Below are 230,686 nucleotides of genomic sequence, written 5' to 3'. Positions count from 1 at the left end.
GGGCAGGAGTCGCCGCGGGCTTGGTCTCCGGCCAGAACCGCTGTCGCTGGAAGGCGTAGGTCGGCAGGTCGACCCGGCTCGCCCCGCTCCCGGCGAAGACACCGGACCACTGCGGACGCGCGCCGTTGACGTGCATGCGGGCCAGGGCGGTGACCAACGACGCTTCCTCACCGCGGTCCTTGCGCAGCGCCGGTACGGTCACCGCCTGCGGGAAGGTGCCGTCGAGGGTCTCCTGGGCCATCGCGCACAGGACACCGTCCGGGCCGATCTCCATGAACCGCGTCACGCCACGTTCGGCCAGCGTGCGTACGCCGTCGCCGAAGCGTACGGCCTGACGGATGTGATCGACCCAGTAACCGGGGTCGCACACCTGCTCCGCGGTGGCCACTCCACCGGTCAGGTTCGACACGAGCGGCAGGGTCGGCGCAGCGTACGACACGCTACGAGCGACCTGCCCGAAGTCCTCAAGCATGGCGTCCATATGCGGTGAGTGAAATGCATGGCTCACCCGCAAACGCCTAGTCTTTCGGCCGTCGGCGTCGAAACCTTCGGTAATCCGCAGCACAGCGGCTTCGTCACCGGCGATGACGACCGCGTTCGGGCCGTTGACGGCGGCGATGGAAACGCCCTCTGCCAGCCGCTCGGTCACCTCGCTCACGGTGGCCTGGATCGCCGCCATGGCGCCGCCCGCGGGCAGTGCCTGCATCAGCCGCGCCCGGGCCGCCACCAACGTGCAGGCGTCCTCGAGCGACAGCACGCCCGCCACGTGGGCGGCAGCGAGTTCACCGATCGAGTGTCCGGCCACGAAGTCCGGGCGGATGCCCCACGACTCCACCAGACGGAACAGCGCAACCTCGACGGCGAACAAGGCCGGCTGCGTGAATCCGGTCTGGTTCAACAGCTCCTCGTCATCGAACATCACCTCCCGCAGCGGACGGACCAACTCGATGTCGAAGCGCGCCAGTACCGCGTCCAGGGCCTCCGCGAAGACGGGGAACCGGCCGTACAACTCCCGGCCCGTCCCCACCCGCTGCGAACCCTGACCCGAGAACAAGAACGCCGACTTGCCGGCCGGGACGGCCCGGCCCTGGACGACCTGCGGTGCGCTGTGCCCGCCGACGAGCGCCGTCAGACCCTTGAGCAGCTCCTCGCGGTCGCTCGCCAGGACCGTGGCCCGGTGCTCGAAGTCGGAGCGGGACGTGGCCAGGGAGTAGGCAAGGTCGGTGACTGCCAGGCCGGGGTGTGCGGTCACGTACGACAGCAGCTGTCCCGCCTGGGCCCGCACCGCGTCCGGTGCCACGGCGGACAGCGAAACCGGCGTCGGAAGGGGCGCGTGCCGTTCGCCGTTCCCGGCGGGCTCCGCATGCTCCCCGCCCACCGGCGCTTGTTCGACAATCACATGCGAGTTGGTGCCGCTGGCACCGAAGGCCGAGATTCCGGCCCGGCGCGGACGGCCGGTCTCCGGCCATTCCGCTTCGTCGGTCAGCAGCTCGACGGCACCGGCCGACCAGTCGACGTGCGTCGACGGCTGGTCGATGTGCAGCGTCCTCGGCAGTACGCCGTGCCGCATCGCCATGACCATCTTGATGACACCGGCGACGCCCGCCGCTGCCTGCGTGTGACCGATGTTCGACTTGACGGATCCCAGCAGGAGGGGCCTTTCACGGTCCCGGCCGTAGGTGGACAGGAGCGCCTGGGCCTCGATCGGGTCACCAAGAGTGGTGCCGGTGCCGTGTGCCTCCACCGCGTCCACGTCGACAGGTGACAGGCCGGCGTTGGCCAGGGCCCGCCGGATCACCCGCTGTTGCGAAGGGCCGTTGGGGGCGGTGATGCCGTTGGACGCGCCGTCCTGGTTGATGGCCGAACCGCGCAGTACGGCCAGTACCTGGTGGCCGAGGCGCTGTGCGTCCGAGAGCCGTTCGACGACGAGGATGCCCACACCCTCGGACCAGCCCGTTCCGTCGGCGGCGTCCGAGAACGCCTTGCACCGGCCGTCGGGCGAAAGGGCGCCCATCTCGCCGAACTCGACGAACGTCACCGGTGTGGACATCACCGTCACACCACCGGTGAGGGCCACGGAGCACTCTCCCGAGCGCAGCGCCTGAGCAGCCAGGTGCAGGGCCACCAGGGAGGAGGAGCACGCCGTGTCCACGGTCACCGACGGACCCTCCAGGCCGAGGGTGTAGGACAGCCGTCCGGAGAGGAGGCTGGCCGACTGCGCGGTCTGGGCGTGACCGATGTGCCCGGCGTCCGGACGGTAGTCGCCGCTGCCGCCACCGATGAACACACCGGTGTCACCGCCGCGCAGCGCGGCCGGGTCGATCCCGGCTCGCTCGAGCGCCTCCCACGCGGCCTCGAGGACGATGCGCTGCTGCGGGTCCATGACCATCGCCTCGCGCGGCGAGATCCCGAAGAAGCCGGGGTCGAAGTCCGCCGCGTCGTACAGGAAGCCGCCCTGCTGGGTGCGGGTGCGGCCCCGGCCGTCCCGGTCGCCGCGGGTCAGCCGGTCGAGGTCCCAGCCGCGGTCGGCGGGGAAGCCGTCGATGACGTCCACTCCCCCGCTCACCAACTGCCACAGGTCCTCGGGCGACCGGACGCCGCCCGGGTAGCGGCAGCTCATGCCGACGATCACGATCGGGTCGTCGGCGACGGCCCGGTCCTGGGTGAGCGGGCCGGACGTCGCGGCCTGCTCGTCCCGCTCGCCGAGGAGTTCGGCTCGCAGGTGGTCCGCCAGCAGGGCGGGGGTCGGGTAGTCAAAGACGAGCGTGGCGGGCAGGCTCAGCCCGGTAACGGCCGCGAGCTGGTTGCGGAGATCGACGGCGGTGAGCGAGTCGAATCCCAGGTCCCGGAAGGCCTGTCCGGACGGGACGGCGTCGGCACCCGCGTACCCCAGGACCGCCGCTACTTCGGTACCGACCAGGGTCAGCAGCAGCTCTGTGCGGTCGGCTGCGGAGAGCGTGAGCAGCTCGCCCCGCAGCGTGGAGGCGGTCGTCGCCTTGCCCTGCTCGCCCACCTCGGTATCCGCAACGGCCTGCCGGGCCTCGGGCAGCTCAGCGAAGAGGGAACTGCGCCGGGAGCGGGTGAAGGCCGGCGCGAACCGGTCCCACGCCACATCGGCCACGGTCACCGCTGTTTCGCCGTCACCGGTGGCCCGGCCGAGCGCGGCCATGGCCCGCTCGGGATCCATGGCGGGCAGTCCGTTGGCCCGCAGATGTGCGGCCAGGCCGTCCTGGGCGGAGTCCGCCCAGGCGCCCCAGGCGACCGACAGGGCCCGCCCGCCGTGTGCGCGGCGCTGCTGGGCCACGGCGTCCAGGTAGGCGCTCGCCGCGGCCCCGGCGCCCTGGCCGCTGATGCCCCAGACGCCCGAGATCGACGAGAACAGCACGAACGCGTCGAGCTGCTGCTCGCCGAGCACCGTTTCCAGGCTCTCGACGTCCGCGTGCACCGCGGACAGGAACGCGTGGGGCTCCTGCGGCGTGGAGCCGTCGAGCGGCTCCCTGCTCTCGCCCGTGTGGACCACCGCCGTCAGCGGGAACCGTTCGGGAACCGAGGCCAGTGCCGCCGACAGCGCGTCGCGGTCGGCCACCTCGCAGGTGGCCAGGGTGAGTTCGACGCCCAGCCCGGCCAGCTCGGCTCGCAGCCGGGTGGCGCCCGTCCCGGCGGGCTCGTCCTTGCCGAGCAGCAACACGTGTTCGGCGCCACGGCCGGCGAGCCAGCGGGCCACATGGCCGCCGAAGCCCGTCGCCCGGCCGGTGACCAGCACCGTGCCGGCCGGTCGCCAGGGGGTGGCGGCCCGGTCGACGGAGACGCGGACCAGTCGGCGCGCGAAGGCTCCGGAGGGCCGCAGGGCGACCTGGTCCTCACCGTGCGAGCCGGACACGATGCCGCGGAACCGGTCGGCCGACCGCCGGTCGAGCACCTCCGGGGCGTCGATCAAGCCGCCCCACCTCGTCGGGTGGTCCAGCGCGGCGACCCGGCCGAGCCCCCAGACCGCCGCCTGTGCCGCGTTCTTCAGGACTTCCGAACGTCCAACCGACACCGCGCCGCGGGTGAGGCACCACAGGGGGGCGTCGATTCCGGCGTCGGCCAATACCCGCAAAGTGGCATCAGGCCAGGCCAGACCGGTCGGCAGACTCTGATCCCCGAGTGCGGTCGGCGTGCCGGCGGTGGCGAGCAGGGAGATGACGCCCGCGTAGGCCGTGTCGTGGGTGGCGAGCCGCTCGACGAGACCTGTGCCATCAGCCACATCGGCTTCGACACACACCGTGTCGGCGCCGACCGCCCCGACCACGGCGGAGAACCACGCGTCCTGTGCCTGTCCTGCGGGGACCAGCACCAGCCACGTGCCCGAGGGGGTACCCGTGACCGTCCCGGTCAAGGGTTTCCAGCTCACCCGGTACCGCCAGCCGTCCACGACGGACGACTCGTTCCGCTTGTGGCGCCACGCGGACAGCGCCGGCACCAGGGCCGACAGAGACACATCGTCCAGGCCCAGCGTGGACGACAGCGACTCCAGGTCCTCTCGCTCCACCGCCGACCAGAACTCGGCGTCCACGGCATCCGGCGCACCGGCAACACCCTGTGCAGCCGCGCTCTCCGGCCAGTACCACTCGCGCTGGAAGGCATAAGTCGGCAGGTCGACACGGCGGGCACCCGTGCCGGTGAACAGGGCCGGCCAGTCGACGCCGACGCCCACGACGTGCAGCCGGGCGAGAGCGGTGAGGAGAGCGGTCTCCTCCGGGCGGTCCTTGCGCAGGGCCGGAACGACAACGGTGCCACGCTGACTGCCGTTGTCCAGCGTCTGCTGGGCCATCGCGGTGAGCACACCATCGGGGCCCAGCTCCAGGAACGCCGACACACCGGCCTCGGTGAGCGCCTTCACACCATCGGCGAAACGGACGGTCTCACGAACATGACGGACCCAGTACTCGGGGCTGCAGACGAGTTCGGCAGTCGCCTGTTCACCGGTGACGTTCGAGATGAGCGGGATCTGCGGGGCCGAGAAGGTCAGTGCGGACGCGACCTTGCGGAACTCCTCCAGCATCGGATCCATCAACGGCGAGTGGAAAGCGTGGCTGACCGACAACCGCTGCGTCTTACGACCCTCCACCGCGAAAGCCTCGGCAATCCCCACCACCGCGGCCTCGTCACCCGCGATGACCACCGAAGTCGGACCGTTGACCGCCGCAATCGACACACTCTCGACCAGACGGTCGGACACCTCATCCTCACCGGCCTGCACGGCAACCATCGCCCCACCGGCAGGCAACGCCTGCATCAACCGCGCCCGAGCCGCCACCAGCGCGCACGCATCATCCAACGACAACACCCCGGAAACGTGCGCCGCCGCGATCTCACCAATGGAATGGCCCGCCACGAAGTCCGGGCGCACGCCCCACGACTCCACCAGACGGAACAACGCGACCTCGACGGCGAACAGCGCCGGCTGCGTGAACCCGGTCTCGTTCAGCAGCTCCTCGTCACCGAACATCACCTCCCGCAGCGGACGGTCCAACTCGATGTCGAAGCGCGCCAGCACCGCATCCAGTGCCTCCGCGAAGACGGGGAACCGGCCGTACAACTCACGGCCCATCCCCACCCGCTGCGAACCCTGACCCGAGAACAGGAACGCCGACTTGCCGGCCACCGCGTCGGTGAGGCCGCGCGCGATCTCCGAGGCTGCGCTTCCCTCGCCTTCGGCCAGGAGCACCGCTCGGTGCGCGAACGTCGACCTGCCGGTGGCCAGGGCGTACCCGACGTCGACGGTGGAGAGGCCCGGCTCCGCCGCCACGAACGACGTGAGCCGTTCGATCTGTTCCCGCAGCGCCTCCGGGGTCTTGCCGGAGATCAGCCACGGCACCACGCCCGGCACGGTGACCGGCTTCGTCTCCTGCGCTTCCGCGGCTTCGGCAGCCGGCGGTGCCTGTTCGACGATGACGTGCGCGTTCGTGCCGCTGACGCCGAAGGCGGACACACCGGCCCGGCGCGGTCGTCCCGTCTCCGGCCACGCCTGCTGCTCCTGGACGAGCGAGACCGCGCCGTCCGACCAGTCGACGTGCGAGGACGGGGCATCGACGTGCAGGGTCCTGGGCAGTGTGCCGTGCCGCATGGCCATGACCATCTTGATGATGCCGGCGACGCCCGCCGCGGCCTGGGTGTGGCCCAGGTTCGACTTCACCGCTCCGAGGAGCAGCGGCCGTTCACGGTCGCGGCCGTATGCCGCGATGAGGGCTTGGGCCTCGATGGGGTCGCCCAGGGTGGTGCCCGTGCCGTGCGCCTCCACGGCGTCGATGTCCGCGGGTGCCAGGCCGGCGTCGGCCAGGGCCTGGCGGATCACGCGCTGTTGTGCGCGTCCGTTGGGGGCGGTCAGGCCGTTCGATGCGCCGTCCTGGTTGACCGCAGCTCCGCGCACGATGCCGAGGACGTGGTGTCCGTTGCGGCGGGCGTCGGAGAGCCGTTCCAGTACGAGCATGCCCGCGCCCTCGGACCAGGCGGTGCCGTCAGCCGTGTCCGCGAACGCCTTGCACCGGCCGTCGGGAGCGAGTCCGCCCTGCGCCGTGAACTCCACGAAGGCGTCGGGGCTGGACATCACCGTGACGCCACCGGCGAGTACGAGCGTGCACTCGCCGCTGCGCAGGGCCCGTGAGGCCATGTGCAGGGCCACGAGAGAGGAGGAGCAGGCGGTGTCGACGGTCACCGCTGGGCCTTCCAGGCCCAGTGTGTAGGACAGTCGTCCGGACATGATGCTCGCCGTATTGCCGGTGGCGACGTGTCCCTGGACGTCGGCGGTGCCCCTGCGCAGTACGGAGGTGTAGTCCTGGCCGTTGGTGCCGACGAAGACACCGGTCTGGCTGCCGCGCAGTGCGGAGGGATCGATGCCGGCGCGTTCCAGCGCCTCCCATGTGGTTTCGAGCAGCAGTCGCTGCTGCGGGTCCATGGCGATCGCCTCGCGCGGTGAGATCCCGAAGAATCCGGCGTCGAAGCGGCCGACGCCCTCCAGGAAGCCGCCTTCGAGGGTGGCTGAGTTGCCCCGGGAGAGGGTGTCCAGATCCCAGCCGCGGTCGGCCGGGAATCCGGAGATCGCGTCCTCTCCCCGGGACAGCAGTCGCCACAGGTCCTCTGGGGTTTCCACGCGGCCGGGGAAGCGGCAGCCCATGCCGACGATCGCGATGGGGTCGTCGTCCACGGCTCGTACGGCCTGGGCCGGGGTGTCCTGTTCCGGCATCGAGCCGAGGAGCTCGGTGAGGAGGTGTTCGGACAGGACGAGCGGGGTGGGGTAGTCGTAGACGAGGGTGGCCGGCAGACGCAGGCCGGTCGTCGCGGTGAGTGCGTTGCGCAGTTCGACGGTGGTCAGCGAGTCGAAGCCGAGGTCGCTGAAGGCCTGATCGGCACCGATGTTGTTGGCGTCGGAGTGGCCGAGGACCGCTGCGACGTGGGTGCGCAGGAGGTCCAGAACAAAGCGTGAGCGTGCCGCTTCTGACAGACCGCTCAGCCGCTGCCGCAGTACCGGCTCCTGCATGGCCGGGCCGTCCGTGCCGCCGCCGGCTGTGGTGAGGGCGTGACGCACTTCGGGCAGGTCACCGACGAGGGGGTTCGGGCGGAGTGCGGCGAACACCGCGGCGAAGCGGTCCCAGTCGATGTCGGCCACGGTCAGTGCCGTGTCGTCGTATTCGATGGCGTGCTGGAGTGCGGAGAGGGCGAGTTGAGGCGTCATGGGAGCGAAGCCGCCGCGGCGTACGCGGCTTTCGACGCCCTCTCCGTCGGCGGCCATGCCTGCTTCGGCCCAGGGCCCCCAGGCGATGGAGGTCGCGGGCAGGCCGTGCGTCCGCCGGTGTTCCGCGAAGGCGTCGAGGAACGCGTTGGCGGCGGCGTAGTTACCCTGTCCGGCGGCGCCGAGGGCGCCCGCTGTGGAGGAGAACAGGACGAAGGCGGTCAAGCCGAGGTCCTGAGTCAGTTCGTGCAGGTTCACCGTCGAGGTGATCTTCGCGCGCAGTACGGCGGAGAACTTCTGCGGTGTCAGGGTGTCGACGACTCCGTCGTCGACCACGCCGGCGGTGTGGATGACCGTGGTGAGCGGGTGTTCTTCGGGCACGCCGGCCAGGACGGCCGTGAGAGCGTCGCGGTCCGCGGTGTCACAGGTGGCGAGAGTGACCTTGGTGCCGAGTTCGGTGAGCTCGGTGCGGAGCTCTTCGGCGCCCGGTGCCTCGGGGCCCCGGCGGCTGACGAGCAGCAGGTGTTCGGCGCCGCGGCCGGCCAGCCATCGTGCGACGTGGCCGCCCAGGCCGCCGGTGCCGCCGGTGATGAGCACGGTGCCGGTGGGGGTGAACTCGCCAGGAGCGGGGGTCTCACCGACGGGGTGGTGGATCAGGCGGCGTACGAAGGTCCCGGAGGGCCGGACGGCGACCTGGTCCTCGCCGCCGGTGCCCGCGAGCACGCCCGCCAGGCGGCGGACGGTGGTCTCGTCGAGTGCCGCCGGAAGGTCGACCAGGCCGCCCCAGCGCTGCGGCTGCTCCAGCCCGACGACCCGGCCCAGGCCCCATACTGCCGACTGTGCCGGTGCGGTGAGCTGTTCCGATCGGCCGACCGTCACGGCCTCACGGGTCACGCACCACAGGGGCGCGTCGATGCCGGCGTCGCCCAGGGCCTGCACGGCTGCTGCCGTGAGCAGCAGGCCCGCGGGGACGTCGGGCTCCGTGGCCGAGGCGTCTTCGTGCAGGGCGAGCAGCGACAGTACGCCGGCGAGATCGGTGCCGGATACGGCCAGTTCGCGCAGGCGGTGGGCCAGGGCGTCCCGGTCGTGATCGGCGACCTCGATGCGGATAGTGGCGGTGCCCAGGCCGTCGACGACGGAGCCGGTCCACTCCTGGTCGGCCGTGCCGGCGGAAGTGAGGACCAGCCAGGTCCCCGCGGGGGGTGCTGTCGGCGCGCCGGTGAGGGGCTTCCAGACGGCCCGGTAGCGCCAGCTGTCGACGGTGGACTGTGCGCGGCGCCGGCGGCGCCAGGAGGACAGTGCGGGCACCATGGCGGTGAGCGTGTCGTCGTCGAGTTCGAGGGAGGAGCCCAGCGACGTCAGGTCGGCTCGTTCGACCGCCGACCAGAACTCCGCGTCCACCGGGTCGGCCGGGGCAGGCGCCGTCGCGGACCCGGCGATGGCCTCCGGCCAGTAGCGCTGCCGCTCGAACGGGTAGGTCGGCAGGTCGACGTGGCGCGCGCTGCTGCCGGCGAACACGCCGTTCCAGTCCACCCGCGCCCCGTTTGCGTACAGCCGTGCGAGGGCGGTCGTAACAGCCGGGACCTCGGGTCGTTCCCGGCGCAGTGCCGGGACTCCGACGATCTTCGAATCGTCACCGAGGGTCTCCCGCGCGGCGCCGGAGAGGACGCCGTCGGGGCCGAGTTCGAGGAAGCTGCTCATGCCCTGGCCGGCGAGCCACTCGACGGCGTCGGCGAACCGGACCGTGCCGCGGACCTGTCCGACCCAGTACTCCGGGGAGCACAGCTGCTCCGTCGTGGAGAGCTCGCCGGTGACGGTGGAGACGAACGCGACTGTCGGAGGCCGGTAGGTCACCCCTGCGGCGACGCGGGCGAAGTCCTCGAGCATGGCGTCCATGTGCGGTGAGTGGAAGGCATGGCTGACCCGCAGTCGCCTGGTCCTGCGCCCGTCGGCCTCGAAGCGGGCGGCGACGGCCTGGACCGCGTCCTCGTCGCCCGCGACGACCAGCGACGCCGGCCCGTTGATGACCGCGATGGAGACGCGGTCCTCCTGCCCTGCCAGCAGCGGCAGGACCTCGCTCTCGCTCGCCTCCAGCGCGACCATGGCTCCGCCGGCGGGCAGCCGGGCCATCAGCCGGCCGCGTGCCGCGACCAAGGTGCAGGCGTCCTCCAGGGAGAGCACGCCCGCGGCGTGCGCGGCGGCGAACTCGCCGATGGAGTGGCCGGTGACGTAGTCGGGGCGCAGTCCCCACGACTCGACGAGGCGGAACAGCGCCACTTCGAGCGCGAAGAGCGCGGGCTGGGTGTAGCCGGTGTCGTCGAGCAGTTCCGCCTCGGGGGCGCCCGGTTCGGCGAACAGGACGTCGCGCACGGGGCGGTCGAGCTCGGTGTCGAGGCAGGCCAGTACGGAGTCCAGGGCGTCGGCGTACACGGGGAACCGGTCGTAGAGCTCGCGGCCCATGCGCGGCCGCTGGCTGCCCTGGCCGGTGAACAGGAAGGCCAGCCTTCCACGGCCGGTGCGGCCGGTGACGACAGCGCTGTCGGGCATGCCGTCGCGCAGGGCTTCGAGGGCTCGTACGAGCGTGTCGCGCCCGTCGGTGACCACTGCCGCCCGGTGGTCCAGGCTCGCCCTGGTGGTGGCCAGCGAGCGGGCCAGGTCGGGGAGCGGTAGTCCGGGCCGTTCTTCGACGAGCGACAGCAGCCGCCCGGCCTGTGCCCGCAGCGCCGCTTCCGTCCGCGCGGAGAGCACCAGGGGTACGGTGCCGGGCTCGGCGGGGGCTTCCGGCGCCGGGTCCGCTTGTGCGGCGGGCGGCTCGGGGGCCTGTTCCAGAACGGTGTGGACGTTGGTGCCGCTGAGGCCGAAGGAGGAGACACCGGCGCGGCGCGGTCGGCCGGTCTCGGGCCACTCGCTGTGCTCGGTCAGCAGCCGGATGGCGCCGGAGGCCCAGTCGACGTGCGAGGAGGGCTCGTCGATGTGCAGGGTCTGCGGGACGGTTCCGTGGCGCATGGCCATGACCATCTTGATGACGCTGGCGACGCCGGACGCCATCTGGGTGTGACCGATGTTGGATTTGACCGAGCCCAGCAGCAGGGGCCGTTCCCGGTCCTGGCCGTAGGTGGCCAGCAGGGCCTGGGCCTCGATGGGGTCGCCCAGCTTGGTGCCGGTGCCGTGGCCGTCCACGACGTCGACGTCGGCGGCTGAGACGCCCGCGTTGGCGAGGGCCTGGCGGATCACCCGTTGCTGCGAGGGGCCGTTGGGGGCGGTCAGTCCGTTGGACGCGCCGTCCTGGTTGACGGCGCTGCCCCGGACGACAGCCAGCACGCGGTGGCCGTTGCGCAGGGCGTCGGAGAGCCGCTCGACGAGTACCAGGCCGACGCCTTCGGCGAGGCTCATGCCGTCGGCGGCCTCGGAGTACGCCTTGCAGCGGCCGTCGGCCGCCATGGCGCGCTGGCGGCTGAAGCCGACGAACGCGTTGGGCGTGGCCATGATGCTCACGCCGCCGGCCAGGGCGAGGGAGCTTTCGCCGTTGCGCAGCGACTGGCACGCCAGGTGCAGGGCGACCAGCGACGACGAGCAGGCGGTGTCGAGGGTGACCGCCGGGCCTTCCAGGCCGAAGGTGTAGGACAGCCGGCCGGACAGGACGCTGGAGATGGTGCCGGTGATCAGGTGTCCCTCGGCGCCTTCGGGGCCCGCCCCGCCGGAGGTGTAGTCCTGGTAGCTCGCTCCGATGAAGGTGCCGGTCAGACTGGAACGGAGGGAGGCGGGGTCGATGCCTGCCCGCTCCAGGGCCTCCCAGGCGGTCTCGAGCAGCAGGCGCTGCTGCGGGTCCATCGCGAGCGCCTCTCGGGGCGAGATGCCGAAGAATCCGGCGTCGAAGTCCGCCACGTCGTGCAGGAATCCGCCGCGCGTGGAGTACGTCTTGCCGGGCCGGTCGGGGTCCGGGTCGTACAGGCCGTCGGTGTCCCAGCCGCGGTCCAGGGGGAACTCGGTGATGGCGTCGCCGCCCGCGGCGACGAGGTCCCACAGTTCTTCGGGTGAGCTGATGCCGCCCGGGTAGCGGCAGCTCATCCCGATGATGGCGATGGGCTCATCGCTTGCCGACGTGCTGACCGGTGCCGAGGTCTCGACGCGCGCACCCGCCATCTGGCCGCGCAGGTACTCCACGAGCGCGAGCGGGTTCGGATAGTCGAACACCATGGTGCTCGGCAGGGCCAGCCCGGTCACGGTGGACAGCCGGTTTCGCAGGTCCACCGCGGTAAGGGAGTCGAAGCCCACGTCGCGGAAGGCCCGCTGTTCGGACAGGACGTCGGGCGAGGCGTGGCCGAGAACAGTCGATGCTTCCGCACGGACCAGGTCCAGCAGGGCCCGGTCCTGCTCGACGGGGGGCAGGGCCAGGAGCCGGGCGACGAACTCGCTGTTCGAGGCGGGGGCGGTGCTCTCCTCCTCCAGCCGCTGGACGTCGGGGACGTCCTCGAACAGGGATGTGGGCCGTCCGGAGGTGAAGACCGGGTAGTAGCGCTCCCAGTCGATGTCGGCGATCGACAGCACGCTCTCGTCGTGGTCGAGTGCCTGCCGCAGCCCGGCCAGGGCAAGTTTCGGCTCCATGAACACCAGGCCGCTCCGGCGGATCTGGCTGGGGTCGACCCGGCCGAGCTTGATGTCGTCGGCCCAGATGCCCCACGATACGGACGTCGCACACGCCCCACGGGCTCGGCGGTTCTCGGCCAGTGCGTTGAGGTAGGCGTTGGCGGCGACGTAGGCCGCGTGCGCTCCGCTTCCCCACATGCCGGCGGTGGAGGAGTACAGGACGAAGGCGTCGAGCTGGTCGTCGTCGAGGAGTTCGTCGAGATGCCTCGCACCTTGGACCTTGGCGTCGACGACCTTGGCGAAGGCGTCGAGTCCGGTCTCCGCGAGTGGCGCCAGTTCGATGACGGCGGCGGTGTGGACCACGGTGCGTACGGTGTGCCCGTCGGCCTTCAGTCGGTCGAGGAGACCGGCGACCGCGTCCTTGTCCGTCAGGTCGCAGGCGACGACGGTGGCTTCGCAGCCCTGCTCGGTGAGCTGTTCGACGAGTTCGGTCGCGCCGGGGGCGTCCATGCCCCGGCGGCTGGTCAGGACGATGTGTCCGGCGCCCTGCTCGACGAGCCAGCGCGCCAGGTGGGGTGCCAGCGTTCCGGTGCCTCCGGTGACCAGGGTGGTGCCTCGCGGCGACCAGCTGCGTGCCGGGGCGGAGTCGGCGGACGCGGCGCGCACGACGCGCCGGGCGAGCACGCCGGAGGGGCGGATGGCCAGCTGGTCCTCGCCGGTGCGGCCCGAGAGGACGGCTGCAAGCCGCTCACCGGCGCGCCGGTCGAGCTGCTCGGGCAGGTCCACCAGCCCGCCCCAGCGCTGCGGGTGTTCCAGGGCCGCAGTCCAGCCCAGGCCGAGGATCTGTGCCTGGACGGGACGGGTCAGCCGGTCCGAGCGCCCGGTGGAGACGGCGCCCCGGGTCAGGCACCACAGGGGCGCGCCGATGCAGGCGTCTCCGAGGGCCTGGACGAGCGTGACGCTCAGGGCTAGCCCGTGGGCCAGCTCGGGGTGTCGCTCGCCGGGGGCTTCGGCGTCCGCCAGCAGCGATACCACGCCCGCGAGCTCTGCGGTGTCCTCGGCGGCGAGGTCAGCCAGGCGCGTGGTCAGGGTGGCCCGGTCGAGGCAGGAGTCGTCAAGGACCAGGCGGTGGATGCGGGCTCCGTGCGCGGTCAGGGTGGATTCGACGTCGTCCCCGGCGAGGCCCTCGGCCGTGACGAGCAGCCAGGTGCCCGCCAGCGCTGCCGTGGGCAGGGCACTGAGCGGCTTCCAGGTGGCGCGGTAGCGCCAGGAGTCCACGGTGGTGCGGTCACGGCGGCGACGGCGCCAGTCGGACAGGGCCGGGAGCACGGGAGCCAGGGAGGTCCCGTCGACGCGCAGGCTGGAGGCCAGCGATTCGACGTCCTCCTGCTCGACGGCGGCCCAGAACTCGCTGTCCGCGGGGTCCGCTCCGTTCTGCGACTGCGGCTTCGCGGGAATGGCCCACAGGTGCTCGCGCTGGAAGGCGTACGTGGGGAGGGCCACTCGCTGCGTGTCGCTGCCGGCGAAGACCCGCGTCCAGTCCGTGTGCACGCCCCGGACGAAGGCTTCGGCGAGGGAGGTCAGGAAGCGGTCGGTGCCGCCCTGGTCGCGCCGGAGGGTGCCGAGCACCGCGGCCCGGGCGCCGACGTCCTCCACGGTCGCCTGGACGCCCATGGTCAGCACGGGGTGGGAGCTGACCTCGATGAACACCCGGTGTTCCTGGCCGAGCAGCTCCCGGATCGCGGGCTCGAACCGCACGGTCTGCCGCAGGTTGCGGTACCAGTAGCCGGCGTCGAGGGCGGTGGTGTCCAGCCAGTCGCCCGTCACCGTCGAGAAGAACGGCACCTGAGCGGACTGCGGCCTGACCGGTGCGAGGGTCGTCAGCAGTTCGTCACGCAGCAGTTCCACCTGGGCGGAGTGCGAGGCGTAGTCCACGGCGATCCGCCGTGCCCGGACGCCCTCGGCGGTCAGCGCGGCCATCAGGGTCTCCAGCGGCTGCGGTGCGCCGGAGACCACGACGGCCCCGGGGCCGTTGACGGCGGCGATGGAGATCTCGCCGTCGAAGGCGCGCAGGCGCTCCTCGACCACGGCCACCGGCAGCGGGACCGACACCATGCCGCCGGATCCGGCCAGGACGCGGGCGATGGCCTGGCTGCGCAGTGCCACTACGCGCGCGGCGTCCTCCAGCGTCAGCGCTCCGGCGACGGCGGCCGCGGCGATCTCGCCCTGCGAGTGGCCGACCACGGCGTCCGGGCGGACGCCGTAGGAGCGCCACAGCTCGGCCAGCGACACCATCACGGCGAACGAGGCGGGCTGTACGACGTCGACACGGTCCAGGGAGGGGGCACCCTCGGCCTGGCGGAGGACGTCGACGAGCGACCAGTCGACGAATGCCGACAGCGCCGCCGCGCACTCGTGCAGGCGCTCGGCGAAGACCGGGGACTCCTCCAGCAGGCGTGCGCCCATTCCCAGCCACTGGGAGCCCTGGCCGGGGAACACAAAAACGATCTTGCCGTCGGCGTCGGCCGTGCCGTGGACGGCTGCCCCCGACGACTCGCCGGCAGCCAGGGCACGCAGCTCGCCCAGCAGCTCACCGGTGCCGTTGCCGATGACCACGGCGCGGTGGTCGAACACCGTGCGGGAGGTCACGAGGGCGTGGCCGACGTCGGCCGGGCGGGTCTGCGGGGCGGCCTCGAGGTGAGCGGCGAGGTTGGCGGCCTGGGCGCGCAGAGCACCCGGCGTCCGCGCGGACAGCATCCACGGGACGGCGCCGTCCGGCGCCGCCTCCGCGGCGGGGGCCGCCTCCTGCTGCCGCGGTGCCTCTTCGAGGACCGCGTGGGCGTTGGTACCGCTGATGCCGAAGGAGGAGACCGCGCAGCGGCGTGGCCGCTCGCCCTCCTGCCATGCGATGTGCTCGGTCAGCAGGGACACGGTGCCCGGCGTCCAGTCGATGTGGGAGGACGGCTCCTCGGCGTGCAGGGTGCGCGGCAGCGTGCCGTGGCGCATCGCCATGACCATCTTGATCACACCGGCGACGCCTGCCGCCGACTGGGTGTGGCCGATGTTGGACTTGACGGAGCCCAGCAGGAGTGGGTGGTCCGCGTCGCGGTCCTGGCCGTAGGTGGCCTGGAGGGCCTGGGCCTCGATGGGGTCACCGAGCGCGGTGCCGGTGCCGTGCGCCTCCACGACGTCGATGTCGGCGGTGGAGAGGCCGGAGTTGGTCAGGGCCTGCCGGATGACGCGCTGCTGCGAGGGGCCGTTGGGGGCGGTGAGCCCGTTCGAGGCACCGTCCTGGTTGATGGCCGAGCCGCGCACGACGGCGAGGATGTCGTGGCCGTTGCGGCGGGCGTCGGAGAGGCGCTCCAGGACGAGGATGCCCACGCCTTCGGCCAGCGTCATGCCGTCGGCGGCTTCGGAGAAGGCCTTGCAACGGCCGTCCTGAGCGAGTGCCCGCTGCCGGCTGAAAGCGATGAAGGGAGCCGGATTCGTCATGACGGTCGCGCCGCCGGCCAGGGCGAGGGAACTCTCGCCGTTGCGCAGCGACTGGCACGCCAGGTGCAGCGCGACCAACGACGAGGAGCACGCCGTGTCCACGGTGACCGCCGGGCCTTCCAGCCCGAACAGGTAGGCCAGGCGCCCGGACAGGACGCTGGGGCTGGTGCCGGTGACCGCGTGGCCGGCGGAGCTGTCGTCGAGGCCGAGCCCGTACTCCTGGTAGGTCGATCCGATGAAGGTGCCGGTCAGGCTGCCGTGGACCGAGGCGGGGTCGATGCCCGCCTGCTCGAACGCCTCCCAGGTGGTCTCCAGCAGCAGTCGCTGCTGGGGGTCCATCGACAGTGCCTCGCGGGGAGAGATGCCGAAGAAGCCGGCGTCGAACTCGCCCGCGTCGTGCAGGAAGCCGCCCAGCGTGGAGTACGTCTTGCCGGGCTGGTCGGGGTCCGGGTCGTACAGGTCCGTGCCGTCCCAGCCGCGGTTGACGGGGAAGTCGCTGATGGCGTCCACGCCTTCGGACACCAGCTCCCAGAACTGCTGGGGGGAGCGCACACCGCCGGGGAAGCGGCAGCTCATGCCCACGATCGCGATCGGCTCGTCGAACGCGCCGGCCGGGGCGGCCGCCGGAGCGGACACCTGGTCGCCGACGCCCAGGAGCTGGGTGCGCAGGTACTTCGCCAGGGCGATGGGGGTCGGGTAGTCGAAGGCCAGCGTGCTCGGCAAAGCCAGTCCGGTCACCGTGGCGAGCCTCTTGCGGAGCTCCACCGCGGTGAGCGAGTCGAAGCCCGCCTCGCGGAAGGCGCGCCGCTCGGTCACGCCCTCGATGGAGGCGTGACCGAGCACCACGGCGGCCTCGGTGCGTACGAGGTCGACGAGCAGCCGGTGCTGATCGGCCTCGCTCAGGCCGCGGAGCCGTCCGGCGAATACGGAGGTGGCACGGTCGCCGTCCTGCCTGCTGGGCTGTTCAAGTGCGCGTACTTCGGCCAGTTCGTCGAAGAGGACGCTGGGCCGAGAGGAGGTGAAGACGGGGTGGTACCGCTCCCAGTCGACGTCGGCGACGGTCACCGTCACGTCGCGCTGGACGACCGCACGGCGCAGTTCGGCGATGGCGGCCCGGGGTGCGAGGAAGCGCAGACCGCGGCGCAGCAGGTTGTCCGCGATGGCTTCGTGCGTGGCCATGCCGGCTTCGGCCCAGGGGCCCCATGCCACGGAGGTCGCGGCCAGACCGCGCGCCGAGCGGTGCTCGGCGAGGGCGTCGAGGTAGGCGTTGGCCGCGCCGTAGGCGCTCTGGCCCGCGCTGCCCCACACTCCCGCGATCGAGGAGAAGAGGACGAAGAAGTCCAGGTCGTGCTCGCCCAGCAGGGCGTCCAGGTGGGCGGCGCCCAGCATCTTGGCAGCCATCATGCCGGTGACGTCGGCCAGGGACGTCTCGACGAGGGGCGCTGCCTGGCCGACGCCCGCGGCGTGAACGACACCGGTCAGCGGCAGGTCGGCCGGGATGCCGGCCAGTACCCCGGCCAGCTGGTCCCGGTCCGCGGCGTCGCAGGCCACGAGGGAGACGCGGGCGCCCAGGTCCTCGAGCTCTGCGCGCAGTTCGGGCGCGCCGGGGGCGGCGGGGCCCCGGCGGCTGGTCAGGACGAGGTGTTCGGCTCCGCTGTGGGCGAGCCAGCGGGCGACCTCGGCTCCGAGGCCGCCGGTGCCGCCGGTGACAAGGACGGTTCCGGTGGTGGTGAAGTCCTCGGCCTGGGGCAGCTCGCGGACGGCGTGGCGGACGAGCCGCCGGCCGAGCGCACCGGTGGCGCGGATCGCGATCTGATCCTCGCCGGTCCGGGCGGCGAGGGCGCTGACCAGCTGCTGGACGGCCGGTGAGTCGAGGACGGGGGGCAGGTCGAGCAGTCCGCTCCACGGCTGGGGGTGTTCCAGCGCGGCGATCCGTCCCAGGCCCCATGCGGCGGCCTGGACGGGGTTGGTCAGCGGGTCGGCGGGGCCGGTGGAGACGGCGCCGCGGGTCACAGTCCACATGGGGGCGGACAGGTCGCTGTCGGCCAGTGCTTGGGTCAGGGCGACGCTCAGGGCGAAGCCGGTGGGCAGCCCGTCCTCCAGCGGGCCCGGCCGGTCGGCCAGCGGGAGCAGGGACACGATCCCGGAGACGTTGCCGACGGCTTGGAGCCGGGCCGCGATCTCGGGGCGTTCCCGGCAGGATTCGTCCAGGACCAGTCGCTCGAACTGGGCTCCGTGGCCGCGCAGGGCGTCCAGGATGCCGTCGGCGTCGGTCCCGTCGGTGGTGACGGCCAGCCAGGTACCGTCGAGCACGGGTGCCGCGTTGGCCCGGACGGGCTTCCACTCCACGCGGTAGCGCGCCGCGTCCAACAGCGACTTCTCGTGGCGGTGCTGTCGCCAGGACGACAGGGCCGGGAGCAGGGCGTAGAGCGAGGCGTGCTGTTCGTCGCGCAGCCCGAGGAGCCTGGCGAGCTCGCCGGCGTCACCGCGCTCGACCGCGCCCCACAGCTCGGCGTCCGCCGGGTCGGTGGCCGGCTGAGTGCCGGGGGTACCGGTGTGCTCGGGCCAGTAGCGTTCGTGCTGGAAGGCGTAGGTGGGCAGCTCGACGGGGCGCGCCGCAGCGTCGGCGAAGAACGCGGACCAGTCGATGGTGATGCCGCGTACGTGAAGGCGGCCGAGTGCCGCGACGATCGCCTCTTCCTCCGAGCGGTCGGTGCGCAGCAGCGGGGCGAGGTCGGCATCGCAGTCGTCGCCCAGGGTGTCCTGGGCGAGTGCGGACAGGACGCCATCGGGTCCGAGTTCGAGGAAGGTGGCGGCGCCGGAGCCCTGCGCGGTGCGTACGCCATCGGCGAACCGGACCGTGCGGCGAACGTGTTCGACCCAGTAGCCGGGGGAGCACAGCTCTTCGTCGGTGGCGAACCTCCCGGTCACGTTGGACACGATCGGGATGGCCGGTGCCGTGAAGCTGATGGTCTCGACGACGGCACGGAAGTCGTCGAGCATGGGCTCCATGTGCGGCGAGTGGAAGGCGTGGCTCACCCGTAGTCGCCTGGTCTTGCGCCCCCGTTCCTCGAAGTGGGCGGCGATCTCCGCGGTCGCTGCCTCGTCGCCGGCGATGACGACGGCGGTCGGGCCGTTGAGGGCGGCGAGGGAGACCTCGCTCTCACGGCCGGCGAGCAGGGGGGTGATCTCGTCCTCGGTGGCCTGAAGGGAGATCATCGCCCCGCCGGCCGGCAGGGCCTGCATCAGCCGGGCCCGGGCGGCCACGAGCCTGGCCGCGTCGGGCAGGGACAGCACGCCGGCCGCGTGTGCGGCGGCGATCTCCCCGATGGAGTGGCCCAGCAGGTGGTCGGGGCGTACGCCCCAGGAGCGCAGCAGCCGGTAGAGGGCGACCTCGACGGCGAACAGTGCGGGCTGGGTCCAGCCGGTCTCGCCCAGCAGCTCCGCCTCGGGGCTGTGTGCGTCGGCGAAGAGGACGTCCTTCAGGGGGCGGTCCAGGAGCGGGTCCAGCTCGGCCGCGACCGCGTCGAGGGCTTGTGCGAAAACGGGGAAGCGGGCGTGGAGTTCGCGACCCATGCCGGGCCGCTGGCTGCCCTGTCCGGCGAACAGCAGTGCCAGCTTGCCGGCGCCTCCCGTCTCGCCTTCGGTCAGCGCCGGGTCGGGGCGGTCGGTGGCCAGGGCGGTCAGGGCCCGCAGGAGGTCGTCCCTGTCACCGGCGACGACGGCCCGCTGTTCGAACGCGGAGCGTGTCGTGGCGAGCGAGAGGCCGACGTCGGCGAGGTCCAGGTCCGGCTGGGCGTCCACGAAGGACCGCAGCCGGGCGGCCTGTTCGCGGAGTGCGGCACGGCTTTTTCCGGAGAGCGTCCAGGGCACCACGGACGTCGTAGGCCGGTCCTGTTCGGGCTCGGATGAGGTGCCGGCTGCCTGCTCGATGATCACGTGGGCGTTGGTGCCGCTGATGCCGAAGGACGACACACCGGCCCGGCGCGGCCGGCCGGCGTCCGGCCAGGACGTTTCCTCGGTGAGCAGCTCCACCGCTCCCGCGGTCCAGTCCACGTGCGATGACGGCCGGTGTGCGTGCAGAGTGCGCGGAAGGACGCCGTGACGCATGGCCATGACCATCTTGATGACGCCCGCGACGCCCGCCGCCGCCTGGGTGTGGCCGATGTTCGACTTGATCGAGCCGAGCAGCAGCGGACGGTCGGCGTCACGTTCCTGGCCGTAGGTCGCCAGCAGGGCCTGGGCCTCGATGGGGTCGCCCAGGGCGGTGCCGGTGCCGTGCGCCTCCACGACGTCGACGTCGGTGACGGACAGCCCGGCACCGGCAAGGGCCTGGCGGATGACGCGCTGCTGGGAGGGGCCGTTGGGAGCGGTGAGTCCGTTCGAGGCACCGTCCTGGTTGACGGCGGAGCCCCGCACCACGGCCAGGACACGGTGGCCGTTGCGCCGCGCGTCGGAGAGCCGTTCGAGGACGAGGACACCGACGCCCTCGGACCAGCCGACGCCGTCGGCGCTGTCCGAGAACGCCTTGCACCGGCCGTCCGGGGACAGGCCGCGCTGGCGGGAGAACTCGATCAGGGAGGTGGGGGTCGACATCACCGTGACGCCGCCGGCCAGGGCCAGCGAGCACTCGCCGGCCCGCAGGGCCTGCATCGCCCAGTGCATCGCGACCAGCGACGAGGAGCACGCGGTGTCGACGGTGACCGCGGGACCCTCCAGGCCGAGCGCGTAGGAGACGCGGCCGGAGGCGATGCTCGGCGAGGTGCCGCTTCCTTGATAGCCCTCGAACTGACCGCCGGCCAGGGTCGCGGCGTAGTCGTTGTACATGACGCCGGCGAAGACGCCCGTCTGGCTGCCCCGCAGTGACACCGGGTCGATGCCGGAGCGCTCGATGGCTTCCCAGGACGCCTCCAGCAGCAGCCGCTGCTGCGAGTCGGTGGCCAGGGCCTCGCGGGGGCTCATGCCGAAGAAGGCCGGGTCGAACTGTGCAGCGTCGTGCAGGAAGCCGCCGAAGCGGGTGTAGGTGGTGCCGAGGTGATCGGGGTCCGGATCGTAGAGCGCGTCAAGGTTCCAGCCGCGGTCGACGGGGAATCCCGAGATGGCGTCGGTGCCTTCGCTGACGAGCCGCCACAGGTCCTCGGGGGAGGCGACTCCGCCCGGGTAGCGGCAGCTCATGCCGACGATGACGATCGGGTCGTGGTCGGTGACGGCGCGGGGGGCGGTGACGGCGACGGCTGCTTCGGAACCCATCAGTTCACCGAGCACGTGCCCGGCCAGTGCCGTGACCGTCGGATAGTCGAAGATCACTGTGGCGGCGGTGCGCAGGCCGGTCACGGCGCTCAGGCGGTTACGCAGCTCCACGGCGGTGAGGGAGTCGAAGCCCAGCTCCTGGAAGGGCCGTGCCGGATCGACGTCGGCCGAGCTCGTGTGGCCGAGCACCGCGACGACATGAGCACGTACGAGCTCGAGCACCGCTTCCGCGCGGTCCGCCTCGTCCAGCCGGGACAGGCGCTGGACCAGGCCGACCGCCGCTTCCGAACCCGACAGCACCGAGCGCCGGGCCGGGGTGCGGATGAGGCCGCGCAGCAGGGGCGGCACATCGCCCTGGGCGCGCAGCACCGGCAGGTTCAGCCGGACCGGCAGCAGAACGGCTGCACCGGTCATGACCGCGGCGTCGAACAGCGCGATGCCCTGCTCTTCGGAGAGCGCGGGCGTGCCCATCCGGGCCAGTCGCTCCAGCTCCGCCCCCGAAAGTCCGCCGGTCATCCCGCCGGAGGGGGCCCACGGGCCCCAGCCGAGGGACAGGCCCGGCAGCCCGCCGCCGCGTCGCAGCTGGGCGACCGCGTCGACGAAGGCGTTGGCGGCAGCGTAGTTGCCCTGGCCCGGTGCACCGATGGTGCCGGACAGGGAGGAGAAGATGACGAACGCGGCCAGGTCCAGCCCGTCGGTGGCCTGGTGCAGGTTCCATACGGCGTCGGCCTTGGGCCGCAGTACCGCGTCGATCCGCTCGGGGGTGAGGGATTCGATCAGGCCGTCGTCGAGAGTGCCGGCGCTGTGCACCACTGCCGTGAGGGGGTGTCCGGCCGGAACGGTGGCGAGCAGCCGCTCGACGGCGTCCGGGTCGGCGAGGTCGCACGCCTCGACGTGGACCTGGGCGCCGTGCCCGGTCAGTTCGGCAACCAGCTGTTCGGCGCCTTCGGCGGCGCTGCCCCGGCGGCTGGCGAGCAGCAGGTGCCGCACGCCGCGTTCGGTGACCAGGTGCCGGGCCAGCGCGCTGCCGAGCCCGCCGGTGCCGCCGGTGATCAGCACCGTGCCGTCGGGGTTCCACGCCGTGGCGTCCGGGTCGGGGGCCACGCGTGCGCGCGCCAGGCGTGCGCCGAGGACAACGCCGCCCCTGACGGCCGCCTGCGGCTCGGCGAGGCCCAGGGCATGCGGCGGCAGGGTGGCACGGGACGCGCCGGGCTCGAGGTCGAGCAGCCCGAAACGGCCGGGGTGTTCCGTCTGGGCGGAGCGCACCAGTCCCCAGACGGCGGCAGCCGCCGGATCGATGACGCACTCGTCCCCTGCGGCGACCGCGCCCCGGGTGACGAAGACCAGCCGGGACTCCGCGTAGCGCTCATCGGCCAGCCAGGTCTGTACCAGCTCCAGGGCCGTGGAGGTCAGCTCATGAGCCGAGGCGATGACTCCCCTGTCCCTGTCACCGGTGACAGGGACGAGCACAGCGGCGGGGAGGGCGGAGTCGCCGTCCGTCGCGTGCTCCAGGGCGCGCACGGGCAGGCCTTCGTCGGTCAGAGTCCCGATGAGGCCGAAGGGGTCCGTTCCGAGGACGCCGACGGAACCGGGCAGCGCGGAGTGGCCGCGAAGCCGGGTCCAGCGCAGCTCGAACAACGAGTCCCGCGCCAGCGGTGCGGAGTTGCCCATCCGTTCGTCCGGCTGTGCGCGCAGGACGAGCGAGCCCACCGAGGCGACGAGGCCACCGGCGGTGTCGGTGACGGTGAGGGACACGGCGTCGTCGCCGGCCGGGGACAGCTTCACCCGCACCGTGGCCGCTCCGCCCGCGTGCAGGGTGACGTCCTGCCACGAGAAGGGCAGGCCGCCGCGTACGTGCTCGCCGAGGTCGACGAAGGCCGACGCGTGCAGTGTGGCGTCCAGCAGGGCCGGGTGGATGCCGAAGGCGCCGGCGTCGGAGCCCGCGCTCTCGGGCAGGGCCACCTCGGCGAAGACATCCTCGCCAAGGCGCCAGGCGGCGCGCAGGCCCTGGAACATGGGACCGTAGGCGAATCCCGTCCCGGCGAGCCGGTCGTAGAAGCCGTCCAGTTCCACCGGCTGCGCGTCCGCCGGCGGCCATGAGGTGGCGTCGAAGTCGGTGTGCTGCTCACCGGAGGCCAGGACGCCTGCGGCGTGCTGGCTCCACGGCTGCTCCTCGGCCCCGTCGGGGCGCGAGTGGAGGCTCAGGGTACGGCGGCCGGACTCGTCGGGACTGCCGACCCACACCTGCACCTGGACGCCGCCCTGCTCGGGCAGGATCAGCGGTGCGGCCAGGGTGAGCTCCTCCACCCGGTCGCAGCCGACCTCGTCGCCGGCGCGAATGGCCAGCTCCAGGAAGGCGGTGGCCGGGAGCAGTACCGCGCCATGCACGGCGTGCTCGGCGAGCCAGGGATGTGTCTGCACCGACAGCCGGCCGGTCAGCAGCAGGCCGTCAGAATTGGCCAGTGAAACGGCCGCCGCCAGCAGCGGGTGGTGGGCCGCGCCCAGGCCGGCGGCGCGGACGTCCCCGGCCTGGGTGAGAACGCCCTTGGGCCAGAAGCGGCGCCGCTGGAAGGCGTACGTCGGCAGGTCGGCGTGCTGTGCGCCGGTGCCGGCGAAGTACTGCTCCCACTGCAGGGGGACGCCTCGTACGTGCAGGCCGGCGGCGGCCGCCGTGACGGTGTCGGTCTCGGGGCGGCCAGGCCGCAGCATGGGCAGGGCCGCTGAGATCTCGTGCGTGCTGCCGTCGATGTCGTCCAGGCAGGCGCGGGTCATCGCGGACAGGACGCCGTCGGGGCCGAGTTCGAGGAAGGTGCCGGTGCCGTGGCCGGTCAGCCAGGCGATGGCGTCCGCGAACCGGACGGCCTCTCGGGCGTGGTCCACCCAGTATCCGGCGGAGGTCAGCTGCTCGACGGTGGCGAGGGTACCGGTCAGGTTGGACACGACCGGGATGACAGGTGCTTGCGGCGTGAGGCCCGCCAGCACGTCCCGGAACTCGTCGAGCATGGGTGCCATGAGCGGGGAGTGGAAGGCGTGGGAGACCCGCAGTCGCTTGGCCTTGCGGCCCTGCGCGGTGAAGTGCTCCTCGATGACGGACACTTCACCGGCATCACCGGCGACGACGACGGCTTCCGGGCCGTTGACGGCCGCGATCGAGACGCGGTCCCTGCGGCTCTCGAGCAGGGGAAGGACCTCGGTCTCGGTCGCCTGGAGCGAGACCATCGCGCCGCCGGCGGGCAGCGCCTGCATCAGGCGGCCGCGGGCTGCGATCAGGGTTGCGGCGTCAGCCAGCGAGAACACACCGGCCACGTGTGCGGCGGCGATCTCACCGATCGAGTGCCCGGCGAGGAAGTCGGGTTTGACGCCCCACGATTCGACCAGCCGGTAGAGGGCGACCTCGATCGCGAACAGCGCCGGCTGGGCGTAGCCCGTCTCGTTCAGCAGCTGCGCTTCGGGCGAACCCTCGGTGGCGAACAGCACGTCCCGCAGGGGCCGGTCGAGGCTGGCGTCGAGGTGGGCCAGTACCTCGTCGAAAGCCCGGGCGAACACGGGGAATCGGGCATGCAGTTCGCGCCCCATGCTAAGCCGCTGCGAACCCTGGCCCGCGAACAGGAAAGCCACCTTGGACCGGCCCTGTGCGCTGCCCTGAAGAAGGCCCGGGGCAAGGTCGCCGGTGGCCAGCGCGGTGAGGCCGGCGACGGCACCGTCGCGGTCGGCCGCCGTCACGGCCGCGCGGTGCTCGAATCCCGAGCGGGTCGTCGCGAGGGAGAAGGCGACATCCACAGGGCCGAGTGCGGGGCGGGACTCGATGAAGTCCAGCAGGCGTGCCGCCTGGGCGCGCAGGGCCTCCCGGGTCCGGCCGGACACCAGCCAGGGCAGGGTCCCCGGGGCGACCGGCTCGGTTGTCGGCACCGGGCCGGCGTCGGCGCCGTCCTCAGGGGCCTCCGGCGCCTCCGCAGGCGGGGCCTCCTCCAGGATCGTGTGCGCGTTGGTGCCGCTGAGGCCGAAGGACGAGATACCAGCGCGGCGCGGATCTTCCCGCTCCGGCCACGGCACCGGCTCGGTGAGCAGACGCACGGCACCCGCCGTCCAGTCGACGTGGGTGGACGGCTCGTCGACGTGCAGGGTCTTGGGCAGTACCCCCTGTCGCATGGCCATCACCATTTTGATGACGCCGGCCATTCCGGCCGCTGCCTGGGTGTGGCTGATGTTGGACTTGACCGACCCGAGGAGCAGCGGGCGGTCCTCGGTACGGTGACGGCCGTAGGTTGCCAGCAGCGCCTGTGCTTCGACCGGGTCGCCCAGGGTCGTGCCGGTGCCGTGGGCTTCCACCACGTCGATCTCATCGGCCGAGAGCCGGGCGTTGACCAGCGCTTGTTCGATCACCCGCTGCTGCGAGGGGCCGTTAGGTGCGGTCAGGCCGTTCGACGCGCCGTCCTGGTTGACCGCGGAGCCCCGTACCACGGCGAGGATCTTGTGCCCGTTGCGGCGGGCTTCCGACAACCGTTCCAGCACGAGGACACCCACGCCCTCGGACCAGCCGGTGCCGTTGGCGGAGTCGGCGAACGAACGGCAGTGCCCGTCGGCCGCCAGTCCGCCCTGGCGGCTGAACTCCACGAAGGTGGTGGGGCTCGACATCACGGTGACGCCCGCGGCCAGCGCGAGCGAGCACTCACCGGCACGCAGGGAGTGCGCGGCCAGGTGGAGTGCCACGAGGGAGGAGGAACAGGCGGTGTCGACGGTCACGGCGGGACCCACGGCGCCGAAGAAGTACGACAGCCGGCCCGAGAGGATGCTGGTGGCGTTTCCGGTCAGGGTGAAGCCCTGGACATCGTCGTCCGGGCCCACCCGGTAGTCCTGGGGCATGGCGCCGACGAACACGCCGGTCTTGGTGCCGCGGACTGCGGCCGGGTCGATGCCCGCCCGCTCGAAGGCCTCCCAGGAGGACTCAAGGAGGACGCGTTGCTGAGGATCCATGGACAGCGCCTCGCGCGGCGAGATCCCGAAGAAGCCGGCATCGAACTCCGCCGCGTCGTGCAGGAAGCCGCCCGAGAAGGACTCGTCGGTGCCGAGTTCCCAGCCGCGGTCGTCGGGGAAGCCGGTGATGCCGTCCTCGCCGTTGGCGAGCATGGTCCAGAGCTCTTCCGGGCTGGTCACGCCTCCCGGGAAGCGGCAGCTCATGCCCACGATCGCGATCGGCTCGCTGGCGGCCGTCTCGAGCTCGTTCACCCGCTGCCGGGAACGCCGGAGGTCGGCACTCGCCCGCTTGAGGTAGTCCCGGAGCTTCTGTTCCTTGTCCATATCAACTCAACCCATCTGAAGACCGGCGGACAGCGGAGGATTCGATGTGGACATCCGGTACTCGGGACGGCTGTCGCCCGGTCGCTGCGCCGAAGCGGACGCGGACCGCGATTGCCCTGCTCGTATTCCCGCACGCCATGGGCTCAGTGTCGGCGGGCACGGTCATGAAAATCCCTAGTGTCGGAGGGGTCCGGAGGGTGTACGGAGGTCCTTCACAGCCGCCTTCCGGTGCGGCAGGATGAGGCGGCAGACGATCACCGGCCACGAGGAGATGTCAGGTGTCATGCGCGTAGGACTGTTCGTCACCTGCGTCAACGACACGCTCTATCCGCGCACCGGGCGGGCGGTCGTCTCCCTGCTGGAACGGCTTGGCGTGGCAGTCGACTTTCCGGCAGCGCAGAGCTGCTGCGGCCAGCCCCTTTACAACACGGGCTACCGGCACGGGGCCGAGGCGCTCATGCTCCGCCATGCCGCTGCCTTCAGGGACCACGACGTCATCGTCACGCCGTCCGCCTCCTGCGCCGCCATGGTGCGCGACGGGTATCCCAGGATCGCAGCACGCGCCGCCGTCGAGGACCGTCCGCGCGAGGAGCCGGCGAAGCTGGCCGAGGCCGCGGCGAGCGTCGTTCCCCGGACGTACGAACTGACCGAGTTCCTGGTGGACGTCCTGGGAGTGACCGATGTCGGCGCCTACTTCCCGCACACAGTGACCTACCACCCCACTTGTCACGGGCTACGCATGCTGGGCCTGGGAGACCGACCGCGACAGCTGCTGGAACACGTCAAGGCACTCGAACTGCGGGAGCTGGGGGGTGCGGAGGAGTGCTGCGGCTTCGGCGGCACCTTCGCCGTCAAGAATCCCGTGGTGTCCGCCGCGATGGGGGCCGACAAGACCCGGGCGATCACGGAGACGGGCGCGCGGGCGGTCTGCGCTGTCGACAACTCCTGCCTGATGCACATCGGCGGCACCCTCGCCCGCGAAGGCTCCCCCGTGCGCCCGGTCCATATCGCGGAGATCCTGGCCAGCACCGAGGGGAACGTCCTGTGAGCCGAACGTACCTGGGCATGCCCGCCTTTCCCCGGGCCGCCGCCGTCTCGGCCCGCGACAGCACACTGCGGGCCAACCTCCGCCACGCCACCCACACCATCCGCGCCAAGCGGGCCCGCGCTGTGGCCGAGCTGACCGACTGGGACCGGCTGCGGGCCGCCGGAGCCGCCGTCAAGGACCGGACGCTGCGCCACCTGGACCACTATCTCCTGCAGCTGGAGGAGAACGTCACCCGCGCCGGAGGCACGGTCCACTGGGCGGCGGACGCGGCCGAGGCGAACCGCATCGTCACCGCCCTCGTCCGGGCCACCGGTGAACGCGAAGTCGTCAAGGTCAAATCCATGGCCACACAGGAGACCGGACTCAACGCAGCGCTCGAACAGGCGGGCATCCGTGCGTACGAGACCGACCTTGCCGAACTCATCGTGCAGCTCGGCGACGACCTGCCCTCCCACATCCTCGTCCCCGCCATCCACCGCGGCCGCACGGAGATCCGCGACATCTTCCGCGACGGGATGGCCGACTGGGGCCGGCCCGCCCCCGAGGGGCTCACCGACCGTCCCGCCGACCTCGCCGAGGCCGCACGGCTGCACCTTCGGGAGAAGTTCCTGCGGGCCCGGGTCGGAATCTCCGGGGCCAACTTCATGGTCGCCGAGACCGGCACGCTCGTCGTCGTGGAGTCCGAGGGCAACGGCCGGATGTGCCTCACCCTGCCGGACACGCTGATCTCCGTCGTCGGCATCGAGAAGACCGTGCCGACCTGGCGGGATCTGGAAATCTACCTTCAACTGCTTCCCCGTTCCTCGACCGCCGAACGCATGAACCCGTACACGTCGATGTGGACCGGCACCACCGAAGAGGACGGCCCGCGCGCCTTCCATCTGGTGCTTCTGGACAACGGCCGCACCGACACCCTCGCCGACCAGGTGGGCCGCCAGGCGCTGCGCTGCATCCGCTGCTCGGCCTGCCTCAACGTCTGCCCCGTCTACGAACGCGCCGGCGGCCACGCCTACGGCTCGCCCTATCCGGGCCCCATCGGTGCGATCCTCACGCCACAGCTGCGTGGCCTCGCCTCCCCTCTCGAGGAGTCCCTGCCGTTCGCCTCCTCCCTGTGCGGCGCCTGCTACGAGGTGTGTCCCGTCGCCATCGACATCCCCGACGTCCTGGTCCACCTGCGAGAACGGGTCGTCGAGGGCGGCGAGGCGACGGTTCGCGGCACCCGTACCGTCATCAAGCCGGCCAAGGGCCACGCCTTCGAGCGCGCCATGATGCGTTCCGCGGGCTGGGTCCTCGACCACCCCGCGGCCCTGCGCCGTGCGCAGCGTCTGGCGGCTCGCACCCGCCGCATCCAGCCGCGGCGGCTGCCGGGGCCGGGTCGCGCCTGGTCGGACACCCGTGAACTTCCCGAAGTACCGGCGGAGTCCTTCCGGGACTGGTGGGACCGGACCCGAGGCGGTGACACATGACGGGCACCCCGCCCCCCGACGACCGGAGCCCGAGCCCGAGCCCCTCAAGGGAGCGGATCCTGGCCCGGATCCGGCGTGCCCTCTGCGATGTACCGCCCTATGAGCGTCCCCGTGACCACCCCGTCCCGCGCGACTACCAGCGCACCCACGGCCAACGAACCGCCGTCGAGTCCATCGGTCTGCTGACCGACAACCTCGCCGACTACCGGGCCACCGTGCACCGTACGGACACGGCCGGGTTGCCGGCCCTCCTGGCCGAGCTGCTCGAACGGCGTGGCGCCCGCCGCGCGGTTGTGCCGGCAGGCTTGCCGAGCGAGTGGCTCGCGCGGGCCCCGGTGGAGTTGGTGCGGGACTCCGCCTTGCTGACGCCCGGGGAACTGGACGCCGTGGACAGCGTCGTCACCGGCTGCGCACTGGCGATCGCCGAGACGGGCACGCTGGTTCTCGACGCGGGCCCAGGACAGGGACGCCGCCGCATCACGCTCATGCCCGACCACCATGTATGCGTGGTGCGGATCGCGGACCAAGTGGTGGATTCGGTACCGCAGGCCTTGGAGCGGCTGGTCTCCTCCCGGCCCCTGACCTGGATCTCGGGCCCGTCGGCGACCAGCGACATCGAGCTGGAGCGGGTCGAGGGAGTGCACGGACCGCGCGCCCTCGACGTCGTGCTGCTCGATGAGGGCCCCGGGGAGCCGGGGAACACGTGAGCCGGGAGCCCGGCCGCCCACTGTCCCCTGCGGCTTCCGCCACTGCGTCGGCCCGTAGCCGTCTCCGTCGGCCGGGCTCGCCGACGAACGCGCCTGCGTCCTCTCCGCCCTGTTCGATTCCGTCGTGCATGCGGTCGGATTGCATCACGTGGTCTCTCGTGGTTTCCATGAACGCCAGGCTACGAGCGGAACTTCCGGCGTGCGGCGCGCTGTCCACAGCCCCGATCGTATGATCACCTCAATGGGAGAAGCCGAGTTGGAACTGCCTCTGCACGGCATCACGGTCGTCGCCCTCGAACAGGCCGTCGCGGCCCCTTTCACCACCCGCCAGCTCGCCGATCTCGGCGCGCGGATCATCAAGATCGAGCGCCCGGGACGCGGAGACTTCGCCAGGGACTACGACGGCCATGTCAAGGGGCTCTCCGCCTATTTCGTCTGGGTCAACCGGGGCAAGGAGAGTGTCGTCCTCGACCTCAAGGACAGCTCGGACCGATCGCTGGTCGACCGGCTCCTCCTGGGCGCCGATGTGTTCATCCAGAACCTCGGCCCCGGCGCGGCCGCGCGGCTCGGCCTGGACAGCGACACTCTCCGCTCCCGGGACCCACGCCTGATCACCTGCGACGTCTCCGGCTATGGCGGGGACGGCCCGTACCGGGACAAGAAGGCCTACGACCTGCTCGTGCAGTGCGAGGCCGGTCTGGTCTCGATCACTGGAAGCGCCGACGCCCCAGCCCGGCCCGGCATTTCCGTCGCCGATATCGCCGGCGGGATGTACGCCTACACGGGCATTCTCACCGCCCTGTACGAACGCGAACGCACCGGTGAAGGCTCGGCGCTGTCCGTCTCGCTCTTCGACGCCCTCGCGGAGTGGATGGGGCACCCGTACTTCGCCCAGGCCTACGGCGGCGCGCCCATCGCCCGCAGCGGGGCCCGTCATCCGTCCATATCCCCTTACGGGCACTATCGGTGCGGTGACGGCGGGCAGGTGTTCCTGAGCGTGCAGAACGACCGGGAGTGGGCGGCCCTGTGCGAACGGGTCCTCCGGCTGCCCGGGTTGGTCCATGACGCGCGGTTCGCCGACAACCCGTCACGCTACGCTCGCGATGACGAGCTGACGGACGTCATAGAGAAGCGTTTCTCCAGCCATACGGCGGACGGGGTCCTCACCTTGCTCGACAGCGCGGGTATCGCGCATGCCCGGCTACGGACAGTGGCGGAGTTCGCCGGACATCCGCAGTTGGCGGCGCGCGACCGCTGGCGTGACTTCGGCTCGCCTGCCGGCCCGCTGCGCGGCCTGTTGCCTCCGGTGGAGGTGGCCGGGCGCGAGGCCGCCATGGGTGCCGTGCCCGCGCTCGGCGAGCACACGGACGCGATCCGTGCGGAATTCCCGGCGCCGGGGGAAGCCGACGACGGCTGAAGACCGCCGCCTTCGCATGAAGGTAACCCTGCCGGTGGTACGCACGGGGCGCGTACGCGGCGCGCAGGGCTGGGTGACCCGATCTGCTGGCTGCAAGCTCTTCCTGACAGCGAAAAACACGCGGGAAAGGCTTGATCGATGACTGTTCAGGGACGGGCTTCGGAGGCTGCTGTACTCACCGGTGACGTGCATCGGGCGGACCGTGCGCAGCGGTGGTCGGCCGGCTGGTCGGCGCCGGTGCAGCGGCCAAGCAGTGGTTTCGAGGAGAACTGGTCCGAAGCGGGGTTCGACCGGCAGTCCGTGCGGCAGGTCGTACGGCTCACCGGCAGCGGTACGCAGACGCGCATTCGACTGTCGAATCGTTTCGGCACCGAACCGCTCCTGGTGAACGCCGCGACGGTGGCGCTTGCCGGTGATGGGGCAGCGCTCCGGCCTGGGACTCTGCGGGAGTTGAGGTTCAGCGGCGCGTCCTCGGTGGCCATACCGGCCGGCGGTGAGATCACCAGCGACGCGGCGGACCTTCGGGCCGAGCGGTTCGACTCCGTTGCCGTCACTCTGTACTTCGCCGGCCCGACCGGCCCTTCGACCTTCCACGCGCAGGCGTACACGGACAGCTACCGCGCTTCCGGTGACCGTACGGCCGATGTCGGCGGGGACGGTTTCGAGGAGCGGACCCACTCCTGGTACTACCTGTGCGATGTGGAGCTGGCCGGCGCCGACGATGCGCCCCACGAAGCAGTGGTGGCCTTCGGCGATTCCATCACCGATGGTTTCGGCTCCACCGTGGGAGCCGACCGCCGATACCCGGACGTGCTCGCGGAGCGGCTGGCAGCCGGGGGCCGGCCCTGGGCCGTGATCAACGCGGGGATCGGCGGGAACCTCGTGCTCAACGACTCACGCTGGTACGGAGAGCGGGCAGTGGCCCGGTTCGACCGGGACGTGCTCGACAAGCCCGGCGTCCGCTCGGTGATCGTGTTCGCCGGCCTCAATGACATCGGGTTCAGCGAAGTCGACCTGCCCACCTACAAGCCCGCCCGAGAGGTGTCCGTGGCCGATCTGACCGCTGGTCATCGTGAATTGATCAAGCGGGCGCATGAGCGTGGCGTCAAGGTCATCGGTGCGACGGTCCTGCCGTTCAGGGGCGCCGAGTACCACACTCCCCGAGCCGAGGCGAAGCGCGTCGCTCTCAACGAGTGGATCCGCTCCTCCGGTGAGTACGACGCGGTCGCCGACTTCGCCTCGGCCCTCGCGGACGCGAACGATCCGCAGACTCTTGACGCCGCCTACGACAGCGGCGACCACAAGCACCCCAATGACGCCGGCTACCGACTCATGGCCGAGGCCGTCGACCTCGGCTCCCTGTGAACAGGGCCGGGCGGGCCGAGCAGTAGGCCGCCCGGCGGCGCTGTGGTGCGGCTTCAGACCTTGGCCGTCAGGTGCGTATCGCGCCGTACCAGTGAGGCGTATCGGCCTTCGTCCGCGAGCAGTTCCTGGTGCGTTCCGCGCTCGGCGATACGACCGCCCTCGAGGACGATGATCTGGTCCGCATGGCGGACCGTGGAGAGGCGGTGCGCAATGGTGATCGTCGTCCGGCCGGCGGACAGTGCGTCGATGGCCTGCTGGACGGCGTGCTCGGTATGGGTGTCCAGTGCGCTGGTCGCCTCGTCCAGGATGAGCACGGGCGGATCCCTCAGGATGGTCCGCGCGATGGCCAGGCGCTGCTTCTCGCCGCCGGAGAAGCGATAGCCGCGCTCACCGACCAGGGTGTCGTAGCCGTCGGGCAGCGACGTTATGTAGGCGTGGATCTGGGCCGCTTCGGCCGCCTCTCGAATCTCCTCGTCCGTGGCGTCGGGCTTGGCGAAACGGAGGTTGTCCGCGACGGAGGCGTGGAAGAGGTACGTCTCCTGGGAGACGACGCCCACCGCGCGGGCCAGGGTGTCGAAGTCCAGGTCGCGGACGTCGACGCCGTCGAGCAGGACCCGCCCGCCCGTGACGTCGTAGAGCCGTGGCACCAGGTAGCTCAGCGTGCTCTTGCCGGAGCCCGTCGGGCCGACCACGGCCAGGCTTCCACCGGCCGGGACTGCGAGGTCGATTCCCGTGAGTGCCACGCTGGTGGGGTCGTAGGAGAAGGAGACGTCCTCGAAGCGGATCTCGCCCCGGATCTTCTCGAGCCGCACCGGGTCCGCGGGCTCAGTGATCTCCACCGGCAGATCGAGGTATTCGAAGATCCGCTGGAAGAGCGCGGCGGAGGTCTGCATCTGCACGCCGGTGGAGAGCAGGCTGACCGTGGGCCGGAAGAGTCCCTGCTGGAGGGAGACGAAGGCGACGAGCGTACCGAGGGAGATGTCCGGGCCGCCCGTCTGCAGGGCCAGGCCGGCGGCCCAGTAGATGAGCGCGGGCATGGCGGCCATGACGACGCCGATGGTGGACATCCGCCACCTTCCGGCCATGCTGGCCCGCACTTCGAGATCGACGAGCCGCTCCGACTCCCCGGCGAACGCCTTCGTCAGCGAATCCGATCTGCCCATGGTGCGGCCGAGCAGGATGCCACTGACCGACAGCGATTCGGTGACCATGGACGCCATGGACGCCATCTGCTTCTGGCGTTTGGCCGTGATCTTTCTGCGCTCGTCGCCCACCCTGCGACTGACCCACACGAACACCGGCAGCAGGAGCAGGGTGACGACGGTCAGCCGCCAGTCCAGGGCCACCATCGCGATGACGGTGGCGATGACGCTGGTGAGGTTGGAGACCAGCGATGTGGCGGTGGAGGTCACCGTGGCCTGCATGCCACCAATGTCATTGGCGATACGCGACTGCACCTCGCCGGTACGGGTGCGGGTGAAGAAGGCCAGCGGCATGCTCTGGAGCCGGCCGTACACCGCGGCGCGCAGGTCATGCATCACGCGCTGGCCGACTGTCGTGGAGATCAGGGTCTGCAGCACGCCGAAGACGCTGTTCACGACGGCGGCCGCGATCATCCCCAGGGCCAGCAGGCTCAGCAGGCCGGTGCGGCCGTGGGGAATGGCTTCGTCGAGGACCTCACGCAGCATGAACGGTGAGGCGACCGTGACAAGGGACGAGGCGGCGACGAGCAGCCCCACGAGGGCGAGCCGGCCGCGGTAGGGGCGGAAGAGACGGAGGATGCGCCGCACCTGTACGGGTTGTTCCACGTCCCGGGGAGGTGGTGTCCAGTCCAGTTCGTCGTGGGGCATGGGCTCCTTCAGCGAGGTCCGGTCCGAATGCGGAGAGTGCGACAGCGCAACAAACGCTGAGAGCACTGACGCTGAACAGAGCTTAGCTCACTGTTACCTACACTCACAATGGACCAGGTCCTGATAGCATGTGATCATGACGGCCCCCGACACGTCCGGCCAGCTCGCCGAGCAGCTGCTGAGGCTGACCCGAAGGCTCCACCGAGCACAGAAGCGCTACCTGGACCCGGTCGGCATCACGCCCGCCCAGTCGCGGCTGCTGCGCACCGTCGCGCACTACGAGACCCCGCCGCGCATGGCGGACCTGGCCCAGCACCTCGAGGTCGTCCCCCGGGCGGTCACCACGCTCGTGGACGCCCTGGAGACCAATGGCGCGGTGCGCCGGGTGCCGGACCAGTCCAACCGGCGGGTGATCCGCATAGAGCTCACCGACCAGGGCCGGTCGACCCTGAAGGCCCTGCGCGACGCCCGGCGGGCCGCCGTGGAGGACATCCTCGCCCCCCTCAGCGCCGACCAGCGCGAAGTGCTCGGTGGGCTGCTCAACGAGCTGCTGGCGGGCCCGGACCGCGGCGCGCGCTGAACACGCACCGCGCCCCCGGACCCACCGAGCAGGCGGTCAGCAGCGCTGCCGGTCCTGCGTCAGCTCGCCCTGTGCCGTGGCAAGCGTCCGGTCGTAGCAGACGCCGGGCCCGTAGAGGCGGTAGCGCTCGCTCGATACACCCGTGGCATGGCGCTGGTCGCGCGGCACATTCTGGTTGTACGCGGCGTCGCCCGTGTAGGTGTCGTCCGAGCGGGACCAGCCGACGCGCTCACCGGAACGCAGTGTGACGCTGTCCGCGCGGTCCCCCATCGTCATGACCGTACGCAAGCGGTCCCCCGCTCCGACCGATGTCTCACCGTCCATGGTGTACACCCGGTGGGTGCGCGTGGCGACCGCCGGTCCGCGGCCGGCGACCGTGACCGTCTCGTCGTCGGTCCAGCGGGCCTTGAGCGCGTCCGTCGACTCACCGCCGGTCCAGCGGTGTGTGGAGGTCCCGCCCACGTTTCGAGTGACGGTGGTGTCGATACGCCCGTGCGAGGTGTCGAGGTAGCCCCCGACGGTGAGGGAGTGACCGCCCTCGGAATTCAGCCGGTGCTCGGTGCCCGGTTCGTACGCGGTGATGTTGGTGGGCTCGCCCTGGTGGTGCGTGGTGAGCGCGCCGGTGACCCGGTCCGACTCGGCGTCCTGCCACACCAGGATGTTGGTGGGCGTGCTCCAGCCGCTCTGCCCATCGGGGACACCGGCGACCGATATCGCGATCTTGTGCGGCCTGCCGTCGTTCAGCTGCCCGGCGAAGGGCGTGAGGTCATACTCGACGGGCCGGACGTCGAAGGCGCGCGGGCCGGGGATCACGTACCAAAGGAAGGGGTTCGACCAGCCCCCGGTCCAGACGGTCGGGAACGGTGCCGCGATGCCGGCGAGCTGCCCGTCGACCGAGACCCGCACCTCACGATAAGGGCCGTCCTTGGCCTTGCAGGAGTAAGGCGCCGCGTCCGGGACGGTCAGGTACCAGAACTCCTCGCAGCCACCGCCCGAGCCGGTGGCGTACACCTCGGCGACGATCCGTTCGCTGTTGCGCGGTGTGGTCAGCCGGCCCTCGTACACCGCGCCCTCGTTGTGCGCGCCCTCCAGGGTGAGGACCTGGTCGGGAGTCCGGGCCGGCTTCGTCCGGCCTTCGGCCTTGTAGAAGGTCAAGGTCGCCTTGACCTTGATGACACCGGTGTAGGTCTCGTTCACAGTGTTGCCGATGAGCATCTCGACGGGTTGCCGTGACCGCAGGGTGGCGGAGTAACGGGTGACGTCCTTCTCCACCGCCCAGGTGATGCCTTCGGGCGACGGCTCGGGCGTCGAGGTGCGCAGCACTTCGACGCCTCCTATGGCCAGGTAGCCCAGACGGTCGAACTGCCGCCCCGCGACGGCACCTTCCAGGCGCAGGACGACCTTGGCCCAGCGGTCGCCGCAGCCCTTGGGCGGCAGGTAGGTGTTCTTGTAGGGCGTGTAGTCGCGGAATTCCGTTTCGGCGACGGTCACTTTGCAGGAGGTGGTGCCGGGTGCGGACACCGGGGGGCCGGCGGTGACGGGGTCGTGCCAGTCGGTTCCGAATTCGGTGGGTGCGGCTGCCGTGGCCGGGCTGATGCCCAGTAACAGGCCGGTGACCGCGGCGAACAGCACGAGGAACAGTCGTCTCATGAGGCAGGAGTGAAGCGCGTCGCGCGACGGCACACCAGTACTCGTCTGGCCTGATCCACCACCCGCGGCAAAAAACCAGTTGTATCCGCTGTGCCGGAGCGCGAGCCTTGCACGGCCCCACCCACCCCCAGGCCGAACCGGGATGCCATGCACATCAGCGATCTTCCGTATGCCGATCCGGGTCGGCCGGACGTCCGGTCAGGTCCGCGCTTCCTGCTCTGGCTGGGGCGGAATCAGCTGGCCGGCCAGCTGAAGGCGATGCTCTGGGGCGTCCTGCACATGGCGTCGGTGGCCACGTTCCCGCTGGCTGTGGGCATCGCCGTGCAGGCCGTCATCGACCGCTCGGGGGCGCGGCTCGCTCTCGCCGGTGGCCTGATGCTGCTCCTCGGTGCGCTCACGGCGTTGGGTGACACGATGCTGCACCGCGTGGCGGTCACCAACTGGATCACCGCTGCGGCGCGGGTGCAGCAGCTTCTGGCGCGCAGGACGGCCGAATTGGGAGCCGCGCTGACCCGGCGGGTCGCGGCGGGCGAGGTCGTCGCCGTGTCGACGGGGGATGTCGAAAAGATCGGCTGGTTTGTGGAGGCGCTGTCGCGTTTCGCGTCCGCGGCACTCACGACGGTCGTGCTGTGTGTGGCTCTGGTGATCTACCAGCCTGCGCTGGGCGTTCTGATCGCGCTCGGCGTGCCGGTGCTGGCTCTGGCCGTACTGCCGTTGCTGCCGCCCGCGACGAAGCGTGCCGACGAGCAGCGCGAGAAGGCCGGGCGGGCCACCGAGCTGGCGTCCGACACCGTGGCCGGACTGCGCGTGCTGCGCGGCATCGGCGGCGAGGAGTTGTTCCTGTCCCGCTACCGCCGTGCCTCGCAGGAGGTGCGCAAGGCCGCCGTGCGCAGTGCCCGGATGTGGGCGCTGATGGCCGCTGTGCAGGTGGTGCTGCCGGGACTGCTGCTGATCGCGGTGGTCTGGCAGGGAGTGGGACTGGCGCAGGACGGCCGGATCGGTGTGGGCGAGTTGGTCACGGTCTACGGCGTGGTCACCTTCCTGCTCTTCCCGCTGCGGCAGTTCGAGGAGATCGCGATGGCGTACTCCTTCTCCCGGCCGTCGGCGCAGCGTGCCGCCCGGGTACTCGGGCTGGAGCGCACTGCGCCGGTGGCCTATGACGGGCAGCGTGAGGCGGTCCTCGCCGGCGATCTGTACGACCCAGCGAGCGGCCTGCTGGTCCCTGCGGGGCAACTGACGGCTGTGGTGTGCGGCGACCCCGATGCCGCCGGGAGGCTCGCCGACCGGCTCGGCGGGCATGCCCCGGAAGGGGCGGACGGTACGCCGTCGGCCCTGTTGGGCGGGGTGGCGCTGGACGCGGTGCCGCTGGATGCGGCCCGGGCCGCGGTACTCGTCCAGGACAAGGACCCGGTGCTGCTCTCGGGCACGCTTTCCGAGCTGCTCGACGTGCCGGCGTCAGGGGCCGTGACGGCCCGGGCGGCCCTGTCGGCGGCGCAGTGCGGCGATGTGCTGACCTCGCTGGCGCAAGGCTCGACGGACGACTCCGGTGACCCGATGCGCACCCGCATCACCGAGCGCGGGCGCTCGCTCTCCGGCGGGCAGCGCCAGCGACTGGCGCTGGCGCGCTCGTTGGTGACGGACCCGGAGGTGCTGGTGCTGGACGAGCCGACCTCGGCCGTCGACTCGCACACCGAGGCACGGATCGCGGACGGGGTGCGGGCCCTGCGCAAGGGACGCACGACGGTGGTGTTCTCCTCGAGCCCGCTACTGCTCGACCGGGCGGACCGGGTGGTGCTCGTACGGGACGGACGGGTGGCGGCGGAGGGAACACACGCCGAATTGGTGCGCACGCACCCGGTTTACCGCGCGGTTGTCACCCGTCGCACTGACGGAGAACTGGATACGGAGCTCGCACAGTTCGAGAAGAGCGAGCAGATCGAGGAGTCGGCATGATCGGCGTGGCGCCACCGGCGTACGACCCGGCTGCACCGGAGTCGGCGACGACCCTGCCGGTCGGCAGGCCTGCCACGGTGCGGGGTTATGTGAAGGGCCTGCTGCGCAGGCACCGGGCGGCGTTCGCCCTGCTGGTAGCGGTGAACGCGGTCGCCGTCGTCGCCTCGATGGTCGGCCCGTATCTGTTGGGCGGGCTGGTCGAGGACCTGGCGTCGGGCGCGGAGGAGATCCACCTGGGTCGTGCGATCTCCTTGTTCGCCGTCGCACTGGCCGTGCAGACCCTGTTCGTCCGTATGGTGCGGGTGCGCGGGGCGGTGCTCGGCGAGGAGATGCTGGCGGACCTGCGCGAGGACTTCCTCGTGCGGGCGGTGGCGCTGCCGCCGAGCGTGCTGGAGCGGGCGGGCACCGGCGATCTGCTCTCGCGGATCACCACGGACATCGACCGGCTGGCGAACGCCATGCGGGAGGCGGTACCGCAGCTGGCGGTCGGCTTCGTCTGGGCCGGTCTGCTGCTGGGCGCGATGACGGTGACCGCGCCGCCGCTGGCACTGTGTGTGCTCGTCGCGCTTCCGCTGCTGATCGCCGGTTGCCGCTGGTACTTCCGGCGGGCGCCGAGCGCCTACCGCTCCGAGGCGGCGGGGTACGCGGCGGTGGCGGCGTCCCTCGCGGAGACCGTGGATGCCGGGCGGACGATCGAGGCACACCGGCTGGGGCACCGGCGGGTGGCACTCTCCGACCGGCGGATCGCCGAGTGGACTGCTTGGGAGCGCTACACGCTGTGGCTCCGCTCGGTCCTCTTTCCGGTGATCAACGTGACGCATGTGCTGCTGCTCGGGTCGGTGCTGATCATCGGCGGGGTGTTCGTCCTGCAGGGGTGGATCTCGGTGGGTCAGCTGACGACGGGCGCGTTGTTCGCGCAGATGCTGATCGACCCGATCGGCCTCATCCTGCGCTGGTACGACGAGCTGCAGATCGCCCAGGTTTCGCTGGCCCGGCTGGTGGGCGTGCGGGAGATCGAGCCCGCCGACGCGGACGCACGGGTTCGCCCGGCGGGCCGGGACGTGCGGGCGGACGAGGTGCGCTTTGGATACGGCACGGGCAGCGATGTGCTGCACGGCGTCTCCCTCGACGTCCGGCCGGGCAGCCGGGTGGCTCTGGTCGGCCCGTCCGGCGCGGGCAAGTCGACGCTGGGCCGGCTGCTGGCCGGGATCTACGCGCCGCGTACGGGCGCGGTGACGCTGGGCGGCGCGGAGCTGTCCCGGATGCCCACCGAGCATGTGCGCCGCCATGTCGCACTGGTCAACCAGGAGCACCACGTCTTCGTGGGCTCCCTGCGGGACAACCTGCTGCTGGCCCGTACGACGGCCTCGGACGGCGACCTGTGGTCGGCGCTCGCCGCGGTGGACGCCGACGGCTGGGCACGGGCGCTGGAGAAGGGCCTGGACACGGAGGTGGGTTCGGGCGGGCTCGCGCTCACCCCGGCCCAGGCCCAGCAGATCGCCCTCGCGCGGCTGGTCCTGGCGGACCCGCACACGCTGGTGCTCGACGAGGCGACCTCGCTGCTGGACCCCCGCGCGGCCCGGCATCTGGAGCGCTCGCTGGCCACGGTGCTGGAGGGGCGTACGGTCGTGGCGATCGCGCACCGGCTGCACACCGCACACGACGCGGATGTGATCGTGGTGGCGGAGGACGGCCGGATCAGCGAGCTGGGCAGCCACGACGAACTGGTCGCCGCGGACGGCGCGTACGCGGCGCTGTGGCGCTCCTGGCATCAGTAGCCCGCGGAAGCGGGGGGCCGGGGCCCGGGACGTCAGATGAGGTCCAGGGCCCCGAGCCCGCCCACGCCACCGAGCACCATGAAGGCCGGCATGAGGACCTTCAGCTCCACCCAGCTGCCGGCGCGGAAGCGCATGGTCTTCGGCGGGCCGAGAGGGTACCAGCGCTTGCGGCCGATGGGCAGGGGCCACAGGATCGGGCAGCCCGAGACCGTGAGGGCGTCCCCGATGTCGTGCACGAGGGCCCCGAGCACGATGGGCAGGCCCAGCCACATGTACTCCTGGCCCGGGCCGGTGAAGAGCCAGTGGGAGCCGTTGCCGGACTGGTCCAGGACACCGGCGAGGATCCAGGCGCTGGTCGCGCCGAGCAGCCAGACCAGGACGTCGCTGGAGGTCCGTGCCATCCGCCACAGAAGCCCCTCGACGGCGAGCACCAGGTGGACGAAGAGGATGCCGAGCACGGCCCAGCGGCCGCCGGTCATGGCCAGCGCCGAGGTGCCGGTTCCGATGAGCAGCGCCCATAGGGCGGTGTGGGTGAGGGTGCGGTGGCCGCCGTTGCGACGGGGATCGCCCTTGGCCCGGGTGGCCTTGTAGACCGCGTGGGACAGTGCGTCGATGATCTCGCACAAAATTCTCGATATCGGGCCGAATGCCCGCGATATCGTCGCGGACTTGTGATCGAGGTCCGGGGCGAGTGCCGCACCGGCGCAGATCAGCGCGCCGACGACGAGCACCGGCCAGGGCATCGGATGTCCGGCTGCCGCGGCGGCGGCTCCCACGCCCAGCCAGGCTGCCGCGCCGGAGAGCGAGTGCGCCGGTCCCATCATGCTCGTTCCACCCCTTCGCTGGTCGGCGTCCCGTCTTCCTGACGCCACGTCGGCGACTCAGCGTAATGCCCGGATGATCAACGCTGGACCGGCCGGTTCCCTGATCCGGTGCCGGGCCAGGCAGTATGGGGGTGTGACCCTTATCGATCAGATGCCGAGCCATGCCGACCCCGATGCCCTTTTCGAAGCTTTCTCGACCTGGGCCGAGGAGCGGGGCATCACGCTGTACCCCGCTCAGGAGGAGGCGCTGATCGAGGTGGTCTCCGGCGCGAACGTGATCCTTTCCACGCCCACCGGGTCGGGCAAGAGCCTTGTTGCGGCCGGAGCGCACTTCGCCGCGCTCGCCAATGACCAGGTGACCTTCTACACCGCGCCCATCAAGGCGCTGGTCTCGGAGAAGTTCTTCGACCTGTGCAAGATCTTCGGCACGGAGAACGTCGGCATGCTCACCGGCGACGCCTCGGTCAACGCGGACGCTCCGGTCATCTGCTGCACAGCCGAGGTGCTCGCCTCGATCGCGCTGCGCGACGGCCGGAACGCCGACATCGGCCAGGTCGTCATGGACGAGTTCCACTTCTACGCCGAGCCGGACCGCGGCTGGGCGTGGCAGATCCCGCTGCTGGAACTTCCGCAGGCGCAGTTCATCCTGATGTCCGCCACGCTGGGTGACGTCTCCCGCTTCGAGGAGGACCTGACCCGGCGCACCGGGCGGCCCACCACGGTGGTGCGCTCCGCGACCCGGCCCGTTCCGCTGTCCTACGAGTACCGTGCGACGCCGCTGACCGAGACCCTCACCGAGCTTCTCCATACGCACCAGGCACCGGTGTACATCGTGCACTTCACGCAGGCGGCCGCCGTCGAGCGGGCGCAGGCGCTGATGAGCATCAACATGTGCTCCCGCGAGGAGAAGGACGAGATCGCCAAGCTGATCGGCAATTTCCGCTTCACCACCAAGTTCGGGCGGAATCTCTCGCGCTTCGTCCGCCACGGCATCGGGGTGCACCACGCCGGAATGCTGCCGAAGTACCGGCGGCTGGTGGAGCGGCTGGCTCAGGCCGGTCTGCTGAAGGTCATCTGCGGTACGGACACGCTCGGCGTCGGGGTCAATGTGCCGATCCGCACGGTGCTTTTCACGGCTCTGACCAAATACGACGGTCAGCGTGTGCGCACCCTGCGGGCGCGGGAGTTCCACCAGATCGCCGGGCGTGCCGGGCGGGCCGGATTCGACACGGCCGGCTTTGTCGTCGCCCAGGCCCCCGAGCATGTCGTCGAGAACGAGAAGGCGCTCGCGAAGGCGGGCGACGACCCGAAGAAGCGGCGCAAGGTGGTTCGCAAGAAGGCCCCCGAGGGCTTCGTCAACTGGAGCGAGAGCACCTTCGACAAGCTCATCGCCTCCGAGCCCGAGCAGCTCACCTCCCGGTTCCGGGTCACGCACGCGATGCTGCTGGCGGTCATCGCCCGGCCCGGCAACGCCTTCGAGGCGATGCGCCGGATGCTGGAGGACAACCACGAACCCCGCAGGAGCCAGCTGCGCCACATCCGCCGGGCCATCGCCATCTACCGTTCGCTGCTGGACGGTGGCGTGGTGGAGCGGCTCGACGAGCCCGACGCCGAGGGGCGGATCGTCCGGCTGACGGTGGACCTGCAGTCGGACTTCGCACTGAACCAACCACTGTCGACGTTCGCGCTGGCCTCCTTCGAACTCCTCGACCCGGAGTCCCCCTCCTACGCCCTGGACATGGTCTCCGTGGTCGAGTCGACGCTGGACGACCCGCGCCAGATCCTGGCCGCGCAGCAGAACAAGGCGCGCGGTGAAGCGGTCGCGGCGATGAAGGCGGAGGGCGTCGAGTACGAGGACCGCATGGAGCGGCTCATGGACGTCAGCTACCCCAAGCCTCTCGAGGAACTGCTGACCCACGCCTACGACGTCTACCGCAAGAGCCACCCGTGGGTCGGCGACCACCCGCTGTCGCCGAAGTCGGTCATCCGCGACATGTACGAGCGCGCCATGACCTTCACAGAGTTCACCTCCCACTACGACCTCGCCCGGACCGAGGGCATCGTGCTGCGCTATCTGGCCGGCGCGTACAAGGCGCTGGACCACACCGTCCCCGACGACCTCAAATCCGAGGACTTCGAGGACCTGATCGCCTGGCTCGGCGAGATGGTGCGCCAGGTCGACTCCAGCCTGCTGGACGAGTGGGAACAGCTGGCCAACCCGGAGGTGGAGTCCGCGGAGGAGGCTCAGGACCGCGCCGACCAGGTCAAGCCGGTCACCGCGAACGCCCGCGCCTTCCGGGTGCTGGTGCGCAACGCGATGTTCCGCCGCGTCGAGCTGGCCGCCCTGGACAAGGTCGGTGAGCTCGGCGAGATGGACGGCGAGTCCGGCTGGGACGAGGACCGCTGGGCCGATGCCATGGACGCCTATTGGGACGAGTACGAAGAGCTGGGCACCGGCCCCGACGCCCGCGGCCCGAAGCTGCTGCGCATCGAGGAGCGTCCGCAGGACGGTCTGTGGCGGGTCCGCCAGACCTTCGCCGACCCGAACGGCGATCATGACTGGGGCATCTCTGCCGAGGTGGACCTCATGGCTTCCGACGAGGAGGGCCGCGCGGTGGTGCGGGTCACGGACGTCGGTCAGCTGTAGCTGCTGCGGCACAGCTGGTGCCGGGCGGTGCTCCCTTCCTTCCGCGCAGCCACCCCCACAGCCCGCGTGGCCGTGCCGGCTCCACGGGCGATGCCTGGCGCGCCGGTGCGGCAGGTGTCCCCTGCCGCACCGGCTCCAGCGCTCCGGAGGGGGGCTGTCCCCGCTGCGGGCGGCCCTCCCGGCCTGGAGCGGGACGGTCCGCGCGGGCCTGCGCCAGGGCGGCGGCGAGGCAGTACCGGTGCCAGTCGATCTCGTCCGGGTCCTCCGCCAGCACCAGTTCGTCGATCACTTCGCGCGCGGCCGTCGCCTCCGGCCGCGCCTGGGTGAGGGCCGGGCGCAGCGCGTCGAGGTAGGCGCGTTCGTCCGGGTCCGGCACCGCACCGGCGAGTTCGCCGGGATCGAGCACGGCGGCGGGGACCGCCGCCCGTTCCCACGGGTCCGCAGCCGCGGCCGTCAGCTGGTCGAGGCGGCGGGCACGCCAGCTCCGGGCGCGCCTGTCGGGGTGTTTCTCCAGGGCCGCGCGCAGCAGGGCCGGGGTGCGGCCGGTCAGCATCCCCGGGTTCCGGTCGGCGAACTCCACCAAGTCCGTCGCCAGATAGTGCCAGACGACCACGCGGTACCTGTTGACGTAGAAACGCACGGGAGCGAAGCAGCCGCCCCGGGCGAGGCGTGCGAACCGGGCGGGACTGATGCCCATCAGTTCGGCGCCTTCGGCCGTGCCGACCACCCATAGCCGCGTGCGCAGCGCCTCCGGGAAGCCCTCGGCGGATTTGTGCCGCTCGATCTCCTCCCGCGCGATTCGACGTCGCCCGCCCGGTCCGGAGGTCAGGGTCCGCACCTCCCCGAGCTGCACGGCCAGCTCGAATTCGCGTGGTTTCAGCCCCAGTTCCCGCGCTGCCCGTGCGAGCGGAACGCTCAGCTCCGCAGTGGCTCGCGCCTGTTCCTGCCGTACCGCCATGACACCCTCCCCGCCACCGGTCGATTACTTACAGTGACGACTGTAGCGGTATGTCAGGCCGCCGCGTCCGCCCTGTGGATAACCTCAGGCCGGTACCGGAAACGCCGAGGCCAGCGCCTCATCAGCTCACCCACCCCACGCCCCTTCCGTCGTCGCCGGGGAGCCGGGCCGACCACCTCATCCGCCGGAGTCACCGCCGCCCGGCCGGTCCTGCGACACGCTTCCGCGATCGACGTGATTGACCAACAGCGTCATCTCGTACGCGACCTGACCGATGTCGGCCTCGGCTCCGCCGAGCACGCACAGACAACCCTCCTCTCCCGCGGCCGTCACGAAGAGCACGCCTTCCTCGAATTCGACCATCGTCTGCCGCACCCGTCCCGCCCGGAAGTGCCGGCCGGTGCCCCTGGCCAGGCTGTGCAGCCCGGAGGCGACCGCCGCGAGATGTTCGGCGTCCTCTCTTTCCAGGCTCGCGCTCGCTCCCGTCACAAGCCCGTCGTTGGACAGCATCAGTGCGTGCCGTATCTCGCCGACACGCTCGGTCAACTCGTTCAGCGTCGAGTCGAGTTCTTCGCCGTTCGCCATGTTCCGCCTCCCCGTCCCGCAATTCCCCGTAACTGCCGTGCAAGCCTTGCTCACCTCCGTGCTCCCGGCAACCCGCCCGGCCCCTCAGTACGCGTCTGTTCGCCACTTGGCACAGGACGGGGACACCGTGCGGAAAATGACCGCGGCGCATTCGATCGGTACTGCGGTTCGCCGGCAGCCCTCCCTCCTTTACCGGCGGTTCAACTCCACTGGGGCAGGGCACACTTGAACGACCGCAGGAAATGCCGCTCCCGGGGCAGGTGATCCGCGTGTTCGACAAACTTCGCAGGCGTATCGAAGAGGTACGGCAGACTCCGGCCCCGCGGCCGCCCACAGGCAGCGGGTCCGGACGCTCGCGACAGCACAATCTCTTCGAGGCCGCGGCGGTCCATGTGGCCGCGTGCGCCGAGAACGACTTCGAAAGGAGCGCGGAAGCGGCGCGGTGGGTCTCGCCGGAGGCACTGAGCTTCGGGGTGAACGAGCTGGCGTGCCGGGCTGTCATAGCGCTTGCACGCGAGCGCAACGAAACCCCGCAGACCGTGGCCCGTACGCTGCTCGGCCTGCCCCGTTCCTGAGGCCGGCGCCCATCCCGCTCCCCAGACCAGCACCCGGCTCCGAACACCGGCCCGGCGCGGGCGGCGAACCGTACCGCGCCCCGAACGGTCCGCGCCGCGGCCAGCTCCACCCGGCTCGCCCGAGTGCCCGCCTCTTGAGCGCCCCTTGCCCGGATCAGCCCGCGTCGCCTTGTGATCGGCGGACGTTCCCGAATCCGTCACTCGGAAGTCGTGTACATGCCATCGCGGCGGTTCTACGCTTCCACCGCGCCCTGCGCACCCCACCGACTTCGCCCTGTACGGAGGACCTCGTGCCCGCCGCAGCCAGCCGCCCCCACAGCCCGCGCCGTCTCCGCCGCCGTCACTCCGTCGCCCTCGCAGCCGCGTTCGGGTTCGCCGCCACCTCCCTCGGCCTCTGGGCCTCGGACTCCGCAGCCGCACCCGCCGTTCCCACCCCGGACCACGTCGTGGTCGTCGTCTTCGAGAACCACGCCTACAGCCAGGTCATGGGCAGTTCCAGTGCCCCGTACATCAACTCGCTGGCCTCGGGCGGCGCGAATCTGACCGCTTCGTACGCCGAGACCCACCCCAGCCAGCCCAACTACTACGCGCTGTTCTCCGGTGACACTCAGGACGTCACCGACGACAGCTGCGTCGACCCAGGCTCCATCGACGAACCCAACCTCGCCTCCGAACTCATCTCCGCGGGCAGAACCTGGGCGAGCTACAACGAGTCCCTGCCCTTCGAGGGCTCGACCACCTGCAAGAGCGGCAAGTACGCCCAGAAGCACAACCCCTGGTTCGGCTTCGGCAACATCCCCACGAACACCGCGCATACTCTCAGCGCCTTCCCCCGCGACTACTCCACCCTCCCCACGGTCTCGTTCGTCGTACCGAACCTGTGCAGTGACATGCACGACTGTTCCGTGGGCACCGGCGACACCTGGCTCAAGAGCAACCTCAAGGGCTACGCCGACTGGGCCAAGAGCCACAACAGCCTGCTCCTGATCACCTTCGACGAGGACAACAGGCTGAGCGGCAACCGCATACCGACGGTCCTCTACGGACAGCCGGTGAAGGCGGGATCGGGATCCGGCACCACCTACAACCACTACGACGTGCTGCGCACGCTCGAGACCATGTACGGCCTCCCGCACGCCGGAAACGCCGCGAACGCCAGGGACATCACCGGCATCTGGAACAGCTGACCGTGTATGTCGCGGACAGCCGCACCGCACCGGGCACCGCTGACGGCACCGCCGGCCACGACACCGCTCCCGGCCGGCGGGTCGCCGTTCCCGGCGCGGTGCTCGCCCTCGGTGCCGTCAGCCTGATCACCGATGTCTCCTCGGAGATGGTCAGCGCCGTTCTGCCGCTCTACCTCGTCGCCGGACTGGGATTGTCCCCACTCGGCTTCGGCCTTCTGGACGGCGTCTACAACGGCGTCAGCGCGCTCGTACGGCTCATCGGCGGCCGGCTCTCCGACCGCCGCGGCGGCAGCCACAAGACCGTGGCGGCCGTCGGCTACGGCCTGTCCGCCGTGTGCAAGCCCCTGCTGCTCGTCGTGCACAGCGTGCCGCTCATCGGAGCCGTTCTGGCCGCCGACCGCACCGGCAAGGGCCTGCGCACCGCACCGCGCGACGCCATGATCTCGCTGGCCTGCGAGCCCGAGGACAGGGGGCGCGCCTTCGGCGTGCACCGCGCCATGGACACCGCTGGGGCGCTGCTCGGTCCGCTCCTCGCCTTCGTGATCCTGCGGGCCGCCGCGGAGGGGTACGACGCCGTCTTCACCGCCAGCGGATGTGTGGCCGCAATGGGCCTCCTCGTCCTCGTACTGTTCGTGCCCGGGCGGCGGGAGAAACCCGCGCGCCCCCCGCGCACGGAAGCGCGGACGCCCGTGCGTGAACTGCTGCGCCGTCCCGGCGTCCGCCGACTGACCGGCTGCGCGGTGCTCCTCGGCCTGACCACCGTCAGCGACTCGTTTCTCTACCTCACCCTGCAGCGACGCCTGGATCTGTCCGAATCGTGGTTCCCCCTGCTGCCGCTGGGGACCGCGGCCACGTTCCTGCTGCTGGCCGTGCCGCTCGGCGCGGTCGCCGACCGCTTCGGCCGTCGCCGGCTGTTCCTCTGCGGCCACCTCGCCCTCCTCGGTGCGTACGCACTGCTGGTCGCCCCGCTGGCCGGCTCCGCCGCCCTCGCCTGCCTCGTCCTCGCGCTGCACGGCACCTTCTACGCCGCCACCGACGGCGTTCTCGCCGCGGCGACCGCCGACGCCGTGCCGCCGGCGGTACGGGGCAGTGGGCTGGCCGTCGTCCAGACCGGCCAGGCCGCCGCCCGCTTCGTCTGCTCGATCGGCTTCGGAGCGGCCTGGACCGCCTGGGGCGACCGTGCGGCCCTGGGCACGGCCGCCGGCGGCCTGCTGGTCTGCGCCACCGTCAGCGCGCTGCTGCTGCACCCCTCCCCCACCGATGCCGTACCGGAGCCCGTCCGTTGAACCGCAAGCACCGTCTCCTCGTCCTCCTCGCCGCCGTCCTGCTCCTGACGGGCGTCGCCGTCGGTGCCACCCTGCACGCCGCTGGGCGGGCGGCCGAGAAGGGCCACGCCCAAGCGGGTGGTCCACTTGTGCGACCGGGAAAGGTCACTTTGGGCGCACCGGGCCGCAGCGTCTTCCGCAACATGGCCTGGGGGCCGCACCGCGACGAGATCACCTCCGTCGCGGACGCCGACCCCAGCGGCCCACGCACCGCCTCCGGCGTGCGCTGCCTGCGCTTCCACGCGGCCGGCGGCACCGGAATCTGCCTGCAGGCGGTGCACAGCGGATTGCGCGAGGCCTACCGCGCCCTCGTCCTCGACGCGCACCTGCGCGAGCTGCGCCGCTACGACCTGGCGGGCATTCCCACCCGGGCCCGGGTCAGCCCCGACGGGCACACCGTCGCCTGGACGGTCTTCGTCAGCGGCGACTCCTACGCCGGCACCGCCTTCTCCACCCGCACCTCGGTCCTGCACACCCGCACCTGGTCCTTGGACCGCGATCTGGAGACGTACCGGTTCTTCCTGGACGACCGGCCTCACCAGGCCGCGGACCTCAACGTCTGGGGCGTCACGTTCGCCGACGACACCCGCTTCTACGCCACCGTCGCCACGGCCGGAAAGACCTATCTGGTGCGCGGGGACCGCGCGAACCGGACGCTGCGGAGCCTGCACCCCAACGTCGAGTGCCCCTCCCTCTCCCCGGACGGGACGCGTATCGCCTACAAAAAACGCGTCCAGGGCGCCTCCTCCGACGCGCCCTGGCGGCTGTACGTGCTGGACCTGCGCACCCTGCGCGAGAATGCCACGGCCGAGCGCCGGAACATCGACGATCAGGCGGTCTGGCGTGACGGACACACCCTCGTGTACTCGATGCCCGGCAACTACGGCTCCGATCTGTGGAGCGTCCCGGCCGACGGCTCCGGCAGCCCGCGGCGGACGATGGCGGCGGCGCTCGCCCCCGCCTTCGGTGGCCGTCTCTAACGGTCCAGCTGTTTGCGGGACACCCGGCGCAGCCGCTTGCGCTGCGGGGAGTCCAGCAGCAGATAAGCGCCGACCGGTACTCCGACGATCACCAGCAGTGCCGCCCAGAAGGGCAGCAGCCACAGCAGGATCACTCCCATCGCCACGCCACCCACGGCGACCTTGGCCCTGTTGGTCATGTGCGTGCCTCCTTCGCGACGGCTGCCGCGATACCTGCCGCCGTGCCTGTCACAACGCCCGGGCATCGCCGCCGGTTCCTCGTGTGTCCCGCAGTGGGGCGCCGACCTCGTGCATGTGGCGCAGCGCCTGCGCATAGGAGTCGATGAGTCCGGTTTCAGCGTACGTCAGCCCGGCCGACGCGCAGTGGGTGCGGACCAGGGGCCGGGCGAGCCGGAGGTGGTGCCGCGGCATGTTCGGGAAGAGGTGGTGCTCGATCTGATAGTTCAGCCCGCCCATGAACCAGTCGGTGACCGGTCCGCCGCGTACGTTCCTGGAGGTGAGGACCTGCCGGCGCAGATGTCCCCAGCGCTCGCCGTCCGGGTCGGGCATCTCCATGCCCTTGTGGTTGGGGGCGAAGACCATGCCGAGGTGCAGCCCGAACAGGGCGTGGTGGAGCAGGGCGAAGGCGACCGCCTTGCCGGGCGACATCGAGGACAGCAACAGGGTGGCGTAGCCGGCCACGTGCAGCGTCAGCAGGGCCGCTTCGACCCGGCGTGCACCTGCCTCCTGCCGTTTGAGGTCGCGCACACTCGAAACCTTCAAGTTGATGCCTTCGAGCAGCAGCAGGGGGAAGAAGAGCCGGGCCTGGTTGCGGGTGAGCCACCGGGTGAAGCCCTCCCGTCGGACGGCCTGCTGCCGGGTCCACACCAGCGCGCCCACTCCCACGTCGGGGTCCTTGTCGACGTGGTTGGGGTTGGCGTGATGGCGGTTGTGCTTGTCGTTCCACCAGGCGTAGCTCATGCCCAGCAGCAGGTCGGCGTGGATCAGGCCGAGGACACGGTTGGCCCGGCGGGTGGCGGCTATCTGGGCGTGCCCGCTGTCGTGTCCGATGAAAGCGGTCCGGGCGGAGAGGACCGCCGCGGGCACGGCCAGCAGCAGCGTCCACCACGAGTCACCGGTGAGTACGAGCCCGGTGGCCGTGGCAGCGAGTGCGAGCAGGTTGCCGGCGATCGTGAGGGCATACCGGCCGCGGCGGCGGTCGAGAAGGCCCGCCGACCGGATCCGGCGCAGGAGCGGGGCGAAATCGCTGCCCGCGACGGGTTCCGCGAGAACGGCGCTGGCCTGTGGCATGAGGGCTTCTCCGGTGACTTGAGGGCGGTCCGACTCATGAAACGTACGGATCGGGGGCAGGACGCGGCCATGGCGTCACCCCCCGGACCGGCCGGGGGCCAGCCCCCGGATCCGCCAGGGGTTTGCGCACACCGGGCGTCTTCCGCACACGGAATGTGACGCGCCTCACTTGACGAACCGCCGCATCGGCCGGGTTCGGCATGTACCCTCGGCGACTCCGACTCGCACTAGTCAAATTTGAGGAATGCGCAGCGCTGTGACCCCACCCTCTGCCGCAACACCCTCCGCGATCGCCCGGCTCGCCCACTGCCAGGCGGTCTTCCTCCCCGGAGACCCGGCCCGCACCGGGCGTGTCGCGTTCTGGACGCCGACCGGTGAACCGCCCCTGGCCACGGACGCCGTCGAGGAACTGACCATCGCCGTTCCGGACGGCACGGACATCACCACCACGACCGTGCGGGCCACCGTACTCCCCGTCCGCGACGCACTGCCCGTGCTCACCCGCGCCCGGGCGGCACAGGCCGACGAGGCCGCCGCCTTCTGGGGAGCCGTCGCCGTACTCGCCCTGCAACTGGCCGCTCGCGGCAAACTGTTGCCCGGCCTGACCAACAGCGATCACGACTCCTGGCGAGTCGGCCCCCTCGCCCCCGACGACCAGCGCCGGGTACGCGAGCTGGCCGCCGCCATGCCACCGGCCGCTCACGCCGTGCCCCTCCCCGGTGACGGCCCGCTGCTGCTGCCCGAACCGGACCGCCTCGTGCGGGCCTTTCTGGACGCCGTGGCCGACGGCCTGCCCCGCTCCCCCGCCGCCGCGCTCGCCGGCGGCGGGCCCGCCTTCACCGCTCCCGAGCCGCAGCGGCTGCCGGAGCAGCGCGCCTGGGCCGCGGAGGTCGCGGCCGGCCACGACACGGGCGTACGACTGTCCCTGAGAATCGAGGTCCTCGGGCTGACCGGTGCACAGGACGACAGCGGCGAGGAGGCGCACCCGCGCTTCCGGGCCGTACTCCAGCTGCACAGCCTCACCGACCCGGCGCTCGTCGCGGACGCCGCGGACGTGTGGTCCGGCGCCTCCCCCGCGGGGGCCGCGCTCGGCAGCGGCGCCCGGATGAACGCGCTGCTCGCACTCCGGCGCGCCGCCCGCGCCTGGCCGGCGCTCTCACCGCTGCTCTCGGCGGCGGCACCCGACGCCATCGAACTCGCCGACGACGAGGTCGGCGAGCTGCTCGGCTCGGCCTCGGCGGCACTCGACGCCGGCGGCGTCGAGGTGCACTGGCCCAAGGAACTGGCCCGCAAGCTCACCGCACGCGCCGTGGTCGGCCCGCCGGACGACGAGGACGCCACCGCGTTCGACCGCCGGTCGGGCATGCCGTCCCTGCTCTCGGCCGACGCGCTGCTCGCCTTCGGCTGGCGCTTCGCCATCGGTGGCCAGGACCTGACCAAGGAGGAACTGGACCGGCTCGCCGAGGCGAGCCGCCCCGCCGTGCGTCTGCGCGACCAATGGGTGCTCGTCGACCCCCAGGCGGTGCGCCGTGCCCGCGAGCGGCAGGACCGCAAGGTCACGCCGCTGGAGGCGCTCGGCGCGGCTCTGACCGGCCGCGCCCACGCGCATGCGGACGGGGAGGAGGCCGGAACCGTCGAGGTGCAGGCCACCGGCTGGCTGGCGGCGCTCCGCGACCGCATCGCCGACCCGGAGGCCACTGTCGAGCCCGTCGCGCAGCCCGCGGCGCTCGCCGCCACCCTGCGCGACTACCAGCTGCGCGGCCTCGACTGGCTGAGCCGGATGACCTCGCTCGGCCTCGGCGGCTGCCTGGCCGACGACATGGGTCTGGGCAAGACCATCACCCTCATCGCCCTCCATCTGCACCGCCAGACCCTGCCCGGCGCCGCCGGGCCGACCCTGGTCGTCTGCCCCACCTCGCTGATGGGCAACTGGCAGCGCGAGATCGAACGTTTCGCCCCCAGCACCCCGGTGCGCCGTTTCCACGGCTCCGCACGCGACCTGGACGCCCTGGCGGACGGGGAATTCGTACTCACGACGTACGGCACGATGCGGCTGGACGCGCACCGGCTGGGCCAGGCGGGCTGGGGCATGGTCGTCGCCGACGAGGCACAGCACGTCAAGAACCCGTACTCCGCCACCGCCAAAGCACTGCGCACCATCGGCGCGAAGGCACGCGTCGCGCTCTCCGGCACTCCGGTCGAGAACAACCTGTCCGAGCTGTGGGCGATCCTGGACTGGACGACGCCCGGACTCCTCGGTTCCCTCGGGAGCTTCCGCCGGCGCTACGCGCAGACGATCGAGGGCGGCGCCGACCCGGCCGCCGCCGAGCGGCTCGCGGCGCTCGTCCGCCCCTTCCTGCTGCGCCGGCGCAAGTCCGACCCGGGCATCGCGCCAGAGCTGCCGCCCAAGACCGAGACGGACCACACCGTCGCGCTCACCAAGGAGCAGGCGGCACTGTACGAGGCCGTGGTGCGGGAGATCCTGGCCGAGGTCGCGGATGCGGACGGCTTCGAGCGACGCGGGCTGATCGTCAAGCTGCTCACCGGGCTGAAGCAGATCTGCAACCACCCGGCGCAGTTCCTGAAGGAGCACGGCCTCAAGGAGAACAGCCCGCGGATCTCCGGCCGTTCCGGCAAGGTCGAGCTCCTGGACGAGCTGCTGGACACCATCCTCGCCGAGGGCGCGAGCGTGCTCGTCTTCACCCAGTACGTGCAGATGGCGCGGCTCCTGGAGCAACACCTGGCCGCCCGCGGCGTACCGACTCGCTTCCTGCACGGCGGCACGCCCGTCGCACGGCGCGAGGAGATGGTCCGGGAGTTCCAGGAAGGGAAGGTACCGGTCTTCCTGCTGTCCTTGAAGGCGGCCGGTACGGGCCTGAACCTGACCCGCGCCGGACATGTCGTGCACTTCGACCGTTGGTGGAATCCCGCTGTCGAAACGCAGGCGACCGACCGTGCCTACCGCATCGGCCAGACCCAGCCCGTACAGGTGCACCGCCTCGTCGCCGAGGGCACGATCGAGGACCGGATCGCGGAGATGCTCACCCGCAAGCAGGCCCTGGCGGACGCGGTGCTGGGCTCAGGAGAGGCCGCGCTGACCGAGCTGACCGACGCCGAGCTGGCGGAACTCGTGGAACTGAGGGGGACCGTACGATGAGTGAGCGCACCTTCGATGCCCTGCCGCCCGTAGGCGGGCGCGGCTTCGCGCAGAGCTGGTGGGGCCGGGCCTGGCTCAAGGCGCTGGAGGACACGGCCCTGGACGGCCAACAGGTCAAGTCCGGCCGCCAGCACGCGCGCGCGGGAGCGGTCGGCGCGATGTCCGTACGACCCGGCCGGATCACCGCGCTCGTACACGACCGGGACGGCACGCCCTACCGCTCCGACGTGTTGATCCACCAGCTCTCGGCTGCCGACTGGGACCGGTTCCTGGACCTGGTGGCCGGTCACGCGGGCCATATCGCGGCGCTCCTGGACCGGGACATGCCGCCGCACCTCGTCGAGGACGCGGCCGCGGCGGGCGTCGAACTGCTGCCCGGAATCGGCGACCTGGAGCCGGAGTGCGGTTGCGACGCGTGGGACCACTGCCCTCACACGGCGGCGCTCTGCCATCAGGTGGCTCGGTTGCTCGACCAGGACCCGTTCGTCCTCCTGCTGATGCGTGGGCGCGGAGAGCGGCAGTTGCTGGAGGAGCTTCAGGCGCGCAACACCGCCCGCACCACCGCACACACGCCGGAGCCGCCCGCCGGGGTACCTGCGGGTGAGGCGTTTGCCGCGCGCGGGCTCGTACCGCCGCTGCCCGCGCCTCCGCCGCCGGTGGAAGCGCCGGGCCGCCCGCCCGTTCTGACCGGGGACACACCCACCGCAGCCGGGATCGACGCCGAAGCACTGCAGTTCCTGATAGCGGATGCCGCTGAGCGGGCGCGCCGGCTGCTGGCCGAGGCCCTGGCCGCCGGCCACGAGCTGACGCCCGTTCCGGAGGCACTCACGCTCCGGCAGGACGCGGTGCGTATGGCCGCCACCGGCCCGCCCGAGCGCGTGGCCGCCCGGCTGGCGACCGGCTGCGGCTACGGACCGTCGGAGCTGGCCCGTGCCGTACGCGCCTGGGGGTACGGCGGACCGGCGGCACTGGCCGTGCTGGAGGAGGAGTGGGCGCCGGAGGGCGAGGACCTCGCCCGCGCCCGCGACGGGCTGGCCGGCGCGTGGCAGGAGGACGAGAGCGCGCCGCGGCTCCGGGCGACGCGCAATCACTGGACGGTGGTGGGCACCGGCGTGCAGCTGCGCTACGGACGGGACGGGGGCTGGTGGCCCTACCGCAAGGAAGGCGGCCGCTGGCAGCCCGCGGGCTCCCGCGACCGGGATCCGGCCGCGGCCCTCGCGAACCTGCTCGCCGAGAGCTGAACGGCCGGACGGGCAGGGCTGCCGCGGCCGATCCGCTGCCGCGGCCTGCCCTTCGGCCTCCGGTGCCGCCGCTTTCCGTGCGGCGGCGCCATTCTCTCGGCGAGCGAAGGCGTCACCAGGCCTAGAGCCCGAGGATGTCGGTGGGAAGCACGGTCGGCAGGCCGGGAAGTGCGGGCAGGCTCGTGGGCAGCTGCGTCGGGAAGCCCGAAGGAAGGCCGGAGGGCAGCGTGGTCGGCAGGCCACTCGGCAGCCGGAAGGAGGGCGACGAGGTGCCCGGGCCGCTGGGCGAGCGTTCCTTCCCCGGCCCGCTGTCGTTTCTGTCCGCCATCACCAGCACCGCCCCCAGCGCGAGCGCCGCGACCGCCACCAGCGTGGCCACGGCCATCACGACCCGGCGTCCGCCCCCGGGCGGAGGCGGCGACCCGGGGTCCCAGGGCGGCTCGGCCGGGCCGAAGCCGCCGGACGGCGGGCCTGTGGGCGGCCGGTACGGGGGCCCGGGCGGTGGTCCTGGTGGGGTGGCCATACGGCCAGCGTCCTCGCCTCCGTACGGCCAGGACCGGGCGGTGACCCTACCGCTACATCTTCCAGTCCGGACCGCGACATTCCAGTGGGCCGTCGCCTGCGTGGCGTTATCGGGATAAAGATCCGCTAACAGTACGATTCAACGGATGACTGCCGACATTACCCAGCTGCGCGTCACCGAGGCGAAGGCCGCAGCGGCTCGCCTCCTGCTGGCCTTCCGGCACGGCAACCAGGCGGCGTTCGATGACTCCCTGCCCGAGGCCATGGCGACCGACGAGGCCCGGGACCTCGTCTCCGCGCTCGCCTGGATCGCCAACGAGGCCGTCGACAAGGCCTACCGGCCCGACGTCGCCGACCGCGTACTGCGGCACTTCGTCAGGCGGTTGCCGGACGAGCCCGGCTGGGTCGAGACGGACGAGGAGGCCGCACCGGATGTCGCAGTGCTGCTCGAATCCGTGTGGCGGGGAGACACGGAGACGGTACGGGAGCTGGTGCGCGCCACGCCGGACACCACCTTCGTGCTCGGCAAGCTGCTGCACGCGGTCGCGCTGCTGCTGCCGGCCGTCCCCCGGTCGGAGGTGCGGCGGGTGCTCAGCGAGCTCCGCGGAGGAAGGCCTCCAGGCCCGCGAGATCGTCGGTGTTGAGATAGTCGACGCCTGCGGCGAGCAGCTCCCGCCAGAGCGCTTCCCGCGCCGGCCCAGGCTGGTCCGGCGTGGCCCAGAACCGCACTTTCCGGTGCTCGGCGTGTGCGGCTGTGACGATCCGTCGGAGCGCGGCCCGCTCCCGCTCGGGCATCGGACCTGTGCCCTGCCACGTGAAGTTCTGGCTCCAGTTGTCGCTGACCAGCGGCGCGAAGGAGGCGGGCGCACCGCCGAGGTCGGTGAGACGGCCGTCGTAGAAGGCATGCCGTACCGTCTCGGCCTCCATGGGCACCCGCGCGCCGCGGTCACCGGAGACGACAGCGGTGACGGCCGACCGGCGGACCCGGCCGCCGGCGCTGACGGTGAGGATCGAGTGGTAGGGGCGCAGACGCCGGGAGAGCGCCCGGTAGGTGCTCTCGCCGGAGGTCTTGATGTCGATGAGCAGCTGCAGCGTCAGGTCGTATCCGCGGTGGACGCGCCCGTGGTTGGCTCTGACACGGCGCAGCAGCGGGTCGAGGTAGAGGGCCTCCAGCGTGCGCCGGGGGTCGAGCCCCGAGGCGTCGTGCGCGACCAGCAGCTTGTCCCCGACGAGCCAGATGTCGGCCTCGACGCTGTTGAAGCCGTGCGCGAGCGCGTCGGCGAGCGGGTGGGGGTGCGCGTAGTCGTTGTGCGCGTGGGCCTGGGGCAGCGGGCGCTTGCCGCGCTCCGCGTCGTCCATGGCGGGCGAGTCGGCGTGGGCAGGTGTCGTGAGGGAGCCCGCGAGCCCGGCTCCGAGGGTGATGACGGCAGCTCGGCGCGTACAGGACATGAGGGTGCCTCCCAGCGGCTCGTCGAGCGAATAGCAGGGGCTGCGCGTGCTGATGACTGTGAGTATCGGGGCCCACCGGGCCGTTTGACAGGGACGAGTGGAGAGTTGCCCAGGCCGACGCCAGGGCTTTCCCTGTCGTTCTTTCGGGGAATGGTTAAGTCTTTTGCGTCATGGCAGAGTTGACGGGACCTCTGGGGTGACTGTGGATAGACGTGGAGGCCGCGTGCGCGCGGTGCTGACGGTGCTGGTGGCATGGGTCTCGCTGGTGGGCGGAGGCACGGCGTGGGCAGGCACGGAGGAGCTCTCCCCGCCGCAGCTGGGCGCGCCGGCCGCGATCGCGCCTGGGGTGACGTACCGGGGCTTCTCGCTGAAGGGTTCGCACGGACCGGCGTACGGGCATCTGCTCACCGTCGATCTGCGCAACCGGCGGGTCTCGGTGGACCTGTTGTACCCCGGCGCGGTCGGGGAGCGGGCGAAGGTGTCCCGGCTGGCCGATCAGCGGGCCGCGGTGGGCGCGGTGAACGGTGACTTCTTCAACATCGCGGAGGCCCAGCACCCGGGCGTGGAAGCCACGGGCGCACCGGTCGGCCCGGCTGTCTCCGGCGGGCACTTCCTGAAGGCGGCGGTGCCGGACGGGCAGCGCTTCGGGCCGGCGATGCCACCGGGCGGCAGCACCAAGGACGTCTTCGGCGTGGGCACGAACCGTGTGGCACGGATGGACCGGCTCTCACTGGAGGGGTCCGTGCGGACGGAGGACGACGAGTTGCCGCTGAGCGGCTTCAATCAGTACGCCCTGCCGGTGGACGGCATCGGAGCCTTCACGTCCGCGTGGGGCACGACTTCACGGCTGCGGGCGACGTGTGGCACGGACACCGACCGCAGCGCGCCGTGCAGCGACGACACCTTCGAACTGACCGTGCGGCGCGGCCGGGTGACCTCGGTACAGGAAAGGCCCGGGCGGGGCGCGATCGCGAGCGGTTCAGTGGTGCTGGTGGGACGGGAGGAAGGGGCGCGCGAGCTGCGGAAGCTGGAGGTCGGCGACCGCGTGACCGTCGAGCAGCGGCTGCGACCCCGGCGGGGCGGGGCGTTCCGGTTCGCGATCGGCGGCTTTCCGATCCTGCGCGGAGGCGAACTCCTGGCCGGCCTGGACAGGGCTACCGCGGCCGTGCGCACGGCGGCGGGTCTGGCCGACCGTGGACGGCGGCTGTACCTCCTGGCGCTGGACGGCGGCGCCGCCTACCGGTCCGGGCTGACCGTCGCCGAACTGGCCCGCACCATGCGGAAGCTGGGGGCCGTGGACGCCTTCAATCTGGACGGCGGCGGGTCCTCCACTCTCGTGACCCGCAGGCAGGACAGTGCGAACGCGACGGTGCGCAACCACCCCTCGGGTGGGGTGGAGCGGCCTGTGGCCAACGGCATCGGGGTTTTTGTCCGACGTTGACATCAGCTTTCAATCCCATCCTTTTGAGTGATCGCACCCACAGAATCCCACTGCTAACTTCGAAAGGGGTCGAGCGGGAATTCATGGAGGCCTCGTGACGGGCGATTCCGCACTGGATGGGTGGGCATTCGAATATGACGACGTCAGTGGAGTCCGGGGCCGGCGCGGATAATTCACCGGGCCGGCTGAGTCTGGGCACGGAGGCGGCCCGCAATCTGGCGACCACGACCAAGTCAGTGCCCCAGATGCAGGGGATCACCTCACGGTGGCTCCTGCGCCTGCTGCCATGGGTCCAGGTCTCCGGTGGGACGTACCGGGTGAACCGGCGGCTGACGCACAGGCTCGGCGACGGCCGGGTGGAGTTCTTCAACACCGGGGCCGATGTGCAGGTCATTCCGGCGGAGCTGGGCGAGCTGCCGCTGCTGCGCGGCTTCTCCGACCGGGAGGTGCTCGAGGCCCTGGCGGGGCGGTTCACGCAGCGGGAGTTCGCTCCGGGTGACGTGCTGGTGGAGGCGGGACAGCCGGCCGACCAGGTCGTGCTCCTCGCTCACGGCAAGGCCGCGAAGGTGCACGAGGGCGAGTACGGCGAACCGGCCGTGCTCGGCATGGTGGCGGACGGCGGATACTTCGGCGACCAAGCGCTGGCCGCCCGCGAAGCGGGCAACTGGGACTTCACCGTCCGGGCCGTGACGGCCTGTACGGCGCTGACGATGCCACGCCAGGAGTTCCAGCAGGTGCTGGAGAGCTCGCAGATGCTCCGGTCCCATGTCGAGGCATATCGCGCCCGCTCCGGCCTCCCGCAGAACGAGCACGGCGAGTCGGCCATCGACGTGGCCTCCGGCCACATCGGAGAGCCGTCGCTGCCCGGTGTCTTCGCCGACTACGAGCCGTCCCCACGCGAGTTCGGGCTGAGCGTCGCCCAGACGGTGCTGCGGGTGCACTCCCGCGTCGCCGACCTCTACAACGAGCCGATGAACCAGGTCGAGCAACAGCTGCGGCTCACCATCGAGGCCCTGCGCGAACGCCAGGAGCACGAGATGATCAACAACCGCGAGTTCGGCCTGCTCCACAACGCCGACCTGCGCCAGCGCATCCACACCCGCAGCGGCCCGCCCACCCCCGACGACCTCGACGAACTGCTGGCGACGGTCTGGAAGGACCCGGGCTTCCTGCTGGCACATCCCCGCACCATCTCGGCGATCGCCCGGGAGTTCAACCGCCGGGGCATCTACCCCGACAGCGTCGACGTCAGCGGTCACTCGCTGCCCGCCTGGCGTGGCGTGCCCATCTTTCCCTGCAACAAGATCCCGATCAGCGAGACCGGCGTCAGCTCGGTCCTGCTGATGCGCACGGGAGAGGAGTCCCGAGGTGTCGTCGGTCTACACCGGACGGGAATTGCCGATGAATATCAGCCGAGCCTTTCCGTCCGCTTCATGGGCATCAGCGAGCAGGCAATCATCTCCTATCTGGTGAGCGCCTACTATTCGGCCGCAGTTCTTGTGCCCGACGCTCTCGGCATTCTCGAGAACGTCGAAATCGGGCACTGACGCAGAGCCGCAAGAAACGTCCTGCCGCCCGCAGGCCGCTCGGCCCCGCTCAGCCGCCACCGGACCCGACGAGCCGGTGGAAGCGGGGCCGGCGGACTGCAGGTCTTCCTCCCGGCATCGCGTCCCCTCTCGCGTCGCCCCCTCGTCTCACGTCCGCGTCGTGTCCGCCTCACGTCCGTGCCGCGACCCCGTGCCGCGCTTCCGCACCACGTTTCGCGCCACGCTTCTCACAGATGGGTGATCATCACCAATGACCACGTCAGTCGAGCCGGAGCACTCCGAGCAGCCGACGCAGACACAGCTGAGTGAACAGTTGAGCCTGGGCACCGACGCGGCACGCCAGCTCGCGACGACCACCAAGTCCGTACCCCAGATGCAGGCGATCTCTCCGCGCTGGCTGCTGCGCGTCCTGCCCTGGGTGCAGGTGTCCGCCGGCACCTACCGGGTCAACCGCCGGCTGACCTACACCGTCGGGAACGGCCGCGTCGAATTCGTCTCGACCGGTACGGACGTGCGGGTCATCCCGCCCGAGCTGGGCGAACTGCCGCTCCTGCGGGGCTTCGAGGACAGTGACGTGCTGGAGTCACTCGCGGACGCCTTCGTCCAGCGCGAGTACGCCGCGGGCGACACCCTCGTGGAGGCCGGCCGGCCCGCCGACCAGATCTTCCTGATCGCCCACGGCAAGCTCGCCAAGACGGGCACCGGCAAGTACGGGCACGAGATCGCGCTGGGCACCCTGGCCAGCGGCGCCTACTTCGGCGAGCGGGTGCCACTGGAGCCCGACGCCACGTGGGCCTTCACGGTGCGCGCCCTGACCCGCTGCACGGTGCTGGCTCTGCCCCTGCAGGCCTTCCAGGAGCTCGCCGACCGCTCCGAGGCGCTTCGCACGCACGTCGCGGACTTCTCCTCCCGCCCCTCGCGGCCGGCCAACAACCGCGGCGAGGCCGACATCGCGGTGTCCTCCGGGCACGTCGGTGAGCCCGCTCTTCCCGGCACCTTCGCCGACTACGAACTGAGGCCCAGGGAATACGAACTGAGCGTCGCCCAGACGGTGCTGCGGGTGCACACCAGGGTCGCCGACCTCTACAACGAGCCGATGAACCAGGTCGAACAACAGCTGCGCCTGACCGTCGAGGCCCTGCGCGAACGCCAGGAGCACGAGATGATCAACAACCGCGAGTTCGGCCTGCTCCACAACGCCGACCTCGGCCAGCGCATCCACACCCGCAGCGGCCCGCCCACCCCCGACGACCTCGACGAACTGCTGTCCCGGCGGCGCAAGACCGAGTTCCTGCTGGCCCATCCCCGCACGATCGCCGCGTTCGGCCGCGAGTGCAACAGCCGGGGCCTGTACCCGAAGAACATCGAGGTCATGGGCACCGCCGTGCGCTCGTGGCGAGGCGTGCCACTGCTGCCCTGCAACAAGATCCCCGTCAGCGCGGCGGGCACCAGCTCGATCATCGCGATGCGGACCGGCGAGGAGAACCAGGGCGTCGTCGGCCTGCACCAGACCGGCATTCCCGATGAGTACCGGCCCAGCCTCAACGTACGCTTCATGGGCATCAACGAGCAGGCGGTCTCGTCCTATCTGGTGAGCGCCTACTACTCGGCGGCCGTGCTGGTGCCGGATGCGCTCGGCATTCTGGAGGACGTCGAGACCGGACGCTGACCCGGTCCCCGCCCTCTCACGGGGGCGGGCAGGCCGGTCAGGGTCGTACGCCGCTGACGAACTGCGCGGTGGCGTGGAGCCCGTGGGAGATGGTGGGCGCGATGCTCGTGCTCGCGAGCAGGAACCCGAGCAGCACGCACACCACCGCGTGTGACATGCGCAGCCCCCCGCTGCGCATGAACACCACCGCCAGGATCAGAAGCAACAGGACCACCGAAATAGAAACGGCCATGGTGTACCTCCTCGGCGGAGCGGCGGGTGTTCGTCAGTGTCGCCCATCGCGGGCCCGCAGCCGGTGCGACAGCCATACTCCATTCGGGTGGACATTCGTCGATCACCCGCGAAAAACCATGACAAGCCATGAAAAGCCATGAGAAGAGCGAACGCCCCGGACGAACAGGGCGGTCCCCATCCGGCTGCCGTGTGCGGCGGCGTTCGACGGGCGTACGGCCCCGGCCGTGCCTAGGCTGACAGAATGAGCCGCACAGTCCGGGAGCGCGGTCCCGCCACGGCGCAGGGAACGACGGCACGGGAGGCCGGCCCCGAGACGGCCGGGCGGGACAGCGCCTGGCGCCGCTTCCTGCACCGGGTTCCCAACGGGTTCGCGCTCTTCTTCGGGCTGCTCGGCGTCTTCTGCGCGGTCACCTCGCTCATTCCGCCGCTGCGGCGCGCGGCCCGGCCGCTGACGGACGCGCTGGACCTGCTGACGGTCCCCACGGCCTCTAACCTGGCCTACGCCGTCTTCCTGCTGCTGCTCGCCGCCGCGACGGCCGCGCGCAAGCGGGTCACGCTCTGGTTCGTCCTCGGCTACCTGGCGCTGCTGCTGTTCACGGACGTGGTGCTGCTGGCCGTGGGCTACTGGGACACGATCCCCTCGCTGGTGCTGTGCATCGCCGCGATGGCGCTGCTGATCCTGGCCCGGCGTGAGTTCTACGCCGCCTCCCGGCGCGGTGCCTTCCTGCGGGCGCTGCTCGTCCTCGCGGCCGGCCTGGCCGTCGCCATCCTGCTGGGCTGGGCACTGGTGTCGCTCTTCCCGGGGACCTTGGAGCGCGGCGGCGGCAACCGGCTGCTGTTCGCCGCCAACAAGGTCTGCGGCGGCCTGGTGAGCGGACGGGACTTCACCGGCTACCCACCGCACTGGGTGTACTTCCTCCTCGGTCTCCTCGGCGCGCTGGCCCTGCTCAACGCCGCCATGGCGCTCTTCCGCTCGCAGCGTCTGGAGGCGGCCCTGCACGACGACGAGGAGCCGCGCATCCGCGCCCTCCTCAGCCGCTACGGAGGCCGGGACTCCCTCGGTTACTTCGCGACCCGCCGCGACAAGGCGGTCGTCTTCTCCCCCAGCGGCAAGGCGGCCGTCACCTACCGCGTCGAGGCGGGCGTCTGTCTGGCCTCCGGTGACCCGCTGGGCGACTTCGAGGCCTGGACCCCGGCCGTCGACGCCTGGCTCGAACTCGCGGGCCGCTACGGCTGGCAGCCCGCCGTGATGGGCGCCAGCGAGGACGGCGCCAAGGCGTACGCCCGCTCCGGGCTGGGCGCCCTGCAGCTCGGTGACGAAGCCATCCTCCAGGTCGCCTCGTTCGACCTGGAGGGCCGGGAGATGCGAGTGACCCGGCAGGCCGTCAACAGGGTGGAGCGAACGGGGGCGACCGTACGCGTCCGGCGCCACGCGGTGCTCTCCGACGAGGAGATGGGCGAGGTCATCCGGCGTGCCGACGCCTGGCGGGACACCGAGACCGAGCGCGGCTTCTCCATGGCCCTGGGGCGGCTGGGCGACCCCGCCGACGGCGACTGTCTGCTGGTCGAGGCGTTCGACAACGACGGCACGATGATCGCGTTGCTGTCGTTCGTGCCGTGGGGTACCGACGGGGTCTCGCTGGACGTGATGCGGCGCGACCGGGCAGCACCCAACGGTGTCATGGAGTTCATGGTCGCGCAGTTGTGCGCGCAGGCCGGGCGGTTCGGCATCAAACGCATCTCCCTCAACTTCGCCGTCTTCCGGTCGGCCTTCGAGGAGGGCGCGCGCATCGGCGCCGGGCCGGTGCTACGGCTGTGGCGCAAGCTGCTGCTGTTCTTCTCGCGGTGGTGGCAGCTGGAGGCGCTGTACCGCTCGAACGTCAAGTACAACCCCGAGTGGCATCCCCGGTTCCTGTGCTACGCCGACGCCGGGGCGCTGGCCCGGATCGGGCTGGCCGCCGGCATCGCGGAGGGCTTCGTTGCCGTGCCGAGCCTGGGCAAGCTGTGGCGCCGGGGCCGGGCCAGGGGCGCGGCACGCCCGGCCTCCACGGCGGGCCTGCCCTCGCTCTCCGAGCTCGGCTTCACCACGGCCACCGGCGCCGGTGCCGGGGCGGCCGAGGGCGACGAGCTGGCGGGGCTGCCTGAGCAGGTGCGGGTGCGGCGGCGGAAGCTGGAGCGGCTGCGTGCGGCGGGCGTCGACCCGTACCCGGCCGACGCCCGCCGCACGCACACCCTCGCTGCGGTACGGACCGTCGTCGCCGCACTGCCGCCCTCGTCCCGTACCGGAGAGCGGGTGACCGTGGCGGGCCGGGTGCTGCTGAAACGCAACCACGGCGGGGTGGCCTTCGCCGTGCTGCGCGACTGGTCCGGTGACCTCCAGCTGGCCTTCACCCGCGACGGCTCCGGCGAGGAGCTGCTGCGGCGGTTCGCCACCCACATCGACCTCGGCGACCACATCGAGGCCGAGGGCGAACCCGGCACCACCGACCACGGCGAGCCCACCGTCTTCGTGACCCGTGCCCGGATGACCGCCAAGTGCCTGCGCCCCCTGCCCGACAAGCGACGCGGGCTGAGCGACCCGGAGGCCCGGGTCCGGATGCGCTACGTGGACCTGGCGGTCTCCCCGGAGGCCCGGCGGACCGTACGGGCGCGCAGCGCCGCCGTACAGGCGCTGCGCCAGGGGCTGCTCGACCGGGGCTTCCTGGAGGTCGAGACGCCGATGCTCCAGCAGATCCACGGTGGCGCGAACGCCCGTCCCTTCACCACTCACATCAACGCCTACGACCTCGACCTGTACCTGCGGATCGCGCCCGAGCTGTATCTGAAGCGGCTGTGCGTCGGCGGCATGGAGAAGGTCTTCGAGCTGGGCCGGACGTTCCGCAACGAGGGCGTCTCGTACAAGCACAACCCCGAGTTCACGATGCTGGAGGCGTATCAGGCCTTCGCCGATTACGAGGTGATGCTGGACCTGACCCGCGAGCTGATCCAGCAGGCGGCCGTCGCCGCCCACGGCTCGGCGATCGCGGTACGGGCGGACGGTGACGGCAAGCGGGTCGAGTACGACATCTCGGGGCCGTGGCCGGTGAAGACCGTCTACGGGGCGCTGTCGGAGGCGTTGGGCCAGGAGATCGGGGCAGACACCACGGTCGCGGCACTGCGCGCGCAGTGCGACGCGGCGGGCGTGCCGCACCGGCCGGAGGACGGGCGCGGCGACATCGTCCTGGAGCTGTACGAACGGCTGGTGGAGGAGCGGACGACGCTGCCGGTGTTCTTCAAGGACTTCCCCACCGACGTCTCGCCCCTCACCCGCCCCCACCGGGCCGATCCGCGGCTCGCCGAGCGCTGGGACCTCGTGGCGTTCGGCACCGAGCTCGGCACGGCCTACTCCGAGCTGATCGACCCCGTCGAGCAGCGCCGCCGCCTGACGGCCCAGTCGTTGCTGGCGGCGGGCGGCGACCCGGAGGCGATGGAGCTGGACGAGGACTTCCTGCGGGCGCTGGAGTACGCGATGCCGCCGACAGGCGGGCTGGGAATCGGCGTGGACCGGCTGGTGATGTTTCTTACGGGGCTGTCGATCCGGGAGACGCTGCCGTTCCCCCTGGTGCGGCACCGCTGAGCAGGCAACGCGGAGTCCACGCGGGTAAGTTCTTAATTCGCCAAGCAGTGATCCAACTGGCTGCCGAGGGGGTCCAAACTGGAAGCCACCGACGGCGGCACAGAGCGGACGGAGGTGGAAAGGAGCAGTCATGATCCGGGGCCGCCTCCCTCCGTGACCGGTGCCGCAGCCGTGCTGGCCCGGGGGGTCAGGCGCGGGAGGGTGGCCTGGGCGTCGGTGGTGGGGGCGCCGTCCAGGAGGGCTATGAGGTGGTCGGCGGCGTGGCGGCCGAAGGCGGCGGTGTCGCGGGCCAGGGCGGTGAGGGCGGGATGGGTGTTGCGGCAGAGTACGGAGTCGTCCCAGGCGACGATGGAGAGTCCGGCCGGTACGGGCACGCCGCTCTCGGCGGCGACGGCCAGGCCGGCGACGGCCATCACGTCGTTGTCGTAGACGATCGCGGTGGGTGGGAGCGGGGAGGCGAGGACGCGGCGGGTGGCTTCGGCGCCTTGGGCGTCGGAGTAGTCGGTGGTCATGGAGGCGACGTCGGGCAGGCCGCGGCGGGCGGCCTCGGCGTGCAGGGAGTCGATCCGGCGCCTGGTGTGGGCGAGGCCGGGCAGGCCGGCGATGTGCACGATGCGGCGGTGGCCGAGGCCGTGCAGGTAGTCGATGATCGAGGCCATGGCCGCGGTGTCGTCGGCCCGGAGGGTGGAGATCGCGGCTCCGTACGGGACGGTGCCGGTGGCCGGCGCGCCGATGACCACGGCGGGAAGGCCCAGCTCCGCGAGGAGTGCCGGACGGGGGTCGCCGTCGCGCGGGTCCACGACGAGGAGGCCGTCCACGCGGTGCTCGGCCCACCAGCGGCGGTAGACCGCGCACTCGGCGTCCAGGTCCTCCACGACCTGGAAGAGCAGCCCCAGGCGGCGGACGGCGAGCGCTTCCTGGATCCCGGAGACGAGCTGGAGGAAGAAGGACTCGACACCGAGCGTACGGGCGGGCCGGGCCAGGACGAGCCCGACGGTGGCCGGGCCCTGTCCGGACAGGGCCCGGGCGGCGGTGCTGGGCTGCCAGCCGAGCTGGTCGGCGACGCGGCGGACCCGGTCGCGGGTGGCGGCGGAGACGCCGGGCCGGTCGTTGAGGGCGAAGGACACCGCGCTCTCGGAGACGCCCGCGCGGCGCGCGATGTCCTTCATCGTCGGGCGGCGGGCCGGCGTACGGCGCATGACCGTTCCCCTCTCACGTGCTGGAGCAGCAACACACTAAAGCGCATTAGCCGTTGGCGGGAGTATTGACGTGACTCCCGTTGCGGGTGCAGGTTTTGAGCTGCCTCCTCCCGGCCAGAATGATCGAAGGAGCTCGTCGGCCATGCCCATATCCCGGCCCAGGTCACGATCCCGATCCCGGTCCCGTAGAGCCGTCGCCACCGCCGTGCCCTTCCTCGCCGCCGTCCTGACGCTCGGCGCCTGCGGAGCAGGAGGGGACGACGCCGCTGCGTCGAGCGCGGAGGGGAAAGCCGAAGGTGACATCACCTTCCAGACATGGAATCTGCGGGCCAACTTCAAGGAGTACTTCGACGGCCTCATCCGGGACTTCGGTGAACAGCACCCCGGTGTCAAGGTCAAGTGGCTGGACCAGCCAGCCGAGCACTACGCCGAGAAACTCAGCGCCGACGCCGGGGCCGGCACTCTCCCGGACGTCGTTAATGTCTCCCCCGACCTCTCCTATCCGCTGGCCAGGGCGGGGCTGCTGATGAACCTGGACAAGGAGAAGGCCACCGTCCGGTTCAAGGACGAGTACACGCCCGAGGCCTGGCAGGGCAATGTGCTGCCCGGGCTGGGCGGTTCGTACGCCTTCCCCTGGTATCTCAACACCGGGCCGCTCTTCTACAACAAGACGCTCTTCAAGGACTCGGGCCTCGACCCCGAGAAGCCGCCGAAGAGCTATGACGAGCTGTTCGCCGTGGCCAACCGGATGGCGCGGCAGTCCGGCGGAAGGACGGCCACTCTCGCGGGTACCCCCTCCATCGAGGACTTCGGCCGTTACGGGGTACGCCTGATGAACGGCGACGCCACGAAGTTCACGTACAACGAGCCGAAGGGCGTCGAACTGCTCGGCAAGTACAAGGAGCTCTACGACAACGGCGGACTCGATCCGCAGGCGCTCACCAATACCCCGGAGAAATCGGGCCAGAAGTTTCTTGAACAGAAAGTCGCCATGAATCCGGGCAGTGCACATGATCTGGAGACGTTCAGGAAGAACGCGCCCACTCTCCACCGCAATCTGGGGATCACCGACGCGCCCAACAACACCGGCAGGCCCAATATGTATGTGATGGGTCTGGCCGTCAGCGAGCGGAGCAGGCACAAGGCGGCGGCGGTCGCCTTCGCGCACTTCGTCACGGACCGCAGGAACCAGGAGTCCTTCGCGCACAAGGTCGCCGTCTTCCCCAGTACCAAGGGATCACTGGACGACCCGTACTGGACGAAGGACGACGGCAGCGACGAGGGCCGGGTCCGGGTGGCGTCGGCGAAGATGCTCAAGGGTGCGGTCAATTACACGCCCGTGGTGATGAGCGACGAGATGAAGACCGTCCTGCGCAACGAGGTCGCCAAGGCTCTGCAGGGAAAGAAGTCGCCCCGGCAGGCGCTCGACGACGCGGCCGCGCAGAGCAACAAGCTCCTCGAACAGAGCTGACCGCGCCGTGCGCCGGCGACCCGCCTGCCCCGTCCGTACCCACCGCGCCGCCAGCCCGTGGCTCCTTCTCCTGCCGGGCCTCGCCGTCATCGCGGCCTTCAGCCTCTACCCCTTCCTCAGCACGGTGCACAAGGCGTTCACCGACGCCCGCACCCTCACTCCCGGCGAGTGGGTCGGGCTCGAGAACTTCCGCGCCATGCTGGAGGACGAGCAGTTCTGGGTCGCCCTGCGCAACAGCGGCCTGTACGTGGTGCTGGTCGTGCCGTTCACCGTGCTGCTGCCGCTGCTGCTCGCGCTGCTGGTGCACAAGCAGCTGCCCGGCGTCACGTTCTTCCGCTCCGCCTTCTACACCCCCGTCGTTGCGTCCGTCGTGGTGGTCTCCCTGATCTGGGTGTGGATGCTCGACGACCGAGGCCTGGTCAACGGCGCTCTGCACGTCCTCGGCGCGGGGCCTGTGGGCTTCCTCGGGGACGAGTGGCTGCTGCTGCTGAGCGCCATGGCGCTGACCGTGTGGAAGGGGCTCGGCTACTACATGGTCATCTATCTCGCGGCGCTCGGGAGCGTTCCTCGCGAGCTGCACGAGGCGGCCGCCGTCGACGGGGCCGGGGCCGTGCGCCGCTTCGTGAGCGTCACCGTCCCGGCGGTGCGGTCCACCATGGTGCTGGTCGGCGCGCTGTCGTCCGTGGCGGCGTTCAAGGTCTTCTCCGAGGTCTATCTCATGGCCGGGCCCACCGGCGGGCCCGCCGGGCAGGACACCACCCTCGTCATGCTCGTCCAGCGGACGGGCACCGGCCTGAGCGGCCGTGTCGGCTATGCCTCGGCCATCTCCCTGGTCGTCTTCGTCATCGCCCTGCTGCTGATGCTGATCGTCCTGCGCGCCGACCGGAAGGAGGACTCCTGATGCTGCGGACGCCGGGCTGGGAGAAGGCGCTGCGTTACGTCCTGATGCTCGCCGTTCTGGCCGTCACGGTCGGCCCGTTCCTGTGGCAGTTGTCCACCTCGCTCAAGGGCACGACCGAGGACATCTACACCTCGCCCCCGCGCTTCCTGCCCCGGCATCCGACCCTGCGCAACTACGCCGAGGTCGCCGACATCATCCCGGTGTGGGACTACGCCCTCAATTCCCTCAAGGTCGCCGTCGCCAGCGTGCTCACCAACCTCGTCGGCGCGTCCATGGCCGGGTACGCCCTGGCCCGGCTGCGCTTCCGGGGGCGAAGGGTGGCGGGGCTGGCGTTCGTGATGGCGCTGCTCGTACCGCTGGAGGCCATCGTCATCGCGCAGTTCACGATGGTCCGCGACCTCCACCTCAACAACACGCTCACCGCCGTCGTGCTGCCCGGTGCGGTCGGCGCCCTGAACGTGCTGCTCATGCGGAACGCCTTCGGCGCCGTGCCGTACGAGATCGAGGAGGCCGCCGTCATCGACGGGGCGAACGTGTGGCAACGGTTCACCCGGATCGCGCTTCCGTCGGTGCGCGGAACCCTCGCCGTCGTCGCGATCTTCGCCTTCATGGGCGCGTGGGACGACTTCCTGTGGCCGCTGATCGTGCTCTCGGACTCGGACAACTTCACCCTGACGGTAGGGCTCAACTTCCTGCACGGCACGTTCGCGCAGAACCCCCGGCTGGTCGCCGCCGGGACCGTCATCGCGGTCGCCCCGCTCATCGTGATGTTCGCCTGCCTCCAGCGGTACTTCTTCCGGGGCGTCGGCGAAGGCGCCGTCAAGGGCTGACCCCGCTTCCCCGCAAGCAACGAGGAGGACCGCGCCATGGCCGTCACCCCCCGCTTCGGCGTCAACTACACCCCCACGCGGGGGTGGTTCCACCACTGGCTCGACTTCGACCTCGACGACATCCGCGCCGACCTGGACTCCATCGCCGTCCTCGGCCTGGACCACATCCGCGTCTTCCCGCTCTGGCCCGTCTTCCAGCCCAACCGCACCCTCATCCGGCCCCGCGCCGTCGAGCAGTTGCTGCAGCTGGTGGACGCCGCCGGCGAACGCGGCCTCGACGTCAACGTCGACGGCCTTCAGGGCCATCTGTCCAGCTTCGACTTCATCCCCTCCTGGACCACCACCTGGCACCGGCGGAACATCTTCACCGACCCGGATGTCGTCGATGCGCAGGCGCACTACCTCCGTGTGCTCGCCGCGGCTCTCGCAGAACGGCCGAACTTCCTCGGCATGACCGTCGGCAACGAGATCAACCAGTTCTCCGGCGGCCCGCACCCCGACCCCGACCGGATCGGTCACGGCCAGGCCGGCCGGTGGCTGCGGCGGATGCTCGACGCCTGCGAGAAGGGCGCGCCGGGCCGGACGCACCTGCACGCCTCGTACGACGCCGCCTGGTACGACGGTACGCATCCCTTCACCCCCGCCCACTCGGCGCGGCTCGGAGCGATGACCGCCGTGCACTCGTGGGTCTTCAACGGCACCGCACAGCGGCACGGCCACGACGGGCCGGCCACCGGGCTGCACGCCGCGTATCTCATCGAGCTGTCCAAGGCCTGGGCCGAGGACCCGGCCCGGCCGGTCTGGCTCCAGGAAGTCGGCGCCCCCGCCCCGCATATTCCGCCCGGGCACGCCGCCGCGTTCACCGAGGCCACCGTCACCGGTGCGCTGGACTGCCCGGACGTGTGGGGCGTCACCTGGTGGTGCTCCCATGACGTCGACCGTGAGCTCGCGGACTTCCCGGAGCTGGAGTACGGGCTCGGCCTGTTCACCAACGACCGGCGGATCAAACCTGCGGGAGAGGTGATTTCACGGCTTGTACGGGAGTGGCGCGAGGAGAGGGCGCACGCGGCACCTGCGGCGCGCCGGACTGCGTTGGCGCTGGACGTGGGCGACCCGGAGAGTGCGCCTCGGCGCGAGGTGTGTGCGCCGGGCGGGGCCTTCTTCGAGGCGTGGATGCGGGTCGCCGCCGGCGGGGGGCGGCCGGCGGTGGTGCTGGCTGAGTGGGCCGGGGATGCGGGGCATCTGATGGCGCGGGGGATTGCGGAGGTGCTGACCGTGGACCAGGTGCCTTGACCGGTGGTTTTTCTCCCCAGCCCCGCCCGTCCCGTAACCGGGGCTCTGCCCCGGGCCCCTGTCCTCAAACGCCGGACGGGCTTGTGTTGCCCGGACGGGCTGGATGCCCGCCTCTCCGAAGGAGCCTTGATGAGCCGGAGACACCCCGCACGTTCCACCGGCGTGACGCGCCGCGCGCTCCTCGCCACCGCCGGCGCCGGCATCGCGGCGGTTGCCTTGCCCGCCCCCGCCCGGGCCGCCCCCGGCACCGACCTCCAGCCGTACGCCTCCTACTGGTACCCCGGCAGCCTCCCCTCCGGCTCCCCCGGTCCCGGCATCCGGTGGCGCAGCCTCAGCGCGTGGCGGCCGCAGGACGACGTCGACCTGCCCTTCAACAAGGCGACCGTGCCGCTCGCCCCGCGCTTTACGCCACCCCCGCCCAACGGCACCGCGCGCGCCGGACAGGCGCGGGTATCCGCGCTCGCGGCCTTCGCCCCGACCTCCGCGAACCCCTCGCAGGGCTCGGCCACCGCCGACTTCTACGCGCTCACGCACTGGGCCTACCTCGACGAGCTCGTCTTCTGGGGCGGCTCCTCGGGCGAGGGGCTGATCCTCGCACCGAACGCGCCCGTCGTGGACGCCGCGCACCGCAACGGCGTGCCGGTCCTGGGCACGGTCTTCCTGCCGCCCGCCGCCTACGGCGGGCAGTTGCGCTGGACACGGGATCTGGTGCGGCGTGACGCGGAGGGCGGCTTCCCGGTCGCCGATCAGCTGATCCGGGTGGCTCGTGCGTACGGGTTCGACGGCTGGTTCCTCAACGCCGAGACCGGTGGCGGGGACGCACGGCTGGGCGCGGACATGCGGGACTTCGTCGGCCACCTGCGGGCGCGCGGCAAGGGGCTGCGGGTGACCTGGTACGACGCCATGGCGATCTCCGGCGATATCTCCTGGCAGAACGAGCTCAACGAGCGCAACGCGCCGTTCTTCCGCTCGGCCGACACCATGTTCCTCAATTTCAACTGGAGCCGCCCCGGCCTGGCCTCCTCGGGCGAGCTCGCGAGGGGCCTGGGGCGGAGCCCGTACGACCTGTGGGCCGGCATCGATGTGGAGGCGAACGGCTGGGACACCCGGGTCGACTGGGACGCGCTCGTACCGGCCGGCCGCCCACACCTCACCTCGTTCGGTTTCTACCGGCCCGAGTGGACGTGGAAGTCCCTCCCGGCGGGCGGCCGCGGCCCCGCCGCCTTCCACGCACGGGACGACCGTTTCTGGTCGGGGCCGTCCCTCGACCCGGCCCGCCCCGGGACCGGGCCGTGGCGCGCGCCCGCCGCGGTCATCGCGGACCGCTCCACGCTCACCGCGCTGCCCTTCGCCACCTCCTTCAACACCGGCCACGGGCTCGGCTGGTACGAGCGGGGACGGCGCACCGCCGGCACCGCCTGGAACCATCTGGGCCTGCAGGACCGGCTGCCCGGCCGCCGCTGGGTGATCCATACGGCGGGTGCCCGGCCGGCCGTCGGCTTCGACTTCGACGACGCGTGGCACGGCGGAAGCAGCCTCCTCGTGGACGGCACGATCGCCGGGCCGGCGACGATCGAGCTGTACGCGGCCGGGCTGCCGCTGTCGAGGGCGACGGTGGTGGACCTGGCCCACCGCACCGACCCCGGTTCGGCGGGCGTCCGAGTGGAACTGGTGGTCGCCCTGGAGGAGCGGCCGTACCGCTTCTCGTATCTTCCGGCGGGCACCCTCCGCGCCGGGGGCCACGGCTGGACCACGGCCACGCTGCGCGTCGGGGCGCTGCTGCGCGGCCGTACCGGGCGGTCGATCCGCGCCCTCGGCATCCGGCTGACCGCGCCGGACGGCGGCCCCGTCCGCTGGCGGCTGGGCCGGCTGGCGGTCCGCGACGCAGCCCCGCCCGCGCCCGGACGGCCGGGGCCCCTCACCGTCACCGCGGAACGGCCCGGCCCCGCCGGCACGGCCGCGCTGCGGCTCGCCTGGGGCGCCGCTTCCGGGACCGTGCGCCACTACGAGCTGCGCCAGGCGCTGCCCGGCGGTGGTTCCCGCTTTCTGGGCGGCACGTGCGGGCATGCCTACTACGTCCCGGCGCTGCGTCGTACGGCCGACGAGGCGGCCACGCGGATCGAAGTGCGCGCCGTGGACGAGCTGTACGCCGCCTCACGCCCCGCTTCCGTCACGTACCGCTGGTCCGCCGGCAGGTCCTCTGCGTAAGGAAACCGACGTATGCACTACGACCGCACGATCACCGAAGCCCGCCTGAAGCGGGTGCTGGACGAGCGCATCCGCCCGGCCGTGTATCCGGAGTCGGTGCCGCTGGACGTCTCCGTGTGGCACGCTCCCGGCGAACCCGTGCCCGTCGCGGAAGGGCTCGCCGCCGAGCGCACGCCCATCGCCGTGGGCACAAAGTGGGGCCCGGCCTGGGGCACCAGCTGGTTCACGGTCTCGGGGACCGTGCCCGGGGCGTGGGCCGGCCGCAGCGTCGAGGCCCTGCTGGACCTGGGCTTCGACGAGAACATGCCGGGGTTCCAGTGCGAGGGGCTGGTCTACCGGCCGGACGGCTCTCCGGTGAAGGGGCTCAACCCGCGCAACCAGTGGGTGCGCGTCGGGGAGAAGGTGACCGGCGGCGAACAGGTGCTGCTGCACATCGAGGCCTCCTCCAACCCCGTGATCCTCGACTACCACCCCTTCCTGCCGACCGAGCTCGGCGATCGCGAGACGGCGGACGACTCGCCGCGCTACCGGCTGGCCCGGATGGACCTGGCCGTCTTCGACCGGACGGTGTGGGAGCTCGTCCAGGACCTGGACGTGCTGGGCCAGCTGATGACCGAGCTGTCGGCCGGCTCACCGCGCCGCTGGCAGATCCTGCGGGCCGTCGAACGGGCACTGGACGCGGTGGACCTGCAGGACGTCGGCGGCACGGCGCAGCGGGCACGCGGGGAGCTCGCGGGCGTACTGTCCGCGCCGGCGCACGCCTCGGCGCACCGGATCAGCGCGGTCGGGCACGCGCACATCGACTCGGCGTGGCTGTGGCCGCTGCGCGAGACGGTCCGCAAGGTGGCGCGTACGACGTCCAGCATGACCGCTCTGCTGGAGGACGATCCGTACTTCGTCTATGCCATGTCGCAGGCGCAGCAGTTCGCGTGGATCAAGGAGCACCGGCCCGAGGTGTACGCGCGGGTGAAGAAGGCGGTCGCCGAGGGCCGTTTCGTTCCCGTGGGCGGCATGTGGGTGGAGTCCGATACGAACATGCCGGGCTCGGAGGCGCTCGCCCGGCAGTTCGTGCACGGGAAGCGGTTCTTCCTGGAGGAGTTCGGGATCGAGACGGAGGAGGTCTGGCTGCCGGACAGCTTCGGCTACTCCGCCGCGCTGCCGCAGCTGGTGAAGCTGGCGGGCGCGAAGTGGTTCCTGACACAGAAGATCTCGTGGAGCCGGACGAACAAGTTCCCGCACCACACCTTCTGGTGGGAGGGGCTGGACGGCACCCGGGTCTTCACGCACTTCCCGCCGATCGACACCTACAACTCCCAGCTCTCGGGCCAGGAGGTCGCCCACGCGGTCCGCAACTTCCAGGAGAAGGGCGGTGCCACGCGCTCGCTCGCACCGACCGGGTGGGGCGACGGCGGCGGGGGCACGACGCGCGAGATGCTGGCGCGGGCGAGGCGGCTGGCGGACCTGGAGGGGTCGGCGAAGGTCGTCTTCGAGAAGCCGTCGGCGTTCTTCGAGAAGGCGCACGCGGAGTACGCGCACGCGCCGGTCTGGGCGGGTGAGCTGTACCTGGAGCTGCACCGGGCGACGCTGACCAGCCAGGCACGCACCAAGCAGGGCAACCGGCGCTCAGAGCACCTGCTGCGCGAGGCGGAGCTGTGGGCGGCCACGGCGGCGGTACGGGCCGGGGCTCCCTATCCGTACGAACGGCTGGACCGGCTGTGGAAGACGGTGCTGCTGCACCAGTTCCACGACATCCTGCCCGGTACGTCGATCGCGTGGGTGCACCGGGAGGCGGCGCGGACGTACGCGGAGGTGGCTGCCGAGCTGGAGTCGGTCATCGGGGACGCGCTGACCGCACTCGCCGGTGACGGTTCGTCCGGGGGGACGGTCGTCTTCAACGCGGCGCCGCACGGGCGCGGCGGCGCCGAGGCGCACGGCGCGCGTCTCGCCGGCGCGCTCCGGCCGGCGCCGGCCACGACGCGGCGGCGCGCGGGCGGCGGGTTCGTGCTGGACAACGGACTGCTGCGGGTGGAGGTCGACGGCCGCGGGCTGGTGGTCTCGGTGTACGACCCGGAAGCGGGCCGGGAAACCCTGGCGCCGGGCTCGGCGGCCAATCTGCTGCAGCTGCACCAGGACTTCCCGAACATGTGGGACGCGTGGGACGTCGACCACTTCTACCGCAACACCGTCACCGATCTGACGGACGTCGAGGTGCTGGAGCCGACGGACGACGGTTCGGTGCGGGTGGTGCGCTGCTTCGGGGCGTCGCGGGTCGAGCAGCGGATCTCCCTCCCAGCGGGGGTACGCCGGGTCGACGTCGCGACCGAGGTCGACTGGCACGAGACGGAGAAGTTCCTCAAGGCCGCGTTCGCCCTCGACGTCCACACGGACCGGGTGGCGGCCGAGACCCAGTTCGGGCACCTCTACCGGCCCACCCACACCAACACCAGCTGGGATGCCGCCAAGTTCGAGGCGTGCGCACACCGGTTCGTGCATCTGGCGGAGCCGGGCTGGGGCGTGGCGCTGGTCAACGACTCCACGTACGGCTACGACGTGACGCGGGCGGGACGGCCGGGCGGCTCGGGGACCACGACGACCGTTCGGCTCTCCTTGCTGCGGGCCCCGCGCTTCCCCGACCCGCGCACGGACCAGGGGGTGCACCGCTTCCGCTACGCGCTGGTGCCGGGTGCCTCCGTGGGGGACGCGGTGCGGGAGGGGTACCGGATCAATCTTCCGGAGCGACGGGTGCCGGGCTCCACGGGGGTGGAGCCGCTGGTGTCCGTCGATGACGACGCGGTCGTCGTCTCGGCGGTGAAGCTGGCGGATGACGGAAGCGGGGATGTCGTCGTCCGGCTGTACGAGTCGCTGGGCGGGCGGGCGCGGGTGCGTCTCGCGGCGGGGTTCGGCGTGGTGTCGGCCGGTGTGTGCGACCTGCTGGAGCGTCCCTTGGGGGCGGCCGAGGTGGCGGACAATGGCGTCCCGCTGGCGTTCCGGCCGTTCGAGATCGTGACGCTGCGGCTGAAACGCGCCTGAGGCCGGGCTCCCGTAACCGGGGGCTCCGCCCCCGGGCCCCCGGGCCCCCGGTCCTCAAACGCCGGACGGGCTGCAATTCCACTAGGCGCCGACGGCCCTCATCAGCATCGGGAACGAAGCCACCAGCTCACGCTCCCAGTACGGCCACGTATGCACGCCCTCATGGGCGCACACCGTGGCCGGGATGTGGAGTTCGGCGAGCCGGGTGCGCAGTTGCTGGTTCATGCCGTGGACGGCGCGTTCGATCACGTCCAGGCCGCGGGCGGGCGGGTTGACGCAGCGTGCCGGGGAGGGGGGCGGGTCACCCCACTTCCAGGCCGTGCCGCTGTCGGTGCCATTGCCGTAGGAGAGGTAGAGGGGGGTGCGGGAGAGCGCGGCGGCCTGGTGCAGGGGGCTGTTGCGTTGCCACAGCCGCTGTTGGCGCAGGTCGCCGGGGTCGGTGGTGTCGAAGGGGTAGCCGGGCTCGCCCCACAGCCGCTTCCAGTCGGTCAGGCACGTGGCGCCGCCGGCCTTGACCGCGTCGGGGCCGTTGAACCCGCCGTCCGGCGACTTGTAGAGGGGGTTGACGGCGCCGCTGTAGGAGGCTGCGGCGCGGAACATGCCCGGGTGTGCGGCGGTGAATTTGAGTGCGCCCTGGCCGCCCATGGACAGCCCGGCGACGGCCCGGCTCGTTCCGGCGCGGTAGCCACCCTCCAGCAGGGGCCGCACCTCGTTCAGCAGGTAGCTCTCCCAGGCGGGGGCGCCGCCCTTGCCGTGGTTCCACCAGTCGCTGTAGCCGCTGCAGGCGCTGGTCTCCGGCATGACGACGATGACGTCGCGGTCGGCGGCGAGCTCCTCGATGTGGGTGTTGTCTGTCCAGTCCTTGTGGTTGCCGTTGCTGCCGTGCAGCAGCCACAGCACCGGCCAGGTGCGGGTGGCGGTCTTGGACCAGTGCTTCGGCAGCAGCAGTCGCACCCACTTCACGGGTGCGCCCGTGGCAGGTGAGGAGACGGCGAGGTCGAGCATGCGGTCGCCGACCGGGACCTCCCAGGCCACATGCGCCGGGTTCACGGTCTTCCGGGCCGTGGCCGTCACTGTGGCCGTCACCGTGGCTTTGGCCGTGGCTTTGGCCGTGGCCGTGCCCGCTGTCTGTGCCCCCAGCAGCGGCAGCAGGAGAGCGAGCACCAGCACCGCCGCCCGTCTCACCCGCACCCACGCCACGCCCGTGTGTCGTACCCGTCGGCAAGCCAAGTGCATCAACTGACTCTCCCTCAAGGTGGTGATGCACGTCATACTAGGGTGGCGGGTGTGACAACGTACGTAGCGCTGCTGCGCGGCATCAACGTGGGCGGCAAGAAGCGCGTCCCCATGCAGACCCTCCGGGAACTTCTGGCCGGCATGGGCTGTGCGGCCGTCCGTACCCACCTCAACAGCGGGAATGCGGTGTTCACGCATCCTGACGCCGGTGCGGAGGCGCTGGCCGCCGGGCTGGAACAGGCAATCGAGCAGGAACTCGGGCTGTCGGTGACCTGCCTTGTCCGTGAATCGAGTGACATCCGGCGTGTCGTTGACGCCAACCCGTTCGCCGGGCGCGAGGTCGATCCCGCGCGGTTCCTGGTGACCTTCTTCGCGGCGCCCGTCGACCCGTCCGCCGTCGCCGGCCTGGACTCCGCCGTGTACGCGCCGGAGGAGTTCGTGCTGGGCGATCGCGAGCTGTACCTGTACTGCGCGGCGGGCATCCGGGAGTCGAAGCTGACGAAGATCCTGTCGGAGCGGCGTCTGGGGGCGGTGGGCACCGCACGCAACTGGAACACCGTCACCAGGCTCGCCGAGCTGGCGGGCGCTGAGCGGCCCGGCGCGCCGGCGGCCGCGCAGGTGGAAACCGGCTCCGCTTAGCATTCGAACATGAAGCTGCGTTTCCCCCGGCCGCGCGGGCGGCGGCTGTTCGCCGCCACGGCCGCCGTCGCCGTGCTCGCCGGTGCCGGCACCTGGACCGTGGCCTCGGCCACCGGCGGCGATCCACCCGTGCACCGCGAGGACCGGCTGCTCGGCACGCCGGAGGCACCGGGCGGCACGGACACCGTCCGCATCGACACATCGTTCTTCACCTCCGGCGGTGCACAGCGCAGGCCGGCCGTTCTGCTCGCGCACGGTTTCGGCGGCAGCAAGGAGGATCTGCGCGGGCAGGCCGAGGAGCTGGCCCGCTCCGGCTACGCGGTGCTGACCTGGTCCGCACGCGGCTTCGGGCGCTCCAGCGGGCGGATCGCGCTCAACGACCCGGAGCGCGAGGTCGCCGATGTGAGCCGTCTGATCGACTGGCTCGCCCGGCGCCCCGAGGTCCGGCTGGACGCGGCCGGGGACCCCAGGGTCGGCATCGCGGGCGGCTCCTACGGAGGTGCCGTCGCACTCCTGGCCGCCGGGCACGACAAGCGGGTCGACGCCATCGCGCCGCAGATCACCTACTGGAACCTCGGCGATTCGCTCTTCCCCGGCGACGTCTTCAAGAAATTGTGGGCCGGGATCTTCTTCACCACCGGCTCCACCTCGACGGGCATCGACGGCAAGGCCGACGCCCGCCCCGCCGGCTCCGGCTCCGGCTGCGGCCGGTTCGAGAAGAGCCTGTGCGAGATGTACGAGCGCGTGGCGGTGGCCGGCAGGCCGGACGCGGCGGCGCGGGAGCTGCTGGAGCGCCGCAGCCCCTCCGCCGTGGCGGACCGCATCAAGGTCCCCACCCTGCTCCTTCAGGGACAGAACGACTCGCTCTTCCCCCTCGACCAGGCCGACGCGGCCGCCGACGCCATCCGGCGCAACGGGGCGCCCGTCGCCGTCGACTGGATCGCCGGTGGCCACGACAGCGGCACCGCGAGCGAGAAGGACCGCATCGAGCGGCGCACGCGCGCGTGGTTCGACCGTTACCTGGCGGACGACGAGCACACGGGCACCGGCCCCGCGTTCCGCGTCAGCCGCACCGGGGGCATCGACACGACCGACGGCAGGGCACGGATGCGTGCCGCGACCGGCTCCCGCTATCCAGGGCTGCGCAACGAAGTCCGTACGGTGCCGCTCACCGGTGGCGAGCAGTCGTTCGGCAACCCCGCCGGCGCGACGCCGCCGGCCATCTCGGCCGTGCCGGGCATCGGCGCCGTCTCCCAGTTGTCGGGCCTCGGCCTCGGCGTGTCCCTCGACTTCCCCGGCCAGTACGCCCGTTTCGACTCCGACAGGCTCACCGAGGGTGTACGTGTCACCGGCTCGCCGACCGCGAAGGTGAAGGTCGCCTCGGACTCCGGTGAGGCCGTCCTCTTCGCCAAGGTCTATGACGTCGGACCGGGCGGGCAGCAGCTGCTGCCCGGGCAGCTCGTGGCTCCGGTGCGCGTGGGCGACGCCAAGGACGGCAGGACCGTCGAGGTGCGGCTGCCGGCCATCGACCACACCTTCGAGACCGGGCACCGGATGCGGCTGGTGCTCGCCGCCACCGACCTGGGCTACGCCTCGCCGGCACAGCCCGCCACGTACACCGTCTCTCTGGCGGGGGGACCGGACGGCGGCGGCTTGAGCGTGCCGACCGCGCCCGGCGTACGGACCGGTTCGGCCGGGCTGCCGTGGTGGACGTGGGGGCTGCCGGCCGGGGCCGTGGTCGTGGCGGCGGCCGTGCTGCTGACCGGGCGGCGACGCAGCACCGTGCCCGCGCCCGATCCGGCGACGGCCGACGTGCCGTTGCAGATCAGCGGCCTGAGCAAGCGGTACGCCAAGTCGTCCGACCGGTACGCCGTGCGGGAGTTGACGTTCCGCGTCGAACGCGGCCAGGTGCTGGGCCTGCTGGGACCCAACGGCGCCGGCAAGACCACGACGCTGCGCATGCTCATGGGCCTCATCCGCCCGGACGCGGGCGAGATCCAGGTCTTCGGGAACGCGATCCGGCCGGGGGCGCCGGTGCTGTCGAGGGTCGGCGCGTTCGTGGAGGGGGCGGGCTTCCTCCCGCACCTGTCCGGGCGGGCCAACCTCGGCCTGTACTGGCGGGCGACCGGCCGCCCGGCCCAGGACGCGCATCTGGAGGAGGCCCTGGAGATCGCCGGGCTGGGTTCCGCGCTGGACCGGGCCGTGCGCACGTACTCTCAGGGCATGCGGCAGCGCCTGGCGATCGCACAGGCCATGCTGGGGCTGCCGGACCTGCTGATCCTGGACGAGCCCACCAATGGTCTGGACCCGCCGCAGATCCGCGAGATGCGCGAGGTCATGATCCGTTACGCGGCGGGCGGCCGTACCGTCATCGTCTCCAGCCATCTCCTCGCCGAGGTCGAGCAGTCCTGCACGCACCTGGTGGTGATGGACCGCGGGCGGCTGGTGAGCGCCGGGCCGGTGGCGGAGATCGTGGGCTCCGGGGACACGCTGCTCGTGGGCGTCGAGGGCCGGCTGTCGGAGGTGACGGTGGACAAGGTGGCCGCCCTGCCCGGGGTGGCCTCGGCCGTACGGACCGACGAGGGGCTGCTGGTGCGGCTCGGTGGCGCGAGCGCGCCGGAACTGCTGGTGGAACTGGTCCGGCTGGAGGTACCGGTGGCGAGCGTGGGCCCGCACCGGCGGCTGGAGGACGCGTTCCTGACCCTGATCGGAGGTTCGGCATGAGCACGGTGCAGGCGTCCGCGCCCGGTTACCGCGCACGGCACACCCTGCCGCTGCGGGTGGAGGCGGCACGGCAGCTGCGGCGGCGCCGCACGCTCGTGATGGGGGCGGTGCTGGCCGTCCTGCCGTTCGTGCTGATCGCGGCCTTCGCGATCGGCGGGGACCCCGAGGGGCGCAACGGGCGGGTGACGCTGATGGACACCGCCACCGCTTCGGGGGTGAACTTCGCGGCCACTGCGCTCTTCGTCTCGGCGGGGTTCCTGCTGGTGGTGCCGGTGGCGCTGTTCTGCGGTGACGCGGTGGCCTCCGAGGCGAGCTGGTCGTCCCTGCGCTATCTGCTGGCGGCGCCCGTGCCGCGGTCCCGGCTGCTGATGAGCAAGCTGGCGGTGGCGCTGGGCTTCAGCGCCGCGGCGATGGTGCTGCTGCCCCTGGTGGCGCTGGCCGCGGGGACGGCGGCCTACGGCTGGGGCCCGCTGCGGATCCCCACGGGCGGCTCGCTGGGCGCGGGAACGGCCACGGGGCGGCTGGCGGTCGTCGTCGCCTTCGTGTTCGTGAGCCAGCTGGTGACGGCCGCGCTGGCGTTCTGGCTGTCCACGGTCACGGACGCGCCGCTGGGGGCGGTCGGGGGCGCCATGGGCCTCACCATCGTCGGCAACGTCCTGGACGCGGTGACGGCGCTGGGGCACTGGCGTGACCTGCTGCCCGCGCACTGGCAGTACGCGTGGGCGGACGCGCTGCAACCGCATGCGGAGTGGGGCGGCATGATCAAGGGGACGGCGGTCTCGGTGGCGTATGCGGTGGTGCTGTTCGCTCTGGCGTTCCGGCACTTCCGGGGCAAGGACGTGGTGTCCTGACGGTGCGCGTACCGGGGGGCTTCCCCCTCCCCGCCCCTTCCCGTAACCGGTGGCTCCGTCCCCGGACCCCCGGTCCTCAAACGCCGGACGGGCTCACTGTGGCCCCGTCCCGTACACCGGCCTCGGCATCCGCATGCTCAGCAGGAGGTCACGCACCGCCTGTCCCGCCTCGGCCACGGTCCAGCGGTCACCCTTGTCGGCCGTAGGGCCCGGATGCCAGCCCTCCATCACCGTGATGCGACCGGCTTCCGCCTCGAACACCTGGCCGGTGACCCCGGTGGCGGCCTCGGACGCGAGCCATACGACCAGCGGGGAGACGTTGGCCGGGGCCATGCCGTCGAAGCCGCCTTCCGCCGGCGTGGCCATCGCCGCTCCGAAGGGCCCCTCCGTCATCCGGGTGCGGGCGGCAGGGGCGATGGCGTTGACCTGGACGCCGTAGCGGTCCAGTTCGGCGGCCGCGACGAGGGTCAGGGCCACGATCCCGGCCTTGGCGGCGGCGTAGTTGCCCTGTCCGACGCTGCCCAGCAGGCCGGCTCCGGAAGTGGTGTTGATGACGCGTGCGACGGGCGGGCGGCCCGCCTTGGCTTCGGTGCGCCAGTGCGCGGCCGCGTGCCGCAGGGGCAGGAAGTGGCCTTTGAGGTGGACGCGTATAACGGCGTCCCAGTCGTCCTCGTCGAGGTTGACGAGCATCCGGTCGCGCAGGAACCCGGCGTTGTTGACGAGGGCGTCGAGGCGGCCGTAGGCCCGCAGGGCGGTGGCGACGAGGGAGGCCGCGCCGTCGGTCGTGGCGACATCGCCGTGGTGTGCGACGGCCTCGCCGCCGCGGGCGCGGATCTCGTCGGCCACCTGCCGGGCCGGGTCGGCCGAGGCGCCCTCGCCGCCGGGTCCCGTGCCCAGGTCGTTGACGACGACGCGTGCGCCTTCCGCGGCGAGTGCCAGTGCGTGGGCACGGCCGAGGCCGCGGCCGGCGCCGGTGACGACGGCCACGCGGCCGGCGGAGATTCCGGTCATTTTCAGGGCTCCTCGTCTGTGCGGTGGTTGACGTCGGCGGCGGCGAGGAACGCGGGGCGCTCACCGCCGCCGTGGACGAGCAGGCTCGCCCCGGTGATGTAGGCCGCACGGTCGGAGGCGAGGTAGACGGCGGCCTCCCCCACCTCGTCGGGTTCGGCCAGGCGGCCCGCCGGCACCGTGCGGGCCACGGCCTCGATGCCGGCTTCGCCGCCGTAGTGCAGGTGGGCCGACGCGGTGCGCACCATGCCGAGGACGAGGGTGTTGACGCGGACGGCCGGGGCCCACTCCACGGCCATGGTGCGGGCGAGGTTCTCCACTGCGGCCTTGGCCGCGCCGTAGGCGGCGGTGCCGGGTGAGGGGCGGGTGCCGCTGACGCTGCCGATCATCACGATGGAGCCGCCGGACGGCTGGGCTCGCATCAGGCGGTGGGCGGCGAGGGAGGTGGTGAGCGGTGCGAGGAGGTTGAGTTCGAGCACGCGGGCGTGGCGGGCGGCCGTCGCCTCGTGGAGCAGCCGGAAGGGCGTGCCGCCGGCGTTGTTGACGAGGGTGTCGACGCGGCCGTACTCCTGCGCGATGCGGTCGAAGAGCCCGTCGGCGGCGGCCGGTTCCCGCAGGTCGGCGGGGAGGAAGCGGGCGGTTGCGCCCTCCCCGGTGACCGGCTCGCCGGGGGGACGGCGGGCGCAGACGATCACCTGTGCGCCCGCGCGCAGAAAGGCCCGGGCGATGCCGGCGCCGACACCGCGCGTCCCCCCGGTGACGACGGCGACACGGCCTTCCAGGCCGGGAGTTCCGCTCATTTCGCGCCTCCCGAGGCGAGCAGTCCGCTGCTACCTTCAGCAATACCTAACAAACGTTTGGTGGAAAGGTAGCTGATGGGCGTCTCCACCGCATACCCCGGACCGGGCCTCGCCGTCGTCACCGTGGACTTCCCGCCCGTCAACGCCCTGCCTGTGCAGGGCTGGTACGGCCTGGCGGCGGCCTTGCGGGAGGCGGGCGCCGACCCCGCGGTCCGCTGTGTCGTGCTCACCGCCACCGGGCGGGGCTTCAACGCCGGCGTCGACATCAAGGAGCTGCAGCGCACACCCGGCCACCAGGCCCTCCTCGGCGCCAACCACGGCTGCGCCGAGGCGTTCTGCGCCGTCTACGAGTGCGCGGTCCCGGTCGTCGCCGCCGTGCACGGCTTCTGCCTCGGCGGCGGCATCGGGCTGGTGGGCAACGCCGACGCCGTCATCGCCTCCGACGACGCCGTCTTCGGCCTTCCCGAGCTGGACCGGGGCGCGCTCGGCGCCGCCACCCACCTCGCCCGGCTCGTGCCGCAGCATCTGATGCGCACCCTCTACTACACCTCCCGCACCGTCACCGCGCAGGAGCTGCACCGGCACGGTTCCGTGTGGCGTGTCGTACCGCGCGCCGAACTCATGGAGGCGGCCCTGGGGCTGGCGCGGGAGATCGCGGCCAAGGACGGCTCCCTGCTGCGGCTGGCCAAGGCCGCGCTCAACGGCATCGACCCCGTGGACGTACGCCGCAGCTACCGCTACGAGCAGGGCTTCACCTTCGAGGCGAGCCTGAGCGGCGTCGCCGACCGCCACCGCGACGCTTTCGTGGCCGAGGAGCGGCCGTGACGGCCGACAAGACGATGACCGCCGACGAGGCCGTCGGGCGGCTGGCGAGCGGCATGACCATAGGCATCGGCGGCTGGGGCTCGCGCCGCAAGCCGATGGCGCTCGTGCGGGCCGTCCTGCGCTCCGGACTGACCGACCTGACCGTGGTGTCCTACGGTGGCCCCGACGTCGGCCTGCTGGCGGCCGCCGGGAGGATACGCAAGCTCGTCGCCGCCTTCGCCACCCTCGACTCGATCCCCCTGGAGCCGCACTTCCGCGCGGCCCGTGAGCGCGGTGACCTGGAGCTGATGGAGCTGGACGAGGCGATGTTCATGTGGGGGCTGACGGCCGCCGCGCACCGGCTGCCGTTCCTGCCGGTGCGGGCCGGGCTGGGCTCGGACGTGATGAGGGTCAACCCGGGCCTGCGCACCGTCGCCTCCCCGTACGGGGACGGCGAGGAGCTGGTCGCCGTGCCCGCACTCACGCTCGACGCGGCCCTGGTCCACCTCAACCGCGCCGACCGCCGCGGCAACGCCCAGTACCTGGGCCCGGACCCGTACTTCGACGACCTGTTCTGCGAGGCCGCGCGGGAGGCGTACGTCTCCTGCGAACAGATCGTCGAACCCGTTGAGTTCGCCTCGGCCGGCGGCCCGCAGACGCTGCTGGTGCAGCGGCACTGCGTCACGGGGGTCGTCGAGGCACCGGGCGGCGCGCACTTCACCTCCTGCGCACCGGACTACGAGCGGGACGAGGCGTTCCAGGCGGCGTACGCGCGGGCCGCCGCCGATCCGGTGGCCTGGCGGGAGTTCACGGAGCGCTTCCTGTCCGGGGACGAGGACGACTACCGGGCCGCGGTCGCGGCCTGTGCCGGGGAGGGGGCGTGAGCGGCGTGGCGAGGGCGAGCAGGGCCGAGACGTGCGTCGTGGCGTGCGCGGAGGCCTGGCGCGGTGACGGCGAGGTCCTGGCGAGCGCGATGGGGGTGGTGCCCACGATCGGCGCGCGGCTCGCACGGCTGACCTTCGCGCCGGATCTGCTGCTGACGGACGGCGAGGCGACGCTGATGGCGGACGTGCCATCCCTGGGGTCGAAAGGGGAGGTGGCCGAGGGCTGGCTGCCCTACCGCCGCCACCTCGCGCTGGTCACCGGCGGCAGGCGGCACGTCATGATGGGCGCGAGCCAGCTCGACCGGCACGGCAACCAGAACATCAGCTGCATCGGCGACTGGGAGCGCCCCGCCCGTCAGCTGCTGGGCGTGCGCGGCGCACCCGTGAACACCCTCAACAACCCCACCAGTTACTGGATCCCCCGGCACTCGCCCCGGGTCCTGGTCGAGCGCGTCGACATGGTCAGCGGCGTCGGCTACGACCGGGCGGCCGCCGCCGGGCCGTCCGCGACGCGCTTCCACCGCATCCGCCGCGTGGTCACCGACCTCGCCGTGCTGGACTTCGAGACCCCGGACCGTACGATGCGCCTGCGGTCCCTGCACCCCGGCGTCACCGCCGAGGAGGTGCGGGAGGCCACCGGCTTCCCCCTCGTCGTGCCGGCGACCGTCCCGTTCACCCGCACCCCCACGGACGCCGAGCTGCGCCTGATCCGTGAGGTCATCGACCCGGCCGGCCTGCGCGAGGGCGAGGTGCGCGCATGAGGACGGCGCTGACGGACCTGGTGGGCGTCCGCCACCCCCTCGTACAGACCGGGATGGGCTGGGTCGCGGGCCCCCGCCTGGTGACCGCCACCGCCGAGGCGGGGGCACTGGGCATCCTGGGCTCCGCCACCATGACCCCGCCCCAACTGCGCGCCGCCATAAGGGAGGTGAAGTCCCGCACGGACCGGCCCTTCGGGGTCAATCTGCGCGCCGACGCCGGGGATGCCGCCGAGCGCGTGGGCATCATGGCCGAGGAGGGCGTACGGGTCGCCTCGTTCGCCCTGGCCCCGTCGCGCGAATTGATCACCCGTCTCAAGGACGCCGGTGTCGTGGTCATCCCGTCCGTCGGCGCCCGGCGGCACGCCGAGAAGGTCGCGGCGTGGGGCGCGGACGCGGTGATCGTGCAGGGGGCCGAGGGCGGGGGCCACACGGGGCGGGTCGCGACCTCGGTGCTGCTGCCCCAAGTGGTCGACGCGGCCGGGATTCCGGTCGTCGCGGCGGGCGGCTTCCACGACGGCCGGGGCCTGGTCGCCGCCCTCGCCTACGGCGCGGCGGGCGTCGCCATGGGCACGCGCTTCCTGCTCACCTCCGACAGCACCGTCCCGGCGGCGGTCAAGGCCGCCTACCTCGCCGCGTCCGTGCAGGACGTCACCGTCACCGATCGCGTCGACGGCCTCCCCCACCGCATGCTGCGCACGCCCTTCGTCACCGGCCTCGAGGGCGCGGGCCGGGCCGGCACGCTCGTACGCGCCGTGCGGCACGCGGCGTCCTTCCGGAAGCTGTCGGGCCTGAGCTGGCCGCACCTGGTGCGGGACGGGCTCGCCATGCGGCACGGCAAGGACCTCACCTGGGGTCAGGTGCTGCTGGCCGCGAACACGCCGATGCTGCTGAAGGCCGCCATGGTCGACGGCCGCACGGACGCGGGTGTGATGGCCGCGGGCCAGGTGGCGGGGGTCATCGAGGACCTGCCGTCGTGTGCGGAACTGGTCGGCCGGGTCATGGCGGAGGCGCAGGAGACGCTGCGAGGCTTGAGCGCTCACCAGTGGAACGCGTAGAGGGAGGTTCCCGCCATGGACGACAGGTCCCCAGCGACAGCCCGTGCCCTGTGGACGTTGTACGAACCCGTCCACGCCGTCGTCTATTTCGCCCCCGAGGCGCTCGCCGCCTTCGAGGAGGCGGGCCTGCGCGGCTGGCGGCGCGGCTACTTCGCGGGGCGGGCGGCTCCGCTGGGGCCGGCCGGCCCGGCGCCGGTGACCGCGGCGTTCTTCACCTTCGCCCCGGGGACCGTCTCCCGGGCTCTGCCCTCGGTGTGGGGGATCGTCCCGCCCGCGCGGGCGCTGGAGATCCGTCGCTCGGGCACGCGGGCCGCGCTGGCCCGGCTGCTGTGCGGAATGGAGAAGGAGGTCGAACGGGCGGGCGAACTGCTCCTCTCCTATGCCGGAGGCCTCGACCAAGGCGGGCGGGTGCTGTCCGCCGCGAACGCGGCACTGGACGTCCCCGGCCACCCGCTCGACCGCCTGTGGCACGCGGCGACGCTGCTGCGCGAGCACCGGGGCGACGGCCATGTGGCGGCGCTGGTGGCCGCCGGGCTGGACGGCTGCGAAATCCTGGTGCTGCGCGCGGGCATCGACGTGCCGCGCTCGGAGCTCCAGCCCTACCGGGGCTGGAGCGACGCCGAGTGGGAGGCGGCCGGGCGACGCCTGGCGGGGCGCGGGCTGCTCGCGGCGGACGGCTCGGCGACGGACGGGGGCCGACGCCTGCTCGCGGCGGCCGAGGAGGCCACGGACCGGGCGGCGGCCCGCCCGTGGCAGGGCGCCGGGCCCGGGGACGTACGGGAACTCACCGAGGCCCTCGCACCGTTGGCGCGGGCGTGCGCGACAGCACTGCGCTTCCCCAACCCGATCGGTCTTCCGGCGGCCCCGGAGGTCACAGCCGCTCGATGACGGTGACGTTCGCCTGTCCGCCTCCCTCGCACATCACCTGCAGACCGTAACGCCCGCCGGTGCGCTCCAGTTCGTGCAGCAGCGTCGTCATCAGCTTCGCGCCGGTCGCGCCCAGCGGGTGGCCGAGCGCGATGGCGCCGCCGTTGACGTTGACCCGCTCCGGGTCGGCCCCGGTCTCCGTCAGCCAGGCCAGCACCACCGGCGCGAACGCCTCGTTGATCTCCACCAGGTCGATGTCGTCCATCGTCAGCCCCGCCCGGCGCAGGGCGTGCGCCGTGGCCGGGATGGGCGCGGTCAGCATGCGGATGGGGTCCTCGGCGCGCACGGACAGGTGGTGGACGCGTGCGCGGGGGGTGAGTCCGTGGTCGCGTACGGCACGTTCGCCCGCGATCAGCAGCGCGGCGGCGCCGTCCGAGACCTGGGAGGAGACGGCGGCCGTCAGCCGTCCGCCGGGCACGACCGGCGGGAGGGCGGCCATCTTGGCCAAGGACGTGTCCCGGCGCGGGCCCTCGTCCGTGGTCACGTCCCCGTAGGGGACGGTCTCGCGGGTGAAGCGGCCCTCGTCGATCGCGCGCAGCGCGCGCCGGTGCGAGCTCAGGGCGTACTCCTCCATATCCTCCCGGGAGATCCCCCACTTGTCGGCGACCAGCTCGGCGCCATGGAACTGGTTGACGGGCCGGTCGGCGTAGCGGGCCCGCCAGCCGTGCGAGCCGGCGAACGGCCCCTGCGTCAGCCCCAGCGGCTCGGTGGCGCGCTGGAAGGCGTAGCCGATGGGGATCTGCGACATGTTCTGGGTGCCGCCCGCCACGACGAGGTCCTGTGTGCCGGAGAGCACGGCCTGGGCGGCGAAGTGGACGGCCTGCTGGCCGGAGCCGCACTGCCGGTCCACGGTGACGCCCGGCACCTCCTCGGGGAGCCCGGCGGCCAGCCAGCTGGTGCGGGCGATGTCGCCGGCCTGCGGCCCTACCGTGTCGAGACAGCCGAGGATCACGTCGTCCACGGCGGCCGGGTCCACGCCCGTGCGCTCCATCAGCGCCGTGATGACGTGCGCGCCCAGGTCGGCCGGGTGCGCGGTGGCCAGTGCGCCGCCGCGCCTGCCGACGGGCGTGCGCACCGCTTCGACGATGTATGCCTCGGCCATGGCTGCTCCCGCGGGTCGTCAGTCCCGTACGGCGATGCCGTCCAGGACCATGGACAGGTACTGCCGGGCGATCTCCTCCGGACTGTGCGCCCCGCGCGGCCGGTACCAGGACGCCGCGACCCACACCGTGTCGCGCAGGAACCGGTAGGCGAGCCGGACATCGAGGTCGGCGCGGAAGACGTGCTCGGCCACGCCGCGCTCCAGGGTGCCCAGCCACAGCTCCTCGAACCTCTCCTGGGACTCGGCGAGGTAGCCGAAGCGGGGGTGGTCGACGAGGTGCCGGGACTCCTTCTGGTAGATGGCGACGGCGGCGCGGTGCCGGTCGATCTCCCGGAAGGACTCGGTGACGAGGGCCTCGATGGTCTCGCGGGGGCCCCGGCGGGCGGCGAGGACGGCGTCGTAGCCGGCCCACAGCTCGCCGAGGAAGGTGGAGAGGATCTCGTCCAGCATCGACTCCTTGGAGTCGAAGTGGTAGTAGAGGCTGCCGGCGAGCATGCCTGCCTCGTCGGCGATCCGGCGGACGGTGGTGGCGCTGTAGCCCTGCTCGGCGAACACCTCGGCCGCCGTCGCGAGCAGTTCGCCGCGCCGCGCGGGGGCCGGCTTGTCGGTGGTGGTCTTCTTGCTGATCGGCACGCCTTCATTGTCGTTCACGCGCGTTGCCGCTCATGCGCGCTGGCTGCTGACGGCGACGCTCTCGCCGGTCATGTACGAGGAATAGCCGCTGGCGAGGAAGACGATGACGTTGGCGACCTCCCAGGGCTCGGCGGCCCGCCCGAACGCCTCGCGCCCGGTCAGCTCGGCGAGCATTTCGGGCGTGGTGACCCTGGCCAGGTGCGGGTGGGCGGCGAGGCTGGGCGACACGGCGTTGACCCGCACTCCATAGGCGGCGGCCTCGACCGCCGCACAGCGGGTGAGGGCCATGACGCCGGCCTTGGCCGCGGCGTAGTGGGCCTGGCCGCGCTGGGCGCGCCAGCCGACGACGGAGGCGTTGTTGACGACGACTCCGCCGGCGCCGCTCGCCCGCATGCGGCGCAGGGCTGCGCGGGTGCAGCGGAAGGTGCCGTTCAAGGTGGTGTCGATGACCTTGTCCCACTGTTCGTCGGTCATGTCCGCGAGGTCGGCGGTGCCGCCGAGGCCTGCGTTGTTGACGAGGATGTCGAGCGGGCCGTGGCGGGTCTCGGCGAGATCGAGCAGCGCGGCGATCTGCGTGACGTCGGTGACGTCGCAGGGCATTCCGGCCACCCGCTGCCCGCCGTACTCCTGGGCGAGGGCGGCGACGGTCTGCGCGAGGCGGCGTGCGTGGGCGTCGCCGAGGACGACGCCGGCGCCTTCTTCGAGGAAGCGCCGGGCCGTCGCCCCGCCGATGCCGGTGCCCGCGGCGGCCGTGATGACGGCGCTGCGGCCGGACAGCAGGTCATGAGCGGGGACGTAGGGCGGGGGGCCGGAGCACTCGACGCTGCTCATGGCCACACGCTAACCTACCAAACACTTGTTAGGGAAGGATGCCAGATGGCCCCTGACGCAACGGTGCTCTACGAACGGCGCGCACCGGTCGCGCGGATCACCATGAACCGGCCGGAGTACCGCAACGCCCAGAACTCGGCGATGACTTACGCCCTGGACCGGGCCTTCTACCGGGCCGCCGACGACGACGAGGTCAAGGTGGTCGTCCTGGCGGGGGCGGGCGAGCACTTCTCCGCCGGCCACGACATCGGCACCCCGCACCGCGACGCCCACCTGCCCTTCGAGCGCCGCGCCGGCCTGTGGTGGGACCACTCGGACAAGGCGGGGGCGGAGCAGCGGTACGCCCGCGAGTCCGAGGTCTACCTCGGCATGTGCCGCCGCTGGCGCGAGCTGCCCAAGCCGGTCGTGGCGAGCGTTCAGGGGGCGTGTGTGGCGGGCGGATTGATGCTGGCGTGGGTCTGCGATCTCATCGTGGCGAGCGAGGACGCCTTCTTCGCCGACCCGGTCGTCCGCATGGGCATTCCCGGCGTCGAGTACTTCGCCCACCCGTGGGTGATGCCGCCGCGTGTGGCGAAGGAGTTCCTGTACACCGGCGACCGGATGACGGCGCGGCGCGCGTACGAGGTGGGCATGGTCAACCGCGTGGTGCCGCGCACCGAACTCGCCGTGGCCACGGCTGCCCTGGCCGAACGCGTGGCGCGCATGCCCCGCATGGGGCTCGCGCTCGCCAAGCGGGCCGTCAACCAGGCCGAGGACCTGCAGGGGCTGCACGCCGGACTGGACTCCGTCTTCGGCCTCCACCATCTGGCGCACGCGCACAACGCCGAGACGTCCGCCGATCCGCTGGGCGGCATGGACGTGCGCGCCATGAAGGACGCCGCGCCATGAAGGACGTCTGATGGACCTCGACTTCACCGCCGCCCAGGCCGCGTTCCGCGCGGAGGCCCGCGCGTGGCTGGCGGAACACATCCCCTCCACCCCGCTCGCCTCGCTGGAGACCCGGCAGGGCTTCGCCGAGCACCGGGCGTGGGAGCGGACGCTGCACGAGGGCCGCTGGTCGGTGGTCTCCTGGCCGCACCGCTTCGGGGGCCGGGACTGCTCGCTCCTGGAGTGGCTGGTCTTCGAGGAGGAGTACTACGCGTGCGGCGCCCCCGCCCGCGTCTCGCAGAACGGCATCCATCTCCTCGCGCCCACGCTCTTCGAGCACGGCACGGAGGAGCAACGCGCCCGCCTCCTGCCCTCGACGGCGAGCGGCGCGACGGTCTGGGCCCAGGCGTGGTCGGAGCCGGACGCCGGCTCCGACCTCGCCTCCCTGCGGTCGGCCGCGGTGCGCACGGACGGCGGCTGGCTGCTCAGCGGTCAGAAGACCTGGTCCTCGCGGGCCGCCTTCGCGGACCGTGCCTTCGGTCTGTTCCGCAGCCACCCGGGCGCGGACCGGCCGCACCAGGGGCTGACGTACGCCATGTTCCCGCTCGACGCGGAAGGGGTGAGCGTGCGGCCCATCGGCCGTCTCGACGGCAAGCCGGCCTTCGCGGAGATCTTCCTCGACGAGGTCTTCGTCCCCGACGCGGACGTCGTCGGCGAGCCGGGCCGGGGCTGGCGGGTGGCGATGAGCACCGCCGGCAGCGAGCGCGGGCTGACCCTGCGCAGCCCCGGCCGCTTCACGGCGGCCGCGCGAAGGCTCGTCGCCCTGTGGCGCTCGACCGCCGGCCCGGGCGACACGGCGCTCCGCGACCGGGTCGCGGACGCGGTGATCCGCGCCCGCGCGTACCAGCTGTACGGCTACGCGCAGGCCGCGCGGGACGCCGCCGGTGCGGCACCCGGTGCGACGCCCGGTGCGGAGTCCAGCCTCACCAAGGTCTTCTGGTCCGAGCTGGACCTCGCGCTGCACGAGACGGCGCTGGACCTGCTGGGACCGGACGGCGAACTCGCCGGCGCGGCCCCCTGGCACGACGGCTGGGCGGAGGGGTGGACCTTCGCCCTGGCCGGGCCGGTCTACGCCGGTACGAACGAGATCCAACGCGACGTCATCGCCGAGCGGCTGCTCGGCCTGCCGAAGGGGCGGCGCGGATGAGGACGGACAACGGCCGGGGGGCCGGGGAATCGCCCCCGGGGCGACACCGTACGGAGCGGTTGCCCGGCTCGCCGGGAGGGCGGCGGGGATGAGGTTCGCGCTGGATGACGGGCAGGTGGCCTTCGGGCAGGTGCTGGGGCGGATGTTCGCGGCGGCCGACGTTCCGGCGGCGGTACGGGCCTGGGGGCGCGGGGAGCACGGTCCGGGGCTGGCGCTGTGGCGGCGGGCCGTGGAGGCGGACGTCTTCGCGCTGGCGGCACCGCAGGGATACGGCGGGCTGGGGCCCCTTCCGGTGGAACTGGGCGTCGCGTTCGTCGAGTCGGGCCGCCACTGCGTGCCGGGTCCGCTGGTCGAGACGGTGGCGGTCACGGCCCTGCTGGTGCGGCTCGCGGAGTCGGGTGAGCAGGCGCCCGCGAAGGAGTGGGTGCCGCGCCTGTGCACGGGGCGGGCGAGGGCGACGCTGGCGGCGCCGGCCGGTGGGCCGTACGCGCTGGACGCGGACGCCGCCGACGCCGTGTTCTCGGTGACCGGCATCGACGGCACGACCGACGGCGGGGCGCCCGCGTGGGCGTACGGCCGGCAGGGCCCGGACACCACGGCCGCCGGCGCCGGCGGCCGGGCCGAGCTGCGCCTCGCGCCCGGCCACGGCCCCGTGCGGGCCTCCCTCGATCCCGCGCGGCGGCTCGCCCGCCCTTCGCCGGGCGGGGAGTTGCTCGCCGCCGGGCCCGCCGTGCGGGACGCCGCTGCGCATGCCGCCGACTGGGCGGCATTCGCGACCGCCGCGCAGGCGCTGGGTGTGGGCCTGGCCCTGCTGGACCGGACGGTCGCGTACGCCGGGCAGCGTGTGCAGTTCGGCCGGCCGATCGGCTCGTTCCAGGCGGTCAAGCACCGGCTCGCGGACACGCTCATCGGCCTGGAGTTCGCCCGGCCGCTGCTGTACGGCGCCGCCGTGGCGCTGGCCGCGCGCACCCCCGACGCCCCCGCGGCCGTTGCTGCGGCCAAGGTGGCCGCGTGCGAGGCCGCGTACGCGGCGGCCCGTAGCGCGCTGCAGGTGCACGGGGCGATCGGCTACACCGCCGAGTACGACCTGTCGCTGTGGATCGGCAAGGCCCGGGCGCTGTTGTCCGCCTGGGGCGGCCCCGAAGACTGCCGGCGGAAGGTCCTTCACATGTAAAACAACGCCGCGCTGCTCGCGGCCGGCCGCCTCGACCTCGCCCTGTACACCACCGCCGGTGCGCTGTGCGCCCTGTACGGGCACGACCGGCCGTACGCGGCGCGCGCCCGGACGCTCGCCAAGGTTGTTCTCGGCGCGGTCGCCGGCATGGGTGCGGCACTGGTCAGCGCTTCCCTCATCGCCTGTGCCCCACTGCTGGTCCTGTTCGCCTCGCTGGTGGCGGCGGCCCAGAAGGTGCTGTGCGACGCGGCGAGGACCGGGCCGCCCGGCAGCATCGTGCTCACCTTCGTCTCGTCGACCGCGTTCTTCGTGCCCCAGCGCCTCGGCGAGTCCCGTCCCGCCTCGGTCTCGTCGCGGCCTCCGGCGCACTGGCCCGGCTCGTCTGCATGGCCCCCGCGCTGCTGCGCCCGCAGGGCCCCGGTGCCGGAACCCCGGCCCGTTCCCGGTGTGCGGGCACGGCTGCGCCCCGGCTCGCCCCTGGTGCCCGTCGGCGCCCGCGTCGCGGTCGGCGCCACCCTCGCCGGCTGGGCCTCGCTCGCGCTCGGCAGCGCCCACCCGTACTGGGCGGTCGTCACCGCCGCCGCGGTCTTCCAGGCCAACACCACCCTCTCCTGGCAGCGGGCGGTGCAGCGGGCGCTCGGCAACCTCCTGGGCCTGCTGCTCTTCACCGCACTGCTGCCCCTCACCCGGACGGGTGAGATCGCGCTGGTGCTGGTCACCCTCGTCCTGCAGATCGGCGCCGAGGCCGTCATGGCCCGCAACTACTGGCTGGGCAGCATGTGCGTGACGCCGATGGCCCTGCTGCTGGGCGAGTTCGCCGGGACGCACCCGGCAGGCGGGCTCGTCGCCGACCGCTGGACCGACACGCTCGTCGGCGTCACGACCGGCCTGCCGGTCTGCGCGCTGGTGACCAACCGGCGCGCGGCGGACCGGATCGAGGCCGCACTCACCCGCGCCGCAGCCGCGCGTACCACCGCATCGGCCCTGCCCGGTTCGGCACATCCCGGCGACGAGGCGGCCCGCACCGCGCGGGACCGGCTCGCGGCCGCCCTGGGAGAGTTGCGCGAGGCCGCCGACGCCGCGGCCGGCGAGTGGTGGCAGCGCCCTCTGCCGCGGGACCGGGTGGCCCGGGAGGAGGACGAGGGCCGATGGGTCCTGGCCGCGCTCGCGGGGCGGGACACCTCCCCTGTGGCGGCCGGGTAGCGGGGCGCGTACTCCAGTGGGGCCCCGCGGAACCGGTCACGGCAGAATCTACGGAGAGCACCGACTGGAGAGGACCGACACTGTGGCCGAGGACATCGTCGCGCGCGTGCTGCGCCAGTGGCAGCAGGTCCACCCGGGACTCGACACCGCGCCGATGGCCGTGATCGGCAGGCTCAACCGCTGTGCCGCCCTGCTGCAGCAGGCGACGGACGCCCCGCTGGTGCGGGAGGGGCTGACGCGGGCGGAGTTCGACATCCTGGGCACCCTGCGGCGTACGGGACGGGAGCTGACCCCGGGGCAGATCGCCCGGGAGACGTTCGCCTCCGGGGCGGCCGTCACCAAGCGGCTGCGGGTCCTGGAAGGGCGGGAGCTGGTCGCCCGGCGGCCCGACGACCGGGACCGGCGGGTCGCCCACCTCTCCCTCACCCACGCCGGCGAGGAGCTCATCGACCGGCTGATCCCGCTCCAGCTCGGCTACGAGCAGGCGTTGCTGGCGGGGCTGGGCAAGGACCGTCAGGACGAGCTCGCGGGCACCCTGGCGGAGCTGCTCGTACTCCTCGAGGGACGACTCGGCGGCCTCCAGCCCTGACCACCACCTCGCACAGGGCGGATCCCCCGGTCCGCCCCGCACGCCGATGTGCCACGTCCGTGGCGCACCGGGAACCGCACGCCGCGTTCCCGCCGTCGCGGCCCCACGCGCACTACGAGAACGTCGCGGGCAGCGAGCTGCCGGCCGCCTCGCCCGCGCCCGGCACCCGTCAGGCCGCGGGTGAGGCGGGCGGAATGACCACGGGCGCGATGTACTTGTTGTCGCAGGTCTGGTCGGCCAGCTTCTTGCCGCCGCCGGAAAGGACCACCTTGACCTCTTCGGCCGGCAGGTCGCCGGGCACCCCGTTGTGGGCGGCGGTGCACACGAGTTGGCTGCGGGCGGTCGGCGAGAGGCGGGTGACGTCCAGCGGCAGCTGGATGGTGACGGTGCCCTGGCCGGTGACGACCTCGATCCGCCCGCCGAACCTCGGCAGCTCGGAGTAGAGCCCGCGGATCCTCTCGGGCTCGTTGGGCCCGGCCAGCAGCAGCGGCACGGCCTCCTCGGCGCTCACCTCTCCCCCGGCCGGACGGGACACCGCCTGCAGGCCTCCGGGGTAGCCGAAGTAGAGCCGGGCCTCCTTCACCGGGACGCCCGGGCGCTTGGCGCCCTGGGCGGGCCGGCCCACCTCGATGACCCCGGTCGGCTCCACGCCGCAGCCGGCCAGGACGCCGGCGAGCGCTCCGGACAGGACCACCGCGGCCACGACGCGTCGTACGTTCACGCCTCCTCGCCTCCTCGCCGCAGCGGGAGGTCGACGGTGAACACCGCTCCTCCCCCGGGGCCGTTGGCGGCCCGGACCGTACCGTCGTGCAGGCGTACGTTCTCCAGGGTGATGGCGAGGCCGAGGCCGCTGCCCTCGGAGCGGACCCGGGCGGCGTCGGCCTTGAAGAACCGGTCGAAGACGTGCGGCAGCACGTCGGGGTCGATGCCCTCACCGCGATCGGCGATCTCGATCAGCAACCGCGGCTCGGCCGCCCCGTCCCCGGGCCCTGCCACCCGCACGGCGACGCTCACCGGCTCACCGCCGTGGCGCAGGGCGTTGCCGACGAGGTTCGCGACCACGACGTCGATGCGGCGCGGGTCCAGCCGCGCCCGTACGTCCTCGGGCAGGTCGGCCGTCACCTTCTCCTGCCAGCCGCGCGCCTGCAGGGTCTTGCGGACGGTTTCGGCGACGTCGACCTCGTCAAGGTGCAGGGCGGCGGCGCCGGCGTCGAAGCGGGATATCTCCATCAGGTCCTCGACCATGCGGGCGAGCTTGCCGGTCTCCTCGCTGATCAGCCGGACCGCGTAGGCGGTGTCGGGGTCGAGCGTGGCGGCGTCCTCGTCGAGGACGTCGACGACGGCGGTCATCGCGGCCAGCGGGGTCCGCAGCTCGTGCGAGACGTCGGCGGCGAAGCGGCGGGAATTCGCCTCCATGCGGCGCAGCTCCGCCACGTTCTTCTCCAGGGCGGCCGCCATGTCGTTGAACGTGCGCGAGAGGTCGGCGAGCTCGTCGCGTCCGGTCACCTTCAGGCGGGTGTCCAGCTCGCCCTCGGTGATCTGCTGGGTGGCCCGGCGCAGTTCCCGTACGGGCCTGAGCACTCCGCGCGCGGCGATCAGGGCGGGCACCACGGCCAGCGCGATGGCCGGCAGGGCCCCGCTCTGCGCCGCCTCGACCAGTGCCCGGACATTGGCCTCGTCCTGGCGCAGCGGCACCTGGGCGTAGACCTCCAGGCCGGACATCTGCCCGGCGTCGTCCCGGTAGGCGACCGGCAGGCCGATCACGAGCCAGGGGGAGCCGTCGACGTCCAGGCGCTGGAAGGCGGCGATGCCTCCGCGGACCTTGTCGCGCACTCCGGACGGCAGGTGGGTGTCCACGGTCCCCTTGATGTTGTTCGGCACCATGGGCCCGTCCTTGTAGCGGGCGTGCACGATCCAGCGCTGCGCCTGTCCCGCCCGGCCGAGGTCCTGGGTGAACTTCAGCAGATCGGTGTTGCGCGGCGGGAAGCGGAGGTCGGGCACCTGCGAGTCGACCTGTGAGCGCAGGGCGTTCACGGCCGTGTCCTGGGTGCGCTTGAGGATCGCCGTGCGGGCCTCGCGGAAGGTCAGCGCGGCCGTGGTGAGCGCGCTCAACGCGGCGACCAGCAAGAACGCGACGACGAGCCTCGCGCGCAGCCCGCGCGCGAGGGTGCGCAGGGCCGGGCGCCGCACGGTGGGGCGACGCAGCACCGGTCGTTTCACAGCAGTACCGCTCGTTCTACAGGGGGCCGAAGCGGTAGCCGAAGCCGCGCACGGTCTGGATGTATTTCGGGGAGCGCGTGGACTCCTCGACCTTGGTGCGCAGCCGCATGACGCAGGCGTCCACGAGCCGGGCATCACCGTGGTAGCTGTGCTCCCAGACGTGTTCGAGGAGTTGCTGGCGGCTGAAGACGCGGCCCGGGGTGGCGGACAGGTACAGCAGCAGCTTCATCTCGGAGGGGGCGAGCGCCAGGTCCTGGCCGTTCTTGGAGACGAGCAGGCCGGCGCGGTCGATGGCCAGGTCACCGTGGACCTCGGCGGCTGCCTGGGCCACGGCCGGGTCCGGGCCGCCGCCGTCGACGGGCGCGGCGCGGCGCAGGACGGCGCGGATGCGGGCTTCGAGGACCTCGCCGCGGGCGGGCTTGACGATGTAGTCGTCGGCGCCGGCCTCCAGGCCGAGGACGACGTCTATGTCGTCGCCGCGCGCGGTGAGCATGATGATCGGGATCTGCTGGGTGGCGCGGATGCGGCGGCAGACCTCGAAGCCGCTCGTGTCGGGCAGCATCAGATCGAGGAGGACGAGGTCGGGCCGGAAGCTGTCCAGGGCGGTCAGCCCTGCCTCACCGGTGGCAGCGGCTTCGACCTCGTGGCCGCGGCGGCGCAGGGTGAGGGTGACCCCATCCCGTACGGCCCGGTCGTCCTCGATGAGAAGCACGCGTGACATGGGGACCAGTATCGGTCGTGGGTGCGAGTGGACGCGCCTTGGGGTGGGCCCACCGGTGGAACTGTCACGGAGTGCTCATATTCGGGGCGCGGCTGCGAAGGCCGGGCAGAGCCCTCCCCTGCCCGCCCCTTCCCGCGCAGCGCAGCCCCGGGGCTAGCCGCCGATGTGCCGCAGCAGCAACCCGCGGAAGTCACGGTCGAACGCCTCGTACCGCGAGCGCAGCCGCCCGCCCGGCCAGCCGGCCGGCAGCAGGGCCGGGGGCAGCACCGGGTCGGCGAGGAGGTGTCGCAGTACGGCCGCGGAGACGGTGAAGCGCTCGGCGAGGCGGTCGGGGCCCTCCGGCAGGGCTTCCAGGGCCGCCTCCAGGGCGCGGGCGTGCCGTGCCCACCCGTCCAGGTCCCACAGGGCGGCGGCGAGCGCGGCCGGGTCGCCCTCGGGGGCGCCGGTGAGCAGGGTGCACTGGCCGGTCACCACCGGCGGCCGGTCCCGGACGAGGTTGGCCGGGCGCAGCCAGCAGCCCTCGCGGAGCTCGGCCAGGCGCAGGGCAGCCATGGCCTGGCGCAGGGCGGCCCGGTCGGGGGCGGCGCGGCGCTCACCGGTGACGACGGCGATCTCCCAGCCGCCGGCCCAGGGGCGGGTGCGCGGGGCGCGGCTGTCGTCCTGCCGGGCCTGGCGGGCCAGGAGCCGGTCGGTGAGCCGGTAGGTGCCGTCGCGCTGCTCAAGGTCACCGGCGGCGACCATGCGGGTCAGGGCGGTGCGCACGGTTCCCTCGGCGGTGCCGAAGAGCTGGCCGACGCGGACCAGGGCGCGGGCGGGGAGCGCGGGCGGGTGGTGGCCGAGGAGGGTGGACAGCACGACCGAGCGCGCGGTCAGCGGCCGCAGGCGCAGCGCGGCGGTGTCCTTGAGGGGTGCGGTGTCTTCCATGTCCGGCGAAACCCTATCCATTACAGTCCTGCATCACGCATTATGAAATTGTAATGCCGTGCTCGTGTCCCGCCCGGAGGTCGTCGTGAGCGCCACCCACGAAGTGTTCAACCAGGCCCCGCCCCTGACCGGTTTCTCCACCGCCGACGACCCCGCCCTGCTGGAGGCCCTGCGCCGCGACGGCGGAGCCTGGGGCGAGGCGGAGGTCCGTGAGCTGGGCGCCCGGGCCGGGTCGCAGGAGGTGCAGGACTGGGCGCGGATGGCCGAGGCGAGCCCGCCCGTGCTGCGCACCCACGACCGGTACGGCCACCGCGTGGACGAGGTCGACTTCCACCCCGCCTGGCACGATCTGATGACCGTGGCCGTGGAGAGCGGCCAGCACGCCGCGCCCTGGACCGAGGCCCGCTCCGGCGCGCACCTGGTGCGGGCGGCGAAGTTCTACGTCTGGGCCCAGGCCGAGCCCGGCCACGGCTGCCCCGTATCCATGACCTACGCGGCCGTCCCCGCCCTGCGCGCCGAGCCCGCACTGGCCGCCCGCTACGAGCCGTTGCTGGCGTCCCGGACGTACGACTACGGGCTGCGCCCGCCGCTCGGCAAGCAGGGCCTGATCGCGGGCATGTCGATGACAGAGAAGCAGGGCGGCTCGGACGTCCGGGCCAACACCACGACGGCGGTACCGGCCGGCGACGGCTCGTACGTCGTCACCGGCCACAAGTGGTTCACGTCCGCGCCGATGAGCGACGTCTTCCTGTTGCTGGCGCAGACCGGTGAGGGCCTGACCTGCTTCCTGATGCCGCGCGTCCTGCCCGACGGGACCCGCAACGCGATGCGCCTGCAGCGGTTGAAGGACAAGCTCGGCAACCGCTCCAACGCCTCGGCGGAGATCGAGTACGAGCAGGCCGTGGCCTGGCCCGTGGGGGAACCCGGGCGCGGGGTGCGCACGATCGTCGAGATGGTCAACATGACGCGGCTCGACTGCGTCATCGGCTCCGCGGCCGGCATGCGCGCCGGGCTGCGCCAGGCCCTGCACCACACCGCCCACCGCCGGGCCTTCGGCGTCGAGCTGATCGACCAGCCGCTCATGCGCAACGTCCTGGCCGACCTCGCCGTGGAGTCCGAGGCCGCCACCGTGCTCGCGATGCGGCTCGCGGCGGCCCTCGACCGCTCCGGGGCCGGTGACGCCTCCGAGTCGGCGCTGCGGCGGCTGGGCCTGGCCGCCGGCAAGTACTGGGTCTGCAAGCGCGGCAGCGCGCACGCCGCCGAGGCCCTCGAATGCCTGGGCGGCAACGGCTACGTCGAGGAGTCCGGCATGCCCCGGCTCTACCGGGAGGCGCCGCTGCTGTCCATCTGGGAGGGCTCGGGCAACGTGGCGGCACTGGACGTGCTGCGGGCGCTGCGCAGGGAACCGGCCGCCGTGGACGCCTACTTCGCGGAGGTCGGCCTGGCGGCCGGGGCGGACGCCCGGCTCGACGCCGCCGCCGCGCGCCTGCGCGAGCTGCTCGGCACGCTCGGCGACCCGCACCACGCCCAGCTGGCCGCCCGCCGGGTCGCCGAGCAGCTCACGCTCGTCCTCCAGGGCAGCCTGCTGGTGCGCCACAGCACCACCGCCGTCGCGGACGCCTTCTGCGCCTCGCGGCTCGGCGGGGACTGGGGGCAGGCGTTCGGCACCCTGCCCACCGGAACGGACCTCGGCCCGGTCCTCGACCGGGCGCTGCTCAAGGACACGCCGTGAGCGTGCGCTCCGAACGCCGGGGCGCCGTCACCACCGTCGTCCTCTCCCGGCCCGCCGTCCGCAACGCCGTGGACGGCCCCACCGCCGCCGCGCTCGCCGACGCGTTCCGGGCGTTCGAGGCGGACGACGGGGCGCGGGCGGCGGTGCTGTGGGGCGCGGGCGGCACGTTCTGCGCGGGCGCCGACCTCAAGGCCTTCGGCACCGGACGTGGCAACCGGGTCGCCCCCGGCGGCGACGGGCCGATGGGCCCCACACGGCTGCGCCTGTCGAAGCCGGTCGTCGCCGCGGTGAGCGGCCACGCGGTGGCGGGTGGCCTGGAGCTGGCGCTCTGGTGCGACCTGCGCGTGGTGGAGGAGGACGCGGTCTTCGGGGTCTTCTGCCGCCGCTGGGGCGTCCCCCTGATCGACGGCGGCACGGTCCGGCTGCCCCGGCTGATCGGCATGAGCCGCGCCATGGACATGGTCCTCACCGGCCGCCCGGTGCCCGCGAGGGAGGCATACGAAGCAGGACTCGCCAACCGCCTCGTGCCGCCCGGCTGTTCGCGTGCGGCGGCCGAGGAGCTGGCGGCCCGGATCGCCCGCTTCCCGCAGCTGTGCCTGCGGGGCGACCGCGCCTCGCTGCTGGAGCAGGAGGGCCTTCCCGAAGGACGGGCCATGGCGGCCGAACTGGCCCACGGGCTGGCCTCCTTGGCCGAAGCGGGTGCGGGCGCGGCCCGCTTCGCCGCGGGCGCGGGACGGCACGGGGACTTCAGCGAACCGTGAGCGGCCGCTCACCCGACCGTGTCCTTTTTTCACCCCATCGAACGAAACAGGACGAAGCAGCCCGCACGCGGGGACGTGAGCCCCCCAAGCTCGCCGTCGTGAGCGGATGGCGTCGGGCAGGACGAGCGGGTTGCGTGGCCTTCGTGGCCGTACTGGCGACGGCGGGCGCCGGCCCCGTGCCCGGCGACGGACCACCCGGCGGACCACCCGGCGCCCCACCGTCCCTGACGGTACGCACGCCCTCCATGACGGCCCGCACGCACGCGGGAACCGCCGACGGGCCCGCCACAGCCGTCGCGAGCGCCGGGCCCGGGTGCCTGACGGCGTTCGCGGGGGACGGCGACAGCTTCGCCGCGGCCTCACTGTGCTCACCGCCGCCACCGCCCTCCTCTGCCCCGGTTCCCCCGCCGCCTGTGCCGCCGCCCACGCACACGCCGCCGCGGCCGCCCGGGCCGGAGCCCAAGGCGCCCGGGGCCGCAGCCCCGGCGTCGCCGCGCCCCACACCGCCGCCCGCAGCGCTCCGCGCGCCGCAGCTGCCCCTGGAGGCCGCTCCGGCCCCGCCACCCTCCCTCGTCCCGGCAACCGTCTCGCCGCCCACGTCGCACGTCATGCCCCGCGCGTACCACCAGAGCGTCACCAAGCCGGCCAAGGGCGGCGCTTCGCTGGTCATGCTCACTCTGGTGCTCACCGCCCCCGCCGTGCTCGCCGCCGCACTGCTGCGCCCGCGCTCCGGCAGCCGCAGCCGCTGACCCCCGCATCACCGCCTCTGGAGGTTCCCCTTGTCCGAGTGGCTGGTTCTGGTCCTCGCCATGCTCGCCGCGTGCGCGGTCGTCCTGTCCATCACCGTGCTGCGGCAGCGCAGGATCAGCGATGACGACGACCCGTCCGAGACCCCCGATGTCATCGAGTACATGACCATGATGGTCGGCGTGGTCTACGCCATCGTCCTGGGCCTGGCCATCGCCGGCGTCTGGGAGGGGCGCAATTCCGCGCAGGACACCGTCCGGGCGGAGGCGCAGGCCCTGCACGAGGTGACCGAACGGGTCCAGGCGTACGCGCCGGCCGCCCGGGACCGCACGCGCGAGGACGTCAACGCCTATGTCAGTCATGTGGTCAGGACGGAGTGGCCCGTCATGCTGGAGACGGGTGAACTCACCGACAAGGGCACCCGGCTGCTGGACAAGGTGCGGGCGGACCTCACGTCGTACAAGCCGGGCGACGACCACGAGGGCCAGTCGTACCAGCCGCTGCTGGACCAGGTCGGTGCGGCGGACGCGGCGCGCAACGCGCGGGCCCGGGCCGCCGGTCCGACGATGCCGGGTGTGGTGTGGTTCGGGCTGATCGGAGGGGCACTGGTCGCGGTGGGGCTGATCTTCACGCTGCAGATCAGGCGTTCGCCGCGCGAGCTCATGCTGGCCGGGATCTACAGCGCGCTGATCGCCTTCCTCCTCTTCCTGATCTGGGACTTCAACTCGCCCTTCGGGCACGCGGTGGCGGATTCCACGGGCGCGTTCAGCGATCTGTTCGGCGTCTGACCGGCGTCTGACCGGGCGGGCGACCGCACTCGTTCGTCCATCCTCCCCTGGCGGGCGCATCGAGGCCCCGTCACAATGTCCGGGTGACCATGAGTGCGGTGCGGAGGCATGTTTTCCGGTCAGTCGCCGGGGGCCGCCGCCCGCACGGTCACCGTCGGCGCCGCCACGGTGGCGCCCTGCCACCACGCTCTCCGCGTTCCCCGGGCGCGGTCCCCCGGGGGACCGCAGAATGACCGGTTCACGGTCCGTTCCCCGGCGCACCCGACTGCTGCCGGTGTTTTGGGGGTACGGAGCAACGGACGGGAGGTAGCAAGCGTGACCGACTGCTTTGCTGACAGGGAAGGCCTCACCAGGCCGGTCGGCGAATCGGAAGCCGACGCGTTCGTTCGCGGCATCTGCTTCAAGACCGGGCCGCCCCGCCTTCTCGGTGTCGAACTGGAATGGCTCGTGCACGATCTGCACGACCGCACCCGCCCCGTCGCCCCCCACCGTCTGGCGGCCGCCGCCGACCGGGTGGGAGCGCTGCCGCTGCGGTCGTTGTTCACCGTCGAACCCGGGGGCCAGCTGGAGTTCAGCTCGCAGCCCGCCGGCTCCCTCACCGCCTGTGTGGAGGAGGTCACCGCCGATCTCGCCCTCGCCCGCGCCGAGCTGCGCGAGCTGGGCCTGGCCCTGGCGGGCTACGGCAAGGAGCCGTGGTACGAACCTCCCCGCGTCCGCGGTGAGGCCCGCTACAACGCGATGGAGACCTACTACGACCGGATCAACGGCGCCGGGCGCAACGTCATGTGCCGCACGGCGTCGGTGCAGGTCTGCGTGGACGCGGGGTACGAGGAGCCCGGACCGCTGGGGTACGCGCAGCGCTGGCGGCTCGCGCACCTGGTGGGCGCGGTGCTCTCCGCCGCGTTCGCCAATTCCCCGCTGCACCTGGGCCGGCCCAGCGGCTGGCGCTCCAGCCGGCAGGCCTGTTACGCGCGGATGGATCCCGGCCGCACCCTGGCCCCGGTCGGCAACCGCGATCTGCGGGCGGCCTGGGCGGCGTACGCGCTGAACGCGAACGTGATGTTCGTACGGTCCGAGAGGGAACCGTGGGCGGTGCAGCAGGGCCTGGCCCTGCGCCAGTGGGCCCGCACCGGCCGGCCACGGCCGGTGACCGCCGACGACGTGGCCTACCACCTGACCACGCTGTTCCCGCCCATAAGGCCGCGCGGCCACCTGGAACTGCGCATGATCGACGCGCAGTACGGGGAGGACGGCTGGATCGTGCCGCTGGCGGTGACCGCCGCGCTGTTCGACGACCCCTCGGCGGCGGAGGCCGCCTTCCGCGCGGTGAAGGCACTGGCGGACACGCCCGGCCCGCAGCCCCCGCCGCGCAATCCGCTCTGGCGCAGGGCGGCCCGGCACGGCATGGCCGACCCCGAACTGCACGCCGCCGCCGTGGCCTGCTTCGCCGCGGCCCGTGAAGCGCTGCCCCGGCTGGGCGCGCAGATACGGGTCCTCGACGCCGTGGACGAGTTCACCGCCCGCTACATCGACCGCGGCCGGTGCCCCGCCGACGATCTGCTCGACGAGGTCACCCGGCAGGGGGGCCGGCCATGAGCGCGGCCGGGCCGGATCCCGTCGTCCTGCGGGAGCGCGCCGCGAGCGCCCTGCTCACCGCCCGCGAGCGCACCCGCGCCCTCACCGCCTTTGCCGACGAGCGCGAACTGACCACCCAGCACTCGCCGCTGATGTCCCCGCTGGTGTGGGACCTCGCGCACATCGGCAACCAGGAGGAGCTGTGGCTCCTGCGTGCCGTGGCCGGGCACGAGGCGCTGCGGCCCGGGATCGACTCCGTGTACGACGCCTTCGAGCACTCCCGCGCCGAGCGGCCGACACTGCCCCTGCTGTCGCCCGGGGAGGCGCGGGGGTACGTCGCGGAGGTGCGCGGCCGGGTGCTGGACGTCCTGGACAGCGCCCCGGTGGCCGGGGGCGGGCCGCTGGTGGAGGACAGCTTCGCCTTCGGCATGGTCGCCCAGCACGAGCAGCAGCACGACGAGACCATGCTCATCACTCACCAGCTGCGCAGCGGCCCGGCGGCGCTCACCGCCCCCGAGCCGCCGCCGGCGCCGGATGCGGCCCTGATGCCCCCGGAAGTGCTGGTGCGCGGTGGCCCCTTCACGATGGGGACCTCCACCGAGCCCTGGGCGCTGGACAACGAGCGGCCCGCCCACCCCCGCTTCGTGCCCTCGTTCTTCATCGACACCCTGCCGGTGAGCAACGGCGCGTATCAGCTGTTCATCGAGGACGGCGGCTACGACGACCCGCGCTGGTGGCACCCGGAGGGCTGGGAGCAGGTGCGCCGCCACGGGCTGGCGGCGCCGCTGTTCTGGCGCCGCGAGGGCAGCGTCTGGGTGCGGCGGCGGTTCGGGGTCGTGGAGCCCGTACCGCCGGCCGAGCCCGTGCTGCACGTGAGCTGGTACGAGGCCGGGGCCTACGCGGCATGGGCGGGGCGGCGGCTGCCGACGGAGGCCGAGTGGGAGAAGGCCGCCCGCCACGACCCGGCTACGGGCCGTTCGATGCGCTATCCGTGGGGCGACGAGGACCCCGGCCCCGACCACGCCAACCTCGGCCAGCGGCATCTGCGGCCGGCGCCGGTGGGCGCCTATGCGCGGGGCGCCTCACCGCTGGGGGTGCGGCAGCTGATGGGTGACGTGTGGGAGTGGACGTCCAGCGACTTCCTGCCGTACCCGGGCTTCCGGGCCTTCCCCTACCGGGAGTATTCGGAGGTGTTCTTCGGCGACCGCTACAAGGTGCTGCGCGGCGGCTGCTTCGCCGTCGACCCGGTGGCCTGCCGGGGGACGTTCCGCAACTGGGATCTGCCGGTCCGCCGGCAGATCTTCTCCGGTTTCCGTACGGCACGTGACGCGGAACCTTCCTGATGTGCCGTCATATCGCGGTGCTGGGCCCCACCGCCCCGCTCGGCGAGAGCCTCGTCGAACCCCCGTACTCCCTGCTCCGCCAGTCGTGGGCGCCGCGCCACATGAGGCACGGCACGGTCAACGCCGACGGCTTCGGCGTCGGCTGGTACGCGCCCGGTGACCCCCTGCCCGCGCGCTACCGGCGGGCCGGGCCGATATGGGGGGACGAGTCGTTCGCCGATCTCGCCCGGGTCGTACGGACCCGGGCGCTGCTGGCCGCGGTGCGGGACGCGACCCTCGCGGGCGCGGACGCCGAGGCCGCGGCGGCCCCCTTCGCAGCCGGCCGCTGGCTGTTCAGCCACAACGGCGCGCTGGCCGGCTGGCCCGGCTCGGCGGCCCCGCTCGCCGCGCTGCTGCCGCCGGGCGCGCTGCTGCGGCTCGCCGCCCGGTGCGACTCGGCGTTCGTCTGGGCACTGGTGGAGCAGCGGCTGCTGCGCGGCGAGACCCTGGGGCGGGCGCTGGCCGGGGCGGTGACGACGCTGGCGCAGGCCGCGCCGGGCTCACGGCTCAATCTGCTCCTCACCAACGGGGCAGCCGTCGCCGCCACGGCGTGGGGGGACTCGCTCTGGTATCTCGCCGGCACCGGCAGGGGCCGGACGGTCGTGGCGTCCGAGCCGTACGACGACGATTCCCGCTGGGCCGAGGTCCCCGACCGCACGCTGCTCAGAGCCGACCGCACCGGCGTCACCCTGTCCCCACTCGCCCCGCAGTCCTCGCGTTCGCCGCGCCTTCCGCTCAAGGAGCCCGTTCTGTGAGCCCGTTCGTCCTCACCCGCACCCTCCCCCTCGACGCGACCGCCGCCGCCCTGCGGGCGGACGTGGCCGAAGGCCTGACCCGCTCGCCCAAGGAACTCCCCCCGAAGTGGTTCTACGACGCCCGCGGCAGTGAGCTGTTCGACGAGATCACCTCGCTGCCCGAGTACTACCCCACCCGTGCCGAGCGCGAGATCCTCATCGCCCGCGCCGGTGACATCGCCGGGGCCACCGGCGCCCGCACGCTCGTCGAGTTGGGCTCGGGCTCCTCGGACAAGACGCGCCACCTGATCCGGGCGCTGCGGGAGCTGGAGGCCTACGTTCCCGTGGACGTCAGCGAGAGCGCGCTCTCCGGCGCCGCGCGGACGCTGCTCGCCGAGCACCCGGCGCTGACCGTGCACGCCCTCGTCGCCGACTTCCAGTACGGGCTCACACTGCCCGAGGTCCCCGGGCCGCGCCTGATCGCCTTCCTCGGCGGCACGATCGGCAACCTGCTGCCGCCCGAGCGCGCGACCTTCCTCGCGGGCCTGCGCTCCGGGCTCGCACCCGGCGACGCGCTGCTGCTGGGCACCGACCTGGTCAAGGACGAGCAGGTGCTCGTGCCCGCCTACGACGACGCCCGGGGGGTCACGGCCGCCTTCAACAAGAACGTCCTGGCCGTCATCAACCGCGAGCTCGGCGCCGACTTCGACCCCGCCGACTTCGACCACGTCGCCCTGTGGGACGCGCGACGCGAATGGATCGAGATGCGGCTGCGGGCCCGTACGCCCGTGGTGGCCAAGATCACCGCGCTGGATCTGGCCGTGCACTTCGAGGCGGGCGAGGAGCTGCGGACCGAGGTCTCCGCGAAGTTCCGCCACGAGGGCGTACGGCGGGAGCTGGCGGCGGCCGGTCTGGAACTCACCCACTGGTGGACGGACGAGGAGGGGCGGTTCGCCCTGTCCCTGTCCGTACCGGGGCTCGTTGGTTAGCCTCCTTGTCGCCGAAGGGGCTCGGTGGCGGTGCGCCTGGCGAAGGCGGGCCGGTGGCCGGTGACGGTCGTGCCGTAGCCCTCGTGCCGCCCCCGCCTCGCGCCCGCGCGGAAGGTGGGGCACGGTGAGGGGGTCAAGGCCGTCCACTCGCCTGGAGAAGCACCCATGACGAACCACACCTACCGCGTGACCGAGATCGTCGGGTCGTCCCCGGAGGGCGTGGACGAGGCCATCCGTAACGGTCTCGCGCGTGCCTCACAAACGCTCCGGAACCTCGATTGGTTCGAGATCACGCAGATCAGAGGGCACTTCGACCAAGGCGAGATCGGTCACTACCAGGTGGGTCTGAAGGTCGGGTTCCGGCTGGAGGAAGGCGACTGACCTCTCAGGGCCGTGCCGGGCCGACGGCAACCGGGAGGGCCTTCAGGGCGTGGGAGCGGAACGAGGCACGCCACCGCAGCTCCTGCGGCGCGGTGGCGAGGCCGATGCGCGGAAAGCGCCGCATGAGGGTGCCGAGAGCGATCTCGGTCTCCATGCGGGCGAGCGGCGCCCCGAGGCAGTAGTGCATGCCCTGGCCGAGCGAGAGGTGCTGCTTGTCCTCGCGGTGGATGTCGAACGCGTCCGGACCGGGGTAGCGGCCGGGGTCGCGGTTGGCCGAGGCGATGCCGAGCATCACGGTGTCGCCGGCCGGAACGCGGACGCCGCCGATGTCCAGGTCCTCCGTGGGAAACCGGCGGATGGCCCACTGGTTGGGATGGGCATGGCGCAGGATCTCCTCGGCCGCGGCCGGCAGGAGGGCCGGGTCGGCACGCACCTCCTCGAACTGGCGGGGATGGCCGAGCAGGGTCAGCAGGCCGTTGGTGATGAGGTGCTGGGTGTTCTCGCTGCCCGCGAGCAGGATGAGGAAGGCGAGAGAGACCAGTTCGTCCTCGCTGAGCCGGTCCCCCTCGTCGCGGGCGGTGATCATCGCCGACAGCAGGTCCTTCCCGGGGGCGGCGCGCCGGGTGGCGACCAGGTCGAGGAGGAAGCGGTGGATGTGGCCGACGCTCTCCGCGACCTGCCCGGGGTGGGAGGGGTCGAACATCGAGCCCGCCCAGGCGGAGAACGGGCGGCGGCTGTCCTCGGGTACGCCCAGCAGGTCGCCGATGACGATCAGGGGCAGGGGGTTGGCGTAGTGCTCGACGAGGTCGGCCGTGCCGCCGCGGGCGGCGAGTCCGTCGGCGAGGTGATCGGCCGCGACCTGTACGCGCCCGCGCAGGTCCTCGATGCGGCGCGGGGTGAACGCCTTGGAGACCAGGCGGCGCAGCCGCAGGTGGTCGGCCGGGCCGATGTTGAGCAGGTTGGCGTCCAGGGCCGGCGGCAGGGTGAAGCCCTTGTAGCCGCTGCGGGAGTGGGCCTTGTCGACCGACAGCCTCGGGTCGGTCAGCCCCGCGCGGACGTCCGTCTCGCGCAGCACCAGCCATATCGCGGCGCCGTCGGGGGTGCTGACGTGGTGCACGGGGGCCGCTGGGCGCAGCCGCGCGTACACCGCGTACGGGTCGTCGAAGAACGCCGCGTCGAACGGCATGGGGAGGGTGTGCGACGGGGCCGGCTCGGTCATGCTGCTTCCTCGGTCCGGGGGTTCGTGGTGTCCGCGACGGCGGCGGTGACGAGGGGGGAGCTGTGGAACGCGCGGGCCAGCTTCCGCTGGAAGGCCAGTTCGGCGACGAGGTCGCCCGGCTCGGCGACCCGCGGGGTGTGCGTGTGTTCGACCGGCCGCCGCCCTGCGGCCTTCGCCCGGAGGGCGGCTCGGAGCTGGGCCGCCTCGATCGTGGCGGCCACGTCGTCGTCCGCGAGACCGGCGGCCTCGGCCCGCAGGCGGGCGGCCCCGGCCACGGCGGGGTCCATCCAGGTCCGCAGGGACCACTGGGCGTCGCGGATCTCCACCACCGTGCGGTAGAGCCGGGTGCGCAGGTCCGCGTGGGGGTCCAGCGGGATCACGGGCTCTGGCACCAGGGCGGTGACCCGGCGGTGGAGGGAGGCAAGCTCGCGGTAGGCGAGACGGTCCCTGATCCACTCCCCCAGGGTGCTGAGGTGGCGTCCCCAGTCGGGAAGCGTCCAGCCGGCGGTCTTGGTGAGGGTGGCGATGGTGACGGCGATCTGGGCGACCGGCTCCCAGGCGCGTCCGTCGGTACCGAACTGCCCGGCGACGACGTCGGCGGCGCGGCAGCCGCTGTAGACCAGGGCGAACGGCAGGGTGAGGGCGATCAGGAGGAGTCCGCGGCGCAGCCACGGCGTGGGGGCGACCTTGGCGTAGCGCCATCCCAGGATGCCGACGTCGATCTGGTTGGCCGTGTAGGCGAGGAGGTAGACGACGATGTACGCGGGGTAGTACTGGGCCTTGGACAGGGCGAAGTCGTTCGGGGCTTCCCGCTGGACGGTGGCTGCCGAGAACAGGCTGACCATCGTGGCGAGGACCAGGGCGAGCCCGATCAGGCGGGGGGCCGCCTTGCGCCAGGCGGTGGCCCGGTCGTGGGTGAGGTGCAGCAGGACCAGTTGCTGGCACCCGGACATGAGGACCACGCAGCTCTGGGTGAGCAGTCCGGAGAAGTTGACGATGCCCACGGTCTTGCTGACGGCCACCCAGACGGCGGGAGTGGAGACCGTGTAGGTGATCCAGAGCAGGAGAAAGTTCCCCGTCAGTGCCAGCTGTGCGGGCGACCGGTCGGTACGCAGGACGCGCGTCTTGTAGAGCAATGCCAGTAACGCCACCACGGCGCAGACCGGGTAGAGGACGCTATTCATTTCTCCCTCGGTGGGTCGGGGACTCCAGGGCGGCGAGCCGGGCGGCCAGTTCCCGGGCCTCGGGCGGCACCGCCCAGGTCCGCTGTGCCGTCCACGTGCTGATCTGGCGGCCGATGAGGGAGCCGACGAGTTCGGCTTCGAGTTCGACGTCGGAGTGCTCGTGTTCGCGGCCGAGGACTCTGCGCACCATGTCGGGGTCGAGGGAGGGCAGCAGGAGCCGGGAGGAATCGGGCGTCATCACGGGTGCCGCGTCGTGATCGCAGACGACGTGGCCGATCTCGTGGAGGATCACCTGGTGCTGGTGGACGGGGGCGAGGCGCTGTTCGAAGACCACGTAGTCCTGGGCGTCCGCGGAGACCCACAGCCCGTCGGGGCTGCCGAGCGGCAGGTCGAGGGGGATGAGGTGGATGGGCCGGCCGTGCAGCCGGCTGATGTGTGCGCAGACCTCGTCGATCGTCAGGGTGCCCCGGCCCGGCAGGCCCAGGGCCCGTACTCGCTCCTCGCACTGTTCGCGGATGCCTCCCGGGCGCCTCTCGCCCGCTCCGAGCCGCCATCGCACCACGATCACCGTCTCCCGGCCCGCCTCTGTCCGCCGGATCAGCCGCGCGGGACCACTGTCGAGAGCACCTGCGGCAGCGGGTACCAGTCGGCGGTGGCGAAGCTGGCGTGGGAGCGCGCCAGGAGGGCCAGACGCTCGCGGGCCTGGGGCTCCGTGGGGCGGGTGATGTCGATGGCGGGCGCGACGTTGTGGGCGTCCGTCATGACGAGGAGGTAGTGGCGGCTGTCGTACCAGGCGGTGTCGATGCCGCCCTTGAGGTAGGTGGCGGCGTCGCCGTCGAAGAGGACAAACCAGGGGCGGATCGCGGCGTCGGCGTAGCGCGTGCGCGGGTCGCCGGGTGCGGCGCCGTGGACGGCGGGGAAGGCGCCGGCCCGGTCGAGGCGGCCGGCGGCGGCGAGGTCGCGCAGGTGGGTGGCGTACTCGCGGTCGGTCCAGAGCCTGTCGGCCGGGTTGCGCTCCTCGACCGTGCCGGGGATGAGCTCCACGATGAACTTGCCCGCCATCGCGGACCGGCCGGGCCAGCCCCCGGCGCGCACGGCCTCGTCCAGGGTGGAGTGCTCGCCCAGCAGGTCGGCGGGGCGGTAGAGGGCGTCACCGAGCCGGCTCGTCAGCAGGGCGTCGAACTCGGCGGGGCCGCGGCCGCTGTCGGCGTTGAAGCCGTCCTTCATCTCGACCTTGAGCAGGACGGGCCGGTGGCCGGGGTGGGCGTCGTGCCAGGCCCGGATGTCGGCGAGGCAGCCGGCGAGGGGCTGGTTGCGGGACCCGGTCCGCAGTTCGGCCGGTGAGCCGGCGCCTTCGCAGTTGTTGTCGTTGCGCAGCGGATTTGCGTGGGAGACGCGGAAGGAGCGGCCGCCGAAGCCGTTGGACCAGACGTCGAGTTCCAGGAGGGAGGCGCCGGAGTCCAGGGCGTCGGCGAAGTAGGGGTACTTGGCCTGTTCGTAGGCGTTGTGCACCCCTACCGACGTCGTGGCGGCATACGAAGGAGAGGGAGCGGAGGCGGCGGGCGCCGCCGCTCCCGCCGGGGCGGCGGCCGGCACGGCCAGTGCGGCTGCCGCCGCGACCGCGGTCATTCCCGTGCGTATGGCCGTGCGCATGGCCCCCACCACTCTCACTTGTGCTGTCACCGCTGTTTTCAACGATGAGCAGGTTACGTGAGTTGAGGCTGTGGCGGGGAGTCAGATCTTCAGCTTGCCGCGTAGACGTCCTCGATGTAGCGCCCCGCGTCGGTCAGCTCGCGCAGCCACGCATCGGCGGCGCGGGCGTCGGCGCCGGTCCGGTGGGCGTACAGATCGCGCAGGGCGGCCCGTACGCCCGGTGCCATGCGGGCGCCGTCGCCGCAGACGTACACCCGCGCCCCGGCCTCCAGCAGTGACCAGACCTCGTCGGCCTCGGCGGCCAGGCGGTGCTGGACGAACGGGCCGCCGCCCGCCTGCGGGCGGGCGCTGAAGGCGGGGCGGAGCGAGACCGCGCCCGCCTCCTGCGCCGCGTGGAGTTCGGCGGCGTGCAGGTAGTCGGCGTCGGGGGCGTCGCAGCCGAAGTACAGCAGTGCGGGGGCCGGTTCGGTGCCCGCCGCGGCGAGTGCGGCGCGGTCGGCGACCACGCCCCGGAAGGGGGCCAGGCCCGTGCCGGCGGCGACCATCACGACGGGGGTGCGGTCGTGGTCCGTAATGCGGAACGCCTCGCGGCACGGCTGGACCCGGGCCAGGACCGTGTCGCCGGGGCGGAGCCCGGCGAGGTGGCCGGAGCCGGTGCCCCGGAAGTCACCCCGGCCGGAGCGGGCGGGGGCCTCCAGCAGGGAGACCATGAGGTCGGCGTGGCGGGCGTCGGTGGCCGGGGAGGAGGAGATGGAGTAGTGCCGGGGCCGCATGGGGGGCAGCAGTTCGGGCAGGGCGGCCGGGCCGAGGGTGCCCCGCAGGGCGGGGTGGTCCTCGATGAGGTCCAGGAGGGTGCGCGGGTCGTCGGGGCCCACGGCACGCAGGGCGGCCTGCTCGGGCGGGCAGGGGTTGCGGTCCGCCAGGGCGGACAGCTGACGCGGCGTCGGGCGCTGTTGCAGTTCCAGGTGGTGGGAGAGGAGTTCGCCGGCGGTCAGCGGCCTGTCGACGGGAAGACTCTCGGCTGTGGCGCGGCGCGGGTGTACGGCCAGGACGGTGCCGGGGTCGACGCCGAACAGCCCGGCGGCCCGTGCGACGAGGCAGGGGTCGTTGACCGGCAGGACGGCGAGGTGGTCGGCGGTGCGGTACTCGACGCCGTCGGGCAGGGCGAGGCGCAGGAAGCGCTTGGTGCGCGGGTGGGCGGGGTCGGTGAGCTCGTACGCCTCGGTGACCGTCATGGGCCGCATGCCGTGCCGGACCGCCAGGGCCGTGAGCGGGCCGCCGGTGACCTCGGTGACGGTGTACGCGCAGCCGTCCGGCTCCGTCTCGGCCGCGCCGGCGCTCGCCGGGTCGCCGTAGTGCTCCAGCAGCGTCCGGCGCAGCGCCCGGGTGAACTCCTCGACCGTACCGCTGAGATCGCCCGAGGCGTCGGCCTCGGCGCGGGGCAGCAGGCGGCTGCCGCCGAGGGCGGCGAGCCGCTCGTCGAGGAGGGTGGGTATGCGCTGGTAGGTGGCGGCCCAGTTGCGGTCGCCGACGCCCAGGACGGCGTAGTGGACCCCGTCCGCCGTGCCCGGGCCGGCCTGTTCGGCCCACCGGGCGAAGCGGGCGGCGTCGTCCGTGGGGCGTCCGTTGTACGACGCGGCGACGACGACCACGGGCGTGGTGGCCGGCAGGGCGCCCGTGCGGTCGTCGAGCGATGCGAGGGTGGCGTCGAAGCCGAGGCGGGCGGCTTCGTCGGCGATGCCGCGGGCCAGGTCGCGGCAGGTGCCGTAGTTCGAGCCGTGCAGGACCAGCAGGCCGGTGCCCTGACGGGCGCGGGTGGGGCGCGTGGGAGCGGCATCCTCGGCCGTGCGGACGGCCTGCGAGGAGCCGCCGGGCAGCGCGGCGCGGTTCAGCTTCCGGTCGGCGGCGGTGCGACGTGCGAGGGTGAGGGTGAAGCCGTCCGGCTTGAGGGTGAGGGTCTCCTTGACGCGCAGCCGGTAGCTGTTGCTGTCGATGAGGCGGTAGCGGTGCACGAGCAGGGCCAGCAGCATGGTGGCCTCGTGCAGGGCGAACTGGCGGCCTATGCAGGCGCGTTCGCCGGTGCCGAACGGCTTGTAGGCGTGCGGTGAGCGGGCCGCCTCCGCCTCGGGCGCGAAGCGCGCGGGGTCGAACAGCTCGGGGTTGTCGCCCCAGACGGGGTCGCGGTGCAGCATGGGGGTCAGGACGGTGACGCCTTCCCCGGCGCGCAGCGGGTAGCGGCCGCCGAGCAGGGTGTCCTCGCGGGCCTCGCGGACGAAGGCCGCCGCGGTGGGCCACAGCCGCAGTGCCTCGGCCAGGACCTGCCGGGTCCAGCGCAGCCGCCCTATGTCCTCGAACGTCGGCTCGGGGTCCTCGGTGTCGCCCCACAGCTCGTCGGCCTCGCGCTGGGCCAGGCGCAGGGCGACGGGGTCCTTCAGGAGGTGGTGGAGGGCGAACGACAGTGCCCCGGAGGTGGTTTCGTGCCCGGCGATGAGGAACGTGATGACCTGGTTGCGGATGTTGGCCGCGTCGAGGGTGGTGCCGTCGGCGGGGTGCGGGGCACCGAGCATGAGGCCCAGCAGGTCGTCGGTGCGGGTGTCGCCGGAGGCCGTACGGGCGCTGACGACGTCGTCCACAACGGTGGTGAGGAAGGCGGCGTCGGCGCGGAAGGCCTCGTCCTGCGCCGTGTAGTTCCCGCCGGGGTCCCGGCCCAGCTGGTTCATGCTCCACTCCAGGCAGCGCACCATGGCGCCGACGAAGGGGTGTGGTTCACCGCCGCGCGCGAACGACTCGAAGTCGTAGCCGAAGCCGGCGAGCCCGATGGTGTCGAGCGTCATCCGTGTCATGTCCTCGGGGACGTCGACGGGGGTGCCCGCGGCGAGGTGGGCGTCCCAGGAGTCGGTGAGGCGCCGGGCGACCTTCAGCATGGCCGGGTGGTAGGCGCGCATCGAGCCGAGCGCGAAGGCGGGCATCAGGATGTCGTGGGCCTTGGCCCAGTTGGGCTCGTGGTTGTAGGCGGTGAACAGGCCGTCGGCGGTGAATTCGCGGACGTTCTCCAGGGCCGGCCCGATGTGCTTGGTGAAGCGCTCCTCGTCGGCCAGCTCGGCGACCAGGTCGAGCGAGGTGACGAAGAGCCGCTCGCTGTCGTGCAGCCGGCGCCGGAAGATGGGCCCGTGCCTGCGGGCCAGGCGCATGGCCTGTTGCAGCGGGGTGCCGGTGGCTCCGACGGCGGAGACGTCGATGACGGGAACGGCCGCGAGAGCGGCCCGGGTGGCAGTGGTCATGATTCCACACTGACCGCCCCGGGTACGGGTACGGGCCGCGTGAACTGCATGATTGTGCAGTGGACCGCGGCGTGTCGCTCTTGCGCACGGTGCCCCGGTACGAACGAGGAGCAGGGGGATCCGTGAGCGATGACGACTACTTCGCGTGGCGCAATCACTTCCTCGCGCTGCTCGACCGGCTCCCGACGCCGATCGCCGTGTGCCGGGCGGACGGTGAGATCACCGTCGCGAACCCGGCCATGGCCGCCGAGTGGGGCGTGGTGCCCGGGCAGGTGCGCGGCCGGAAACTGCTGGACCTGTTCCGGCCCCGTGTCAGCGCCTTTGCCCAGCTCGACAGGCTCACCGAGGCGCTGCGGCTGGGCCGCCGGTCCCGGTACACGATCGAGGTGCGCTGGCGGGTGGAGGCCTCGGGCGCCGAGCGCGAGGGCGAGCTGCTGGTGGAGCCGGTCGGCGATCCGTTCCTGCCGTATCCGGTGCTGCTGACCGTGTTGCGGGTGCGGGCCGAGCCCAGGGTGCACCGACCGGTGGCGGAGGTCAGTGAGATGGAGGGGCGGATCCTCGCGCTGGCGGCCTCCGGGGCCACGACGGCGGCCGTGGGCAAGGCTGTCGGGCTGACCGTGGACGGCGTCAACTATCACCTCACCCGGCTCACGCGGCGCTGGCGCGTGCCCAACCGCACGGCCCTGGTGGCCAAGGCGTACGTGCTCGGGGTGCTGGTCCCCGGGCAGTGGCCGCCCGTACCGGCCGCTCAGCGGGCCCGGGGCGGGTGACGCAGCACGCAGTCACCGCACATGCCGCCGCCGGGCACCCGGTAGTACAGGCAGCAGGTGCGCCGCTCGAAGGCCGGGCCGCCGGGCGTGCGGCGCAGGGTCCCGGTGGGGCGCAGCAGCGGGTCCTCGAACAGGGCCCGGGTGAGGGCCAGCGCGTGGCCGGCGTCGTGCGGGCGGTGCTGTTCCCGGCACCAGGTGTGCAGGACGCGCAGGGAACCGGCAAGGGAGGACCCGGCGTTGCCCCACAGCAGTCGCGCGGAGACCGGGGTCACGGCGCGGGTGGCGCGGTGCAGGGGGACCAGCAGGCCGTGCAGGACCGTGGAGGCGATCAGTGCGGCCTGCGCCTGCGGGTCCGCGGCCGGCGCGAGAGCGGCCGGGGCGGGCAGCCGGAGGTCGTCGGGGGCGGTGCGGGCGGGGTGCCAGCGCAGGTCGCCGACCGTGAGGTCGGGCACCCGGCCACTGACGACGGCCGAGCCGAGCGCGATGGACAGCAGCCGCCCCGCGATGCCCTGGAAGGCGACGGACGCGGCCACCCGACGGTCCGGCGTCCCGAGCCGCCCGGCGACGGTCTCCACCCGGAGCCGTACGGCCTCCTCGCCGAGCGGGAGGTAGCCGCCCTCGGCGCCCGGGGGGACGTCACCGGTGTTCAGGGCGAAGAACGGGCCCACAGCGGCGAGTTCGCAAAGGCGCATGAGCCGCTCTGGTTCCTTCGGTCGGCCGGCCCGTCGGAGCCCGGCGGGGGTCGGGGCGACCAGTATGCCCGGGCGGTGGCCGTCAGCAGAACTCCGCCCGGAGCACGTCCCCGGCGGCACCGGTCCGGGCGAGCCAGTCGCCGTTGAAGTCGAGGACGAGGCGGTGCCGGGCGTCCCGGGTGGCGTAGGCGATGCTCTGCGTGCCGTAGAAGAGGCCGTCGTGGCCCCACACCTCGACCCCGCAGTGCAGCCGGTAGCGGAACAGCCCCAGTCCGCTGGCGCTGCCCGGGTCCTCGCCCGTGGGGACGGTGGTGGTCATCTCCCTCATCTGCCGCGGCGGGAGCAGCCCGCCACCCAGCAGGGCGGCGAGGAAACGGTCGAGGTCGGCGGTGGTGGAGATCATGTCGCCGACGGCCCACAGCAGGGAGGGGTTGAACCCGCTCACGTCGTGCGTGGTGCCCGGGTCGTCGTGGAAGCGGGTGTAGGCGCGCCCGGCCGGCCCGGGGAGCCTGCTGCCGGTGCCGGGCAGGACGGTGGAGTGCAGCCCGAGAGGCTCGGTGATGCGGTTTGCGACCTCGGCGGCGTACGTGTGGCCGGTCACCCGCTCGATGATCATCGCGGCGAGGGTGTACTCGGTGTTGGAGTAGTACCAGCCCGTGCCCGGCCGGAAGTTGGGCGCGTGGGTCATGGCGAGGTGGACCAGCTGCTCGCCGGTCCAGGTCTCGTCGCGGTGCGCCAGGAAGGCCTTGCCGTAGGCGTTCTCGCGGACGGTGGGGTCGTCGAGGTAGTTGAAGACTCCGCTGGTGTGGTCGAGCAGCCGGCCGATGGTGATCCGGCGGCCGTCGTGGCCGTGCCCCCGCACCACGCCGGGCAGGTAGGACTCGACCGTGTCGGCCACGCTGAGCCTGCCCTCCGCCTCCAGCTGCAGCACGACGGTCGCGACGAACGTCTTGGCGATGCTGCCGGTCCGGAAGTGGTCCTGGGGCAGATACGGACGGCGCGTGGTGAGGTCGGAGACCCCGGCCGAGCCCTGCCACACGCCGTGCCTGTCGTAAGCCCGCGCCAGCGCCCCGGGCAGACCGGCACGGACGGCCGCCTCCAGGGCGGCCTGCGTCCGTCCGTGCCCCGCGCCCGCCCCTGCCGGGGGCGCGGCCGGTGCGGCCGCGACCAGCGCGGCCGCCGTCGCGAGCGCGGCCAGCGTGGTGCGCGGCGTACGCCAACCACCCGCGCGGTCCGGCCGCCGCGCGCACGAGGCACCGGCATCCGCCATGGACCGCCCCCTGATGTCCTGCCCTTCCCCCTGCCCGGGGGCGACTCCCCCTCGTGGTCCGCAGCGAAACGGAACCGGCCGGGCCCTCACCCGAGTAGGTGATGGCATGCCCTGCCGGGGTGTCCGGAACACCACGCCCACCATCCGTCGCATCCTTGACTCGCCGTACCCCCCGGGCGAGCCTCAGCGCTGACATCGATGCCGCTCGAGGGGCGTGGTCAATGAGACGGGCCGTACACCCACTGCTGCGCCGCACCGCCGTGGCCGCGCTCGCCTTCGCGGCGATGCTGGGCTCCACCGCGCTCGTCCCCCCGCAGCCGGGGACGGCCGGGGGCGAGGAGCTGACCGGCCTCGTCAACCCCTTCATCGGTACCCAGAAGGAGGGGAACACCTTCCCCGGCGCCGCCGTGCCCTTCGGCATGGTGCAGCTCTCCCCCGACACCGGGCACAACACCGGCTACGACTACAAGGACCGCCACATCCGCGGCTTCAGCACCGTGCACCTGTCCGGTGTGGGCTGCCGCATCGGCGGGGACCTGCCCGTGCTGCCCACCACGGGCGATGTGACGCAGACCGACAACGCCCGGTACGCCGCCGAATTCAGCCACGGCGACGAGCGGGCCCGCCCGGGCTACTACCGGGTCCGGCTGGCCTCCTACGGCGGCATCACCGCCGAGCTGACCGCGACCGAGCGCACGGGGCGCCAGCGCTACACCTTCCCCGCCACGCAGAAGGCCAACGTCCTGTTCAACGCGGGCCAGTCGCTGCACAGGACGGTCTCCACCACCGTCGAGATCGTCGACAGCCGCACGGTCCGCAGCACCGTCACCGGCCGTGGCTTCTGCCAGGACACCCGCCCGTACACCCTGCACACCCTCACCCGCTTCGACCGCCCCTTCACCGGCTACGGCACCTGGAACGGCGACGGGACGACCATCGGCTCACGGGCCTCCACCTCGCGCGGCCACAACGGCGCCTGGGTCCGCTTCGACACCACCGACGACCGGGACGTCGAGGCCACCACCGCCGTCAGCTACGTCGACGCGGCGGGAGCGGAGCGCAATCTGCGCGCCGAGGAGGACGGCTTCGACCACACGGCCCTCGCGGCGCACGACGCCTGGGAGCGGCGCCTGCGCGACGCGCGGGTCGAGGGCGGCAGCACCACTTTGCGCCGCACCTTCTACTCCTCCCTCTACCGCTCCTTCCTCGCCCCCAACATCGGCAGTGACACCGACGGCCGCTACACCGGCTGGGACCAGAGGATCCACCAGGCCAAGGGCTTCACCTACTACCAGAACTGGTCGCTGTGGGACACCTACCGCACCCAGGCCCAGCTGCTGGCCCTGCTGGCACCGCGCGAGTCGCGGGACATGGCGCTGTCGGTGCTGCGGATCGACGCGGAGGGCGGCTGGCTGCCCAAGTGGGGCTACGGCACGGTGGAGACCAACATCATGACCGGTGACCCCGTCACCCCGTACCTCACCAACGCCTTCCACCACGGCCTGCTCACCGGCCACGAGGAGGAGGCGTACCGGGCCCTGAAGAAGAACGCGGACGGCGTGCCCCCCGCCGGCTCGCCGGCCGTGGGCCGGGAGGGCAACGAGCAGTATCTCAAGGACGGTTACGTCCCCCACCTGCCCGACCGCCCCAAGCGCAAGCCCGGCGACTCCGACCTGCACGAGGGCGCCTCCGCGACCTTGGAGTACGCGCTCGCCGACGGGGTGCTCGCCAGGATGGCCCGTGACCTCGGCCACCGCGCGGACGCCGACCGCTACGCGGCCCGGTCGCTGAACTACCGCAGACTCCACGACCCCGCCACCGGCTTCTTCCGGCCCCGTGACGCCTCCGGCGCGTTCACCGGCTCCGCAGACCCGGCGAGGAGCCCCGGCTTCCACGAGGGAACGGCCTGGCAGTACCAGTGGATGGTCCCGCAGGACCTGCCCGGCCTGGTGCGGCTGATCGGCGGCAAGGACGCGGCCGACAAGCGGCTCGACTCCTTCTTCGCCTACGACCGGCTGCTCGCCGACCCGGCGCGCACCGCCCGCGAGGTGTGGGTCAACGGCCCGTACGACTACTACAACGCCGACAAGTACAACCCGCAGAACGAGCCGGACCTCATCGCCCCGTACACCTACCTCTCCACCGGCCGTCCCTGGAAGACGACGGATGTCGTGCACGCCGCGCTGACGCTCTTCACCGACACCCCGGACGGGATGACCGGCAACGACGACCTGGGCACGATGTCGGCGTGGATGGTGCTCTCCGCCATCGGCGTGTACCCGGTGCAGCCGGGCGCGGACGTGTGGGGGCTGAGCACTCCCGTCTTCGACCGGGTCGATCTGCGCCTGGACCGGCACTGGTACCCGCGGGGCCGCTTCACCGTCAGCGCGCCGGGCACGTCCGGCAGTAACCGTTACGTGCGCTCGGTACGGCTGGACGGCACCGCCTACGACCGCACGTATCTGACGACAGCTGCGATCCGCGAGGGGGAGCGGCTGGACTTCACCGTCGGGCCGGAGCCCTCCGCCTGGGGGACGGCCGCCAGGGCCGTGCCGCCCGCCATCGGCTGATCCCCGGGGCCGGTGCGGGGCGGCGCCTTCCGTCGCCGCCCCGGCTCGGCCATGATGACCGCGATCCCGCCCTCAGGATCGACGAGAGGACAACGCATGGCCGGGCTCCGGGTTGGTCAGGGCGTACTGCGCCGCAAACCGATCGAGACGATCGAGGAGGCGGAGGAGACCGAGGCCCACGGGGAGCACCTGACCCGCACCCTGGGCCTGTGGCAGCTCACCGCCATCGGCGTCGGCGGCATCATCGGCGCGGGCATCTTCAGCCTCGCGGGCACCATCGCCAATGGGGTGGCGGGTCCGGCGGTGCTGATCTCGTTCCTGATCGCGGGTGTGGCGAGCGCGGCGGCGGCGTTCTCCTACGCGGAGTTCGCGGGCCTCATCCCGCGCGCCGGGTCCGCGTACACCTACGGCTACGCGGTGCTCGGTGAGATCGGCGGCTGGTTCATCGGCTGGGACCTGCTGCTGGAGTACACCGCCATCGTCGCCGTCGTGGCCATCGGCATCTCCGGCTACATCAACTTCCTGCTCGGGGAGACCAACACCCAGCTGCCCGACTGGATGCTGGGCGCGCCGGGCACCGGTGACGGGCACCGGGTGGACATTTTCGCGGCGGTGCTGTGCCTGCTGATCGCCTATCTGCTGACCATGGGCATCAAGAACGCGGCCCGCTTCGAGACGATCGTCGTGGGCCTGAAGATCCTGGTGGTCCTGCTGGTGATCATCGTGGGGTTCTTCCACGTCAAGAGCTCGCACTACACGCCCTTCTTCCCCTTCGGCGTCAGCGGGGCGTTCACGGGCGCGGCCACCGTCTTCTTCGCGGTGTTCGGCTACGACGCGATGTCCACGGCGGCGGAGGAGTCCAAGGACGCACAGCGGCACATGCCCAGGGCGATCATGTACTCCCTCGCCGTCTCGATGGTGCTGTACGTCCTGGCCTGCCTGGTGCTGACCGGAATGCAGTCCTACAAGGACATCGACAAGGAGAGCGGCTTCTCCACGGCCTTCAAGTCGGTGGGGCTGAGCGGCATCGCGGATGTCATCGCCGTCGGCGCGATCATCGGCATTCTCACCGTGATGTTCACCTTCATGCTCGGCGTGACCCGGGTGTGGTTCGCGATGAGCCGGGACGGGCTGCTGCCGAAGTGGTTCGCCCACACGCACCCCACGCGGCATGTGCCGACGCGGGTGACGTGGATCGTCGGCTTCGCGTCGGCGGCGATCGCGGGGTTCGTCCCGATCGGCGAGGCGGCGGAACTCACCAACATCGGCATTCTGCTGGCCTTCGCCGTGGTGTGCACCGCTGTGATCGTGCTGCGCTATAGGCGGCCCGAACTGCCGCGCAGCTTCCGCTGCCCGGGGGTGCCGGTGGTCCCGGCCATCGGGGTGGCCGCCTCGATCTGGCTGATCACGTATCTGGCGTGGCAGACGTGGGTGCGGTTCGCGGTGTGGTTCCTGGTCGGGCTGGTGGTGTACTTCGCCTACTCGTTCCGGCACTCGGAGCTGGCGAAGGCGGACGAGCGGGGGATCCCTCGGGATTAGGAGCTGTCGGCAGCCAAACGACAGAAAGCTCACCCTTTTTGATCGGCCCATATGCTTATCAGAGAACAAGTGACTTTCTGGCCATGGCCCATTCCTTTCACTCTGTGAGAGCGCTACCGTCGGAGACCTGAACCGCCGCCCCCATCATGAGGGCGGCGGTACGCAACCGACGGGGGCGCGCTATGCGGTCGGTGATACCGAAGTCGGCGGCGGTGGCGTTTGCCGTGGCCGTTCTCACGGCGTGCGGCAGTGAGGGGAGTTCCACGGACGAACCCGACGACCCCACACCCGTTTCCTCGCTTTCCGTTCCCTCCGCTCCCGTGTCGTCGCCACCGCAAACCCGGGTCGTTCCTCCTCCCTCCGACCCGGCCCCGGCCGTCAAGGGCTCGGTGCCGGCCCATCTCGTCGGGGAGTGGGTCGGCGACACCAAGCCCGCCAGGATCAAGAGGATCATCTTCTCCGCCGACGGAAACGTCACCCTGCAGTACACCGGCGGCCTCGTGCAGCGCGGTCCGGTCGTCGTCGAGGGTTCGCGCATGACCTTCCACATCCCGGGCGGGCCATGGCAGGAGGAGGCATGGTCGATCCAGCGGCTCGACGATCTGTACGGATACAACTTCGAGTACCTGATGCTCGACGGGTCCAGTTACGTGCGGCAGGTCGGCGGAAACCCGTAAGAGACCGTCAGTAGAGAGGTGCCCATGCGCGCTCTCGTCGTCATGGTCCTCCTGGCATGCGGGGGGCTGGTGTCCTGCTCCCCGGGCAGCCCCGGATCCGACGAAACGACCGGCTCACATTCCGGAAGCCCCGCAGCGACCACAACTCCCCCAAAGAATTCGGTCATTCCCGCGAACCTCGTGGGTGCCTGGGAAAGCTCACAACCGAACTCGAATACGACGCTCGCCTACCGCTTCATCCCGGACGGCACGTACACATACGCCGGACTGCTCTCCTATCGCATACCGGATGGCGGCGACTACGAAATGCAACAGAGCGCGGCGGGTTCGGTTCGGCTGGAAGGCGAGAAGGGCGACAAGCTGGTCCTGCGCCCGGCGTCCTCCTCCCTCACGAAGAAGGACCCCAGAAACCCCGAGGGCGATGTGAGCAACAGTCCCCAGCCGCTCACGCCCAAGGCCTATGCCTGGCAGGTGACGGACGATGTCCTCACCCTCATCGATGAAACGGGGCAGCGCCACGCCTTCAAGCGGGCGTCCCCTTGACCGGCGCGGGCCGGTTCAGCGTCCGTATCCGACTGCAGATCGTGGTGCTGTCCGTCGTGGCCCTGGCCACGCTGTCGGCCACCTGGCAGTTCAGCGGGGCCGGGGGCGCCTACCAGGACGCGGTGCGGGAGGACGTCAAACGCCAGGCCGCGCTGCGGGAAGACGTCCGCCATGTCTACGCGGACGAGGCCCCGGACGCGTTCCGGGCGGCCGCCGCCCGGATACGGACCGATGCCCTGCGGCCCCTGAAAGACCAAGGGCGGCTGGCCGCGTCCGAGTACGCCCTCGCCGCCCAGACCGCGCTCCAATTCCGCTCGCGCGCACGGCCCGGAAGTCTCCTCGGCGACGACGCCTACGTCCACCGGGAGCTCGGCTACGACATTCCGCACCGCCTGGCCGACCTGCAGAAGCGCTCCGCCGAGCTCTACGCCCTCGACCCGGACGCCACGCTGCACGACGGAGACAGCTGGGCCCTGTGGGGACGGGTCTCGGTGTGGGTCGCGTTCGCGGCGGTCCTCCTGGCAGCTGCCGCCGCCAACGTCCTGCGGCCCGTGCGCTGGCGCCACCCACCGGCGCCGCCCCCGGCCCCCCGCGTGCTGCGGAAGCCCGAACTCCTCCCGCAGCCGGCCACGGCCCCGGCCGGCGACCGCCGCCGCACCGCACGCTTCCTCCTGCTCCTGTCGGCGCTGCTCCTCGCGCTGCCCTTCGGCCAGATGGTGGCGGCCTGCGACGAGCAGCGCGCCCAGGCGGAGGCGGCTCGCCGGGCCTCAGGAATCTCCCTGGGCATCGCGGTGAGCGGTCAGCGGACGGCGTTCCTTACCACGAGCCTCCAGGCCGCGGCCGCGGCGGACCTCCAGTCGGCCGCGCGCCTGTCGGCCGCCCTGGAGACCGGGAGTTCCCCGGACGCCGCGCACGAGCAGGCCGTGGCCGCGGCCGAGACGACGGCCGCCGGTCTCATGGCGCGTACGGCGCGGTACATGGGCCGGCCCGCGGAAGCGGCCGACCGTGTCGATCCGGCCACGGCGACGGCGCTGCGGACAGAACCGCTGGAGTGGCGGACGATGCTGACCGAGCAGCAGCGGCAGGTGGACCGGGCGGAGGTGGCCGGCGAGCGCGGTTTCCGGCTCGCCGCGGCCACGGCCCTTGCCGTCCTGGCCCAGCTGCTGGTGGCAGCGGCTGTCTCCGCGCACCGCCTCCGTCGGCCCGCCGCGGCAGCGGTCCTGCTGTCGGCCGGGCTGACGGCCCTGGCCCTGGTCTGACCCCTTGCCCGGCGTCCGCCGGCGGGCCGCCGGGACCGACCGGACGGCCCGCGCTACTTCAGCAGCCGCGACAGCCGCCGGTCGGCGAGCGGTTTCCCGCCCGTCTGGCAGGTGGGGCAGTACTGCAGCGAGGAGTCGCTGAAGGACACCTCCCGGACGGTGTCCCCGCAGACCGGGCAGGGCTGACCGGTGCGGCCGTGGACGCGCATGCCGCTCTTCTTCTCCGCCTTCAGCTCGGCGGCGGCGTGCCCGCGCGCACGCTCGACGGCCTCGCGCAAGGTGGTGCCCAGGGCCTCGTAGAGGGTGGCGGTCTCCTCGTCCGTCAGGCTCGCGGCGAGCTTGAACGGCGACATGCGGGCGGCGTGCAGGATCTCGTCGGAGTAGGCGTTGCCGATGCCGGCGATGACGCTCTGGTCGCGCAGGACGCCCTTGAGCTGCCGTCGCTCGCCGCGCAGCAGGGCGGCGAAGGCGTCGAGGGTGAAGGCGGGTGCGAGGGGGTCCGGTCCGAGCCGGGCGATGCCTGGTACGTCGGAGGGTTCGCGGGCGCAGTAGACGGCGAGCCGCTTCTGGGTACCGGCCTCGGTGAGGTCGAAGCCGTCGCCGCCGGCCAGCCGTACCCGCAGGGCGAGGGGCCCCCTGCCGGGGCGCGGGGGCGTCTCGGGCAGGCTGTCGTGCCAGCGCAGCCAGCCCGCGCGGGCGAGGTGGAAGACCAGGTGGGGGCCGTCATCAGTGGCCACGTCGAGGAATTTGCCGTGCCGCCGCACCGCCGTGACCGCGCGACCTTCGGCGGCGCTCAGCGGTGGGTCGTAGGTCTTGAGGACGCTCACCGCGGCGGGCAGGACGCGCTCGACCCTGCGGCCGACGAGGCGTTCGGCCAGGAACCCGGCGAGGGCTTCGACCTCCGGCAGCTCCGGCATGGCTCCAGTCTGCCGCAGTGGCCCGGGGCGGCAACTCAGTGGACGCGGGCGCCCCAGTCGATGCGGTAGCCGGTGAGCCAGTCCATGGCCCGGCGGGGGGCCTCGGCCATGCGGCGCTCCACCTCGGCGTCGCGGGCCGCCCGCTCCTGCGCGGTGCCGGGCGCATGGCCGGCCATACCGGCGCTCATGGCCACGACCCGCTCGACGCGCGCGCGGCGCAGCCGCTCGTACGCCCCGAACCCCTCCTCGGTGCAGGGCAGGTCACGCAGGCACCGGGCGAGGACGACACCGTCCTCGATGGCCATGGACGCGCCCTGGGCGGCGTTGGGGGCGGTGGCGTGGGCGGCATCGCCGACGAGGACGGCGTGGGTGTTGTGCCAGACGGGTGTGGTGGGGATGTCGTAGGCGTTGATGCCGACGATGTCGTCGCCGGTGGCGGCGGCGATCGCCGCGGCGGGTGTGCGGTCGTCGGCGAAGAGCTCGGCGACGCGGCGGCGCCACTGGGCAGGGGTGGCGGAGGCGAGGACGGCCCGGGGCAGCTCGGCGCCGGGCATGTTGGCGAACCAGTAGGTGGTGCCCTCCGGTGCGGTCGTGCAGCCGAAGAAGGCCCGCTGCCCGTAGTACATGCGGTACGTGCGGTCCGGTATCCCGGCGAGCGCTTCGCGGGTGCGGCCGCAGACGGTGAGCTGCCCGGTGTGGCGGGGCGGGGGCGCGGCGGGATCGAGGAGGGCGCGGGTGCGCGAGCGCAGGCCGTCGGCGCCGACGACGGCGGTGCCCTCGGCGCGGGTGCCGTCCGCGAACCGCGCCACGACCGTGCCCCGGGGGCGGGTGGTGAGGTCGACGAGGCGCTTGCCGTGCTCTACGCGTATGCCCCGGCGGACCGCTTCGGCGCGCAGGGTGCGGCACAGGACGGAGCGCTGGAGGGTGCGGGGGGCGAGCCCCTCGTCCCAGGAGCCGGAGAGGGGACGCCGGCCGAGGAGCCTGCCGGTGTCGCTGATGAACTCCACCGTCTCGGCGACGCAGGAGGCCTCGCGCACGGGCCGGTCGGCCCCGATGGTGCGCAGGGCGGCGAGTCCGTTGGCGAAGAGGGTGAGGAAGGAGCCGGCGTTGTCCGCGCCGGCCGGGAACGCCTCGTAGACGGTCGAGTCGATGCCGGCCCGCTGCAGGGCCATCGCGGTCACGGGTCCGGCGATGCCGCCGCCGATGATCAGGACATGGGCCATGGTGGTCTTGCCCCCACACGTCGAGCCGTGTCGAACACTTGACCATGACGAAACCAGAAGGGGTGCACTCCGTCCAGAGCGCGCGGCTACGCCCGCAATGCGTCGGCCAGATAGGGCGCCGTCACGCTCGCCCGGGACCGCGCGACCTCCTCCGGCGTGCCGGCGGCGACCACCGCCCCGCCCTCCGCGCCCCCGCCCGGGCCCAGGTCGACGACGTGGTCCGCGCCCGCGACCACCGCCATGTCGTGCTCGACGACCACCACGGTGTTGCCCGCCCCCACCAGGCCGTGCAGCTGGCGCAGCAGCACCTCGGTGTCGGCAGGGTGCAGCCCGGTCGTCGGCTCGTCCAGCACGTACAGCGTGTGCCCGCGGTGCGTGCGCTGCAGCTCGGTGGCGAGCTTGATGCGCTGCGCCTCCCCACCGGAGAGCTCCGTGGCGGGCTGGCCCAGGCGCAGATAGCCCAGCCCCACCTCCTGCAGTGTGCGCAGGCCGCGCAGCGCGGCGGGCACGTCGGCGAGGAACGCGGCGGCCGCGTCGACGGTCATGTCGAGCACATCGGCGATGGTCGCGCCCCGGTAGGTGACCTCCAGCGTCCCGGGGTTGTAGCGCGCACCCCGGCACGCGGTGCACGGGGCGTAGGTGCCGGGCAGGAAGAGCAGCTCCACGGCGACGAACCCCTCGCCCTGGCAGACCTCGCAGCGCCCGGCGACGACGTTGAAGGAGAACCGGCCGACGCCGTAGCCCCGGGCGCGGGCCTCGTCGGTCGCCGCGAAGACCTTGCGCACGGCGTCGAACAGGCCGGTGTACGTGGCCAGGTTCGAGCGCGGCGTACGGCCGATCGGCTTCTGGTCGACGCGTACGAGCCGGTCGACGGCCGCGAGCCCCTCGGCCTCGACCTCCGGCTGCCGCCCCTCCAGGTGCGCGGCCACGGTCTCCGCCAGCGCCTCGCCCACCAGCGTCGACTTGCCCGAGCCGGAGACCCCGGTGACGGCGGTGAACACTCCGAGCGGAACGTCCACGTCGAGGTCGCGGAGGTTGTGCCGGGTGACGCCGCGCAGCCGCAGCACGCCGGAGGGCTCGCGGTGCGTACGCGCGGGGGTTGCGGCGCCGTCGGGGAAGAGGAAGCGGCGCGTCGCGGACTCCACCACGCCGGCCAGCCCGTCGACCGGCCCGCTGTGGAGCACCTGTCCGCCGTGCTCGCCCGCCCCGGGCCCGACGTCCACGATCCAGTCGGCGCGGCGCACGACGTCCATGTGGTGCTCCACGACGAACAGCGAGTTCCCCGCCGCCTTGAGCCGGTCCAGGACGGTCAGCAGGGCGGCGCTGTCGGCCGGGTGGAGGCCGGCGGAGGGCTCGTCCAGGACGTAGACGACACCGAAGAGTCCGGACCTCAGCTGGGTGGCGAGCCGCAGCCGCTGCAGCTCACCGGCCGACAGGGTCGGTGTGGGCCGGTCCACGCTGAGGTAGCCCAGGCCGAGTTCGCTGAGCACCTCGATCCGGGCGAGCAGGTCCTGGGCGAGTGCGGCGGCGACCCCCTCGCCGTCGCGCGCCGGGCGCAGCGTCCGCGCCAGCTCGGCCAGCGGCTGCGCGGCGAGCGCGGCGATGTCCCGCCCGGCGAAGGTGACGGCCAGCGCCTCGGGCCGCAGCCGCCGCCCGTCGCACACCGGGCACGGGCCGCTGACCAGGTGCCGCTCGGCGCGGGCCCGCAGCGCGGCGCTCTTGGAGTCCGCGAAGGTGTGCAGCACATAGCGGCGGGCGCTCATGTACGTGCCCTGGTAAGGGCGTTGGATGCGCTCGGCGTCCCGCACGGGGTGCACGGTGACGACGGGCTGCTCGTCGGTGAAGAGGATCCACTCGCGGTCCGCCTGCGGCAGCTCCCGCCACGGCCGGTCGATGTCGTACCCGAGCGTGTCGAGGATGTCCCGCAGATTCTTGCCCTGCCACGCCCCCGGCCACGCGGCGACGGCGCCGTCGCGGATCGAGCGCGACGGGTCGGGGACGAGCGAGTCCTCGGTGACCCGGTGGACGCGCCCGAGCCCGTGGCACTGAGGGCAGGCGCCGGCGGCGGTGTTCGGCGAAAAGGCGTCGGAGTCCAGCCGCCCGGCCCCCGCCGGGTAGGTGCCGGCGCGGGAGAAGAGCATGCGCAGGGAGTTGGAGAGCGTCGTGACGGTACCGACGGAGGAGCGCGACGTGGGCGAGGACCGCCGCTGTTCGAGGGCGACGGCGGGCGGCAGCCCGCTGATCTCGTCCACCTTGGGGGCACCGACCTGGTGGATGAGCCGGCGGGCGTACGGGGCGACGGACTCGAAGTACCGGCGCTGGGCCTCGGCGTAGACGGTGCCGAAGGCCAGCGACGACTTGCCGGAGCCGGAGACTCCGGTGAAGACGACGAGGGCGTCGCGGGGGATGTCGACGTCGACGGCCCGGAGATTGTGCTCGCGGGCGCCGCGCACGCGGACGTAGGGGTCGTGCATGCGCACGACTCTATTTCCCCCACCCCGCCCCTTCCCGTAACCGGGGGGCTCCGCCCCGGACCCCCGGTCCTCAATCTCCCCGGCTACCGCTGGGAGGTGCCCCCCCAGACGGGGCACGGAACAGTCACCGCGTCAGCTCCTGTGCACCTCTCACCCCCCAGAGGGTGATCACAGCGCAAGGCGCTGACGTGATCAGGGGTCGTGCGCCACGATGCAGCCCTCTGCAGTGCGACAAGCGTGGAAGTGAACGGGATAGCCCATGTCCGACACCGATACCGCCGCGGGCCCCCTGCACAGGATCGCCGCGGCGGTCGACCGGGAGCGTGATCCCTCGTCGCGGATCTGTCCGACGTGCGGCGGGCCGACCAGGGTGGTGGTGCGGGAGGAGTCCGCCGGGAACGGCCCGCCTGTCATCAGGGCGAGGAAGGAGTGCGAGGGTCAGGGGTGCGGGCGTCCCTGACTCCCGGCTTCATCTCCGCCTGCCCCGCTCACGGGTCCGTGAGGGCGGTGGCGGTGGTAGTGCGGGCCGCCCAGCGCTGCTCGACCTTGGCCAGGCGCCAGTACGCGAGCGCGATTGCCCAGACCACCACGAACAGCCCGACAATGACGAATCCGACGTTGTCGAGGTTCAGTCCGGCGATCCAGCCGGTCACCGCGTCGTCCAGGCCGAGCTTCTCGTGCAGGACCCCCACCAGCTCGATGGTGCCGATGAGGAAGGCAACGGCGATGGACAGGCCGGTGATGGTGAGGTTGTAGTAGACCTTGCGGACGGGGTTGGAGAACGCCCACTGGTAGGCGAAGTTCATGAACGTGCCGTCGAGCGTGTCGAACAGGCTCATGCCGGCGGCGAACAGCAGCGGCAGGCACAGGACCGCGTACCACGGCAGCCCGGCGGCGGCGCCGCTGCCGGCCATCACCATCAGCGTGACCTCGGTGGCCGTGTCGAAGCCGAGGCCGAAGAGGAAGCCCAGCGGGTACATCTGCCCGGGGCGGGTGACGGAGCGCGTGAAGCGGCCGAGGATGCGGTTCATGAAGCCGCGCGAGTCGAGGTGCTGCTCCAGCTCGGCCTCGTCGTAGCGGCCCTCACGCATTGCGCGGAAGATGCGCAGGATGCCGGCGAGGGCGATGAGGTTGAGGGCGGCGATGAGGTAGAGGAAGCCGCCGGAGACGGTCGTACCGACGAGGCCAAGGGTCTGGTGGGTGGTGGACTCCTCGTTCAGCAGCGTCCCGGCCAGCTGGGTGCCGCCGGCCACCAGCAGGGCCATCAGGACGACGACGCTGGAGTGACCGAGGGCGAACCAGAAGCCGACGGAGACCGGGCGCTTGCCGTCGGCCATCAGCTTGCGGGTGGTGTTGTCGATGGCGGCTATGTGATCGGCGTCGAAGGCGTGCCGCATGCCGAGGGTGTAGGCGGTGACACCGAGGCCCACACCGAAGACCTTGGAGTCCACGGTGTAGTGGTTCGGGACGACCAGCAGGAAGAGCACGCCGAAGGCGACGACGTGCAGGGCGGCTATGACGGCCAGCAGGCCGGCGGTGCGCAGGGTGTCCTGGCGGCGCCAGCGGAAGGCGGGCAGGGTGCCGCCGGGGGATTCGGTGGACTTGGAAAGCACAGTCATCGGGGTTGAACGCTCCAGCACCTCGTGGATCATTTCGAGATGCCGTGGCCGGTCTCCTGGCTTACGGGTCCATTCGCGCCCGCCCCTGCCTTCCCGGCAGCCGGCTGCGGCCAGTGGCTCCGCGCGCCCGGGGCGCGCGGAACGGGACGGTCACTCCCCGATCACAGTGGCGAGGGCCGCTCCGGAATGGGACCACGAGGATCCGTCACCGGTCTTCCCGAACACCACGGCCCGGCCACTTTAACTCCTGGCCCCCGAAACACCGCTCCCCGTCGGCTGCCTCCTGCCACCACCGCTCGACCGCGCCCTGGTCCATGGCCGCCCAGTCGGGGGTGGCCTGGACCTGCGCCCGGCCCAGTCGCCGGGCGAGATCGACGACGGCCCGGCCGCCGGCCGAGCGCTCGGCGTCGTACGCCCCTACCGCCTCCTCCCACGTCCCGGCCGAGCGCAGACACCGCTCCAGGACCGTGGCGTCCTGCAGGGCCTTGACGGCGCCGCTGCCCACATGAGGGCGGGCCACGGCGGCCGCATCACCGGTGAGGACGAGCCGGCCCTCGCCGTAGTGCGGCACGGCGAGGTCGTACAGGGGCTGGACGAAGGCCTCGGCCCTGGGGGTGAGCCGCACGAATTCCTGCCAGTACGGCGGGAAGTGCCGCTCGACGAGGGCGGCATGATGCGCGATCAGCTCGTCGGTCACACTGCCGGGCGGCAGGCTCGTCGGATCCTTCAGCGCCGCGGCGGCCGACGGCGGCGGGGCGGTGTAGAAGACCCAGTTGGCGGAGGTGCCGACGCCGTGGGGGCCGGGGATACGGTAGGCGATCATGTGGCCGCCGGGGAAGGTGACGGTCGCCGCCTCGTCCTCGGCCCAGGCGGTGCGCGGGCCGGGCAGCGCCTCGGCGGGCACGGTGCCGCGCCAGGCCAGATAGCCGGCGTAGACGGGCGCAGTGGCGGCGCGCGTGGCCGCCCGTACGACCGATCGGTAGCCGTCCGCGCCGACGACGAGGTCGAAACGCTCCTCGCGCCCGTCGGCGAGGCGCAGCCCCACCCCGTGCGGCCCGGGGACGACCTGCTCGACGGCCGCGCCCTGCCGGTAGTCGACGGATGCCGGGACGCGGGTACGTAACTCCCGCCACAGCGAGCCCCAGTTGTACGAGCGGAACGGAAACGGCAGCTGGGCCAGCCGCCGTCCGGCGCGGTCACCGCCGTCCCGGGTGAGCCAGGTGCGCCTGGTCAGCCGCACCCAGGGCATGGTGGCGTCGATGTAGCCGGCCGCCTCCAGCTCGGCGTAGCGCTCATCGCGGACGGCGAGGCCCACGCCCCGGTCCTGGAGCCCGCCGGGGGCCCGCTCGTAGATCACGACCTCATCGGCGCCCGCGCGGGCCGCGGCGAGCGCGGCGGCGCATCCCGCGATGCTGCCGCCCACTACGGCCACTCTTCCACCGTGCATTGTCTGCTCCCTCGTCCTCTTCGTTCTTCGCTGTTCGTTCTTGCTCTTCGTTCTTGCTCTTCGTGCACAGATCTTGACTGCCCGTCGGGCGTGGCGCCAGAGTCGCCGACACCCCGCAGGTAATGGACGCGTCAGGCAGGCCGGTGTACGAGTGCAGTGGACGAACGAGAAGGGGCTGACGCCATGACAGATTCGGCAGGCACGCAGCACGTGTCCGAGGAGCCGGTGGTGCCCGGCCAGCGGGGCGCGTTCGTGCGCCGCATCGGGCTGTTCCAGGCCACCGCCATCAACATGAGCCAGATGTGCGGCATCGGGCCCTTCGTGACCATCCCCCTGATGGTGGCCTCCTTCGGCGGTCCGCAGGCGGTCATCGGCTTCGTGGCCGGCGCGCTCCTGGCCCTGGCGGACGGGCTGATCTGGGCGGAGCTGGGGGCCGCGATGCCGAGGGCGGGCGGCAGCTATGTGTACCTGCGGCAGGCGTACCAGTACCGGACGGGCAAGCTGGTGCCGTTCCTGTTCGTCTGGACGGCGATGCTCTTCATCCCGATCGGCATGTCCACGGGAATCATCGGCTTCGTGCAGTACCTGGGCTACCTCTGGCCGGGCATGGGGCAGACGCAGGGCGATCTGACGGGGCTGGCCGTCATCGCCCTCATCATCCTGCTGCTGTGGCGGCGGGTCGACCACATCGCACGGATCACGGCTGTGCTGTGGTGCGTCATGCTGGCCTCGGTCACGCTCGTCATCGTCGCCGCCTTCACCCACTTCAGCCCGGACCGGGCCTTCACCTACCCCGACCACGCCTTCGAGGTGACCACCCATCACTTCTGGATCGGCTTCGCCGCGGGCCTGACGATCGGCATCTACGACTACCTGGGCTACAACACCGTCGCCTACCTCGGCGCGGAGATCAAGGATCCCGGGCGCACGCTGCCGCGCGCGATCGTCTACTCCATCCTCGGCATCATGGGCATCTATCTGCTGCTGCAGATCGGCACCCTGGGCGTGATCGACTGGAGGCAGATGCTCGACCCCGGATCGGCGGCCCACTCCTCCGTCGCCTCCGCCGTGCTGGAGGAGGCCTGGGGCAAGGGCGCCGCGAACACCGTCACGGTGCTGATCCTCGTCACGGCCGTCGCCTCGGTCTTCACCGGGCTGCTGGGCGGCTCCCGGGCGCCGTACGACGCCGCCCGCGAGAAGGTCTTCTTCCGCCCGTACGCCAAGCTGCACCCACGCCACGGCTTCCCGGTACTGGGGCTGGCCACGATGGGGGTGCTCACCGCCGTCGGCTTCCTGATCGGCCGTCATACCGACCTGGCCACGCTCATCCAGCTGCTGACCGCCGTGATGGTGATCGTGCAGGCGCTGGCGCAGGTACTGGCACTGTCCGTGCTGCGCCGGCGCCAGCCGGGGCTGCGGCGGCCGTACCGCGTGTGGCTGCATCCGCTGCCGAGCGTGGTGGCCCTGACGGGCTGGCTCGTCATCTACGGCTACTCGGACAAGAGCTCGCCCGGACGGCACCCGATCGAGTGGTCGCTGGTCTGGGTGGCGGCGGGCTGTGTGGCCTTCGTGCTCTGGGCGGCGTACGAGAAGGTCTGGCCCTTCGGGCCGCGGGAGATCAGCGAGGAGTTCCTCCACACCCCCGATCCCGGCACCGGCCTCGATGCCCCCGACGAGCCGGGAACGGGGCCCGACGCCGACCCGGACACCAGGAAGCCGACACCGGCCTGACGGCCCGTCCGGAAACCCGGCCGCCCGGACCGGGCTCCGGTGGCCCGGCCGAACGGTGATAAAACGGCACTCATGCCCGTGACCACTGTCCCTCCCCCGCCCGTTCCCACCGGCCAGCCGCGCAAGCTGCTCTGGCACCGCCTGATATTCGGGCTCTGGTACCGGCCCGTCGAAGTGCTCGACGAGGCACGGGACCGGAGCGTCTGGGGGGCGGCCGCGTTCGTCTCCCTGCTGTGCGGGGCGCTGGGGACGCTGGCCAAGGACTCCTTCTGGGGGCAGTGGGGGGTCAGTCCCGTGCTGGCGCTGGAGGCGATGGCCATCGGCTCCGCGGTGATGATGCTCGCCAGTGTGCTGCTGGGCACCGCCACCCACGCCATCGCTCGCCGCCTGGGGGGCAACGGCAGGTTCGGGCCCACCGCGAGCCTGTTCGTCGTCATCTTCTGGGCGAGCGACCTGCCCCGGCTGGCCCTGGACACCTGGCTGCCGGCCGGCTCGGCGCCGGTGCGCGCCGCCGCCTCGGTGACGGCCGCGTTCGGCTGCGCCCTGGCCACCTTGCTGATCCGCGGACAGCACCACCTGCCGACCCACAAGGCCGCGGCGTCCGTGAGCGTCCAGATGCTGGCGGCGGTGGTCCTGCTGAAGTTCCCGCCCGGCAGCGGCTGAGCGCACGGACGGCGGCTGGACGGCAGCGGACGACAAAGGCCCGCCCGGTGCGACGGGGGATGCACACCGGGCGGGCTCGAGGACAGTTCTACCGCATCAAGGATGGGTTATGCATCAAAAACCTGTTCGGCTTGTCGATTACCAGCGCACAGGGAGCGAAATCAGGCCACGTGCCCTGATAGTGGGACGCCAGGCCAGGGAGTCTCTCGGAGCGTCGAGTTCCAGATTTCCGAAGCGCTCCAGCAGCGCGGCGAGCGCCGTCTCCAGCTCCATCCGGGCCAGCGGCGCGCCCAGGCAGTAGTGGATTCCATGCCCGAGCGCGAGGTGCCCCGACCGCTCCCGGTGCAGGTCAAGGCGGTCCGGGTGCGGGAAATGGCGCGGATCGCGGTTGGCGGAGGCCACGGACAACAGCACTGTCTCGCCGGCCGGAACCGTCACTCCACCGATCTCCACGTCCTCCAGCGGGAAGCGGCGGATCGCCAGCGGAGCCGGCCCGTCCCACCGGCTGAGCTCCTCCACGGCCGTTCCGAGTCCGTCCGGATTCTTTCGCAGCTCGCGCAGCAGCCCGGGCCGGTCCAGCAGGGCGAGGACGGAGTTGGCGATGAGGTGGACCGTGTTCTCGTAGCCGGCGAAGAGGATGAGGAAGGCCAGCGAGGTCAGCTCGTCCCGGGACAGGGTGTCCCCGCCGTCCTCCGCCGCGATCAGATCGGAGAGCAGATCGTCGCCGGGATCGGCCCGCTTGCTCTCGATGAGCCCGCCGAGGAAGCCCATCATGCTGCCGACGGCTTCCTTCATCAGGTGCGGCCGCTCGCGGTCCGGGGTGATCAGGGCGTCGGTCCACACCCGGAAGTCGCGCCGGTCGCCCTGCGGGATGCCGAGCAGATCACAGATGACGATGATCGGCAGCGGACCCGCGTACGCCGCGAGCAGGTCCGCACGCCCGTCCGGCTCGACGGCGTCCAGGAGTTCGTCGGCGATCGCGCGCACCGGCGCACGCAGCTTCTCCACCCGGCCGGGCGTGAACGCCTTCACCACCAGGCGGCGGACCCGCGTGTGGTCGGGCGGGTCCATGTTGAGCAGGTTGGCGTCCAGCGCCGGGGGCAGCGAGAAGCCGCTGTAGTTGCCGGGAAGGGCATTGCGCCTGTCCAGGGAGAGCCGCGGATCGGCGAGCCCCTTGCGTACGTCCTCGTAGCGGGTGACCAGCCAGGCGGGCCTGCCGTCGGGGCCGGTGACGCGGTGCACGGGGCCGGCCTCGCGGAGCTTCTCGTAGGTGCCGTACGGGTCTTCGATCAGCGCGTTGGTGTCGATGGGCTGCATGTCACCCGACTCTAAGGGGGCCGTGGGTGCGGGTCGTTCGCACGGGCGGCGCCGGGTTCCCGCGGATCGACGATCCGCGGGAACCCGGCGCCGGCCTGTGTCGCAGGCGGCCTTGACCCCCGTCCAGGGCCGCCTCGTCCGGGCCGCGCGCCGTCAGGAACGGCGTGCCGCGCTGATCTCTCTCAGCTCGGTGAGCACGGCGTCCACCACCGGGTCGTGGTAGACGTCCGCGACGCGTGCCAAGTGCTCGTGCTCCTCGGCCGGGTCGGCGCTGACGGTCATCACCACGCTGTCGGCGTGGGGCATCGGCACATGTCCGGTCTGCTGGTTCGCCAGGCCCCGGCGCAGGGCCGCGGCCTCGACCACGGCGGCGAGCCGGTGCTCGTCGAAGGAGGCGGCGGCCGCCTTCCGCCGGGCGATGTCCAGGGCGGCGGGCTCGACATGACGCCGGACGCCGCGCTGGATGTCACGGATCTCCGCCATCTGCCGGTTGGCCCGCCACTCCAGGTCCGCGATGGGCCAGCGGTTCGTCCAGCGGGACTCGCCGATGGTGACCTCCGGGGCGTGGGCGGTGACCTCCCGCCACAGCGGCCCGAGCCGGCGCAGCCGGCGCCAGGCGGCGGCCCGGGGGCCGACGGCGGGCAGCGAGAACCCGAGCAGGACCAGCAGCGCCGCCACCGAAGCGCTCATCGGCGCCACCCCGTTGGACAGCCAGTACACGTCGTACCCGGTCCAGGTCAGCACGAAGCCGGCCAGCTTGCAGGCGCAGTACAGCAGGCCCAGCCAGCAGCCGGCGGCCAGCGTCCGAAGCCCCTTGGAGAGCCAGGACCTGCCCAGTTGGGTGGCGTAGCGCGGACACAGGGTGCCCAGCCCGGCGAGGCTGATGCCGAAGATGGCCAGGTACAGCATCAGGAAGGCGACCACACCGGGTGCGCCGGCGTAGGCGGTGCTGAAGTCGCGGGGGTGCTCGACGGCGTCGGGCCGCCCGAGGGCGAAGCACACGATCGCCGTGGTCCAGGCCACCGCCAGGGCGCCCACGGCCCACCGGGAGCGGACGGCCGCACGGGCGTGGGCCGTCTCGTCGCCCCTGCTGGTCCAGCGCAGCAGCAGTACGGTCGCCCCCGACGCGAACAGCACGACGGCCGAGTAGAGGAAGACCATCGCCAGGTTCGCCACGCCGGTCAGCCGGTCGAAGGCGCGGTAGACGCTGGGCGCGGAGAACAGGAAGACCACGGGCACGCCCGAGGTCATCAGGGCGGTCAGTCCCAGGTCCGTGTTGTCCCGGTCGCGGAACCATGCGCGGGCCTTGTAGCCGACGATGGCCCAGGCGATGGCGCTGAACGCCAGGTAGAGGAGGTCAAACACCGGCGTCGCCCCCTGCCCCCGCCTCGGGGCCCGCGCCGCCGCCGTCCTCGCGCCGCATCCTGCTGCGTACGTGCTGCAGCGCCGGCCCGAGCGAGGCGGCGAGCTCGGCGGCGTCGCCCGTCAGCGGCAGGTCCTGACCCGGCGGCGGGGGCACCACCTTCGCCATGAGGAGGGTGCCCAGGATCTCCGTCTCGCGCTCGGTGAGGTTGTCGTAGCAGTGGTGGCGCGCCAGACCCATGCTCAGGCCCATGCGCCGCATGGCGGTGGCCACGTCGACCGAGGGCGTCCACACCTTCAGGGCGTCCTCGGTGACGGCGGGGTCCTGGTCGTGGCCCAGCAGCAGGTGGCCGATCTCGTGCAGCACGATGTGGACCTGGTGCCAGGGCGAGGTCTTCTGCTCGTAGACGACCCAGAACGCCTCGTCGGTGGTGGCCGTCATGCCCGAGACGACACCGTCCAGGCTCATCGGCACCAGGTGGATGGGCCGGCCGACGCGGCGGGCGACGGCATCGCACATGCCGCGCAGATCGGTCGATGAGGGCAGCGCGAGCTCCGCGATGAGCTGCTTGCAGCGCCGGCGTATCCGCCCCACCCGCATGCTTGCACCGTCCTCGTCCTCGGTACGCCGCCAGTAAGTGAAGAGCCGGTCCTCCGTCATGACGGTCACGGGCGCTCCTCACCACCCGCGTCGGGCGGGTCGGACGGAAGGTTCATCTGCTGCCGGAACTGGGAGATGATCGTGGTCAGGCTGTCCTGCACCTCCGGCGGCAGACCCACCGAACGCAGGGCGATCGCCCGGACGCGCTGGTCCCTCATGGCGACGAGGAAGCGGACCTCCTCCTCGACCCGGGCGGCCTGCGAGGCGGACAGGTCACCCATCAGATAGCCCACCGGCACGGCGAAGAACTTCGCCAGCGCCCGCAGGACGTCCGGACTGGGGTTGGCACGCTTGCCGTTGCGCAGCATCGACAGATACTGCTCGGTGAGGGTGACCCCGCCGTACTCCTCCCCCTGGCTGATCTCCTCGGCCACGTGCCCGTTGGTGTAGGGGGCACCGGGCGGGTGCATGTTCGCGAACAGGTAGTTGAGCCGCTGCGCGAGCGGGCTGCCCGCGTCACCCGCCGACCTGTCCCCCCCGACCGCCATCTGCCCCGTTCCTTCGCACCCTGTGTGTCACACGGCTTCCAGGCCTTTCACGGCCAGTTAAGTGCAGACCGGCCGCCAGAGGCATCCTGTCACGGGACGAACGCCGAGCACTAGTCCGCCGCCGTTACAGGCAGATCAAAGGACTTAACCGGGAGTTGAGGCGGCTCCGGGGCGGCGGCCGCTCGTCTACGGTGGGGGCTCGACGGAGAACGGGGCGAAGTGCCGGTAACAGTGCCGGCAAAGGGTTGCGGGGGCGGCGTGCAGCACGGTATAGGCGACGACAGCATGCGGAGCGGGGAGCGGGGAGCGGGGAGCGGGGAGCGGGGAGCGGGGAGCGGGGAGCGGGGAGCGGGGAGCGGGGAGCGGGGAGCGGGGAGCGCGGAGCGCGGAGCCCGGAGCCCGGAACCCGGAACCCGGAACCCGGGGAGCCCGGAGCCGGAAGCCGGGGAGCCCGAAGCCGGGGAGCCCGAAGCCCGGAACCGGGGGCCCGAAGCCCGGAACCGGAAGCCGGGATCGGCCGTGGCGGAACCCGGACCGACCGTGGCAGGAAGCCGGACCGACCGTGGCAGGAGCCGGGATCGACCGGGGCAGGAGCCCGGACCGACCGTGGCAAGAACCGGGATCGGCCGTGGCGGAACCCGGACCGACCGTGGCAGGAACCCGGACCGACCGGGGCGGAAGCCCGGACGGACCGGGGCGGAGTCGGAAGCCCGGATCGGCGGATCTGCTGTGGCGGGGGATTTGCGGGTGCCGGTCGGGGCGGACGCCTCGCGGTGGCGGACGTTCGAGGGCGGCCGGGTGCTCGTCGCGGCGGCTCGTACCGTCACCTCGACCGTCCGCCTGCTGGAGGTGCTCCCCGCACTCCTGCGATCCGACCCGCGCGTCGACGTCGTCTTCGCCTTCGACCCCTCCTCCGCCTTCGACGACGGCGTCCATGACCTCCTGCGCTCGGCCGGGGTGCGGATCATGCCGTGGGACCAACTGTCCCGCGTCACCTGCCACCTCGTCGTCTCGGCGAGCGAGAACATCGACCTGACCGGCATGGGCGCCGGCTGCCCCGTGCTCGTACTGCCGCACGGCGTCGGGTTCCACAAGCTCGTGCCCGACTCGCGGGGCGAGGGGCGCAGGCTGTCCGGGGTCATGGACGACCCACGGGCCTGGCATGCCGTCTCGCACCCCGACCAGATCACCCAACTCGCCGGTCACCACCCGTCGCTGGCCTCCCGCACCCGTCTGATCGGCGACCCCTCCTACGACCGGATGCTGGCCTCGCGGCCGTTGCGCGCCCGCTACCGGGAGGCGCTGGGCGTCCCCGACGACCGGCGGCTGGTGCTGGTGACCTCCACGTGGGGGCGCCAGTCCCTGCTCGGCTCGGACCCGGGCCTGCCGGCCCGGCTGGCGGCCGGGTTGCCGCTCGACGAGTACCGCGTCGCCGCGGTCCTGCACCCCAACGTGTGGTTCGCGCACGGCCCCTGGCAGGTCCGGGCCGTCCAGGCCGCCGCCTTGGACGGCGGCCTGATGCTGATACCGCCGCACCGCGGCTGGCAGGCCGCCCTGGTCGCCGCGGACGCCGTGATCGGCGACCACGGCTCGGTGACCTTGTACGGGGCGGCGCTGGGCAGACCGCTGCTCCTCGCCGCGTTCGGCGAGGAGTCCGTGCCGGGCACGCCGATGGCGGAGCTGGGACACCTCGTGCCGCGCCTGGAGCCGTACGAGCCGTTCGGTGCGCAGCTGGAGCGGGCCGTGGCGGAGCATGACGCCGAGCGCGTGATGAAAGTGGCGGGCGGCGCCTTCGCCGAGCCGGGGTACGCGCTGGAGCGGCTGCGGTCGGCGGTGTACGAGCTGCTGAAGCTGGCCGAACCGGCTTCCGGGCCGCCTCCGCTGTACGCCTGCCCGCCGCCCGTGGCCGACGGCGGTGCCGTCACGGCGGCCTGGGTGAGCACAGCGGTCACCGCCGACGGCGTGAGCGTCGAGCGCCGCCCGGCGAGCGGCGCCCAACCGGAGGAGGGGGCCATGGAGTTCTGCCACCTCTCCTGCGACGAGTCCGAACAGGACCTGCGGCTGCTCGGCAGCGCGTCAGTGATCACTTCCGGTGTGCGGCACGGATCGGCCGCGACCGCCGTGCGCTGGGCCCGTTCCACGCTCGCCGCCTGGCCGGGCAGCCGCCTCGTCACGGCGCCGGTGCCGGGCGGTTGTGTGTCCGTCCTGCGCGACGGCCGTGTCGTGGAGTCGACCGCGACGGGCCCGCCGGCCGATGCCGCCCTGCACGCGGCCGTCGTCTACGCTCACCTGCGCGCGGGCCGCCCCCTGACCGGGACGCCGACCCTGCGTGCGGGACGGCGTGGGGAGGACGTGGCGCTCAGGGAACGGAACAGGGAACGGAATTCAGCCCACCGCTAGCCGTCGCCCAGCCCCTCCAGGCGCTCCCGCACCTCCTCCGCCCGCGGGCTCCCGTCCTGCTGGAGCAGCTCCACGGCCCTGGTCAAGTGACGGCGGACCGCCGCAGGCTCGCCCGCACGCACGGCGAGATCCGCCAGCGCCTCCCGCACCTGGGCCTCGTAGAACGAGGCGCGCTGCTCCCGCAGCATCTCCGCCGCGCGCCCGAGCGCCCGTACGGCGTCCTCCGTGCGGCCCAGGTGGTCGTGCGCCATGCCCATGGCCGCCAGGGCGCGGCCCGCCATGCGCTGGTCGCCGAGGCTGATGAGCCTGCCGCAGGCGTCCGTCAGCGTCTCCAGGGCGAGCTCGTGCTCGCCGGTGGCGTCCTGGGTGCAGCCGGTGAAGTAGCGGACGAGGGCGACGCCACGCCACTCGCCGGCCCGCGTGTTCAGGCCGAGAGCCTCCCCGTACTGGGCCAGTGCGCGGGACGGTTCGAAGAGGTCCCAGTAACGGGCGGAGAACTCCCGCACCGAGGCGCGCAGCACCAGGTGGTCGGTGGCGTCGGCCAGGCCGAGGGCCAGGTCGAGCTCCCGGCGGGCGCGGCCGGGGAGGCCGATGTCCATCAGGGGCCGGGAGAGCAGGCTGCGGAGCCTGGCTTCCATGGCCCGGTCCCGCAGACGGGCGGCGGCGTCGGCGCCGAGGGTGCCGGTGTCGATCCAGTCGGTGAGGTGACGGTGGTTGAGGTAGAGGGCGGTGAGGGCTTCGGCGAGCTGTGCCGCCTGCTCGTCGAGGCCCTGGCCGACGGCCGTGCGCAGCACGGCGACGGCGTTGTGCCGCTCCGCCTCCAGCCAGTTCAGCGCCGCGTTGCGGGCGTCGGTGCCGGCGAAGGGGTCCTCGTGGGCGTCGAGCAGCCGGCCGTGGTCGGTGACGCGCAGCCGGTTTCCCATCACGGCCCGGTCGGCGAAGGCGGCCCGTACGACGTAGTGGCCGACGACGCGGCGTGCTGCGCCGGCCCGTTCGGCCCCGGTCTCGCCGCCGTCGCCTTCCGCAAGGGAACGGGCGTGCAGCCGTACGAGGTCGTGGAGGCTGTAGCGGCCCGTCGGCTTGCCGTGGACGATCTCCTCCTCCAACAGGCTGGCGGAGTGCAGGTCCTCCAGCAGGCGGCGCACGGTGGGCTCGTCCCGGCCGTCCACGACGGCCGCGGTCTCCACGTGGAACGTACGACCGGGGAGGAGGCCGAGCCGGCGGTAGAGCACCAGGGCCTCCGGGGGCAGGTCACGGCAGGCCAGGGCGAGTGCGGCCGCCACACTGCGCCGGGAGTCGCCGGTGCCGACGGACAGCGCGGCCAGTCTGCTCTCCTCCGCCGCGAGCTCCTCGACGACCGCCGCGAGGCCGAGCCCCCGGCGGGCCGCGAGGCGGGCCCCGACGATCGTCAGCGCGAAGGGCAGGCCACCGCAGCACTCCACGAGCCGTTCAGCGGCCTCCGGTTCGGCTTCGACACGGTCCACGCCGCAGAACTTCGCGAGGAGTTCCCTGCCGTGCTCGGCACTGAGGGGTTCCAGAGGCATCGGGTGCGCACCGTCCAGGGAGAGCTCGTCGAGGCGCCGGTTGCTGGTGACCACGACCGCGCTGCCCGGCGCGGCGGGGACCAGCCCGAGGACCTGTGCGGGCTGGGTGACGTTCTCCAGCACCAGCAGGATGCGCCCGTGCTCGGCGGTCTTCCTGCGGTAGAGCGCGTTCAGCTCGGCGCCCGGGACGGACAGGTACCTCTCGGCCACCTCGAACGCGCCGCGCAGGACGTGAGTCTGTGCGCCGCGGACGTCGCCTCCGCCGGAGCGGCCGGACGGACGGCCGTCCCAACTGCCGCCGAGTTCGGCGAAGTCGACGTGGAGGACACCGCCGTCGTACCGGTCGCGCACGTCCTCCGCCCAGCGCCGGGCCGTGCTGCGCGCGCCGATGCCGGGCACGCCGCTGATGACACAGGTGCGCGGCGTACCGCTGCCCGCTCCGCACAGCCAGTCGTGGAGGGCGGCCAGTTCCTCGGTGCGGTTGACGAACCTGGGGGTACCCGGGGGCATTTCATAGAGGGGCTTCGGCGGTTCGGGGGCAGCCGGGGAGCGGCAGTCGTTGTAGACGATGTCCCCACCGGCCTGCAACACCTGGTGGGCGTTGCCCGTGAAGGCGTTGCCCGAGAAGGCGTTGCCCTCCGGGGTGCCCTCGCTCATCGAAGCGTCACATTGATGTCCCGGCCCTGGTAGAGGTTCCCGACCCTGGCGTTGCCCGACACCGTGTTGGTGACCGTGCTGTTGTCGACGGACAGGACGGTCCTCGCCTGCTCCTCCCACTGCCGGTACTCCGCCGTCAACGCCTCGTCCTGGAAGATGCCCCCGAACAACAGCGCGGCCAGCGCCTGGACCTCCTGCTGGTCACCCGGGTCGGCCGGCAGCGGCACGGGCGCACCGTCCTCCTCCCGGCCCCGCCTCAGGGCGCGCCGTGTGAGGTCCACGAGCGAGCCCCAGACCTGACGTCCCGCTTCCGTCCCGACGGAGCCCGCGGCCGCCGTCACCGCGGTCGTGATCGCGTCGAGAGACACCGGATCGACCATCGCCAACTCCCCACCCTGTGACCGGACAGCCCGGACAACCCAACTCACTGGTGTCCACAGGCTACCGGCTGCCTCTGACAGCACTGTGCGGCGTTGTGGTGAATCCTGTCGCGTCGGCGTCTCGCCACTCGTATCCCGGCCGTAGGACGATGACACGCTCGCCTCGTACGTGCCGTTCATGCCGTTCGCGCACCAGAGAGGATTCGTTCATGCGCAGCAGACCCTTTGCCATACGCGGGTGTCTCACCGCCCTCTCCGTCGCCCTGCTGTCGGTGGCGACCGTCGCTCCCGCCTCGCCCGCCGCCCCCGCCCCATCCGTCACGTCCGCCGCGTCCGCCGACACCTACTGGACGCCGGACCGCATGCGTACCGCCCTGCCGGTCGCCGGCGCGCGCCGGGCGGGAGCGGCCGCGGCCGCGGCCGACGAGCCCGTACCGCCGAGCCACCCCTTCGACGGCCTGCCGCAAGTGGGGACGTTCTTCTGGACCGACGGCCAGAACCAGGGCCGCTTCTGCGGCGGCACCGTCGTCCGCAGCCCGCACCGCGATCTCGTCGTCAGTGCCGCCCACTGCCTGCGCTCGCCCGACCCGAAGAAGCAGCTGTCGTTCGTTCCGCAGTATCACGACGGCCTCAAGCCGCACGGCGTCTTCCCGGTCGAGCGCATCCACATCGACCAGCGGTACTACGACCTGGGCACCGCCGGCGGCGCGCGCTGGGACTACGCGGTCGTGCGGCTCGGCCGGCGCGCGGACGGGGCGAAGGTCCAGCGTGCCGTCGGCGGTTTCGACCTGGCGATCCGCCCGGGGTACGGCCATGAGGACGTACGGCTGATCGGCTACCCGGGAAGCAGCGACGCCACCTACCCCAAGCCGCTGGACTGCCGCTCCTCCACACACCGTTACACCAGTACGGACCCGCAGGCTCCGGGCGACTTCCTGGAGATCGCCTGCGCGGGCTATGTCGGCGGAACCTCGGGCGGGCCGTTCCTGGTGCGGGAATTCGGCGGCTACGCGCTGATCGGCGTCATCGGCGGCTATCACACCGGCGGCGACACCCCGGACATCTCCTACAGCTCCTACTTCACCGAGGATCTGCTGGAGCTGTACCTGCGGGCCGTGGACGGCGAACGGCCGGCGACGCGCTGAGCTGCCGGCGGCGGCACCCCGGGCTGTGCGGGGTGCCGCCGCGCGGCCGCCGGCTAGCGCCGGCGCGGGTGGCGGGTGAGGGTGTATCCGCCGACGGCCGCGAGCGCGCCCAGCACGGCGCCGCCCACGGTCCACGCCCAGCGGGAGGTGAACCAGCCGCCGTTCCAGCCACTGTCCGGCTCGGCGACGGCTGCCGCGTGCAGCGGCGCACCGAGCTCCCCGCCCTCGGCGCGTTCCCCGCCCACGTCCTCGGCGGTCGCCTCGGCCTCCGCCTTCACCGGCAGTCCGAGGTCGCGGTCGGGGGCGTCGACGACGGTGATCCGGATGTAGTAGGCGCCGGGCAGCGGGTCGTTGGCCCAGCGCTCGGACCAGGGGCGCACCGTGCGCAGGGTGCAGGTCAAGGTCACGGAGGCGTCCTGCTGTGCGGCCCGCTTCGTCTGCTCACCGGACGTGCAGGCCTGGCGCCGGCGCAGCCCGTCGAAGACGTCGAGCTGCCAGGTGGCGGAGCCGTGCCGCGCGGACGCCTCCGGCAGGGTCACCGTGGCCTTGGCCGTGGCCTTCTGCCCGGCCCCGGCCGGGAACTGCCAGTAGAGGTAGTCGCCGGTCGAGGCGTCGGCCGTCGCCTTGTGGCCCTGCTCGATGGCGGTGGCGGTGCGGAATGCGGTGCCCGCCTCGGTGGGCGCCTTCTCGTCCGCCGAGGCCATGGCGGCCGGGGCGAACAGGGCCGCGCCGGTGAGCAGCCCGGCCGTCACGGTCCGGGTCGTACGCTGTGCACGCATCAGTTCTCCCTCCACACCGCGACGCGCCAGCGGGCCAGCCAGCCCCACAGCAGCCCGGCGAGCAACCCGGTCACACCCAGGACGGCCAGCAGTACCCAGCCCCGGCCGAGCCCGAAGGCCGCCAGGTCGGAGGGGTTGTCGGGGGACTTCACCAGGTCGACGGCCAGCTCGACCGGAAGGCCGGGCTCGCGCTTGACGGAGGGGGGTGCGGAGAAGGAGTTGGAGACCTCCAGGCAGACCGTCCGCGGATTCTTGTCGTCCTTCTTCTCCCCGATGGGGTAGCGCAGTCCGGACGACATCACGTCCGTACGCCCGCTGCCGGCATCGCTGCCGCGCACGAGCTCCTGGCCGCCCTCGGTCACGGCGCGCAGCAGCACGCCGTAGTCACGGTCGACCGCGCGGTCCGCGCCGACGCTCACCGCGGCGCGCAGCTCCTGACCGGGCTTCACCTTCACGCGGTACCAGCGGTGCTCGGAGAACTTCTCCCGATCGGTCCAGATCCCGGCGCCGAGCTCGGGGGCCTTGGAGCACTCGCTCGCGCCCTCGGTGGGCTTCGGGGTCTCCACGGGCTTCTCGGCACGGCGTACGAGCTGCTTGATGCGGCCCGAGAGCTCGTCCTTGTGCTGCACGGAGGTGTACGTGCCGCCGGTGGCCTCGGCGATGCAGCTCAGCTGCTCACGCGTCTTGTCGTCGTGCGCCAGGCCGAGGGTGTCGACCGTCAGGTGCGTGCTCTTGGCTGCGAGTTCGCGTGCCACGTCGCACGGGTCGGGCATCCCGCAGGAGTCCTCACCGTCGGTGATGAGCACGATCCTGCGCGTACCGCCGTCCGTGCCCAGGTCCTGGTCCGCGCCCCGCAGCGCGTACCCGATGGGCGTCCAGCCCGTCGGCCGCAGCGTGGCCACGGCCGCCTTGGCCTCGGTCCGGTCCACCTTGCCGACGCGGTAGAGCTGCTTGCTGTCGCGGCAGCCGGTCTCCTTGTCGTCACCCGCGTAGTCGGCCCCGAGCGTACGGATGCCGAGCCGCACCCCGTCCGGCACCGCGTCGATGACCTCGTTGAACGCCTGCTGCGCGGCCGCCATCCGCGACTCGCCGTCCACGTCCCGGGCACGCATCGAGCCGCTGACGTCCAGCACCAGCTCGACCTTGGGGGAATTCTTCGGGGGGCCGTCGGCGGCGCTCGCCGGCACGATGCCCCCGGCCAGGGCGGCGAGCAGGGCACAGACGCCCGCCGCCAGCCGTTTTGTGATGATCATCCGCAGATCCTAGTGACGGACGGACGGCGACCCCAAAAAGCGGGATGTCAGCGTCCGGTACGTCCCCGGCCGGGCACTCGGTGCACGTGCCGTCCCGGCCGGGCGGTGCTCCCCACCACCCGGCCGGGACCGGCCGGGCTCAGTCCTCCCCGCCCTCCAGCTCGCCTTCCGTCTCCAGGAAGGCCTGCCGCAGGGCGTCCAGGGTCTCCGCGTCCGGCTTGGCCCACATGCCGCGGCTCTCGGCCTCCAGGAGGCGCTCGGAGATGCCGTGCAGGGCCCAGGGGTTGGCCTGCTGGAGGAAGGCGCGGTTCTCGGCGTCGAGGACGTAGGTCTGGGCGAGCTTGTCATACATCCAGTCGGGCACGACGCCGGTGGTGGCGTCGTAGCCGAACAGGTAGTCCACCGTGGCGGCGAGTTCGAAGGCGCCCTTGTAGCCGTGGCGGCGCATGGCCTCGATCCAGCGGGGGTTGATCACGCGCGCGCGAAAGACGCGGGAGGTCTCCTCGACGAGGGTGCGGGTGCGGACCGTCTCGGGGCGGGTCGAGTCGCCGATGTAGGCCGCGGGGGCCTTGCCCTTGAGGGCCTTGACCGTGGCGACCATGCCGCCGTGGTACTGGAAGTAGTCGTCGGAGTCGGCGATGTCGTGCTCGCGCGTGTCGGTGTTCTTCGCCGCGACCGCGATGCGCTTGTAGGCGGTCTCCATCTCCTCCCGGGCCGGGCAGCCCTCGAGGCCACGGCCGTAGGCGTAGCCACCCCAGACGGTGTAGACCTCGGCGAGGTCGGCGTCGGTGCGCCAGTCGCGGCTGTCGATGAGCTGGAGCAGGCCGGCGCCGTACGTGCCCGGGCGGGAGCCGAAGATGCGGGTGGTGGCGCGGCGTTCGTCGCCGTGGGCGGCGAGGTCGGCCTGGGTGTGGGCGCGGATGTGGTTCTGCTCGGCCGGCTCGTCCAGGGAGGCGACGAGTCGTACCGCGTCGTCGAGGAGGCCGATGACGTGCGGGAAGGCGTCCCGGAAGAAGCCACTGATGCGCAGGGTCACATCGATGCGGGGACGGCCGAGCTCCTGCAAGGAGATGGGCTCCAGGCCGTTGACGCGCCTGGAGGCGTCGTCCCACACCGGGCGGACACCCAGCAGCGCCAGCGCCTCCGCCACGTCGTCGCCCGCCGTGCGCATCGCGCTCGTGCCCCACAGGGACAGACCCACCGACTCCGGCCAGTCGCCGTTGTCGGTGCGGTAGCGCTCCAGGAGGGAGTCCGCCAGGGCCTGGCCGGTCTCCCAGGCGAGGCGGCTGGGGACGGCCTTGGGGTCGACGGAGTAGAAGTTGCGGCCGGTCGGCAGGACGTTGACCAGGCCGCGGAGCGGGGACCCGGAGGGGCCCGCCGGGACGAAGCCGCCCGCGAGGGCGTGCACGGCGTGGTCGATCTCGTCGGTGGTGCGGGCCAGGCGCGGGACGACCTCGCGGGCGGCGAAGTCGAGGATGGCGGCGACCCCTTCGGGCTGACCCTCGGCGGCCTCGTCCACCGCGGCCGGGTCCCAGCCCGCGTCCTCCATCGCCTGGACGAGGGCGCGGGCCTTGGCCTCCGCCTCGTCCGCACCGGTGCGGGTGGCGGCCGACTCGTCGAGGCCGAGGGCCTCGCGCAGGCCGGGCAGGGCGGCGGTGCCGCCCCAGATCTGACGGGCGCGCAGGATCGACAGGACGAGGTTGACGCGCTCCGGGCCGGTGGGGGCGCCGCCGAGGACGTGCAGGCCGTCGCGGATCTGGGCGTCCTTGACCTCGCACAGCCAGCCGTCGACGTGGAGCAGGAAGTCGTCGAAGCCGTCGTCGTCCGGGCGGTCCTCGAGCCCGAGGTCGTGGTCGAGCTTGGCGGCCTGGATCAGGGTCCAGATCTGGGCGCGGATGGCGGGCAGCTTGGCCGGGTCCATCGCGGAGATGGCGGCGTACTCGTCGAGGAGCTGCTCCAGGCGCGTGATGTCGCCGTAGGACTCGGCGCGGGCCATCGGCGGCACGAGGTGGTCGACGAGCGTGGCGTGGGCGCGGCGCTTGGCCTGGGTGCCCTCACCGGGGTCGTTGACGAGGAAGGGGTAGACCAGCGGCAGGTCGCCGAGGGCGGCGTCGGGGCCGCAGGCGGCGGACAGGCCGGCGTTCTTGCCGGGCAGCCATTCCAGGTTTCCGTGCTTGCCGAGGTGGACCATCGCGTCGGCGCCGAACCCGCCGTCCTCGCGGGAGGCGGCGATCCAGCGGTAGGCGGCGAGGTAGTGGTGCGAGGGCGGCAGGTCGGGGTCGTGGTAGATGGCGATGGGGTTCTCGCCGAAGCCGCGCGGCGGCTGGATGAGGATGAGGAGGTTGCCGCGGCGCAGGGCCGCCAGCACGATGTCCCCCTCGGGGTTGCGGCTGCGGTCGAGGAACATCTCGCCCGGCGGCGGCCCCCAGTGCTCCTCGACGGACTCGCGCAGCTCCTGCGGCAGCTGCCCGTACCAGCGCCGGTAGTCGGCGGCGGGAATGCGGACGGGATTGCGGGCGAGCTGCTCCTCGGTGAGCCACTCCTGGTCGTGGCCGCCGGCCTCGATGAGGGCGTAGATCAGCTCGTCGCCGTCGCCGGACTTCAGGCCGGGGACCTCTTCGGTGCCGAAGTCGTACCCGTCTTCGCGCAGGCGCCGCAGCAGGGCCACGGCACTGGCGGGGGTGTCGAGACCGACGGCGTTGCCGATGCGGGAGTGCTTGGTGGGGTAGGCGGAGAGGACGAGCGCGATGCGCTTGTCGGCGGCCGGGATGTGGCGCAGCCGGGCGTGGCGTACGGCGATGCCGGCGACGCGGGCGGCGCGCTCGGGGTCGGCGACGTAGGCGGGCAGGCCGTCCTCGTCGACCTCCTTGAAGGAGAACGGGACGGTGATGATGCGGCCGTCGAACTCGGGAACGGCGACCTGGGTGGCGGCGTCGAGCGGCGAGAGGCCCTCGTCGCTCTCCTCCCAGGCGCTGCGCGGTCCGGTCAGGCACAGGGCCTGCAGGATCGGCACGTCGAGGCCGGCGAGGGCGCCGGCGTCCCAGGACTCGTCGTCGCCGCCCGCGGAGGCCTCGGCCGGGCGGGTGCCGCCGGCGGCGAGGACGGTGGTGACGACGGCGTCGGCCGCGCCGAGGGCCTCGATCAGCTCCGGCTCGGGAGCGCGCAGCGAGGCGACGTACAGCGGCAGGGCACGCCCGCCGGCCCTCTCGATCTGCTCGCACAGGGTGTCGACGAAGCCGGTGTTGCCGCTCATGTGGTGGGCGCGGTAGTAGAGCACGGCGACGAGCGGACCGCAGGCGCCCGGCGCGGGCGTGCGCTCCAGGTGGCCCCAGGTGGGGGCGGCGGCCGGGGGCTCGAAGCCATGGCCGGTGAGCAGCACGGTGTCGCTGAGGAAGCGGGCGAGCTGTTCGAGGTTGGCGGGGCCGCCGTGGGCGAGGTAGGCGTGGGCCTCGGCGGCGATGCCGATGGGGACGGTCGAGGCCTCCATCAGCTGGGCATCGGGGGCCTGTTCGCCGGTGAGGACGACGACGGGGCGGTCCTGGGCGAGCAGCAGGTCGAGCCCCTCCTGCCAGGCGCGGATGCCGCCGAGGAGCCGTACGACGACGAGGTCGGTGCCCTCCAGGAGCGCCGGCAGGTCGTCGAGCGCGAGCCGGGCGGGGTTCGCGAGCCGGTAGGGAACCGGACCCCGATGAGCAGCAGCCGCGCGGGCGCTGAGCAGGTCGGTGTCGGACGTCGACAGGAGAAGGATCACGCGGCGCTCCCGAGTGCTTCGAGGGTCGCCCGGAGTGCGCGGGGCCGGAATGTGCGCATGCGGCGGCAGGCCTTCCTCGGGGTCCGCGCCCCGGGCGGTTGGAGGACGGCGGGAGTTCCTGACTCGCGCGGCATCGCTGCCGTGCTCACAGTGGCGGGACCGCGCCGGAGTCTCACCGGCTTCCTCCCCTGACGCCGTCGCTGGCGTATGGCGGGCCGGAATCCCATGGAGACTGCCCACCTGGTGAGCATAGTAAGCGCTGGTGATCCGGTACGGGACGGTGCACCGGGCGTGAGCGTCGGTATGCTCGCCGCCATGCCTGTGCCCCCCACATCTCCCGCGGACCGGGACGAGACGTGCCGAACCGGCGCGACCGTGCGCGACCGCGTCGACGCGTGCCCCGGTGCGCTGCGGCTGCACGCCGCCGACGACGGGGCGCTGGCCCGCATCCGGGTGCCGGCCGGGTTGCTGACAGCACGTCAGGCCATGGTCCTGGCGGACATCGCCGACGGGCTCGGGGACGGGAATCTCGACATCACCTCGCGCGGCAATCTGCAGATCCGCGGCCTCCCGGAAGGCTGCGGCGGCGAGTTGGGCGGGCGGTTGCGCGCGGCGGGGCTGCTGCCGTCGGACCGGTACGAACGGGCGCGCAACGTGGTGGCGTCCCCGCTGTGCGGACTGGACGGGCGGCAGCCCGGGGACGCGGGGGGCGCGCGTACGGCGGGAGGCGCGCGCGGCGACGTCCAGGCCTGGGCGCGAGCTCTGGACGCGCTTCTGTGCGCCGACAGCGATGACGAGGGCGGCGGCGCGGGCGGAGACGCCACCCCCCTCGACGGCCATCGCAGCGACAGCACAGCCGACTTGTCGGGTTTGTCGGGCAGATTTCTCTTCGGTCTCGACGACGGACGCGGCGACATCGTGGCCCTCGGCCCCGATGTGACATTGATCGCAGGCGAGGACGGGCGCAACGCCCTGCTGTGCTTCGGCACCGACAGCGCGGAGGGCGCGCTGCGCATCGCCGCCGCCGACGCACCGCACGCGGCCCTGCTGGCCGCACGGGAGTTCCTCGCGGCGCGGCGCGAGAGCGGCAGCAGGGCCTGGCGCGTGCGCGACCTGGCCCCCGGACAGCGGCCGGGCCCCGGCCGGTTGGCCGAGCGGCTGGCTGCCGCCGGCATCGCCTGCACGCTCGTGCACCCGGCCGCGCCGCCTGTCGGCACCCCGCCGCCCCTGGGCCCGGTCCACGGCAACGACGGCCGCTGGGCCCTGTCGGTGGCCGCCCCCCTGGGGCGGCTCACCACCGGCCAGTGGCGGCTCCTGGCCCGTACCGCCGACCGGGACGGCGACGGCGAACTGCGTGTGACACCCTGGCGCGGCATCGTCGTCCCGGGCCTGACCGCCCGCTCGGCCGCGGACCGCCTCGCGGCGCTCGCGGACGCGGGCCTGGTCACGTCACCCGGGTCCGCCTGGCACCACGCGGGCGCCTGCACGGGCCGCCCCGGCTGCGCGAAGTCGCTGGCGGACGTACGGGCCGATGCGGCCGCCTGCCTCACCGGGGTGCGCCCTGGCGGCACCGGTCAGCTGCCGGTGTACTGGTCCGGGTGCGAACGGCGCTGCGGACACCCGGCGGGCGGCCGGTGGGTGGACGTGCTGGCGACCGGCGACGGCTACCGGGTCACGGTACGGAACGGGGCACAGGACGAGACGGTACGAACGGTGACAGCGGAACAACTCGCCGGCACGGTGGCGAAGGCACGCACGACAGCGACAACACCCCGCACGACATGAACGACGAAGGCGACGAAAGCACAGTGTTCGACTACGAAAAGGACGGCGCGTCCATCTACCGCCAGTCCTTCGCCACCATCCGCGCCGAGGCCGACCTCGGCGGACTGCCGCCGGACGTCGGTCAGGTCGCGGTACGCATGATCCACGCCTGCGGGATGACCGATCTCGTACCGGACCTGGCCTACTCCCCGCAGGTCGTGGCCCGGGCGCGTGAGGCGCTGCGCGCCGGGGCGCCGGTCCTGTGCGACGCGAACATGGTCGCCAGCGGCGTCACCCGCAAGCGGCTGCCCGCCGGCAACGAGGTGCTGTGCACCCTCGCCGACCCTGCGGTCCCCGAGCTGGCCGCCCGCATGGGCACCACCCGCAGCGCGGCCGCGCTGGAGCTGTGGCGCGAGAAGCTGGACGGCGCGGTGGTGGCGGTCGGCAACGCGCCCACCGCGCTGTTCCGTCTGCTGGAGATGGTGGCCGAGGGGGCGCCACGCCCGGCCGCGGTCATCGGGATCCCGGTGGGCTTCATCGGCGCCGCCGAGTCGAAGGATGCGCTGGCGGACAGCCCGCTGGGGCTGGAGTACCTGGTGGTGCGGGGCCGGCGCGGCGGCAGCGCGATGGCCGCGGCCGCGATCAACGCGATAGCGAGCGAGGAAGAGTGAGCGAGCAGCCTTTGACGACGGAGCGCCCGACGGGCCGGTTGTACGGGGTGGGGCTCGGCCCCGGCGACCCGTCGCTGATGACCGTACGCGCCGTCGAGGTCATCACCTCGGCCGACGTCGTCGCCTACCACAGCGCCCGGCACGGCCGCAGCATCGCGCGCTCCATCGCCGAACGCCACCTGCGCCCCGGCCACATCGAGGAGCAGCTGGTCTACCCGGTCACGACGGAGACCACGGACCACCCCGGCGGGTACCGGGGCGCGATGGAGGAGTTCTACGAGGAGGCCGCGGCCCGGCTCGCCGCGCACCTGGACGCCGGGCGCACGGTGGCCGTGCTCGCCGAGGGCGACCCGCTCTTCTACAGCTCGTACATGCACATGCACAAGCGGCTCGCCGACCGCTATCCGACGGAGGTGGTCCCCGGGGTCACCTCGTTCAGCGCGGCGGCGGCCCGGCTGGGCGAGCCGCTGGTGGAGGGCGAGGAGGTGCTGACGATCCTGCCGGGCACGCTGCCCGAGGAGGAGCTGGCCGCGCGCCTGGCCTCGACCGACTCTGCCGTGGTGATGAAGCTCGGCCGTACGTTCCCGGCGGTGCGGGGCGCACTGGAGCGGGCGGGCCGGCTGGCGGAGGCCCGTTACGTCGAGCGCGCGACGATGAGCGGCGAGCGCACGGGCCGGGTCGCGGACGTGGACCCGGAGTCGGTGCCGTACTTCTCGGTGGCGGTGCTGCCGAGCCGCGTCGGCGCTCCTCCCGTCGCGCACCGGGGCGAGGTCGTCGTCGTGGGCCTCGGCCCGGCGGGCCCGCTGTGGCTGACGCCCGAGGCGCGGGGCGAGCTGGCGGCCGCGCAGGACGTGGTGGGCTACAGCACCTACGTGGACCGGGTGCCGGTACGGCCGGGCCAGCGCCGGCACGCGTCCGACAACAAGGTCGAGTCCGAACGCGCCGAGTTCGCGCTGGACCTCGCCCGGCAGGGGCGGCGGGTCGCCGTCGTCTCCTCCGGCGACCCGGGCGTCTTCGCGATGGCCACCGCCGTCCTGGAGGTCGCCTCCGACGACCCGTACCGCGAGATTCCTGTCCGCGTGGTCCCCGGCATGACGGCCGCGCACGCCGCCGCCTCCCGGGCCGGCGCGCCCCTCGGCCACGACTACGCGGTCGTCTCCCTCTCCGACCGCCTCAAGCCGTGGGAGGTCATCGCCGAGCGCCTGCGCTCCGCGGCCGCCGCGGACCTGGTCCTCGCCCTCTACAACCCCGGCTCCCGCAGCCGCATCTGGCAGGTCGGCAAGGCACGCGACCTCCTGCTGGAATACCGCACCCCGGACACCCCGGTGGTCCTGGCCCGCGACGTGGGCGGCCCGCAGGAGAGCGTACGGATCGTCCGCCTCGGCCAACTCGACCCTGCGGACGTCGACATGCGCACTCTCCTGATCGTGGGCTCGACGCAGACCCGCGCGGTACGGCGGGGCAAGGACGGCGCCGAGGAGATCGTCTGGACGCCGAGGCGGTATCCGGAGGGCTGACAAGGTCAGCCCTCCGGCGATTGAGGACCGGGGTCCGGCGGGGCCCCGGTTACGGGAAGGGGCGGGACCGGGGAAACAACCTCCGTACCCACTCCACCGCCTCCGCCGGTCCGGCCACCTCCGGCACCCCCTGCGGGACCGGCGGGCGCCGGACCACCAGCACCGGCACCCCCGCCTCGCGGGCAGCGACAAGCTTCGCCGCCGTCGCCGCCGCGCCGCTGTCCTTCGTCACCAGGACGTCGACGGCGTGGCGGCGCAGGAGTTCCCGTTCGCCCTCGACCGTGAACGGGCCGCGGTCCAGCAGGGTCTCCATGCGGGGCGGCATGGGAGGTTCGGGCGCGTCCACGGAGCGGACGAGGAACCACATGTGCTCAAGGTGCGCGAAGGCGGCCAGGCCCATCCGGCCCGTGGTCAGGAAGGCGCGCTCCCCCAGCGCGGGCAGGGCCTCCGCGGCTCCCTCCAGCGAGGCGACATCGTGCCAGTGGTCGCCCTCCGTCGCGACCCAGCCGGGGCGGCGGACGGCCAGCAGGGGAACATGGACGTCGGCGGCCGCCTGTGCCGCGTTGAAACTGATCGTGCCGGCGAAAGGATGGGTGGCGTCGATGAGTGCGTCCACCTGCTGCTCGCGCAGCCAGCGGGCCAGGCCCTCGGGCCCCCCGAACCCTCCGATCCGTACCTGCCCCGGGAGCAGCCGCGGCTCGGCGACGCGTCCCGCGAGCGAGCTGGTGACGCGCAGCGCGGGGTCGGCGGCCAGCTCGGCGGCGAGCCGCCGGGCCTCGGTCGTGCCGCCGAGGATCAGGATGTGGCGCCCGGCGCCGCTCATGACGTATCGCCCTTCCGTCGTTGCCCGGTCGGCCAAGCCTACGGTCGGAGATCCCCGTGACTGACGTCGAGGCCGCCGGCGGGCGCACCGCCCAGCTGCAGCACACCGGGCTCCGCCATGGCTGGACCACGGGCGCCTGCGCCACCGCCGCCGCCACGGCGGCGTACACCGCCCTGCTCACCGGGGAGTTCCCCGACCCGGTGCCGATCACCCTGCCCAAGGGCCAGACGCCCGCCTTCGCCCTCGCCGCCGAGGAGATGTGCGAGGGCGGCCGGGAGGCCATGGCCGGAATAGTCAAGGACGCGGGCGACGACCCGGACGTCACTCACGGCGCGCTGATCCGGGCCACGGTACGGCTCCTGCCGCCCGGTTCCGGTGTGGTGTTCCGCGCCGGTCCCGGCGTGGGAACGGTCACCCGGCCGGGGCTGCCGCTGGCGGTCGGCGAGCCGGCGATCAATCCCGTGCCCCGCCAGATGATGCGCGACCACATCGCCGAGGTCGCCGCCCGGCACCGCGGTACGGGCGACGTCGAGATCGAGGTCTCCGTCGATCACGGCGAGGAGATCGCCCGCTCCACGTGGAACCCGCGGCTGGGCATCCTGGGTGGCATCTCCATCCTGGGCACCACCGGCATCGTCGTCCCCTATTCCTGCTCGGCCTGGATCGACAGCATCCGGCGCGGCGTGGATGTGGCCCGCGCGGCGGGTCGTACGCACGTGGCGGGCTGTACGGGCTCGACGTCCGAGAAGGTCGCGGTGGCCGTGCACGGACTGCCCGAGGACGCCCTGCTGGACATGGGCGACTTCGCGGGGGCGGTGCTCAAGTACATCCGCCGGCACCCGGTGGACCGGCTGACCGTCGCCGGCGGCTTCGCCAAGCTCTCGAAGCTGGCCGCCGGCCACCTCGACCTGCACTCGGCGCGCTCCCAGGTGAACAAGGAGTTCCTCGCGGAGCTGGCCCGCCGGGGCGGTGGCGACGCCTCGCTGGCCTCCGCGGTCGCCACCGCGAACACCGGGCTGGAGGCTCTGCGCCTGTGCGAGGCCGCCGGCGTCCCGCTCGGCGACCTCGTCGCCCGCACCGCCCGCGACGAGGCGCTGGCGGTGCTGCGGGGGGCGCCCGTCGCGGTCGACGTCCTCTGCATCGACCGCGCGGGGATCATCGTGGGGCGTGCGGAGCCACGAGGGCCGCGAGATCCGTGAGCGCTACGCATCTTTTGACGGGCGAGTCAGTTCCCGCAGCGTTCGCGGTCCGTGGAGTACAGGTAGCTGTCGGGGAACTGCTCGGCAGCCAGCGTGCGGCCGACGATGATGACCGCCGTGCGGACCACGCCGGCGGCCCTCATCCGGTCGGCGATGTCGGCGAGGGTGCCGCGCAGGACGAGTTCGTCGGGGCGGCTGGCCATGGCGACGACGGCGGCCGGGCAGTCGGGCCCGTAGTGCGGGAGCAGTTCCGTGACGACGCGGTCGGCGTAGCGGGCGGCCAGGTGCAGGACGAGGAGGGCGCCGCTGCGGCCGAGGGTGGCGAGGTCCTCGCCGGGCGGCATGGGGGTGGCCTGCTGGGCGATGCGGGTGAGGATGACGGTCTGGCCGACGGTGGGCACGGTCAGTTCGCGGCCGAGGGCCGCGGCGGCCGCGGCGAAGGCCGGGACTCCGGGGACGATCTCGTAGGGGATGCCCGCCGCGTCCAGGCGGCGCATCTGCTCGGCCACGGCGCTGAAGACGGCGGGGTCGCCGGAGTGCAGCCGGGCGACGTCCTGGCCGGCTTCGTGGGCCCGTACGAATTCGGCGGTGATCCCGTCCAGGTCCATCCGGGCGGTGTCGACCAGGCGGGCGTCCGGCGGGCACTCGGCCAGGAGTTCGCGGGGGACGAGGCTGCCGGCGTAGAGGCAGACGCCGCACCGGGCCAGGGTCCGCGCGCCGCGCACCGTGATGAGGTCGGCGGCGCCCGGGCCTGCGCCGATGAAGTACACGGTCATGGGTGGGCCTCCTGGTGCGGGTGGGTGTGTGCGGTGGGGTGCGTCGTGGGGCGGGGCCGGGGCGGCTGCTGCGGCCCCGGCCGCCTGGTCACCGCCCACTGCGTCACCGGCATGGCCTGGCGCCAGCCCGTGAAGCCGCCGACCGGCACGGCGTGCGCCACCGCCAGGCGGGTCAGTTCGCCGCCGTGCCGCCGGTACCAGTCGGTGAGCAGCGCCTCGGATTCGAGGGTGACGGTGTTGGCCACCAGTCGGCCGCCCGGGGGCAACGCCTCCCAGCAGGTGGTGAGCAGACCGGGGGCGGTCAGGCCGCCGCCGATGAACACGGCGTCGGGGGTGGGCAGGTCGGTAAGGGCCGAGGGCGCGGGGCCGGTGACGACGCGCAGGGTGGGGACACCGAGGGCGTCGGCATTGCGGGTGATGCGCTCGGCGCGTACGGGGTCGCGCTCGACGGCGACGGCCCGGCAGGAGGGGTGCGAGCGCATCCATTCGATGCCGATGGAGCCCGATCCTCCGCCCACGTCCCACAGCAGCTCGCCCGGCGCGGGGGCGAGGGCGGCGAGTGTCGCGGCCCGTACGTGGCGCTTGGTCAGCTGGCCGTCGTGTGCGAAGGCTTCGTCCGGGAGGCCAGGGGTCAGAGGGAGGCGGAGCGCGGAGGGGTCGCGTCGGCACTCCACGGCTATGACGTTGAGCGGGTCGCCGGGCAGGTGAGGCCAGTCCTGTGCGGCGCCCTCCACGCGGCGCTCGCGCTCGGCGCCCAGCTGTTCCAGTACGGTCATCCGGCTCGGGCCGTAGCCGCGCTCGCGCAGCAGCGCCGCGACGGCGGCGGGCGTCTCCGCGCCGGAGCTGAGCACCAGCAGGCGGCGGCCGTCGTGCAGCGCGGCGGAGAGCGCGGCCGGCGGGCGGCCGACGACGCTGATCACCTCGGTCGCCTCCAGCGGCCAGCCCAGCCGGGCGCACGCGTAGGAGACGGACGAGGGGTGCGGCAGCACCCGCAGCCGCTCGGCGCCGAGGATCCCGGCGAGGGTGCGGCCGATGCCGAAGAACATGGGGTCGCCGCTGGCCAGTACGCACACACGCCGGCCGGCGTGCGCGGCGAGCAGGCCCGGGACGGCGGGGCGCAGCGGGGAGGGCCAGGCGACGCGTTCGCCGGTGCAGTCCCCGGGCAGCAGGTCGAGTTGGCGGGGGCCGCCGATGAGCACCTCGGCGCGGCGCAGTGCCTCCCGGGAACCGGGGGCGAGGCCGGACCAGCCGTCGGCGCCGATACCGACGACCGTCACGGGGGCATGGCTCACGGCGTACCTCGGGGTCGGGCTGCGATCAAGGGGCACGGGAACTCTACTGACCTGCGGTGACCGCACCACGGCCGGGACCTTGTTGCATAAGATGTGCAATTACCTAATAGAGGCAGGAGGCGCGCTCGTGAGGCGTTCACCGGTGGTGCTGGGTATCGAGTCGTCCTGCGACGAGACCGGCGCCGGTCTGGTCCGGGACGGGAAGCTGCTGGGTCACGCGGTGGCGTCGAGCATGGACGAGCACGCACGCTACGGTGGCGTCGTGCCGGAGATCGCGGCGCGGGCGCACGTGCACGCCGCCACCCCGGTCGTCCGGGCCGCGCTGGCGGACGCCGGCCTGGCCATGGATGACATCGGCGCGGTCGCCGTGACGACCGGCCCCGGCCTGTCCGGTGCCCTGCAGGTCGGCGTCTCGGCGGCCAAGGGGCTCGCGTACTCGCTGGGCGTGCCGCTGTACGGGGTGCACCACCTGGCCGGGCATGTCGCCGCCGACACCCTGGAGCACGGGCCGCTGCCCGACCCCTGCATGGTGCTGATCGTCTCCGGCGGGCACACCTCGCTGCTGCTCGTGCGGGACCTCGCCCGTGATCCGATCGTCCATCTCGGCGACACGCTCGACGACGCGGCCGGTGAGTGCTTCGACAAGGTCGCCCGCGTCTTCGGGCTGCCCTATCCCGGCGGCCCGGCCATCGACCGGGCGGCGAGGCAGGGGGACCCGCGCGCGGTGGCGTTCCCGCGGCCGCTGACCGGTCCGCGCGACGAGCGGTACGCGTTCTCCTTCTCCGGGCTGAAGACGGCCGCCGCCCGCTGGGCCGAGCAGCACCGGGTGGCCGGGCGGCCACTGCCCGTCGCGGACGGTGCGGCCTCACTGCAGGAGGCGGTCGCGGACGTGCTCACCCGCAAGGCCGTGGGCGCGTGCGTGCAGCATGGTGTGGGCACCCTGGTGGTCGTCGGCGGCGTGGCCGCCAACTCGCGGGTGCGGGCGCTGGCCCAGGAGCGCTGCGATGCTGCGGGCATCGAGTTGCGCGTGCCGCCCCTGCGGCTGTGCACCGACAACGGCGCGATGATCGCCGCCGTCGGCGACCTGCTGGTACGGGCCGGGGCCGAGCCCGCGCCGCTCGACGTGTCCATTGATCCGTCCGCCCCCCTGGAGTACGCGGCCCTCCATCCCACCGCTCGCGCCGCCTGACCCGAATCCCGGAGGCCCTTGTGCGTACCGCCGACATCCGCAGCCGCTTCCTCGACTTCTTCGCCGCCCGCGGCCACACCGTGGTCCCCAGCGCGCCGCTGCCGACGCCCGACCCGACGCTGCTGTTCGTCAACGCGGGCATGGTCCCCTTCAAGCCGTACCTGACGGGTGAGGCGCAGCCGCCGTGGCCGCGCGCGACCAGCGTGCAGAAGTGTGTGCGGACGCTGGACATCGAGGAGGTCGGCCGGACCACGCGGCACGGGTCGTTCTTCCAGATGAACGGGAACTTCTCGTTCGGGGACTACTTCAAGGAGGAGGCGGTCTCCTACGCCTGGGAGCTGTCCACCGCGCCCGTCGCGGAAGGCGGGTACGGGCTGGACCCCGATCGCATCTGGGCCACCGTCCACCACTCCGACGACGAAGCCGCCGAGCTGTGGCGGCGCGTCGCCGGGCTGCCCGCGGAGCGCATCGTGCGCCGGGGCGACGAGGACAACTTCTGGTCCATGGGCGTCCCCGGTCCCTGCGGCCCATGCTCGGAGCTGTACTACGACCGGGGTCCCGCCCTCGGCCGCGCGGGCGGCCCGGCCGTGGACGAGGACCGGTACATGGAATTCTGGAACCTCGTCTTCATGCAGTACGAACGGGGCGAGGGCGCCGGGAAGTCCGGCTATCCGATTCTGGGGGAGCTGCCGCGGCGCAACATCGACACCGGGATGGGCCTGGAGCGCATGGCCACGCTGCTGCAGGGTGTCGGCAATCTGTATGAGATCGACGAGACCCGGCCCGTCCTCGACCGGGCCGCCGGGCTGACCGGAGTGCGTTACGGGGCCGACGCGGGGGCCGATGTGCGGCTGCGGGTCGTCGCCGACCACGTGCGGACCGCATTGATGCTGCTCGCCGATGGCACCGCGCCCGGCAACGAGGGCCGCGGCTATGTGCTGCGCCGCATCCTGCGCCGGGCCGTGCGATCGGTGCGGCTGCTGGGGTACCAGGACCCGGCGCTGCCCGAGTTGCTGCCGGCCGCCCGCGACTGCATGGCGCACAGCTACCCGGAGGTGGCCGCGGAGTTCGGCCGCATCGCGCAGCAGGCCTACGCGGAGGAGGACGCCTTCCGTTCCACCCTGCGCCAGGGCACGACCGTGCTGGACACGGCGGTCGCCGAGGTCAGGGCGGGCGGCGGGCACCTGCTGCCGGGCAAGCAGGCATTCGTGCTGCACGACACGTACGGCTTCCCCATCGACCTGACGCTGGAGATGGCCGGGGAACAGGGCATCGAGGTCGACCGTGAGGGCTTCACCGCCCTGATGGCCGAGCAGCGCGAGCGCGCCCGCGCGGACGCCCGGGCGCGTAAGTCGGGCGGCACGACGGACACTTCGCTGCTGCGGGCGGTGCTGGACGCCCACGGGCCCACCGACTGGCGGGCCTACGACACGCTGTTGACGGACTCGAAGGTACTGGCGCTGCTGGGGCCGGCCGGTCCGCTGCGGTCGGTACGGGCCGGGGAGATCGCCACCGCGGTGCTGGACCGGACGCCCTTCTACGCCGAGTCCGGTGGCCAGGACAGCGACGCGGGCGCCCTGACCGGTGCGTCGGTGGAGGCCGAGGTGCTGGACGTGCAGCGGCCGCTGCCGGGGCTGGTGGTCCATCAGGTGCGGGTGGGCGCCGGCGAGCTGGCGGTGGGCGACGCCGTGCGGGCCGCCGTCGATCCGGAGTGGCGGCTGGGGGCCAGGCAGGCGCACTCCGGTACGCACGTGCTGCACGCGGCGCTGCGGCAGGTGCTCGGGCCGACCGCGCTGCAGGCCGGTTCGTACAACCGGCCCGGCTACCTGCGCCTGGACTTCCCCTGGCGGGGCGCGCTCGGGCCGGCCGCGCGGGGCGAGGTCGAGGAGGCCGCGAACCGGGCGTTGCGCCGGGACCTCCCGGTGGACGTCCGGTGGATGCCCCTGCCCGAGGCCAAGGAGATCGGCGCGCTGGCGCTCTTCGGCGAGACCTACGGCGAGCAGGTGCGGGTCGTCGAGATCGGCGGCGCCTGGTCGCGCGAGCTGTGCGGCGGCACGCACGTCGAGCATGCCTCGCAGATCGGGGTGCTCGCCCTGACGGCCGAGTCGTCGGTGGGGGCGGGCATGCGGCGCCTGGAGGCCGCGGTCGGCTTCGAGGGCTTCGGCTACCTCGCCCGCGAGCGCGACCTGGTCTCGCGGCTGGCGGAACAGCTGCAGGCGCCGCGCGCGCAGCTGCCCGAGCGGGTCGCGGTGCTGCTCGACCGGCTGAAGGCGGCGGACCAGCGCGCGCAGGATTTGCGGCGGCGGGCGGCACTGGACCGCGCGGCGGAGCTCGCGGGTTCGGCGGCCGACGTGGGAGGCACGCTCGTGGTCACGGCGACCACGGACGGCGACGCGCGCTCCTTGGCCCTCGCCGTCCGCGACCGCCTGCCGGACGCCCGGCCGGGCGTGGCGGCGATCGGCGCACGTACCGACGGCGGCAAGGCGGTCCTGACGATCGCCCTCAACCGCGCGGCGACCGCCGCAGGTCTGTCGGCCTCGGCCCTGGTGAAGTCCCTCCTGGGCGGCCGCGGGGGCGGCACCGCGGAGGTCGCCCAGGGTGGCGGACTCGCGGCGGACGCGCTGCAGGCGACGCTGGACTCCGTCCGGGGGCTGCCGGCCGAGCCCTGACCGCGCTGCGCGCGGTGTCCTCGATCTCCCCCGGCTACCGCTGGGAGGTGCCCCCGGACGGGCTTGATCCTGCTGTCGGCAATGATCCAGCCCGTCCGGCGGGTAGGGGAAGAACCCCCACCCCCTACCAGTCCGACCTGCGGTAATCCTTCAGGAAGCACCCGTAGACGTCGTCGCCGGCCTCACCACGGACGATCGGGTCGTAGACCCGCGCCGCACCGTCGACCAGGTCGAGCGGCGCGTGGAAGCCCGCGGCGGCCAGCCGGACCTTGTCCGGGTGCGGCCGCTCGTCCGTGATCCAGCCGGTGTCGACGCTGGTCATGAGGATGCCGTCGGTGTCGAACATCTCCTGCGCGCTGGTGCGCGTGAGCATGTTCAGGGCGGCCTTGGCCATGTTGGTGTGCGGGTGGCCCGCACCCTTGTAGCCGCGGCTGAAGACGCCTTCCATGGCCGAGACGTTCACCACGTACTTCCGGCGGGCCGAGGACGCGGCCATCGCCGGGCGCAACCGGCTGACCAGCACGAACGGCGCCGTCACATTGCACAGCTGCACTTCGAGCAGCTCGACGGGGTCGACCTCGCTGACCGTCTGGATCCAGCTGTTGGTGGCGTCCAGGTCGGGCACGAGCCCGCCCGCGTCGATGGCGGTGCCGGCCTCCACACGGGCGAGGGAGGCCGAGCCCGACGTGAGGGCGAGCTCGGTGAGGGCCTGCGGGGTCAGCGCGTCGTGCGCGCCGGAGGAGGGGGCGGGCAGGGCGGCCTGCGCGCCGCTGCCGAAGGCGCCGAAGACCTCCGAGGCGGGCAGTTCTCCGGCGGGCAGCGGGGCCGCCTCGGCGGCTATGAGCTCGCGGTAGGCGGCGGGGGTACGGCGGACGGTCTGGGCCGCGTTGTTGATGATGATGTCGAGCGGGCCTTCGGCGCTGACGGAGTCGGCCAGGGCGACGACCTGCGCCGGGTCACGCAGGTCGATGCCGACGATCTTGAGCCGGTGCAGCCAGTCCGCGCTGTCCTCCATCGCCTTGAAGCGGCGGATGGCGTCGTTGGGGAAGCGCGTGGTGATCGTGGTGTGCGCGCCGTCGCGCAGCAGCCGCAGCGCGATGTACATGCCGATCTTCGCGCGGCCGCCGGTGAGCAGCGCGCGCCGCCCGGTCAGGTCCGTACGGGCGTCCCGGCGGGCACGGCTGTCCGCGGCGCAGGGCTGGCACAGCTGGTGGTAGAAGGCGTCGACCTCGGTGTACCGGGACTTGCAGATGTAGCAGGACCGGGGGCGCTCGAGGATGCCGACGATCTGGGTGGAGGCCGTGGCCGCCAGCAGGATGCCCGCCGTCTCGTCGTCGATGCGGTCGGCGGCGCCGGTGGCCGTGGCCTCGGTGACGCCCCTGTCGTGGGCGGTCTTGGCGGCGCGCCGCTCCTGGCGACGGCGCTGCTTGACCGTCCGGTAGATCCCGGCCGTGGCACGGCGGACCATGATCGCGTCCGGGTGGTCGACCGGCAGCTCGTCCAGCTCTTCGAGGACGCTCAGGCAGGTCGCCAGGCGCTCGGGGGCTATGCCGGGGTGGTCCGACTGGTGGCCTGCACCGTCGTGGATTTCATCAGTGACGGTCATGGCCGCTGTCGTTTCCAGTCCGTTTGTTCGATAAGGGTTCCAGGAAACTGTACGTAGAGCAGTGCGGCAGCGCCAAACCCGATCCCGGGGGCGCCGGAGCGGGACGCGCGCCGGGCGGCCGTGCGCGGCGCCCCCTCGCGGGCGCGGCGCCCTCTCGCGGCGGCGCCGCGGGGCGGCTTCGAGGCCGCCGGGAACCACCGGAACGCCTCCCTCAAAGCCCGGGCATTACATAGGACTTATTGGCCTTTCTGGGTTAATTATGCGCCACGTGCCCTATATTGACCCAACTCATCCTGAACTGCCGGTCACAATTGCCTCTCAACACCCCTTAGAAAGGTTTAGCCATGTCGCGTATCGCCAAGGCAGCCGTCCTGACCGCCGCCGTCGGTACCGTGGTTTCCGGCGCCGCCGGTATCGCCTCGGCCGACTCAGGCGCGCAGGGTGCGGCCGTGAGCTCCCCCGGCATCATCTCCGGCAACGTCATTCAGGTACCGCTGCACATCCCAATCAACTTCTGCGGCAACACGATTGACATCATCGCTCTGCTGAACCCGACCTTCGGCAACGTCTGCATCAACGACTGAGCCCACCCCCAAGAGCGCGCGCGTCACAGCCGGACCGCGCGCACCGCGCGGGGGGAGGGTCACAGTCAGCCGCCGGAACCCTCCTCTGCGCGCTCGTGGCGCCCATCGACTTCCCGATGGGCGCCACTGCCGCGCGCGGACGGCGATCCCGGCCCGGACTCGACGGTGTCGGCACCGTCGGACCGCCGGGGGCGCCGGGCACGCTGGGCGCGCTGGGCACCGGGAAGATCGGGCACCTCGACGAGTGGCGGCAGGTCGGGGGTCAGATGCGAGTGCTGTGACGTCATGGTGTGCGCCTGCCCTCCATCGTGGGGACGGAACGAGGAATCAGACGGCGGCGGCCCGGACCGCCGCCCCGTGGGGATGCGCCAGGCGCGACCGGGCGGCCCGCAGCGCGGCGTCGATGTCACGGGTGCCCGTGGTGACGCACAGGGTGTAGACGGTGTCCTGCAGCCTGCGGTGGACGCGGGGGCACCCGGCCCGCTCGCGCGCGAGGGTCAGCAGCGTGTCGTAACGACTGAGGAGATCACGCAGCACCCCGGGGTGGGCCATCAGCATGGGGCACTCCTTCGGTGGTCAGGCGGCCGCGAGCAGCTGCCGGCGCAGCCGCGCGCAGGTGCGGCTGAGGATGCGGGAGATCTGCATCTGGGAGACGCCCAGGCGCGCCCCGATCTGCTGCTGGGTGAGGTTGCCGAAGAAGCGCCAGTACAGGACGTATCTCTCGCGTTCGGGCAGCGCGTCCAGCAGCGGCTTGAGGGACTGCCGGTCGACCACCAGGTCCAGCGCGTGGTCGGTGAGGCCGAGCGTCTCGGCGAGCGGCAGGTCGTCGGTGCCGGCGACCGGGTGGTCGAGGGACAGGGTGTGGTGCACGCCGTCGGCGTGCAGGCCGCGCCGCACCTCCTCCTCGGACAACCCGGTCTCGGCGGCCAGCTGGGCCGTGGTGACGCGTCCGCCTGTGCCGCACTGCTCCAGCCGGGTGCGCGCGGCGCGGACCGCGGCCCGCAACTCCTGGTCCCTGCGCGGAATGTGGAGGGACCACACATGGTCACGTACATGCCGCTTGAGCTCGCCGGTGATGGTGGGGATGGCGAAGGACTCGAATGCGCAGCCGAGCCGCGGATCGAAGCGGTCGACGGCGTGGACGAGGGCCAGCGCGGCCACCTGCCGCAGGTCCGCCGGGCTCTCGCCGCACTTGCGGAAACGCACGCTGACGCGCTCGGCCATGGGCAGCCAGGCGGCGATCACCTCCTGCCGCAACCGGTCCCGTTCCGGGCCGGCGGGGAGCGCGGCCAGGCGCAGGAAGAGTCCGATGGTGTCGGGCGAGCCGGTGTCGCGCCCGCGGGGGCAAGGTGTCGTCTCAGCCATGGTCACAGCTGTCCCCTCGCTCGTGCGTCAAGGACGTCGGGACGCCTGGACGTCAAGGAGTGCCGGATGCCTGCCGGCCGGAGCACCGTGCGGGGTGTGTCCGCCCGCGCGCCCCGCGCACGGTCGGGCCGGTGCCGCGGGGCCGGGCCGGCCGGGGCCGGCCACGGTCGTCCCAGCATGACCCGGCACCGGAATTCCCGCGACTCGGAGCGCCTGGCCGGTCACACAGAGCGAAAGCGGGTCTGACGTGCACAGCAATGCGTGACGGGCGTCACAGATGAAACGCCTCGACGGGGGCTGCTGGGCAGGCAGGCGGTGGGCCGGGCGCTCAAGGCGTCCGGGGTGAGAGGCTGCCGAAGCAGGTGAAGGTGCCGGTCGTCCCGGTGACCGGGGCCGACGCGGCGGATTGTGATGGGTGACGCGCATGTATGACGTACTGGTGATCGGCTCGGCCAATGCGGACCTGACGGTACGGGTGGGCCGGCGACCGGGGCCGGGCGAGACCGTCCTGGGCACGGATCTGGTGGAGTCGGCCGGTGGCAAGGGCGCCAACCAGGCCGCGGCGGCGGCCCGTCTGGGTGCCCGTACGGCCCTGCTCGCCCGCGTCGGTGACGACGCGTTCGGACGGCTGCTGCTGGAAGCCCAGCGCGCGGCGGGCACGGAGCTGCGGCACGTGCTGGTGGAGAAGGGGGCCCGGACGGGAACGGCGATGATCGTCGTGGGGCCGGACGGCGACAACACGATCGTGGTCTCCCCCGGCGCCAACGCCCACCTCTCGCCCGGCGACGTGACGGCGGCACGCGAGACGGTCGCCGCTTCGGCAGTGGTCTCGCTGCAGCTGGAGGTGGAGCGGGAGACGGTACGGGCGGCGGTCGCGGTCGCCGGGGAGACGGGCACCCGGGTCGTGCTCAACCCCTCACCGGTGCCGGACACCCTCGACGCGGAGCTGTGGGCGGCGGCCGACCCCCTCGTCGTCAATGAACACGAGGCGCGGCAGCTGTCGGGGCTCACGGCTGGCACCCCCGCCGAGTGGGCGGGAGCCTTGCGGGACCGGGGCGCGCGTTCGGTCGTGGTGACCCTGGGCGGCCGTGGCGCGGTGGCGCTGGAGGCGGGGGCGGCCGATCCGGTGCCCGTGCCCGGTGTGGAGGTCGAGGTCGTGGACACGACCGGTGCCGGGGACGCCTTCACCGGTGCGCTGGCGTCGCGGCTGGCGCGTGGCGCCTCCCTGGCCGAGGCGACCCGGTTCGCCGTTCGCGTGGGTGCCGCGGCGGTGACCAAGGCGGGCGCGCAGCCGTCGTATCCGACGCGGGAGGAGCTGGCGTGACCCGTGGGGGAACCGCTCAGCGCGACAGCTGACGCGGGATCGCATCGAGCGGCGGGCCCGACGCCGCGACGCACTCCGCGAGCATCGCCATCTCCACCGATACCTGCGCCTGGCCCTGTTCCGAGCCGGTCGCGCGGAACGCCCGGTGGGCCACCGCGAGGTACTGCCCGGCGCGCACGGTGCGGCGCAGCATCCGGCAGAACCGGCCGAGCACCAGGTTCGCCTCGGCGACCAGGAGCGGGTCTCCCGTGCGTTCGGCGATGCCGAGGGCGTCGAGCAGGGTGCCTTCCGCCTCGTCGAAGAAGCCCGTGGCCAGCTGGGTCTCGCCGATGCCGAGCAGGGCCTCGTACGCGGCCAGCCGCCGCTCCTCCAGCCGGGCGGCCTCCTCCTCGGTGACCCGGCCGCCCACGCCCTGCAGGGCGGGGCCGCTCCACAGGTCCAGCGCGCGCTTGTACAGCGTGCCCGCTTCGGCCGGTTCGCCCTCTCCGGCGGCCTCGTCGGCGGCGGTGACCAGGGCGTCGAAGGTACGCACGTCGACGTCGGCGCGTTCGGCGCGCAGCCGGTATCCCTGGTGTGCGGTGACGATGACGTGGCCGGTGTGCCCGGCCGCCCGGAAGGCCTTCCGCAGGGCCCTGACGCACAGGACGATCTGGGTCCGGGCGGAGAGCGGCGGCCGGTCGCCCCACACGGCGTCGGCCAGGGTGTCGAGGGGGACGATCCGGCCCCGTGCCAGGACGAGGAGAGAGAGGACGACGCGCTGGCGGCGGCCGTCGATGGTGACGTGTTCCCCGCCGACCGACGCCGACACCGGGCCGAGGAGCGTGAAGGCGATCGCCCCCGCGCCGACGCCGGTGGTGCTCGCAGCTGTCGCGGCTGTCATGGCCTGCCCCCGTATCCGCGGCGGACGCCGCACAGCGTCGATCGCCCGCGAGGCCATCTGCTCGCGGACTGTCCGTACCAACCGGCGGGCCGTCATACGGCCCGTCGTTCGAGCTCGGTGGCGAAGCGCAGCCACGACTCGCCGCAGTGCCGGGCCGCCTCGGCCACCATCATGCGGCGGTGCGCGGGCACGGCTTCGAGCAGCCGGTGCCACCTGTCGCCGCCCATGATGTGGGCGCTCAGCAGGTGCAGCAGGACGCGGCCGTCCTCGGTGAAGCGGAGGGAGGGGTCCTTGCGGAGCTTGAGCAGGGGCGGTTCGGCGCTCACCTCGCTCACCGCCGGTCCGGTGCCGGTGGCCGGGCGCGGGGCGTCGGGACGTGCGCACGTCCCGGCTTCCCGCAGGCGGCTCTCGGCGTCGCGCAGCTTCTTCGGCACCGGGTCCTGTCCCTGCCGCAGGCGCAGCCGTACGTCCCGTGCGGTGCCCACGGCGATCCCGGCTCCGTCGGCGATCTCGCGCAGGCTGGCCTGGGGTTTGGCGGCGATGAGCGCGCCGGCCCGGCGGCGGCCCTCCGCCGCGTTCAGGGGCCGGACCCGGCCGTCGCGGCCGGTCCGGGCCGTCACCTGCGGGGCCTGGCCCGTGGTCCGTCTTCGCAGGACGGCGACGGTACTTGCGGCCAGGCCGGTCGCGGAGGCGATCAGCCGGTCCGACCAGTGTGGATGGCTGCGGATGATGCGCTCGGCGGCGGCCGAACGGTCCGCCGGGGTGAGCGGCAGACCGTGCCGGGTGTTGACCCTGACCGCGTGCACGAAGGCGTCCTCCGCGCTGCCGTCGAAGAACCGGACTGCGATCCGCTCATCCCCCCGTAGACGAGCGGCTCGCAGCCGGTGCATGCCATCGACGACCCTCAAAGTGGCGAGGTGTACGACGATGGGCGGCAGTGGTACGTCCAGCCGCGCCAGGGCCTGGACGTGGAGAGGGTCTTCGCCCTCCAGCCTCGGGGAGTCCGAGGGCAGGAGGGCTGAGAGAGGAAGCACAGCGGTCCGTTGCTGTTCGGGCTCCGGAACCGTCACGACATCCCCCCAAGAAGAACCTCCGAGCACGGCGGTCCCCCGTACCGGTGGAGGCGGGCGTCCTGAACCCCCGTCTCCACCAACTGGTAATTGACCGCTCTGGCGAGCGATCCAACACCAGTCGATCCGCCGACACCCAGGACGCTAGGCAGCGAGCACACACTCTGTCAACCACATTCCATGTGCGAGGACATGGACTCCTGCATTCACCCGTAAGCTAGATTGACCGCCGGGAGGGAGGTGCGATCATGGACAACCCCGACGCCACGGCCGAGCACACGCTGGCCGACAAGCTCAATCACCTGTTCCGGACGGTGATCCCGGCAGGCCGGGAGCCGTACACCACGGAAGAGGTGGCGCGTGCGATCACCGCCGGAGGCGTGTCGATCTCCGGTAGCTACATCTGGCTCCTGCGCAAGGGGCAGCGCGACAATCCGACGCTGCGGCATCTGGAAGCGCTGGCCAAGTTCTTCGGCGTACCTCCGGCGTATTTCTTCGACGACCAGGTGACGGCGGCGGTCAACGCCGACCTCGGCCTGATGGTGGCCCTGCGGGACACACAGGTGCAGCGGGTGGCGCTGCGCGCGGCCGGCCTCTCCGCCGCGAGCCTGCATTCGATCAACGAAGTCATCGAGCGGGTACGCGAGTTGGAGGGCCTGCCCACCAGCCGGGCCGCCCCGGCCACCCCGCCCGACAGCCAGTCCTGACCCCGGGACGGCCGGTCAGCCGTGCCCCGACCCGGAAAGGCCGCCGTGCCACCACGCCCCGACGTGACGTGCGAGCTCGTCACCGCGCCCAACGGCAAGTGCATCGACATCCACCGGCCCGGCACGGCCCCCGCACCGGCGCCGCTGCCGACGGTGCTGCTCTGGCACGGCATCGGCCCGGACGAGCGGGACGTCCTGCGACCGCTCGCGCGGGCGGTCGCCGCGCTGGGCGCGCTCGTCCTCGCCCCCGACTGGCGCTCCGACGCCCCGGACGGTGGCCGGGCCCATCTGCTGGCCTCGCTGGAGTACGCCCGTACGCACGCGGCCGCGCTGGGCGGCGACGCCGGGCGCATGGTCCTGGCCGGCTGGTCGGCGGGCGCCTCGGCGGCGATGGGCGTGGCACTCCGCCCGGAGGTGGCGGACGGCTGGCGCCCGGCGGCGGTCGTGGGCATCGCCTCGCGCTACGACCGCCCGGCGCGCACGACGGGCACTTCCCCGCTGGACGACCTGGCGAGCGGCGGCGTGGCCGGCCCGCCGCCGGTCCCGGTCCGCCTGGTGCACGGCACGGCGGACGAGCTGATGGGCACCGCGCATTCACGTGAGTTGCTGAACGCCCTCGCCGCACACCGCTGGCCGGCCCGGCTGGAGGAGGTGCGGGCGAACCACGCGGGTGCGATCGGCATGGAGTACGACCCGGCGCTGGGCCGCTGCCGGGCGAGTGAGGACGAGCTCGTCCGGGCGGCCGCGAAGCTGACGGCCCGGACGATCGCCCGGGCCGCCGGGATCCCGGCGGCCTGAGGCGGGCGTCCGACGGTGTCCGGCGGGCGTCAGCCCGCTACGAGGTCCCCGCGCGAGAGCCCGGACCCCTCGGGGACGGCGGCGGGGTCGCTGCCGAGGTCGGCGACGGCGTTGTGCTCGTCGACGAAGACCACACGGGGCTCGAAGGTGCGGGCCTCGGCGTCGTCCATGGAGCCGTAGGCGATGATGATGACCAGGTCACCGGGGCTGATCAGGCGCGCGGCGGCGCCGTTGATGCCGATCACGCCGGTGCCGCGCGGGCCCTCGATGACGTAGGTCGACAGCCGGGCGCCGTTGTTGATGTCGACGATGTCGACCTTCTCGCCGGGCAGCAGGTCGGCGGCTTCCATCAGGTCGGCGTCGACGGTCAGCGATCCCACGTAGTGCAGGTCCGCCTGGGTCACGGTGGCGCGATGGATCTTGGACTTCATCATGGTGCGGTACATGGTCCGGTCATTTTACGTGTGCGGAACAGGCCCGGTCCCGTGAGGTTCGGCACTCACCGCGGCTCCGGCCGCACGCGGGCGATGAGCAGGGCGACGTCGTCCTGGTCGTTGTCCTCGCGCAGCTCGTGCAGCAGCATGTCGCAGGTGGACTCCAGATCCGGCATCGGCCCGTCGAGCAGGCCGATGAGCACTTCGAGCCGGGAGTCGATGGCCTCGTCGCGGGTCTCGACCAGACCGTCGGTGTAGAACACCAGTTGGTCGCCGGGCGCCAGACGTGTGGCGACGCTCTCGAAGGGGACGCCGCCGACGCCGAGGGGGGCGCCCGTGGGCAGGTCCAGCAGGGCGGGGCGCTGCCCGGGTCGCATGAGGACGGGCGGCAGGTGGCCGGCGTTGGCCACGCAGCACTGCCCGCTCTGGGGGTCGTAGACGGCGTAGACGCACGTCGCGAGCGCCTGGTCCAGACCACTGGCGGTGCGGTCGAGGTGGCGCAGCACCTGGGCGGGGTCCAGGCGGAGCCCGGAGAGGGTGCGGGCGGCGGTGCGCAGCTGGCCCATGGCCGCGGCGGCGTTGATGCCGCTGCCCATGACGTCCCCGACGACCAGGGCGCTCTGGTCCCCGCTCTGGGGGATGACGTCGAACCAGTCACCGCCGACCTGGCTCGCGGTACCGGCCGGCTGGTAGCGGGAGGCGATCTCCAGGCCCACCGGGTTCGGGGGCCGCTGGGGCAGCAGGTCGCGCTGGAGGGTGAGGGCGGTGGCGCGCTCGCGCTGGTACCAGCGGGCGTTGTCGATGCAGACCGCGGCGCGGGCGGCGAGCTCCCCGGCGAGGACGACGTCGTCCTCGCCGAAGGGTTCGGGGTTGCGGGTGCGTTTGAGGTCCAGGGCGCCGAGCACCTCGCCCCGGGCGATCAGCGGAACCGCCATGTACGAGTGCAGCCCGGCCCGGCCCAGAAGCTCGGCCGCGGCCTCGTCGCGGGCGATGCGGGGCAGGTCCTCGGGGGTGACGCGGGGCAGGTGGACGGGGCGGCCGGTGTTGACGCAGCGGGCGACCAGCCGGTCGGCGTCGTACTGGGCGATCTCGCCCGGCGGGTCGGCGGCGCGGACGGCGTCGGTGGCGTCGAAGGGGGCGACGGCCAGCGCCCGGAAGACCGCGGCCTGTTCCCCCACCGGGGCGGAGTTCCCGCTCAGGACGGTGTCGAGGACGTCGACGGCGGCCACGTCCGCCAGGTCGGGAACCACGACCTCGGCCAGCTCCCGGGCGGTCTGGTCGAGGTCGAGGGTGGTACCGATCAGTACCGACGCGTCGGCGATCAGGGCCAGTCTGCGACTGGCCTCGGTGGCGGCCCGGTGCCGGTCGGTGACGTCCACGACCGAGGTGGCGAGCCCCATCGTCCGGCCGGCGGGGTCCTCCAGACGGTAGTAGGAGACCAGGCGGGCCCGCTCGCCGAGGGCCGGATCGGCCGTGCGGCCCAGCACGAACTGGTCCACCAGCGGGGTGCCGGTCGCCAGGACCTGGCGCATGGCGGACTCGATTCCCGCGGCGTCCCGCAGCGGCAGCACGTCGTGGACACGCTTGCCGAGGTGGTCCTGGGCGGACATTCCGTGCATCCGCTCCAGGACGGGGTTGACCATGACGTACCGCAGGTCGGTGTCCAGGACGGCCAGCCCGATCGGTGACTGGGCCACCAGGCGGAGCGAGAGCGCCAGGTCCCGCTCGACGTCGCGCAGGATCTCCTGGTCGGTGGCCAGGCCGAGGGCGTAGACGCCGCCGTCCTTGTCCTCCAGCCGCACGTTGCGGAATTCCAGCAGCCGCGTGGTGCCGTCCTTGCGCAGGGCAGGGAAGACGCCGGCCCAGTAACCAGCGCCGCTCATCACCTTGGCGAAGAGTTCGAGGACCTCGGAGAGGTGATCGTCGTCGACCAGGAGCTGTGCGGCGAACCGGCCGAGCGCCTCGGAGGCGGACCAGCCGAACAGTTCCTCGGCCTGTGGGCTCCACAGGACGATCCGGCCCTCCTGGTCCAGCACCGCCGCGGCCACGCTGAGCAGGTCGAGGAGGCCGCCGGGCTCGTAGGGGCCGGGCCCGGGGCGGTCCGGGCCCGGCCGGTATACGTCGGCGGTACCCATTCGAGGTCCTCCTTCCGCCCGCTCGGGGTGGTGCGGCGGCCTCGCGCCCGTAGGTGCCCGGTCCCTCCGTCCTTTCCTCGCCGTTACGCCGCAGCGTCTTCCATGTTCCCTCCGAACCCGCCCACTGCGCAGCCCGCGCGTGGCGTCCGGCCCTCACTGGTGGCGTGTCCCGCTGTGCTGCGCTCCCCCGCCCTACCCGTCGGTCGCGGGGCTAGGCCCCGGGGAGCGGGAGGGTGAACCAGACGGTCTTGCCGACGCCGGAGGCGTGGTGGCCCCACTGGGCGGCGATCTGCTCGACGAGCCACATGCCCCGCCCGCCCTCGCTGTCCGGGCCGGCCTCGGCGCACAGCGGCAGGCAGCCGCCGGCGTCGCTGACCTGGACGACGAGGTGGTCGGGGGTGCGGCTGAGGGCGAGCTCCACGTCACCGGCGCCCTCGGGCACGTGCACGATGGCGTTGGTGACCAGCTCCGACAGCAGCAGCGCCGCGTCGGCCGTCAGCGCCTGCAGGTCCCATTCGGCCAGCAGGCGCTCGGAGAACCGGCGTGCGGCCGCCACAGAGGAGGGCGAGGCCGGCAGGCGGACCCCCTGCGCGGGCGGCGGCCCCGCGGACGTGCGGCGGGCCGCCCAGGGCGAGGGCGGGCTGTGCATGCACGACGGCGCCCCCGGGCCCCACAGGCCGAGGAGTCGCTGGGGGTGGGTCGTCCATTCGGCGACGGGCTCGTACGCGCTGGTGACGGCGTCGGCCGAATGCGAGGAACTCAAGGTGTCGCGACTGAATGCAGGCATGTGGCTCGGGTGCGTTCGAGGTAGCGCGAAGAGTGGTGGGCGGATGCTCGTTCCTGCGCCCGTACGGGCCCGGTGGAGCGATGCGCGGACCGCCCGCCTTCGCGAGGGATTCCACAACATTCGCTCGGTTTTCGCCAGAGGTCTATACCCTGTCGGTCACGATCGCCTTGCGCACTGCGATATCCGCAGGTGGTACCGGCTGTTTTGGGCATAAAGTCGGTGTGAGGAGGGCCACGATCCCGCCACCGGCGGGCCCGCTCGTCTCCCGCGGGCCCGCCGGGCGCCCGGAGTACGGGCGCGGGCCGTCAGGACTTGGGGCACTCCTTCCACGCGAGGTGGTAGATCGTGTTGATGCTGCCGTCCGTCGAGTCCATGGTCATGAAGCTCGTCGTTCTACCGGGGTCGGATGTGCCGGCGCTGACCCGCAGCTCGGTATTGATGTTGAAGTTCCGCAGCGCACCGCAGGGCGCCCAGACCAGTGCGCTGATGGGAACACTGTCGGTCGCCTGCCAGTTGTCGGCGTAGCTGCCGCGGAAGGTGTGGCTGCTGGGGGTCGTGACGGGCGACCCCTGGAAGTAGTACGACGCCTTCTGGACGCCCGACGCCCCCGGCTCCAGCTTCGCGTAGCCGCGGTAGTCGGCCGCGGCGATCGCGTAGGTGAAGCCCTGCGGTACGTGCACGTTCAGGTTCAGCTGGCAGTTCTTGCGGAAGTCGGTGGGCTTGGACCCGACGCCGACCTGGGCGAGGTACTCGCTGTAGGTGACGGTGAAGGCCGTGTTGTCGGGCGAGACCGCGACGGCGGCGGTCCCGGGCCGGCAGCCGGAGCCGTTGACGGTGGCGACCTCGATGACGATCTTGTCCGGCGGCGGATTGGTGATGACGGAGGAGGCGTTGTGCGTGGAGAGCGGCGCGGCGAGTAACGCCGCGACCGCGCCTGCGGTGAAGAGACCGGCGGGCATGAAGGCTCCAATCGGTTGTCTGCGGGCCGCGGGGGCCCGAGGGGAAGACAAGTGATCCCGCGCCCGTCGGCGCCGGGTGATCCCCCGAGCGGAGGGGGCGGGCGCCGAGGTGCGTAAGGTGCCGGGCGAGCCGGGAAGAACGGCGGGCGGCGGGCCCGGCACGACATGGAAGGGCCATGCCCATGCCAACCCGCTGGCCCGTTCCCGGGGCCCGTAGGACTAAGAGCGTTCGAATCGTAGGGGGAGGAAGGGGGGTTGGCCAGACGTCACACCATGGCTCCATGGGAGTGATCCCCCAGGATCTGGCCGAAAACCACCGCAGATCGCGTATCCCCTGGTCATCCACAAGGAACCGGCGCCTCCCCGTTGTGGGGACCGGCCCTTTCCGCCAGACTTGGCTTTTAGTCAGAGCTAAAGGTGGCATGCTGCAATCAAGGACTTACGGATCTGACGACAGCACAGCTGGTGGGGGTGGACATGGCCTGGCGAGAGAGCGTCGAGGGTGGTCGTGCGGCGGAGCTGGAAGGAGCCCGGCTCGCGCGTCAGGCGACAGCGTCGCTGGCCGGGCTGCTCGCCGAACGCGGCATGACCCGCAAGGACTTGGCCGACTGCATGGGCGTATCGCCCGGCCGGGTCAGTCAGATCCTCTCCGGGGGCGAGAACCTCACCCTGCGGTCACTGGCCGCCGTCGCGGAGTCCCTCGACGCCAGAGTGGAGATCAGCTTCCACGACCCGTCGGACGGCCGGGAGCCGTACGCCACGGGATCCGTCCGGCCCGAGACCGCGCCCAGCACACCCCTGGCACCCTCACCCCACTACTGAGACGTCCGGCGCATCCGGGGCGCCCTCCGCGCCGGCATGGATGATGTGCTTCCGCTTCAGTGCGAGGATCCTCCCGCCGTCGCTGCGCCTGCCATAGGCGTGCTCGAGCTCCAGCAGGTACCTCAGATACTGCTCGGCCTCGCCGAACGCCCGCCGCACCAGCCGGACCTCCTCCCGGTCGGGCCGGCGCCCCTGCAGCTGGCAGGCCTTCTCCACCTTCGTCTCGACGGTGATCCACTTCTGCGCCGCGGCGCGCACCTCCTTGTGGCGCTCGTTGATCTCACGCCTGAGCGCGGTGCGCGAACGGCTCGTCCGGCCGGGGACGTCGACCCGCATCAGCAGATGACGCCTGACGTCGCCGGCGAAGGTGTCGAGGTCCCAGCAGTCACCGAAGCCCCCGGCCATCCGCTCGCACCAGTCGGCCCGGTCGGCCCGCAGCCGCAGCGACAGCTGATGGAGCAGCAGGGAGTTGCCGAGGGTCAGGACCGCCATCGCCGCCCGCCCGCCGGGCTGCTCGCCCCGGCCCCGCGAGATCACCCCCCAGCCCGTCGCGATCCCCACCGCCGTCGGCGGCACGCTGGGCGTGAGGGGCAGCAGCAGGCCGCTGGCCAGCGCCGCCATGCCGGAGGTCCACAGCACGACGCAGAGCCCCAGCACCGTCGAGCGGAACGTGCCCAGCAGCCGGCCGTCCTCCTTGTAGCGGAAGACCAGGCACACCCATGTCACGGGCGCGCAGACGGCGGCGGGCAGGACCCACTCGGAGATGATGGACGCCTGGTCCAGTGCCACATCGGCTCCCAGTCTGGAGGCGGAGGCGGCGAGGCTCTTCGTGACATCTGCTCCGAGCACCACAGGCGGCGCCGCACCGAGCGCATGCCCCACTCGGTTCGACAGCTTTCACACAGCGCTCACCGCGACGACCAAATGATGTTCCCATCGCGGCAGTTACGGGGTGCAACGATCCGGCCAAGCTCTTGTGCGACCGACCACATCGCGCCACGGCGACGGCACGGAGATACGGGCATACGACGGGGCCGCACCCGGAGAGTGCGGCCCCTCGCGTTCGAACCCGGCGGGCCCGTACCGTCCTACGCGGCCCGGGCGGCGCCGGCGGCCTCGCCGAGGGCGGCGAGCAGGCCGGTGAGGGCGCCGCGCAGCTCCTCGCTCACGGGCAGGCCGTCCTCGCCGAGGGCGGCGTTGGCCTTCGGCACACACAGCTCTTCGCCCACGACCACGGCGCCGCAGGCCTTCAGGATCCTGCTGAGCTCGGCCTGCGCCCACTTGGCGCCGAAGCCGCTGGGGCTGGCGCCGACGACCGCCGCCGGCTTGCCGCCCAGCGCGGAGGCGCCGTAGGGACGGGAGGCCCAGTCCAGGGCGTTCTTGAGCTGGCCGGGGAGGGAGTGGTTGTACTCCGGGGTGGCGAACAGCAGGGCGTCGGCGGCGTTGATGGCGGCACGCAGCGCCAGCACACCCGCGCCCGGCTCGGCCTCGTGGTCCTCGTTGAACGGCGGGACCTCCGCAAGTCCGTCCCACACCTCCAGCTTCACTTCGGTGCCGGCCAGTGCACCGGCCGCGCGCAGGATGGCGCTGTTGACGGAGCCGGCGCGCAGGCTGCCGGATATGGCGAGGACGCGAAGGGTGCCGGTGGACAGGTCGGTGGCGTTCATGGGAATGGGTACTCCTGTGGTGAGGATGTGGTGAGGAAGGGCATCGCGCTGTGTTCCCTCCCAGCATGGGCCAAGCCCCATAGGGCTCAGGCAAGATGAAGGCGGATCTGTCAGGTCCGTGCCGTCGGTGCGCCGGCGCGGGCCGTCAGTCCCGGCTCAGCAGGGTGTCGATGACCGAGTCCAGATAGGCGGCCCGGTCCGCGGCGGCCGGCAGCGCACCGCGCACGGCGTGGGCCAGCTGGGCGTGGCCCAGGTAGGCGGTGTAGCCGAGCAGTCCGCGGCGGCGGGCCTCCTCGGGCGCGAAGCCGAGCTCGCTGAAGAGGCCGGCGATGTAGCCGATCCGGCGCTCCGTCACGCGTCGCAGCACCGCGGCGACCTGGGGGTGCGCGGAGGTGGCGAGCAGGGAGAGCTCGAGCGGGTCCCGGGCCGCCGCCGCGGTCGCTTCGGCGAACAGCCTGCGCAGCCGTCGCAACGGGTCGGGTTCGGGGGCGAGTGCGGTGATCAGGTCCTCGGTGCCGACCTCTTCCCAGCGGTGCAGCGCGGCCTCGATGAGCGCCTCGCGGTTGGTGAAGTGCCAGTAGAAACTGCCCTTCGTGGTCCCCAGCCGGGCGGCGAGCGGCTCGACCGCGACGGCGGCGAGGCCGCCTTCGCCGATGGCCCTCAGGGCGGCGTCCGCCCAGTCCCGCGCGCTGAGCCTGTGACGTCCGCTGCCGTCCTGCGGGTTCCGCTCTCGCCGTTGCACCATGGCCGTACGCTACCGTACGGTAAACATACGCAAGCGTATGGAGGGGGAGGGCCCGCCGTCACGGGGGTCGGCAGGCCCTCCCACGCCTCGTTCGCGCTTCGCCGTCAGGTCGGATCACGCACCACCGTTCCCGTACGACGAAATGGATGCAGCATGACCACCGATCAGCACAACCCGGATGCCGAGTCGTTGTTCACCACCGCCCTGCGGCTCGCGCGGGCGAACCCCAACGGCTTTCTGACCACTCAGGACGGCCTCGGCGCGCACACCCGCCTGGTCGAGCACGTCTGCGTCGACGACGACGGCTCGGTCTGGATCGGTACGAGCCCACGGTCACGCAAGGCGACCGACGTCGCGCAACGGCCCCGGGTCACCTACGCGATCGAGGACCGTGGCGCCGGCGCCTACACCGTGTTCAGCGGGCAGGCCCGCATCGAGGACGGCCTGCAGGAACGTCTCAGCCACTGGAAGGACAGCTTCGCCGCGTTCTTCCCCGCCGGACCGGACGGGGACGACTACGTCCTGCTGCGGCTGCGCCCGGACCGCATCGAGCTGATGGACTTCAGCCGCCGGGTCCATCCCGAGCCCTTCGGCCTGGTGCCGGCGGTCATCGAGCGGCGCGGCGCACGGTGGGAGCGGACGCCGGCCGACCGCCGGGCCTGACCGGCCGCCCGGCGGGAGTCGGCCGGCGGGCGCGGTCAGCTCTTGACGGCTCGCAGGATGACGAACTTCGGGTCGCTCGCGACGACCTCGCAGTTGCCGAAGAGGCGGCGCAGCTTCGCGTGGTAGCCGAGGTGGCGATTGCCGATGACCCACAGTTCGCCGCCGGGGCGCAGCGCGTTGCGGGATCCGGTGAACATGCGCCAGGCCGTGGTGTCGGTCGTCGCCTGGTGGGTGTGGAAGGGGGGGTTGTTCAGGACGAGGTCCACCGACTCCGCGGGCACGGCCGACAGGCCGTCGCCCACGAGGAACTCCGCCGTGGCGCCCGGTCCGGCATTCGCCCGGAACGTCGCTTCCGCCGAGGCCACCGCCTGGTAGGACTCGTCGATGAAGACCACGTCGGCCTCGGGGTTGCCCAGTGCCGCGGCCGTGCCGACGACGCCGTTGCCGCAGCCGAGGTCGACGATGCGCTCGGGGCCCCGGTGCCGCGGCAGGTGGGGCAGGAGGAAGCGGGTGCCGATGTCGAGGCGCTCGGCGCAGAAGGTGCCCGCGTGGTTGGTGACGGTCCGCCCGGAGACCACACCGATGCCGTCGGGCAGCGCGTAGCTGTGCGGCCACGGGTTGGCGGCGCGCTCGGTCCGGGGGCCGGGCGTGCAGAAGATCAGCCGGGCCTTCTTCACCGCCAGCGACGTGCGGGTCGGCCCGAGGATGCGTTCGAACAGTTTCAGCGTCGAGGTGTGGATCTCGGTGACCCGGCCCGTGCCGATGACGACGGTGCCCTCGTGGACGCCGGGCGCGAGACGGTGCAGCTGGTCCTCCAGGAGCGCCAGGCTCTTGGGCACCCGGATCAGCAGCACGTCGATGCGGTCCGGCGGTGTGTCCCTGGTGGACAGCAGTCGCACCGTGTCCGCCGCGATGCCGTTGCGCGCCAGGTTCGCCCGCGTCGCCTGCTGGGTGAGGAAGGAGTCGGTGATCTGCACCGGGTGGTGCGCGGCGAGCGCGGTGGCCAGGGCGCCCCACCGGTCCCCCACCACGACCACGGTGCCCGACAGGTCCGCCGGCGCGCCGTCGCTTCCGGCGAGGTGCCGCAGCAGGTACTCGTCGGCGGCGTCCCAGGCGCGCAGCGGGTCGCGGGGGTCCTCGGGGAAGCGGGCGAGAGCGAGCTCGCCCCATGGCGTCGTGAAGCGGTTCATTATGTCCTCAGGCTATCCGAACCCCCGGCGTGCCCCGGCAGTCCGGCGGCGCGCTCCGCCGCCCGTCGCGGATGCGGCGGCCGGCCCGCGGGCACCGTCGCGGTGCGTCCTCACAGGGCGTCCTTGCGCTGGAGGTAGCCGAAGCACGCCCAGCCGGGGAGCACGGGGAGCCAGAAGACGAGGACGCGGTAGAGCAGGACCGCCGGGGTCGCGATCTCGATGGGCACATGGGCGAGCCCGACGAAGGTTCCGATCAGCGCGCCCTCGATCGCCCCGATCCCGCCGGGCGTGGGGGCGGCGGAGCCGACCGCGTTGGCCGTCAGGAAGACCACGGCGACGGCGGCGATGCTCGCGGAGCCGCCGAAGGCGCGCAGCGAGGCGTCCAGGCAGGCCACGAACGCCGCCGTGAGCAGCAGGTATCCGCCGAAGCCGACGGCCAGCCGGTAGGGGCGCTGCAGCAGGTCAAGCAGGTGGGGGACGACCCCGGCGAGCAGCGGGCGCAGCCGGGCCACGACGTAGCGGCGCAGGGGCGGGACGGCCGTGACGGTGAGGACGAGGACCGCGGCGGTCAGCAGTCCCGCGACGACGGTCCGGGACGGGGCGAGGTCCCTGCCCTGCTCCATGCCGCCGATGTAACCGAAGGTGAACAACAGCACGAGGTGACAGGCGAGTCCGGCCAGTTGTGAGACTCCCACGCTGGCCACGGCCTGTACGGGGCGGATCCCGGCCTTCTGCAGGAAGCGGGTGTTGAGGGCCACGCCGCCGACCGCGGCGGGGGTCACGAGCTTGACGAACGATCCCGCGAGCTGGGCCAGCAGGGTCCTGCCGAAGGGGAGTCTGCCGGGGACGAAGCCGATGAGGCACATGGCGGCCGCCAGGTGGCTGAGGGCCGCCGCGGCGAACGCGGCGAGGACCCAGGCGCCGTTCATGCCGGCGAGGTCGATCTGGGTGGCGGGGAACGTCGTGAGCAGGGAGTAGACGGCGAAGGCGCCGCCGATGGAGGTGAACAGCGTCCTGGGCCTGAAGCGTTCCAGGCGGACCGGGGCAGCCGGGGTCTCGGGGACCATGTCCAGGATGTGCCGGCGGATGCGCGAGAGCAGGTCCCCGTCGGTGCTGCCCTCGCCGCCGGCCGGTGTTCCGGCTTTGCGTTCCCTGTTGAAGCGGCGCAGGTCGGCGCGGGTGGACCGGCTCAGGCCGATGGGCTGGAGCAGGGGCAGTGCGGCGGCCACCCGTGCGGGGCCGAGCACCCCGGCGGCCGTGGTGACCGCCCGTCCGGGCCCGGCACGCAGCGCGACGGTGGTGAGCAGTTGCGCGATGTCCATGCGCAGGACGAAGTCGCCGGCGGCTATGTCGCCGTGGGAGAGGTTGACCAGGTGGCCCGGGCCCTGCGGCACGGCCAGCAGTGACTCGCCGGTCAGGCGGCGGTGCGCGATCTGCCGCTCCTGCAGTGCCCTGACCGATTCCCACAGGCCCGTCAGCAGGTCGTCGGTGACCTCGGCGTCCGGCAGTTCGTCGAGGGTGCGCCCCGCGAGGTGTTCGTAGACCAGGATCACCGCGTCGGGGCCCAGTTCGGCGGTGGCGGCCAGGCGGGGGGCGCGGGCGCCGGCGGCGGCCGCCGCGTAGGAGATGAGGGCCTCGTGCTCCAGGGCCTGGCGCGGTGAGCGCGGGCTGGGCCGTACGGCGACGGAGCGCAGCCGCATCCGGCGCCAGAGGCGGTAGAAGAAGCCGGATGCCTGCTGCTCGCGGTCGATGACGTGGACGTCGAGCGGCGGGCCCTGCTGTTGCGCGACGTAGTAGCGGTGCGTGCCGCCGGGCCCGTCGGGGGCGCGGTGGGCGCCGACCGGCCGGAACCCGGCCCTTCGCAGTTCCACGAGCAGATTGCGGCCGGTGGGCCGGGCGTTGGGCGAGCCGATCGCGTACCGGGTGCCGTAGGCGACCGTCAGGCCGAGCAGCACGGTCAGGACCAGGGACATCGGGGCGGTGTAGCCGCTGATCAGCTCGGTGCCGCCGTTGAGGATGACGACCGACCACAGGGCGACACGCCAGCGCGGCCGGCAGCCGGCGGCGGCGGTCGTCATGTAGGCGATGACCGGGACGAGATAGCCGTGGACGGGGTCGGTGACGCCGCCGCCGGGCTGTGGGGAGCGGGTCAGGGCGTCGCGGATGCCCTCGCCCGCGCCCCGGACGACCCACCAGTCCATGCCCAGGGTCAGGCAGTAGGCGAGGACGGCGGCCAGGACACAGTCGGCCAGGCGCAGGCCGTCGCGCCGGGCGAGGCGTTCGACGCTGAAGGCGAACGGTACGAGAAGGACGGCGACGCCCGAGAGGAGACCGGCCAGGGTGGTGGACAGGCCGTGGACCTTGGTGGCGCCGGAGGTTATGTCGCTGGTGATGCCGGTGGTGGTGTTGTGGGCCACGCCGGCCAGCACGAGGACGGCGACGACGCCGAGCAGCGCGGCGAGGAGGCGCATCAGGTCCGAGGGCCGGTGCACGCGGGCCGCGAGCAGCGGCTCGTCGACGCGCACCCGGGGTCCGCCGGGCGGATGGCCCGGCCCGGGTTCCCGGCCGGGGTGACCGGCCCCGGCGTGACGCGGGGAGACGGTCACCGGTGGACGCGCCCGGCCGGTCCGGCGGCCGCCCGGCGCTCGTCCCCGGGTATCCCGTGGGGCGCGGCGACGTCGGTGCGGACGGGAGCGGCCCGGAACACCCAGGTGCGATACGCCCAGAATCGGAAGAGGGTGGCCAGGCCGAGGCCGGCCACGTTCTTCGCGGCATTGTCGGACAGGGCGGAGGTATAGCCGAATCCGTAGTGGGACAGCGCGAGAATTCCGTTTTGTATGGCCATTCCTATGCCGCTGAACACAACGAAGAGGGCGAATTCCCGGGAGCGGCGGCTACTGGAGCGACTGCGGTACGTCCAGTACCGGTTGCCCAGATAGGTGGCGAGGACCGCTACCGCCGAGGCGATGAGGCCGGAGCGGACGGGCTGCAGGTGCAGCAGGTGCAGGCACGCGTTGAACACCGCGGTGTCCACGATCCACCCCATGCTTCCCACAGCGCCGAACCTCACGATTTCGCCGTCCGTCCCCTGGGGTCGCCGGCGCGGCATTCCCGGTCCGTTCCTCATCGTGTCGCATGCCCGTCTGTCGGTCGGATGAATGGATCCAACACATGCTATGCGCCGGGGATTTGTCCGCGCCGCGTCCCCGGCGTCGCCGTTCGGCCGGAACTCGCCGGCCCGGGCCGTGGCGCCGGTGCCCGCCCCTCCTTCCTCCGAACGGGCGAAACGACCCGTGGAACGTTGGGCGCCGGGCAGATATCCCATGGCAGGGCGGGCAGATATCCCATGGCAGGAAAACGGTGTCCAGGGGCGGCTCAGGGGGCTGGCATTTGCATGTTGTGACCCTTTTCGGGACGGTCGCGCGGGACTTCGCGGGCGCCGTCGTCGCTCTCACCGTGGCCTACAACCTCCCTCTGTGGACCCTGGGCGTGACCTTCGCCCGGCGCCACAGCAGCACGCTGCGCGGCCAGGTCGCGCTCGACCGGGAGCCGCCCGTTCCGCTGCCCGGCGGCTGGAGTGTGTTCGCACTGGTTCCGTGCCTCAACGAGGAGCGGGTGATCACCAATACGCTGCGGGCCCTGCTGAGCGGGCAGCCCGGCGTGCGCGTGGTCGTCGTCGACGACGGCAGCGACGATGCCACCGCCCACCTCGTGGACGCCGCGGCCTGCGACCGGATCACCGTCGTCCGCAGGGTTCCGCCCGAAGCCCGGCAGGGCAAGGGTGCGGCGCTCAACGCGGGGCTGCGCGCGGTGCGCCGCCGCGTCGAGGAGGAGGGGCTGGATCCGGGGCGGGTACTGGTGTGCGTGCTGGACGCCGACGGCCGGATGACGCCCGGCGCCGCCGCCGCGGTGGCCACCCTGTTCGACGACCCCGCGGTGGGCGGCGCGCAGCTGGCGGTGCGGATCCGCGGGCGCGAGCACTGGGCGCTGCGGTTCCAGGACCTGGAGTTCTGGGGGCTGAGCGCTCTGGGGCAGTTCGGGCGGGCGGCCTGCGGGTCGGTGAGCATGGCCGGCAACGGCCAGTTCACGCGTCTGGCCGCCCTGGACGGCATCGGGCCGCGGCCGTGGTCGCACTCCCTGACCGAGGACCTGGATCTGGGCATCAGCCTGGCGGTGCACGGCTGGACGGTCACCACCACCACCGGCGCCTACGTCTCCCAGCAGGGCCTGACCTGTCCGCGCCGTCTGCTGCGTCAGCGCACCCGCTGGTACCAGGGTCACATGAGCGCGATCACGCGCCTGCCGGAGCTGTGGAGTTCGGCGGCCGGCGCCTGGGCCCGGGTGGAGCTCACCGCCTATCTGCTGATCCCGTACGTGACGACCCTGCCCTGGTCGGTTCTCCAGCAGTATCTGCTCCTCGCCACGGTCCGAAGGGGGTTCACCGGCGCGGCGGCGGGCCCGGCCGGATACCTGGCGTCCTATGCGGCGTGCCTGGTCTGCGCCCTGCTGTACTGGCGGCGCACCGACGACCTGCCGCTGTGGAAGGCCGTCGGCTATTCCCTCACCCAAGTGCTGTGGTTCTATGTCGGCTTCGTCGCGGTCTGGTGCGCCACGTGGCGTCTTGCCACGCGCCGCAGCAACTGGGCGAAGACCGAACGGGCCGAGGAACGGGCGACCGCCGTCGGCGGTGTCCCGGGACGCGGCGCTGTACGGCTGCCCGGTGTCCGGCCCGTGGGAGAGGAGGGCCGCGGACGGTGAACGGTTTTCCGGCGGCTGTCGCACGCAGCGCTCATCGTTGGAAGGTGAACCGCAGCAGGCTCGCATGGCCCTGCTCGAACAGCCGCACCGAGGCACGCAGACACCGTTCGTAGTCGCCCGTCGTCTCGTCGCCGACGAGCGCGACGGCCCTCTCCCGCGCGGCCAGGAGCCGCTCCAGCCAGCAGCGGCAGGTCCGGGCGTAGTCGTCGTGGTCGTTGCGCACCCGCAGGCACGTCAGGATGCCGGAGCTCGCCTCGTGGATCTCGGCCAGGCCCGGGAGCTGGGAGCCGGGGAAGAGCGTCAGCGCCATGAGCATCGCGTCCCGTGCCGCCTGCGGGCCCTTGGCCGGATATCCCCCGGCGATGGTCTGGAGGCTGAGCCGGCCGCCGGGGCGCAGCCAGGAGCGGCACCGGGAGAAGAAGGCGCGGTAGCCGGCGACCTTCTCCTCGCGGGTCAGGTGCAGGCCGGCGACGTGCTCGAACGCTCCGGCGCACAGGATCGCGTCGTACGGTGCCTCCGGCCGGTGATCCGTCCAGCCCTCCAGCCGTACCTCGCCGCGCGGCCGGGCCCGGACGCGGGCCCGGGCGGCCTGCTGCCGGCTGAGGGTGAGGCCCACGGCGTGCCGGACGCCGTGGGTGCGGACCAGGCGTTCGAGGGTGCCGCCCCATCCGCAGCCGATGTCCAGCACCCGGGCGGCCCCGGCTGCCGCCGCCTGGGCGACGTGGTGGTCGATCTTGCGGATCTGGGCCTGTTCCAGACTGTCGCCCGCGGCCCACAGGGCGCAGGAGTACGTCATCGTGGGGTCCAGCCACAGGGCGTAGAACGCGTCGGGAGGCCCGCTACCCGGTCGGGTCGGCATCTCCCCGCTCCCCGCCCGGTACGGCTGCGCGGCCGCCCGTCCGCGCTGTCGCCTGTTCGGGCGCCTCCAGTTCCTTGGGTTCCGGCCGCTGCGGCGGGAGATACGGTGCCGGCTCGTCGGCGTTCCTGCCGGTGGCCAGGCCGAGCCTCAGGTGGATGATGCGGGCGATGTCGGCGATCGTGCCGTCGCTGCGCAGCAGTTCCATCGGCGGGATGTCGACGTCGTACTGCCGGCGGAGCGAGGCCAGGACGTCCGTGGCCATCAGGGAGTCCACGCCGTAGGTGTCGATCCTGCGGTGGTGGTCGATCTGTTCGACGGGCAGTTGCGCGACGTCGGCGAGCGCCTGGGCGAGGGAGTCGGCGATGAACTTCTCGGACTCCTCGGGCGTCATCCCGGAGAGCCTGGCCAGGATCTGGTCCCGGGTCGGGGCACCCGGGTCGCCCAGGGCGGGTACCAGGACGGCGAAGCGCGGCACGCCCATGCTGCGCAGGAGCGCGCGCAGCACGGACCAGTTGTAGCGGCCGGTCCCGGCCACGTCCCGGTCCGCGGTGAGGAACTCCTCCACGACCTCGAACACCTCATGGGGAAGGACCACCTCGATCCCGATCTGGGTCATGGTGCCCTGGAGGTTGTTGCGGGCCACATAGCCCGTCCCGCCGATCGCCCCCAGGGCGACCGCGGTCGCCCGCAGGCCTTCGTGGCAGCGCTTGCGAACCAGCGCCTCCAGGTAGAGGTTGCCCGCCACGTAGCTGGACTGGGCGACGTGGCCGACGGTGGTGACGGCCGAGGAGTACGCCAGGAACAGATCCAGGGGCCGGTCCCGGCTCACGGCGTCGAGCACCGCCCCACCGCCCATCTTGGGGGCGAGGCCGGCCCGGAACCGCTCGTCGGAGAGCTTGGCCAGGAAGGCGTCGTCCAGGTGCATGGCGGAGTGGACGACACCACGCAGCGGATGCCCCCGCGCCTCGGCCTCGGCGACCACTCGCCGCACCGCCTCGGCGTCGCACACGTCCACGGCGTACGCTCTGGCCTCGACTCCTCGGGCGGCCAGGTCCGCCAGCAGGCCGGGCGCCTCGGGCGAGCCGGCCCCGCGGCGGCCGATCAGGGCGAGGTGGCGTGCGCCCCGGCCGGCCAGCCAGCGGGCGGTCGTCGCGCCGAAGCCGCCGAGACCGCCCGCCACGAGGTAGGTGCCCCCCGGGTCGAAGCTCGTGGGCCGTACGGTGCGTTCGACCGTCAACGGCTCGTCCAGCGGGTCGAAGGCCACGACGACCTTGCCGATGTGCCGCGAGTGCTGCATGAGCCGGAACGCCTCGGTCACGCGCGCGGCCGGATGGACGCTGTGCAGCAGCGGCCGGTAGCGGCCGCACCGGACCAGCGAGGTGACCTCGGCGAACTGCTTCATGGCCAGTCCGGGGTCGTGCAGGAGCCGGCTGAGGTCGACGCCGAAGAACGCGATGTTCTTGTCGAACGGGCGCAGCCGCAGCGGCTTGTCCTCGTGGATGTCGCGCTTGCCCAGCTCGATGAAGCGGCCGCCCGGGCGCAGCGCTTCCAGGCCGCGCTGGATGGCCGCCCCGGCCAGGGAGTTCACCACGACGTCGACGCCCCGGCCGCCGGTGATCTCGCGGACGTCCTCGGCGAAGCGCAGGGAGCGGGAGTCCAGGACGTGCTCGACGCCCAGCATCCGCAGCAGGTCGCGCTTGATGGTGTTGCCGGCGGTCGCGATGACGTGCGCGCCGCGGCGGCGGGCGAACTGCAGCGCCGCCAGACCGACGCCGCCGGTGCCGCCGTGCACCAGTACCGTCTCGCCGGCCGCGAGCCGCGCCAGGTGCCCCAGCGCGTAGTGAACGGTCAGGAAGACCACCGGCAGGGTGGCGGCCTCGGTGAACGTCATCCGGTCCGGCATCCGGCCGAGGGCGTGCTCGCTGGTGACGACGTGGGAGGCGAAGGTGCCGGGCGCCAGGCCGAAGACGCGGTCACCCACCGCGACGGTGGTCACGCCGGGGCCGGTCGCTTCGACGGTCCCGGCACATTCCATGCCGGGTCCGGGCTGCCGTGCCAGCCGCTGGGCCCCTTCGACGGGGGGCAGCACCCCGACCGTCTGCATCAGGTCCCGGTAGTTCAGCGCCGCCGCGCGCACCGCGACGATCACCTCGCCGGGGCCGGGTCCGGCCGGGGGCTCGCTCTCCGTCCAGGCCAGCCGGTACGCCAGCCCCGGGTCGCGCACCTCCAGGGCGAAGGCCGGCACCTCGCGACTGTCGGCGGTGCCCTGCGGGGTCTCGGTCACATCGACCACCCGGGGCACGAAGCGTCCCCGGGCCGTGAGGGCGATCTCGTCCTCGTCGGTCGGGGTGAGCAGTTCGCGGGCGACGCGGCGGCCGTCCCCGGCCGGGTCGCCGACGGTACGTTCCAGGGAGACGCGCCGCACCGTCAGCCGGGGGTGCTCGTTGGCCAACGTGCGGGTGATGCCCCAGGTGGCGGCGTCGACGGGGACCAGGGGGCGTTCGGGGGCGGGCAGTGCGCCGCCGGGCCGGGACACCAGCCACAGGGCGGGCCGGCAGCCGTCCGGCAGATCCTCGCAGGCGACCGCGATCGCCCGCAGCACCGCGGCGCGGCGGGTGGTGAGGTCGAGCAGTTCTGCGGGGGACGCCTCGTGGCCGTCGCCGTCCAGGAGGAGGACGACGGACACGGCGGCCGCGTCCCGGGGGATCAGCTCTCCCCACTCCTCGGGGGTGCGGGCGGCCGGTGCGCGCAGGACGCGGCCGCCCACGGTCTCCAGTGCCCGGGCCACCTCGTCGGGCAGTTCTCCGGTGGCGTGCTCGCCGGTGACGATCCATGGCGTCGTCCCGTCCGCGGACGGCAGGGCCGCGGGCGCCACGGGGCGTTCGGGGGCGGCTGCCAGGAGCACGGACCCGTGGGCGCCCGCCCCGCGGCACTCGTCGCCGGTGCGGGCCACGTCCGTGAAGCCGCACTCCCGCAGCAGCCGCGGCCACCGCGAGGCCGGCAGCAGCAGCACGTCGGGGCGCAGGTCGTGGTCCGTGTGGGCCCAGAAGCTCTCGAGGGCGCCGAAGAACAGCGCCATGTCCTCGATGTCGTGCTGCTCGATCACCAGGAGCTGGCCGCCGGGGGCCAGGAGGCGGTTGACCCGGGTGAGAGCGCGCCTGAGGTCCTTGGCCGTGTGAAGGGCGTTGGACGCCACGATCAGGTCGAAGGCACCCTCGGCCAGACCCTGTCCGGCCGGGTCGGTGTCCAGGTCGAAGGTGCGGTAGTCGACGAAGTCGTAGGCGCTGAAGCGTTTCTCGGCCCGGCCGAGGAAGAGCGCGGACAGGTCGGTGAAGACGTAGCGGGTGCGTTCGGGCGGCAGCAGCGGCAGCAGGGCGGCCGTGGTGCCGCCCGTACCGGCACCGATCTCCAGGACGCGCAGCGGCCGGTCGGCGGGCCAGTGACCGTTGATCGTCGTGAGGAGTGCCTGTGCCAGGCGGTTGTGGAAGCGGCACCAGGGTGCGATGTCGAAGAAGTGCTCCATCAGTTCGGCGCCGCCCTCGGCGAGGAGCTCCATCGGGTCCTTCGTCCCCCGCACCACCTCCCCCAGGGTCCGTCCGTGGCTCGCCGACAGGGCGATCTCGGCCGCGTAGGCGGGAAATTCACGCACCAGCCGCTGCGCGGCATGCCGCGCCGTCGTCCCGCAATCGGTCAGCCGCCATGTGCCGTCCTCCTCCCGCTTGCCGAGGCCACGGGGTTCGAGCATGGACAGCATGAACACACACAGCCGCCGCAAGTGCGGAGCGACGTCCGGGCCGACGATCTCGTCCGTGGTGAAGGGCACCGACGCGTCGGGCAGGACTCCGGCGACGAACTCCGCGACGCCCAGTGCCATGGTGTGCTTGAGCCGCAGCCGCAGCGGCCCGTAGCGCAACTGCCGCCATGCTGCTCGCATTTCGTCGATCCGTGGCTGAGCGGCGGCCAGGATGGCGGACGGCGCGGGCAGGGGCGAGGGGGCGGCGGGGACGTCCATGTGGGGCTGTGCCCGCATGACGCCCGCGTATCGGGTCAGCGGCGTCGTGCGCAGGCCGTCGAAGCGGCGCAGCCGGCAGCCCTCCAGCTCGGCCATGACGGTGCCGTCGTCGTCCGTGACGGTGATGTCCCAGCAGATCTCCGTCCCCGTACGGCCACGTTCGCGCAGGTGGAACAGGCCCTGTCGCGGGGGTGCCTGCCAGAGTCGGAGGGCGTCGATCGCGCCGGGCAGGAAGGCGTGCTGTCGCTTCAGGGCTCCGGTCATGAGCGGGAGCCCGGCCTGGAGCGCCCCGTCCAGCAGGGCCGGGTGGACCTCGTAGTCGTCGCAGGGCGCCTCGTGCCGGTAGCCGGCGAGGACTTCGCCGTCCCCCACGCGCAGGGTGCGCAGGGTACGGAAGGCGGGCCCGTAGTCGAGCCCGGCCGCCGCGACGGTCCGGTAGAGCTCCTCCGGGCTCGCCTCCTCGCCGCACCGCTGCCGTACCGCCCCGACGTCGAGGGGGGCGGGCCGTGCGCGCAGCAGCCGGCGCACCCGCCCCCGGGCGTGGTGCACCGGCTCCCCCACGCGTCCGGTGGCGCTGGTGATCGTGACCGCACCGTCGTCCTGGGACACGCTCAGGTACAGATGGGTGCTCGCCGGGTTCTGCCACGGAACGGGCAGCACCCGTGTGATCTCCAAGTGCTCCAGCTCCGCCCGGGCGCCCAGTACCCGCCGGCCCGCGGCCAGCGCCATCTCGGCGTAGCCGGTGGCGGGCAGGACCACCGAGCCGCCGACCCGGTGGTCGGCCAGCCAGGGCACGAGCACGGGCTCGACGGTCCCGTGCCAAGTGGGTGCGTACAGCGACATCCGGTCGCCGAGCAGCGGGTGGTCCACTCCCCCGTCGCGGAAGGTGCCCGTCCATGCGCCGGGCGATCCGTTCCAGTGCCGCTGCCGCTGCCAGGGGTAGGCGGGCAGGCCGGCGACGCGTCCGGGGACGGGGAAGTGGACGTCCCAGTCCAGCTCCGCGCCGGCGGCGGCCAGTGCGGCGACGGCGGTGCTGAGCGCCGCCGGTCCTTCGCCGTCCTTGACGAGGGTGGGCACGACGGCGACGGGCGCGGTGCACTTCTCCGTCAGCCGGCGCAGGTAGGGCCGCAGGATGGGGTGCGGGCCGACGTCGACGAACACGTCGTACCCCTGGCCCAGGAGGTACTCGACGGCGGGGGCGAACAGCACGGGCTCGCGCACGTTGCGCCACCAGTACGCCGCGTCCAGCTCGGGTCCCTCGACGGCGCCGCCGGTGACGGTGGAGACCATGGGGATGCGGACGGGGGCGGGGCGCAGTCCGGCGAGTGCCGTGGTCAGCGGTTTCTCGACCGGGTCCATGGCGGGGCTGTGGAAGGCGTAGTCGACGTCGAGGACGGTGCAGGCGACGCCCTGGCGCGCGAGGTCGTCCGTGAGGGCGGCCAGCCGGTCCCCGGGGCCCGAGACCGTGACGTCGCGGCCGGTGTTGACGCAGGCGACCGTCAGGCCCGGGTGGGCCTCGACCGCCTTCTCGGCCCGGTCCAGGGGCAGGGACACGGCGGCCATGCGCCCCGCGCCGGCGGTGGCGGCCTGGGCGCTGCCGCGTGCGGCGATCACGCGGGCGGCCTCCGCCAGCGTCAGGGCACCGGCCACGTACGCGGCGGAGATCTCACCGACGCTGTGCCCCACTACGGCCGCCGGTTCGACGCCCCGCTGCCGCAACACCTCGACCAGGGCGAACTGGACGGCGAACAGCAGGGGCTGGGTGATCTCCGTGGCGGCGATGCGGGTGGCGAGCGCCGGATCGGTCAGGGCCTGCGTCACCGACCACCCCGTGTGGGGGGACAGCAGCGCGTCGACGGTCTCGATGGCGCCCCGGAAGACCGGGTCCCCGGCCAGGAGGTCCGCCCCCATGCCGGCCCACTGCGCGCCGTTGCCGGAGAACGCGAAGACGATGCGCCCACGGCTGACGCCTTCGGCCACCGCCGAGGCCTGCCCGGCGGGGGCCGGGTCCTGTGCGGCCGTGGCCTCCCCGGCCTGCGGCGTGGGCGCGTCGGGGGCAAGGGCAGGCGTGCCGCTGACGAAGGTGCCATGGTCGGACGGACCCTTGCCGAGCGTCCGGCCGACGGACGTGCCAAGCCCGGCCGGGGCCGTGCCATGCCCCTGCCCGGCCAGGGCCTCCGTGGCTTCCGGCGCGGGCGCGTCGGGGGCACGGGCAGGCGTGCCGCTGACGGAGGTGCCACCGCCGGCCGTGCGGCCGGCACCCGTGCCGCCGTCGCCGCCCGGCGCCGTCCCCTCGGCTTCCGGGATGCCCTGGGCCGCCGCCGGGTCCTCCGGGCCCGCGAGCCGGCCGGCGAGCGCGGTGAACCTGGCGGCAGCGTCTGCGGGGTCCGTGGCGAGCACCGCGGCGCGGTGCGGGTGCTTGCCGCGCCGCAAGCAGGCGGTGTACGCCAGGTCGTAGAACTCCTGCGGGCCGGCCTGCGCCATCCGGTCGGCGGTGCGGCGGACCGCCTCGGCCAGCGCCTCCCGGGACCGGGCCGAGACCACCACCGGCCGGGCCGCGTCCGGCGGCGGGGCCACGGGACGGGCGGCGGGGGCCGGGGGCGGCGCGAGGATCGCGTGGGCGTTGGCGCCGCCGAAGCCGAAGGAGTTGACCCCGATCACGGCCCGTTCGCCCATGTCCGCCTCGCGGCACTCCACCGCGGGCGACAGCCGCAGGGCGGCGAAGTCGACGTGGGGGTTGGGCGACGCGCAGTGCAGGGTCGGGGGGATGACGCCGTGGCGCAGCACGAGCAGCGCCTTCAGCAGGCCGGCCATGCCGGAAGCCGGCTCCAGGTGCCCGAGGTTGGACTTGACCGAGCCGATCGGGAGCTCGCCGTGTGTGCGGCGGCTGCCCAGGGCGCGGCCGATGGCCTCGCACTCGATGGGGTCACCGGCCGGGGTCCCGGTGCCGTGCGCCTCCAGGTAGGCGATGTCGTCGGAGGCGATGCCGGCGCGGTCGTACAGCGTCCGCAGCAGGCTCTCCTGGGCCTCCATCCGTGGCAGGGCGAGTCCCGGGGTCCGTCCGTCGCTGTTGGCGCCGCTGTCCACGATGACGCCGTGGACACGGTCCCCGTCGGCCGCCGCGTCGGCCAGCCGCTTCAGTACGACCACGCCGCCGCCCTCGGCGCGTACGTACCCGTCGGCACCGGCCGAGAACGACCGGCATCTGCCGGTCGGGGAGAGCATCGAGGCCTGGGAGAAGCCCACGTAGTGATAGGGACTCAGCAGCAGGTTGACGCCGCCGACCAGCGCGGCGCGGCCGGCCCCTGCCAGCAGGGTCTGGCAGGCCTGGACGAGGGCCACGAGCGAGGAGGAGCAGGCGGTGTCGACGGCCAGGCTCGGCCCGCGCAGGTCGAAGACGTGGGAGATGCGGTTCGCGGCGATCGAGGAGGCGGCGCCGGACATGGTGTACGCGTTGACGCTCTCGATCATGAGGAGCTGCAACGCGCCGTAGGAGTGGTCGGAGATGCCCACGAAGACGGCCGTGTCGGAGCCCGCCAGCGCCTGCGGGGACAAGCCCGCGTCGTCGCACGCCTCGGCCGCCAGCTCCAGCAGGAGCCGCTGCTGGGGGTCCATCTGTGCGGCTTCCTTGGGCGAGATGCCGAAGTAGTCGGCGTCGAACCCGCCGATGTCGTCGAGGAAGCCGCCCGCGCCCGTGTAGCTCTTGCCGGGGCGGGGCATCGAGGGGTCCACGAAGCGCGTGGCGTCGAAACGGTCGGCCGGGATGCTGGTGATGAGGTCGCGGCCCTGGAGCAGCGCCTGCCACAGCCCGTCGAGGTCGGCGATGCCGCCCGGCAGGCGGCAGGAGGCTCCCACCACCGCGATCAACCGGTCGCCGGGCACTGATCCATATCCGTCAACGCCCATGGTTCTCAGCCCTTTCCTCCAGCAGAGAGCAACCGGTCGCGACGCGACGCTGATATCACTTACCTCCCGGAACAGGGGCAAACGGACAATACCCCCTTAGCATGAACCGGACGAATAAGCGGACGAATAGACGCGACAACCACCCTGTGATGCACGGGACTTGAGGGCCGGGAGTGCGCAATCCGGCCGCCGGCCGTACTTTTCCCCTCCGTGCGTCGCGCCCCTGCGAAACTCACCCGAGTAGGTGACACCCGTTCGCGGATGCCCGCCCCCGATGTGGGCATCCACTCTGTGGCGCGGCGCAGGGAGGGATCACCAGTGAGCCGAACGAGCCGGAGGTCCCCCGAGGGCAGAACCTCCTGGAGGAAAGCGGCCGTTGTCGCGCTGCCCGCCGTGGTGGCCGTCGCCGCGATGGCCGTCGCGATGGCCGAGGGCGTACTGGCATCGTCCTTCGCGGTGTCGGGCAAGGCCTTCCAGGTGTCGTCGGGCAGGCTGTCGAGCAAGGGGCTGGCCTCGTTCGTGGGCGTCGGCCGGTCCGTCGGCGGCGAGGGTCACCCGGGCGCGCTGCTCGGCATCGGCGACGCACGGCTGTCGGACTTCTGCCAGTCCGCGAAGGTCGACACTCCCGTGGGGACAGTGGTGTTCAAGCTGACGGCCGGGGGCCGTGCCGGTGAGGTGGCGGTGCACAACCTGGTGCTCCACGGCCAGGATCTCGTCGGTGACGCGCACTTCGGGGACGTGGAGATCGGACGGGACGCCTCGACGCTGGACCGGGTGCCCGGGATCCGGGGCGCGGTGGGGCAGTTCGGGCTGCAGGCCGCCGATGTCACGGTGAGCGGTGTGAAGTCGCACGCCTGGTCCGCCACCGGCGGCGACCTCCGCCTCAAAGGGCTCTCCCTCGATGTGAGCCTCGACGGCCGGACGTGCTTCTGAGGACCGCCCGGGGACACGGCCCCTCCGGCCCGCCACCGCGCCGGCTCCGCCCCGGACCGGCCCGGCGGGCCCTGCGTGGCTGGCGGCGCACCCGCCCGTTCTGGGCGGGCGCGCTGCTGATCACGGGCGGCGTGGAACTGCTCGTCGTCCCGCTCGCGCCCTGGGCCGTGCTGGTCGGGCTGGGCCTCGGCGGCATCGCCGCGATCGGCATCGGGGCCGCGCTGACGGCCGCCGGCCTGTTCCTGTGGCTGCTTCCGCACACCCGCCACTACGTGGGCATCCACGCGGTGATCCTTGCGGTGGTGTCCTTCGCCGCCACCAACCTCGGCGGATTCCTCTTAGGCGCCCTGCTGGGCATTGCGGGCGGCGCCATGGGCTTCGCGTGGACGCCGGCGGACACGGCGGAGCACCGGGGGCCGGACGTTCCCGCCGCACCGGACGCCCCCGCCGCCCACGCCGCCCCCGATGGAGCCACCGCTGCGGATCACGCCCCGCGGCCCCCGGCCCCGCCCAAGGCCCTCGCGGCCGTGCTGCCCGTCGTCCTGCTCGCCGCGGTGGCCGCTCCGCCACGCGCGGAGCGGGCACCCGGCCCCGTCGCGGTGGTCCGGACACCGCCGACGGTGACCACGACACGGTTCGCCCCCACCGGCTTCACGCTCGCCAGGGTCGCAAAGGTGCGCACCGCGGACGGTCCGCGGAAGGTCATGGTGCTGAGGATGCGGGCGGCCTCGCTCGCCGACTACCGGCTGCGGTCGCACGACGGAGGGGAGGATTTCGCCCTGGATGTGGACGATCTGCGCCTGGGCGGCGATGTGACGCTCTACCTCACCCGGTTCAGCGGCTGCGTCCAGGGCCTGGTGTGCCTGACCTTCACCCCCGACACGCTGCCCGTGCCCCCGGTCGTACCGCCCTTCGTCTTCATGACGGACGTCGACGCCGAACAGGCCCTCGTCACCAGCGGCACCATCACCGCGGACGGGCTGCGCCTCGCCCCGGCCCCCAACGGCGTGATCACGCCATCATGACCGGACGCACGGCTGCCCGCGAAGACAGCTCCGCCCCGGCCGGGCGGATGCCGGCCGGGGCGGAGCAGGTGCGGAAGGAGGGCGGTCGCCCTCGGGGCCCCGGGTCGCCGACCGCCTCAAGGGGCGGTCGGCGGGGCCGGGGAGCCGTTCTCCTTCGGGTCGACGCGTCAGCCCAGGGTCGCGATGGCCTGGTTGAAGGTCGCCGACGGGCGCATGACGGCCGAGGCCTTGGCCGCGTCGGGCTGGTAGTAGCCGCCGATGTCGACCGGCGAGCCCTGCACCGCGATCAGCTCGTCGACGATGGTCCGCTCCTGCTCGGACAGCGTCTTGGCCAGAGCCGCGAACGCCCCCGCGAGCTGCGCGTCCTCGGTCTGCTTCGCCAGCTCCTGCGCCCAGAACAGCGCGAGGTAGAAGTGGCTGCCGCGGTTGTCGATGCCACCCAGCTTGCGGCTCGGCGACTTGTCCTCGTTGAGGAACGTGCCGGTCGCGCGGTCGAGCGTGTCGGCGAGGACCTTGGCGCGGGCGTTGCCCGTGGTGGTCGCGAGGTGCTCGAAGCTGGCCGCGAGGGCGAAGAACTCGCCCAGGCTGTCCCAGCGCAGGTAGTTCTCCTTGACGAGCTGCTGGACGTGCTTGGGCGCGGAGCCGCCGGCGCCGGTCTCGAACAGGCCGCCGCCGTTCATGAGCGGGACGACCGAGAGCATCTTCGCGCTCGTGCCGAGCTCGAGGATCGGGAACAGGTCGGTCAGGTAGTCGCGCAGGACGTTGCCGGTGACGGAGATCGTGTCCTCGCCGCGGCGGATGCGCTCCAGCGAGAACTCGGTCGCCTCGACCGGCGACATGATCTCGATCTGCAGGCCCTCGGTGTCGTGCTCGGGCAGGTACGCCTTGACCTTCTCGATGAGCTTCGCGTCGTGCGCGCGGTTCTCGTCGAGCCAGAACACGGCCGGGACTCCGGTCGCGCGGGCGCGGGTGACGGCGAGCTTGACCCAGTCCCGGATCGGCGCGTCCTTGGCCTGGCACATGCGGAAGATGTCGCCCGCGCCGACCGTCTGCTCCAGTACGACGTCGCCGGCGCCGTCGACGACCCGCACCGTACCCGTGGTGGGGATCTCGAAGGTCTTGTCGTGGCTGCCGTACTCCTCGGCCTTCTGCGCCATGAGGCCGACGTTCGGCACCGAGCCCATCGTCGACGGGTCGAAGGCGCCGTGGGCGCGGCAGTCCTCGATGACGGCCTGGTAGACGCCGGAGTAGCTGCTGTCGGGCAGGACCGCGAGGGTGTCGGCCTCCTGGCCGTCCGGGCCCCACATGTGGCCGGAGGTGCGGATCATGGCCGGCATGGAGGCGTCGACGATGACGTCGCTCGGGACGTGCAGGTTGGTGATGCCCTTGTCGGAGTCGACCATCGCCAGGGCGGGGCCCTCGGCGATCTCGGCCTCGAAGGACGCCTTGATCTCCGCGCCCTCGGGCAGCGACTCCAGGCCCTTGAGGATCCCGCCGAGCCCGTCGTTGGGGCTCAGGCCCGCCGCGGCGAGCGTCTCACCGTGCGCGGCGAACGTCTTCGGGAAGAAGGCGCGCACCACGTGGCCGAAGATGATCGGGTCGGAGACCTTCATCATCGTCGCCTTCAGGTGCACCGAGAACAGCACGTCCTCGGCCTTGGCGCGGGCGACCTGCTCCGTCAGGAACTCGCGCAGCGCGGCCACGCGCATGACGGACGCGTCGACGACCTCGCCCGCGAGGACGGGGACCGACTCGCGCAGGACGGTGGTGGTGCCGTCGTCACCGGAGAGCTCGATGCGCAGCGCGCCGTCCGCGGTGACGACCGCGGACTTCTCGGTGGAGCGGAAGTCGTCGGCGCCCATGGTGGCGACGTTCGTCTTCGACTCCGGCGTCCACGCGCCCATCCGGTGCGGGTGCGCCTTGGCGTAGTTCTTGACCGAGGCGGGGGCGCGGCGGTCGGAGTTGCCCTCGCGCAGCACCGGGTTGACGGCGCTGCCCTTGACCTTGTCGTAACGGGCGCGGATGTCCCGCTCCTCGTCGGTCTTCGGGTCGTCCGGGTAGTCCGGCAGCGCGTAGCCCTGCTGCTGCAGCTCGGCGACGGCCGCCTTCAGCTGCGGGATCGAGGCCGAGATGTTCGGCAGCTTGATGATGTTCGCCCCGGGAGTCCTGGCCAGCTCGCCGAGCTCGGCGAGCGCGTCGTCGATGCGCTGGCCCTCCTCGAGACGCTCAGGGAAGCCGGCGATGAGCCGCCCGGCCAGGGAGATGTCCCGGCGCTCCACAGTGACCCCGGCCGTCGAGGCATAGGCCTCGACCACAGGCAGGAAGGAATACGTCGCCAAGGCCGGGGCCTCGTCGGTGTGCGTATAGATGATGGTCGAGTCAGTCACCGGGTGCTCCGCTTCACGTCTGTAACATTGCTCGACATCAAGATATCTCGTGATGCTGTCCCTGTCGGCCCTGCCCCCACCCGACGGCCGGGGCGCGTCACCTCGCGGGGCGGCGGAGAGCACCGTTGCCGTCCGTCGGACAGGGCGCGCATGACGCGAACCCGGTCCCGGCGGGTCCGCGTCCGGCGTCACCATCCGAGCACGTTCCGTACCTCTCCCAGGTCGCAGGGCCGCGGCGCACACGCGTAAGAAACGCGCAGGAAAAAAGAACCGGCCGAGCGCCGGTTTTTTGTTATGCGGCGAGCGGTCCGAGGTCTCCCATGCACCGGGACGCCGATGTGGCGGTCAGGAATGAGGAGGGCGGAGCGTGACGGTGACGAATGTGACCGACGTGGTCGAGGCGGCGCAGGCAGGGGAGGCAGCCGCGCGGGAGGAGCTGGTCGCCGCCTGCCTGCCCTTGGTCTACAACATCGCCGGCCGCGCCCTGAACGGGCACGCCGACGTCGACGACGTGGTGCAGGAGACCATGATCCGGATGGTCGGCGGCCTGGCCGGGCTGCGCGACCCCGCCCGCTTCCGGTCGTGGCTCGTCGCGATCACGATGAACCAGATACGTCACCACTGGCGTACGGAACGTCAGGACGCCCCCGTCACCGGGCTGCAGGACGCCTTCGACGTGCACGATCCCGAGGCCGACTTCGTGGGACTGACCATCATCAGGCTCGGGCTGGAGGGGCAGCGCAAGCAGGCCGCGGAGGCCACCCGCTGGCTGGACGACGGCGAGCGGGCCGTGCTGTCCCTGTGGTGGCTGGAGGCCACGGGCGAGCTCACGCGTGCCGAGGTCGCCGCCGCCCTGGAGCTGTCCCCGCAGCACACCGCCGTGCGCGTCCAGCGCACCAAGATCCAGCTGGAGACCGCCCGGGCCGTCGTACGGGCCCTGACCACGACGCCGCGCTGCCGGGAGCTGGCCGGGGTCCTCGGCCTGTGGGACGGCGTTCCCTCTCCCCTGTGGCGCAAGCGCATCGCCCGGCACGCGCGCGGCTGCGGCGATTGCGGTGGGCACTGGTCCGCGCTGGTACCGGCCGAGGGGCTGCTCGCCGGGCTCGGCCTGGTCCCCGTCGGGGCCGCACTGGCCGGCCGGTGGGCCGAGGCAGCGTTGCGGGCCGTCCCCACGGCGTGCGGCACTGCGCTGCCTGCGGCGCCGGAGCACGTGGGCCTCCCGCCGGCCACGGACCGGGCCGCCCTCCCGCGAGGCGAGGGGGCGGGCGGGAGCTCCCGTGCCATCGCCCGGCCCGTCGTCGCGGCAGCCACCCTCGCGATCGTCGCCGGCGGTGTGCTGAGCGGCTGCGACTACTTCGCCGCCGCCCCGGAGGGTGCCGGGCCCCAGCAGCGCAGCGCCCCCGGCACAAACGTTTCGGTCTCCGCCCGGCCACTGGCCACCGCCCACTCCTCGCCGTCCGGGACCGCCCCGCCCGAGCGCACCGCCCCGGCTGCCGGCCGTTCCGCCGCGACGGGACGTCCGGCCCTTGGCGAGTCCGCCCGTGCCACGCCCGCCACGAGCCCGGCCGCCCCCGCGAGCACCGCACCGGCCCCGGCCGTGCCGCCCCGGGCGCCGGCCACAGGCGCACCGAGCGAGCAAGCACCGCACGATCCACTCGCGCAGCAGGTCACCCGCCTGGTCAACACCGAGCGCGCCAAGGCCGGCTGCGGGCCCGTGCGGCACAGCGTCGAGCTGGTGGCCGCCGCCGGGCAGCGCTCCGGCCACGCGGCGGCGCACGGCCGCCTCACCTACTCCGGGCGGACCGACCCGGGAGAGCGGGGAGGCGCGGACGACGCCGCCGGAGCCGGCCGCGCCGCCGCCACCGGTCACCGCTGGAGCTTCTCCGGCGTGAGCGGCGGCACCGGCCGGCCGAGCGCCGCCGCGGTCGTGACCGTGTGGATGAACGACTCCGGCCACCGCAAGGCCCTCCTCGACTGCTCGCTCACCGAGTTCGGCGTCAACGTCGACCTGGCCTCCGGCGTCCCGCGCTGGACCCAGGCGTTCGCCGCCCGCTGACCGACGCGCGCCCGCCCGTGGTCGCCGCAGGTGCCTGACCGCACCGCCGGCCGGCCCCCCACGCACCGCCGGGCGGGCCGCGCGTGCCCGGGGCCGACGGCCCACCGCAGTACCGACCCTCCCCCACCGAAGGGACTGCCCATGCGCACCTCGCATGCTCGTAGGAGACGTACCACTCACCGGCGCAGCAAGGTCCGGCGCCGGCTGATAGCGGCGGCGGCCGCGACCGCCGCGGCCGCCGCCCTCGCCGTCGGTGTCATCGGCGTCGGGTCCGCGACCGGCACCAAGAGTCCGCGCACCGGGGCGGAGAGCGCCCCGGCCGCCGCTGCCCGGCCCGTGCACAAGGCGCCGCCCACTCCCCTCACCTCCGCCCCCAAGGCGGACAAGCGCCGCGGCCTGGTCTACGAGGGCCTCGACCCGGCCCCCAAGGACGACCGCTGCGCCGGCGTCTACCGCGTCTCCCGGGCCGGCCTGTGCACCCACGGCCCGGACGCGCCGCCCAAGGGCGTCGACATCACCAAGAACACCCCGCCCGTGGCCAAGGGCACGTCCGCGCCCCCGGCCCTGACCGGGGACGGCGCAGGGGCCCCCGCGGCCGGCGAAGCGCTGCAGGGAGCGGCGCCCGCCCTGGACGCCCGTACCGGAAAAGTGGCGACCCCGGCGGCCCCGGCGGCCCCCTCCGGGGCCAGGACGGTCTGCGAGGGCGACGGCTCCACCGGCAACCGGGTTCAGGTGCTGTACGTCCACGGGCCCGGGCAGGACCGCTTCGGGCAGTACGCCGCCTCGTTCAAGCAATGGGCGGCCGAGACCGACGTCATCTACAGCGCGAGCGCCAAGGAGACCGGCGGCGAGCGGCACATACGCTTCGTCACCGAGGCCGACTGCACCGCCTCCGTCCTGAACGCCGAGGTCACGGGCGCGGCCATGCAGGACTTCAGCGCGATGAACAACGCGCTGGCCGCCAAGGGGTACGACCGCCGCGACCGCAAGTACATGATCTTCGCGGACGCCCAGGTCTACTGCGGCATCGGCACCTTCAACGGCGACGAGCGCCCCGGCCAGGACAACCTGAGCAACTTCGGCCCGTCCTACGGCCGTACGGACTCCGGCTGCTGGGGCGGCAGCACCGCCGCCCACGAGCTGGGCCACAACCTCGGCGCGGTCAACAACAGCGCTCCGCACACCAGCAAGGCGGCGCACTGCGTCGACGAGTGGGACATCATGTGCTACTCGGACGCGCCGTACTACCCCAAGATGCAGGTCCTGTGCCCCGACCGCGACAGTGACCAGCGCCTGGACTGCGGGCACGACGACTACTTCCACACCAACCCGCGGCCGGGCAGCTATCTGGCCACGCACTGGAACATCGCCAACAACCGCTTCCTGATCGCGGGCGGTGGCAGCACCGACCCCGACCCCAGCCCCGAGCCGGACCCCACCAAGTCCCCCGGCCCCGCTGCCGGGCCGGACGCCCAGGTCACCCAGATCGCCCCTGACTCCGCCCTCGTCAGCTGGGCCAAGGTTCCCTCGGCCACCGGCTACGCCCTGCTGCTCAACGGCAAGAAGCAGGCGGACGTCAAGGACGCCTCCGTCCGGGTCGTCGGCCTCACGCCCGACACCGCGTACAAGGTCGCCGTCGCCGCACGCGGCGCCGACGGCAAGGTCTCCGCTCCCGGCCGCACGGCGTCCTTCCGCACCCTGCCCAAGGGCGACGGCTCCACCCGGCCGGGCACGAAGTACGTGCTGCTCAACGGCCTCACCGGGCAGGCCGCCGACCTGTGGGGCGGCTCCACCGCGAACGGCACGGTCGCCATCGCCTACCAGCGCCACGGCTACGCCAACCAGCAGTGGACCTTCGAGGACGCGGGCAGCGGCACGGTGCGCCTGAAGTCCGTCCAGTCCGGCAAGTGCCTCCAGCCGGGCACCGACGGGCGCGCGACGGCGGGCCAGTACGTGGCCCAGCAGCCCTGCGGCAACGCGGCCGCCCAGAAGTGGAAGCTGACCGACACCGGCAACGGTGCCTACGCCCTCCAGCCGCAGGGGTCGTCCCTGGTGCTGGGCATCAGCAAGCGCTGGTACTACGGCGGATGGCTGCTCGAACTCCAGGAGAAGAACAAGCAGGGCTACCAGAACTGGACCCTGGCCAAGTCCTCCTGACGCCCCACCCCTGATCCGGGCCGGCGACCGCTGCCACCGTTCCACCCCCAACCAGCGGTCGCCGGCCCCTTCTCCACCGGAGTGAACCCCATGACCCCCCGCCCCGCAGCCCTCGCCTCGGCGGCCGCCATCGGCGCCCTGCTCCTTCCCGCCGTCCTCGGCACGGCGGGCCCCGCCGCCGCGCACGGCGACACCATCCACTTCACCGTCACCGGTGACCAACCGGACGGCCATGTGCGGGCCGTGGCCCTCTGGGACAACGACAACGACCCGGTGGACGAGCCCGTCGCCGGCACCCTCACGGCCGAGGACCTTTCCGGCCGCACCTACGGGCCGTGGGCGCTCGTCGCCGTCGAGGGCGGCAAGGCGGCCTACACCACCCGCGAGGTCCTGCCACCGGGCCGATGGAAGGTCACCGTCCACTGCGGCTTCCCCGACCTCGGCCACGGCGAGGCCACCGTGTCCGTCCCGGCCCTCGCACAGCCCCAGCCGGCGCCTTCCCCCACCGCCACCGCCTCGCCCGCGCCCGCACCGGCGACGACACACGCCACCTCGCCGACGCCCGCGCCCGCGGCCGCCGGCACGGGCCGTGCGACCACGGTCACCACAGCCGTCACCGCTCTCGTGGCGACAGCCGCCCTCGTGGCCGCAGCGCTCTTCCTGCGCGCCCGCCGCTCGAAGAACCGGGCCCGCACGACCGGGTGAGATGCCGGGTCGCGGCACGCAACCGGTCCACAGCGTGCCGCAAATCCGTTCCTTGACATTGCTCGGTTGCGTCGGCGAATCTTTCGCAACGCCACAGAATCCGAACGCCGAGGGACGCACACGATGGGCAGAACGATGAGGCTGTTATCGGAATCGGGCGGCGAGGGCACCTCCCTCACCTCACCGGCCGATTTCCGGTCGTGGTTCACCAGCCGGCAGGAGGCGAACCGCCTGACGGTGGAGCACGTCCCGTTCAGCGACCTGGCGGGGTGGCACTTCGATGAGGTCACCGGGAACCTGGCGCATATCAGCGGGCGTTTCTTCTCGGTCGAAGGACTTCGCGTACGCACCGATCGCCCCCGGCTCGGCAGCTGGACCCAGCCCATTATCGTCCAGCCCGAGATCGGGATCCTCGGGCTCCTGGTCAAGGAGTTCGACGGCGTCCCGCATGTGCTGATGCAGGCCAAGCACGAGCCGGGGAACATCGACGGCCTGCAGCTCTCCCCGACCGTCCAGGCGACCCGCAGCAACTACACCCGGGTCCACCGCGGCTCCGGTGTCAAATACCTCGAGTACTTCACCTCGCGGGAGCGCGGCCGGGTGCTCGTCGACGTGCTCCAGTCCGAGCAGGGCTCCTGGTTCCTGCACAAGCGGAACCGCAACATCGTGGTCGAGGCGACGGACGACGTGCCGCTGGACGACGACTTCTGCTGGCTCAGCCTCTCCCAGTTGCGGCAGCTCCTGATGACGCCCCATGTGGTGAACATGGACACGCGGACGGTGCTCGCCTGCATCCCGTCGGGCCCGTTCCCCGGAGCCCGGGGGGTGCCCCGCCCCGTGAGCCCGTTCGCCACCGCCGTCGCGGAGTCCGTCGCCGAGGGTTCCGGTTCGTTGCACGGCATGCGCGAGGTCCTCAGCTGGCTGACCGACGTGCGGTCCCGGCGGGAGCTGGTGCAGCAGCGGGTTCCCCTGCACGAGACCGGAATCAGCGGCTGGCGGCGGAGCGAGGACGCCGTATTCCATCAGGACGGCGACTACTTCCGCGTCATCGGCGTGAGTGTCCGGGCAAGCAGCCGGGAGGTCCGCTCCTGGACCCAGCCGTTGCTGGCGCCCGTCGGCCCCGGCCTCATCGCCTTCGTCACCAAGCGGATCAAGGGAGTGCTGCACGTCCTGGTCCAGGCGCGAAGCGAGGCCGGTTCCCTCAACGGCCCCGAGATGGCGCCGACCGTACAGTGCCGCCCGCTCAACTACCGGGCGCTGGCGGACGAGGACCGGCCCCGGTACCTCGACTACGTGCTGTCGGCCGATGCCGCCCGCATCCGTTACGACGCTCTGCAGTCCGAGGAGGGCGGCCGCTTCCACCACGCCGAGAACCGCTATGTCGTGGTGGAAGCCGGCGAGGAATTCCCGGCCGACGTCCCCGAGGACTTCTGCTGGCTCACCATGAACCAGCTTCTCGGCCTGCTGCCACACAGCAATTACCTCAACGTGGAAGCCCGCAGCCTCATCGCCTGCATACAGGCCCTGCGCTGAGCGAAGCCCGAAGGGAAACCCTCCATGCCCTCTCCCCGCATACGCTTCGGAGTGCTCGGCGCGGCCGACATCGCCTTCCGCCGCACCATTCCCGCCCTGATCTCCGACCCGGACGTCACCCTGACCGCCGTGGCCAGCCGCGACGGCGCCAAGGCCGCCCGGTTCGCCGAGGAGTTCGGGTGCGAGGCGGTGACCGGCTACGACGCGCTGCTGGACCGCGCCGATGTCGACGCGGTGTACATCCCGGTCCCCGTGATGCTGCACGCGGAATGGGTCGAGGCGGCGTTGCGCCGGGGGAAACACGTCCTGGTGGAAAAGCCCCTGGCCGCCACCCGCTCACGCGCCGAAGAACTGATCGGCGCAGCGGAATCCCGGGGCCTGGTCCTGATGGAGAACTTCACATCACTGCACCACTCACAGCACGCGGCCGTCACGAGGCTCCTGGCCGAGAATGCGATCGGTGAACTGCGTTCCCTCTCCGCCGCCTTCACCATTCCGCCGAAGCCGGACGGTGACATCCGCTACCAGCCCCACGTGGGCGGCGGCGCCCTCCTCGACATCGGTATCTACCCCCTCCGGGCGGCCCTGCACTTCCTCGGCCCGAACCTCGAGGTCGCAGGCGCGGTGCTGCGTCGTGAGCGCCGACGGGACGTGGTGCTCTCCGGCCACGTGCTGCTCACCGGCCCGCAGGGCGTGACGGCCGACCTGGCCTTCGGCATGGAGCACGCCTACCGCGCGGAATACACCCTCTTCGGTACCGCCGGCCGCATCCGCCTCGACCGGGCCTATACGCCACCCGAGACCCACCGGCCGCGGCTGGAGCTCGAACGTCGGCAGGCCGTCGAGGAGATCGCCCTGCCGCCCGACGGGCAGTTCGCCAACCTCGTACGGGAGTTCTCGCTGGCGCTGCGGGGGGACGCACACCGCCTCGCCCGGCATCAGCAGGACGCCGTCCGGCAAGCCGCCCTGATCGAGCGCATCATGGACGTGGCACGCGTCCACGCCTGCTGACGATTCGTCACGGGGCGGAGCGCCGGGCGTGGACCAGGCGGACCGCCGCGGCGATCACGACGAGGACCAGGGCCAGGATGAGGGCGGCCGCCATCGTCATCGCCTCTCCCTGGCGGGGCTGGAGATCGCGTCCGGCGTTCCACGGGAGGACGGGGCGGTGCCGCCCTCGGACTCCCATGACTCCTGCCGGCCGCGATCGTCCTCCGCGGCGCCGAGCGGTTTCTCCTGCGCGATCAGCCCGCTCGCGGTGAGGTGGTCGCCCGGGGCGGACGCGGCGGCCATCAGCCGGGCGGCTGCGGACTCACTGCTCTCCGGCGGGATCACCAGGAGCCGTCCAGAAGGCCTGGGGCGGCGCCCGCCGGTTTCAGCGACAGCCGGGCCGGTGACGGATGAGCGCCCTCTTCTTTGATCGTCGATGCGGGGTTGCCGGTCGTCGTCATGACAGAGACCTGACCCCGGGCACGCTTCCGTCTGCCCGGCGTAATCGCTCACCAGGAACGGCACCGGCGCGGAAGCCGGTGCGCGATGTGTTCCAGGTACGCGCAGCCTACTCCGCGCAAGGGCCGGGCGGTCCGGGCCGCCCGGGAATACCGTGGAGACATGTCCGTCTACATCAGACTCGTCCCGGAAGCCCTGGCATCCGCGGAGCCGTCCGGCGGCCCCCTGGACATGCAGTACGAGGACGAGCCCGGGACCGTTACGTACGAGTACGACCTGCACCCGAGCGGGGCGCTGCGCATCCTGCGTGTCTCCGAGAACGCTCCCCATGTCGTCGAGGGGTTCTACGGACCCGGAGCATGGCTGCAGGTCGCGGGCACGTACCTGCGCGCCGGCTCCGCGTACTGACCGGCGAGCGGTGCCCGGGAGAGGTCGTCTTCCGGGCGGCTCATACGGCACTGCCCGGGGTGCGGGGTCACCGGCATCGGCCCCCGCCGGTCACCTGCGCTCCTGGTCCCGGCGGTGATCCTGCTGGTCCCAGCGGTTCCAGCGGCCTCGACGCTGCCGGCGGTACCGGCGGTCCCAGCGGTCCAGGCGATCCCTGCGGTCCCGGTACTCCTTGTAGGCCTGGTCGTCGTTCCGGAAACCGAGATCCCCGGTATCGCCGCGGCCGTACCGGGCGGCACCGAAGACCAGCACGGCCGCGGCCACCCACAGGACCGGGTGGAGGAATCCGAAACCGACCAGTGCCACGAAGACGATGAGAAGAAGGGGCAGCATGATGGCCTCCACGGCCGGCCGGGCGCCCGAGCCGTCTCCCGGCCTATGGGACGGGCGCCTGGACCACCGCGGACCGTGCCGCAGTCTTGATGTCGGGAAAGACCGGGAGGAGCCGGCTGAGCCCGCTGGCCCCCAGTGCCTTGACGACAGCCGGGCGGGGCGCGACGAGGCGCAACTCGCCGCCGTAGCAGCGGGCCCGGCGGCCCTCGGCGACGAGAAGCCCGAGGCCGAGCGCGTCACAGGAGGTGACGCCGGACAGGTCGAGGATCAGCCGGCTCCCGGGGGTGCGGGATACGCGCAGAAGACGCCGGCGCAGTCGCGGGACGGTGGCGAGGTCCAGTCTTCCGCCCACGGCGATGACCGTGCGACCCTCCTGCCCGTCCGTGACCGGCACCCGAGATGCCCGCCAGGAGCTGCGGCGCGGCGTGAACGCGGGGATGCCCGCTTCCACAGCACGGGGATCCTCGGCGATGATCGGGTTTCCAGAGCCTGTGTGCACCACGCGCCTCCTGGGAGCGGAGCAGATCTCGACGCTGCCGGGGGCTGGGGTCTCAGTGTGCAGTGTAGCCCTCCCGTCGCGGCGCGAACAGCCTTGTGCAGGAGGGCAGATGCTGACGCTCATGTCCACGCGCCGGTCCTCGCCGCCCGGCCCCCTCCGTCCTGTCGGCCGACGCCACGGGACCGTCCCCCGGCGGGACGATCACGTTCGGCCACGATTCCGCTGCGATGCGGTGCCCCACGGCTCGTTGACAGCGAACGCTGCCGGGCGTTGACTGACCACCACGGCGTAGGGCTACGGCGCCCGGGGTCTCCGGGCGGCGCCCTCCGTCCGGCTTCGCCCGGACCCCGCGGAACCCAGGGATTTCTCCCTGTACCCATTCCGGAGGCCGGCCGTGATCGTCCGGGTCCTTCTCCTTCTGCACAGCACCGGCCGAACCACCGGAGACAGGCGGCTGGGAACGGAAGGGACATCGGACCGTGCCGCCGGGAACCCCGAACAGTTCAGCGCGAGAGTCACGCACGTCTACGAGCGGTAGCCTCCCCTACCGCCTGGGTGGCGCCCAGGTCACCTGCGCGCCACCCGGCGACGTACCGCCCGGCAGCCCGGCGATCCGGACGACGGCCGGCTCTGCAGGCCCGGCGTCCGTGACGATGTGCGGCACCCCGCGGCCGGTGACATGGTGATGGTGATGGTCATCCACAGTCCGAGCCTCACGAGAGAAGTGTGACCATGGGAAACGCCGACCAGTCCCAGGACAGGGAACGTCACCTGGCCGACAAGGCCAAGCACCCTCGGCCCGGCGACCGGGCCCGTACGAAGCACGCGGAGCATGTGGCGCGCGACAAGGTGAGGCAGGACAAGGAGGACGCCGAGGACAGGGCCTCCGAAGCCGACGCGAAGACCCAGGACCCTCGCGAATAGGCCTCCGGGTACGACGAGGGCCGGCACCGGCACGGCCCGGCCCCCCTCCTGCCGGGAAGCCGGGCAACGGCACCGAGGGGCGCGCCGACGCGGATTCCGAGCCGCTCGACCGGACGTACACTCGGCCCATGGGCGCACCAGTGCCGTGAGAGAGTTCCAGCCGTAGGCCGTCTTCGCGCTGCGCCCGGCCGCCGTGGCCCCCGCGGTCACCGGCAGGCGGCCGAGGTCCGAGCGCCCGGCACGGGCCTCGCCTCCTCACGCGGCCAGGCCCGTGATTCCCGGCGACCCCTGTTCCTGCCGCGGTGCGCTGTTTTCCCGAAGGCACCGCAGGACTTCCTGTGCCGGGCCGATCGTCGCGTCCGGCTCTCATCGGACGTGTCTCCGCCGCCTGCTCCACGTCATCACCGCAGCCCCGGCGCACCGCCGGCGCTGCCGCCTGGCAACAGCCGCACGACCGGGCCGAGCCACCTCCGAAGGGATCATTGTGAAGCTGAGCGAGCTGCTGGCCGGGCAGGAGTGCCACGTTCTCCGAGGCGACCCGGAGAAGACGTGGATCACCGCGGGAACGACCTTCGACACGGACCGGGTGACATCGGGTTCCCTGTTCATCGCTGTACCCGGCCACCGTGCAGGCGGCCCCGGTTCCCTGGCGCAGGCCCTGGCACGCGGCGCGGCGGCGGTACTCGTCGACGGCGACGCACCGGATCTTCCGACGGCGGTGGGGGCCTCGGCTGCGGAGGTGTGCGCCGTGCGGGTGCCGGATGCGAGGAAGGCGGCGGCGGTCGTCGCCTCCCGCTACTTCGGGGAGCCGGGGCGGCAGATGGACATCGTGGCGATCACCGGCACCAACGGGAAGACGTCGGTGTCGTACATGGTCGAGTCGCTGTTGCGGATCTCCGAGGGCGTGAAGGCGGGGGTCATCGGGACGGCCGGCAGCCGGATCGGCGACGAACCGATCCCGATGCCGAGGTCGGTGCTGACGACGCCGGAGTCGCCGGACCTGCAGTACCTGCTGGGGTGCATGCGCGACGCCGGGGCCGGCAGTGTGGTGCTGGAGGCCACGTCCATGGGACTGCTGACGCACCGGGTGGACCGTACGTTCATCGACGTCGGGGTCTTCACCAACCTGACGCAGGATCACCTCGACGATCACGGAACGATGGCACACTACCGGGACGCCAAGCTGCGTCTGTTCCAGGGGTTGTGCCGGCACGCGGTGGTCAACGCCGACGACCCTGTCGGTGCGGGAATCCGGACGATGATGCCCGGCGCGGTGACGAGCTACGCCCTTGACGCCGCGGCGGACTACCGGGCCACCGATCTCACCGTGGACGCCTCCGGCACGCGGTTCACCCTGCACCATGACGGCCGTAAGTACCCGGCGGCGGTGCCCGTCCCGGGCCGGTACTCGGTGGCCAACGCGCTGGCCGCCGTGGCGGCGTGCCACGTCCTGGGGCACGACCTGGGCGGGTTGGTCTCCGCGCTCGAACGGATGCCGCCTGTTCCGGGTCGGTTCGAACGCTTTCGGACCCCGCGCGGCACGTCGGTGATCGTGGACTACGCCCACTCACCGGACTCCCTGAACAAGGTGCTGACCACCATCCGCGGCTTCGCCCGTGGCCGGGTCATCACCGTGTTCGGCTGCGGCGGGGACCGGGACACCACCAAGCGCGCCGAGATGGGCCGGATCGCCGGAACCCACTCCGACCTGTGCGTCCTCACCTCGGACAACCCCCGCTACGAGGATCCCCGGGCGATCCTCGACCAGATCGCCCCGGGCCTGACGGCGACCGGCACACCGTTCGAGCAGTTCACCGACCGCCGCCGGGCGGTCGCCTTTGCCCTGTCGGTGGCCGGCCCGGACGACATCGTCCTGATCGCCGGCAAGGGCAGCGAACAGCACCAGATCGTCGGCGAAGAGCTGCTCCCCTTCAGCGACATGACAACGGTGCGTGAACTCGCGGGGATGTGAAGGGGCGGTGGCCAGGGGTAGCGAAAACCAGGTACGGCGGCCCGCCGGTCAATCACCGCGGTTCCCCTGGGCTACCGCCGCCGGTACACCGAGCGGTGGAGCTGGTCCTTGGCCGGCCCGGTGGTGCGCCAGCGCAGGTGCCACTCGTCGCGGGAGACGACGGTGAACGTCCCGTCGTAGACGTCGCGGGCGCAGGGGTGACGGACGCTGCAGCGGCCCGTGCGCAGGTCCAGGGCGTGAAAGGGCCGGCCGTCGGCGAAGGTCACCTCGGCGGTGCCGTCCGGCCCGGGGTACAGCCGGAGCGTCCGGCCCGCCCGGTTGACGGTGCCGTTCCAGGTCAGCTCGCCGTCCTCGATGTGCAGGACGTACGCGGCACCGCCTGCCGCCCGGAATTCGGCCGTGCCGCGAAACGTCCCCTGGGCGCCGGATGCCAGGTCGAGGAGCGTACGGTCGACCGTCCACCGCCCGCTCAGATAGGCCACCGCGTCGGGTACGGGATGCGGGGCCGCCGTCCCGGTGGGGAGCGGATCGCGGGCGGTGGAGCTCATGGCCGCATTATCCCCCGGCGCTTGAATGACCCCCATGGTGAGTGAGATCAGGGCCTCGCCCGTGCGAACGGAGGCGGGTACGACGATCTGTTGAACGATGCCGGATGGCTTGAAAGATGCGCTACCGGGCAGAACAGCTACATCCGAAACCGGGGGGAACGGTCATCATGGACAAATTCATCCGCATAATGGAATTTATAGGTGCACTCCTGTTCCTGGTGACCCTGTTGGCCACGTGCGTACCGTCGGACCCTTCTCCCGCACCTCCGCGGCCCGTGCCTGTGCCGTGTTGCAATGCAGTGAACTGCTGGTGCTGATCGAGCTGACGCTGCACCGCGTCTCAGCAAGAGGCGCATGGCGTCACCTTCGCAAGTAAGGGGGCAGCGGGTGCGGTCGACCGATCTGCTGATCTCGTTCCTTCTCCACGGGCACGGTGTGCCCGTGTCGTCAGGGTTCCCCACGTATGAGCGCCCTCTGGTGGCGGCTGCCGCAGCACTTGCTGCCGGCGAGCCCAAGCGCGCCTTGCGGGTCCTGGGCCGCGTCGGGGGTCCGGGCAGCGGCAGGCCCCGGGAGATCGGCCAAGTGGCAGCCGCCCTGCGAACGTGCGCACGCGCCCTGGACCTCAACTGGTTTCCTGGTGGCGGCGGCGCGGTGATGTCCTCGGAGGACATCACCAGCGTCATCGGCCCGCCCCCGCAGCCGATGGCCGATCCGGGCGCGGCTCTCGTCGTGCTTGTCGCGGCACGGTTGATACCCGACATCCAGCGGGCGCGTGCTGTCGCCGACAGTTCCCGGGTATCCGGCGACACGGCCGCTGTCGGCCACGCGCTCGGCTGGTTACGGGAGCTTGAGGCCGAGCCGGCTGTCGCCGGCGCCTCCCCGGTGCGCGCATATGTGAAGCTGGCGATGGCCGATGTCGCCCACCGCGGTGGTCTGACGAGCGAGTCGCGTGCGGCCCTTGCTGCTGCCCGGCAGCTCTGCGGCACGCAACCCCTTCTGCTCGCCCGACTCAGCCGTGCGGAAGGTGACATGGCTCTGGAGCCGACGTCCCATCCCGAACTCCTCGGGCTGCGTTTCGACACCCCTCTCCGGGGAAACGCGCCGGACAACGTGACCGCGCAGGCCTGCTACGCCCGCGCCGACGCCTTTTACGCGCACGTGGGTGCCCGTCGCGGCAACGCCACGATCGCCCTGCGGCGAGCTCATCTGGCCCGGCGTCGCGGCGATACGGCCGCCTGTGCCGCCCTTGCCGAGTCGGCGCGGCGGCAGGCGCGGGAGGCCGGTGGCGGGGCGCTGTCCCATCTCCTCGACGTGCACCAGGTCATCGACCGGCTCGGCGCCGGCGAGAACGTTCCCGTCGACACCCTCGACACGCTCTGCTCATGGTCCCGGACCGACGGCAGTGCGAGTTTCGCCCGCGGGCTGGTCCGGCTGCTGGTCGTACGCTCGGGGACCTGGCGGGACAGCGGCGAGGCCCTGCCCGCGCTGCGGAGTCTTCGCATCGCCCGGCGGCCGGCGACAACGCTGGCGGCCGGGGCCGAGCTCGGCCTGGTCCAACGGGCCCACGTCGAGCTCGCCGACCGGTTCAACGTCCGCCGGGCCTCGGCTGTGCTGCTCGCCGCCGACAGCGCCGAGGCAGTCGAGTCGCTGCGCGGCGCGCCGTTCACCGAGTTGGCCTGGATGCGCGCCGCCCGGCTCGCACTCGCTCTCGACGCCGCGGCGCAGGCACTGGGCGACCCGGGAATCACCGCGGTCGGTGCGGTACGGCTCGACGAGGTCGTCGAGGAGTCGGCGAGGCTTTCGGCCCCGTCGCCGATGGTGCGGCAGGCGATCGTCATCGTGCGCGACAGCGCCCGCACCGCCGCCCTTCTGCAGTCCCGCCACCGGGGGCAACAGGCTCTGGCATCCGGTCACCGGGACGATGCCCGCGTCTTCTTCGAGAGGGCGCTCGAAAAGGCCGAACGAGCCGGCCAAGACCTCCTTCGTGCGCTTCTGCTGCTCGATCTCGACCGGCGGGCGGAGGCCCGCAACGTCGCCCTCGCCCTGTTCCACCGCGGTGGGCTGCATCCGGACCACGCCGTTTCCCTCTTCCTCCGGCTGGGCGATCCCGCCACCGCACAGCAGGCGCTCGCCGACCTCGACCACAGCGGCTGGACCGGGCAGCAGGACCGGCCGTGGGAGGACCCGGCTCGCCGCGCGGAGCTCGCCGACGCACTGGGCCACCACCCGAACGCGGCCCATCTTTCCCTCAGCGCCGTGAGCCTCTTCGAAAAGCATGCCGCGCAGCTGGTCCGGGACACCTTCCGGTCCGCCGCGACCGACATGTTCGAAGTCGCCGGGATGTACCACACAGCCGTGCTCGCGCATCTCCGACTTGCACAAGGAGACACCGGCCATCCCGCCGTCGCCGTCGCCTTCGAGTTGTCCGACCGCTGCCGCGGCTTCGCCGTGGACACTCTGCGCTCGCTGGACCGGCTGCGCCCGGGGCAGCCGCGGGACAGTGCGCTCCGCTGGCTGCGGGCCGGATCCGCCTGGGCGGCAACCCACGAGCGCCTGATGAGCTCGGTGATCACTGAGCGAACAGCCTCGGCCTGTACTGCGACGTTCCAGCAGCTGCGCGCAGGTGTGCTCGGCGCCGAAGAGGCGCTGGACGAGGCCGAGGCGCAGGTCGCGCGACACGCGCCGACGCTGCTCACCGGACAGGGGACGCGACAGCCGGGCGCGCTGCTCGACGAGGTCCAGGGGGTTCTCGCCGATGACGCGGCGCTGATCATGTATGAGTCGTTCGACAACGAACTGATCATCTGGGCGGTCGGCCGTCGTGACATCCAGCACCGTCGGCTACCGGTACGTGCCCGGAGCCTGGCCTGCGACATACGCCGTTTCCATACGGCCTGCGCCACCGGCCGCCGCGACAGGGCGGGGGCAGCCGGCCTGGCGAAGCTGCTCATCGAACCGGTCGCCTCGGCGGTCGAGGGCCGACGCCGACTGTACATCGTGCCGCACCGCGCCCTGGCTCTCGTTCCCTTTCACGCACTGCCGTTCGGGTCCGGTCCGCTCAGTGAGGCGGCCACGGTCTCGTACCTGCCGTCGGCCGCGTTGCTCACCCGGCCCCGGGCCGCACAGCGCCCCCGGCTCGATGTCCCTTCGCTGGTCGTCGGCAACCCCGCGTACCCGCCGGACCGTCCGTTGTGTCCGCTGCCCGGCGCGGCGACAGAGGCAGTCGCCATCGCGCGTCTGCTCGGCAGCAGTGACGATGCGCTGACGGGACCTGCGGCGACCGCGAGGAACGTCACCGCACGCGCACCCGGCGCGTCGGTCCTCCACCTCGCCGCGCATGCCATCGTCGACGAACAGGGGCCACATCTCAGTCATGTGGCCCTCGCAGGCCATGACGAACTGAGCGTCGGCGACGTCGTGGGGCTCGACCTGACCGCCGACCTGGTGGTGCTGTCCGCCTGCCACACGGGCCGGGGCACCGCCACCGCCGGCGGTGACGTCCTCGGCCTGACGCGGGCGGCGCTCACCGCGGGCGCCCGGCATCTCGTCGTCTCGTTGTGGCCGGTCGATGACGAGGCGGGGTGCTTGGTCATGACCGCCCTGTACGAGGAACTGGTCGCGGGCAAGGGCGTGGCGGACGCCCTCACCCGGGCGCAGCGGCAGGTGCGCCTGCTGAACGCCGCCGGGCGCCGTCAGGCCTACGACATGCTGCGTGCGCGCGAGGGCATGGCGGCCGCTGCCACTGGTGCACGGGACGGGCGTGTCCCGGATTTCATTCGCGACGCCGATGGAGACGGCGAAGGCGAACTGCCCTACTTCTGGGCACCTTTCATTCATGTCGGAGGCTGACGCAGCGAAGAGGAAGCCCGCACGTACGCACACCGCGGGGCGTTCCACCCGCTCGTACTCGGCCATGGACCGCAGTTTCGGGGGCGATATGCGCAGGCGTGCACTTCTCATCGGCAGTCAGTCCGGGCACCTCACCGGAGTTCACGCCGACATCGATCTCATGAACGACGTACTCACCTCGTTCGGGTTCGAGACCACGACGCTCATCGAAGGGCGGGCGACCCGGAGCGGGATCATCGACGCATACCGCGGGCTGATCACCGACACCCGCTCCGGGGACGGTGCCGTCGTCTACTTCTCCGGCCATGGAGGCCGCATCCGCAATCCGATGACGGAGGATGACCCCTCGGTGCCGGGTTGGTTGCCCTACCTGTGCCCGACGGACTTCGATTCGCCCGGCCCCGCGGCCTTCCCCGGGCTGCTCGCCGCCGAGCTGAGCCGACTGCAGTGGGAGCTGACGCTGCGGACGGCGAACGTCACCACCATCCTCGACTGCTGCCACGCCGGACGGATGGCGCGCGATCCACGCTTCACTCCCAAGGCCGTCCCCCGGCCCATGGACGCGTACTGGGCGATGGCGCGGGCGGCCTGGGAATCCGTGCGCGCCGGGGGCGGCTACCACCTCGCCGCCGACGCCAATCCCTCGGCCGTACGGCTCGTGGCCTGCGCCCCCAACGAGAGCGCCTACGAGGCCCCGGTGCCCGGCTTCAGCACCCGCCAGGGGGTGCTTACCGCTGCCCTGGCCGATCTGCTGCAGAAGCCGGGCAGCCAACGGCTGACCTGGCGGCGGGTCGTCGAGCAGCTCCGCCTGACGGTGTCGTCCCTGATGCCGGGCCAGCGCCCGGACGTGGAAGGCCCGGCCGACCGCGTCCTGTTCGACGTGCGCGAGGCGGAGAACAACGGTGCGCTGCCCGTGCAGGTCACGGCTGAAGGAATGTTCCTCGACGGCGCAGAGATCTTCGGTGTCGGACCGGGTGACACCTACGCCTTGGTGGCACCCGGAGCCGACCCCGGCGCACCAGTCCTTACGGCAGTCGTGGACCGGCTCGCCGGTGGCCGGGCCTGGCTGCGGGCACTGCACTCCCCCACTGCCCCCGGCCCCGCCTTGTCTCCGGCACTACCTGTGCGGGCTGAAGCCCATCCGCTCCGGGTGGCACTGGGCCGCAGGCCGGTCGCCGTCACACCTCTGGACCACCCCGGCCGCGGTCGTCTGACGGCCGCGCTGGCGGGCTCGGCACACGTACGGGTCGTCGATGAGGAGCAGCCGGTGATGACCACACTCGCTCTCTCCGATGACGGTGTCCAACTGCTCGACGAACTGGGCGAACCTCTCCTGGACCGGCCCCGCCCCTGCACTGATGAGATGATCGGTCTTCTCGGCTCCGACCTCCAGCAGCTCGCGAGGGCTTCGCACCTGCGCGCACTCACGTCAGGTGTCGGAGCGGCCGAACTCGACAGCCTTGTGGAAATCACCCATGCGCTCGTGGCCGACGGTACCGAACGCCCGCTGGACCGCAGTGGTGAACACCTCTTCACCGGCGACCAAGTGCTCCTGCGGATCCGCAACCACGGGTCGGAGCGCCGGTTCGTCTCCGTTTTCGACATCGGACTGCGCGGCACCGTGTCCCTGCTGACCACCAGCGAACGGTCCGGCGTGGGCCTCGACCCGGGCGAGCAGTACGAGCTGTACCGCCACCCCACCACGCACGAGCTGGCCGGCATCACGCTGTTCTGGCCCGAGGGCCTGCCGAAGGGCACTTCCCGCCTGGGCACCTTCCTCACCATCGTCACCGACCAGCCGCAGGACCTCTCGCGGCTCACCCAACAAGGCCTCAAGCGCTCCGACCGCGCACACGATGCGTCCTCACTCCAGCAGCTGCTGGACAACCTCCTGGACGGGGTCCGGGACGGCGCGGCTCCCGCATGGGCCACCCATCCCCTCCCAGTGATCCGCTACCGGGTCTCACGCCTCGACACCTACCTTCACCCGGAAAGCCGGGCGGACATCTCCAGCGGCGGTCTTCAGTGACAGGTGGAGGTCCCCGTGATCAGGGAGAGGGTGTCGGTCCTTCCATCCGGTCGCTGATCCACTTCAGTGGTTCACGCATGTTCGAGAGGTAGGTGGCGCCATTGTGCCGGCCGCCGGGTATCTCCCAGAGCTTGGTGTGGACCGGTCCCTTGCCGTACGCGTTGATGAACTTCTTGACGCCGGCCATGGTCGCGGCGTTCTCCTTCGTACCGACCTGGAAGGCGAGGTAGACATCCGGCCCCTTGGCTGCTGTCAGTTCCTTGGCGAGGACCTCGGGGTTGTTCTCCCGCATCTCCTTCTCGTGGCCCTTCCACAGAGGGGAGTCGGGAAGGATGTCCGGGCCGTTGGCGACGGCGGCCTTGAACTTGTCCGGGTGTTTCAGCACGGACTTCAGGCTCGCGAAGCCTCCGGTGGAGGAGCCCATGAAGCCCCAGCCGTCGCGTGACTTCAGTGTGCGGAAGTTGGCCTTCATCAGGTCCGGGACGTCCTCGGTCAGCCAGGTGCCCATCTTCGGCTGGCCGGGGATGTCGCTGCCGTCCCAGTAGATTCCCTTGTCGTCCGGCCCGGGGTTGAGCACCGGCATGGCGAGGAGGAACGGCTTGCTCGCGCCCTCGTGGTACCAGGTGGATATGCTCTCCTGGAGCGAGACCATTCCCCGGTCGCCGCCCTTGAACTTGCCTATCCAGTAGTTGCTGTCGTAGCCGGGACCGCCGGGCAGGGCGATCACGACGGGGAAGCCGCTCTCGGCGAACTTGGGGTCGTCGGTGTACTCCTTGGGCGCCCAGACCCACACCTTGCCCTTGTACCCGGACTTCTTGCCGTCCAGGGTGACGACGCTGATCTTCGAGCCGTCGCTGAGGGTGTTGACGTTCTCGAACCCGGCTTTCGGTCCCGTGGGCAGCAAGGTCCTGGAGTTGGCAGCCTGCCCGCCGTTCTCGCCTCCGGCCCGGTCGTAGCTGACGGGATCGCCCTTGTCGGTGAACGGCGGGATCTCGTAGTAACTCATCACCGGCCAGGCGATCAGCCCGAGCGTGGCTATGGATGCCACCACGACGAGCCATCGCCTGGCGCGGGATGCCCGGCGGCGGCCCCGGGACGTGTAGACCCCGGTGGGTGAGTTCGTCATCGTGTTGCTCCGGCTGGTACTGCCCCGAGGGACAAGACGGTCGGTTCCGTTCTTGCAGATGAGCAAACCGAGGCCAAGGGTTCCAGAGATATCCGGTTAATCCAGTTTAGGTACGAACTCGTCATACGGCTTCCGCCGGGTCACCGGCGACGGCAGGCTGAGCCTCGCGGCCGCGGCCCGGACAGCGGCAGCGCCCCTTTCAGGCCGAAGGTGGCAGGGCGTCGGGGTTGAGGTGTTCGACCAGGCGGTGCAGGAGGTGGTGCGCGGTCGCCCGTTCCGCGGGGGAGAGGACGACCAGGGCGTCGTCGTTCACCCGGGCGACGACGGCTGCCGCCTGCTCCGCCGCGCGCCGGCCGTCATCAGTGGTGTGCAGGCAGAGCACGCGGCGGTTGGTCGGGTGGGGGCGGCGCTCCATCAGCCCTCTGCCGACCAGCTCGTTCACCGCGGCCCCCATGGACTGGGCCGTGACGCCGGCGCGGCGGGCGGCCGCGGCGCTGGAGATGCCGGGCTCACGGAGGGCGTCCCGCAGCACGTTGTGCTGCGCCAGGGTCAGGTCCAGCGCGCGGAGTTCCTTTTCCAGTCGGGCACCCATGGCCTGTGCGAACTGCCACGCGAGGTAGCCGGTGTGGGAGGACTGATCGTTCACGGGGACCACCATTTGTAAGGCACCTTATATTTACTGGTACTGTTATAAGGCAGCTTACAAGTTTGGACGGTTCTCGTGTCACACTCCACTGCCCCCTCCCCCACCCGCCCGCACCACGCCTCCTCGCACCCCGACATACCGGATCCAGCGCCGCCGCAGCACCCACAGGGCGGCCTGAAGGGCGTTCTCCTGCCGGTGGCGGTCGTGCTCGCCATCGGGACGATCTTCGTGAGCGTCTACCTCGCCGCGTTCCATGCCCCCAGACCGCATGATCTTCCGGTCGCCGTCGTGGGCACACAGCAGGAAACCCACCGGCTTGAGGAGGGGCTGGAGTCCGCCCTTCCAGGAGGCTTCGACGTACGGCCGTACGGGGACGAGGGCGCCGCCCGGGAGGCCGTCAAGCACCGTCGCGTCTACGCCGCCTACCTCACCGGCAGCGGCCACGGCGCTCCGAAGCTGCTGTACGCGGGCGCCAACGGGCCCTCGGTCACCGGCACCCTCACCGGAGCCTTCGGCGGAGCCGCCGAAGCGAGCGGGCACCGGCTCGCGCAGGAGGACATCCTGCCCGCCTCCACCGGCGACACCCGCGGCCTGTCGATCTTCTACGCGGCCTTCGGCCTGGTCCTGGCCGGCTACCTGTTCGGCATGATGACCTACCAGGCCGCGCCCGCGCTGCGCTTCCGGCAGCGCATGGCCAGCCTCACGCTCTTCGGCGTGCTGGGCGGGGTCATCATCGCCCTCCTCGCGGGCAGCACCGGCTTCGGCGCACTGCCCGGCTCCTTCGTGGGCATCGCCGGGATCACCGCGCTGATGGCCATGGCGGCAGGCGGTGCGACCATGGTGTTCATCAGGTGGGCCGGGTCGGCGGGCGCCGGGCTGGCCTCGATCGTTCTGCTGACCCTCGGCAACAGCACCAGCGGCGGCGTCATGCCCGCTCCCTACCTGCCCGGCTGGCTGCACCCGCTCGCCGCCGTCCTGCCCGTCGGCGCGGGGGTGCGTGCCCTTCAGGGCCTGGCGTACTTCCACCACGACGGCCTGGGGCGCGGCATCGCCGTGCTGGCCGCGTGGATCATCGCCTGCGCGGGACTGCTCTACCTGCGCGACGCGCGCAGCGCCCGTAGCGCCCTCGCTCAGCAGGTTCCCGCCTCCTGAGCCCAAGCGCCGACGCACCACGTGCTGCACGGCATGACGGCTGTCGGCAGCTCCTCAAGAGCTGGTGAGCGCTTGCGGGGAGAGGGTTTTCAGGAGGGTGTCGGCCCAGCGCATCTGGCGCAGGGTCTGAGGGTGGCAGTCGGCGGCCAGGTCCTGGAGTTCCCGGTCCCGGGCGGCCTGGGCGGCCTGGGCCGTCATTTCCCACCACAGGGAGTTCCCGGCGGCGGCCAGGTAGACCCTGCGGAGGTCGGCGAGGAGAAGAAGTGCGGGTTCGGGCCGGCGGCCGAGGAGCCCGGCCATGCCGTGGCCGAGTTTCTCCCCCAGTGCCGCGACGGGTCCCTCTTCGGCGGCGTCCCTGCCCGGACCGGCGAGGGGGTGGCTACGGTCCTGCATGACGTCGGCCAGGCGTTGCGCGTGTTCGGTGGACCACCGGGCCAGGTCGCGGGCGCCGAAGCGGACTTCGTGGTCGGCTGCGTGCCGGTTGCTGACGGCGGTCAGCAGGTGGGCCGTATCGGTCTCGCCGCGGTGGAGTTCGCGCAGCGTCCAGGTGATGCCGTTCACCGGTTTTCCCCTTCGCGCGCTGTGCCAGGTGTGCTTGTCCCCTCCGGTACGTGTGTGCCGGGAAGGACAGGGGCGGGGCTGGGCCGGCCGTTGCCCCGCTGGAGGAGGGTGACGCGGGCGGCCGCGGTCTTGAACAGCGGCTGTTTGGAGACGGGGTCCCAGTCGGTGACGGTCAGTTCGTTGGCGGCCCGGCCGGGCTCGTCGTCGGCGGGGCGGTGGCCGGCGGGGGTGTCCCAGTAGCCGTAGTGGAAGGGAACGAAGACCATCCCAGGACGGATCCCGCTCACGCGGAGCCGACCGGCGAGGGTGCCCCGGCAGGTCGATACGTGGCGCCAGGTGAACGGTGGCGGCGCGCGCCGTGGGGGTCGGCCGCGGGTCGGCCACGACCAGGCGCGGCGGCTGTGTACCGTGCAGACGGTCGAGGATGCGCATCCACAGCACTGGCTGCGTCTCGGCGGCGTTGTGACCGAACAGGGCGATCACATCGGCGTGGTCGACGTCCGTGTAGGAGCCGGGCTGGCCGTCACAGCCGAAGGTCTCCTTCAGTGCCTCCGCGGCCGTCGCCGTGCACAGCCGGGTGTTGCCGTCGAGATGATTCGTGCCGATCCCGGCCCGCGCGATCGTGGCCAGGGTGTAGTGCTCCTCCAGGAACAGTTGCCCGGTGGTGTAGAAGCCGATCGAGCCCGGCCCCCGCTCGGCCAGCAGGTCCTCGGAGCGCCGCACGACGCGGCCCATGGCGGTGTCCCAGTCGCATTCGACCAGCGTTCCGCCCTCGCGCACCAGCGGCCGCCGCAAGCGGTCCGGCGAGGCGCCCGCCTGCCAGCCGAACAAGTCCTTCGGCCCGAGCCGGCCGTGGTTGACCCGGTCACCCGCCCGCCCCCGCACCCCCACGATCCGGCCACCGCGCACCGCGATGTCCATCGCGTCACCGTTGGAATGCAGCAGCGACGCCGACGGCACCCACGCCTCGACATCGCTCTCTCCCACGCCCGCCGCCAGCTGGACATCCACCCGCACCGGCCACGTTGGACCAGGTCCGTACGGCGTTCGCGCTCCCCAGGGATCGGCGATCCGCTCCGGCCGGTCGGATGGAGCCATAGGGACAACCTCCATAGATCTGGCTTTGCGCGGCCGCCACCGGCCGCCCTCGACGGCCGCTGTCCGGGTGCCCCGCAGGCCGGTCCGTCAACCGCGGCCGACGACCTCGCCGAGAAGTCAGGCGTGGCCGGTGCCCGGCCAGCAGCTTATGGTCGGCCGCGGCGTCCGGCGCGGCAGCGGCGCGGGGCCGGGCGGTGTCATGTGCCCTGCCTGAGGGACGTCGTGCGCTGCGCCGAGGATGTCGTGCGCTCTGCCGGAGGAGGTCGTGCGCTCTGCCGGGGCGGAAGGAACGCCGGCGCGGCGGCCGACCGCTCCCGGGGCCTCACCGCGGCGCCACCCATATGAGGCAACGGGACAGGGCGTAGGGCCTTCCGGGACCTCAGGGGCGTCGCTCAAGTGGAGCGCGTGGAGGACGTGTGCCACGCTGGCTGCCGGGCCCGGTTCCCAGGAGCCACGCGGCGGCCTCCCGCGTGCCGGGATGCGTTCGGCCGGTCAGCCGGGTGTGTGCCCGCCGCGATGCGTCGCGGCCCCGCACGCCCGAGCAGGGCACACCCTCACGCACCCGATATGCCAGGAGGCGAGGCCCGCATGAACCGTTCCGGCATCGGCGTCGTCATCGCCACCCGCAACAGGGCCCGGTCTCTGCGAACGACCCTCCACGAGCTGACGAGCCTGCCGGAAACCCCCGAGATCGTCGTGGTGGACAACGCCTCGGACGACGACACCCGCACCATGGTCGAGACGCTCTTCCCCCGCGTACGCCTGCTGCGCCTCCCCGCCAACCAGGGCGCCCTCGCACGCACACAGGGCGTCCGCCTGCTCGACACTCCGGTCGTGGCCTTCAGTGACGACGACTCATGGTGGGCCCCCGGCGCCCTGCACCGTGCGGAACGCCTCATGCGGGACCACCCGCGCCTGGGCCTCATCGCCGCCCGCACCCTGGTCGGCAAGGACAACCGGCCCGACCCGATCAACACCGCCCTCGCCGGCTCACCTCTGCTGCGCAGGACGGATCTGCCCGGCCCGAGCGTTCTCGGATTCCTCTGCTGCGCCGCCGTCGTCCGACGCGACGCCTTCCTCGACGTGGACGGCTTCCACCCCCTGCTGTTCTTCGGCGGAGAAGAGTCCCTGCTCGCGTACGACCTCGCAGCACACGGCTGGGGCGTCGCGCACTGTCCCGACGTCGTCGCCCACCACCACCCGGCCCCGTCACAACGCACCGGGCGCGAGGCCGCCCTGCTGCGGAACATGCTGCTCACCGCCTGGCTGCGCCGCCCACTGCCGGTCGCCCTCCGTCACACCCTTTCCACCGCCGTGGCGGCACGCGAGGACCGCACCGCCCGGCGTGCCCTGCGGGCCACTCTGGCCCGGCTGCCCGCGGCCCTCGCCCGGCGCCGTCTCCTGCCCGCCGACGTCGAAGCCGACATCCGCCTGCTGGAGAGCGCCCACGCACCCGCCACACCGGTACCCACCGCACCACCGCCCGACGGACCGGTAACAGGAGTGGCCGGCCATGACCGATGAGCGGACCACCGTGGTCGTCATCACCCACAACCGCAGGGACGAACTGCTGCACACCCTCGGCCGGCTGGCCGCGCTCCCCGAGGCCCCGCACGTCATCGTCACCGACAACGGCTCCACCGACGGCACCTCCGAGGCGGTCACCCGCCACCACCCCGGCATGCTGCTGCTGAGCCCTGGCCGCAACCTCGGCGCCGTTGGCCGCAACCTCGCCATGCGGCACGTGACCAGCCCCTACGTCGCGTTCTGCGACGACGACTCCTGGTGGGCCCCGGGCTCCCTCCCCCGCGCGGCCGACCTCCTCGACCACCACCCGGCGCTGGCCTCGGTCACCGCCCGGATCCTCGTCGAGCCCGGCGGCGAAGAAGACCCCATCGTCCGGGAGCTGCGCCACTCCCCCATCAGCGGCCCCGCCTGGCTCCCCGGCCCCGCCCTCGGGTCGTTCCTGGCCGCGGCCACAGTCCAGCGCACCGACGCCTTCCACTCGGTGGGCGGCTTCTCCCCACGGCTGTGGCTCGGCGGCGAGGAGGAGCTGATGGCCATCGACCTCGCCGCGCAAGGCTGGTGGCTGGCCTACGTCGAGGAGCTCACCGTCCACCACGCGCCGTCGGTCCGACGCGATTCCACGCTCCGCCGCATCCACGGCATCCGCAACACCCTCTGGTGCACATGGCTGCGGCGCTCACCCCGGGCCGCCTGGCGGCGCACCGCACACCTCGTGCGCACCGTCCCCCGGGACACGGCGTCGCTGCGCGGCTTCGGTCAGGCCCTGGCCGGACTGCCCTGGGTGGTGCGAGAGCGAAAGGCCGTACCGCCGGAACTGGAACAAAGACTCATACTGCTCGACCACGCCCAGCGCCACTCGACCGCCCGCCGCTATGTGGGCTGACGCCCACGCCCATCGCTTCTGCCTGCCGACCACGCGGCCGACGGCGGGTCAGGTGCGGCCCTCCCTCTCCTGGACCTGCTCGAGGAGAGGCTGCCGTGCCATCCATGTGGCACGCAGTACGCGGAAACCCTCGGCCTCATAGGCGTCGCACACCTGGTGGTCGTCGTCGACCACCACCGCGACAACGCGGTCGCGGGCAAGGTCACGCAGCAGCTCCGGCTTGCTGACGCGGGCCGGCCGACGGTCACCGGGACCGCGCATGAGAAGCCGGCCCTCGGGAAGTCCGTGCCCGGCAAGCCAGGCGAGGGTGTCCTGACGGCAGTGCTCCGGGCGACCGGTCACATAGGCCACCTCGCAGCGCCGCGCACCGGACGCGAGCAGTGCGACTCCTTCGGCCAGCGGGGGGTCCGCTCCCGCTGCCGCGAAGAAGGCGTCCCAGTCGCGCGGGCGGCTGCGCAGATGGTGCAGCCGGTGCCGGACGTCGGCCAGCGTGCCGTCCAGATCGAAGACGGCCACCGGCCGTGGCCCGTCACCAGTGGCCGGCCATTCCGGCATGTCCAGCCCCCACGTGCTCTCGCAGGCCGGGCCGGGATCGTCCGCGGGGTCCACCAGGAAGCCCCCTTGGCCGTCGAAGCGCACTTCGAACACCGCGTCGAAGCCGTCCGCCCGTCGTGGCCTGCGGAGGTGCTTCAAGGTCGCGTACACGCCGATGTCCGGCACCCGGTCCCGGCCCTCCCTCGCGGCATTGCGTACCAGCGCCCCGGTGACATCGGGCGGGAACCAGTAAGCGACCGTCCGGGCGCCGTGGGCGCGGCCGGCCTCGATGAGGGGCGCCCATTCGCGGGGCGAGGGGTTGGTGTTGTCGACCACTACCGGCACGACCTCCCTCAGGGCCTCTTCGACCAGGCGCATCTGACGGCGCTGCCGGTGCCGGGCGTTGCGGAAGAGGTCCTTGCTGACCAGCGCGTGAGTGCCGGCGAAGGTCTGGGCGTAGAACGTCGACTTGCCCGACGCCTGCATGCCCACCAGCACAACCAGCTCGGCGTGCGGCTGGGGCTCCATGGCCGGGGAGCGCCGCGATCGGACGACGTCGCACACCTGCCGCATGATACGCGCGTCCTCCTTCGTGAGACCGGTACGCGTTTCCGCAGGTGTCCACGCAGCCGTGGCCACGAGAGCGCGGCACCCCGAGGGCGCCCGAGACCGGGCCGCTGCCGGGCTCACCCCGAATGGCGCAGTCACGGAGGCGAGAGTGCCGTGGAGCCCATCGCCGGGGTCATGATTCGAGAGACGCCGGTATTCGTGGCGGGTGTCCGGTGCGCAGCATGTGCAGCACGGCCCGCTCCGCGGGCCCCTGGGTGGCGGGGATGCCGTAGGCGCCCTCGTCACCGAGGCGGGGCAGTGCGGCGGCGATGGTGACGCCCTCCTCGTACAGTTCGATGACGCGCGGGTTGATGTAGGAGGCGCGACAGATCGTGGGCGTGTTGCCGAGGTATCCGGCGACTTCGCGGGCTGCCCGGGCGATGGCGCGGCGTCGGGCGGTCTCGCTGTGCGCGGTGGACTGGGAGACGGCCAGCGCCACGGCGGCCATGACGGTCGCGTGCCAGGTACGGAAGTCCTTGGCGGTGATGTCCAGGCCGGCCAGTTCCTTGAGGTAGGCGTTGACGTCGGCGCTGTTCACGTCGTGCCAGGCGCGGTGCTCCCAGTAGGCGAGGAGCCGGTCGCCGCCGCCACAGCGGCGCAGCAGCGCGGTGAGGCTGCGGCAGGCGGCGGGGTCCGCGACGGTCTGGATGATCTCCTTGCTGTGCTTGCCGGTATAGGTGAACAACACAGCGCCGCCCTCGCAGTGAGAGTGTTCGCGCAGCAGGGTGGTCAGACCGTAGCTGTTGTGCAGCTCTGTGTAGCGGTCACTGCCGATGCGGAAGAAGCCGAGGTCCAGGAGGCGTACGGCGGTGGCCAGAACGCGTTGCCTGGTGAGGCCGCGGTCGCCCAGGTGCGCCTCGACGGCCTCCCGGACGGCGGGCAGTGCCTCGGCGACGTCGAGGACGTGGTCGTGCTTGGCCTGCTCCTGCTCGGCGCGGAACTGTGGGTGGTACAGGTACTGGCGGCGGCCGGCGTCATCGGTGCCGACGGCTTGGAGGTGGCCGTTGGCCCGGGTGCAGATCCACACGTCGCGCCATGCGGGCGGGATGACCAGCGCGCGGATACGGGCCAGCTCGTCGGGGTCACGCAGCGGTTCCCCCCGGGCGTCGAGGTAGCGGAAACCGCGCCCGTGGCGCATGCGGGTGTAGCCGGGGTCGGTGGGCCGACTGTGGTGAAGACGCAACCCGACCTCCTTGAACGCGCACGCGCACGCAGCTCCCGAGCGGTCGGCGCCGGGGCGGTCGCGCGGCCGCACACGGTCCTACCGCAGCGTCCTGACTGGAGAACGCTCAGGCGGTCCCCTTCATGCCTCGGCGGCCCGCCTTCCCAGCGGCCGCAACTCGCCCGGCCCGAAGCGTGAGTCTCGACGGCGTCGGCTCATGACCCGAGCGCCGCGAAAAATCCCGTGGGAAGAGAAATCGAGCCGGACGGCCGGCGCGAAGTCCCGGGTTTTGGGGATGATGGCTCCGACTTCGGCTTCGGCCGGGCGCCACTACGACTTCACGGCCCACGGCGGCACCCATCCCGCAGAGATGCCGTTACTCGGGCCGAGTTCGTGCGTGTGCGAGACATTCATCGAACTCGTCCGTGTCCGGGCCGAGGCCCAGCGGTGTCGACTCCTGTGACCAAACAAACACACACCGGTACCGGGGCCCATTCGGCACCTTGGCAGGGGGGATGCCCGCGCCCATTCCGCAGTGGGGTGCGCACAGCTCACTGCGGGATGATCCGGCATGCCTGGGCGCGCAACACAGTGGTAACACGGTCTCTGGTGCCCAGCTTCCGGTAGATGTTCTCGGTGTGTTTCTGCACGGTGCGGACAGAGATGCCGAGGCGGCGACTGATAGCGGCGGCGGTGAGCGCGTCGGCGAGCAGGGCCAGCACGTCGACCTCACGGGGCGTCAATCCGCTCTCGGCAGCATCCCGTTCCGCTGGACCGGGGCCGGCCTGACCGCTGGGCACCTCCGCCATGGAGGCGCGGTAGCTGCGCAGCAGGGCGGCCTGCCGGTCGACGCCCGCGAGCAGCGGCTGCACTCGCCGGGCGAAGGCCAGGTGCTCCTCGGTGAAACCGCTGCCGGCGCGATAGACCAGGAACCCTCGGACCGGTCCGGAGGCGGCAGGCAGGGGGACACCCAGAATGTGATCCGATGCCAGGGCCCCTCGTAAGCGCTTCGCCATGACACTGTTGCGCCATTCCGCTTCGCCGAGGACCTGGCCGGCGGTCACCGGCTTCCGGTCCCTGGAAGCCGCGTAGTAGTCCGTCAGGGGATTGCAGTGACGGATTAAGTGCTCTGCGTGATCGCCGATATGGCTCCTTACGGTTCCGTCCGGCAACCAGATGTGCATCGCGCCTTCACGAGCGGTCCAATCGCGGGACTCAAGAACGAGGAACTCCGCATCGCAAACGCGCAGTATCTCGGTTGCGATCGGCGACCATAATTGCTCCGGGTCCTGCTCGTGAAGCGCGGCCACTGCTAGGTCGAGCATGCGCTCGTGGTCGCGTACATGCATGACTGACACCCCCCGGTTGATGGATACGCACTTTTACTTATAGCAGTCTTGTGATCGCTTGAGCGAGGCTGAAAGGGCCGGAGGTCGGCAAGTTGCCCATGGCCGCGCGCCGTCAACGGGGAGGACGCGCGGGTCAGGGGCAGGGATAGTTGAAATCGAGTCAAAGTAGGGGGCGTTGGGCTGTCGGCTGACGTCGGCAGGGCGCCGGGAATCAGTAACCCGTGGTAGCAGGCGGCGAGGGTGCCCCCTGCCCGCATTCGATTGTCCGGAATGTCCCCTCCGCTTCGTGGGCCGTCCAATCGATTTCAGGTCTATTCGATTCCCTATGCCCTCGCCTCTCTTATCGAGACGTGCATCACTCGCCGACCAACTTCGCCAACGGGGGAAAGACTCTTGTCGCTCAAGCACGCCATTGAACGCCCTTTGCAGCGCGGTGAGCGCGCCCAAATCGTTGAGCGCTATACGACTTACAAACCCTTGGCGCTCCGCCGAGAACGCCCTCTAGTAAATGCCCTAGGACCAGGCCCACGCCTGAGGCGGCGTTCGTCGGGCCTCGGCCTCCGGGGCGGCCGGGAGCGCCGCCTCGCCGTGTGGGCAGTCGAGAACGTGGTTGCCGCTGGTGCCGCTGGGCGCCCGGACGGGGAGGAGTAGGCATGGCCGCCGAGAAGAACGACATCGTCGGGGCCCTCCGGAAGTCGCTCAAGGAGAATGAGCGCCTCCGGCGGCAGAACCAGCAGCTGCAGGACCGGGCCGACGAGCCGATTGCGATCGTCGGCATGAGCTGCCGCTACCCCGGCGGTGTGACGTCGCCGGACGAGCTGTGGGAGCTGGTGACGCAGCGGCGCATCGGTACCTCGGAGTTCCCGGCCGACCGCGGCTGGGAACTGGAGCGGCTGTACGACCCGGACCCCGATCACCCGGGCACCTCGTACACGCGCTCGGGCGGGTTCGTGGACCGTGTGGCCGAGTTCGACGCCGAGTTCTTCGGCATCAGCCCGCGTGAGGCGATGGCCATGGACCCCCAGCAGCGCTTGGTGCTGGAGGCGGCCTGGGAGGCCTTCGAGTACGCGGGCATCGACGCGACCGCCCTGCGCGGCAGCGACACCGGTGTCTTCTGCGGCGTGATGTACCAGGACTACGGGTTCGTCGCGGGCATGAGCGACCGGCGGGACGAGATCGAGGGCTACCTCACGACCGCCGCCGCCGGCAGCGTCGCGTCCGGCCGGATCAGCTACTCGTTCGGCTTCGAGGGACCGGCGCTGACGGTGGACACGGCATGCTCGTCCTCGCTCGTCGCGCTGGACCTGGCAAGCAAGTCCCTGCGGTCCAAGGAGTGCTCCCTGGCGCTGGCCGGTGGCGTGACCGTGCTCGCCAGGCCCAACGCCTTCGTCGAGTTCAGCCGGCAGCGCGGGATTTCGGTGGACGGCCGGTGCAAGTCCTACGCAGCCGCCGCCGATGGCGTGGGCTGGGGCGAGGGCGCCGGCCTGGTGCTGCTGGAGCGGCTGTCGGACGCGCGCCGCAACGGTCACCGGATCCTGGGCCTGCTGCGCGGCACTGCGGTCAACCAGGACGGCGCGAGCAACGGCCTGACGGCGCCCAACGGTCCCTCGCAGGAACGCGTCATCCGGGCAGCACTGGCCAACGCCGGCCTGAGCCCGGCCGACGTGGATGTAGTGGAGGGCCACGGTACGGGCACCCGGCTGGGTGACCCGATCGAGGCCGAAGCGCTGCTGGCGACCTATGGCCGCGAGCGGAGCAGTGGCCCGCTGTGGTTGGGGTCCATCAAGTCCAACATCGGCCACACTCAGGCGGCCGCCGGTGTCGCCGGTGTGATCAAGATGCTGATGGCCATGCGGCACGAGACGCTGCCCGCCACCCTGCACGTCGATGCGCCGTCGCCGCACGTGGACTGGGCCGCGGGCGAGGTCGAGCTGCTGACCGAGCCGCAGGCGTGGCCCGCCTCGGAGCGGCCGCGTCGTGCGGGTGTGTCCTCGTTCGGGATCAGCGGGACGAACGCGCATGTGATCGTGGAAGAGGCGCCGGCCGAGGACCGGACGCCGGTGGAGCCTCGGGCGGACCGGTCCGTGGGCGCAGTCCCGGTGGTGGTGTCCGCGCGTGGTGAGGAGGCGTTGCGTGCGCAGGCCGATCGCCTGCGCGAGCGGGTGCTTGCAGATCCCGGGCTGGGGCTTGCCGATCTCGGGTTCTCGTCGGTGACGTCGCGTGCGCTGCTGGAAAACCGCGCCACGGTCGTGGCCTCGGACCGTGAGGAGCTGTTGGCCGGGCTGGAGGCCCTTGCCGGTGGTCGGCCTGTGTCCGGTGTGTTCGAGGGCCGTCAGGTCCCCGGCAGAACAGCAGTGTTGTTCACCGGTCAGGGTGCGCAGCGGGCGCGTATGGGTGCGGAGCTTGCCGCATCGTTCCCGCGCTTTGCTGAAGCATTGGATGAGGTGTGTGCGGAGCTGGACCCGTTGGTGGGCCGCTCGGTGCGGGAGTTGCTGTCCGCCGAGGACGGGTCGGCAGAGGCTGCCCTGCTCAACGCGACGCAGTACACGCAGATGGCGTTGTTCGCTGTCGAGGTGGCGTTGTTCCGCCTGACCGAGTCGCTCGGTATACGGCCGGACTACCTGATCGGGCACTCGGTCGGCGAACTCGCCGCCGCACACGTCGCCGGTGTCCTCTCCCTCGCGGACGCCTGCGCGCTCGTAGTCGCACGAGGCCGGCTGATGGGCGCACTGCCGACCGGTGGTGCGATGGTTGCCGTCCAGGCCACCGAGGAGGAAGTGACCGCCTCCCTGACCGGCTTCGAAGGCCGGCTGGAGATCGCTGCCGTCAACGGACCCCGCGCGGTCGTCGTCTCCGGTGACACGCAGGCCGCGGAGGAGTGGCTGCCGCAGTGGAAGGACGTCAAGACCACACGACTGCGGGTCTCCCACGCCTTCCACTCCCCCCGCATGGAACCCATGCTGGAAGAGTTCCG

Annotated in this window: 162 protein-coding genes, 2 pseudogenes and 2 riboswitches (1 of these 166 cut by a window edge); of the genes and pseudogenes, 88 read left to right on the top strand and 76 right to left on the bottom strand. The window is 72.4% G+C overall.

Annotated elements, in window-relative coordinates; translation table 11 throughout:
* A protein-coding gene (locus AB0F13_RS17130) for a type I polyketide synthase (protein ID WP_362082080.1) crosses the window boundary here: on the bottom strand, window positions 1–26,338 show its 5' portion. 2,180 nt of this gene lie to the left of the window's left edge; the window shows 26,338 of its 28,518 coding nt (coding positions 1–26,338); it begins with the start codon at window positions 26,336–26,338; the stop codon falls past the left edge of the window.
* A 283-nt stretch (window positions 26,339–26,621) separates the two neighbouring features.
* Between AB0F13_RS17130 and AB0F13_RS17125 the strand changes: the two genes are divergently transcribed.
* From AB0F13_RS17125 to AB0F13_RS17105, 5 genes are all read left to right on the top strand, one after another.
* Window positions 26,622–27,386, top strand: coding sequence for a (Fe-S)-binding protein (locus AB0F13_RS17125; RefSeq protein WP_362082078.1), 765 nt, complete (start codon window positions 26,622–26,624; stop codon window positions 27,384–27,386).
* The gene (locus AB0F13_RS17120; protein WP_362082075.1) at window positions 27,383–28,852 is read left to right on the top strand and encodes a lactate utilization protein B; all 1,470 of its coding nucleotides are present in this window, start codon (window positions 27,383–27,385) and stop codon (window positions 28,850–28,852) included. Before AB0F13_RS17125 ends, AB0F13_RS17120 begins: the two co-directional genes overlap by 4 nt.
* A complete protein-coding gene (locus AB0F13_RS17115; protein ID WP_362082072.1) occupies window positions 28,849–29,559 on the top strand; it encodes an LUD domain-containing protein in 711 nt (236 codons plus the stop codon). Before AB0F13_RS17120 ends, AB0F13_RS17115 begins: the two co-directional genes overlap by 4 nt.
* 241 nt (window positions 29,560–29,800) lie before the next feature.
* A complete protein-coding gene (locus AB0F13_RS17110) occupies window positions 29,801–30,976 on the top strand; it encodes a CaiB/BaiF CoA-transferase family protein (protein ID WP_362082069.1) in 1,176 nt (391 codons plus the stop codon).
* Window positions 30,977–31,114: 138 nt separating this feature from the next.
* Window positions 31,115–32,341, top strand: a complete 1,227-nt coding sequence (locus AB0F13_RS17105) for an SGNH/GDSL hydrolase family protein (RefSeq protein WP_362082066.1) — start codon at window positions 31,115–31,117, stop codon at window positions 32,339–32,341.
* A gap of 53 nt (window positions 32,342–32,394) precedes the next feature.
* On the opposite strand, the gene AB0F13_RS17100 is transcribed toward AB0F13_RS17105, so the two are convergent.
* Entirely contained in the window at window positions 32,395–34,191 is a 1,797-nt protein-coding gene (locus AB0F13_RS17100) for an ABC transporter ATP-binding protein (RefSeq protein ID WP_362082063.1), read from the bottom strand.
* Between the two features lie 136 nt (window positions 34,192–34,327).
* Here AB0F13_RS17100 and AB0F13_RS17095 point away from each other — a divergent pair, with 136 nt between their 5' ends.
* Window positions 34,328–34,771, top strand: coding sequence for a MarR family transcriptional regulator (locus AB0F13_RS17095; RefSeq protein ID WP_362082060.1), 444 nt, complete (start codon window positions 34,328–34,330; stop codon window positions 34,769–34,771).
* Window positions 34,772–34,807: 36 nt separating this feature from the next.
* Here AB0F13_RS17095 and AB0F13_RS17090 read toward each other — a convergent pair whose 3' ends face one another.
* Complete coding sequence (locus AB0F13_RS17090) at window positions 34,808–36,421, bottom strand: peptide-N4-asparagine amidase (RefSeq protein ID WP_362082058.1); 1,614 nt, start codon at window positions 36,419–36,421, stop codon at window positions 34,808–34,810.
* Window positions 36,422–36,568: 147 nt separating this feature from the next.
* Between AB0F13_RS17090 and AB0F13_RS17085 the strand changes: the two genes are divergently transcribed.
* Both AB0F13_RS17085 and AB0F13_RS17080 read left to right on the top strand, forming a co-directional pair.
* Complete coding sequence (locus AB0F13_RS17085; RefSeq protein ID WP_362082056.1) at window positions 36,569–38,374, top strand: ABC transporter ATP-binding protein; 1,806 nt, start codon at window positions 36,569–36,571, stop codon at window positions 38,372–38,374.
* On the top strand, window positions 38,371–40,152 hold the full coding sequence (locus AB0F13_RS17080; protein WP_362082054.1) for an ABC transporter ATP-binding protein: 1,782 nt from the start codon (window positions 38,371–38,373) through the stop codon (window positions 40,150–40,152). The genes AB0F13_RS17085 and AB0F13_RS17080 overlap by 4 nt, the downstream gene beginning before the upstream one ends.
* Window positions 40,153–40,184: 32 nt before the next feature.
* On the opposite strand, the gene AB0F13_RS17075 is transcribed toward AB0F13_RS17080, so the two are convergent.
* The gene (locus tag AB0F13_RS17075; protein ID WP_362082051.1) at window positions 40,185–40,976 is read right to left on the bottom strand and encodes a metal-dependent hydrolase; all 792 of its coding nucleotides are present in this window, start codon (window positions 40,974–40,976) and stop codon (window positions 40,185–40,187) included.
* 133 nt (window positions 40,977–41,109) lie between these two features.
* Here AB0F13_RS17075 and AB0F13_RS17070 point away from each other — a divergent pair, with 133 nt between their 5' ends.
* Entirely contained in the window at window positions 41,110–43,623 is a 2,514-nt protein-coding gene (locus AB0F13_RS17070; protein WP_362082048.1) for a DUF3516 domain-containing protein, read from the top strand.
* Here the strand turns inward: AB0F13_RS17070 and AB0F13_RS17065 are convergent.
* A complete protein-coding gene (locus tag AB0F13_RS17065; protein WP_362082045.1) occupies window positions 43,601–44,581 on the bottom strand; it encodes a DUF6397 family protein in 981 nt (326 codons plus the stop codon). The two genes, AB0F13_RS17070 and AB0F13_RS17065, sit on opposite strands and share 23 nt — an antisense overlap.
* Window positions 44,582–44,758: 177 nt before the next feature.
* Entirely contained in the window at window positions 44,759–45,166 is a 408-nt protein-coding gene (locus tag AB0F13_RS17060; RefSeq protein ID WP_362082042.1) for a roadblock/LC7 domain-containing protein, read from the bottom strand.
* 269 nt (window positions 45,167–45,435) lie between these two features.
* On the opposite strand from AB0F13_RS17060, the gene AB0F13_RS17055 reads away from it, so the two are divergent.
* The 4 genes from AB0F13_RS17055 to AB0F13_RS17040 all read left to right on the top strand — a co-directional run bounded on the left by AB0F13_RS17055 (window position 45,436) and on the right by AB0F13_RS17040 (window position 49,233).
* Window positions 45,436–45,741: a hypothetical protein gene (locus tag AB0F13_RS17055; protein ID WP_362082039.1), complete on the top strand. Its 306-nt coding sequence runs from the start codon at window positions 45,436–45,438 to the stop codon at window positions 45,739–45,741.
* A 290-nt stretch (window positions 45,742–46,031) separates the two neighbouring features.
* On the top strand, window positions 46,032–46,928 hold the full coding sequence (locus tag AB0F13_RS17050; protein WP_362082036.1) for an alkaline phosphatase family protein: 897 nt from the start codon (window positions 46,032–46,034) through the stop codon (window positions 46,926–46,928).
* 2 nt (window positions 46,929–46,930) lie between these two features.
* Complete coding sequence (locus tag AB0F13_RS17045; RefSeq protein WP_362082033.1) at window positions 46,931–48,214, top strand: MFS transporter; 1,284 nt, start codon at window positions 46,931–46,933, stop codon at window positions 48,212–48,214.
* Window positions 48,211–49,233 carry a TolB-like translocation protein gene (locus AB0F13_RS17040; RefSeq protein WP_362082030.1) on the top strand — a complete coding sequence of 341 codons (1,023 nt, stop codon included), beginning with the start codon at window positions 48,211–48,213 and terminating at the stop codon, window positions 49,231–49,233. Before AB0F13_RS17045 ends, AB0F13_RS17040 begins: the two co-directional genes overlap by 4 nt.
* Here AB0F13_RS17040 and AB0F13_RS17035 read toward each other — a convergent pair.
* Window positions 49,230–49,412 (bottom strand): hypothetical protein, encoded by a 183-nt coding sequence (locus tag AB0F13_RS17035; RefSeq protein ID WP_362082027.1) that lies wholly within the window; start codon window positions 49,410–49,412, stop codon window positions 49,230–49,232. The genes AB0F13_RS17040 and AB0F13_RS17035 overlap by 4 nt on opposite strands.
* Window positions 49,413–49,461: 49 nt before the next feature.
* Window positions 49,462–50,523: an acyl-CoA desaturase gene (locus AB0F13_RS17030; RefSeq protein ID WP_362082024.1), complete on the bottom strand. Its 1,062-nt coding sequence runs from the start codon at window positions 50,521–50,523 to the stop codon at window positions 49,462–49,464.
* A gap of 256 nt (window positions 50,524–50,779) precedes the next feature.
* Here AB0F13_RS17030 and AB0F13_RS17025 point away from each other — a divergent pair, with 256 nt between their 5' ends.
* The gene (locus AB0F13_RS17025; RefSeq protein WP_362082020.1) at window positions 50,780–53,680 is read left to right on the top strand and encodes a DEAD/DEAH box helicase; all 2,901 of its coding nucleotides are present in this window, start codon (window positions 50,780–50,782) and stop codon (window positions 53,678–53,680) included.
* Complete coding sequence (locus AB0F13_RS17020) at window positions 53,677–54,921, top strand: SWF or SNF family helicase (protein WP_362082017.1); 1,245 nt, start codon at window positions 53,677–53,679, stop codon at window positions 54,919–54,921. Before AB0F13_RS17025 ends, AB0F13_RS17020 begins: the two co-directional genes overlap by 4 nt.
* A gap of 121 nt (window positions 54,922–55,042) precedes the next feature.
* Here AB0F13_RS17020 and AB0F13_RS17015 read toward each other — a convergent pair whose 3' ends face one another.
* The gene (locus tag AB0F13_RS17015; protein WP_362082014.1) at window positions 55,043–55,444 is read right to left on the bottom strand and encodes a hypothetical protein; all 402 of its coding nucleotides are present in this window, start codon (window positions 55,442–55,444) and stop codon (window positions 55,043–55,045) included.
* A 145-nt stretch (window positions 55,445–55,589) separates the two neighbouring features.
* On the opposite strand from AB0F13_RS17015, the gene AB0F13_RS17010 reads away from it, so the two are divergent.
* Window positions 55,590–56,087, top strand: a complete 498-nt coding sequence (locus AB0F13_RS17010; protein WP_362082011.1) for a hypothetical protein — start codon at window positions 55,590–55,592, stop codon at window positions 56,085–56,087.
* Here the strand turns inward: AB0F13_RS17010 and AB0F13_RS17005 are convergent.
* A complete protein-coding gene (locus tag AB0F13_RS17005) occupies window positions 56,035–56,892 on the bottom strand; it encodes a phosphatidylinositol-specific phospholipase C/glycerophosphodiester phosphodiesterase family protein (protein WP_362082008.1) in 858 nt (285 codons plus the stop codon). The genes AB0F13_RS17010 and AB0F13_RS17005 overlap by 53 nt on opposite strands.
* Window positions 56,893–57,115: 223 nt before the next feature.
* Here AB0F13_RS17005 and AB0F13_RS17000 point away from each other — a divergent pair, with 223 nt between their 5' ends.
* From AB0F13_RS17000 to AB0F13_RS16990, 3 genes are all read left to right on the top strand, one after another.
* A complete protein-coding gene (locus tag AB0F13_RS17000; RefSeq protein ID WP_362082005.1) occupies window positions 57,116–58,333 on the top strand; it encodes a phosphodiester glycosidase family protein in 1,218 nt (405 codons plus the stop codon).
* A 134-nt stretch (window positions 58,334–58,467) separates the two neighbouring features.
* Window positions 58,468–59,880, top strand: a complete 1,413-nt coding sequence (locus AB0F13_RS16995; RefSeq protein ID WP_362082002.1) for a family 2B encapsulin nanocompartment shell protein — start codon at window positions 58,468–58,470, stop codon at window positions 59,878–59,880.
* Between the two features lie 250 nt (window positions 59,881–60,130).
* Window positions 60,131–61,549, top strand: coding sequence for a family 2B encapsulin nanocompartment shell protein (locus AB0F13_RS16990; RefSeq protein WP_362081999.1), 1,419 nt, complete (start codon window positions 60,131–60,133; stop codon window positions 61,547–61,549).
* A 37-nt stretch (window positions 61,550–61,586) separates the two neighbouring features.
* On the opposite strand, the gene AB0F13_RS16985 is transcribed toward AB0F13_RS16990, so the two are convergent.
* On the bottom strand, window positions 61,587–61,781 hold the full coding sequence (locus AB0F13_RS16985) for a hypothetical protein (protein ID WP_362081996.1): 195 nt from the start codon (window positions 61,779–61,781) through the stop codon (window positions 61,587–61,589).
* A 243-nt stretch (window positions 61,782–62,024) separates the two neighbouring features.
* On the opposite strand from AB0F13_RS16985, the gene lysX reads away from it, so the two are divergent.
* Window positions 62,025–65,399 carry a bifunctional lysylphosphatidylglycerol synthetase/lysine--tRNA ligase LysX gene (gene lysX / locus AB0F13_RS16980; protein ID WP_362081993.1) on the top strand — a complete coding sequence of 1,125 codons (3,375 nt, stop codon included), beginning with the start codon at window positions 62,025–62,027 and terminating at the stop codon, window positions 65,397–65,399.
* Between the two features lie 128 nt (window positions 65,400–65,527).
* Here the strand turns inward: lysX and AB0F13_RS16975 are convergent, their stop codons facing one another.
* Window positions 65,528–66,598, bottom strand: a complete 1,071-nt coding sequence (locus tag AB0F13_RS16975) for a LacI family DNA-binding transcriptional regulator (protein ID WP_362081990.1) — start codon at window positions 66,596–66,598, stop codon at window positions 65,528–65,530.
* Between the two features lie 142 nt (window positions 66,599–66,740).
* Between AB0F13_RS16975 and AB0F13_RS16970 the strand changes: the two genes are divergently transcribed.
* From AB0F13_RS16970 to AB0F13_RS16945, 6 genes are all read left to right on the top strand, one after another.
* Window positions 66,741–68,069 (top strand): extracellular solute-binding protein, encoded by a 1,329-nt coding sequence (locus AB0F13_RS16970; RefSeq protein ID WP_362081987.1) that lies wholly within the window; start codon window positions 66,741–66,743, stop codon window positions 68,067–68,069.
* 7 nt (window positions 68,070–68,076) lie between these two features.
* Window positions 68,077–68,970: a sugar ABC transporter permease gene (locus AB0F13_RS16965; protein WP_362081984.1), complete on the top strand. Its 894-nt coding sequence runs from the start codon at window positions 68,077–68,079 to the stop codon at window positions 68,968–68,970.
* Complete coding sequence (locus AB0F13_RS16960) at window positions 68,970–69,800, top strand: carbohydrate ABC transporter permease (RefSeq protein ID WP_362081981.1); 831 nt, start codon at window positions 68,970–68,972, stop codon at window positions 69,798–69,800. Before AB0F13_RS16965 ends, AB0F13_RS16960 begins: the two co-directional genes overlap by 1 nt.
* A 36-nt stretch (window positions 69,801–69,836) precedes the next feature.
* Window positions 69,837–71,093, top strand: coding sequence for a glycosyl hydrolase (locus AB0F13_RS16955; RefSeq protein WP_362081978.1), 1,257 nt, complete (start codon window positions 69,837–69,839; stop codon window positions 71,091–71,093).
* Window positions 71,094–71,222: 129 nt separating this feature from the next.
* Window positions 71,223–73,301 (top strand): endo-beta-N-acetylglucosaminidase, encoded by a 2,079-nt coding sequence (locus tag AB0F13_RS16950; protein WP_362081975.1) that lies wholly within the window; start codon window positions 71,223–71,225, stop codon window positions 73,299–73,301.
* Between the two features lie 12 nt (window positions 73,302–73,313).
* Window positions 73,314–76,331 (top strand): glycoside hydrolase family 38 C-terminal domain-containing protein, encoded by a 3,018-nt coding sequence (locus AB0F13_RS16945; protein ID WP_362081972.1) that lies wholly within the window; start codon window positions 73,314–73,316, stop codon window positions 76,329–76,331.
* Window positions 76,332–76,412: 81 nt separating this feature from the next.
* Here the strand turns inward: AB0F13_RS16945 and AB0F13_RS16940 are convergent, their stop codons facing one another.
* Complete coding sequence (locus AB0F13_RS16940) at window positions 76,413–77,531, bottom strand: alpha/beta hydrolase family protein (RefSeq protein WP_362081969.1); 1,119 nt, start codon at window positions 77,529–77,531, stop codon at window positions 76,413–76,415.
* An 87-nt stretch (window positions 77,532–77,618) separates the two neighbouring features.
* On the opposite strand from AB0F13_RS16940, the gene AB0F13_RS16935 reads away from it, so the two are divergent.
* The 3 genes from AB0F13_RS16935 to AB0F13_RS16925 are packed head-to-tail and all read left to right on the top strand — an operon-like array spanning window position 77,619 to window position 81,781.
* A complete protein-coding gene (locus AB0F13_RS16935) occupies window positions 77,619–78,206 on the top strand; it encodes a DUF1697 domain-containing protein (protein ID WP_362081967.1) in 588 nt (195 codons plus the stop codon).
* A 9-nt stretch (window positions 78,207–78,215) separates the two neighbouring features.
* Window positions 78,216–80,930 (top strand): alpha/beta fold hydrolase, encoded by a 2,715-nt coding sequence (locus AB0F13_RS16930; protein ID WP_362081964.1) that lies wholly within the window; start codon window positions 78,216–78,218, stop codon window positions 80,928–80,930.
* Window positions 80,927–81,781, top strand: coding sequence for an ABC transporter permease (locus AB0F13_RS16925; RefSeq protein WP_362081961.1), 855 nt, complete (start codon window positions 80,927–80,929; stop codon window positions 81,779–81,781). The genes AB0F13_RS16930 and AB0F13_RS16925 overlap by 4 nt, the downstream gene beginning before the upstream one ends.
* Before the next feature lie 93 nt (window positions 81,782–81,874).
* On the opposite strand, the gene AB0F13_RS16920 is transcribed toward AB0F13_RS16925, so the two are convergent.
* On the bottom strand, window positions 81,875–82,792 hold the full coding sequence (locus AB0F13_RS16920; RefSeq protein ID WP_362081958.1) for an SDR family oxidoreductase: 918 nt from the start codon (window positions 82,790–82,792) through the stop codon (window positions 81,875–81,877).
* A 2-nt stretch (window positions 82,793–82,794) separates the two neighbouring features.
* A complete protein-coding gene (locus tag AB0F13_RS16915; RefSeq protein ID WP_362081955.1) occupies window positions 82,795–83,589 on the bottom strand; it encodes an SDR family oxidoreductase in 795 nt (264 codons plus the stop codon).
* A 75-nt stretch (window positions 83,590–83,664) separates the two neighbouring features.
* Between AB0F13_RS16915 and AB0F13_RS16910 the strand changes: the two genes are divergently transcribed.
* From AB0F13_RS16910 to AB0F13_RS16890, 5 genes are read left to right on the top strand one after another with little or no spacing between them, the layout of a single operon-like run.
* Entirely contained in the window at window positions 83,665–84,414 is a 750-nt protein-coding gene (locus AB0F13_RS16910; RefSeq protein ID WP_362081952.1) for an enoyl-CoA hydratase family protein, read from the top strand.
* A 14-nt stretch (window positions 84,415–84,428) separates the two neighbouring features.
* Window positions 84,429–85,277: a CoA-transferase gene (locus tag AB0F13_RS16905; RefSeq protein WP_362082110.1), complete on the top strand. Its 849-nt coding sequence runs from the start codon at window positions 84,429–84,431 to the stop codon at window positions 85,275–85,277.
* Between the two features lie 5 nt (window positions 85,278–85,282).
* The gene (locus tag AB0F13_RS16900) at window positions 85,283–86,038 is read left to right on the top strand and encodes a CoA-transferase (RefSeq protein WP_362082107.1); all 756 of its coding nucleotides are present in this window, start codon (window positions 85,283–85,285) and stop codon (window positions 86,036–86,038) included.
* Window positions 86,035–87,093 (top strand): nitronate monooxygenase, encoded by a 1,059-nt coding sequence (locus AB0F13_RS16895; RefSeq protein ID WP_362081949.1) that lies wholly within the window; start codon window positions 86,035–86,037, stop codon window positions 87,091–87,093. Before AB0F13_RS16900 ends, AB0F13_RS16895 begins: the two co-directional genes overlap by 4 nt.
* Window positions 87,094–87,108: 15 nt before the next feature.
* Window positions 87,109–87,981, top strand: a complete 873-nt coding sequence (locus AB0F13_RS16890) for a hypothetical protein (RefSeq protein ID WP_362081945.1) — start codon at window positions 87,109–87,111, stop codon at window positions 87,979–87,981.
* Here the strand turns inward: AB0F13_RS16890 and AB0F13_RS16885 are convergent.
* From AB0F13_RS16885 to AB0F13_RS16875, 3 genes are read right to left on the bottom strand one after another with little or no spacing between them, the layout of a single operon-like run.
* A complete protein-coding gene (locus AB0F13_RS16885) occupies window positions 87,965–89,122 on the bottom strand; it encodes an acetyl-CoA C-acetyltransferase (protein ID WP_362081942.1) in 1,158 nt (385 codons plus the stop codon). The genes AB0F13_RS16890 and AB0F13_RS16885 overlap by 17 nt on opposite strands.
* Before the next feature lie 18 nt (window positions 89,123–89,140).
* Complete coding sequence (locus AB0F13_RS16880; RefSeq protein WP_362081939.1) at window positions 89,141–89,755, bottom strand: TetR/AcrR family transcriptional regulator; 615 nt, start codon at window positions 89,753–89,755, stop codon at window positions 89,141–89,143.
* Window positions 89,756–89,785: 30 nt separating this feature from the next.
* Window positions 89,786–90,586, bottom strand: a complete 801-nt coding sequence (locus AB0F13_RS16875) for an SDR family oxidoreductase (protein WP_362081936.1) — start codon at window positions 90,584–90,586, stop codon at window positions 89,786–89,788.
* Between the two features lie 45 nt (window positions 90,587–90,631).
* Between AB0F13_RS16875 and AB0F13_RS16870 the strand changes: the two genes are divergently transcribed.
* The 5 genes from AB0F13_RS16870 to AB0F13_RS16850 all read left to right on the top strand — a co-directional run bounded on the left by AB0F13_RS16870 (window position 90,632) and on the right by AB0F13_RS16850 (window position 95,626).
* Window positions 90,632–91,474 (top strand): enoyl-CoA hydratase, encoded by an 843-nt coding sequence (locus AB0F13_RS16870; RefSeq protein WP_362081933.1) that lies wholly within the window; start codon window positions 90,632–90,634, stop codon window positions 91,472–91,474.
* 10 nt (window positions 91,475–91,484) lie between these two features.
* Window positions 91,485–92,660 (top strand): acyl-CoA dehydrogenase family protein, encoded by a 1,176-nt coding sequence (locus AB0F13_RS16865; RefSeq protein WP_362081930.1) that lies wholly within the window; start codon window positions 91,485–91,487, stop codon window positions 92,658–92,660.
* An 88-nt stretch (window positions 92,661–92,748) separates the two neighbouring features.
* On the top strand, window positions 92,749–93,834 hold the full coding sequence (locus AB0F13_RS16860) for an acyl-CoA dehydrogenase family protein (RefSeq protein WP_362081927.1): 1,086 nt from the start codon (window positions 92,749–92,751) through the stop codon (window positions 93,832–93,834).
* A 147-nt stretch (window positions 93,835–93,981) separates the two neighbouring features.
* Window positions 93,982–95,037, top strand: coding sequence for an FUSC family protein (locus AB0F13_RS16855; RefSeq protein WP_362081924.1), 1,056 nt, complete (start codon window positions 93,982–93,984; stop codon window positions 95,035–95,037).
* A gap of 82 nt (window positions 95,038–95,119) precedes the next feature.
* A complete protein-coding gene (locus tag AB0F13_RS16850; RefSeq protein WP_362081920.1) occupies window positions 95,120–95,626 on the top strand; it encodes a MarR family transcriptional regulator in 507 nt (168 codons plus the stop codon).
* A 169-nt stretch (window positions 95,627–95,795) separates the two neighbouring features.
* Here AB0F13_RS16850 and AB0F13_RS16845 read toward each other — a convergent pair whose 3' ends face one another.
* The 4 genes from AB0F13_RS16845 to AB0F13_RS16830 form a co-directional block, all read right to left on the bottom strand.
* Entirely contained in the window at window positions 95,796–96,347 is a 552-nt protein-coding gene (locus AB0F13_RS16845) for a hypothetical protein (protein WP_362081917.1), read from the bottom strand.
* Window positions 96,344–97,846, bottom strand: a complete 1,503-nt coding sequence (locus tag AB0F13_RS16840) for an ATP-binding protein (RefSeq protein ID WP_362081914.1) — start codon at window positions 97,844–97,846, stop codon at window positions 96,344–96,346. Before AB0F13_RS16840 ends, AB0F13_RS16845 begins: the two co-directional genes overlap by 4 nt.
* 16 nt (window positions 97,847–97,862) lie before the next feature.
* Window positions 97,863–98,567, bottom strand: coding sequence for a response regulator transcription factor (locus tag AB0F13_RS16835; protein ID WP_362081911.1), 705 nt, complete (start codon window positions 98,565–98,567; stop codon window positions 97,863–97,865).
* Between the two features lie 153 nt (window positions 98,568–98,720).
* Complete coding sequence (locus AB0F13_RS16830; protein WP_362081908.1) at window positions 98,721–99,491, bottom strand: PaaX domain-containing protein, C- domain protein; 771 nt, start codon at window positions 99,489–99,491, stop codon at window positions 98,721–98,723.
* 85 nt (window positions 99,492–99,576) lie between these two features.
* On the opposite strand from AB0F13_RS16830, the gene AB0F13_RS16825 reads away from it, so the two are divergent.
* From AB0F13_RS16825 to AB0F13_RS16785, 9 genes are all read left to right on the top strand, one after another.
* A complete protein-coding gene (locus tag AB0F13_RS16825) occupies window positions 99,577–101,223 on the top strand; it encodes an acyl-CoA dehydrogenase family protein (protein WP_362082104.1) in 1,647 nt (548 codons plus the stop codon).
* Window positions 101,220–101,984, top strand: a complete 765-nt coding sequence (locus tag AB0F13_RS16820; protein WP_362081905.1) for a crotonase/enoyl-CoA hydratase family protein — start codon at window positions 101,220–101,222, stop codon at window positions 101,982–101,984. Before AB0F13_RS16825 ends, AB0F13_RS16820 begins: the two co-directional genes overlap by 4 nt.
* Before the next feature lie 245 nt (window positions 101,985–102,229).
* Window positions 102,230–102,733, top strand: a complete 504-nt coding sequence (locus tag AB0F13_RS16815) for a hypothetical protein (protein ID WP_362081903.1) — start codon at window positions 102,230–102,232, stop codon at window positions 102,731–102,733.
* Window positions 102,734–102,763: 30 nt separating this feature from the next.
* Window positions 102,764–103,519 (top strand): hypothetical protein, encoded by a 756-nt coding sequence (locus AB0F13_RS16810; RefSeq protein ID WP_362081900.1) that lies wholly within the window; start codon window positions 102,764–102,766, stop codon window positions 103,517–103,519.
* Window positions 103,520–103,834: 315 nt separating this feature from the next.
* Complete coding sequence (gene egtA / locus AB0F13_RS16805) at window positions 103,835–105,115, top strand: ergothioneine biosynthesis glutamate--cysteine ligase EgtA (protein WP_362081897.1); 1,281 nt, start codon at window positions 103,835–103,837, stop codon at window positions 105,113–105,115.
* Complete coding sequence (gene egtB, locus AB0F13_RS16800) at window positions 105,112–106,437, top strand: ergothioneine biosynthesis protein EgtB (RefSeq protein WP_362081894.1); 1,326 nt, start codon at window positions 105,112–105,114, stop codon at window positions 106,435–106,437. The genes egtA and egtB overlap by 4 nt, the downstream gene beginning before the upstream one ends.
* Window positions 106,437–107,231, top strand: a complete 795-nt coding sequence (gene egtC / locus AB0F13_RS16795; RefSeq protein WP_362081891.1) for an ergothioneine biosynthesis protein EgtC — start codon at window positions 106,437–106,439, stop codon at window positions 107,229–107,231. The genes egtB and egtC overlap by 1 nt, the downstream gene beginning before the upstream one ends.
* On the top strand, window positions 107,228–108,199 hold the full coding sequence (egtD, locus tag AB0F13_RS16790) for an L-histidine N(alpha)-methyltransferase (RefSeq protein ID WP_362081888.1): 972 nt from the start codon (window positions 107,228–107,230) through the stop codon (window positions 108,197–108,199). Before egtC ends, egtD begins: the two co-directional genes overlap by 4 nt.
* Window positions 108,200–108,364: 165 nt before the next feature.
* Window positions 108,365–108,580: a dodecin gene (locus tag AB0F13_RS16785; RefSeq protein ID WP_362081885.1), complete on the top strand. Its 216-nt coding sequence runs from the start codon at window positions 108,365–108,367 to the stop codon at window positions 108,578–108,580.
* Between the two features lie 4 nt (window positions 108,581–108,584).
* Here AB0F13_RS16785 and AB0F13_RS16780 read toward each other — a convergent pair whose 3' ends face one another.
* The 5 genes from AB0F13_RS16780 to AB0F13_RS16760 all read right to left on the bottom strand — a co-directional run bounded on the left by AB0F13_RS16780 (window position 108,585) and on the right by AB0F13_RS16760 (window position 115,917).
* Window positions 108,585–109,799 (bottom strand): cytochrome P450, encoded by a 1,215-nt coding sequence (locus tag AB0F13_RS16780; RefSeq protein WP_362081882.1) that lies wholly within the window; start codon window positions 109,797–109,799, stop codon window positions 108,585–108,587.
* A complete protein-coding gene (locus tag AB0F13_RS16775; protein WP_362081879.1) occupies window positions 109,796–110,983 on the bottom strand; it encodes an MAB_1171c family putative transporter in 1,188 nt (395 codons plus the stop codon). The genes AB0F13_RS16780 and AB0F13_RS16775 overlap by 4 nt, the downstream gene beginning before the upstream one ends.
* A complete protein-coding gene (locus AB0F13_RS16770; protein WP_362081876.1) occupies window positions 110,976–111,545 on the bottom strand; it encodes a hypothetical protein in 570 nt (189 codons plus the stop codon). The genes AB0F13_RS16775 and AB0F13_RS16770 overlap by 8 nt, the downstream gene beginning before the upstream one ends.
* Before the next feature lie 35 nt (window positions 111,546–111,580).
* The gene (locus AB0F13_RS16765; RefSeq protein WP_362081873.1) at window positions 111,581–112,636 is read right to left on the bottom strand and encodes a phosphatidylinositol-specific phospholipase C domain-containing protein; all 1,056 of its coding nucleotides are present in this window, start codon (window positions 112,634–112,636) and stop codon (window positions 111,581–111,583) included.
* An 89-nt stretch (window positions 112,637–112,725) separates the two neighbouring features.
* Window positions 112,726–115,917 (bottom strand): cytochrome P450, encoded by a 3,192-nt coding sequence (locus AB0F13_RS16760; RefSeq protein WP_362081871.1) that lies wholly within the window; start codon window positions 115,915–115,917, stop codon window positions 112,726–112,728.
* 122 nt (window positions 115,918–116,039) lie between these two features.
* Between AB0F13_RS16760 and AB0F13_RS16755 the strand changes: the two genes are divergently transcribed.
* A complete protein-coding gene (locus AB0F13_RS16755; protein WP_362081868.1) occupies window positions 116,040–116,687 on the top strand; it encodes a PAS domain-containing protein in 648 nt (215 codons plus the stop codon).
* Here AB0F13_RS16755 and AB0F13_RS16750 read toward each other — a convergent pair.
* Window positions 116,666–117,379, bottom strand: coding sequence for a (2Fe-2S)-binding protein (locus AB0F13_RS16750; protein ID WP_362081865.1), 714 nt, complete (start codon window positions 117,377–117,379; stop codon window positions 116,666–116,668). The genes AB0F13_RS16755 and AB0F13_RS16750 overlap by 22 nt on opposite strands.
* Before the next feature lie 82 nt (window positions 117,380–117,461).
* Window positions 117,462–118,649 carry a serine hydrolase domain-containing protein gene (locus AB0F13_RS16745; RefSeq protein ID WP_362081862.1) on the bottom strand — a complete coding sequence of 396 codons (1,188 nt, stop codon included), beginning with the start codon at window positions 118,647–118,649 and terminating at the stop codon, window positions 117,462–117,464.
* A gap of 221 nt (window positions 118,650–118,870) precedes the next feature.
* Here AB0F13_RS16745 and AB0F13_RS16740 point away from each other — a divergent pair, with 221 nt between their 5' ends.
* From AB0F13_RS16740 to AB0F13_RS16720, 5 genes are all read left to right on the top strand, one after another.
* Window positions 118,871–121,219 carry a GH92 family glycosyl hydrolase gene (locus tag AB0F13_RS16740; RefSeq protein WP_362081860.1) on the top strand — a complete coding sequence of 783 codons (2,349 nt, stop codon included), beginning with the start codon at window positions 118,871–118,873 and terminating at the stop codon, window positions 121,217–121,219.
* Window positions 121,220–121,315: 96 nt separating this feature from the next.
* Entirely contained in the window at window positions 121,316–122,758 is a 1,443-nt protein-coding gene (locus AB0F13_RS16735) for an amino acid permease (protein WP_362081857.1), read from the top strand.
* 389 nt (window positions 122,759–123,147) lie between these two features.
* Window positions 123,148–123,435, top strand: coding sequence for a hypothetical protein (locus AB0F13_RS16730; protein ID WP_362081854.1), 288 nt, complete (start codon window positions 123,148–123,150; stop codon window positions 123,433–123,435).
* Between the two features lie 24 nt (window positions 123,436–123,459).
* Window positions 123,460–123,978: a hypothetical protein gene (locus tag AB0F13_RS16725; protein WP_362081851.1), complete on the top strand. Its 519-nt coding sequence runs from the start codon at window positions 123,460–123,462 to the stop codon at window positions 123,976–123,978.
* Complete coding sequence (locus AB0F13_RS16720; RefSeq protein ID WP_362081848.1) at window positions 123,975–125,237, top strand: hypothetical protein; 1,263 nt, start codon at window positions 123,975–123,977, stop codon at window positions 125,235–125,237. The genes AB0F13_RS16725 and AB0F13_RS16720 overlap by 4 nt, the downstream gene beginning before the upstream one ends.
* Window positions 125,238–125,290: 53 nt before the next feature.
* Here AB0F13_RS16720 and AB0F13_RS16715 read toward each other — a convergent pair whose 3' ends face one another.
* The 5 genes from AB0F13_RS16715 to AB0F13_RS16695 all read right to left on the bottom strand — a co-directional run bounded on the left by AB0F13_RS16715 (window position 125,291) and on the right by AB0F13_RS16695 (window position 132,917).
* Window positions 125,291–126,154: a DNA-formamidopyrimidine glycosylase family protein gene (locus AB0F13_RS16715; protein WP_362081845.1), complete on the bottom strand. Its 864-nt coding sequence runs from the start codon at window positions 126,152–126,154 to the stop codon at window positions 125,291–125,293.
* Window positions 126,155–126,189: 35 nt separating this feature from the next.
* A complete protein-coding gene (locus AB0F13_RS16710; protein ID WP_362081842.1) occupies window positions 126,190–127,377 on the bottom strand; it encodes an FAD-dependent monooxygenase in 1,188 nt (395 codons plus the stop codon).
* 86 nt (window positions 127,378–127,463) lie between these two features.
* Window positions 127,464–129,851 (bottom strand): excinuclease ABC subunit UvrA, encoded by a 2,388-nt coding sequence (uvrA, locus tag AB0F13_RS16705; protein WP_362081839.1) that lies wholly within the window; start codon window positions 129,849–129,851, stop codon window positions 127,464–127,466.
* A gap of 488 nt (window positions 129,852–130,339) precedes the next feature.
* Window positions 130,340–131,470 (bottom strand): HoxN/HupN/NixA family nickel/cobalt transporter, encoded by a 1,131-nt coding sequence (locus AB0F13_RS16700; RefSeq protein ID WP_362081836.1) that lies wholly within the window; start codon window positions 131,468–131,470, stop codon window positions 130,340–130,342.
* A 28-nt stretch (window positions 131,471–131,498) separates the two neighbouring features.
* Window positions 131,499–131,714: riboswitch (cobalamin riboswitch) on the bottom strand.
* A complete protein-coding gene (locus AB0F13_RS16695; RefSeq protein ID WP_362081833.1) occupies window positions 131,676–132,917 on the bottom strand; it encodes an FAD-dependent monooxygenase in 1,242 nt (413 codons plus the stop codon). Its footprint overlaps the riboswitch before it by 39 nt.
* Before the next feature lie 183 nt (window positions 132,918–133,100).
* Here AB0F13_RS16695 and AB0F13_RS16690 point away from each other — a divergent pair, with 183 nt between their 5' ends.
* Both AB0F13_RS16690 and AB0F13_RS16685 read left to right on the top strand, forming a co-directional pair.
* A complete protein-coding gene (locus AB0F13_RS16690) occupies window positions 133,101–134,648 on the top strand; it encodes an APC family permease (protein ID WP_362081830.1) in 1,548 nt (515 codons plus the stop codon).
* 72 nt (window positions 134,649–134,720) lie between these two features.
* Window positions 134,721–135,311, top strand: a complete 591-nt coding sequence (locus AB0F13_RS16685; protein ID WP_362081827.1) for a YIP1 family protein — start codon at window positions 134,721–134,723, stop codon at window positions 135,309–135,311.
* Window positions 135,312–135,449: 138 nt separating this feature from the next.
* Here the strand turns inward: AB0F13_RS16685 and AB0F13_RS16680 are convergent, their stop codons facing one another.
* The 4 genes from AB0F13_RS16680 to AB0F13_RS16665 all read right to left on the bottom strand — a co-directional run bounded on the left by AB0F13_RS16680 (window position 135,450) and on the right by AB0F13_RS16665 (window position 139,139).
* A complete protein-coding gene (locus AB0F13_RS16680; RefSeq protein WP_362081824.1) occupies window positions 135,450–136,628 on the bottom strand; it encodes a cytochrome P450 in 1,179 nt (392 codons plus the stop codon).
* A gap of 153 nt (window positions 136,629–136,781) precedes the next feature.
* Entirely contained in the window at window positions 136,782–137,993 is a 1,212-nt protein-coding gene (locus AB0F13_RS16675; protein ID WP_362081821.1) for an MAB_1171c family putative transporter, read from the bottom strand.
* Window positions 137,986–138,651 carry a hypothetical protein gene (locus AB0F13_RS16670; protein ID WP_362082098.1) on the bottom strand — a complete coding sequence of 222 codons (666 nt, stop codon included), beginning with the start codon at window positions 138,649–138,651 and terminating at the stop codon, window positions 137,986–137,988. Before AB0F13_RS16670 ends, AB0F13_RS16675 begins: the two co-directional genes overlap by 8 nt.
* Window positions 138,652–138,656: 5 nt before the next feature.
* On the bottom strand, window positions 138,657–139,139 hold the full coding sequence (locus AB0F13_RS16665; RefSeq protein WP_362081818.1) for a helix-turn-helix transcriptional regulator: 483 nt from the start codon (window positions 139,137–139,139) through the stop codon (window positions 138,657–138,659).
* Window positions 139,140–139,886: 747 nt separating this feature from the next.
* Between AB0F13_RS16665 and AB0F13_RS16660 the strand changes: the two genes are divergently transcribed.
* The gene (locus tag AB0F13_RS16660; RefSeq protein ID WP_362081815.1) at window positions 139,887–141,539 is read left to right on the top strand and encodes a hypothetical protein; all 1,653 of its coding nucleotides are present in this window, start codon (window positions 139,887–139,889) and stop codon (window positions 141,537–141,539) included.
* Here the strand turns inward: AB0F13_RS16660 and AB0F13_RS16655 are convergent.
* Window positions 141,536–143,740, bottom strand: a complete 2,205-nt coding sequence (locus AB0F13_RS16655) for an NB-ARC domain-containing protein (protein WP_362081812.1) — start codon at window positions 143,738–143,740, stop codon at window positions 141,536–141,538. The genes AB0F13_RS16660 and AB0F13_RS16655 overlap by 4 nt on opposite strands.
* A complete protein-coding gene (locus tag AB0F13_RS16650) occupies window positions 143,737–144,120 on the bottom strand; it encodes a hypothetical protein (RefSeq protein WP_362081809.1) in 384 nt (127 codons plus the stop codon). Before AB0F13_RS16650 ends, AB0F13_RS16655 begins: the two co-directional genes overlap by 4 nt.
* A gap of 209 nt (window positions 144,121–144,329) precedes the next feature.
* On the opposite strand from AB0F13_RS16650, the gene AB0F13_RS16645 reads away from it, so the two are divergent.
* Complete coding sequence (locus AB0F13_RS16645) at window positions 144,330–145,265, top strand: trypsin-like serine protease (protein ID WP_362081806.1); 936 nt, start codon at window positions 144,330–144,332, stop codon at window positions 145,263–145,265.
* A gap of 53 nt (window positions 145,266–145,318) precedes the next feature.
* On the opposite strand, the gene AB0F13_RS16640 is transcribed toward AB0F13_RS16645, so the two are convergent.
* The 3 genes from AB0F13_RS16640 to cobN form a co-directional block, all read right to left on the bottom strand.
* Window positions 145,319–146,044, bottom strand: a complete 726-nt coding sequence (locus tag AB0F13_RS16640; RefSeq protein ID WP_362081803.1) for a hypothetical protein — start codon at window positions 146,042–146,044, stop codon at window positions 145,319–145,321.
* A complete protein-coding gene (locus tag AB0F13_RS16635; RefSeq protein WP_362081800.1) occupies window positions 146,044–147,297 on the bottom strand; it encodes a VWA domain-containing protein in 1,254 nt (417 codons plus the stop codon). Before AB0F13_RS16635 ends, AB0F13_RS16640 begins: the two co-directional genes overlap by 1 nt.
* Window positions 147,298–147,436: 139 nt before the next feature.
* A complete protein-coding gene (gene cobN, locus AB0F13_RS16630) occupies window positions 147,437–151,048 on the bottom strand; it encodes a cobaltochelatase subunit CobN (RefSeq protein ID WP_362081797.1) in 3,612 nt (1,203 codons plus the stop codon).
* Window positions 151,049–151,160: 112 nt separating this feature from the next.
* Window positions 151,161–151,234: riboswitch (cobalamin riboswitch) on the bottom strand.
* A gap of 129 nt (window positions 151,235–151,363) precedes the next feature.
* On the opposite strand from cobN, the gene AB0F13_RS16625 reads away from it, so the two are divergent.
* From AB0F13_RS16625 to AB0F13_RS16615, 3 genes are read left to right on the top strand one after another with little or no spacing between them, the layout of a single operon-like run.
* On the top strand, window positions 151,364–152,833 hold the full coding sequence (locus AB0F13_RS16625; protein ID WP_362081794.1) for a cobalamin biosynthesis protein CobG: 1,470 nt from the start codon (window positions 151,364–151,366) through the stop codon (window positions 152,831–152,833).
* The gene (locus AB0F13_RS16620) at window positions 152,830–153,483 is read left to right on the top strand and encodes a precorrin-8X methylmutase (protein ID WP_362081792.1); all 654 of its coding nucleotides are present in this window, start codon (window positions 152,830–152,832) and stop codon (window positions 153,481–153,483) included. The genes AB0F13_RS16625 and AB0F13_RS16620 overlap by 4 nt, the downstream gene beginning before the upstream one ends.
* Window positions 153,480–155,000 (top strand): precorrin-2 C(20)-methyltransferase, encoded by a 1,521-nt coding sequence (locus AB0F13_RS16615; RefSeq protein ID WP_362081789.1) that lies wholly within the window; start codon window positions 153,480–153,482, stop codon window positions 154,998–155,000. The genes AB0F13_RS16620 and AB0F13_RS16615 overlap by 4 nt, the downstream gene beginning before the upstream one ends.
* 49 nt (window positions 155,001–155,049) lie before the next feature.
* Here AB0F13_RS16615 and AB0F13_RS16610 read toward each other — a convergent pair whose 3' ends face one another.
* Window positions 155,050–155,823: a cobalt-precorrin-6A reductase gene (locus AB0F13_RS16610; protein WP_362081786.1), complete on the bottom strand. Its 774-nt coding sequence runs from the start codon at window positions 155,821–155,823 to the stop codon at window positions 155,050–155,052.
* Window positions 155,824–155,879: 56 nt separating this feature from the next.
* On the opposite strand from AB0F13_RS16610, the gene AB0F13_RS16605 reads away from it, so the two are divergent.
* A complete protein-coding gene (locus AB0F13_RS16605; protein WP_362081783.1) occupies window positions 155,880–157,022 on the top strand; it encodes a cobalt-precorrin-5B (C(1))-methyltransferase in 1,143 nt (380 codons plus the stop codon).
* Between the two features lie 26 nt (window positions 157,023–157,048).
* Here AB0F13_RS16605 and cobM read toward each other — a convergent pair whose 3' ends face one another.
* Both cobM and cbiE read right to left on the bottom strand, forming a co-directional pair.
* Window positions 157,049–157,798: a precorrin-4 C(11)-methyltransferase gene (cobM, locus tag AB0F13_RS16600; RefSeq protein WP_362081780.1), complete on the bottom strand. Its 750-nt coding sequence runs from the start codon at window positions 157,796–157,798 to the stop codon at window positions 157,049–157,051.
* A complete protein-coding gene (cbiE, locus tag AB0F13_RS16595; RefSeq protein ID WP_362081777.1) occupies window positions 157,795–159,090 on the bottom strand; it encodes a precorrin-6y C5,15-methyltransferase (decarboxylating) subunit CbiE in 1,296 nt (431 codons plus the stop codon). The genes cobM and cbiE overlap by 4 nt, the downstream gene beginning before the upstream one ends.
* 142 nt (window positions 159,091–159,232) lie before the next feature.
* On the opposite strand from cbiE, the gene tsaD reads away from it, so the two are divergent.
* Window positions 159,233–160,279 (top strand): tRNA (adenosine(37)-N6)-threonylcarbamoyltransferase complex transferase subunit TsaD, encoded by a 1,047-nt coding sequence (tsaD, locus tag AB0F13_RS16590; RefSeq protein WP_362082095.1) that lies wholly within the window; start codon window positions 159,233–159,235, stop codon window positions 160,277–160,279.
* A 20-nt stretch (window positions 160,280–160,299) separates the two neighbouring features.
* Window positions 160,300–162,948 (top strand): alanine--tRNA ligase, encoded by a 2,649-nt coding sequence (gene alaS, locus AB0F13_RS16585; protein WP_362081774.1) that lies wholly within the window; start codon window positions 160,300–160,302, stop codon window positions 162,946–162,948.
* 124 nt (window positions 162,949–163,072) lie between these two features.
* On the opposite strand, the gene AB0F13_RS16580 is transcribed toward alaS, so the two are convergent.
* Window positions 163,073–164,554 (bottom strand): SDR family NAD(P)-dependent oxidoreductase, encoded by a 1,482-nt coding sequence (locus tag AB0F13_RS16580; protein ID WP_362081771.1) that lies wholly within the window; start codon window positions 164,552–164,554, stop codon window positions 163,073–163,075.
* 344 nt (window positions 164,555–164,898) lie between these two features.
* On the opposite strand from AB0F13_RS16580, the gene AB0F13_RS16575 reads away from it, so the two are divergent.
* Window positions 164,899–165,138 carry a chaplin gene (locus tag AB0F13_RS16575; RefSeq protein WP_362081768.1) on the top strand — a complete coding sequence of 80 codons (240 nt, stop codon included), beginning with the start codon at window positions 164,899–164,901 and terminating at the stop codon, window positions 165,136–165,138.
* 95 nt (window positions 165,139–165,233) lie between these two features.
* Window positions 165,234–165,419: a hypothetical protein gene (locus AB0F13_RS16570; RefSeq protein ID WP_362081765.1), complete on the top strand. Its 186-nt coding sequence runs from the start codon at window positions 165,234–165,236 to the stop codon at window positions 165,417–165,419.
* A 46-nt stretch (window positions 165,420–165,465) separates the two neighbouring features.
* Here AB0F13_RS16570 and AB0F13_RS16565 read toward each other — a convergent pair whose 3' ends face one another.
* Both AB0F13_RS16565 and AB0F13_RS16560 read right to left on the bottom strand, forming a co-directional pair.
* Window positions 165,466–165,696, bottom strand: a complete 231-nt coding sequence (locus tag AB0F13_RS16565) for a DUF5133 domain-containing protein (protein ID WP_362081762.1) — start codon at window positions 165,694–165,696, stop codon at window positions 165,466–165,468.
* A gap of 18 nt (window positions 165,697–165,714) precedes the next feature.
* Entirely contained in the window at window positions 165,715–166,503 is a 789-nt protein-coding gene (locus AB0F13_RS16560) for a sigma-70 family RNA polymerase sigma factor (protein ID WP_362081759.1), read from the bottom strand.
* Between the two features lie 424 nt (window positions 166,504–166,927).
* On the opposite strand from AB0F13_RS16560, the gene AB0F13_RS16555 reads away from it, so the two are divergent.
* Complete coding sequence (locus tag AB0F13_RS16555) at window positions 166,928–167,827, top strand: ribokinase (protein ID WP_362081756.1); 900 nt, start codon at window positions 166,928–166,930, stop codon at window positions 167,825–167,827.
* A 16-nt stretch (window positions 167,828–167,843) separates the two neighbouring features.
* Here AB0F13_RS16555 and AB0F13_RS16550 read toward each other — a convergent pair whose 3' ends face one another.
* Entirely contained in the window at window positions 167,844–168,707 is an 864-nt protein-coding gene (locus tag AB0F13_RS16550) for a BTAD domain-containing putative transcriptional regulator (protein WP_362081753.1), read from the bottom strand.
* Window positions 168,708–168,799: 92 nt separating this feature from the next.
* Window positions 168,800–169,597, bottom strand: a complete 798-nt coding sequence (locus tag AB0F13_RS16545; RefSeq protein ID WP_362081750.1) for a streptomycin biosynthesis protein — start codon at window positions 169,595–169,597, stop codon at window positions 168,800–168,802.
* 428 nt (window positions 169,598–170,025) lie between these two features.
* On the opposite strand from AB0F13_RS16545, the gene AB0F13_RS16540 reads away from it, so the two are divergent.
* Window positions 170,026–170,484: a helix-turn-helix domain-containing protein gene (locus tag AB0F13_RS16540; RefSeq protein ID WP_362081747.1), complete on the top strand. Its 459-nt coding sequence runs from the start codon at window positions 170,026–170,028 to the stop codon at window positions 170,482–170,484.
* Between the two features lie 63 nt (window positions 170,485–170,547).
* Window positions 170,548–171,282: an alpha/beta hydrolase gene (locus AB0F13_RS16535; RefSeq protein ID WP_362081744.1), complete on the top strand. Its 735-nt coding sequence runs from the start codon at window positions 170,548–170,550 to the stop codon at window positions 171,280–171,282.
* Window positions 171,283–171,311: 29 nt separating this feature from the next.
* On the opposite strand, the gene panD is transcribed toward AB0F13_RS16535, so the two are convergent.
* From panD to AB0F13_RS16515, 4 genes are all read right to left on the bottom strand, one after another.
* Window positions 171,312–171,728 (bottom strand): aspartate 1-decarboxylase, encoded by a 417-nt coding sequence (gene panD / locus AB0F13_RS16530; protein ID WP_362081741.1) that lies wholly within the window; start codon window positions 171,726–171,728, stop codon window positions 171,312–171,314.
* 53 nt (window positions 171,729–171,781) lie between these two features.
* The gene (locus tag AB0F13_RS16525; RefSeq protein ID WP_362081738.1) at window positions 171,782–173,851 is read right to left on the bottom strand and encodes a SpoIIE family protein phosphatase; all 2,070 of its coding nucleotides are present in this window, start codon (window positions 173,849–173,851) and stop codon (window positions 171,782–171,784) included.
* Between the two features lie 211 nt (window positions 173,852–174,062).
* A complete protein-coding gene (locus tag AB0F13_RS16520) occupies window positions 174,063–174,638 on the bottom strand; it encodes an ATP-binding protein (protein ID WP_362081735.1) in 576 nt (191 codons plus the stop codon).
* A 305-nt stretch (window positions 174,639–174,943) separates the two neighbouring features.
* Complete coding sequence (locus AB0F13_RS16515; RefSeq protein WP_362081732.1) at window positions 174,944–175,597, bottom strand: DUF4360 domain-containing protein; 654 nt, start codon at window positions 175,595–175,597, stop codon at window positions 174,944–174,946.
* A 477-nt stretch (window positions 175,598–176,074) separates the two neighbouring features.
* On the opposite strand from AB0F13_RS16515, the gene AB0F13_RS16510 reads away from it, so the two are divergent.
* The gene (locus AB0F13_RS16510) at window positions 176,075–176,419 is read left to right on the top strand and encodes a helix-turn-helix transcriptional regulator (protein ID WP_362081729.1); all 345 of its coding nucleotides are present in this window, start codon (window positions 176,075–176,077) and stop codon (window positions 176,417–176,419) included.
* Here AB0F13_RS16510 and AB0F13_RS16505 read toward each other — a convergent pair.
* The 3 genes from AB0F13_RS16505 to AB0F13_RS16495 form a co-directional block, all read right to left on the bottom strand.
* Window positions 176,405–177,208 (bottom strand): hypothetical protein, encoded by an 804-nt coding sequence (locus AB0F13_RS16505; RefSeq protein ID WP_362081726.1) that lies wholly within the window; start codon window positions 177,206–177,208, stop codon window positions 176,405–176,407. The two genes, AB0F13_RS16510 and AB0F13_RS16505, sit on opposite strands and share 15 nt — an antisense overlap.
* Window positions 177,209–177,507: 299 nt before the next feature.
* Complete coding sequence (locus AB0F13_RS16500) at window positions 177,508–178,086, bottom strand: NADPH-dependent FMN reductase (RefSeq protein WP_362081723.1); 579 nt, start codon at window positions 178,084–178,086, stop codon at window positions 177,508–177,510.
* A gap of 145 nt (window positions 178,087–178,231) precedes the next feature.
* Complete coding sequence (locus AB0F13_RS16495) at window positions 178,232–178,831, bottom strand: helix-turn-helix domain-containing protein (RefSeq protein ID WP_362081721.1); 600 nt, start codon at window positions 178,829–178,831, stop codon at window positions 178,232–178,234.
* Window positions 178,832–178,984: 153 nt separating this feature from the next.
* Here AB0F13_RS16495 and AB0F13_RS16490 point away from each other — a divergent pair, with 153 nt between their 5' ends.
* Window positions 178,985–179,494 carry a pyridoxamine 5'-phosphate oxidase family protein gene (locus AB0F13_RS16490; RefSeq protein WP_362081718.1) on the top strand — a complete coding sequence of 170 codons (510 nt, stop codon included), beginning with the start codon at window positions 178,985–178,987 and terminating at the stop codon, window positions 179,492–179,494.
* 35 nt (window positions 179,495–179,529) lie between these two features.
* Here AB0F13_RS16490 and AB0F13_RS16485 read toward each other — a convergent pair whose 3' ends face one another.
* The 3 genes from AB0F13_RS16485 to AB0F13_RS16475 all read right to left on the bottom strand — a co-directional run bounded on the left by AB0F13_RS16485 (window position 179,530) and on the right by AB0F13_RS16475 (window position 183,793).
* Window positions 179,530–180,684, bottom strand: a complete 1,155-nt coding sequence (locus AB0F13_RS16485; RefSeq protein WP_362081715.1) for a methyltransferase — start codon at window positions 180,682–180,684, stop codon at window positions 179,530–179,532.
* Window positions 180,685–180,794: 110 nt separating this feature from the next.
* A complete protein-coding gene (locus AB0F13_RS16480; protein ID WP_362082092.1) occupies window positions 180,795–183,155 on the bottom strand; it encodes a lysylphosphatidylglycerol synthase transmembrane domain-containing protein in 2,361 nt (786 codons plus the stop codon).
* Between the two features lie 131 nt (window positions 183,156–183,286).
* On the bottom strand, window positions 183,287–183,793 hold the full coding sequence (locus AB0F13_RS16475; protein WP_362081712.1) for a GtrA family protein: 507 nt from the start codon (window positions 183,791–183,793) through the stop codon (window positions 183,287–183,289).
* 290 nt (window positions 183,794–184,083) lie between these two features.
* On the opposite strand from AB0F13_RS16475, the gene AB0F13_RS16470 reads away from it, so the two are divergent.
* On the top strand, window positions 184,084–185,442 hold the full coding sequence (locus AB0F13_RS16470; protein WP_362081710.1) for a glycosyltransferase family 2 protein: 1,359 nt from the start codon (window positions 184,084–184,086) through the stop codon (window positions 185,440–185,442).
* Between the two features lie 31 nt (window positions 185,443–185,473).
* Here AB0F13_RS16470 and AB0F13_RS16465 read toward each other — a convergent pair whose 3' ends face one another.
* Together AB0F13_RS16465 and AB0F13_RS16460 are read right to left on the bottom strand one after the other, a co-directional pair.
* The gene (locus AB0F13_RS16465) at window positions 185,474–186,301 is read right to left on the bottom strand and encodes a class I SAM-dependent methyltransferase (RefSeq protein ID WP_362081707.1); all 828 of its coding nucleotides are present in this window, start codon (window positions 186,299–186,301) and stop codon (window positions 185,474–185,476) included.
* Window positions 186,282–194,219 (bottom strand): SDR family NAD(P)-dependent oxidoreductase, encoded by a 7,938-nt coding sequence (locus AB0F13_RS16460; protein ID WP_362081704.1) that lies wholly within the window; start codon window positions 194,217–194,219, stop codon window positions 186,282–186,284. Before AB0F13_RS16460 ends, AB0F13_RS16465 begins: the two co-directional genes overlap by 20 nt.
* A 318-nt stretch (window positions 194,220–194,537) precedes the next feature.
* On the opposite strand from AB0F13_RS16460, the gene AB0F13_RS16455 reads away from it, so the two are divergent.
* Together AB0F13_RS16455 and AB0F13_RS16450 are read left to right on the top strand one after the other, a co-directional pair.
* The gene (locus AB0F13_RS16455; protein WP_362081701.1) at window positions 194,538–195,152 is read left to right on the top strand and encodes a DUF6230 family protein; all 615 of its coding nucleotides are present in this window, start codon (window positions 194,538–194,540) and stop codon (window positions 195,150–195,152) included.
* Window positions 195,143–196,177 carry a DUF6114 domain-containing protein gene (locus AB0F13_RS16450; RefSeq protein WP_362081698.1) on the top strand — a complete coding sequence of 345 codons (1,035 nt, stop codon included), beginning with the start codon at window positions 195,143–195,145 and terminating at the stop codon, window positions 196,175–196,177. The genes AB0F13_RS16455 and AB0F13_RS16450 overlap by 10 nt, the downstream gene beginning before the upstream one ends.
* A 167-nt stretch (window positions 196,178–196,344) precedes the next feature.
* Here AB0F13_RS16450 and AB0F13_RS16445 read toward each other — a convergent pair whose 3' ends face one another.
* The gene (locus AB0F13_RS16445; RefSeq protein ID WP_362081695.1) at window positions 196,345–198,564 is read right to left on the bottom strand and encodes an NADP-dependent isocitrate dehydrogenase; all 2,220 of its coding nucleotides are present in this window, start codon (window positions 198,562–198,564) and stop codon (window positions 196,345–196,347) included.
* A 367-nt stretch (window positions 198,565–198,931) separates the two neighbouring features.
* Between AB0F13_RS16445 and AB0F13_RS16440 the strand changes: the two genes are divergently transcribed.
* The 5 genes from AB0F13_RS16440 to AB0F13_RS16420 all read left to right on the top strand — a co-directional run bounded on the left by AB0F13_RS16440 (window position 198,932) and on the right by AB0F13_RS16420 (window position 206,026).
* On the top strand, window positions 198,932–200,620 hold the full coding sequence (locus AB0F13_RS16440) for a sigma-70 family RNA polymerase sigma factor (protein WP_362081692.1): 1,689 nt from the start codon (window positions 198,932–198,934) through the stop codon (window positions 200,618–200,620).
* Between the two features lie 141 nt (window positions 200,621–200,761).
* Window positions 200,762–202,777 (top strand): RICIN domain-containing protein, encoded by a 2,016-nt coding sequence (locus AB0F13_RS16435; RefSeq protein WP_362081689.1) that lies wholly within the window; start codon window positions 200,762–200,764, stop codon window positions 202,775–202,777.
* Window positions 202,778–202,867: 90 nt separating this feature from the next.
* Complete coding sequence (locus AB0F13_RS16430) at window positions 202,868–203,482, top strand: hypothetical protein (protein ID WP_362081686.1); 615 nt, start codon at window positions 202,868–202,870, stop codon at window positions 203,480–203,482.
* A 135-nt stretch (window positions 203,483–203,617) separates the two neighbouring features.
* Window positions 203,618–205,015 carry an NDP-hexose 2,3-dehydratase family protein gene (locus tag AB0F13_RS16425; RefSeq protein WP_362081683.1) on the top strand — a complete coding sequence of 466 codons (1,398 nt, stop codon included), beginning with the start codon at window positions 203,618–203,620 and terminating at the stop codon, window positions 205,013–205,015.
* 24 nt (window positions 205,016–205,039) lie between these two features.
* Window positions 205,040–206,026, top strand: a complete 987-nt coding sequence (locus tag AB0F13_RS16420; protein WP_362081680.1) for a Gfo/Idh/MocA family oxidoreductase — start codon at window positions 205,040–205,042, stop codon at window positions 206,024–206,026.
* A gap of 96 nt (window positions 206,027–206,122) precedes the next feature.
* On the opposite strand, the gene AB0F13_RS16415 is transcribed toward AB0F13_RS16420, so the two are convergent.
* The gene (locus AB0F13_RS16415; protein WP_362081677.1) at window positions 206,123–206,350 is read right to left on the bottom strand and encodes a hypothetical protein; all 228 of its coding nucleotides are present in this window, start codon (window positions 206,348–206,350) and stop codon (window positions 206,123–206,125) included.
* Window positions 206,351–206,626: 276 nt separating this feature from the next.
* Between AB0F13_RS16415 and AB0F13_RS16410 the strand changes: the two genes are divergently transcribed.
* Window positions 206,627–206,872 carry a hypothetical protein gene (locus AB0F13_RS16410; protein ID WP_362081674.1) on the top strand — a complete coding sequence of 82 codons (246 nt, stop codon included), beginning with the start codon at window positions 206,627–206,629 and terminating at the stop codon, window positions 206,870–206,872.
* Between the two features lie 90 nt (window positions 206,873–206,962).
* Here the strand turns inward: AB0F13_RS16410 and AB0F13_RS16405 are convergent, their stop codons facing one another.
* On the bottom strand, window positions 206,963–207,244 hold the full coding sequence (locus tag AB0F13_RS16405) for a hypothetical protein (protein ID WP_362081671.1): 282 nt from the start codon (window positions 207,242–207,244) through the stop codon (window positions 206,963–206,965).
* A gap of 43 nt (window positions 207,245–207,287) precedes the next feature.
* The gene (locus AB0F13_RS16400) at window positions 207,288–207,743 is read right to left on the bottom strand and encodes an STAS domain-containing protein (protein WP_362081668.1); all 456 of its coding nucleotides are present in this window, start codon (window positions 207,741–207,743) and stop codon (window positions 207,288–207,290) included.
* A gap of 732 nt (window positions 207,744–208,475) precedes the next feature.
* On the opposite strand from AB0F13_RS16400, the gene AB0F13_RS16395 reads away from it, so the two are divergent.
* On the top strand, window positions 208,476–208,667 hold the full coding sequence (locus tag AB0F13_RS16395) for a hypothetical protein (protein ID WP_362081665.1): 192 nt from the start codon (window positions 208,476–208,478) through the stop codon (window positions 208,665–208,667).
* Window positions 208,668–209,151: 484 nt separating this feature from the next.
* Complete coding sequence (locus AB0F13_RS16390; RefSeq protein WP_362081662.1) at window positions 209,152–210,639, top strand: UDP-N-acetylmuramoyl-L-alanyl-D-glutamate--2,6-diaminopimelate ligase; 1,488 nt, start codon at window positions 209,152–209,154, stop codon at window positions 210,637–210,639.
* A 71-nt stretch (window positions 210,640–210,710) separates the two neighbouring features.
* Here the strand turns inward: AB0F13_RS16390 and AB0F13_RS16385 are convergent, their stop codons facing one another.
* Window positions 210,711–211,187: a DUF6314 family protein gene (locus AB0F13_RS16385; protein ID WP_362081659.1), complete on the bottom strand. Its 477-nt coding sequence runs from the start codon at window positions 211,185–211,187 to the stop codon at window positions 210,711–210,713.
* A 387-nt stretch (window positions 211,188–211,574) separates the two neighbouring features.
* Here AB0F13_RS16385 and AB0F13_RS16380 point away from each other — a divergent pair, with 387 nt between their 5' ends.
* The gene (locus AB0F13_RS16380; protein ID WP_362081656.1) at window positions 211,575–215,036 is read left to right on the top strand and encodes a CHAT domain-containing protein; all 3,462 of its coding nucleotides are present in this window, start codon (window positions 211,575–211,577) and stop codon (window positions 215,034–215,036) included.
* A complete protein-coding gene (locus AB0F13_RS16375; protein ID WP_362081653.1) occupies window positions 214,975–217,065 on the top strand; it encodes a caspase family protein in 2,091 nt (696 codons plus the stop codon). Before AB0F13_RS16380 ends, AB0F13_RS16375 begins: the two co-directional genes overlap by 62 nt.
* Window positions 217,066–217,084: 19 nt before the next feature.
* Here AB0F13_RS16375 and AB0F13_RS16370 read toward each other — a convergent pair whose 3' ends face one another.
* Both AB0F13_RS16370 and AB0F13_RS16365 read right to left on the bottom strand, forming a co-directional pair.
* Window positions 217,085–218,191, bottom strand: coding sequence for an alpha/beta hydrolase-fold protein (locus AB0F13_RS16370; protein WP_362081650.1), 1,107 nt, complete (start codon window positions 218,189–218,191; stop codon window positions 217,085–217,087).
* A 199-nt stretch (window positions 218,192–218,390) separates the two neighbouring features.
* The gene (locus AB0F13_RS16365) at window positions 218,391–218,837 is read right to left on the bottom strand and encodes a MarR family transcriptional regulator (RefSeq protein WP_362081647.1); all 447 of its coding nucleotides are present in this window, start codon (window positions 218,835–218,837) and stop codon (window positions 218,391–218,393) included.
* Between the two features lie 75 nt (window positions 218,838–218,912).
* Between AB0F13_RS16365 and AB0F13_RS16360 the strand changes: the two genes are divergently transcribed.
* Entirely contained in the window at window positions 218,913–219,989 is a 1,077-nt protein-coding gene (locus AB0F13_RS16360; protein ID WP_362081644.1) for an ABC transporter permease, read from the top strand.
* 557 nt (window positions 219,990–220,546) lie between these two features.
* Here AB0F13_RS16360 and AB0F13_RS16355 read toward each other — a convergent pair.
* Window positions 220,547–220,837: a molybdopterin dinucleotide binding domain-containing protein gene (locus AB0F13_RS16355; protein WP_362082089.1), complete on the bottom strand. Its 291-nt coding sequence runs from the start codon at window positions 220,835–220,837 to the stop codon at window positions 220,547–220,549.
* A gap of 37 nt (window positions 220,838–220,874) precedes the next feature.
* Window positions 220,875–221,648 (bottom strand): annotated as a pseudogene (locus AB0F13_RS16350) (molybdopterin-dependent oxidoreductase); the annotation flags it as partial.
* Window positions 221,649–222,236: 588 nt separating this feature from the next.
* On the opposite strand from AB0F13_RS16350, the gene AB0F13_RS16345 reads away from it, so the two are divergent.
* Together AB0F13_RS16345 and AB0F13_RS16340 are read left to right on the top strand one after the other, a co-directional pair.
* Window positions 222,237–223,172: a glycosyltransferase gene (locus AB0F13_RS16345; RefSeq protein WP_362081641.1), complete on the top strand. Its 936-nt coding sequence runs from the start codon at window positions 222,237–222,239 to the stop codon at window positions 223,170–223,172.
* The gene (locus tag AB0F13_RS16340; protein WP_362081638.1) at window positions 223,162–224,058 is read left to right on the top strand and encodes a glycosyltransferase; all 897 of its coding nucleotides are present in this window, start codon (window positions 223,162–223,164) and stop codon (window positions 224,056–224,058) included. The genes AB0F13_RS16345 and AB0F13_RS16340 overlap by 11 nt, the downstream gene beginning before the upstream one ends.
* Before the next feature lie 48 nt (window positions 224,059–224,106).
* Here the strand turns inward: AB0F13_RS16340 and AB0F13_RS16335 are convergent, their stop codons facing one another.
* From AB0F13_RS16335 to AB0F13_RS16320, 4 genes and pseudogenes are all read right to left on the bottom strand, one after another.
* Window positions 224,107–224,613 (bottom strand): hypothetical protein, encoded by a 507-nt coding sequence (locus AB0F13_RS16335; protein ID WP_362082086.1) that lies wholly within the window; start codon window positions 224,611–224,613, stop codon window positions 224,107–224,109.
* A 219-nt stretch (window positions 224,614–224,832) separates the two neighbouring features.
* Window positions 224,833–225,078 (bottom strand): annotated as a pseudogene (locus tag AB0F13_RS16330) (AAA family ATPase); the annotation flags it as partial.
* A 256-nt stretch (window positions 225,079–225,334) separates the two neighbouring features.
* Window positions 225,335–226,384, bottom strand: a complete 1,050-nt coding sequence (locus tag AB0F13_RS16325; protein WP_362081635.1) for a DNA topoisomerase IB — start codon at window positions 226,382–226,384, stop codon at window positions 225,335–225,337.
* Between the two features lie 530 nt (window positions 226,385–226,914).
* Window positions 226,915–227,712, bottom strand: a complete 798-nt coding sequence (locus AB0F13_RS16320; RefSeq protein ID WP_362081632.1) for a helix-turn-helix transcriptional regulator — start codon at window positions 227,710–227,712, stop codon at window positions 226,915–226,917.
* Between the two features lie 653 nt (window positions 227,713–228,365).
* Here AB0F13_RS16320 and AB0F13_RS16315 point away from each other — a divergent pair.
* A partial coding sequence (locus AB0F13_RS16315; protein ID WP_362081629.1) for a type I polyketide synthase occupies window positions 228,366–230,686 on the top strand: 2,321 nt, incomplete at its 3' end.

The organism is Streptomyces sp. NPDC026206, assembly GCF_040638465.1.
GTDB lineage: Bacteria > Actinomycetota > Actinomycetes > Streptomycetales > Streptomycetaceae > Streptomyces.
Note: the sequence above shows the minus strand (reverse complement) of the source record. Positions and strands in the feature narration are given on the sequence as shown.

Bases quoted from the DNA above. Each gene is read 5' to 3' on its own strand.
- AB0F13_RS16765 (WP_362081873.1), bottom strand. From the start codon at position 112,636: ATGCGCACGGCCATACGCACGGGAATGACCGCGGTCGCGGCGGCAGCC.
- AB0F13_RS16950 (WP_362081975.1), top strand. From the start codon at position 71,223: ATGAGCCGGAGACACCCCGCACGTTCCACCGGCGTGACGCGCCGCGCG.
- AB0F13_RS16685 (WP_362081827.1), top strand. From the start codon at position 134,721: ATGCCCGTGACCACTGTCCCTCCCCCGCCCGTTCCCACCGGCCAGCCG.
- AB0F13_RS16905 (WP_362082110.1), top strand. From the start codon at position 84,429: ATGACCGCCGACGAGGCCGTCGGGCGGCTGGCGAGCGGCATGACCATA.
- AB0F13_RS16610 (WP_362081786.1), bottom strand. From the start codon at position 155,823: ATGAGCGGCGCCGGGCGCCACATCCTGATCCTCGGCGGCACGACCGAG.
- AB0F13_RS16995 (WP_362082002.1), top strand. From the start codon at position 58,468: ATGACGACGTCAGTGGAGTCCGGGGCCGGCGCGGATAATTCACCGGGC.
- AB0F13_RS16510 (WP_362081729.1), top strand. From the start codon at position 176,075: ATGGCCTGGCGAGAGAGCGTCGAGGGTGGTCGTGCGGCGGAGCTGGAA.
- AB0F13_RS16625 (WP_362081794.1), top strand. From the start codon at position 151,364: ATGCCTGTGCCCCCCACATCTCCCGCGGACCGGGACGAGACGTGCCGA.
- AB0F13_RS16575 (WP_362081768.1), top strand. From the start codon at position 164,899: ATGTCGCGTATCGCCAAGGCAGCCGTCCTGACCGCCGCCGTCGGTACC.
- AB0F13_RS17015 (WP_362082014.1), bottom strand. From the start codon at position 55,444: ATGGCCACCCCACCAGGACCACCGCCCGGGCCCCCGTACCGGCCGCCC.
- AB0F13_RS16775 (WP_362081879.1), bottom strand. From the start codon at position 110,983: ATGAATAGCGTCCTCTACCCGGTCTGCGCCGTGGTGGCGTTACTGGCA.
- AB0F13_RS16985 (WP_362081996.1), bottom strand. From the start codon at position 61,781: ATGGCCGTTTCTATTTCGGTGGTCCTGTTGCTTCTGATCCTGGCGGTG.
- AB0F13_RS16465 (WP_362081707.1), bottom strand. From the start codon at position 186,301: ATGCCGACCCGACCGGGTAGCGGGCCTCCCGACGCGTTCTACGCCCTG.
- AB0F13_RS17100 (WP_362082063.1), bottom strand. From the start codon at position 34,191: ATGCCCCACGACGAACTGGACTGGACACCACCTCCCCGGGACGTGGAA.
- AB0F13_RS17090 (WP_362082058.1), bottom strand. From the start codon at position 36,421: ATGAGACGACTGTTCCTCGTGCTGTTCGCCGCGGTCACCGGCCTGTTA.
- AB0F13_RS16710 (WP_362081842.1), bottom strand. From the start codon at position 127,377: ATGGCCCATGTCCTGATCATCGGCGGCGGCATCGCCGGACCCGTGACC.
- AB0F13_RS17110 (WP_362082069.1), top strand. From the start codon at position 29,801: ATGGGAGAAGCCGAGTTGGAACTGCCTCTGCACGGCATCACGGTCGTC.
- AB0F13_RS16335 (WP_362082086.1), bottom strand. From the start codon at position 224,613: ATGCCGGAATGGCCGGCCACTGGTGACGGGCCACGGCCGGTGGCCGTC.
- AB0F13_RS16990 (WP_362081999.1), top strand. From the start codon at position 60,131: ATGACCACGTCAGTCGAGCCGGAGCACTCCGAGCAGCCGACGCAGACA.
- AB0F13_RS16930 (WP_362081964.1), top strand. From the start codon at position 78,216: ATGAAGCTGCGTTTCCCCCGGCCGCGCGGGCGGCGGCTGTTCGCCGCC.
- AB0F13_RS17065 (WP_362082045.1), bottom strand. From the start codon at position 44,581: ATGGCGGTACGGCAGGAACAGGCGCGAGCCACTGCGGAGCTGAGCGTT.
- egtB (WP_362081894.1), top strand. From the start codon at position 105,112: ATGAGCGCGGCCGGGCCGGATCCCGTCGTCCTGCGGGAGCGCGCCGCG.
- AB0F13_RS16890 (WP_362081945.1), top strand. From the start codon at position 87,109: ATGGACGACAGGTCCCCAGCGACAGCCCGTGCCCTGTGGACGTTGTAC.
- AB0F13_RS17020 (WP_362082017.1), top strand. From the start codon at position 53,677: ATGAGTGAGCGCACCTTCGATGCCCTGCCGCCCGTAGGCGGGCGCGGC.
- AB0F13_RS16320 (WP_362081632.1), bottom strand. From the start codon at position 227,712: ATGCATGTACGCGACCACGAGCGCATGCTCGACCTAGCAGTGGCCGCG.
- uvrA (WP_362081839.1), bottom strand. From the start codon at position 129,851: ATGCACGACCCCTACGTCCGCGTGCGCGGCGCCCGCGAGCACAATCTC.
- AB0F13_RS16725 (WP_362081851.1), top strand. From the start codon at position 123,460: ATGCGCGCTCTCGTCGTCATGGTCCTCCTGGCATGCGGGGGGCTGGTG.
- AB0F13_RS16740 (WP_362081860.1), top strand. From the start codon at position 118,871: ATGAGACGGGCCGTACACCCACTGCTGCGCCGCACCGCCGTGGCCGCG.
- AB0F13_RS16345 (WP_362081641.1), top strand. From the start codon at position 222,237: ATGAACCGTTCCGGCATCGGCGTCGTCATCGCCACCCGCAACAGGGCC.
- AB0F13_RS16920 (WP_362081958.1), bottom strand. From the start codon at position 82,792: ATGACCGGAATCTCCGCCGGCCGCGTGGCCGTCGTCACCGGCGCCGGC.
- AB0F13_RS16700 (WP_362081836.1), bottom strand. From the start codon at position 131,470: ATGACTGTGCTTTCCAAGTCCACCGAATCCCCCGGCGGCACCCTGCCC.
- AB0F13_RS17105 (WP_362082066.1), top strand. From the start codon at position 31,115: ATGACTGTTCAGGGACGGGCTTCGGAGGCTGCTGTACTCACCGGTGAC.
- panD (WP_362081741.1), bottom strand. From the start codon at position 171,728: ATGTACCGCACCATGATGAAGTCCAAGATCCATCGCGCCACCGTGACC.
- AB0F13_RS16515 (WP_362081732.1), bottom strand. From the start codon at position 175,597: ATGCCCGCCGGTCTCTTCACCGCAGGCGCGGTCGCGGCGTTACTCGCC.
- AB0F13_RS16580 (WP_362081771.1), bottom strand. From the start codon at position 164,554: ATGACCGTCACTGATGAAATCCACGACGGTGCAGGCCACCAGTCGGAC.
- AB0F13_RS16855 (WP_362081924.1), top strand. From the start codon at position 93,982: ATGGGTGCGGCACTGGTCAGCGCTTCCCTCATCGCCTGTGCCCCACTG.
- AB0F13_RS16340 (WP_362081638.1), top strand. From the start codon at position 223,162: ATGACCGATGAGCGGACCACCGTGGTCGTCATCACCCACAACCGCAGG.
- AB0F13_RS16635 (WP_362081800.1), bottom strand. From the start codon at position 147,297: ATGATCATCACAAAACGGCTGGCGGCGGGCGTCTGTGCCCTGCTCGCC.
- AB0F13_RS16550 (WP_362081753.1), bottom strand. From the start codon at position 168,707: ATGACAGCCGCGACAGCTGCGAGCACCACCGGCGTCGGCGCGGGGGCG.
- AB0F13_RS16480 (WP_362082092.1), bottom strand. From the start codon at position 183,155: ATGCGCCTCCTCGCCGCGCTGCTCGGCGTCGTCGCCGTCCTCGTGCTG.
- AB0F13_RS16895 (WP_362081949.1), top strand. From the start codon at position 86,035: ATGAGGACGGCGCTGACGGACCTGGTGGGCGTCCGCCACCCCCTCGTA.
- AB0F13_RS16560 (WP_362081759.1), bottom strand. From the start codon at position 166,503: ATGGCTGAGACGACACCTTGCCCCCGCGGGCGCGACACCGGCTCGCCC.
- AB0F13_RS16885 (WP_362081942.1), bottom strand. From the start codon at position 89,122: ATGGCCGAGGCATACATCGTCGAAGCGGTGCGCACGCCCGTCGGCAGG.
- AB0F13_RS17010 (WP_362082011.1), top strand. From the start codon at position 55,590: ATGACTGCCGACATTACCCAGCTGCGCGTCACCGAGGCGAAGGCCGCA.
- AB0F13_RS16760 (WP_362081871.1), bottom strand. From the start codon at position 115,917: ATGACCACTGCCACCCGGGCCGCTCTCGCGGCCGTTCCCGTCATCGAC.
- AB0F13_RS16655 (WP_362081812.1), bottom strand. From the start codon at position 143,740: ATGAGCGAGGGCACCCCGGAGGGCAACGCCTTCTCGGGCAACGCCTTC.
- AB0F13_RS17030 (WP_362082024.1), bottom strand. From the start codon at position 50,523: ATGCCACAGGCCAGCGCCGTTCTCGCGGAACCCGTCGCGGGCAGCGAT.
- AB0F13_RS16815 (WP_362081903.1), top strand. From the start codon at position 102,230: ATGACGGCCCGCACGCACGCGGGAACCGCCGACGGGCCCGCCACAGCC.
- AB0F13_RS16540 (WP_362081747.1), top strand. From the start codon at position 170,026: ATGGACAACCCCGACGCCACGGCCGAGCACACGCTGGCCGACAAGCTC.
- AB0F13_RS16690 (WP_362081830.1), top strand. From the start codon at position 133,101: ATGACAGATTCGGCAGGCACGCAGCACGTGTCCGAGGAGCCGGTGGTG.
- AB0F13_RS16485 (WP_362081715.1), bottom strand. From the start codon at position 180,684: ATGAACCGCTTCACGACGCCATGGGGCGAGCTCGCTCTCGCCCGCTTC.
- AB0F13_RS16875 (WP_362081936.1), bottom strand. From the start codon at position 90,586: ATGAGCAGCGTCGAGTGCTCCGGCCCCCCGCCCTACGTCCCCGCTCAT.
- AB0F13_RS16650 (WP_362081809.1), bottom strand. From the start codon at position 144,120: ATGGTCGATCCGGTGTCTCTCGACGCGATCACGACCGCGGTGACGGCG.
- AB0F13_RS16670 (WP_362082098.1), bottom strand. From the start codon at position 138,651: ATGACGGAGGACCGGCTCTTCACTTACTGGCGGCGTACCGAGGACGAG.
- AB0F13_RS17075 (WP_362082051.1), bottom strand. From the start codon at position 40,976: ATGATGGGACCGGCGCACTCGCTCTCCGGCGCGGCAGCCTGGCTGGGC.
- AB0F13_RS16520 (WP_362081735.1), bottom strand. From the start codon at position 174,638: ATGCCTGCATTCAGTCGCGACACCTTGAGTTCCTCGCATTCGGCCGAC.
- AB0F13_RS16490 (WP_362081718.1), top strand. From the start codon at position 178,985: ATGACCACCGATCAGCACAACCCGGATGCCGAGTCGTTGTTCACCACC.
- AB0F13_RS16910 (WP_362081952.1), top strand. From the start codon at position 83,665: ATGGGCGTCTCCACCGCATACCCCGGACCGGGCCTCGCCGTCGTCACC.
- AB0F13_RS16475 (WP_362081712.1), bottom strand. From the start codon at position 183,793: ATGCCGCGCCGGCGACCCCAGGGGACGGACGGCGAAATCGTGAGGTTC.
- AB0F13_RS17095 (WP_362082060.1), top strand. From the start codon at position 34,328: ATGACGGCCCCCGACACGTCCGGCCAGCTCGCCGAGCAGCTGCTGAGG.
- egtC (WP_362081891.1), top strand. From the start codon at position 106,437: ATGTGCCGTCATATCGCGGTGCTGGGCCCCACCGCCCCGCTCGGCGAG.
- AB0F13_RS16620 (WP_362081792.1), top strand. From the start codon at position 152,830: ATGAACGACGAAGGCGACGAAAGCACAGTGTTCGACTACGAAAAGGAC.
- AB0F13_RS16495 (WP_362081721.1), bottom strand. From the start codon at position 178,831: ATGGTGCAACGGCGAGAGCGGAACCCGCAGGACGGCAGCGGACGTCAC.
- AB0F13_RS16410 (WP_362081674.1), top strand. From the start codon at position 206,627: ATGTCCGTCTACATCAGACTCGTCCCGGAAGCCCTGGCATCCGCGGAG.
- cobM (WP_362081780.1), bottom strand. From the start codon at position 157,798: ATGACCGTGTACTTCATCGGCGCAGGCCCGGGCGCCGCCGACCTCATC.
- AB0F13_RS16865 (WP_362081930.1), top strand. From the start codon at position 91,485: ATGGACCTCGACTTCACCGCCGCCCAGGCCGCGTTCCGCGCGGAGGCC.
- AB0F13_RS16430 (WP_362081686.1), top strand. From the start codon at position 202,868: ATGACCCCCCGCCCCGCAGCCCTCGCCTCGGCGGCCGCCATCGGCGCC.
- AB0F13_RS16640 (WP_362081803.1), bottom strand. From the start codon at position 146,044: ATGCGTGCACAGCGTACGACCCGGACCGTGACGGCCGGGCTGCTCACC.
- AB0F13_RS17115 (WP_362082072.1), top strand. From the start codon at position 28,849: ATGACGGGCACCCCGCCCCCCGACGACCGGAGCCCGAGCCCGAGCCCC.
- AB0F13_RS16460 (WP_362081704.1), bottom strand. From the start codon at position 194,219: ATGGGCGTTGACGGATATGGATCAGTGCCCGGCGACCGGTTGATCGCG.
- AB0F13_RS16870 (WP_362081933.1), top strand. From the start codon at position 90,632: ATGGCCCCTGACGCAACGGTGCTCTACGAACGGCGCGCACCGGTCGCG.
- AB0F13_RS16525 (WP_362081738.1), bottom strand. From the start codon at position 173,851: ATGGGTACCGCCGACGTATACCGGCCGGGCCCGGACCGCCCCGGGCCC.
- AB0F13_RS16830 (WP_362081908.1), bottom strand. From the start codon at position 99,491: ATGGAAGACACCGCACCCCTCAAGGACACCGCCGCGCTGCGCCTGCGG.
- AB0F13_RS16405 (WP_362081671.1), bottom strand. From the start codon at position 207,244: ATGCTGCCCCTTCTTCTCATCGTCTTCGTGGCACTGGTCGGTTTCGGA.
- AB0F13_RS16975 (WP_362081990.1), bottom strand. From the start codon at position 66,598: ATGCGCCGTACGCCGGCCCGCCGCCCGACGATGAAGGACATCGCGCGC.
- AB0F13_RS16645 (WP_362081806.1), top strand. From the start codon at position 144,330: ATGCGCAGCAGACCCTTTGCCATACGCGGGTGTCTCACCGCCCTCTCC.
- AB0F13_RS16915 (WP_362081955.1), bottom strand. From the start codon at position 83,589: ATGAGCGGAACTCCCGGCCTGGAAGGCCGTGTCGCCGTCGTCACCGGG.
- AB0F13_RS16565 (WP_362081762.1), bottom strand. From the start codon at position 165,696: ATGCTGATGGCCCACCCCGGGGTGCTGCGTGATCTCCTCAGTCGTTAC.
- AB0F13_RS17080 (WP_362082054.1), top strand. From the start codon at position 38,371: ATGATCGGCGTGGCGCCACCGGCGTACGACCCGGCTGCACCGGAGTCG.
- AB0F13_RS16955 (WP_362081978.1), top strand. From the start codon at position 69,837: ATGGCCGTCACCCCCCGCTTCGGCGTCAACTACACCCCCACGCGGGGG.
- AB0F13_RS17035 (WP_362082027.1), bottom strand. From the start codon at position 49,412: ATGACCAACAGGGCCAAGGTCGCCGTGGGTGGCGTGGCGATGGGAGTG.
- AB0F13_RS16425 (WP_362081683.1), top strand. From the start codon at position 203,618: ATGAGGCTGTTATCGGAATCGGGCGGCGAGGGCACCTCCCTCACCTCA.
- AB0F13_RS17060 (WP_362082042.1), bottom strand. From the start codon at position 45,166: ATGGCGAACGGCGAAGAACTCGACTCGACGCTGAACGAGTTGACCGAG.
- AB0F13_RS16780 (WP_362081882.1), bottom strand. From the start codon at position 109,799: ATGACCGAGCCGGCCCCGTCGCACACCCTCCCCATGCCGTTCGACGCG.
- AB0F13_RS16375 (WP_362081653.1), top strand. From the start codon at position 214,975: ATGGAGACGGCGAAGGCGAACTGCCCTACTTCTGGGCACCTTTCATTC.
- AB0F13_RS16945 (WP_362081972.1), top strand. From the start codon at position 73,314: ATGCACTACGACCGCACGATCACCGAAGCCCGCCTGAAGCGGGTGCTG.
- AB0F13_RS16680 (WP_362081824.1), bottom strand. From the start codon at position 136,628: ATGCAGCCCATCGACACCAACGCGCTGATCGAAGACCCGTACGGCACC.
- AB0F13_RS16385 (WP_362081659.1), bottom strand. From the start codon at position 211,187: ATGAGCTCCACCGCCCGCGATCCGCTCCCCACCGGGACGGCGGCCCCG.
- AB0F13_RS16750 (WP_362081865.1), bottom strand. From the start codon at position 117,379: ATGCGCCTTTGCGAACTCGCCGCTGTGGGCCCGTTCTTCGCCCTGAAC.
- AB0F13_RS16745 (WP_362081862.1), bottom strand. From the start codon at position 118,649: ATGGCGGATGCCGGTGCCTCGTGCGCGCGGCGGCCGGACCGCGCGGGT.
- AB0F13_RS16545 (WP_362081750.1), bottom strand. From the start codon at position 169,597: ATGCACCGGCTGCGAGCCGCTCGTCTACGGGGGGATGAGCGGATCGCA.
- AB0F13_RS17125 (WP_362082078.1), top strand. From the start codon at position 26,622: ATGCGCGTAGGACTGTTCGTCACCTGCGTCAACGACACGCTCTATCCG.
- AB0F13_RS16665 (WP_362081818.1), bottom strand. From the start codon at position 139,139: ATGGCGGTCGGGGGGGACAGGTCGGCGGGTGACGCGGGCAGCCCGCTC.
- lysX (WP_362081993.1), top strand. From the start codon at position 62,025: ATGAGCCGCACAGTCCGGGAGCGCGGTCCCGCCACGGCGCAGGGAACG.
- AB0F13_RS17005 (WP_362082008.1), bottom strand. From the start codon at position 56,892: ATGTCCTGTACGCGCCGAGCTGCCGTCATCACCCTCGGAGCCGGGCTC.
- AB0F13_RS16555 (WP_362081756.1), top strand. From the start codon at position 166,928: ATGTATGACGTACTGGTGATCGGCTCGGCCAATGCGGACCTGACGGTA.
- AB0F13_RS16420 (WP_362081680.1), top strand. From the start codon at position 205,040: ATGCCCTCTCCCCGCATACGCTTCGGAGTGCTCGGCGCGGCCGACATC.
- AB0F13_RS16735 (WP_362081857.1), top strand. From the start codon at position 121,316: ATGGCCGGGCTCCGGGTTGGTCAGGGCGTACTGCGCCGCAAACCGATC.
- AB0F13_RS16970 (WP_362081987.1), top strand. From the start codon at position 66,741: ATGCCCATATCCCGGCCCAGGTCACGATCCCGATCCCGGTCCCGTAGA.
- AB0F13_RS16500 (WP_362081723.1), bottom strand. From the start codon at position 178,086: ATGAACGCCACCGACCTGTCCACCGGCACCCTTCGCGTCCTCGCCATA.
- AB0F13_RS16860 (WP_362081927.1), top strand. From the start codon at position 92,749: ATGAGGTTCGCGCTGGATGACGGGCAGGTGGCCTTCGGGCAGGTGCTG.
- AB0F13_RS16395 (WP_362081665.1), top strand. From the start codon at position 208,476: ATGGGAAACGCCGACCAGTCCCAGGACAGGGAACGTCACCTGGCCGAC.
- AB0F13_RS17085 (WP_362082056.1), top strand. From the start codon at position 36,569: ATGCACATCAGCGATCTTCCGTATGCCGATCCGGGTCGGCCGGACGTC.
- AB0F13_RS16370 (WP_362081650.1), bottom strand. From the start codon at position 218,191: ATGACGAACTCACCCACCGGGGTCTACACGTCCCGGGGCCGCCGCCGG.
- AB0F13_RS16925 (WP_362081961.1), top strand. From the start codon at position 80,927: ATGAGCACGGTGCAGGCGTCCGCGCCCGGTTACCGCGCACGGCACACC.
- AB0F13_RS16715 (WP_362081845.1), bottom strand. From the start codon at position 126,154: ATGCCGGAGCTGCCGGAGGTCGAAGCCCTCGCCGGGTTCCTGGCCGAA.
- AB0F13_RS16835 (WP_362081911.1), bottom strand. From the start codon at position 98,567: ATGTCACGCGTGCTTCTCATCGAGGACGACCGGGCCGTACGGGATGGG.
- AB0F13_RS16695 (WP_362081833.1), bottom strand. From the start codon at position 132,917: ATGCACGGTGGAAGAGTGGCCGTAGTGGGCGGCAGCATCGCGGGATGC.
- AB0F13_RS16435 (WP_362081689.1), top strand. From the start codon at position 200,762: ATGCGCACCTCGCATGCTCGTAGGAGACGTACCACTCACCGGCGCAGC.
- AB0F13_RS16960 (WP_362081981.1), top strand. From the start codon at position 68,970: ATGCTGCGGACGCCGGGCTGGGAGAAGGCGCTGCGTTACGTCCTGATG.
- AB0F13_RS16785 (WP_362081885.1), top strand. From the start codon at position 108,365: ATGACGAACCACACCTACCGCGTGACCGAGATCGTCGGGTCGTCCCCG.